Source organism: Paraglaciecola arctica (assembly GCF_018861065.1).
GTDB classification, from domain to species: Bacteria; Pseudomonadota; Gammaproteobacteria; order Enterobacterales; family Alteromonadaceae; genus Paraglaciecola; species Paraglaciecola arctica_B.
On the sequence record NZ_JAHKQO010000039.1, the window covers coordinates 57672 to 238802 of the forward strand.

A 181131-nucleotide genomic window follows, 5' to 3' on the forward strand; every position below is an offset into this window, starting at 1 on the left:
CAGAAAACAAGTCGATGATTGTGTTTGCCAGCTTGAAGCCAAAAGAGCCGATGAGCCTCCCCGTTTTTTCACTGCTATCCATGCTCACTACATTGTTAAAGGCGACGGTTTGATAGAAAAAAATGTCGCCAGAGCCGTGCAGTTATCCGCTGAAAAATACTGCTCGGTAATGTTGATGCTGGCTGGAAATGTTGAAATTACCACAAGTTACGAACTGATCTAAGCAATAGGTCAATTTTTGATTTTATGCTATTTAACTTTGCGCTAGAGGTTATAGCCTTAGTTGTAAGTGGCTCAAATCTCGTCGAGCCACTTTCTCTGTTTTGAGCACCACTAGGGGTATTCTTACAAGAATAGCGCATACAATGTGCAGACAGACTGTTTAAAACTGCGCAAATGCCTGTTCAAAATCTGCGACTATGTCGTCTATATCCTCAATACCAATAGACATTCTAATCATGTTGTCATTAACGCGCATTTCTTGTCTTTCTTTAGCACTGCATTCGAAATAAATAGTCGAGGCAACGGGCAGTGCTAACGTACGGGTATCACCTAAATGCGTAGCACATATCACCAGCTTTAATGCATTTAAAAATTCAATAGGATCGATACCCTCCTCCAAATCTAAACTTAAAATACCACCATAAGCATTAAAATACTCTCTGGCTAAAAAATGCTGAGGATGATCAGACAAGCCTGGGTAATAGACTGCCGACACTTTTTCATGATTATGTAAATAAGAAGCCAAACGCATCGCGTTGTCGCATACTTTATTGGTACGTAATACTAGAGTTTCTAAACCAATTGAAATGGCATGGGCTGAGTCAGGAGACAAGGTTCCCCCCATGTCTCTCAGTCCTCTTTTTCTAATTTGCGTTAGCCCCCACTGAGATTTATCTGGCCCACGGTACATAGGTAATATGTTGTCGAATCCACTCCAATCAAATAAGCCTGTATCGACTACTGCTCCGCCTAATACGTTGCCGTGACCTGCAATATATTTGGTCAAAGAACTAATGGTTAGCGAGGCTAAAACTGAATTAGCGTCAAAAATGTTCGCTGGCGTCATAGTAGTGTCGACTAAAAATAACGCTTTTTTGGATTCGCATAGTTGACCAATTGCACCCAAGTCAGCCACTTGCGTAACAGGGTTAGCAATAGTTTCTAAATAAACCGCCTTAGTATTAACCTTAAATGCGGCTTTTACATTTTGAACATCAGTCACGTCTACAAAGCTCAGTTCAATACCTAATGTTTGCATGGTTTCCGCAAAACTACGGGTGTTACCAAACAAAAAATGACTCACAATTAGATGATCGCCGCTTTTGAACAAACTCAACATTGTAGCCGTAATGGCTGCCATACCTGTGGCAAAAGTGATCGCTCCTACTCCACCTTCTAAATGGGTCAAGATATTTTGCAATGCGAGGTTTGATCCTGAAGACGAGCGAGAATATACATGCCCTGCCTTTTTACCTTGAAAAACATCTACCAAACCCTGCGCATCTTTATATTCAAACAACACCGAATTATTAGTGGCCTGATGTACGGCACCACTTTCAGGTGAATTCAGTAACCTATCGGCATGCACCAAACGGGTGGTAAAACCTTTACTTTTCAATATCTATCTCCACGGAGGACGCTAATTTAGTGATCATTTTTTCGGGGTATTTACCATGTGCATTTTTAAAGTGCTGATAAATCTTATTGAGCTCATTTTGGGTATTGTCGCTTATATTATGCATTGGACCAAACTCGATAAGTTTTTTCTTATAATCAAAGGTTACCAAAAACACTGGTACATTAGCTTTGTAGGCTATATGTAAAAATCCAGTTTTCCAAGGTGATACTGGGCTACGAGTACCTTCTGGAGCAATGCACAACACCATGCTTTCAGCTTCCCTTATCTTGCTAGCCATGTCATCAACTACACCATGTTTGCTAGTGCGCTCCACAGGAATTCCGCCCCAACGTCGCAAAAGGCTGTCAAAAGGTGGCATAAAAAGACTATGTTTACCGAAAAAAGAAATCTTCAGGCGTAAATTGAACGCTACAGCAATACCAATCACAAAATCCCAATTAGAAGTATGTGGTGCAATAGCGATAATCATCTTTGAACAACAAGGAAATGTTCCTTGATAACGCCACCCCATTAATTTTAATACGCTGGCCCCTAACCATTGGCTAAATTTATTACCTATTCTAGGTACTTGATCACAAAGAATAGGAGTATTTACCTTATCAAGCATTTCATTCTTGGCTTATGCAATTTAAACTAGGCGAATGGTCGCTTATGTAAACTATTTTGTCGAGTGTAAACAAAATGTTAAGTGGCTGAACTTGTTTAAGCTGCTTGGGTGGTCATGAGTTGGCCCCATAATTTTAATTGTCATTGGAACCCAAATATTGAGAATTTTTATATTTATATTGTGTTTGTTGTGCTCGACTGCACATAGCCAACAAACGGCCCAAAATTTATTTGGCCAATATCGCACCGCCTTATATCAAATCAAAATAATAGAATTAGAGTCTGGTAACAAATCCTCCATTGGGTCTGGATTTCAAATAGACAAATCAGGGAATGTAGTCACTAACTACCATGTGGTTTCCGAGTATGTTTATAACCCCGATAAATACAGAATTGAATACTTAGCCCACGACGGCTCTGAGGGGCATCTGCAACTAGTTGATGTGGATGTGGTGAATGACTTAGCTTTGGTTAGAAAGGTTGCGCTTTCAAACCAAGAAAATGCTTTTCCCATAGCAGAATCATTACCGGAACAAGGCAGCGCCATTTTTTCGTTAGGCAATCCTCATGATCTGGGCATGATAGTTGTACCAGGTACGTTTAACGGGTTGAAGAAAAACAGTTTTTATCAACGAATCCATTTTACCGGTTCGATCAATCCCGGAATGAGCGGCGGTCCAGTTGTTAATCAACTCGGTGAAGTCATGGGTGTTAACGTAGCAACTGCAGGCAACCAGATTGGTTTTCTCATTCCCTTGGCAAAAATTCGAAATTTGTTGAAAAGCCAAGATGCCAAAATTTTAGAAAACAAACAGTTAAAACCTCGTATACAACAACAATTGTTAGCCAATCAAAGTCGGCTTTTTTCACTTTTGAACAATCATGATTGGGTTACCAGTGTATTAGGTGAAGCATTAATTCCTGCAAAAATTACTGATTTTATCTCTTGTTGGGGTGGCTCGAATACCAGTGATACGGAAGCATTGTATTTATCTGTAGAGAATCGTTGCCAGTTAGACGAGCAAATTTATCTGCACAATGGTTTACGCACAGGTGGTCTTGAAATTGAGTTTGAGTGGTTAGATGGCAAGTCATTAGGCGAACATCGCTTTTACAATTTTTATTCTCAAAGCATAACAGGGGCCGGAGCAGGTAATAAAGCCGCTAAGACAGATGTGACAAATTATCGATGTCAACAAGACAAGGTCACTAATATCAACGGCGTAACTAATAAAACAATATTATGTTTCAGGGCCTACAAAGAATTTGAACAACTCTACGACGTGTTATTTGTTGGAGCCACACTTGACCACAACCAACAAGGACTAATCAGTCACTATACATTAGCTGGAGTAAGCAAAGATTCTGCTTTGGTATTCACACAGAAATTTATGGACGCAATAGCATGGCAATAGTTTTAGAGCTTCTTTCCCGGAAAAACATTCCACTTAAACACTATAAATTTGAACAAGATTACGTGTGTGTTGGCCGTGACTTTAATAATGACTTACGATTAGACGACCCTTATATTTGCCCCAGCCATATGTTGGTTGCAATCGACCCTGAGTCTGGAAAATTAATAGTCAATGATTGTCAGTCCACTAATGGCATTAAAGTTAACAATAAATTCGTTAGGCAAGCGACCCTTAATTCACATGACGTCATAAAAATTGGTCGAACACGTCTCAGGATCATCGATACAAAAGTGCCCTTGGTCGAAGCAATTCCGTTAAGCGAATTAGAAGAAAACCTCAATTGGTTAAACCAGAGTTTTTTAGCGGTTTTTTTGTCCTTTGTTTGTTTGAGCTTTTTGTTACTTTCAAAGTATCTAGGCAGCGTACAAGAATTTAATTTGATTAAGGCACTTCCCTCTGAATTAGGGCAATTAGCGGCTTTTTGTATTTGGCCTTTGTGTTTTGCTATTTTAGCTAAGGTTGTCAAAAAAGAGAGCCATGTAGTCAGTCAGTTTAATCTAACCTTTTTGGTGATATTACTGGCCAATGCGTTGCTTCTAATACAGAAAATCGCCATATTTAATATTCACCCCGGCTCATGGTTCACCTGGTTAGAACTAACTATTTTTGCGTTAGTGGTAGGTGGGTTTATCTGGTTAAGCTTATTTATAGCATTCCACCAAACGACTCGAAGACGCAACATAATTACCGGCTCGATGACCTTTATAATACTTGCACCGATTTATGCGTTGGGCTTTTTGAATTCTGATGAATTTAATACTCGTCCCAGTTACAACCCGGTACTATTGCCGCCCGCTTACAATATGACTTCTTCTGTAACTACAGATAAATTTATTGAAGACGTTAACGACTTGTTTACCCAAGTTGATAAGTTAAAAGCTAAATAATCGCGAAGGGCGTATGTGTATTTTATTTGTCGCAGTTAATCAACATAAAGATTACCCTTTGATTATTGCGGCTAATCGTGACGAGTTTTTTAACAGACCAACGGCCGAGTCACATGAATGGGACCCCAAACAAGGAATAATCGCTGGCAAAGATTTGCAAGCCGGTGGCACTTGGATGGGAATCAATAAATTAGGGTACATAGCTTCACTCACTAATATTCGTGATCCTCAACGAATATCTGATGATGCGATTACACGCGGTGCATTGGTCACACAATTCCTTCAAAATCCCGATAAACAATATCAACAGAAATTGCGTTCTAGTAAGAATGACTATAACGGCTACAACTTACTATTTGGAAAATGGGATCAACTCGCTGTATACAATAATCATTTGGACCAAATACAACACTTAGAGGATGGTTATTACGGTTTATCCAATGCTAGTCTAAATAGTCCCTGGCCTAAAATTAATAAGGGCGTGAGTAAGTTAGAAGAGTATTGCCAAGATGGCCACGATATCAATCCTGAGATATTGTTTAGCTTATTATTGGACAAAAGTTTAGCTGCGGACGAAGATCTCCCACAAACAGGTATCCCCTTAGATTGGGAACGTCGCCTTTCTTCTATTTTTATTCTTGGTAAAGAGTACGGAACTCGCTCGTCTACTGTACTCAAAGTTGATAAACATCAGAATGTGTCTTGGCACGAACGTACCTATGACAACACGGCAAGTTGTACTTCCAGCCAGAGCTTTCATTTCAGTATAAATTAGTGCGAATTTGACTCGAATTTTGTTGTACCAATGGCATAATAAGAGCTTACTACCTACTCTGCATATTTATCATTAAGGAACATCATGTTTGAAGTACTGCCCCAGCTTCCTGCCGACCCAATTTTAGGATTGTCTACTGCATTTAAAGCCGATCCTAATCCACATAAAATTGATTTAGGTGTCGGTGTTTATAAAGACGAACAAGGTCACACACCTATTCTCAATTCGGTAGCTAAGGCGCAAACCATTCTTTTAGGTAAAGAAGACTCTAAAACCTATATTACACCACAGGGTGTTCAAGGTTATATCGACGGAATGTTACAGCTGATGTTAGGCAAAAACAGTCCCGTTTTACTAGCAGACCGTGTCGCAGCGGTTCAGGCTCCTGGTGGATGTGGCGCATTACGAATTTTATCTGAATTGATTAAACGTTGTGACGAAAACCTTACTGTTTGGGTCAGCGACCCTACTTGGGCTAACCATATCCCGTTAATTGGTAATGCGGGTTTAGCCATTCAAACCTACCCCTATTTTGACAAAAGCAACGCCAGTATTAATTTTGAAGCAATGGTTGAGTGCCTTGGTCAAGTTAAAAAAGGTGATGTAGTGTTACTACATGGTTGCTGCCATAACCCTACCGGAGCAGACCTGACTAAAGAACAGTGGCAAGTGGTATTAGAGCTTGCGCAAAAAACTGGCTTTATTCCTTTTGTGGATACCGCCTATCAAGGTTTTGGTGATGGTTTAGAAGAAGACGCTTATGGGATGCGTTTATTAGTCAACAACTTGCCTGAAGTCATTATTGCGGCATCTTGTTCGAAAAACTTTGGTTTATATCGTGAGCGCGTAGGCATAGCTGTAATGGTTACCGAAAACAGCACCACTCGCCAAGCAATTCAAACACAAATTCAATCCATTGCTCGAGGCATATACTCTATGCCTCCTTCATATGGTGGCGCCCTTGTAGACATTATTTTAAATGATGACACTTTACGACAAGAGTGGATGGCCGAAGTTGAAGCTATGCGCACCCGCATGCAAGATCTTCGTTCATTATTAGTTTCGAAAATGAATGAATATGGATCAACTAAAGATTTCGAATTTGTCAAAAAGCAAAAAGGCATGTTTTCGTTTTTATGTATCACGCCAGAACAAGTTCAAGCGGTACGTGACCAACATAGCGTGTATTTTGTTGGCTCTAGCCGTGTGAACATTGCTGGTATTAGCAAAGCTAACGTAGATACATTGGCCAAAGCACTAGTGTCTGTTCTTTAACACTACATACAGTTATCCATAAAAAAACCCGGGCTCTACCGGGTTTTTTTTATGTTTAAAAATGTGACTACTTAATCTGTAGGTTTTGAGTTTTCGACTCTACTTTTAAGCTTTTGACCGGGTCTAAATGTCACCACTCGTCTTGCCTTAATAGGAATGTCCTCACCGGTTTTTGGATTTCTACCGGGACGTTCATTTTTCTGTCTTAAATCAAAATTACCAAATCCAGATAATTTAACTTGTTCACCTGATTCTAACGCTTCACGCACTTCTTCGAAAAAAGTTTCGACCAAGTCCTTAGCATCACGCTTATTGATCCCAAGTTTCTCAAATAAATGTTCCGCCATTTCGGCTTTGGTTAACGCCATACCGTCAATCCCTCAAAGATGCTTCAAACTCTTGTGACAACTTGGCTAAAATACCGTCAACAGTTGCCTGAATATCGTTTTCTTGTAATGTCTTAGTTTTATCTTGCAAAATTAGTGAAATCGCGAGGCTTTTCTTTCCCTGTGCAATTCCCTTCCCTCTGTACACGTCGAACAAGTTTAGGCCAACTAATTGATTTGCGCCAAATTTTTCTATGCAACTCAAGATATCGCCAACTACTTTATCATCGTCTACTACGATTGCAATGTCACGTCGATTCGCAGGAAATTTTGAAATTTCTTGCGAAACAGGTAATTTTTTTAACCCAAAGGCGCTAATTTCCAATTCAAAGACAAAACTTCTTCCATTTAATCCAAGTGACTTTTCAAATTGTGGATGAACAGCACCCACATAACCTAGTGATCTATCACCAATTAAAACTTCAGCACATTGTCCAGGATGTAACGCACTATGACTTGAAGCGACAAAACGGTAACCTTCAACACCAGCGCAATTTAGAAGATTTTCAACATCAGTTTTCACATCGAAAAAATCTAAAGTTCGGGCTGAGTTATCCCAATTTTCATCTGCGACCAAACCACAAGCTACGCCACTAATTACCAGCTCTTGTTTTACACCTGTTTTTTCAGAGTTATCCGGAATAAAACGCAGACCTGATTCAAATAACCTTACTCGACCTTGTTGACGTTTTTGATTATAGGACACTGCCTGCAGTAGCCCCGTCCACAAACTCACCCGCATAGTCGACATTTCAGATGAAATGGGGTGTGGTAACCGCAAACCTTGAATATCAGGATACAATAACGATTGAATTTTTGGGTCGACAAAAGAATAAGTAATCGCTTCTTGGTAGTCACTTTCAAGCAAAGTATTTTTCAATTGATTTAATTGTACTTTTTGCTCTTGATGCTGCGACATTTTCAAACTTGCTACAGGAGCTGTATTTGGAATTTCATTGTATCCGTATACCCTAGCCACTTCTTCAATAAGATCTTCTTCGATACTTATGTCAAAACGATAAGGAGGTACACTGATTTGCCATAATTGGTTTTCAAACGATACTCCGAATCCTAATCGCTCGAAAATATCAGTGACTGTATCCGCAGAAATATCGACACCTAGTACTTTAGACAATCGACTCTGTCTCAAGCTAACATTGCACTCTTTAGGTATTAATCCTGTATCTATTGCTTCAATTACAGGCCCAGCTTCACCGCCAACAATATCTAATAACAGTTGCGTAGCTCGCTGCATGGCAACCTGTTGCAGCTGAGGGTCAACACCACGCTCATAGCGATGTGAAGCGTCTGTGTGTAATCCATACTGACGAGCTTTACCCATAATAGCGTCAGGCGCGAAAAAAGCGCTTTCAAGGAATATGTCTTTACTGTCTTTAGTGACACCGGATTCTAATCCACCAAAGATACCGGCCATGGCAAGTGGCTTAAGGGTATCGGCGATGACTAAGGTGTCACTTTGTAATGCCACTTCATTACCGTCCAATAGCGTTAGTTTCTCGTCTTTCTTTGCAAAACGTACGACTACATCACCTTCAAGTTTATTGTTGTCAAACGCATGCATAGGATGCCCAAGCTCTAACAACACGAAATTAGTAATATCAACGACAGGATCAATGCTTCTAACCCCTGAACGTCGCAGTTTTTCAACCATCCATAGAGGCGTCGCAACGTCTAAATTAATATTCTTGATAACCCGACCTAAATAACGCGGACACGCTTCAGGGGCTTGCAATTGAATGTTTCGAGAATCACTGATTTGTTCTGACACTTCTGGTATTTGCAATGCATTGACTGAACATTGATTAAGCACACCTACTTCTCTGGCTAGGCCTTTAATGCCTAAGCAGTCCGCTCGGTTCGGTGTTAAGTCGACTTCGATAGTGACATCGTCAAGTTGTAAATACTCGCGAATATCCTGACCAATTTCAGCATCTAAAGGAAGCTCTAAAATGCCATCATGATCATCTGATATACCTAGTTCAGAAAAACTACACAACATCCCAAATGAAGGCTGGCCACGTAGTTTCGCTTTTTTGATTTTAAAATTGCCGGGTAATACTGCACCAACTTTAGCGACCGCTACTTTTAAACCTTGACGGCAATTAGGTGCACCACAAACGATATCTAGAAGTGCTTCGTCGCCTACATTAACTTTGGTCACTTGCAATTTATCGGCATCAGGGTGTTGGCCACACTCGACCACTTCGCCCACTACCACTCCAGAAAATTCGCCAGCAACCGCTTCTACACCATCAACTTCTAAACCGGCCATGCTTAATTGTTCACTAAGCTCATCTGTTGACACAGACGGATTGACCCATTCTCTTAACCACTTTTCACTAAATTTCATATTTCTGACTCGACCTAATTAAATTGCTTAAGGAAACGAAGATCGTTCTCAAAGAAGGCACGTAAATCGTTCACTTCGTAACGCAACATAGTTAAGCGCTCTACTCCCATTCCAAAGGCAAAACCTGTGTAGATTTCCGGATCGATATTGACGGCCTTAAGTACATTAGGATGCACCATGCCGCAACCTAACACCTCTAACCATTTACCATTTTTACCCATAACATCAACTTCTGCAGATGGCTCAGTAAAAGGAAAATACGAAGGTCTAAAGCGAACTTGTAAGTCTTGTTCAAAAAAGTTATTTAAAAAATCATGCAAAATGCCTTTTAACTCAGCAAAGCTCACGTTTTTATCAACCATCAAACCTTCTACTTGATGAAACATAGGGGTATGAGTTTGATCGTAATCGTTACGGTATACACGACCAGGTGAAATAATTCGAAGAGGAGGCTGTTCAACTTCCATGGTGCGAATTTGCACACCAGAGGTTTGGGTACGTAACATCACATCGGGATTAAAATAAAACGTATCATGATCAGCGCGAGCTGGATGATTAGCCGGGATATTTAACGCGTCGAAGTTATGAAAACCGTCTTCCACTTCCGGACCGGTTTTGACACTAAAACCAAGTTCGTTGAAAAAGCTCTCGATACGATTAATAGTGCGTGTGACAGGGTGCAAACCACCTCGACTCTGGCCGCGGCCCGGTAAAGTGACATCAATAGTCTCGCCAGCCAGCTTTTTATTGAGCTCTTGAGTCTGCAGAAACTGCCCTCTCGCATGGATCAACTTTTGAATTTGTTGCTTGGCCAGATTGATTTTTTGACCCGCAGCTGGGCGTTCTTCATTAGATAACTTACCTAAACCTTTAAGTAACTCTGTCATCCGCCCTTTTTTGCCCATAAAATCAACTCGCACAGCATCAAGTATATTGACGTCTTCTGCGGCATTAATTTGCGCTTCTGCTTCACTAATTATGGCATCTAGATCCATAGTGTCCCCGAATTTGGATTAAAAATATGGCCTTTATTCAATAACTTGATTTAAGTCTAAGGCTATTTAAAAATAGCCGGCAATTCTACACGAAAGCGGCACTTTGAGGCTAGACACAATTGCGACAAAGTTGCTTTATTTAGCAACAATCTTTACGAAATAATAAAATATCCACTTTTTTCATGGGATTCGTCATCGGTAAGTAATTTAAATCATTAAAGAGTGAGGATATAGATTTAGATTGTGTAAGGCCAAAACTTGAAACAATCAATTTTCATTTCAACCAAAATGGCCAACGGCCTCATCAATTCTGGTCTAAAAAGCAGCCAGCCTGTGCGTTGAGGAAATAACAAAGAACGTCTCCTTACTTGAAGCGTGTTCCCAACACAAAACAAATAAATTACGACAGGTGAACAACACAACTAATCCACAAAGTATCGAGTAAATTGAGCAGGCGTATAGCCAGTCGTTTCCTTAAAGATTCGCCTAAAAGAACTTTCATCTAAGTAGCCCAACTTAAAACACACTTGTTTGACAGGAAAGCGATTTAGTCGCAGTAGATTACAAGCTTGTTGTATTTTTACTTTTCGCATAAAGGTCGCACATGACAATCCACTAAGGGCCGTGATTTTTCTGGCTAATGTACGTTTCGACATATTTGTAGCAATGGCCAAATTCTCTACTTTTAGCTCACTTGCTTGGGAGTTTTCGACCCATCGAAAAACTTTCGCCATCAAGGGACCATTGGATTTAATTATTTGTAACTCTTGCATAGGTAAAGGTTTTTTAATTGGACGCGGTAGTACCATTAAATCTGTCAGTTCATCTAATATTTCAGCACCACAATGTTGCTGAATGAGGTAATTGGCAATTGGTAAATACCCCTGTACGCCAGACGCCGTTATTGTTTGACTGCTTTTGACAAAGGTATCCGCAAAACGCCAATCCACCTCTTTGTAAGTATCACAAAGATACTCACTTAGCCACCAAGTAGCCGTCGCCGTTTTTCCAACCAACCTACCAGACGCTGCTAATAATGTGACTGCAGTACAATAAGCATAAATTTCCAATTGTTGCTCTAATCGGCTTAAAGTGAGAATCAACGGTTTGTTGTTTTGTTGGAACTGATACACATCATTAATTGATTGAGTCCAAAAGCCTGGGATCAGCAATGCGTCTAAATTCGCTGTAGCAATATCATTGAGGGTGAACATAGTTAAGTTACTCAGATGACCCAGCGTAAGCTCAACATCTAGGCCTTCATGAGACACAAATACACACTCAAAATACGGCTTATTTATTCTTTTATTCGCAGCTTCAAGTAATTCTGAAAACCCTAAGGTCCCAGAAGCAAGACAATTGTCGTAGACGAATACTCCCACTCTAAATGGCAACTTTTACACTCTTAATGTCATTTTTTGCCATTATATTCAAACAATGCCTTATTTACTATATCGAGGACATTTAATTACGCGAGACTAATATGAAAGTTCATCAAATACGCAATGCAACAATAATCATCGAATACCAAAATCTGTGTTTATTGGTAGACCCCATGCTAGCAGAAAAAGGAAAGATCCCATCGCTGCGTTATCTAACACCAAATAAACGCCGTAATCCCTTAGTAGATTTGCCATCTAATACAACATCTTTATTGAATGGGGTAACACACTGTTTAATCACACATTGTCAAAAAGGGCATTTCGATCATTTGGATCGCGCTGGAGGAAAGTGGATAAAATCAAATAACATTCCTGTTTTATGCTCTGAACAAGATTCCGCATTTTTAAGTAAAAGATCATTTGAAACTCATGAATTAAAAATCCACAACCTAAACACATTGAAAAATGGCAATATCGAGCTTGTAAGCTGCCTTCACGGGACTGGCGTTGTCGGTAAACTAATGGCACATGGCGTCGGATATTTTATTAACATGCCAAATGAACCAAGTATTTATATTACAGGCGATACGATTCTCACTCCTCATATAGTTAATTTCGTAAAAGAAAAACAACCAGATATTATTGTTGCGCCTGCTGGCGGGGCAAAGTTCGATCTAGGTGGTGAGGTAATAATGAATGAAGAAGAAGCAATACAATTAGCTTTAGCGTCAGATGGAAAATTTATCGCCAATCATCTTGAGGCTTTGGACCACTGCCCTGTGACAAGAAAAGACTTACGCGCTCTGGCAACATTAAATAAACTGAACCATAGATTCTATATCCCTAAAGATGGTGAAACGTTAGAGTTTATTAATTAATGGAATAAAAAACACAAAGAAAAACGGCGAGCATCATGCTCGCCGTTTCCTGAAAGAACTTAAAACTGTTTGTTAAAAAAATTAGCTAAAAATTAAGCTAATGCACCTTTAGCTGCATTTACTAATGCAACAAATGCGTTTTTGTCATGTACCGCTATGTCGGCTAAAATCTTACGATCGATTTCAACAGAGGCTTTCTTCAAACCATTGATGAAACGGCTGTAAGACAAACCATTTTGACGTGAAGCAGCATTTATACGAGCAATCCATAACTGACGGAATGTACGTTTTTTGTTGCGACGGTCACGGTATGCATATTGACCAGCTTTTGTTACTGCTTGAACAGCAACGCGATAAACTCGACTACGAGCTCCATAATAACCTTTGGCTTGTTTTAGTACCTTTTTATGTCGGGCACGTGCAACAACACCACGTTTTACTCTTGCCATTTTTTAGTCTCCTGTCTTAAACGTAAGGTAACATGCGTTGGATCAACGCAGTGTCGGCCACATGGACCAATTTTTTGCCACGTAAGTGACGTTTACGCTTAGAACTCTTCTTGGTCAATATGTGACGCAAGTGAGACTGTTTGCTCTTGAAGCGACCAGAAGCAGTTTTAATAAAACGCTTCCCAGCTCCACTGTGTGATTTCATTTTAGGCATTGCTAAAACTCCGCATTGTTAATAACTCTTCGTGTTGCAGACACTCAAAGTTTAAGTTACATGTTTAGCAGCAAGGTGAGAACGGGTGCAGACTCCGAACTACTTGTAGACCTTAACTACTTCTTAATTGGGGCAAGTACCATGATCATCTGACGACCCTCTACCCTATGAGGGAAAGATTCGCAGTTGGCAATGTCTTCTAAATCCGCGCGAACGCGTTTAAGTTGTTCAATGCCAATTTCTTGGTGTGCCATTTCACGTCCACGAAAACGTATCGTTACTTTGGCCTTGTCTCCCGCTTCTAGAAAGCGACGCAGGTTGCGCAGTTTTACCTGGTAATCGCCTTCATCAGTGCCAGGGCGAAATTTAATCTCCTTGACCTGAATTTGCTTCTGTTTTTTCTTTTGCTCTTTAAGTGTCTTGCTTTTTTCAAACAAGAACTTGCCGTAATCCATTACTTTACATACTGGCGGCTCAGCATTAGGGCTAATTTCAACCAAGTCTAAATTGGCTTGTTCGGCAACATCCATGGCTTCACTGATAGACACTACGCCTAACGGCTCCCCCTCTTTTCCTACCAAACGTACTTCATTTAAAGTAATTTCTTCATTGATCCGAGCTTTATTCGAATCTTTAGCCTTCATGTTAGCGCTTTTAATATGTTATTCCTCCGCAAAATTAATCAGATATGTTTGTTGTCAACTTCTAACATGGCTTTGTCAATAAACGCGTCTATCGACATTTTTCCGAGGTCATCGCCGTTACGTGAACGTACTGCAATTTCCCCACTTTCCATCTCTTTATCGCCAACAACAAGCAAATATGGGACACGCCTAAGCGTGTGCTCGCGGATCTTAAAGCCTATTTTCTCATTTCTCAAGTCCGACTTTGCTCTAAGACCACTTTTTTGCAACTTTTCTAGCACTTTTTGCGAATAATCTGCTTGTTTATCGGTAATATTCATAATAACCGCTTGGGTAGGTGCTAACCAAAGTGGGAAAAAGCCCGAATACTCTTCAATTAAGATCCCAATAAAGCGCTCTAAAGATCCTAAAATCGCTCTGTGGATCATCACCGGTACTTTACGTTCACCATCTTCAGCGACATAAGTTGAACCTAAACGTCCAGGCATAGAGAAATCCAGTTGCACGGTGCCACATTGCCAAGCTCTATCTAAACAATCATGTAAGGTAAATTCGATTTTAGGTCCGTAAAAGGCACCTTCGCCTGGCAAGTATTGAAATTCAATGCCTTTAGACGTGAGTGCTTCGGCGAGTTCTTTTTCTGCTTTATCCCAAGTCTCATCACTACCCACTCGTTTTTCAGGACGGGTAGACAATTTGACTGAAATCGCGTCGAAACCAAATATTTTGTAAATTTCATAAACCGAATCAATACATCCGCCAACTTCAGCTAAAATTTGCTCTTCGGTACAGAAGATATGCGCATCATCTTGAGTAAAACCACGCACTCGCATCAAACCGTGCAACGCACCAGAAGGTTCATTACGGTGACAACAGCCAAATTCAGCCATACGTAAAGGTAAATCACGATAAGATTTTAGGCCCTGATTAAATATCTGTACGTGGCCTGGGCAGTTCATTGGTTTAACCGCATATTCACGCTTTTCAGAAGTAGTCGTAAACATGTTTTCGGCGTACTTATCCCAATGCCCTGATTTTTCCCAAAGTGTACGATCCATCATTAATGGACCTTTTACTTCACCGTAACCATATTTACGCAGTTTCGAGCGAACAAACTTTTCAAGTTCAGTGTAAATAGTCCAACCCGCATCATGCCAAAACACCATTCCGGGCGCTTCATCCTGAAAATGGAATAAATCTAGCGCTTTACCAATTTTACGGTGATCACGCTTTTCAGCTTCTTCTAATCGATTCAAATAGGCTTTAAGTTGCTTTTTATCGGCCCAAGCGGTTCCATAAATTCGTTGCAACATTTTGTTGTCGCTGTCACCACGCCAATAGGCACCGGCTACTTTCATTAATTTGAAGTGCTGGCAAAACTTCATGTTTGGCACATGAGGTCCGCGACACATGTCTGTATATTCTTCATGATGGTATAAAGCAGGTTTATCGTCTTTAGCGATGTTTTCATCAAGAATTTGAATTTTGTAAGTCTCTCCTCGAGCCTCGAAGGTGTCTCTGGCTTCTTGCCAAGTCACCACTTTTTTAACCACATCGTAATTAGTTTTGGCTAGCTGCAACATACGCTTTTCGATTTGCACAAGATCTTCATCATTTAATGAATGTTCCATGTCAATGTCGTAATAAAAGCCGTTGTCGATGGTAGGACCAATTGCCATTTTCACATCTGGATACAGTTGCTTAATGGCATGACCGATTAGGTGAGCACAAGAGTGACGGATAATTTCTAAACCATCTTCATCTTTGGCGGTTATTATTTGCACCATTGCATCGTTTTCAATTAGATCATGAGCATCTACGCGCACACCATCTACTTTGCCAGCTATGGTGGCTTTTGCTAAACCAGGACCAATATCAGTGGCGATATCAAAAACTGAAACTGCATTTTCAAATTGGCGTTGGCTGCCATCGGGAAGAGTAATTACGGGCATATCAAAATCCTTATGCAGTGGTGACACCTACCAAGCGCCACATGCGAATGTTTAGAGTCGGTTCTACTTACATGAACCTATAAATAAAAATAAAAAACACCCAAAAAAGGGTGCTTTGAAAAAAGATGCTCTGCTACCATCAGAACAATAACGGGTATTATAACGAATTAAGGTTTAGTGATGCAACGCAAAGCAACAAAAACTACTATTATCATTGCGGTTTTATCAGGTTTTTTTCTCAGTTTTGCAAGCAGAGCAAACGATTGGGAACTTGAAAAACAACAAAATGCAGTCAGTATTTACAGCAAGTCAACTGATTCTGGTTACAAAGAGATCAAAGTTACCACCACAGTCGAATCCAATCCTCACGCATTGATTGCCTTATTTAATGATGTGTCATTTTCTTCGCAGTGGATCCATAACTGTATTGAAGTAGAGACATTACAAGAGGTGTCTCCTTCGCAACGTTTGGTGAATACATTTTTTGAGGCTCCATGGCCTGTAAAAGACCGCGATATGGTTACCCTATCAACCATTACTACTTCGAAGCTCGCGGTTCAAATAGAAATATCAGATAGAAGTGATGCAATCCCTCAACATGATAAATTTGTGCGCATGCAAAACATGCATGGATTATGGGAAGCAGTTTCATTGGAAGAAGGAAAAAGCGAAATCACCTACACTGGAGGTGGCAATCCTGGTGGCAACCTACCCACTTTTATCGCCAATAAAGAATTGATTACCTCTATGTTTAATACCTTTCAAAACTTAAGAAAAGTGATTGTACTAGAACAATTCCAACCACTAGTCTCCTCTGCCTCTGTTGAATAACAAACGGGGAAATAGTCAAAGCCCCCTTCTAATGAGACCTTTTCTTAAAATCTTGGGTTTCAAAATAAACGGATTTAAGCGAACCACACACGTCCAATAAAGCGTTCAAGTCTTTATCTTCGGGCACGAGTGTCTTGGTATTTATCGTCTTTGGGCAGCTGCTAGCGTCTGCCAACATAAGAATATGATCAAAGCTTGGCGCGCTTTGAATTTGATAGACCAACAGACTGCCACCATTGTCCAATGCTACAGCGTCATATTTTTTTTCAACACTGGCCGGAGATATATCTTCTAACATTCGTAAGTACACTTGTTTACTTAGAATGATTTCAATATCTTTAAATTGTAAACTGCCTTCTCGCTCAAAATGACCATTGTAAACATCAACGTTTACAGATATCGCTTCACCATTAATCAGCCTTTGAAGATCAAATAACTCTGGTTTCACCGTTACCATGTCAGTATTTTTAACCAGTTTAAGCAGCGAATCATGTTGCGTTTCAATTTGATAGATAATTTGCGCGTTGTGGGGTTTTCTATACAGTGGCATATGAGATGCGTAAAGGTTTCTCCCATGATTAAATAATACCATGCCATGAATGCCCACATATCCGTGATCTAATGGTTCTAAGTGAGTCGGTTTGTGCTCTTTCGTAAGTACACTAGTAGGTAACACAAATAACAAGACCAATACATTTAATATTGCAAAACGAACCATCGCAAACCTCTAACGCTTATAAAGCCCGCAATCATACTTATTTTGTTCACTAAGGAGAATCATTAACCTCATAGATTCCATTGATATTGGAAGAAATACACCACGCGAAACACAGTGGTTAATTACTGATTAATATAATAACGTCTTGATAGAGAACTTAATCAACCATACAAGTTCAATACTTACACCATAATTAGCTGATAACACGTCTTAAAAGGTTTGAACATGTGGCACTTTATCAGTGAACAAATTAGCGAAAGTATTCAACAAGAATTTATATGTGACGATATTCGTGAAGTTAAGGCTGGAGATAGTCACAAAGCCTATAAAATATCAGACGGAAAACAGCGTTTCTTTGTCAAGACCAATGAAAAATTTCAACTGTCTAACTTTGAGTCCGAACGGGAAGGATTGGAGCACATAAGCCAAACCCAACTATTCAAGGTACCCAAAGTGATTTGTTCGGGATTAGTGTCAAACCATAGTTATCTAGTCTTAGAATACATCACTATCACTCAAGGTGACGATCCAAGCTGGTTTCATTTTGGTCAAGCTTTGGCAAAATTACATCACAATCACACTCAACAAATGTATGGATGGCAAGAAGATAATTTCATTGGATTAACACCGCAGCCCAACCTTTGGCAAAAAAAATGGAATTGCTTTTTTGCTGAACAACGCATTGGATTTATGCTGCAGTTGTTGTCTGAGAAAGGCATTGTTCTAGCTAATATCGAAAGCGCAGTGGGCTCTGTTAAACACTTGCTCTTAGGTCATAAACCCAAAGCATCTATGCTCCATGGTGACCTGTGGCAAGGTAACACGGGTTTTCATTCAAATCAGCCAGTCATTTACGACCCAGCTTTCTATTTTGGAGATCGAGAAACTGATCTAGCCATGACCGAATTATTTGGACGTTTTCCAGAGAGCTTTTACCAAGGCTATGCAGACATCTGGCCTTTAGACGAGGGCTATCACTATCGAAAACCTATTTATCAACTATACCATGTATTAAATCATGCGTTACTTTTTGGAGGGCACTACATTGATAGCGCAAAAATCACTTTAAAAAATCTAGACAGCTAAATTACCAAACTTTTAGGTTTCCTTTTCGCCCAGCTCTATTTTTTAAGTGCTTTCTTTTATATCCTTGACTTTTGATACTTTAAGTTACTAAGAAAATGGAAAACAAAGTCACCCTCATTACTGGCGGGGCCAAACGAATTGGCGCACATACCGCAAAATATCTACATACATTTGGTTCTAACATTGTGATTCACTGCAACGAATCACGAATGGAAGCAGAAAAATTGTGTAGTGAACTCAATCAAATCAGAGCAAAATCCGCAATGTTGGTGCAAGGTGACCTTTCTGATATGTCCAACATTGAACGTGTAGGACAACAAGCTATAGATTCATTTGGGCGTTTAGATGTATTAATTAACAACGCCTCGTCATTTTATGCCACTCCTTTTGGCACAATAACCAGCAACGACTGGCAAAGCTTAGTCGGCAGCAATATGCAAGGCCCATTGTTTTTATCTCAATATTGTACCCAAGCGTTGACCCAAAACAGCGGCGTAATCATTAATATGGTGGATATCCATGCCTTTAGTCCATTAAAAGACCATACCCTTTACTGTATGGCAAAAGCGGCGTTAGTCACCATGACACAATCTTTAGCGTTAGAGCTCGCCCCTGAAATACGTGTTAATGGTGTCGCTCCAGGCGCTATTTTATGGCCAGAGATGCAAATTAACGAAGAGGATAAACAGCAAATCCTTAGCCAAGTACCAGCACAGCGCTTAGGAACAATGCATGAAATCGCTCATACAATAAAATATCTCATCGAAGCTACGTACGTATCAGGGCAAATCATAGCGGTTGATGGAGGACGCAGCATTTCTTCTTATACCAAAGGCTAAAGCTTTTGCGCTATCACCTTTTCATACTCTTTCTGATAGTGTTACTTTGGGGTTGTGACAGCAGTCATCAACTCCAGAATGATTTACAAGAATATCAAGAACGTATGGCTAATGTGTTGGATGAAGAAAGTCCTGTGCAACTCACCGTGAGTTTGCGCCCCTATCCACCTCTGAGAGAATTACAACAAAACCTTCCCGAGACAACGATAAAACTATTTGAATTTTACGAATTTAAACACTGCGAACTGTATTCTCTTGTTGCACAGCGCAATACAACTCTTGGCAACCTACAGTTACCTTCCACTCGATACGTATACGAGAGACAATTAATCAATGGATTACAGCAATGCCTGGAAGATACGCAAGATCCAAAACTAAGGGAAAAATTGGCCAATTGGAAACAAATTAAAGTAGGGCAACTACCCATGGTTTGGGCAAATTTAATGCAACTAAGTGCTGAAATGAAACAAGGATTAAGTTCAAACTATGGATTCGTAAAAGGAGACGAACGGGATGGCCTTATACAAAGCATCAACGCACTAAAGTTCCTACTTCATATTAATCGAAACAATCAGCTCCAAAGTTCAACGTTGGAACAGCACCTAAAAATATTAAAAGATAACTCACTACCAGCAAAATTATGGTTAAGCCAACTCACCCTTTCGAAAAACCTACCACCCACTACTTTGTGGCTAGAACAACACACTAGCGACCTAAGATGTTCCAGTTCCCGATCACGGCAAAAGTTAGAGTATCTAACGAACGTCTTTCAACGGTTTTTCATCGAAAAAATCCAGCCTACCGCTAGTCAAATAAACAACTACCACTACCAATTTAGTCCAATTTTCGAATTGATTATGGTTCACCCTGATTTGTCGCCTCACTTTAAAAAACACGTGAAACTGAACCAGCAAGGTTTTGACACCTATAAGGTAGCGATGCAGCAACACATCCAATTTTGGCAAAATTTATATCAACGTTGTAACAAACAACCCGGCAAGAAAACGCAGTGATGACCTATAAATAGTATGCCCATAACGCAAATACGACTTTGCAGCTTTCTATAGTGTTCCAGTTAAAAGCAAGGTTTGTACGATTGCTGCGCAATCAATCAATATAATCAAAAAAGGACTTGCAGATAGATAGTCACGTCGTTATTATACGCGCCGCTTCGAAGTCTCAGGCTTCAAAGTAAACACATCAAACAATACAACCGTAGCTCAGCTGGTTAGAGCACCACCTTGACATGGTGGGGGTCGGTGGTTCGAGTCCACTCGGTTGTACCAATTTTCTCCTTTTAAATCAAATTCTTACATCATACTTTTGTGACCGTTTCGGTGGTTATCAATGAGTAATCGCAATTTGTGACCATTTTGTGACCAAAACAAGATTTAACGATATTTTAGACATAGTTTTAGTGAGCCCCACCTAAGCTGGCCACTCATACAGTTACTTCAACTATTAAGAGAGCAATAAAGTATCATTATAGATGTCTCATTCGGCCAAAAAGCTGACCCAACTGATGCACAATTAAATATGACAGCTAAAAATAAGCGAATAACGAAATTTTCTTTTTTCGTTTAATTAATATCAGGCGAAAGCCGCTGTAAAAATGTTTGAAGTTCGTAAGATGTAAATTTTTCAGTGATACCATTTGCAAGGTTTCTTGCTTGTGCTGGAGTTACGCCTAATGCCTGAACAATTGTTTTAATCGGTGCGTTTCTCAAATCCAATGTTTTGTGAATTTGGATCATTAAGTCTGAACATTCTTTATCAAGCAAATCTTGCTCAGGTGATTCTGATACCACATCGAAAATGTTGTCGTAGTTCAAGGTCATTAGAAATATTTATAAATTAGTTGCTAACGATAACGACCTACTTTACAACAAACCCTACTCTATTTCACTCCTAACCGTATTCGTAATAATTGACAGGTTAGCTTGTAAACGCCCAAAGCGGACATGCTGGAATGTGTTTGATAGTCTTGACGGGGCAATTTTAAACCAAGGCAGACATCAACGTTCAACAGTCATTTTAAAGTGTTCTATCCATTGCCACTTGACTCACAATTTATTCTGTTGAGTGCCTAAAGTTTTTTATAAGTATTAAAGGGTAAAATGTATATACAAAATTATAATGATGCTAAAGACTACATTGGCCTACACTATGGCATCTATAAAAAAGCCAGTAGTCAACTACTGGCCTTGATACAAGTCATAAACAAAGAACCTAGCTAAATACCTAGGTTTTCATTGCTTACTAATCTTAATTTTAATAACTAATTAATGTAATTCCAACGAGCATCTGTACATGCAGGTAACTGAACTGCCGTACCGTAATTTGTCACAGTAGGATTCAATCTAACCGAATGGCTATCAATGATATCATGGTGAGCGCTAGGGAAACCATTAGCAGTTAAATCATAAACATTAATATTAAAGTTATAATCAACGCCCGCTACCATGTGATTTTCAACAGGTGCAACAGAGTCCCCCATGAATATCTGAGCGCTGTTTGGCCACTGATTACTGGCTGCAATACAAAGGTTTTCCGCAGTGGGAATGTAGTACAGGTTATTCAGTTTTAAGTGGGCATCAGTGCCATAGTTTGCCGTAACGTTATAAATGTAAGACTCTTCAAACCAACCTGGTTTTAAGTTAGTTCTTTGGTGAACTGCATCTAAACACGCCTTAGTTTCATTAATTCGGGTTGCCCATTGCTGCACACCACGTCGGTAGGTTGTACCAGCACAACCATCGCCATAAGTTGAATTAATTTCTGCCATCCAATCATTTTTTTCTGTACCAGTTGGGCTAAACAACTCTACAAAGCCACCATCAACGCGTACCGCAAAACTACAACTATTTGCAGTTACTCCATTAACTTGAACAGAACCATTTTCTTGGAAGTGAGGGCCAAACATAACTGGCGCCAAACAATTCGAACCACGAATATCTTCGGCAAAAATATTATGTATTCCACCTTTATCCGGTGCACCTTGCCCAAATTCTTTCAAAGATAAATTATCGGTCTCCATACGCAGGGTGATACCGCCTTGAGAATGTAGGTTTCTGAACAAAATGTTATCAGCCATATACATTTGGATCACACCATAACCAAATAAAGAGTTACTTTGATCGATGTTTTCAACAATACCATTGGTAGGTCCGTAGAAAACGCCGTCTCGTGGAGTAGGGCCAACTAAGAACGAAGCAAATACCGTTTTGTTATCTTTAATCTTGATGTTTGAGAACTTAAAGTTTTCGATATCACCCATCTTAAATACTGCTACACGTTCATTATTCGGGCTGGCTGTTGTCGTTCGATCTATTGATAAATCAACGGTAAATCCATCATCTAAGCCTATCATACTGACATTTTCAGCCTTACCTTCGCTACCGTTACCCATTTCAAACAACCATACGTTATACCCACCGCCTTGAGACATATGGAAAGTGGCACCTTGGTTTACTTCTAGATGAACGTTCGATCTTAAATGTAAGCTACGTACATAGTAATCACCAGCAGGAATAGTTAACTTACCACCGCCTAAGTTATTACTAATATCATCAATTGCGGCTTGTAGATCAGCAGTATCATTTTTACTGTTGTCAGCTGAAACTTGAGTATTCACCTGATAATCAGTTACAGCGTCTCGAGTGACATTAAATGCATTTGGCGTCGTGTAGAAGGTTGAGTCGTTGACTGCCAACGGTTCTGTGCGGCCATTTGAGGTAAAAGTACCCGAACCATCATGCACACCGTAGTCTGGTAATGGCTCGTTATCGTCACCAGTATCCGCAGGGCGAGCTAAGGCATTATCACCAATTAACACATAGTCATCGATAATCACTTTGTCACCTTCTTCTAACCCACCAAAAAAGAAAGAAGGCAATACGTCAACAATATCTGCACCTGTGGTCAACACCCATGTATCTGGTACTGAGAAAGTAGCTTGGTTAGTGTTCAGATCAATAAAGCTTACTTCAACCCAATCACCAAATTCAGCGACGCTTACTGTCGCGGTATAATCTGGCGATATAGCTTGTGCGGCGGTGACTTTACCAAACTTGCCACCGTCCAGTGTCACATTCCAAGGTAATAAATGATGCTTAATAGAAACGTCGCCATCACCTGTGTTGCCGGCGCCTTTCTCAACTTTAACGCGTAGCGTAACCGACTGGATTTCAGATTCGACGGCACCGCCACCAAATACTCCACTCCAAGGGTTGCTATTACCCCATTTGTGCCAGAGTAAAGATTGGTTGTTGATGTTCACGTTTTCGCTAGTATCAACATAAGAAATAGCATCGCTGTTATCAAAGCTTGTGCCTTCTTCCAAACCGATTGTGCCGTAACCATTTAATACAAAACCCCAACCGCCGTTTTGTGCCACAGTGGCGTCATTAAAGTCGTACTCAACTGTAAAGTCAGTAGGTACGGGTAATGGTTCGCCGACTATTGAAATGGCCTGGTAGTCATCAATATAGATTTTATCGCCTTCTTCTGTGTTACCAAACTTAAACTCTGGATACACATTTAAATCACCGCCATTAGCGCCCACCCAATCGGACGGGATAGTAAATTCAGTTTCGTCACCTTGTAAAACCAATTCGATTTCTACCCAGCCCGAAGTGCCAGCAGGCACAACGCCTACAAATTTTGGTGCTGCTGCAATGGCCGCTGGGTAATTAACTTGTTTGTTGCCCGTCACTAAACCGTAAGGCAATAAGTAGTGAATCACCTCTACATCTTTTTCAGTTACTAACTCAGTTTTCACCCATAACTTAACGCTGGTAATAGTGTGTCCGTGATTAGAAAATCTAGCAGTGAAAGGATTCGCAGACCATTGCTGCAAATAAAGGCCATTTTGCTCTGGGTTAATATTCACGCTGGCATCGGTATAAGAAAAAGCAGAACCACTATTACCGGTTCCCTCTTCAAATGCCATCACCCCGCGATCAACAATAGTATATATCCAACCTTGGCTACCTTGATTAGGCGCTAGGTTATTGGTATCAAAATCATAATTAAAGGTGAGTACGTCACCTAGGTTATATTCTGGCTCATCAACACCTCCGTCATTATTCCCACCACCAGTGTTACCGCCGCCAGTTCCTGGATCAGTGTCATCGACAGGCTCGCAACATGGGTTTTCTAGAGGTTCAGCACTAATTAAATAGTTATCGACGTAAACTTTGTCTCCTACTTCTAAGCCGTCAAATAAAAACTGAGGATAGACTTGAATGTCTGAGCTACCGTCATGATGTACCCACGATTCCGGAATAGTAAATTGGCGCTCGCCAGTTTTACTATCAATAAGCTCAATCTGAACCCAAGTATTGTTTGCAGAGGCAGGGATCACCATTTCATATTCAGGACCCACATCTAAACCAGCGTTCAATGTAGGGCCTTTTTTGTCATCTATAAGAGGAAAAGGAATGAGGTTATGGCGAACGGTTACATTGCCAGCCACTGCTTTTTCTACTTTTACCCACAAAGAAACTGACTCAAGTGATTTACCGTGAGCATTACCTAATAAGTCAGTCCAAGGGTTGATATTGGCTTGATTAGTGCGGTTATTAAAACGAATACCGTTTTGGGTAATATTGGTATTAGGGCTATCATCTACATAAGAATAAACCGCACTACCGTCTTCACCTTGACCTTCTTCAAAAGCCATAACACCACGGTTTTGAGTTGGGTATACCCACCCCTCCCAATTGTTATTTGTAGTTTGAATTTCGTTAGTGTTGAAATCATAACTAAATTCAATGGTAGAGGATTCAATCACAAACTGCTGTAACTCAGCAGTGTAAGTTAACTCACCTCGCTTAGTCTCAAAGTAGATTTGTGTACTGTCATTTAAAGACCCAAGGTTAAAATAAGGAAATCCTTGTGCGTCAGTACCATCTGCATCCATTACTGTGTGACTACTGCTGGTAATAACCAGTCTTAATTGTTCTGAGATTTCAGGTGTGCCAGATAAAATAATGTCATTAAAGGTGTAATAACCGACGCGACGTTTTGTATAACGTGGACTTTGTTGAATACTCGATTCTGCGACCACTTCCCACGTGCCTGCTTCAACAGCGTAAGAAGAAATAGGCCATTGCATACATAATGCGATTAAAATGAAACTTAACCATACTCGCCGAGCATGACTCAATTTTTGCAAAATTTTACTATCAAAATTGGGGTTAACCATTTTGTTATCTCCATTTAGGCCAGACTAAGCTGTGCGGCTAACACTTTTTGCTTTGCGTCTTAGGGCAATCAAGGCAATTGAAAATAAAGCCAAAGTAGAAGGAGTCGGGACAGAAGTACTTGCCTGACTAATAGCGATATTTGATACGGTTAAATAGTCGTCATAAACATAATCGAAGTCTTCAATACCAAGTTCTAAGGCCACAAAAGATCCGGCCCAAGTGCTGATATCTACTGCTAAGCCATCGATAATAAAATCGTGTAATAAATCCCCATTTTCATCCACCAAAGTAGCAAATGCGTCATCAGCTAAAAAGTCGAGCTCTAGTGAAAGTAATAGAGAATCTTGCTCCACTAAAAACTCTTGGAATAAGTAAATACCCCAAAATTCATTCCCTTGGTCTTCCGACGTATTTAGACTGACGCTATTTAATCCAGTTGAAAAGTTACTGCCAAAATCCGCGAAATTAACGTCATAACTAGAAACTTCATCAATTCCGTCAAAGTAATTAACGTCTCCACTCCACCCATTTAAATTAATGCTGAAGTCAGCATTAATCAAATTGGCAGAGACTGTGCTAGAAATCAGCAAGCTGAGCACTAATAAGGTTTTTGCTAATAAAAATTTACACTTCAAATAATGTTTCACAATTTGTTTTCCTCGTGTCTGTTTATAAAAAATTCATTACTACAACGACTTAAATACACGTCCAAACACTCTGCTTTTGTGTAAACCAAGTTTTTATATTGTCTGGATTTTATCCCATTTAAGCGTCAAAAAATTTAATTGCACTCAATTAAATTTCACATACAGCAATTTACATTATTATAACATCTATGTAAACATCATACCTATATATAGATAACAATAACTATTGACTTGAAAGATGAACATTAAAGGAAGGGCTTACCAAAGAAGGGATACAGCAGGAAAAACAATTAAATAAAAAGACGGAAATAAATCCGCCTTTGTTAATTTAAATAGACAATAAAATGTTACTTCACTACTGCATCATTCAATTGCTTTAACAGATGACTAACAACTATAGGGTGTTCATTGGCTACATTGGTGGTTTCTGTAGGGTCACTGTTATGATCATACAATTCAACAAACAGTGGGCCTTTACTCGGATCTCGATTGTCTTTCCAGGCCACTAAACGATATTGTCTTGTACGCATTGAGTAGCCCATTAAGTGATGCTCAAACAGTTCGCGATCCCACTTATCTCCCTGCTGTCGTTTTATCCTTGCCTCTACTTTTTCAATGAGTGGCCCAAAGTAGGTTTCGCGCATGCCTTTACGCAATGGGAATGCTCCCCACTCTCTTAACGCCGGAGAAGGAAATTGACTAAATGCAGCTTGTTTCCAAGGCAAATCAGGTTGGGTTAATAAAGGCACCATACTCTGCCCTTCTAGATGCTTAGGTACACCTAGGCCAGCTAATTCAGATAAAGTAGGATACACATCCACTAACTCAACTAGCGCTTCGCTCACTGAACCTTTTTCTTTGTTAGTCATATTCGGGGTTGAAATGATAAGGGGAACACGGGTGGCGATATCGTAATTGCTTGCTTTACCCCAAATCCCCATTTCACCTAAATGGTAACCGTGGTCGCTCCACACAATCACTATGGTATTGTCCAAAATCCCCGCTTGTTCGAAGGCTTGCATAATGCGCCCAATTTGCGCATCGATATAGCTCACACTGGCTAAATATGAATGTTTCAAGTCAACGGCTAAGTCATCGGGTATAGGCCCAGCATTAGGCACATTGGAAAAGGTACGCATTTCGAAAGAAGCATGTAAACCCATAGCTGCGCCGCCTATAGGGCCTTCAGTTTGACTAGACAATGGAATTTCTTTCGGATCGTACAAATCCCAATACTTCTTAGGAGCGACCCAAGGTAAATGAGGTTTGTTCATACCAAAACCCAAAAATAGAGGTTTGTCAGAAGTGGCTAGCAATTCTTTTAAGGTCACAATGGCAAGCTCAGCATTGTAACCATCTTCATAGGCCGTATCCGGTACATCAGCCTTTTCAAAAGCGGGGCCACTGCCTAAACCAAACTTGGCTTGCTCACCATATTTCGCAAACATTTCTTTGCGCTGTTTAGTCTGCAAGTCCATATTCGACTTTAATGCATAGCGACTGGGCTTTTTTAAATCAGCAGGTAATTTATGGTATGCAGCTGGAGTGTTCCAAGACAGCTCTTCATCTTTATCTCCGTGATGAAATATTTTACCAACATAAGTAGCAAGATAACCGTTATCCATAAAATGCTGAGGAATAGTTTTCACATCTTTTAGCTTATGGCGAAACTTGACGTAATTGTGGGTAACTCCTAATGTATCTGGTCTAAGCCCAGTCATGATACTCGCTCTAGAAGGGCCACAAATCGCTTGTTGCGCATGGGCATTTAAAAACCGCACACCATTACTGGCGATAGCATCCAAATTTGGTGTCACCGCCATACCACCATTATAACTCGCTAATTCAGGTCGAAAATCATCAATAGAAATAAACAAAACATGAGGTTTTTTAGCCGATTTTACGATTGATTCACTCTTATCATTATTCTCTTCCTTGACTGTACAAGCCGTTAGACAAGCAAGAATAGCTACTAAAATAGTATTTTTTACACGCATAATAATCACACTTTTATTACGATTAGTTAATTTAACATTTAAACATATCAGCATATAAATTGCTATATTAGAAATAACAAAGACACCAACTATCAGATGGTGCCTTCTACATTTTATACCTTCAGCATATTGCTAAGCCGAGTTTTAAATAATTACAGCGATACCCTAAAACTCAAAATATATGATGGGCCATATTCAACGATACTGCGCGTTGCTTCTTGATAGGTATTAAACAATCTTTGACGAGAGTCCAATAAATTAGTCGCCTGGAAATCTAACGACATTTTATCGCTGATGTCCCAACGAGTAGTCAGAGACAAATCTTTATAATCATCAGAGAAAACGCCCGAACCACTAAAGCCAAGACGATCTAAATATTCATCTCGCCAGTTATAGGCTAATCTCACGCCAAAGGGCCCTTTCTCCCAAAAAGCCACAAAGTTAATATTATTTTTTGACAATCCAGGTAAAGGTAAAGCGTTGCCTTCAATATCAATGAAAGGTGTTTCACTATCTATATAAGAGTAAGTGGCAGAAGTACCTAAACCATCAAAAGGGGCTGGCAATGAAGAGTAGGTTTGCTGGTATATCAACTCGAGTCCATTAACAGAACCACCGTCACCATTAATATTACGCCTGATCAACGCTTGATCTGAACCATTTTCAGGATGCACATACCCAGGAATGGATTGGAAATCAGTAGAACTCACCACAAACGAGTCGATAGACTTTCTGAAATAACCTGCAGATAACAATCCATCTTCAATATAATACTCCAAAGATAAATCTAGCTGGTTAGCTTTAAAAGGTTTCAAATCTGGCGAGCCTGCAGAACCTGTTCCGTCACCTGTGATAGACAAGCGATTTCTCAAATCCGCATTATTCGGATAGGCCAATACTTTTGCCGCCCCCACTCGCGCAACTAGGTCATCACTCAAGTCAAACTTAACCGTTGCAGAAGGCAACACCTCTCGGCTATCAGATTCGGTTACAATCTTGGTTTTACTACTGTCAGCATTAAGCTGTGTACCGATAGATTTTAGGCTTCTATCTATGTAGCGCAATCCGACGTTACCGGTATACTCAATCCCAGATAAATCGCCAAAAAAGTTCAATTTAACATAGGCAGATTGAAAGTCTTCTTCTACGATAGCCGGGGCATCTAAGTGATCATTGTTGGTACAACTTTGGCCATTTAAACCATTGGTAAATGCTGCAGTTTGCGCAGGATCTGGATGATTTAAGAAAAAGTCCCTAAATACCGTACACCCGCCAGCGCCGTAAGCCTGTTTAGAAAATGCCAGATAATGTCGCGGTAATCCTGCCAACTCGCCAGAGAAAAAGTCTGGGCTAGACCAAGTTTCAACAAATTGTGTTAGTTGCTCACCTGGGGTTCTGGGCCTGATAGTAGCGCGCTGTAGTTCGGTTAGTGACGTGTCTATTTGTGACAACCGAACACCATATTCAATAGAATAGTCATCTGAAAGATCTTGGTCAAAATCAATTCTTAACGCCGTGTGGTCTGCGTCGTTTCGAGTTTTATTATCGTTAAACTGAAATAAATTTAACTGACTTAAATCATTTAAAGCTGACGCATCGAAACTTAACACCGGTACTTCTGGTCGAAAATCAAAATCTATCTCTGTTTTTTCATTACCTAATAAGCGCGCAAAAGTTTGATGTAGATAGGTTTCGGCTTGGGTGTAAGCCAATTCTGCCGACATATTCAAGGTACCAGACAACGTCCAATCCATGGATAAGGCTTGTGACAACACCTCTGACGAAGAGTCGTTAAACTCAACGTTAGTCTGAGCTTCTCGCACCGAGGTTCCACTGACCAGTACTTCATTTTCATTCAACACTGCGTTTTTAAGTCTAGCAAAAGGAATAAAGGTGCCAATCCAACGACGCTCTCTGTCAGATTTTAATTCACTTGAGATAAGATCAAAGGAAAACTCAAGATCTTCAGACGGACGCCATTGAGCGACAAAATTAACTCCAGTTCTATCTCGGGCATCATCAATTTGCCAAACTCTAGGCTCTTGATGAATCAAGCCATTCACTCCATCGCCATTTGGATCTGGGTTTAACAGGTTACCATTTGGATCTGTTGCCGCGTTTGGCGCATCAATATCTAAGAAGTTAAATGGTCCTCCTTGCGTTAAACGACTATACCCAGAGAAAGTATTAAAACCGTCTTCCCTTGCCTCTCTATCATCAATGTTGGCTCCCAACATTAAGCCAAATGTATCATCCGCAAAGGTATTTGATACTAAAAATGAGCCCTTATAATTGGTATTACCGCTTAACTCACCATAACTAACCGAAGCCGATCCTGATGCTTGTAACCCTTTTTTTGACAGAGGTTTACGAGTAATAATATTTACCACACCGCCTATAGAACCTTCTATTTCATCAGCCCCTGCCTGTTTCGTTACTTCAAGTCGAGAAATCATTTCTGATGGTAATAAAGCCAATAAACTATAAGTAGTTGTGTCTAATGTGTCTGGCCCTGTGGAGCCGCGCCCACCACCGTCAATCATTTCACGACCGTTAACTAATATTACGTTATTTCTAAATCCACGAATACTCACCGAGGTGCCTTCGCCAATACCACGATCTAGCTGCACACCAGAGACCCTTTGCAAGGATTCCGCTACGTTTAAATCGGGTAGCTTACCTATGTCTTCGGCCATTACCGCATCAACAAACTGGGTATTTTCTCTTTTAATGGTTTTTGCTTGTTCGAGCCCTTGTACAAACCCTTTAACTTCAATTATTTCTAAGTCATTCCCTTCGGATTGCGCTACGGCTGATGGGGCACTGATTGCCATAACAATACCTAAAGCGATGGATGTTTTTAAAAATTTGGTGCTAATTGCTGTGTTTCTAGAATGCATTTACTACTCCTTTTTTATTATTTAACGTTAAGAATAATATTCATTTTGCTACTATAGCAATATAAACACTAATTAAAAAAGACTTTATTAAATAATAATTAAAAAAATGTAAATGAAATAAACATTATTATTTAAGATTAAAAATTGGAAACTTCTAAAAACCCTATACAAAACAACATAAATACCCTCGCATTGCATTAAAACCATATTTAAAATTAACATGAATAAAGATTAGTCATTTAAAATAAGAAATGATAAAAGAATACTTTATTGCTATTATTAACATTTAAAGCGCAAGGTTGAATCACAGCGAGGTGATTGATGCTAAAAGAATCGATTAAACAAGATTGTGTTGTCGCCGAAAGCCCTATTTGGTCTCAGCGCGGGCAATGTTTCTACTGGGTTGATGTAGGCAAACAAACTGTTCACAAATGGCAGGCTAATAAGGATTTATCCGGCACCGCCCATCAAATAGTTCACTTACCTTTTGTTTTTTCAGCCATTTTTGAAGGCGCAGACAATAAGCTTTATTTAGTGGCTGAACATCAGGTTTTGCACTTCGACTTTACCAGCGCCAACACCGAATCGATAATCCATTGTGAACAACTTGATCAGGAGCACCGATTTAACGACGCTAAAGTGGATGCTAAAGGAAGATTATGGTTGGGCTCGATGAACAAAACCTTACAAGCGCCCAGTGGTCACCTTTATAGTTTTGAGAAAAATCAATCAATTCAGCAAAAAGACAAGGATTTTATCGTCAGCAATGGCTTATCTTGGTCGCCGAACAACAAAGTTATGTATGTGGTTGAAACCGTATCTCGGACCATTTACCAGTACAATTTCAATCTAAAATCAGGTGAAGTTTCGAATAAAATGCCACTGATTATATTTGATGAAACCCAAGGCAAACCAGACGGCATCACCATAGACAAAAATGGCAATATTTGGGTAGCCATGTGGGACGGTTGGGCAGTTTTACGTGTTAATCCAAAAGGTGACATTATCGACACTATTCAACTTCCCGTTGCTCGGCCAACCAGTGTTACCTTTGGTGGTGAATTACTAAATACATTACTTATTACCACAGCTAGTTATGGTCTAACACCAGAAGCTCTCGAACAGTATCCATACTCTGGCAGTATTTTGTCTTATCAAACACACACCCAAGGGTTAACCGCTAATTTGTTTAGGTGAGTTCACCAAGAATAACCTAATGACTGAATCAGATTATTGCAAAACAATGCTTCCATCGGATATTAAAAAACTAGAAAGTGGTAGTTTATGCGCGGTGGTGAGCACAAAGTTAGGGGGTGCGATATTAGGACTGTATTATAAAGAAAGGCCCATTATGCAAACAAATCTTGAAGCGACAGATCCTCGACAGACTGCTTGTTTTGTTATGGCACCTTTTTGTGGATGGTTACCCAAGCAAGGATTTACATGGCAAGGACAACACTTTCAACTAGCGGGTAATTTGCTAAAAAACAAACCTGCCGTTCACGGTTATGCTTGGCAAACTGAGTGCGATATTCTTGAACACAGCCGTAACAGCATCAGGCTAAATTATCCTACTCACGCCCAATGGCCTTGGCCCTATAGACTTACTCAGCAAATAGTATTAAATGCTAACACCATGAGCATAACTCTGCTGTATACCAATTTGGCTGCCGTAATTGCCCCTGCTAGCCTAGGTTTACACCCCTACTTTAATCTAAGTAAAAACACACGAATTCAGGTCAATAAAAATCCAAAAGCTAAGGTTAATATCTTCCATGGCAACCCAATAGAGGAATGTTATACCCTGCAAGAATGGGATGGACATATTGCTATCACCTCGCCAGAAAAGAATATGAGTGTCATTGCCAACAGTAATAGCCGACAATTTTTAGGTATATATAGAATGGCTAGCGCAGACTCAATAAGTCTAGAGCCTATTACTCAAGAATTAAATTTACCGCGTATAGAAAATCCAGAAAGTGGTTTCACAGCTCTTGAGCCAAATCAGTCACTTGAATTGCATGTCGAAATAAAATTACATTCCGAAAGGTAATAAAAAAGGCAATAACACTATGTTATCGCCTTTGGTTTTAGCTTAATCATCCGAATTTAATCAAATGTTTTTGTCTATTTTTGAAAATATCTCACATAATCTACTTGTACTTCAGCCGGTAGCTTAGCGTCATCTACGGCTTTAGTTTTACCTAAATAAGTAGCGATAGCAGTTATCCAAATATTGATGTCGTTATGTTTATATTTTTCGACTGGGAAACTGGCTTCGCTGACTAATTCACCGTTAAAAAAGTAACGTACCGTGGTTTCGGTAAATTCAAAGCCAATCACCTGCCACTGATCAAGGGAAGTATCATCTTCAAAACGAATTTGTTTGGTACCCACTTTATTTTGGGTACGACCAGGATCCTCGGTGCCAGGCTCTGGTTTCCATTGGTGAGCATCAGTTTGATAGTGTTTTAAATCAATGGAATCATTTTCAAACGGGTCAAGTTCAATATGACTTTTAAGTTTAGGATTAGACAAAGGATCAAACTCCAAATCGCTGGGATCTGAATTCACAGTTAAGTCATTCATCATCCAAAATGACGTGTGCCAGCCTGCACCAGAAGGGACTTTTAAGCGAGCTTCATAATAGCCATAACGTAAGAAGTCATTAGAGATAATACCGCCGCCTGTGTATTGAACAACACGTGCTGGTTTGTCACCTTCTTTTTGCCCTGGTTGTAACCAATGGTTAGTGGGGCAATTGACTTGTTCTTTACGCAATAAGATCCTATATACACCGCCCAACACAACGTTATTTTCGGCTTTTTGTTGACTCCAATGTTTGCAATCTAAGCGAAAATGCCAACGTTTTTGATCGACCTTGTCACTAGAAAACTCATCAGACCAGGTTAACGCATACCCATTAACATCAGTGCCTTCTAGAGGTTGTTGTTTGGGGTCACTGGCAGGATCAACACCTTGGCCAACCCCAAAAGCATAAAAAGATAATAATACAAGTACAGCACTTGCAACTTTAATAGTTTTGATTATAGACATTAATTTTTACCTAATTTAAATCGAAATAACATGAGAAACATAAGGTGCAATAGCCTTCTCGTCTAACTCAACACCTAACCCTGGACCTGAAGGTAGCGAGTAAAAGCCATTTTCACAGGCCATATCTGTATTCACATAACGCAGATTTTTCAAAAAGACTTGATGCTGAAATTCGTGATAGCTACAGGCAGCAATGGTGGCACTGGCTTGCAAACTCGCCGCCATAAATATGCCGGTACCTATGGTCGCATGAGGGATCACTTCTAAATGATGGGCCTCGGCATACCGTGCAATTCGCATAAACTCTGTGATACCTTTATGACCCATTTCTGGTTGCACGATATGACAAGCATTGCGGCTAATTCGGGCTTTTGCATCATAAGCAGTACGCCATTCTTCACCGACAGCAATAGCGGTATCGACTTTATTTGCGACCCAAGCTAAACCATCAATATCCTCACTGGGTACAGGCGCTTCTGCAAACCATAAACCGTGTTTTGCCATACTTTGAATAAGCGGAACGGAATCATGAGCCTTATACGCCCATAATAAATCACAGGCTATTTTAGCGTCTTCGCCTAATGCAGAACGTAATGCTTGCACTTCTTGTACCACGCCCTCGGTAGCAAAAGGTGAGGCAAATTTAAAACAGTTAAATCCTTTAGCTTGCCATTCTTTGGCGTACTCCGCTCGTTCGGCGAGTGTTGCCTTGGGTAATCCAGAAATATAGGCAGGAATTTTTGTGCGCCTAACACCACCAAGCAACTTGGCGACACTACACTGACTTTGTTTGGCCGCTAGATCCCATAAGGCAATATCCAGTCCAGCCAAGGCGTCTAAATAATAACCACCATTATATCCGCGCACTCTTTGCATATCGTATAAGTCATCATGAATCGCTTCTCTGTCCATCGGGTCCCGGCCGATTACAAAGTCTCCTAACAACTCTTCAATTAGGGCTAATGTTGCCCCCGGTGCAACGATTCCGTATGTCTCACCCCATCCTACTAAACCACTTTCTGTAGTCATTTTAATTACGATAGAACGGTCACTGCTTGGATAAACGGTGCGATTTTCAGCCCGTACGAAGTACCCCTTAGCATTAACCTTTTCTGTAGGGCGCGCTTTCAGTCCCCCATATAGAGCTTTTTCCCGAGGAATAGTCACCACGAAAGCTTGAATATTAGCGACTAGATCAGGCATTTTTAGTTGCCCCCTGTTAAGTTAATGGTTTCACCGGTCATAAAATTCGAAGCAGACGACGCCAAATACACCGCAGCGCCAGCCATTTCGCTTGGTAACCCTGCTCGTCCCAACCAATTGAGTTGACTGGCATAGTCATCCCAAGCCTGACAAGCTTGTTGATCGCCCGCGCGGTTTTCTGGGTAGGTGTCTACTAAGCCTGGACTAATGGTATTCATCAAAACGCCCTGGGAAGCAAACTCTCGAGCGAGGCTTTTGACCAAATTATGTTGCGCGGCTTTCATCGCCGCATATACAGAAACTACCGCTTTGGGTGAGTCTTGGTTAACACTGCCAATATTAATGATTTTACCACCTTTGCGGCTGGCCATAATCGGCAAAATGGTCTGTAGCATCTGTACATTCACTAAAAAATTAAGCTGAACTTGCTGCTGAATTTGCTCATCGGATAATTCAACAAAATCGCCAAGTACTTGTAAAGAATGGTTAGCGATGAATACATCGATAGGGCCAAACTTTTTCTCCACATCAGTTATCAATGTCTTTCCGGCATTAGGTGCGAATAGGTCTTGGCTCACAAAATCACATTGTGAATTAATGGCTTTTAGCTGACTTAACACTTGTTGGCTTTCTTCAGTAATCTCTCGACCATGAATAATGACAGTCCCGCCCTGCTGAGCTAAGCCAGTCGCAATTGCAGCACCAATGCCATTCAATCTTCCGGCCCCGGTGACTAAAATACTCAAACCATTCAAATCAAACATAGCGGGGATTAGATCCATGTCTTTAACCTTCTTCATTAATGGTTGTTTGTTGAGTCGCTTTTGGCTTGACTAGCCAAGCCAACATTAAGATAGCGATTCCTACCGTGGCTAACACTCCTTGGGCGTAATCGGCCATCCAACCTAATCCCAAAACAAATAAGCCAATCATAGCTATTCCGGTTGCGATAATTTTTCGCCCATATAAATTTTGCTCATCATCGCTATGATCTTGATTTTCAAATGTTGTATTGTCGACTCTGCTATTAATGTAATCGATATATTGTGGATTATCTTTCTTAGCGAGCACAAAACGTAATTCAAATAAGCTAAGTAATATAAATGGCACTAAAACACCTACTAACATTTCTGGCGAGCGTTCCAACTCAAAATCAAACATTGCGGGCGAGACAAACTTAAAAAAACCGTTAACCAACAAACTCAAAACAGTAGTAATCACCACACTTTTCCCCGTTTGCGCTTTTGAGAATAAAGACCAAATAGGCGGTAAAAATAACGCGGCACCTGTTATCGCGGCTAAGCTAAATACGACTTCCACTATGCCACCCATGTTTTGCACCATCAGTGCAACACCTGTCGCAATCAATCCAAATACTAGAGTTGAAAAACGCGCCACACGCATGGTTTCAGCCACCGATGTATTAGTGCGAAATACCCGATATATATCATTGGTAAACACACCAGATGCAATATTCAATGTGGTATTCACAGAGCTTGCGGTCGCAAACACCATGGCCCCTAAAATCAAGCCCATCACACCATCCGGCACCACTTGCTGACTTATCATCAAATACGCGCCCTCAGCTTCTGTACTGGATAAATCAGGCTGCATGATCCGATAAATCATTGGGGGTAACATCCAAATCATTGGGGCAACTAAATACAGGCTACCAAATAAAAAGCCAACCTTTTTAGCATCTCTTGGGCTCGCAACACTGGTATAACGCTGCACGTATGCCCAACTTCCACCGATAAACACCATGTTATAAAAGCCAAAGGCAAACATAAACCAGGGGGCATATTCGGCATTAGTTAAAGCAAAAAATCCTTCAGGGGATTGTTCAATAAAACCACTTACGCCGTTCACTTGATCAAAGGCTAATGGCACCACAATTAGCACTGCAGCTACCAACACCACAAACTGTAAAACATCTGTCACTAATACAGCCCACAGGCCTCCGACAGCGGTGTATAAAATAATTAAGCAACCTAAAACAACAATAGCGGTAGACAAAGGTACTCCCGCAGTAACCTCTAACATTTTGCCCACAGGATATAAAAAAGCACCACTACCAAAAATAGAAATAAACAAGAAAATTAGAGTGTAAAATTTTTGAGTTTTTGCCCCTAACCTTTGGGTGATAAATTCAGCTGCAGTTAATGCTTTAGTGCGATTCCATTTAGGCGCAATATAAAACCCTACGATAAAGCCCGCGATACTCATAGTGGTTTGGATTGTCACCGCAACCAAGCCATTGTTGTAGGCAATGGCTCCCCAGATAACGAAAGTTCCCACAGAAAAGAAGCTCATAAACAAAGACAAACCACTGATCCACCATGGCACCGCTCCTCCAGCCGCAAAAAATGATTTCACATTTTTACCACTGCGAGAAAAGGATAAACCTAAAATAAAAACCAGTGCCGAAAAAGCGATAGCAATAGCGATATCAAATTGACTCACGGCCAAACTCCTCGTTTATTATTTGCTGCTTGATCATTGCCTACACCTACACTGTTAAGCTTTAAGGGCTGGCATTAAGCCATCTAATTTCGCATACAGCTTTTTCAATTCTTCGATGTTTTTGGCATCTAATTTGGGTCCAGTGTCACGTACCTGAGGACATGTAATAATGCCTCTTTCAAACAATATCTGTTTAGTTAAGCTACAACGATAAATCGCCTGCATATTTAAAATAGGCATCATCTGACAATATAAATCTAAGGCCTTCTCAAATTGCCCTTGGTTGTGAGCATCCACTAAAAGCTTGTGTACCTCTGTTAACTCACAAGCGGGAACGGTTCCTAGCGCGTTTCTGTCTAACTCATCAATAATATAACGCCCACCTGCACCACCAAACACACCAATTAAAGTATCGGGAGCTGCTGCAAGTAACTGTTCCATACGCTGACCACAGGGCATAGTTTCTTCTTTGACATAACGTATTTCGGGCACTTGTTTTAAAATGCTAATCACTGTTTCGATAGCCATACCAGCGCCCATAGGTGCTGGTGCGTTCTGCAACATAACGGGGATGTTTGCTTTTTGAGCCAGCTCTTTATAAAAATTCACCATTGCCTGCTCGTCACCAGCAAATTTATTTGGTGCCATCACCATAGCGCAAACAGCGCCCGCTTGTGCACCATGTACCGAATATTCGATCACTTGCTCGGGAGTACTGGCACTCGCGCCCACGACAAAAGGTACCTTACCTTGAGTCAACTCGCCGACTAATTTAGTAGTTTCTAATCGTTCTTCTCTGGTTAAATAACTGTATTCGCTCGCTAAACCAGGAAACACCACCCCATCGACACCACATTCCAAAATATAGTTTATGGCCGATTTAAAACTTTTGAGATCGATGTCACCTTCGGCTGAAAAAGGTGTAGGTATTACTGGAAAAGTGCCGCTTAAATGATTGTTTACAGACATAGTTATAGATTGCATTTCAGGTTATTAATAGCGCTATTACAACACCAAATATCAATAATAGCAATTTAAAATAATTATAAATGTTAACTTTTTGTTTTCATACATTGAGTTAATTACCTTAAGAGAGTATTTTCATAAATATTCCATTTATTAATTAAACTATTATAGAAATTTAAATTTGCTTCGCTTACCATGACAAAACATCACCAATAAACATTAAAGAATATTAACCATTATGATTACTAAGCCCGGCTCACAAACTAATCAAAGTATTGTAGATGGTATCGCTGTATTACAAGCTTTAGCGGTTTCTTCAACTCCTGTTGGAGGCAAAGAGTTAGCCGAGCAACTGGGCCTGGAAACAACAAGAGCTAATCGTTTGTTAAAAACGCTAGCATCCATTGGCATCACCCAACAAACTGTCGGTCGAAAATATCAGCCTGGGCCAGGCATGCACGTGCTGGCATCGCAAAGTTTGTATGCATCTGGATTATTACGCAGTGCGATGCCCACTTTAGAAAAACTGTCCTTTTTCGGTCGTACCGTCGCATTAGGCGTACTATGGAACGATTCAGTGTCGTTTTTGTACCACGCCAAACCTGGCATGTCTTCAACCGAAGCCATTGGACGTATTGGCCTGCGCACAGCTACAAATAGTGGCATTGGCATGGTGTTACTTTCTCAATTGGACCAAGAATCAGTCAAACACATTTATCACGACAAATTAATCCCCGGCTATCCAGAAGGCATCACCTCCTTACTGAATACTTTAAACGCTATTCGCCAACAAGGTTATGCCAGAGTCGAAGTTACCTCAGAAACACCACAAATAGAAAATAGACCATCTCATACTGTTGCAGTAGCAATAGGTAATCCTATTAACGCAGCTATTGCCATTTCTGGATGGATTTCTGAAAGTGACACCCTGGAAATAGCTAAAGAGCTTCAACACGCTAAACAAACTATTGAAGAAACACTAAAAGATTCAAATAAGTAATATTCAATATATTTCACTCAATTGATTAAGTTTGTGACTGAAGAACAAACATGGGAAACGGCTACTGTTCGATAGCGCCTATTAATCAGATCTATTAACTTAGCCGATAATTTCAACCATTTTTTGCTTGATGAATGGTAACTGGCCAGTCTGCAAATTGACTTTTTGCTCTACTAACTTCTGGCATACCCACTGCATAAACGTACATTTTACTCTTTTCATGCATATAAAAACTCACCGGTTTGTGCTCAGTCATGTTTAGGGCGATTTTTGTGGGGAATCCCCATTTGATCGAGTAACGCAAAACGCAGCCACCCCGCTGAAATTGCTGGCGTACGAAAAGACCAGTCACTGTCTCGTTGCTCGTCTCGATTAGCAGCACAACTAACACTTGCCGCTGCACCGCTCGCTGCTGCGACTAATTTCAATACTTCGCGACTAGAGAAATATCTTTCAATTCAAACTCACTACTTTTTGGTTATCGCAATATCATCAATGTAAAACAAACGGTTGCCATTGGACGCTTCTTGAGGAAGAACAACAATGCGTAATCTGTCTTTAGAGTTTGACGAACTTGTGCGAGAAAAAGATTGGGAAACACGCACCCATTGTCCCTTTGCTACCTTAACCAATTCGATTGGTGGGATCTCTAACCAAGGGTCTTCAAGCATGAAACGTAAGTCTTTGATGGCATTGTCTGGATCTATCCAAATATTAAACGACAACTCAAACTCACCGGAGGGAATATTCACTGAACCGTAAGGCGCAAAGACTGATACTTCTTTCCTCGTTGAACCCTGTGGTTGGTTATACCTCAAACTTTTTCGGCCAGTCGAGAATTTATATTGGTCAAAGTCCGTAACGGAAAAAAACTTAGCCGAGTCAGCATCCATCCACCAAAATTCTGCCGTTTTATTTCTTAAGGTGGGCTTGCGCGTTGAAGCAACGTTGATTGGCCCTTCAAATCCAAAAAATGCCCTATCAACTAAGTTAGTATTCGGTTTCTGCCAAACACGTACATAGTCGATTTCAAAATCGACCGGTAACTCACCTTCATCAGGAATGCCATGCCAGGGAAATACCTCAGAATCAAACCATAGTTCCAATGGGTTATTAAGCACCCAATTATCGCCCATCTCCTGCTGGGTGGCGTGGTGAACTAATTTCCCGTCTAAGTACATTTTCAACCCATCTGGCAACCATTCAACACCATAAACATGAAACTCATCAGCTGTACGCCCCGTCATTTTATGGGCATGTTTCCACACTTTGTTCTTTTTAGGATGCCCAGGACGCCAATCATGTATGGAAGTCACAAAGGTAGTTTCTGGATTTCGGTTTCCTGTTTTTACCCGTCCTATTAACTCAAACACATCCAACTCTTGCTGGTAACCTGTTCCCCAAAACGCTCCTGTCATTGCCGCATCCGGAATTTTCACCCGCACTTCCATATAGCCATATAAAAACGTGTTATGGCTAATAACGGCTGCAGTCGTAATATTTTCATATTTGCTAACGTTTTGTTTGGGTGGTGGAACTCCTAAAAAATCGTAGTCAGGCTGCCACCGAGTGGTCAGTTTTAGATGTCCATCTTCTAATCGCACATTGTGCGGAGCAAACTGTGATGGCGCTCTGCCTTTCCAAATATAAAACTTTTCGTTAGTCCCTTGTACATACCATTTGTTGGTATCAATGGTGTCACTGTTGAACTCATCACTGACTTGCGAGTTAAGCCGCCAACCGCCGTGATTGTCAGGATCTGACGCGGGCAATAAAGACAGTGCGCTAGTCGACCCGCTTGCGCCTATGAACACATTCAATAATATGAATAAAAAGGTATATTTGATCATTTTCACAAGTAACATCTCATAAATAGTTTCGTCTAACAGTCAAAATTTAGCCTGAGTGCAGAAGACCAATCGGCAAAAAATTGTGAATTAAAAGTTATCTTCACATTGAGGTCTAAGTACTAATTCGTGAATATGGGTATGAATGTCCACATCTAGTTGTAGCAATATTGCTTTAGCAACCGCTTGCGCAGATAAATACTCAGGGCGTTCAGCCGCTCTAAACTCGGTATCAACCCCGCCTGGATATATCGATAAGAACTTAATGCCCTCTGACTTCAATTCTTTACGCATCACTTTAGTGAAACTATCAAGGGCTGTTTTCGTGGCAGTGTAGGCGGCAATACCCGGGTTAGCGAATAAACAAACTGTTGATAACACATTTACAATAGTGCCTTGATGCTGGCTTTTCATATCGGGCAATACCGCTTTAATACAAGCAATTGGAGCATAAAAGTTGACTTTCATCATCCAGTCAAGCTCTGGGATTTCTGTCTGATATGCTTGTTTACGCACGTTATTAATTCCTGCACAGTTGATTAGAATATCCACTGTGCCGTGTTTAGCATTGGCTTGTGTTAAAAAGCGGGTAAAGCATTGTTCATCAGTAATACAAAATGTATCAGCTACAACATCCTCAGGTCTGGATAACTCACTAAGTGTGTGTTGCAATTTATCTTTATTTCGCCCACACACACTTAACCGATACTGTTGCTTTTCAGCCATAACCGCTAAGGCTCTTCCTATACCCGATGAAGCTCCGGTAATAACGACATGCTTTCTCATTTTTTAAATTCCTAAGGCCTTCTAACTACCCACCAATATTGTGCTATTTAGTTTTTTAACATCAATCAATTGGCGTTCACCATTACTCCAGCTAATGGTGGCAGAATCGACCTTGCTACAAGCGCCTAACCCAATATGCAGCTGATTATTATTACCCTGTGAAAAGGGTGATGACGTTGCACCTACAATTCTGACATAGTTATTACCACAAGCTTTCAGCTGTAGTTTTGCACCTTGGGCAATCACCCTCTTATTCGGTGAGTGACCCACATTCACCGTGATGAAATGATTGTCGTTGTTTAGCTGATTGGTATACAGATGCCATCTACCTCGTTCATTGTTATAAATAATGTCGAGATCACCATCAATGTCATAGTCGATTAGCTCGGCTCCACCGCCTGTTGCGCCCAGCTCTTTTGACACTAAGCCATGAGCAGATGCAAGCTTGAATGACTTACCCTGTTGGTTTAATAGCAATATTTGCTGGTTTTCTGTCGCCATATTCCCCACCCTCACGACAAATAAATCACTCCAACCATCGTTATCAAAATCGCCCGCCACCGCGCTAACCGTCTGTTCAGGGATATTGATACCAAGCTGTTCGGTGACATCAACAAACTTACCGTCTCGATTCTCTAACAATTTAGCCGGCAGCAAATCAGGCTCAATCACCGAAGGCCTTGATACAACATTATGGATCACCCCTGCTGTTGGAGAAGTGGTTTCCCCTCCAACGCGCCACACGCCATTACCTAAATAGCCAATATAAAGTCCTTTTTTATCTTGAACTTGAGGCCAGCCTTTTGCTTGTTCCGACATTAAGGTTAAATTTCTTTCACCAGAGCGTTCAGCATCAAACTCAACCAATGTTTTGTTACTGCCAACAAAGACGTCAAAGTGCGGATAAGCCATTTGGAGGTTTTCTAAAATGAAATCTCCGTCAATGGTTAGATCATCAAATTGAAAGGTTTGACGGCGAACAAAAAAGGCAAACCGCTTGTTTTGTTCGTCATAGAAACGTTCTTCATAAAATTGGTGTTTGGAGCGCGTCAGGAATAAATCCATATCACCATCATTATCAAAATCAATTTCGGCGATACTACGCACTTTAGTCGTATCTGCTAACTCACCAAGTACCTGTTTTGATTGATCGCTAAAGCTTAAGCCTTCACCACCCACTGCTGCCACAATGTTATCGCCGCCGTGAAATATCACATCGGGATCTCCATCATTATTGATATCAGTTACAGTCATTTTATAACCTAACCATTTAGCTTGCGGTAAGATGCTGTCATAAATTAACTTGCCCTGTTCATTTTGATAGAAGTAGTTAGCACCTTTTGGTTGAGACTTTAAAGGAAACGCAGAAAATACCATTTCTACATCGCCATCTTGATCGGCATCCATCATCTTTGCGGCTCGACCTCTAGTACGTTGGTATAATGGAAACTCTTTACCTTTAGATATTTTACGGTCTTTGCTGACTTCAAATTCAATGGGATACCGTGGTTTTTTACCTCCACCGCCACCTTGAGAAATCATCAATTCAACTAATCCATCGTTATCATAATCCGCTGCCGCCACTCCGTGAGTATCGCCAGAAATGACTTTTACCGGTTCAGAAAAAACACCGCCGTTATTCCAATAAAGCTCTACCGCTTTACCATGTTCCGTAAGCAGCATATCCTGCAGGCCATCTTGATCTAAATCTGCAACCACTGCTGCATCCCACTTACGCCGAGAATCGGGTTTTGTTGGCAAAATATTTACAGTTTCACGAAATAATTGACCAGATTGTTCAAGATTTAAAGAGGCAGTTGCGGTAACTTTAGGCGACTCTTTTGTAGTTAACTCGTTAGTATCTGCAGAAGAATCAGACATCACAGAGCATCCAGTAATCGTTGATAGTAGCCCCACGATAACGAGCGATATTTTAGTTATTTGTGATTTTTGCATTAGAGTTCTTTTCTTAAAAATATAACTGAGAATGTAGGCCACCAACTCGGGTGGCTATAAAAAACAATTGTATGTTTAGCTATTGTCTTTCAGCAATTGCCGAAAATGTTTCATGAAACCGTGGCATCGACTTTTCTCGCCATAAGGTTCCTTCTTCGTGTTTGTGAAACCAAAGTGGTTCGGCATGGGTCCACGTCCAGGCTTCCATTTCGGCTTGCATCTCTCTTAATATATCAGGGTGTTTTTTACTTAAATCGTGTTGCTCACTGATATCTTTTTCAATATCAAAAAGCTGCCATTCCTTGCCAGTAGTGATCGCTTTCCATTGATTTTTGCGCGCTGCGGCTTCTGAAAAGCCAGTGCGATGACGCAGGGCGTAAATCATTTCATCAGGACGAGCATTGCTATTATTGGCTAAAGCAGGCCAAATATTCTTGCCATCTAACTTTTTGTCGCTCGGGATATTTGCATTTGCAAGCGCCGCAAATGTGGGAAAAAAATCGAGTGTAATAACGGGATGATTATATTCTTTCCCCGCAGCCACTTTGTTAGGCCAATGGAAAAACATCGGTGTTCTAAAGCCGCCCTCTTTAACATCCCCCTTCTTGCCAATAAGCGGATGATTACTCGCCCCTGTATTTGGCTTACCACCATTGTCACTTAAAAATACAATTAAAGTATTTTCATATTGCCCACTATCTTTAAGTGCTGTAACAATACGCTTTACCCCTCGGTCAACGGCGTAAACCATACCTGCGTAGGTTTTACGTTTCTTATCTTGGATATCAGGAAACATCGCCATATCTTCTTCTTTAGCTTCCATAGGTGTATGCGGAGCGTTGTAGGCAAGGTATAAGAAAAATGGCTGAGACTTGTCTTTGGCAGCTGTTTTAATAAAGTTTACCGCTTCTCGAGACAGGCCATCAGTCACATATTCAGTTTCATCAACTTCCACTCCATTTCTTTCTAATGGTTTGAGATAAGAAAATATCGCGTAATCTAATCCGTTTTTTGTTTGACGGTTATAAGCGGCTTTAAATTGCTTTGGAAAATACTTATGGCCGCCATTTAGAAAACCATAAAACTCATCAAAGCCACGATTATTAGGATGAAACTCAGCATCTTCTCCTAAATGCCATTTACCCAACGCGCCGGTGTAATAGCCGGCATCTTGTAATACTTTTGAAAAATACGTTTCACCGGTCGGCACACCTAAATGGCCAGAACGGCTACTTCTAGGTAAATTGAACTGAGATCCAAACTTATGTGGGTAACGACCTGTCATCAAACCAGCACGGCTAGGCCCACAAAACGCGTGAGCATTGTAAGCGGAGGTGAACTTGGTTCCTCCTTGCGCAAGTGCGTCTAAACTAGGTGTTTTAATATCTTCTGCACCATTAAAGCCCACATCGCCATAACCTAAATCATCTGCCAGTATCAATAAAATATTGGGGCGTTCTTGCTCTTTAGTCGGTTGTGCGGGTGATGCATAAGCAATTGTCGATATAACTGTTGTCGCAATCACACTTAAGATAATCGCTTTTTTAATATGAATAATCATCTATTTTCTCTGAATTAACTTTTGGTTTATAAATAAGCGTTAGCATGGTGTTCAAGCTTAGTTAATGACGGGTCTTCAACACGTGCTAATTCTTTCATCAACAGTTTCACCATGTGAGCGCGTTGCTTTTTATATTGAGGATTTTTAATTTGATTGGTGATTTCACCTGGATCCTGAGTTAAATCATAAAATTCATCACGGTTGTCGCCGGGGTTCCAAACAAATTTAAATTCTGGTGTTCGCACCGCCCGGATACCAAACCAAGCGCCGTTGTACCACTCATAGGCATACAGAGCGACATCTGGCTGACCTTTTTCGGCCTCATCTCCCTGCTTCATTAACGGCATTAACGTATGGCCATCAACCTCTCCATCGGTGGGTAATTGCATCCATTGTGCAATGGTGGGGGTGACATCCAACATCGATACTTGACGATTAACCACTTTCGGTTCGATATTTGGATCTTTAATTAGAAGAGGCATTCGCATAAGTTCATCATAAGCATAAGGCCCTTTATCATATAAAGTATGCTCACCTAACATACTGCCTTGATCACCCCACAACACTATATGTAAATCATCGTATATGCCTTCTTCTTTCGCCGTTTGTATTAATTCACCGACAATGCGATCAACCATTGCTATAGCGCCGTAGTAATAGCTGCGCGCTTTACGCCAATCCATATCGGTCATATGGCCAACGTCATGCCATGGCCACCAAATACCATCTTGTGCTAAAGGCTTATTAACTCGCCTTGCTAAATGATTTGTTGGTAACTTAATTTTTTTAGGGTCATACATACTGGCATAGGGCTCAGGTACACGGTACGCGGGATGCGGTTGATTAAAACTAACGACTCCAAAAAATGGTCTTTCATCATTTGCCATTTGTTTTAACATTTTCTTGCCGGCCACGAGTTTATTGTATGCTTCCGTATCTTCGTAGTCTCCATCAAGAGTTTTGTAGTATTCATGTTTTTCGTTGTTTTTATCCAACTTCCCCTCGTAATACCCCTTCACTTGCCCTACTTTTGCATACGGCGTATAAACCCGTGAAAAGCGCTTTCTTGGCTCATGCCCTTGTGCCAAATCAATTTCGGCACCACGTAACTCAGTACCTCGTGCTCCTAGATGCCATTTTCCAACGTGACCGACTAAGTAGCCTGACTCTGACGCTCGCCTTAGTAGTCCACCTTCTTTCAAGTCCAATTCTGCTAGTCGCGTAGAATATAACTCGACATTATCGTCTAAACCGGTTTTATGCCCCCAACGACCAGTATAAAAAGCAGCTCGGGATGGGGAGCATAAGCCTGTTGTAGTCATTGCATTATCAAAGCGGGTTGACTCTGCGGCTAATTGGTCAATATTGGGTGTGTTGACAGGGCCACCACGATAAGAAAAAGTATCAAAGCGCATATCATCAAACATCAACACTAAAACATTCGGCTGTTTACTTGGCGATATACTTGTTTCTGCTTTTTGCTCAGCAGTGGCAGTAAAAGCAACCGAAGTGGCGGCAGCAATCATAGCGGCCATATGACATATAGACTTAAACACTCTCATTAGCACGATGTCCCAGATTAATTTTGATGCAACAATAATGCAATGTATATAAACATATGACGTTTAATGATTCAAGTAAAAAACGACTTCTTTACACAATTTTTACAAGTGGGGGAATTGACTATTTTGTATAATGTAAGAGAGTAAAAAAGTGTCACACTTAATGACTACTTATTGCCATTTAAGATCATTGTTCGCTTTTAGTAGTGACTTCTACTTTCGGCCAAAAACGGGCATCGTGTACCTTTGATTTTTACTTCGGTTTTACACCAAAGCGGCCCTTGTCCTTAAACTATTTTACAGCTGCTTCATCCGACATTGCTGACATTATTACAATTGAGCTATTTCCAATTACATCACGAATAATTTAACTTTGTTCTGACCCCGATATTTACGTATTTACGAACAACACTTCAGAACAGCAACAGGTAATGAGCATATGTTGCAACAATTCAAACACCATACAGACCATCAACGAATACCAAGGATGGCAAGGCTAGAGTCTTGCTCCAATCCGTCTGAATCATTAGCATCACATCTTTGAACAGCCTTCTGCATAACATGTGCTCATCCACGTTGCCTGTCATTTGAGTTTGGTTATACATTTAAACGTTTTCAGCGCGTCTCGTCCTAAAAAATTCTAATTCCTAACTTTAAAACCACAGAATCCAAATAACAGGAGCACTTTAAACTTGAAGCTGGAGCTGCGATTGGGTAGTTTGTTATTTTAGGTGTCTTATTAAAGCTTATATTCAAATGGAGGCGGTTGGCTTAATGCCTATTTTTTGCTACCGTTGAGGATTGATAGGCGAAGCAACTATTAAGTTGTGAACGTCTTATCTTTTTATTCAAAGAGTCGATAAATGAAGTTCATTATTAAAGTGCTATCTCTTAGTGTGGTTACGTTTTTTTGTGCATGCGCGTACCAAGAGTCTCCTAAAAATGATTGGATACCCATGTTCAACGGTAAAAACTTAGATGGTTGGACGGTAAAAATCCATCATCATAATGTCGGTGATAATTACGGCGATACCTTCCGAGTTGAAAATGGACTACTGCGAGTTAACTACGATAAATATGATAACTTTGATAATCGATTTGCTCACCTTTACTTTGATCAGCCCTTTGCTAATTTCCACCTAACACTCGCGTATCGATTTTACGGCGAATTCATGCATGATGCGCCTCATTATGCAGAACGAAATAGCGGTGTGATGTATTACAGCCAAGCGCCGAATTCTATTTTAAAAGAACAAGATTGGCCTATATCTGTTGAAATGCAATTTTTAGCGGATCTTGGAGACGGCAAGCCTCGCCCTACAGGCAATATGTGTTCTCCTGGCACTGATATAGAATATAAGGGAGCTATTTATGACGAACATTGCTTGGAATCGTCGTCTTCTACTATCCCAGTTGATGACTGGGTTAGGGCAGAGCTCATCGTACAAGATGGTATGGTAACGCACATTATTAACGATGAAGTAGTGTTGCAGTACACTCAGCCTAAAATGGGAGGACGCTTTATCAAAGGATACGATCCTAAAATGTGGATACCGGGTAAATCATTGACTTCTGGGTACATTGCTTTGCAAAGTGAAGGTCATCCCATTGAATTTAAAGATCTCATGGTCAAGCCTTTACCTTGACTGAACGTGCTTATGGTAGCTAGGGTGTTATTTTGTATTCAAATGTTGCACATGCTTTAGGGGTGTACGTTATGGCACCAATACCCGTTTCCCGCCAGCATCATTATTAGTTTGCCAGTTGTATGACTTTTTAGTTGGCATTTAGGAGAGAGATCCACCCCATTACACTGCTTTTTACCACATCATCTTTCTTTAGTAGCTGATTAATAATACTTTTGTGATCTCTGTTCATGGCTTCAATTACCTGCACATGATTATGGTTAATGAACATGGCCTGTGCAAATTGTTGAATTTCTTTGTCCATACCAGGATGGTCATTGTCCGCATACATAAGCAACATAGGCAATTTGTTTTGCTCAATATGTGACGTCACTGACGCCGATCTATATATATGTTTATCGGTGCCCCACACTTGCTCTAAATGTGTTTTGTTAAGGTTTGAGAGTTCAAGCAGTGGACTAATTGCCACAACCCCTTGAATATTACCTCGTAAATTAGCGAGTTTAGACAACCACTGTTCATCAACGGCCAATAAGGCCGCAAGGTAAGCCCCAGCAGAATGCCCCGATATAACAATGTTAGAGGTATCACAACCGTAAGACTGCATATGTTGAACGGCCCATTTTATCGCTTTTACTGCATCTAACATTTGTGCTGGAAAAAGATGTTCTGGCGCTAAACGATAGTTTGGCGCAACAACGCATAAGCCTAATTGTGCAAAAGTTTCGGCAAATGCTTTTGACCCTTTCTCTTTAGAACCAAAGGTTAATCCTCCACCGTGAAAGTGCACCAGTACAGGATTGTTATCCCTTACTTTAGGTAAGTAAACATCTAACTTATCTCGATTGTCTGAATAGTCAACTGAGGGCACGTAATCAATATTTTGCTTGGCTTGTATAGGCTTAGCAGCGAGTACATCTTCTACAATAAACAGCGCAGTGCAACAACACACCGCAGTGATAATAGGTCTAAGCATCATTATTCCTCAACCAATTTAGGAAACCACGGGGCTTGACCATTTTTACTTTTTAAGAATTGGGCCTGTGTTTGTTGATACCATTTATGTAAATTCAAACGCATCGCATTAAGCCGATCTGGATATTTACTGGCAAGATCGGTTTGCTCGCCAATATCAGTGTCAAGGTTAAACAAGTGCGTTCGGCCATCTTCAAACCGTTCAATTAATTTCCAATTTCCTTCACGGATCGCAGCGCCGGGAAAACCACCTTGATTCGAATAATGCGGGTAATGAAAATACAGAGGCCGAGTGACTAAACGCTTACGATCAGCTTGTGATGGTATAAATGGGTTTAGATCTACGCCATCTACATGTTGTTGCGGCAATAAAGGAATATTAGCCGCACTCAATAAAGTAGGGTATAAATCAGTTGAAGTGACGGGCTCATTGACTTGATTACCACTGTGTTGCATTTGTGGCAGTCTAACAATTAATGGCACGCGAATGCCTCCTTCATATAACCACCCTTTCCCCCCCCTAAGCGGTAAATTAGAGGTAGGTGATCCCTCCGCGCTAGACAAGCCGCCATTATCTGACGTAAAAACAATAAGGGTATTTTGATCGAGCCCGGTTTGTTGAAGTTTCGCCAACAATCGCCCTACCTGCTTATCCATTTGGTTGACCATGGCAGCGTAGGTAGGATGATTCTGTTTTACCCGAACCTCTCGTTTATCGGCAATAGGCCATACTTGTTCTTCATCTTGAAACTCATCGTTATGGGCCAATGTTTGTGTTTTTGCTTGATACCTTTGAACATCTTGCTGAGGGGCCTGTAAAGGCGTATGCACGGTATAAAAGGATAGCATCATGAAAAACGGGTCAGATTGCTGGCTATATTGATCTACTAAAGCAATGGCTTCATTGGTTAAACGGGCCGTTAGATACTCACCTTTGGGCCCATCCTTAAGGCGTGAATTTTTATAAGGCGAAAAATACCCTGCCGCAGGATGACCATTTTTAGTGCCGGCTATATTGACGTCAAAGCCTTGATGTTCAGGCCATAAATGTTCACTTAATCCTAAATGCCATTTCCCCAAAAAAGCAGTGTGGTAGCCGCTTTGCTTAAACGCTTCGGCAATGGTGGTTTCTGAAAGTGGTAAATAGTCTTTAAAACTTGCGGGTAAAAAACGACCAGAACGGGCTGGTTTATTTTTAGTGGGAAACCAATCGGTAGCTTGCCCTCGAGTGGGGTGTTTTCCTGTTAAAAGTGCGAACCGAGAAGGGCTGCACACTGGGTTAGCCGCATAGCCATTAGTAAACATTACACCTTGCCCAGCTAGGGCGTCTATATTGGGCGTGTCGTAAAAGCTTTGTGGGTTAAACGCCTTAATGTCTGAATAGCCTAAGTCATCTACCACAATAAACAACACGTTGGGCTTTTTTTCAGGTGGTGAGGCTTTGGCAGAGCTCAAGCCGGCACTTAAACACAACAGAAGCAATGAAAGATAAGCCTTTGCTTTACAGCTAAAAAGGATAGAAGGTGTGGTCATAAAATCGCTCGTAAGATAACTCTTCTATAACAATACATAAACATAATATGTTTATCAACATAAAACCTTCCAGGGGTGAGATGCAATAATTAGCCCATAGTTTATTCGGGCTTGTTTATGTTTAAAGACGGCTTGAGAGCATTGTTTAGGGGTAAATACCTGAAGCTAAGAGGACATCAACGTTAAATATCACCCAAGCCGAATTGACTGAAATGTTAGATACCCCAAAAACGCCATATCTAGAATTGAAGACCACGCCGATGACGTAAAACTCTCAACCCTAGAACGCTTCACCTCTGCCTTTTAGCTAGCTGGTTGTCCAAATCATCAGATTCGATATCTACAGTTGTGTAAAATTCTGCTTTATCGGTTTTCTGAGATCACCCAACCTTCCCATTAAGATGTAGTGAAGCTGGTTTGTTAGGACGGAGTTTGATACGCAGCGACATCTTTTTTTTTGAACCTTATCAGCAAATAATTCTCTGCCACCATTAGTTTGAAATCGCTGGATAGGAAACGGTATTTCTTCAACGACAGCTTCAATAAAGTCTAACGTATTTGCATCTGTGCGACGCTTGTAGAGCCTAAGAACCCTATATCTAGTGCAGTCGTCAACTGAAGTATATTGATAAAGTCCAGGACCTATTTTGCGCGTATCCATTTGTACTCTATCTCCAGGCATAGGTCGTACATATCGAATGTAATCAACCTTTCGTCTAAATTTTATAACGGTTTTACTTGATTTTTTTTGAGAACTTTGTGAATTGTTGCGAGTCCTATGGATATATAGTGAAGTCTGAATAACTCGCTTTGAAGTCTTCTAGCGCCAAGTTTTCTTGTTGCGCGTAATTCTAAAAGCAGCCTCTCTACTTTGTCAGTGGTTTTAATATTTGGTGACGAATGAGGGCGTTTACTTTGACCAACTAAACCATCCTTGCCTAGCTCTTGGAAGCATCGCCACCATTTACAAAGAGTTGGTCTGGTAATGCCACATTTACAGCAAACTAGCCCTGCATCACCTTTAGATTCAAGTAGCTTAATCCAAACCAATCTATGTTGAATTTCATCGTTCATAACACCCAAGTATAGTGAAAGGATGTCTATGAATCACACACCAGAATGAGACTCTAATACTAACCCACATATACAAACCTTGCAGATGTTTGGGTAAAGATTCAAAAATTTTGATTACGTTAAACTTACTTTCGTTAATGAAAAAAGGTTGCCATCAGGCAACCTTTTTAATGAACAAACTAGCAATTACCCATCAAAGTTTTCTTTGAGTCTGCGAATAGCATCATTAAGTAGTTTTTCGGTCAAAAACTCTGCTTGGTCACCGTCACCCGCTTTCACAGCTTCGTAGACTTCACGGTGAAACGCAACTGAGTCGCTATTGTTACGTGGGTCTTGGTTTGTAATACGAACACTGACTAACAATGCTGAATAAATTACACCTTCCATTGCTGTCAAAAATTCATTATGCGCTGCTCGCAACATTGCTTTATGGAAAAGTGCATCTGCAACAATAAACTTCTCTAACGAACCTTTTTCTTCTTCCATACGAACAATGGCATCTTCGATTTCTTTAATATCTTCATCTTTGGCGCGCTCTGCCGCCCAACGTGCCGCTTTGGGCTCAAAAGCTAAACGTACATCCATTAACTGATTGATAAATTCTAATCTTGGAGTAGCAGTGATATGCCACGCAAGTACATCATCATCGAGCAAAATCCATTCGTTGCGAGGTCGCACTTTAGTGCCAATACCACGACGAACGTCAAGAAGCCCCTTGCCTACTAATATTTTAACGGCATCACGAACAACCACTCGACTTACCTGAAATCGCTCAGCTAAGGCGTTTTCATCATCTATTAATGCGCCTGGCTCAAATGAACCAGCAACGATACGGCGGCCCAATTCCCGAGCTACCTGCACCGACAAACTCGGCGTCATTTTTGTTGCTCGTTTTAGGTCGTAATAAACTAATTCGCTCATATTCGTCTATATTTCCATGTATCAATTAACTAAACATATCATGTTTACTCTATAAAGTATATCAGCTCTTTCAATAATGTCATTTACGAATTTTCGATTATTACGCGCTAATCGCCTGATATTGTTGAACAAAATTGTCAGCATTCACTCTAACTTCTTGCAAAGACATGGTGGGTTTATACAGTGAAGAACCTAATCCAAACCCCTTTGCGCCAGCATTTAAATAGGGCGCCATACTTTCATTAGTCGCATCTATGCCGCCAACAGGGTAAAACTCGGTATCGGCAGGCACGACCGATTTCATTGCTTTTAAACCATCTACCCCTACCATAGAAACAGGGAATATTTTCAATCCCGTCGCGCCAGCATGGATAGCCGTAAACGCTTCGGTTGGGGTAACAATACCCGGGTAAGTGGCGCATCCAGCACTAACGCATCGTGCAATAACGAGCGGATCACAATTTGGCGTTACCACTAAATTTGCGCCGGTAGCAATAACTTGTTCAGCCAACTCTAATGTTGTTACCGTCCCTGCTCCAATATAAAAATCATCCGTACCATAATGTTCAACTAACATTTTAATGCTGACTAACGCGTCTGGGCTATTAAGGGGTACTTCGATCATGGTAAATCCAGCAGCTATCAGTTCACTGGCAACTGGCAGACAAGTATCAGGGGTTACCCCGCGAATAATTGCAATTAACGGTATAGGTGCAGCACCGTCTTTAGCTGTTTGCATAATTAATTTCCTTAATTAACAAGCTCATTCCTGTTAGATAACATTCATTTCCAGCAATGGTTTCTGTGGAGATAGACAATTGTTTTGCCGCCGCTTCATAACGACTGCACAGATTACTACCACCGATAAGATAAACTGAAGAAGCGTGCAAATTTCGTAACTCGTAGCCAATTAACATTCCGGAGATAAAATCAGGAATTTGCTCTAGATTAAGCTGTTTGAATAAGCGATGCGTCCAGCCAAGAAAAATTTTATTAGTCAGTATCCCATCTTTACTTGCTTCAACACCTTTTGCGAAACTTTGCAGACAAAACTCTGGATTTTCGGGTAAGCCTTTACTCATCAAACTGTGATTTATTAACATTGCATAAAACTCGCCAGTTAAATAACTAGCAAACTCAACAATTTTTGCTCCCTTAACCGTAGCGTGTTTTGCATGGGTTCCAGGTAACACTGCCGCATAATCTTGTTTAGCAATTAATTGAGCTAAACCTAATAGTTGCACCTCTTCACCCCGCATAACGTCGTAATGCTGTTCTTGATATTGATGACTAACACCCGGAAAAATCGTTGCTTTTGCCCCCCAAGGTAGCTCAAAGTGATGTGCTTTGCTGGCTATTCCATTAGCACTTGCTGGTGTAGGGGCGTAATCAACATTAACCCACCCTTTTAATGAACCGACCATGCCCGCCATATAAATGGGTAAATTCTGATAATCATCTAACCATGTAGTTAAAGCCTGCTCAAGTGCATTGGCAAAATTACCGTTAGGCACTTTTAATAACCCAATAGGTTTTTCCAAGGTATCAACGAGAGTATTTTCGGGTGACATAGCAAACGCTCTAAAGTTTGTGGTCCCCCAATCAATGATTAAATGGTTGATTGTATTACTGGCTAGCATTAAAACTCCTTAATAGTTATTAAACACGACTTACGCTTTGGCCAATTGTTGCTCAAGAGCCTCAATCGATTTCCCTTTCGTTTCAGGCAGAATAAAGTACATAATGATCAAACCAGCTAATCCGATAAAGCCGTAAACGGTGAAAATACTGGCTATCCCCATATTATCGAGCTGCCATGGGAAAAACTGCTGAATAGACCATGAGGAAACGGTTTGTACCAACGCCGCAAATGGTAAGGCAACGCTTCGCACACTATTGGGGAAAATCTCTGAGAAAATCACCCACATAATGGGTCCAATTGATAAATTAAACGCCGCTAAAAACGCAAAAATACCAAATAACACTAACGGAGCATTAATATCTTGCACCGTGGCGTTGATAATGGTGCCACTAGCAATTGGCAGCTCTTTTTTATTAAACACTTGGCTTAAGGCCTGTTTTAATTCGACATCAGAATCAAAATGCTTATCAGCAAGCGCAACAAGATTACTGTCTTCTAAACCATCCTGTTTAAACTGTGTTGCAATTTCAGTCATAGCTTGGGGGCTAAAAACATAATTAGCCTGGCTAAAACCTACATAAGTTGAACCATGGGCGACCACCACCAAGACTAATCCAGCTAGAGTCAAAAAACGTCTACCTAAGCGTTCAACAAAACTAATCGCAATTAATGTTGCCAATAAACCTACTACGCCTATGACAATGGTTTGCATGAAGGTATCTTCAACACTCATTCCGACTTGCTCAAATACCATGGGCGCAAAAAACAACACTGCATTCATCCCAGTCGCCCCTTGTACAACGGCATAACAAACGGCTATGGATATAACAAAGCGCATACGTGGACTAAATAAAGCTTTTAGCTGATGACGAGTAGATAGTTTAGTTTGTTGTTTAAGCCCTAAGTTAACCTCATCTACAATGGTATCGATTTGCTCTTTAGGTGCTATTTTCTCAAACACTTGCCGCGCTTCATCTTCCCGCCCTTGCATTAATAGCCAACGGGGTGATTCTGGGATTTTAACCAGTAATGCTATCCATATAGCGTTAACGATCAGCTCAGCACCTAACATGACTCGCCAAACATTATCATTGGTAAGCCAGCTAACCTCATCAATCGCTTTTATTAGAAAGTAGTTAATGACAAAGGCCAATAATAAGCCTAAGCCAATCATAAACTGGTTAACTGAAACGAATTTACCACGTTTTTCCGGGGGAGCTATTTCACCGATGTACATGGCTGAAACAGTGATGGATGCAAAAGCAACTCCACCAATAAATCGACCCACCACCAACATTTCATAATTAACCGCAGCACTAGAGATTAATGAAGACAACGCATAAGTCACACCGATACCAAGCAGCACTTTTGCACGACCAAATTTTTCGACTAAATTACCAGTAAAAAACAGGGCAACAATCACACCCAATAAGGCACAACCTACTACTGTCCCTTGTTCAATTGCATCTAATTCAAATAAAGAGCTAACAAATCGAATCGCCCCTGAAATATTTGCAGCATCTAAACCAAAAACAAAACCACCAAAAGCGGCTACTAAGGAATAAAAGGTCACATGTGAATCTGGATTTTTTGTCATATTTTTCTCCAACCCTATATACATACGATTTATTTAAACATAATATGTTTGCAAATTTTTAAACACAACTAATAATTGAAATTAATTTGGGAGATAAACGAGATGTTATTAACGGCTCATATTAAAAACTTACCCAAAGCACTAACAATTCTTATGTTTTGGTCATCCTTCTCACTAGCAACTGGTTCTTCTTCGACCTTACAACCAGCTAAGCTATTTGCCCAACTACCCGATAACTGCCCTACCCCTGATGCTTTTGCAATAGCACCTAATGGCTCATTAACTTTGTCATGCCCTAATTTTGCAAACAAAAAATTACAGGGAGAGCTTCTTTCCATTTCTCCTAGCGGCGATGTTACCCATTTAGCAACAGTGCCTACTCTAGAGTTAACATCGAAGGCCAATCCAATGGGATTAGCTTATGATGAACAAGGCGCATTATATGTTGCTGACGCGCGCGGTATTAAAAACGGTCGAGTTTTAAAGTTGAGTTTTAACGGTAACGCATTAATTAAAACAGAAGTTATCGCACAAGGGATTAACCCTAATGGTCTACGTTATCATCATGGCGCTGTCTATATTACTCAGCTTAATATGCCTAAAGTGAAATCTAAGAAAATGACCAGTGGCATCTACCGATTTAACGCTAGCGATAGACATTTGACTATGACCAATACTTTACAAGACAAGCAACTAGTATTTACTGCTGAAACTCAAAATCCGCAGATTCAAATAGGTGTAGACGGCCTAGACTTTGACAATGCCGGACACCTATATACGACAGTTTTAGGCGACGGAGAAGTGTACAAATTATTCCTTGATGAAAATGGTCAAGTAATTGATAAAGAACTGTATGCCACAGTGCCGGCTGAATCTCGAATAGATGGAATGGTGTTTGATAAGAACAACAATCTCTATTTAGCAGGTTTTGGACTTAATCAAATTTTCAAAATCACAACGGACAAAAAGGTGATTAAGCTGGCTGATTATTCTGACAATGACGGCAGTGACGGTCAAATTGACCAGCCAGCAGATTTAATGATTTATCAAAACAAGCTAGTTATTTCTAATTTCGATTTAATGAAAGGTAAAGGCATTCGAAATACCAAACATGGTAAGCCTTACACTATTTCCTATATTGATATTAATTAGCTTGCTAATTACTACGTTAAAAGTTTAAGAGAGACAAAGAGGTAAACCGATGACAACACATGTTAACGATAAAGGCATAGTGGCTAATTACGCCAGCCCACATGTAAAGCTAAAAGCGACCAATTTTGGGGATTGTCAGTGGACATCTGGTTTTTGGGCCGAGAAAACTCAAAAAGCCATTGATGTCATGATCCCTTACATGGGTGATGTGCTATGTGGCACTGTTGGACACGCGCTAAATAATTTTAAAATTGCCGCTGGTTTAAAAGAAGGTAAGCATCAAGGTATGTATTGGCATGACGGCGACTTCTATAAGTTTATGGAAGCAAAGATATATGCCTTTGCACTTTCAAAAAATGAAGCACTACTTGCAGAGCTTGATGAATACATTGACATTATTGGCAAAGCGCAAGAGCCAGATGGTTATCTACAAACACAAATCCAATTACGTGACGATGCCGATCGTTACGAAAACCGTAAATATCACGAAATGTACAATACGGGCCATTTATTAATCAGTGCTTGTGCCCATTATCGTTTAACCGGTCAACGCAACTTTCTTAATATTGCGATTAAACATGCCGAGCTTCTATTTACCATCTTTTTCCCAGATACTAAGCATTACCGCCGCTTTGGTTTTAACCAAACCCAAATTATGGGATTAGTTGAGCTTTATCGCACTATTGGCGAGAAAAAGTACCTAGAACTCGCACAAAAATTTATCGATCGTCGTGGTACATATGAAATTGAACACGACTCAACAACAGTCGGCTACCCTATTGGCGATATGGTACAAGAACGCACGCCGCTGCGTGAAGAATCAGAACCAGTTGGCCATGCCGTATTAGCACTTTATTATTATGCGGGTGCCGCAGATGTTTATGCTGAAACAGGTGAAAAAGCTTTAATCAGCGCACTCGATAGGTTATGGGAAAGTGTTACCCAGAAGAAAATGTACGCAACTGGTGCCGTAGGTCAAACCCATTATGGCGCGTCAGTTAATCGGGACATGATTGAAGAAGGCTTCATTGATGATTACATGATGCCTAACTTAACCGCCTATAACGAAACCTGCGCCAACCTATGTAATGCCATGTTCAGTTTCAGAATGTTAGGGATTCATGGCCAAGCCAAATACGCTGATATTATAGAGTTGGTTATGTATAACAGCGGCCTTTCTGGCATCAGTGTAGAAGGTAAAGATTATTTCTACGCCAATCCACTTAGAATGCTGCACAATGCCCGAGATTATGATTCCCACGCCGATGTGACTGAAACACCGGATCGTGAAGGATATTTATCTTGTTTCTGCTGTCCACCTAACCTTGTTCGCACCATATCAAACTTATCTGGTTGGGCTTACAGCCTTGCTGATAATGGCGTTTACGTCAACCTATATGGCAGCAATAACCTCGTCAGCTGTATGACAGACGGTTCAACAATAAAACTTAACCAAGATACTGACTATCCATGGAAAGGTTTAGTGAAACTAACAGTCGAAGAGTGCAAATCTGAGGCATTTGATATTGCACTACGTATTCCGGGTTGGGCAACGGGCGCTACTATCACTATTAATGGTGAAGATGCTGGCGTATCTGCGACGCCAGAAAGTTATGCAATTATTAACCGTCAGTGGCAGCAAGCTGATGTCATTACAATTGATATACCAATGAATGCTACCTTTATCGAAGGCCACCCTCGTATTGAAGAAGTACGAAATCAAGTTGCTGTGAAACGTGGGCCCATTGTGTACTGCGTTGAAACACCTGACTTACCAGAAAATACCGGTATTTTAGATGTTTACCTTAATGGTGACAGTGACTTGAAAGTTGAGCACAAAATGGATTTCCTAGGCGGTGTATCGACCATAGGCACTGAGTTGTTACTGCGCAAAGACACTCAAAGCGACAAAATGTATAACAAGGTTCGAAAACCAAACTTTGAAACCGTCCGCGCTCAACTTGTACCGTACTTTGCTTGGAGCAACCGCGGTACTGCTGAAATGACAGTATTCATGCCGATTAAATGGAGTTAACTAAACAGTAGCGGTTAAGGGTTTTACCACTCACTCAGTAGAACCCTTAGTTGATATGTATTTTCCACAAGGATATAGTGCTTTAAAGCGACACCGAAGCTTTAAAATTATTCAAGCTTACAAAGAAGATTTTCTGTTGTATCAATACTTCCATAAACGTCACAAAAACATAGTGCCGCGAATCACAGAAACATTAACCAAATTCAAGCAAGCAGGGCAATTAGACATCTATAATATTGAATTGGATCGCAAGCCTAGCGTAGTGCAATGACTTTCTAACGTTCAAAATTGAATTAGTTTGTTAATCTTCCAAGCTGCTCTGGTTTCTGCCAAACCCTAATATACTCAACTTCAAAATCAACCACCCCGTCAGATTTCTTATCTTCAGGGCTATTTTTTTCAAGATCAGCTTTACTATTAGGCACGCCATGCCAGGGAAAGGTCTCCATATCTAGCCACAAGTGAATAGGTTTAGTTGCAACATAACCATTATAGTTTTGCGGCAAATTTTCACGATTTTTTAATGCCCATTCTCTAACTTGCACTGCCGTAACAGAAGAAAATAGTTTGCCATCGACATAATACTTAACGCCACTTTCGTCCCATTCAATGCCATAGACATGAAAATCACCTGCCACCCTAAAGCCTAAATCTTTTCTTTCGGTATAACTTGGCTTTCCGCCAACTGGTTTGTTCCAATCGCGAATTGACCACCACAACTGCCGATCTAAATGCTCTTTTTGAGGATCTTCACGGCTATCACCAAAAGTCTCAAAAAAATCAAACTCTACTCCTGTCCCCATTGACCCAAACGCACTGGTGACTTCTGCATCTGCTGATTTACTTTTTATTTCGATATATCCGTATGTAAAAGAGCGGCGGCCAATAAAACAAGGTACTGTAATATTTTCATGTTTTAGGGGCTCACCAAAAACTGGCTTTCTAATTTCTTCAGTAAATGGAAACTCAGGCTCCCAACGGGCTTCGAGCATTAACTTTCCATTTTCGAGTCGATAATTTCGCCCTGAGAATTGTGAAGGCGCTCGTCCTTTCCATACCCATTTCTGAGGCTTATCTGGATGTATATATTGAGGTTTTCCATCTTTGAATTTACCTACAATAAACCAACGCTCTTCATCAATTTCCTTGTCGTTAAATTCATCACTAACATCTTCATTTAATATCCATTTACCTAAATTTTCTTTATCAGACAAAGGTAACACTTCAGCATTAGCCAAAGTGCATACAGGTAAAAAAACACAAAAAGCTAGATTATATATATTTAATAGATGTCTGCTCAGTACCACTATTTATTCTCCCTTTTATTGAATTTCACTTTACTGACCTGATTAAAAGTAGCTTTCTCCCGAAACGTTTCACTACCATCAGACCATGTGACTTTAATATTTACCGGCTGTATACAGTCTCCTAATCCAAAATGTACCAGTGGATTAAAACTTAATGAATACGCAGCTGCGGTGGCGCCAATCGTTTTTGTTTGCGTCATTCCGCAAGCTATTAATTGAACTTTTGCACCTAAAGCAGACGGGGTAGAAGAAACATATTGGCCGAAATCTAAGGTGATATAGTTGCCAACTTTAGATTGAGTATTACGAAACAAATGCCACTTGCCTCGTTCGTTACCGACCACAAAATCCATTTTACCATCTAGGTTATGATCGACAGCTTGGATCCCCAATCCATAGGCACCTAATTCGGTGGTTGTTATCCCATGGCTTGAAGACTGTTTAAATCCTGTTTTTGAATTAAGAAATACGCTAGAAGGATTAACATTTACTAAGTTCCCTCTGTGACGTACAATCAAATCTTGATAACCGTTATTATCAATATCTGCCACTGCTACACCCGTTGAGTGTGCCTTTACCAAAATACCTTTTGATTGGGTTACGTCTACAAACTTACCCTGGCGATTTTCAAGCAACAAATTACTTAAACCGATTTGATTTTCAGAGGCCTTATACCCTTCCACATTGTGCACTATGCCAGTAGAAGGTGCCCATAATTCCCCCGCAATGCGCCATTGTCGATTGCCAATATATCCAATGTAAGTGCCTTTTTTGTTCATGCTTTCAGCAAAGCCTAATGCATCACTATTGATGATACGAATATCACGACCAGAATGATTCTCACCTGGAAACGCGTAGTCATAAACAGACTCGCCTATATATAAGTTTTTATTCGGCCATTGAGATTGCAAATTTTCGATATTCAGTACATCACCTATGGTTAATCCACCAAAATCAAAAGGTCCTCTTTTAGTATAGAAGCCCCACACCTTAGTAGTGGGATCATAAAATGTTTGCCCTGCATAAAACTCTTTGCCTCTAGAAAAAAACAGATCCATATCGCCATCATTGTCAAAATCAATTTCAGCAATGGCGGTTACATCTTCAATAAGGTCAGGGAAAATAACAGAGCTCACATCGGTAAAACTCAAATCACCTTTTCCTTGATAAGCTTTGACCGCACCATGACCATAAATCACTAAGTCGGTAATATTGTCTTGGTTAAAATCAGTGACTAAGGTTTTTTGCCCATTTTGTTTTACCCCTGGCAAGGTACCGGCCACGATTAATTGTCCATCACCGGTATTTTCGTAAATATAATTTTCGCTTTGGCCTTTTTTCTCTTTGGACGGAAAAGCGAAATTTATTAAGTCTAGATCTCCATCATTGTCTAAATCGACAAACTTGACTGTGCGGCCACGCATCAAAGATAGAGGCGGTTCGAAATCTGCCAAAGGAACAAACTCACGGTCTTTAGTCACAGAAATTATTTTTGAGTTTCGGGCATTCGCCCCTGATCCACCGCCACGAGAAATAACAATATCTAAATTACCGTCATGGTTAAAATCTGCCACAGATAAGCCATGCATGTCGCCCATAATAACGTCGTAGGGATAGCTGTATTTGCCCTTGTTATTCCACATTACGCGTACGGCAAAGCCATGATCGTTTAGCAACACATCTGGGTAACCATCTTGATCCAAATCCGCAATAATCGGCGCGTCCCATTGGCGTAAATTTTTCTGCTCCCTGTCAAAGTCTTGGATGGCCTCTGAGAACATACTTTGTTGTATGCCAACCTTTGGTTGACTCACCACCTGAGAGGATTGGCAACTTATTATCCCTAAGACCAATAATGTCATGGAATATGATGAAACTCGCATAGTTAGGTACTCCTAGAGGTGGCCAGTTGAGTAAGCCTGATTAAATTGATGAATTTTCGTTTAAGCTTTTTCACCGTTGCTCTAACGCACATATAGTTTTTCCAAAAAGCAAATGCGGTTAAAAAGGCGAATAAGCCTAATTTGGGATTCATACCAATAATCCAAATAAAAGTGAGGCTTAGCTTAGAATTTGCTTCGAATGGCCGAACCAGAAAAGGGATTAAGACAAAACAGACTCAATCCCTTGTAATATTCAATTCAAATAAGGTCTAGGTAACACCTTTTCTGAATCATAAGGTACATCCGCTGGTTGCGTGCGATATTGATCCATACGTTCAATGTCATAATTTTCAAATTTACGTTTTAACAACCACCTGGGCCTCTCAAGAGTGGATTCCCATTCAAATATTTTTTTATACATTTCGCGCAATAGTTCAGGCTCTTTATAAGCTAAGTTTTGTACTTCTTTTTCATCACTTGGAACGTGATATAGCTCTGCTGGGCGGTCCGGAAAGCGAATTAGTTTCCAGTCACCCATGCGTATCGCCGCGCGAGTATCTTTTTTCCAATACAATACATCATGAGGGCGACCTTCTTTTTCACCTTGTAAATAAGGTAATAAGTCCACACCATCTAATTTTTCTAAAGGTTTGGTATCACCACCAGCGGCCGCATAAAAAGTGGGTAATAGATCTAAAGTGCTGACCGGATAAGGATATGCCCTACCCGCTTTAACTTTACCAGGCCATTTAATGACGTAAGGCACGCGAATTCCACCTTCTAAGTGATTCGATTTCGAACCACTTAACGGGAAGTTGTCTGAAGCATTTTTATCTGTCGGGCCACCATTGTCATTGGTAAATACCACTAGGGTGTTGTCTTCTATGCCCAACTCTTTGAGTTTATCGATAATTTTGCCAGACGCTCTATCTAAGGCTAACGTCATGGCGGCGACTGTTTTACGTTTTCCGGTTAACTCTGGAAACTTGGCCAAATCAGCAGGGTCTGCGTCCATTGGTGTATGTACTGCATTAAAAGATACGAAGGCGAAAAATGGTTTGTCCTGTTTCACTTGACGTTCGATAAAATCGTTAGCTTCATCAGCCAACACATCGGTTAAGTAACCTTCGTGCTCTTTTAAATATCGAAAACCACGCTCTAGCCAATCCAAATCACTTGGAGGTGCTTGTGAGTAGGGAAAATAACTACGGGCACCGCCTCTAAAACCATAAAACTCATCAAAACCACGTTTAGTTGGGTGAAATTTATCCGCACCGCCTAAATGCCACTTGCCGTAAAATGCCGTAGCATAACCTTGTTGTTTAAGGTACTGCCCCATAGTTTTCTCTGATAAAGGCACGCCCATTTCACGCTCATCGACCGCAGAGTTTTCACTCATATAGCCGGGCACATTGTTTTCTTCAAAGCCAAAACGTTGTTGATATCGCCCCGTGATCAAACCTGCTCTTGAAGGCCCACAAGTGGGGTCTGACACATAACCTTGCTCAAACCTTACGCCTTGTGCTGCCAACTTATCGAGGTTTGGAGTGAGCATCACCTTGCTACCTTGAAAACCAAAGTCGGCATAACCCGCATCATCTGAAAACAGCAACACTATATTCGGTTTTTTAGCCGCCACAGCGTTAAACGAAAGCAACACCACTAACAAAGATAGTCCTTTAAATAGTTTTGAAAGAGACAGTTTCATCACAGCACCTATGACTAATCGTTAACTAAAATAGAAACGCGTTTATTAGTGAAATACTCTTGCAAACTGTATCGAGAGCAATCTTTACCTACACCACTTTGTTTCAATCCACCATGGGGCAATTGAATTGAATAGTGGGCTTCATTAATACATACACTGCCCGCCTGAATTTCAGAAGCAGCTTGTAAACCACGCTGTAAATTAGTGGTGTACACGTAAGCACTTAAGCCATATTCACAATCATTTGCTAAGGCTAAAATGTCATCTTGATCGGAGAATGGAATGACCGCCAGTACTGGACCAAATATTTCATCGCTGACAATGTCCATATCTAAACTAACGTTAGACAAAATCGTAGGCTCCATAAAATAACCGTCTGTATGACTGTCAGGAATAGCACCGCCCAGTTCAACTTTTGCACCTGCTGCTACCGCAGCATTGACTCTAGCTAAAATACTGGAACGTTCTTTTTCACTACTCAGTGGCCCCATGATCCGGCCTTCCATGCGACCTACACCTAACTGAATACCTTGGGCATGGGCTTTGGAAGTAGCAATAAATTCATCATATACGGATTCGTGTACGAAACAGCGATTCGGAGATACGCAGACTTGACCTGAGTTTGCATATTTTAAATCCACGATATCATGTGCGGCTTTAGTGATATCGGCGTCTTCATAAACAATAACAGGGGCATTGCCACCCAGCTCCACAGAAAAATGCTTCACACTGGTGCTGGCAGTTTGCATACAGTTCACACCCGATTGAGTCGAACCAATCATAGTGAACATATCAGTGACGTTGCTGGTTAATAGTGGATTGGTCACTGCGTAGTTATCGCTGGTAATCACGTTAATCACGCCAGCAGGAAAGCCCACTTTAAGTGCTAGTTCAGCGCATAATAAAGTGGCTAAAGGTGTGACCTGAGACGGTTTAATAATGGCACTACAACCCGACGCTAGAGAAGGACCTAACTTGTACCCTAAATTTAATAGCGGAAAATTCCATGCTAAATAGCCAACCACCACGCCCAAAGATTGACGTTGAATGTAATGATGAAAACGCCCATCCGGATCAACCAAAACTGGTTGATCAATGCGCTTCGCTTCTTCAACAAAAAACTTCAAACAAGTAATTAACATGCCAAAGTCATACTCTGCGTTATCTAATGGCTTACCGGTTTCCGAAATCAATAGATCAATAATTTGATCTTTGTGCTGCTCTAACACAGCAGAATACTCCATGACCAGCGCTTCGCGAGCGGCTAGTGACGTTTTCGACCAGAGCTTAAAACCTTGTTCGGCGCTCTCCAATGCAAGTGTAACTTGCTCAGGATCCATATCAGGTACTTTAGCGAGTACAGTCCCTGTAGCAGGATTAATCACATCAAAGGTTTTCTGTGCGCTGTGCAGCGTTCCGTTTATCAACATTCTATATTCTGAATTCATTATTTTGTTTCCGTGGCACATACATCAAATTCTCTTAAGGCATTTAAATCTATTTCAACTCCTAAGCCTGGAGCGGTGGGAACTATCGCTTCACCATTGTTCACTTCTACTTCAACCGAATAAAGACTATCTCGAAGAGGATTTTCAGTTCTATCGTATTCTAAGAAAAGCTTTTTCTCTTCCGCTCTACCCGGTTCAGCATAACCTGTGGCCAAGAAGTGGGTCGCTGCTGCTAAGTTTAGTTGTGTGCCCCAAACATGTGGGATCATATTTAAACCAGAGGCAGAGGCTAAAGTACGAATTTTTAACGCTTCACTAGGACCACCACAATAGGCTAAATCAGCTTGAACTAGCTGTACACCGCCCTCCTGGATCAATCTTTGGAAACCATAACGAGTTTGTTCACATTCCCCAGTGGCAATGGCAATATTGGTTTTATCGTGCAACTGGCGGAATAAGTGGGGATGCTCAGGTGATAAGGGTTCTTCAAACCAAACATAACCATTTTCTTCTAACACTTTGGCAATATGAATCGCTTCAGGTAAATCGAAAGCATGATTTGAATCTGCGGCTAAGATTGTGTTTGGCAAGGCTTTGCGCAAAGCGACAATGAACTTTTCGTCAAACTCTAGATTTTTCCCCACCTTAATTTTCATGGCCTTAAAGCCTTCGTTGGCATAAGACACGGCTTCATCAACAAGAGCCGGAAGCAACTCATGTTCTGGTAAATCTCGATAATACATTCCTGTGGCATAACATGGTACTTTGTCACGCAAACACCCGCCCATCAATTGACTTACGCTCATATCCAGCGCTTTTCCTTTTAAGTCCCACAGTGCCATGTCGATACCGGACATACCTGCCATCATGATACCAGAACGAGCAAAGTCTATTGACGAACGCCACATGTGATGCCAAATCATATCGGTAGATAAAGCATCTAGGCCTAAAATTCGAGGAGCGTAAAATTTCTCTACCGCCGCTTGGATAACGTCGGCCGGGCCATAACATTCCCCCCACCCTGATACACCATTGTCAGCAATAATTTCAACCGCCAACACGTTTCGTTGATCATAAGACCATTGAGAAAAGCCAAACGGCTTGTCCAAATGACAACGTAGATGATGGGTTCTAATACATTCAATTTTCATATTCTATCCAGCCTACTTAGCAGCGCAAACTAATACTAGTCATCCACCACCCATAAATATACTAACAATATAAACATATGATGTTTATTAATGCAATTAATTTTAACAAGGAACTAACAATAAAAGCTGACAATAAACCAACCAAAATCCCTTTCTACTTCATCTTCACTAGGGTTTTCAGACAATTTATTGGTCACTTATACGAAACTCAAAATGTTTGCCTTGCTTTTTACTCAAGGGCTCTATGCTCTCTTTTGCGGATAAATAGACTACCCAAGCACTATTACTTGCTGGAAAATCATCCGTCATATTGCTCAGTGGCAAATTGATTTCACCTGTTCCATTCACCGGAAATTTAAGCGAGCCAAATTCTTTCCAATTACCACTGTCCAACAACTTAATATATAAATCTCTAGGTTCGGTAATGTCATATTTAGCGGTTAAAGCACTACTTTCATTGCCCGTAATTATTTTTGGAAAATTCACATTTCTGATTTTGTCTTGTTTGCTGAATAAGGATTTCTTCGGAATTTTGGTTTTATTGAGCACTAATAAATGACGTCGTGTTGGCTCGGTTATCCGATCTTTCCAACCTTTTCTGCGAGGCGAAAGGTACGCATCGATGCGGTATTTTCCTGGCTGTAAATTCTCTATGGGAAGTTCGAAGTGAAACTTGCCCGACTGTTTAATGCGTTTTTGTGTTTTTTTGACGGTTTTCCAACCATCCAAATTGACCACTGCCACGTGTAATTCACGAGTTTTACTGACTTGAACTTCAACCTGGACAACTGGCACTTCTTCAAATCCAATTTTGTCCTGAACAATAAATTCTACAACTTTGTCCTCATTAGCTTATGCCGATTTAGGCAAAAGTAGACCCACTAGAATGACAAAAAAAAAGACTTTAATGATTTCATTGGACCACCTCTTTTTTAGAGCAAAAAAGGCCCGCAATTGCAGGCCTTTTATTACAAGCTAAGAATTGAAAACCTTATTTTTCAACTACAGCTAAATCTTCTAATAAGATTTCATCGCCGTTAGCAAACCCACCTTCAAAATGGAAATTGTACTTAATAGGTTGAGGCAACCCAGACCAATCCTCAGGGATGGTATATTCACCTAATTCGACGAGTTGCCATTCGGTAGTATTAACTAAGGTTTTAGTTAATTGCATATTAAATGGCGCATATCGACGTCCCCAACTGTTGTATTCAGGGATGCTGTGATAAGTCGCATCATCAGCGGTTTTCCATGGAAACATAAAGTTAGTGATGGTTCTTTCTTGGCCCTCTTCAGCTAAGGAACTTAACTTCACCCAGACTGAAAATTCAAAGGTTTTACCAATCGATGTAGGTTGACCAAAATTACTGGCTGTCCAGCTGCCAGTGCTTGCGTTCCAGCGTTGCAACAAGGTGCCAATACCACCATTTGGAGGCACGTCAGCCCCGCCATTATCAGCATCAACAACCGTTATTTTCATTGCATTTGAACCGCCAAACCCTTCACCTAGTGCTGGAGAAACGCTGCTCATACTGCCTGTAGGAATCCAACGAGTGGAGCCGTTGGCCTCACTCACCTTTATGTGAACACCATTGATCATAGTGTCACTTTCGAAGCCATTACTAAAATCAAAAGGTGTAGCATCAACAGGGTTTTCAGTGTCACAGGCGATATTATTTACAACCGTAACATCAACCGTCTTCGCATCAATTTCGCCAGCCGCAACACCCGCTGTGTAACCTGATCCATATGCCGCTGTTAATGTTGCGGTATCGCCTTCATTTGCAGGGCTTAAAATAGCTGTTCCGCCAAACCCTCTTGATACTTCATGTTCAACTGCGATGGCATCATCTGATGACATCCAGTCGTACGTGTAATCACCGGTAAATGATTCACCTTCTATATGCAATGTAGGCTCTACCACTAGTCCCGTGCGAACGCACTCAGGAATTGATTTGGTACCTGTCAAGGCACCTAACTCATCAATATCACTGTTTGTGATATCAAGAGTAAAACCAGCGGTCACTGTTACGTCAGCGGTTTCACTGTGACCACCATCAACACTTGTTGCTGTGATAGTCGTTGTGCCACGGGCAACGCCAGTCACCATACCTGTATCTGCATCTACTGTCGCCACAGAGGTATCTGCTATAGAATAGCTAATGGCACTATTGCAAGCGTACACAGGTGCTGTTTGCGCAATAGCGGCTACAGTGCCGCCAGACGGTACACTTACATCTGCAATGGCAATAGTATTAACAGGGTCAGTGGCCGCATTTACTTGTAACTGTAACGTACGACGAGGGATTTCGGTTCCCGGCGCGTAGTTGTAACCATTATTGATTTCATAGGAAATGGTATAGGTCACAGTATTTGGGAAGTCTAAGTTACCATCAGGTGTTGGAGCACCATCATCCGTTTGAGGACCTCCACGTAAATCGGTGTTATCGCAAAAACGTAAACTTTCAGAAAACTTATCAGTATCAACTATTAAGGAGCGTCCATCTTCCGCCAGCCAAAACGGGGACACTTTAGCACTTGATACTAAACTTGAATTTGAATCTGTTTCTGGGGTGATAAAGTTTTGATCCGCAGTAAACTCCATTTGAGTAATTTTGATTGTACCGCCAAAGTCAGTAGCATTTGCCCCTCCTATTTGAACACCGTCAACCAAATTAACGCTTTGTATACCTGAATCTTCCGTTAATGTTGCAGTGAAGGATTCACCCTGTGTAATCTCAACAGGGTTAGCAGCGTTAATTTCAGGGTCATATCCCTTCTCAACTCCTGAACAAGCGCTGAGTGCTGCTATAACTGCACCTGCTACTGTCGTTTTCATTAGTAAGTTGTGTTTCATCTTACTTCTCCAATTTTTTAATAAGGAGCAGTGATTTCACTGCTCAATTTAATGCTTTAACTAAAAACAACTATTTAGGCTAAATTAAAACGTGCCTCGTATACCTATACGGAACTGACGCCCCGACTTAAATGCTGCTACTGTACGAGAGGTCACAACACTTTCGTTTTGAGCATCACCTTCATCCAGAACGACCGTCTGATCATTGTTATCTAGCGCATTTGTTGTGTTTTCATAGGTGTAGAATTGACGACGAGTATCATCGGTTAGATTGATAGCATTAAAGGTTAAACTGAAATTCTTAGTTATTTTATAGCTTGAGCTTAAATCCAAACGGTTCGTTTCGTCTTGCCAAATCACACCGCCTTGGATCCCTGAATTCACAACTTGAACACCGTTATACCTGTGCGCAAGTCTTACCATATAGTCATCCTTTTCCCAGAACACAGTGACGTTACCTGAGTGTTTAGGGGTAAATGGCATAGCGATGCCTTGTTGGAAGTTACCAGTGGTACCGATTTCTTCCGCATCACGCTCTGATTCTTGATAGGTGTAGTTAATGCTAGCACCCAATCCAGGTAAAAAATCGTAACTATCGGTATAAGAGAACTCTGCACCGGTTACACTAGAGCCCTTACCGTTTTTCACCACGTTGATATTGGCGACATCACATTGGATACTCCATTGTGATACCCAACCGGCTGGGTAACGCTCAGCGTGACACCCATCTTCAGAGCCATCTGGCAAACGATCAGGATCGAATTCTAATAACAAATCCGCACTTTGCAGTTCATAATCCTTTTTACGATCTTTATAGTGGTACGGCGTGCTGACGGTTTCTTCAAAGTTCACCATATTTTTGTTAAATAACGCCAATGACACCATACCGTCTTCACTGAAGTACCACTCGAAAGAAGTATCTAAGTTAGTCGACTCCAAGAATTCAAGGCCAGTATTACCAGCCGTTCCGTTTGCAGGATCCCAAGGACCCCCTTCGTTAATTTGGGTACGCGGATTCAGTGAATCATAGTTTGGCCGGGTCATGGTTTTACTTGAGGCAAAACGGACGATAAACTCATCGTTTACCGCGTAGTTAATATTAATGCTAGGTAACAAAGCTTCAACCTTAGCCGTGTTCGTTACAAAACCTTGACGCTGCCATACTTTATTACCATGAATATCATATAAATCTGTACCGTCCACATTTGTTGTCCAAGTACTGGTATGACGGCTAACAAAGGGGCTAACTGGGCGAACACCTGCGTTAGTGTAACCAAAACGTAACCACTGGTTAGCAGCGGTTGGAACAACATTACCGCTGGCATCAATAACTTGCATATCTTCAATTGCAAGAGATGTATTTATAGTCGTTGGACGACCATTTTCATCAAAATTCATCCAAACAATACGGTTAGCTTGAGGATCAGATAAATCTGCCGGTAAAGTACTGGTTGTTCCATCAAAGCCACCAGCTCCACTCCAGGGGTTACCATTTAACTGAGTTAAAGGCATGTTGTTGAAGTTGTATGCGGTTGCCACTTGCCATGCATAACAATCTTGAAATTCATCAGCATTTGCTAGAGAATTACGCCAATCCAAACTACCTGTAGTGGACAGATTTTGCCAAACAGGTTCTGGGCAAGCAGGATTATTTTCATCGGTTAAGTTACGTTCAACCAACAACTCGTATGGATCAACAATCCACGGTTGTTGCATGTAATTGATGCCCCCTACACCTGTGGCTTGTCTTGCGTCTTCAACGTAACGAAAGCCAATATTACCTGTTAATGCGCCATCTAAAGCTTCAAAATTCACTTTTAGATATACCGCTTTGGTGTCGACTTCTATTTTACGGGTTTGACCAATATCCACACGAGGTTGAAAGTCACCCGCATTATCACCAGTGAGGAGAGAAAGTGCCTTTTCATGACTCAACATAGGCCAACCTTCAAAGAAAGGTGTACTGCGATCCGACTGAATGCCTTCACCAAAATTATCGTAGGGAAAAGCTTCTCCAGACAATATGTCAATGACATTGATGTCAGCGAAGCCTCTCGCGCCTTCAGTATTACCACTGCCATCGTCTGCATCCGACGACGAAATGCCATCCGCATTCTCTATGCGAACATTACTAATTTGAATATCTCTTAAACGTTCAGCGTATTTACCACCGAATTCAATTGAGGTGATGTGATCACTGTCTACTAAGTATTCAAAGTCTAAGAATAAGGATTTGTTCTCATCTAACGATTTGTTATTTCGGAATGTAAAAGCGCCAAGGTGATTATGATGCAAATCGTAAGGATTGAAACGGCTACGTACATCAATGGCAGAACCGTCTAAAGCATCAAATACACCAACAGTAGAACCTGTTAGGTAACTACAATCTGCCAAACTACCCGAAGTACAGTCGTATCCAACCTTCTCATAATCTTCCACTGGCATACCCATAACTACATCTTTACCCGCTGTCCCCCACTGAGCAGTGTTCATGACCACATATTGATCATCTCCACCTTCGGGTGTTTCGTCTGTTGTTTTAGAGTACCCGGCAATCAAATTCATCCTAAAATTATCGGTAACGTCATAATCAACATTTAATGAAACAACATCCGTATCAATTTCTCTAAGACCAGACTCGCGGTTAAAAACGCCGGTAAAACGACGCCCTGTCATCTTTTCAACTGTATTAGTCGACAAGTCAATGACATGTTCATCGGATTCAGGTACGAATGAGGAAGTGTCAGACAGGTTTAAACGTAAACCTTGATTGTCGGTATATAAGTCCTGTTGAGTTTTGGTAATATCAAGTTGAATATCTAAAGTATCGGTTGGGCGCCACTGAAAACCAGTACTAATTGATGTCCGTTTACGTTCATTGGTATTTAAGTTGAACGCAACAAAATCACGAGCTCCTGCCCATAAGTCACCATAATGTAATACTTGACCTTCTGGCATATTTTCAGGATCTAAACCTGCTGGAATATCATGCTGTGCTTTGCCATTTCGGTCATAAACAACCTGGTTTGCAAGGTCGGCAATGAGTGAACCAGAATCGTCTAAATAAGTCACTGGGTTACCGTTTTGGTCGAATACATCACCCGTTGTCCCTGCTCCAATACGTTGGAAAGGCGCAATACGAATTTGGTTGCCATTCAAGTCTGTCGCATTACGAGAACCTGCCCCCCAGTCATCAAACTGCCAAGCCCCGTTTGTAAAGTCAGTGTTGATTCGGTCTGAACGAGTTTTTTGATTATCATGAGACGCAGTGATAATGAAACCAAATGAATCATCTAACAACTTGTGTGAAAAGCTTCCGACTAAACGACGGTCTTTTTCATCAGAAAATTCATTGAAACGCTGTTCCACAGTAAAAGAACGTCTATTCGAATTTAATTCAAGGGGTTTCACAGATCTTAAACGCACGCTGCCACCCAGTGACCCCTCATCTTGATCAGCTGCAGCGGTTTTAACTACATCAATAGAGGACAACATATCAGCAGAGAAAGTACTTAAATCAACACTATTGTCTTGAGAGCCTGAATCGCTGCTAAGGCCCCCCGTCAAAGCTACACCATTCATTGAAATTTGGTTCATAGCCGGGTTAGTACCTCGAATAGAGATACGTGTGCCTTCACCATCTGATTCTTGTACAGAAATACCTGTTACACGAGATAATGCGTCAGCAATGTTTTGGTCTGTTGACTTACCCACGTCTTCAGCATGTATTGAGTCTGACACCGATTCAGAAAAGCGTTTAGCGTTAATTGCTTTTTGTAAACTGGTTTTGAATCCAGAAACTTCGATAACTTCAATATCATTTGTCGCTTCTGGAGAAGATACGTTGGATTGCGATGCGACTTCTTGAGCCATTAATGGCAAAGCCATAAATGACGCAATTACACCTGCTGATATTGCATTTAATTTAAAGTTGTACTTCATGTGGTCTCTCCACGTTCATATCAATTGTTTTGGTATCTAGAACAGCTATTGCTGTTTACCTTTCCCCGCTCTGGCGGTTTATAGTTATGTGTTTTTCTACTCATGGCAGAATATTTTGTGTTTACGATTGGGTTATTGGCGAACCCCAAATTCAGTCTTTCAATAAAAGAATTTGAATTATAGGTAGCTGAACGATACAAATGGCCAACTACCCTTTAATTAAATCTATATAAACATATGATGTTTGCACTTGCAATACTTTTGTAACAGACAGTTAACAACTAGAAAACGTCATCAAATGTGCCAATAAAAATAAAACTCTATTTAAAACAATGAATTACTAGAACCTTAATATAGATTTGGTTAAGCTTTTAACTTTAAATAAAGTTAAAAAAATATTTTTATATCTAAATTAATTGAAAATTTTTAAGGCATGGCAGGCTCTTAATCGAAGATTTCGACTAATTGAGGCAGTTTATTTAAGATAATTGTTCTTCACAGGTGGAAAGGTTATTTTCTCTAAAAATATTTCACTATGATTCGGCTTGCTACTTAATATTGCAAATATAGAACTCATCAAGATAGAGAGTTCATCTATACTCTCTCAACTTTATGCACACATCATATAGAATATTAATATCATTATTAGGTAAGTAATTGGCCTCTCAGCGAGATTTTAAAAGGGCTTAGCGCTCGTCGCCCGTTCAAGGCGATTGAATGAAGTAACAGTTATTCTATTGGGAATTCGAGTAACGCAGAGTAAGTCCTTTTTTTGCAAGAAAAAAGGGCTAATACTTTGAAAGTTTTAGCCCTAGTTTCTATTGCACTTAGGTAAGCAATTCAGCTTTTATTTAGGTGTCACTTCTAACAGTAAAACCTCTTCAGAAGCTAAATCAAAATTTGCATCTATAGCATTACTAGTCATCATGTCTTTGATCTCAAACTTCTGTCCATTTTTCAATGAAATCTCAAGCTTGGCTGTGTTATGACCCACATTTAAAATATTCACTAGGTAGCTGCCATTACCTTGCGGCACTACTCGCCACATAGTGGTTTTATGTGCCTGACCGTTGTCTTCTACAATGACAACCTCTGGTTTGCTACTTTCTTCCACCTCTGCCATAGCAACTTGTTTTATTTTCGCGATACCTGTTGTTTCCAAGATAATCAGCTTGCCGTCACCTTGCGTTAGTTTCTCTGTGCGGGCGTGACCATATTCATTAAGTGATAATGCATCCTTAGTATCTAAAATCACTGTACCACCACCTGATAAGTATTTTTGTAGGCTGGCAAACTCTTCGTCGGTTACATAGTTATTGCGATAAACCACCACAACATCCCACTGATTGTTATTTTGCTTGTTAATAATATTTTTGGTGACAAAACCCAGTGGGAAGCCTTCAAAGAACAACTCTTCATAAAGCTCGTACCCTTTGGTCATGTAATCATCAATATTGATTGCAGTGGTTTCTGAATAGAATAAACGTATAGGGCGACGTTGCTCGCGTAATTCAATAATCTCTTCCGAGAAACTGTTAAGATCATACATTACTTGTGTAACTTCATTGCTCACATGAGGTTGCATATTATTTGAGCCTGCATAAGCTCCCCCTAAACCAGGATCAAAGAAGTCTAACTCCCCTTCTAAACGATCTTCTGGTGAACCATCTGGATCACGTGCCCAAAACCACCCCATGTTTGCATCCATACCCAGTAACGTTGCTAACCAATACACACTGCGTACATAGCTTGTGCGAGTATCGAGATCCCGCCATTGTCCTGAGGAAAGGAAGTGAGACTCTGAGTTGACGTTAATTTTATCTGGCGCCACTGATTCCATAAAATCATGGAACATTGCCACTTTGCCCCAATCATAACTATATTTTTCAATCCACTTTGATGACTTACCAGGCCTAATATTTTTACTACCAAATGACTTAGCATCGTGTCCTACCATAGTCGTTAATTCCGCTAACGCTTCTGTATCAATACCGCCCGAGCGTGCGTCTTCCATAAACATACGAGGCATAATTTTAATATGGGTATCGGCATCAGGGTTGACTGCATGTAACTCGTCTTGCATAAACTTAAACCATTCTGTGCCTCGGTCCATGTTATAGCGCATCCAGTCAAACCAAATAGGCTGGCCTTTGTAAGCAGTATCTAAAGGAATTTCAATTTCAACTTGGGCAAAAGTTGTATAGTTCTTACTCCAATTACGATTTAAACCAGCAATATCACCTTGGTACTTATTATCTAACCAATTACGGAATTTATCTAAGGTATAAGATGAAATGTCATTCATCTCTTTAAACCTATAAGTCCAATGCCCTTTCTCCGAGAACCAGTGTGGCTCATTGGCTAAAACAAATCCCAATTCAGTCACTTTTTTGCCTTTGGTTAACTCGCCGGTGCGACGAATAATTTGGCTCCATAATTTACGGGCAAGTGGGTTATCAATATCAAACCCAGTAAATAATGAGCGGCCTTTTCGCACCTCCGGCTCTTGTTTCTCAACCCATTCCGGAATACCCATGATCCAATAGTACAAAAAGCCAATATTGGTATCTGGAATACTGGTTAATTCCTTCATCAATTCTTGATCAAACGTACCGTCTTCTTTAACTAAAAATGAGTTAATTGCGCGGTCGTGATCAACTGGATAAAGGTTTTCACCACCGTGATATAACGCACCTAAGTGATCGTTATAAATATCGGTATTAGTCAATGGTTGGCCAACCGTTTTAGAGAAATAGTCGTAAGGAAAAATGGGTTTGCCGTTACTTATAAACATGTTGTCAGCTGCTTTAGTCCCTTGCCAATCAACTTTATTAACAGGTCGACGCTTGATTTCGCCACGCAGCTCCTGATCCAAAACATCAATACCTTTTTCAAGGATTTCGATTACTCTGTTGCGCTCAAAATCAGGTAATTCAGCAGCTAAACGCTTTTTATCTTTGGCATAATATCGTTCATATCCAAAGGCCATCTCAATGGCTTCTGGATTGGCTTCATCCCAGTTAGCGAATTTTAAAAATTGTTCAGCAAACCAAACGATGGTTTCTTCACGCGCCACATCAATTTGTTTAGCACGCGCTTCATCCATCATCGACTCAAGTTGCTTTAGCTTTACTCTCGCTTGTTTTTCTAAGGGACTAGTTATGCTCGACTCAACGTTAGCCACAATGTTGGCATCATCCTTAACATTTGTACCCTTTTGAGGAGTACACGCTGCAGTTAGCAATAAAGTAGTTGCGATAGATACGGCTAGTAAATGATGTTTCATGTTTTTCTCTCTTCTTGCCAGCATGGCCTTTTACAGCATAAATGCTGCTGACAATGCCTTGGTTAATACTTTTCGGAAAGAATCATACATCATATGTTTGCATTTGTATGCTGTTTTAACATTTTTTTAATAATTTCTTCAGTAAGGGGAAGTAACAATTGATATAGAAAAGGGGACTCATTGAATGTTCCCTTTGTTTATCACTTAGCAAAGTTTATTTGATTAACCAATGTGGATTTTACCAAACTGAAATAAATTACAGTGCTTTCTTTTACCCTTCTTGGTTGGTCTTTGCTAAGCCTGCTTTTCTGTTTGTAGGTCATGCTAAACCAAGGATTTCATTTCTTAGCAAAAGTAAAAAGTCCACCCTTCCATACCCACTCATGGGTTTTCTCTAGAGGCTTAAATTCGGGGTTATGTTTACTTCCCCCCCCGCTTCCCCTTGTTTACGCTTTGTTGAGAAAAACATGAACCCAACGATTAACGGAATTAATGAATAAGTTGCAGGCTCTGACATTAATTGAGCTTCAACGTCATTGAAATTTATATCGACAGCTAAAAATACCGTGCAACTGAACAATGACAGAGTAGTTATTTTGGTCGATGCAGTAAAATGTAGTTCACCTAATTTAAAGGAGGTTCGTACAACATCGGTAATTCTTTCTAAAAAACTAGCTTGTAGGTAGATTGAATCGTTATTCTGAACAAGTACCAGTACAAGCATTTTTTAAGATAATAATTTATGTCACTTTTGCATTACTACTCCAGAGTAAAGACAAACTAACTGCAATTAATAATCTAATTTAATAAATCAAATCTGAGATGGTGGTCATTTTGGAACTATTTTTTGTGTGACCATTTTGTGGCCACTATTTAAGTTAGTAAATCGAAAACTACTCTAAATGCGCCAATAAGCCATATTGTTTTGACTGCTAACTTATTGATTATTGGTACTTAGTCTAATTTGGAGGGGTTTATGGCGTAACAATGTGTACTATCGATACCACCTTGACATGGTGGGGGTCGGTGGTTCGAATCCACTCGGTTGTACCAATTATAAAGGCCTTTAGGCTGATTCAGACACTAAATCGCAATTAAAAATCTAAAACGGGAACGTTTTGGGAACGTTGGTGAACTAAATCAACTGTCTATGTTTTTAATCTGTTCTATGATTTTCCCGCCAATTTAGTAAACACTTAGCTTGTCTGTGAATACAGAACTGCGGAAAATCACTGGCGCTTTTACGTCTAATACTCTGAGTTATTCTTTTCAATATAGGGGCTCGCAGGACTTACCAGATCATATAAATTTGCCATTATTGATGCATTAATGCTTGTTGAAGACACTAACGCTGTTTCATTATCTATCGACAAAACTTCTACCAAAGAGTTAGGTATAGATTGAATCATCATCATTGATATTCTGCTAACGTTGCTATTGGTCATCACTCGATTGAGTGAGAACTTGTCACCCACTTTCAATCCATGTTTACTCCCTAAATTAATAACAAAACCATCCCCAGTCTTATGTATTATTTGACCATATGATTTTGCACAACTTACTACTTCGTCAATATCAACTACGGCATAGCTGATGGTATTGAGAACAGCCCTTCCAAAATCTGATTGCCAAAAAATACTGCTGTTCATGTCAACTTCACTATTGATACCAAAGTTCCAATCCGCTTCCGTATGGTAGGAGTTTTCGTAAACGATATCTTTACGATAAATATCTAGTACGTATAGCCGAATGGTAAAATTTCTTCTTGTAGTGACATCTTCACCAAAGGTTTCCTTCTTTACGCGGTTAAAGGTACTGATGTCACGAACAACACCGAACACAGCATACTGATAACCCGTATCACGACCTAGAAAGTTAGCTTTACGTACAATTTCGTCTCTTTCTACGCCGTGTAATATGTTTGAATTGGTAAATGATTTATTTAGGAGAAGTAAATTAGGGTTGTTGGAATAGGACGCTAACTGTTGTTTAAACCTCTTTGTTGCATGATTTGGAAAGTCATATAAAGCGCCAATAGAAGCTTGTTTAGGTTTGACTAGTTGAAACTGGGTTATTAAAACTTTTTTCAAATATTTAGAATTATTGCAGCTTTCTTCATATCGAATGTCAGCCCTCACCCTAACAGTGAGAATATCGTTATCTACAGATTCGCTTAGCACCTCTCCCCTCTTAAGCATTCCTTGTGACTGGAAAACAACTTTACTGTTTACCAATAAACCGTTGAGCATGATTTCTTCGGAGGAAACCATTACACCGGCGTTAAAAGAGGCATCTGCAAACGCATTTTTAATTGTCATCTGTCTTACATCTTCAAACGGCGCATCAGATATTTTCATGTGAGCCTCTCCATGGATCCAGTTTTCAGAAAAAGCGAACTCTGACCATAGAAGCAACGTAATATGTAGGAGAAAAATGAAGTTTTTCATCATCGTACTTACCGAAAAACAGATAATATTTTAGCAATCAAGGACTCTTCTTGATTATCTTGGGGAGACCCATTGCCACTGTATTCAATTAAAGGGTTGCCTAGTTTAGTTGAACTTATGGTGTTATCTGAGCCAATATCTTCTACCCTTAGTTCGCCGTTTACACGGATATACTCAGCGCCAATATTTAGCTTTATCCACTTTTCACCTGAAACCACAAGATTTCCATTGGCTAATATTTCATTTACAAATACGTTTAAGCTTCCATTCAATGAATTAGACTGTTTGCTATCTGAAGAACTATTGAATGAGCTAGATTGGTTGTGATTAATGCTTAAATCATTGCCATCGACACTAATAAAGCCTGCAGTAACACGAGGGTCTAAACTCAATTGTGTATCGTTGCCTTTACTTAGGCTCTGCTGTTTATTTGCGCTGATTTGTTCTTCAAGTAACACTTGAACCATATCACCGATCTTATATTGACGCTTATGTGCAAAAATCCCCACATACTTGTTTTGATCAAAAAGTGAGCCCGTTGGTACCGTAACTGCTTGAGGGGATGTAACTCTAACGGGTCGGTAACGTGGATCACCTTGTTTAACTTGTGTGTCTTCTTTTGGCGTTGGAAGAGGGGTTGAGTGAGAGTCTGGACTTGTCGGTAAATCCAGGACGACCTCTTTTTCTGGGCTACTGGGAACAGTTTGGCATGAGGCCAACAATAGCGTCAAAGTGAAAACAGCCAATAATTGACTATATCCTTGCTCTCTTAGAAAACAGAAGTTCATAGTGGTTATCTCCAAAAAAATTAATTTAGCGGCTAGAAACATAGTGTCCTTCACGGTTTGTTCGTTAGCGTTGAGGTTTGATCAATTGACTGAATAAGTAGTGATTATTTGGATGTTATGCCACCCAAAAAGTGATTGAATGTTTCTTTGCCAAACTCGAAAAAGTTCTCAAATAGTGTATTTCCTGTTACTTCATGGGTAACCGCATCTGTAATCGCGAACACGGCCCCTGCCGGCCCGCCGATTAATAAACCGTTAGTCACTGAGGAAAACAGGTCTATTTGTTGTTCAACTTTGTCTTTAGTCTCAATGGTATTTTTGTAAATATCCGATAGGATTGGTTCGTGATTCATTACCCCTCTTACATCTTCAATAACGTTTCCATTAATACCTAAATTGGCTCCACTTGCAGACGCTAAAAAATTTGATGCAGCCGTTTCAAGCAAGGAGAAGTTTGAACTATTTGTTTGCAGACTCGCAGTACCAATATTGCTCGAAGCCTTATCACTTAAAAGTGATGCTTTTAGTGAGTCAGCTAAAACTTGTTGTAATGATGAAATATCACCGAGATCAAATTCTAACTTTTGCGTACCCTGTGAATCAGGTTGAAACACGCTCCTAGATACTTCCTCTACCATATCTAAAGCGTCATCCGGAAAAACACTAAGTTTGAGGGGGACTTTGTCTTTCAACGACTCTGCATCTTCGGTTTTTGGCGCTTTATCTGCATTTAAATTTGCAGGTTCCTCAGCAAAAGGATTCAAGTCACTTAATAAGTCCCTGAAATAGCTTAAGCTATCGGCGAAAACATTTGCATCATCGTTGGATTTTTCGAGATTTGCTTGTTGGTTAACATCATTAGCAAAATTAGACTCTATACCTTTCATCATCAGTAGTCCTTCCCATTGTCGCTCAAATTTTGAATGATACTAACCAGCATATTCCCTAAAAGATGTACTTAATTTTGCATAGACCTATAAGCGAACGCCTTACATCCTGTGTCTACTCCCCCTAAGATAAAGGGTTAGTACTTTGGACAGAAGTTTTCGATTGACTGAATACTTTATTGCACCCATAGGCCTGTTTTTATACACTTCACAGTGAGAGGTAAAAGACACTCTTAGCTTATTAAAGTAATGATTTGTATCATCTATTTAAAATGAGTTTAGGTAGTGTTTTTTTTGGTTGAGAGGTAAATCGTTGTTTGATTTTAATGCCGCTATGGAAGCAAAAGCTCTAAAATCGAATGAGTAGTTTTTAAGTTACGTGATACGGAAAACACGTAGTGCAAATAATAGGTTGTACTTTTCAATGACCCTCGAACAGTTGAAAGTTTTTGCTGCTGTAGTTAAGTTTGGCTCAATAAGAGCCGCCAGTACTCAAATATATAAATCCGCCCCATCTATTAGTTCCGCTATTAAAGCTTTGGAATCTCATCTCGATTTAAACTTATTTTCGAGAGACGGTTATAGACTTATTCTCACTGAAGAAGGACATGATTTTCATGTAAAGGCACTGCAAACCCTTAGGTCAGCCAAAGAACTTTACTCTTCATCTAGACAGAAAGGTAATAAAAAAAAGAACCAACAAATCACCATGTCAATCGATGCATTTTTCCCCCAATGTGACGTTATTAATTTGATTGAAAGTATCCGTGAGGACTACCCAGATATGCAATTGAGAATGACAACCGAATACCATGGAGAGGCTTTCAAGAATATAATTTCAGATTCTGCTGACTTAGCCATTACTCCCCTTAGAGGTAAAATTGACGAAAATGTTGAACTCAAATACGTATCTTCGGTTCGAATTATTCCCGTCGCTGCCCCCAATTCAAAAATTGCTCAATTATTATCTCCTGTTAGTTCAATTGATGTCTTAGATCACACACAAATCGTTATTGGTGAGCCCAGTAAAAATATTAGCGAACTGGCGCTATCTAAAGAAAAAGGGGCTAAAACCTTTTATGTAACTGAGATGAGCACTAAACGAGCAATGATTATGTCAGGTCTAGGTTGGGGTGAACTGCCAGAACACTTAGTGGAACAGGAAATCGAAAATGGGAGCCTAGTTAAACTCAATTTTGATTCGCAACTTAAGAATTTTTCAGAACATTATTTAGTAAGGAAAATGGATTTAGAACATGGCCCTTTAGCCAACAATATTTGGACGTCTTTAGATTGTACTGGTACTGAAAAGTTACCTAACTCAAATAAACAGAATGATGATTTACCTACCTAGGGCGTAATTCGACTTTTCTGAGTGATTCATAGAGGTCGTTTCGTTCTGGCGATCTCTAATCATGTTTACAATGAACATCCTGAACTCTTTCATTTATAGTTCTCTAGCGGAAACATCAGGCTGCTTCACGTCGCTCAAAAGTTGAACTGATTAATGAGCAAGGTAAGCCACACCCTTGCATTAAATTAGCCTATAACTAAAATCTACTATTACCAAAAGAGCCCTAATATTGTTAAAATATTTACTCGAAAACCTATGAATATTTGAAATCTCAAAGCCTAACGTTTTGATTTCATTCAATACCAAAGCATAGCCTTAATCAATCTTAGAGACCTTAAGGAAACACAACTTTGATACAAGTCATTTATCACTGGACAGTGGACCCAGAAAAGTTCCAGCACTTCCAAAAGGTTTGGAAATCCACCACTAATCACATTCATCAAAATGTAGAGGGGGCTTTGGGAAGTAAAATGTTCAGATCAATCGAAAACCCGAGCGAAGTTAAGACAATAGCCAAATGGCGCTCGTTGGACGATTGGTCGGCATTTTGGGAAGGTGAAAACCCAAAAGAGATGTCAGAGATGCGCCTTATTGGTCACCGATCTGCAGTAGACGTGTTTGAAGAGGTTGAAGACCAAACATACAGCTAAAAGCTTTTTTCCGACGGGAAAAGGAAATTCAGATATTGAAATGCAGTTTGCCCTTACAACGCTCAGAATTAAATTCATTGAGTATCTGGCATCGAGCGCTGATCTCAACAAGGTTAATCTGAGCATTTATGAAATCAAATTGATTCTGAAGCGACAATTCAACAAACAAGAGACGTTACTGAAAAGACTTTCATAAGCACATCATAAAAGTAGCACCAGCAAATCTGCAAAATGCTTTTTAAAAGGACCTAGTGATTTAACGTAACAGTACTTTTATCACTCCACCTTTATACAAACCCAAAAAAAGAATCGCCTCGTCTCCTTCATACAATATATCCATAGTCCTTACGCCACCAAACAACGTTTGACTTGGATGGGTGAATTGTTGCCATGAATTGCCGTTGTCTTGGCTAATTTCCAAAATCAAAGGCTGAGGCTCATCAAAAACTTTGTTCCAACCTGCAGTATAAAAATGATCGTTAAATCGTTTATCTTTGACGAAATCAAAGAAAAATCGGGAGTCATCATCAAGGAGCAGCGGTGTCCAGGTTTCCCCTAAATCACTAGAGGTAATTAGACCGCCTTCGCCAGAAACAAACAAAGTATTGTCATCATTCTCATCAAACTGAATTTCCTCAATGGTGCTTGGCATAGGGAGCAAATCGGTTAGATCAATAAAGCTTTCAGAATTGTTGCTTAAGTCAACTCGCTTTAATAATGGATTTTCAATCGCACCTTGGCCACCATAAAACGCGACGTTTTGGTTAGTCGAATAGGAAACTGACCTCATTCCAGAACCAAAACTATTCCAACCACCAGAAACCACTTCCCAAATTAGTCCGCGATCGTTTGATCTAGCTAAAACTTCTATTCCTGTAGCAAAAAGAGTCTGCGTAAGTTCATCCCAATCCATTCGATTGACTTGTTCAGCGTGGTTACTATTTTCAGCTCCAAAATTAGCTCTCAATTGAATCCATGTCTTACCACCATCAAAGCTTTCACTGAGAAAATTGCTTCCTTTGAGTTGGGCAGAGATCATAAGGTGCAAGGTATCTATTTCGATAATATCCAAAACATACCAATCTTCGGGAGTCATTAATTCCCAACTTATTCCCCGGTCAATTGATTTGTAAGCACCTTTATCAGTCGCAACTACAACACCGTCAGAAGTAACCAGTACTCTGTTACTAATTAGTCCGTCTAAACCGATGTCACCAAATTCTACAGTTATTTCAGCGAATAACGCTTCTTCAGAGTCACTACCACATGCCCCTAATAGCAAACACACCAACAACATTCGCATGTGTTTTAAAAAACCCAACTTTGGTTTGAAATTTAGACTTTGGGTAGGTCGTTTTTTTATCATCAGTATTTTTCCATTCTTACAATAATTGCTTGTAAATTAATCTTTTTCACGCTTTCAATTTGTCGACATCGCACAATCCCTTATGACCTTGAAAAGACTCGACATCCTAATTATTAGTAGGTTTGATGAAGTCAATATCATTGGCTCTAGATCAGACCCCATTAAGGTAAAAATTTACACCCAACACTCATCCTTGTTATCAGGGTGACCCGTACAATTTTCATTTACAGTTAGTTTGTCGGTCTTATGCCGCAGTTTCCTTTGTTATTCTGCCAAAACTTAATACTTAATTTTCTGCCATTCGTTCTAAATCTATTACCAAACGTACATTTTTTCATGACATCTATTAGTTGTGAGCTACTCCCCTTTCTCAGGGTCGTTGTCGGAGTATGTAAGCTCAAGGATCCAAGCAGTTATTGTTTCTAAAAATCCTGAAACGAAGCGTTTATCTAAGGTTCCATACTCATCTCTTTTTCCAGATTTAGCTTTTTGAAAGTAGTGATTTGCGTCGTCAAAGGTGACAAATTGATAGGGTGCACCTGAGACAAGCAAAGCATTTTCCATCCGATCTTTATTTTGCGCTATCGTCACTTGCAGGTCTTTGCCAGCAAACAAACTCAGAACAGGAATATTTAAACGAGAATAATCCATCGCAGTATCATGATAGAGGTACGAGGTGAGAGAAGGTAATGCATACACAATCTCAAATTCCCTCGTTTTGTTTTTTGCCATCTCTCTAATTTTTTGGTCCTCTACACCTTCGTTAGCTAGTTGATGTGACATGACGGCAACGGTAGTTCGTTCAAATTCCTTAAGCGCCTGGGCAATATTTTGATTATTTTTTATTGCTGACATTAACCTGTTATGAGCTGAGACTTCGGCTTCAATAAGATGCCTGCTGATTGAAGATGAGTCATACTCGTGCCTGACTTGATAAAGAACAATATCAATAAGCGGGACCGAAGGAGCCCCCATTAAAACTACGCTTTTAATATCACTACTATTTACCGCTACATTGGCACTCAATATTGCGCCTTGACTGTGTCCAAACAAAATGAAATCTTTAAATGGGTAAATTTCCGAAGTGTTGAAAAAATTGATTATCCCCTTAAGGTCCTTGGCATGATCTTGACGTGTAGCGGTTTGAAAAATGCCTGAACTTTCCCCCACACCACGGTCATCATAGCGAAACGAAGCGATTCCTTGTAGCGCGAGATACTCAGCGATGACTTTAAATACCTTGAACCCATCAAGGGTTTCATCCCTGTCCTGAGGACCACTTCCCGAACTGAATATCACTAGAGAATCAACCTTGTTTTCATTAGGAAGGGTTAACGTGCCCCCTATTTGCACGTTATTTGCTGCAATCAGTAGTTCTACATCTCTAAACTTAGAAATATCTGACCTAGCGCTAGCCTCAGTAACTAAGGGAAAGAACAAAAAAAGCGCCATTAAACATATTTTAATCATTTAATTTTCCTGTCTGGTGTTTAAACCAGTTTTATTGGTAATAAGCCCACTCATCCTAGACCCTCTAACAATCGCCCAAAAGATTTCACGAGCCTTCGAATAAAATGAGAATGTATAAATCGCAGTCAACCTAAAAGGAAACAACACATGTTGGTTCACTATGAGCTATACAAAGCAGCATTAACGCCTAATTTTCCTTATTGCTTTTTGAAGGGAAAAGCAATGGGCCTAATCGGTGCAGCGTCAGCCCCTCTAAATTTTAAAGAGCCTCCCACAAAAGCGAATTGGTATGTCGCATCGCGGGATAACGTCTCTAAGTTCGCAAGCTCAATAATAGGAATGCCCTTTTGTGCCAACAGATAGGTGTGTACTGGAACGTAATTCCCTTCTACTTCAGAAGGAAACGCCTCAAAACTGAGGTTATCAGCGCCAACTATCATCGCTCCAGCGTTTGCTAAAAATGCAGCGGCTTCCATTCCCAATCCAGGACTGTTGGCCATATATTGTTTTGCAGTCTGAAAATCTCTCATTCTGCCTGTACGGATCATTACGACATCACCCTCTTGAAGTTCAAGATTTGAAAACTTCAGTGCTAACTTTAAGTCTGCTGCTGTTATACGATAATTGTCAGGCAGTACATCTAGTTGTTTAGCCTTAGGAATATCTAGAAGCACACCTCTAGCCACAATTGGAGGAATGGTCTCAGCACCGGTCTTTTTCCAGCCTTTATCTCCTAGGTATTCGTCTGCAGAAAAGTGATTATAAATTTCACCGTTTATACCAAAATGGTTCAATGCATCGATATGGGTTCCACTGTGGGTATACATCGAAATGGCGCTGCCGGTGTAACTCACGTGAGAATTGACATCGTGTCCCATGCCTAACACGTTATCTACCACTGACCCTTTGGGTGTATGGGTCATCCAAAATTGATACTGCGGATCGCCAGCGGCCTGCCAACTCGGCATACCCACAAAGTAGTCAACGGAGAGATCATAAGCCTTTGAAAAGTTAGCCTGTGCCATCACAGCAGTGCGTGACTCTGGCGAAATAAGATTTAATCTTCCCAGTTCATCATCCTTACCCCAAGGACTTGTTCCAACTTGCTGTTTTTGAAAAATGTCGGCTTTTAGATTCAAACTCATAAGGAAGAAAATAACTAACACTACCAAACGGACTATTTGTATAATATTCATGATACTTACTCCGAAACAACCGATGCTGAAATTGTTGAAAATAGTCGTTCTAACTGCCCTAGGGTCATCGCTTGCGAGATAACCTGCCTACCATCAATGACAATAGTAGGAATTGTTTTGATACCAAAAGTCATGGCTCTCGCGTTATCTTGTTTAACAAGTCGGCCGATGTTTTCGTCAACAACTAATTCTTGCAGAGCATTTCCATCCAAACCTATTTCGTGTGCTATAGCCAATAAAACATTGATGTCAGCAATATTTCGACTTTCACTTAAGTGCTCCTTTTGGATTGCGTCAAACAGGTCCCAGTGAGCCTCTTGACCCCACAATATTTCTGCAGATTTAGTGAATAGCGCTGCTTGATAACCACTGGGATAGTCAAACTTAGCGGCTTTCATACCCTCTATATTGATGGTAGATGGATCATCAGCACTGGTTTTGCATGCTTCCCAATGAGATAAAATTTCATGCTTGGCATTTTCCATCGAGCTAAACCTCTCAATCATCTCTTCTTTGGATCGTTGTAACACAAAGCTTCTATGGACAACGTCAACATTGAACTTTGTAATTATCTTGCGTAATCGCGGCGACATTATGTAACACCAGCCACAAACCGCATCATGGTAGAACTCAACTTTTATCATGTGGTATCCCTCAAATTAAATAACGTCGCAAATAGTAGGGACTGACGTACAAAAATTAAAATGACTTAAATTGCCCATATACAGTGAATAAATTCATACAACGCGCTTTATTGGATAGCATTTATCAATACCAACACTCACATTTTGTATTTGGATTTCTAAGGTCACATTTCCTTTTTAGGAGCGCGTCTACAAGCCTCTCCCTTACTTCCCTTTGCAACCGGTTAAAATGAATAATTAAGAATCCAGGGCTAAAACGGCAGCACTAACAAGTTCCGAATCTGAAGAGGATTGAATAACGCGGTTAAGATAATCTGCGGCAATTTTTGTATTTTTATCGTCGGCTATTCTGATTAATTGCCGAGCATAATCTACATTTTCATAGGTGAATAATGAAAACTCTGCTAACAACACTTTTAGTGCGGATATGCCAGCTTCAGGGGCAAGTCCTTTTTCTTCTGTAAAATGAACTACCAGCTGACAAGCGTTTAACCACTTTACGTTGTCGTACCATTGTCCAAAAATTCGATTCTTACATGCCCTTAAAAAATAGCGTTGAGCCTGAATATCATCGCCTAATGTCCAATAATACTGGGCGACCCTCTCATTGACGAAAAAGTCATTGGGATGGTTAGCAATGGCCTGTAACGCTAGCTCTTTACCTCTAGTAAAATTTTCGGAATTTTGCGCTAGGTTTATTTGTGCAATATAGCCCCATTTTTGGTCGATAGAAGCTATCTCTTGAGTTACTTTTTGTTGGTGGCTAATTTCCTCAGTTTGCCCCAAAGCAGAGGCTCGCATTACCATAAACTTGGGACTCGTATTGGCAGCAACGCCGGCTTGTAATTTAGCTTGTAAGGCTTTGTTGTAATAACCTCGCTTTCGAAAAATATTCACTTGATGACCAATACTCCGCCAAGCTTCGGCTGCAAAAGCATGAGTTCGAGCCAAACTAGCATATTGAGTCTCGTAAACAGTCAATATTTCTATTGCCGCGTCAATATCTTTAAGCACAATCTGGTAGGCAACGTTTAACTCAAATAACTCTGGGGTCATTGCCTTCTTCGAGTGTTCAATGAGCTTTTTCGCTAAACGGGTATCCCCTTGTAACAAGGCTTGAGATGCCATTTCTAGTTCATCAGAGCAGGCGGGAGCAAGGGTTAATAGCCCAAAACAAAGGGCACACAATACAGTTAAAAATTTCATTGATATTACCTAGCTATTAATATTAGGGCCTTATGATGGTCTTCCATACTCCATACCTACAAGAGTTGAATGACGAAGTTCAATAAAACCATGACCAAAGAGGGTTTGAAAATTGTCGTTGTTACCAGATTGTGGAAGCAAACCGCGACCACAACCATTTAGGTTTGGTGTCAAAACTCAACCTCGTTCACCTATTCGAAAATCCTACACCCCTTATTAATTAGTCATAGCCAACCTGTTTTTGCTTAATTCCGATGAATGAAAACGCCATCAAAATCAATATCGGGGTATTCGCAATTTTCCGCTCTATGGTTAGTTCAACCAGTCAACAACAGGCTCCGGACGTACCAACAACCTGTTTATGAATGCACGCTTAGTAGGTACTTGTTTGATAAGTTCATTGACAAAATCCACAGAGCTAACAGGATGAAGTGGATACCTGTGATCTACCATGATTTCTGATAACGCCGCAATAATTGGCGCGTCGCCGAGTTCCTCTCGTAGTCGAGAAAAAACGATTGTAGCTCGAGAGTATTTATCGTGTGGGCTTTGCGCATTTACAAGACTAACTGGTGCCTCTCGGTTATGGTTTTCTGCATGTAAAAAACGTTGCGTTTCATAATCCACCAAGGCTTGCATCGCCTCTTTGCCGTGATGCCTTTCTAAAAGAACAAGCTCAACATATTTTGCCATGGATTCAACTAAAAACGCGCTATCTTGTTGTATTCCGTTTCCAAGAAGATGACCAAACCACTGGTGCGAAGTTTCATGTACAGCCCGTCGATAGGTATGACTAAACAGATGCCGTTCATCCTGCTGAGATCTAAAACCTACTTTACTGCCAATAAGAATTAATTGTGGCAAAGCAAAGCCTGTGGGAGCAGCGTCTGGAGACTCGACTAAGGTTAAGGTATTACCGGGAAGTGGACCTAAAAACGAAGATAAGAATTCAACTGTTTGCTGCATCGCATCTAACGTTATAGCTAGGTTGCCTTCATGTTGTGGGAAATATGCGACTTGCAATAAGAGTTCGCTAACCAGGCGGGTCTCTAACTCAGCTGGAGTAGCGATAAACGCCTGAACCCGATGCACAGCAGACCCAGTCTCGTAACGACGATAAACACGCCCCCGCTGTTCCCACTGCGCGACTAACTCTCCCTGACTAAAACTTTGATATCCTTTGGGTACCGATATGATCGTGTTTAATAACGACCATTGGTACCTATCTTTTGCTCGGTCACGAACCTCTAGTTTCTCTTCAGTTGTTTTTAGGACACGGGGGCTAAGTCCGTACTCAATGCGCAAATCATTATTGCTAATTTCTCTCACCGCTTGATAACCAAGTGCTGGAAAAAAAGGAATGGCTCGCAAATAAACAAACTCAGACGTAAGTATCTTGTGACTTTTAATCGCCTGATAACCACTTTGCTCTAACACTAATTTAAAGGTCAACTTAGTTTTTTGACCTGGTGCTAGTGCCGTGTCCAATTTAAACACTCGTTGCCCTTGAAGTGCATCGTAAATAACGTCTGCTCCCTGTTCCAATTGGATAGACTCAAGAGGACTTCGCCAATCTTCACTCACAAGTATTTGCTGAATCGGCGTATTGTGAGGATTCGACAAGTAATAACTGCCAGCAATTTCAGCTTTTCGCTGCATCGGATACAGGTCAACTGTTGTCGTCACCTTATCAATGTTTGGTACAAGTTTATCGTCAAACTGACTATAAGAATTTTCATAATTTGCGAGTAATTGTAACTGCTTAACTGCGGTTAGCCGATTTCCATCTCTCAGGAGTTCATCATTTATATGACTGATTTGAGACATGGCAACACTAAGCACCACAAATAACGAAACGCCATGTCTAGATATTTGTGACGACCCATTTCTTGCTTTGCTTAGCGTCAAACTTAAAATTACCAATGCACAGCTGACCAATAACCAAAACAGAGCGAATGCCCAAAACCCTTCTTCATAAGGCTTATACCCTAAGATTGAATCTATTCCTTGCAATGGTGTAGTGAAGGGTTTGAATAACGGGTGGTACAAACCCAGTAGAGAAGGTAAAGGTGTAAACTCCAGCACTAAAATAAATACACAAATACTTAGGGCGACGATTCTCTGTCGTAGCAACGACAACAATGCCAGAAAAGCCACTCCTTTGGCCGCTAATGGTATACCAGCGTACACCACAAAATTCCCATACTCCGACAACTGGATAGCGCTGTCACCTATCAACTGACATATTAACGAAGCTAAGCATGTCAAGAATAGAAACAATAAGAGCACGACCATAAGCAGGACTAAGCGACTGAAAAAAACCAAAACAAAGGATACCGGCAATGTTTCGCTAACCAATGCGAAATTATAGTGGTGGTCACGCCACGTAAGACTATAACCGACAAAAAGCAATAACATGGAGCCAAATAGTGGAACGAGATCCCACATAAAACGGTTGATTGCTTCCATAGTCAAGCCTTGCAAACTCGCTCCCATTTCTGCGACATGCAGTGAGGGGTATGTCTCAGCAAAGATAGTTACCACCCAAACCAGTCCTAGGAACAACGTTCCAGGTTGTAGGAGCAGTTGACTAAACTGTAGTCGTAGTAATGCAAAAAACTGCATATTGGGTTTTGTCTCACACCTGAAAAATTCTAAATTCCCTGCTTCTAACGTATTAGATGTGTGCAGACTGGTTGATTTTTTGGTGTTTTTTTTCGGCTCCGAAATAATAAGTGTTGCCCATCTTATTGCGAAAAACACACCTAAAACCGATGCAGCGACTACAATAAGGCGGTTAAGAATAACCACTCCCCAATTGATGTCTTTTGTAAATAACGCTGTGAGGCCGAACCAATCCAAATAACGCCAGATCCAATTAAGCAATGGATCTGGCGCTTGTGAACCGGCCATAAGAGGGGAACCAGTAGCGCTTGCCATCGCCATATAACCTACGAATAGGAATAACGCAGCCAAATACAAAATCACCGGTGGAGCTGACAAGTTTCGTAGCAGCCAAAAAAGACTCAAGAAAAACATTAGTGCAGGCAAAATCAGTACTATTAAAAGGCCTTGTAAACGCAAAAACACGTCAAATTGCAGTAATAACGCTGGCATAGACTGTGCCTGTGCAAGTACGCCCATAAACACGCCGCACACCGCGGCGATGCATATAACATAGATAGATATTAGTAAGACTGAAACGACTATACCTTGGCGTTTTTTTTGGCTCAGAGGTAGTACTCCAACTAACTCAGACATGTTACTTTGTTGTTCACGAAATAGGGCTGAGACTGCCAACAATGCAGTTAACCATGGCAGTGCCATCATACTTAATGAACCTACCACTTGTTGTAAATGAAAACGCTCAAACAACTCCGATTGAGAACTGTTAATCCCTTGGCCAACGAAGTAACCGAATAGCGGAGCAACCAATAACAAAATTAAAAAGAGAGGTTGCCGCCATTGCAACCGAAGTTCTGATAAAAGTTGTAGTTTCAGCATAGGTCGCCCCCTAATGTCACCCCATTAAGGTGTAAAAAATAGCGATCTTGCAAACAAGGCTTAGCAAGTTTCATTTCGGAATTAGGTTGCACTTCTGCATAAACCCGACTAACTGGCACACCGTAATGTAAATTCTGGGACAAAATGGTTGCTTCTGGTGACACGTCAGATGCGTCCATAGTCCCTTGCCAAATTTTGCCTTCTAATGATTCAAACAACGAAGATGTGACGCCATTAGCCACGATCTCACCAGACAACAAAATATATGTTTTGCCGCACAGATGTTCAATGTCCTCAACTATATGAGTAGACAACAACAACATTCGGGTTTTAGCCACTTCATGAAGAACAGCATGTAAACGTAATCGCTCTGCAGGATCCAAACCTGAAGTTGGTTCATCTAAGATAAGTACCTTAGGATCACCTAACAAAGCCTGAGCGACGCCAAAACGTTGCAGCATTCCCCCAGAAAAATAGCGAACTTGGCGATGTGCCATGTGAGTTAGATTAGTTAAGCTAAGTAGCTGTTCGATTTGTTGCTCTCGCACTCTGCGGTCGTTTAACCCTTTCATAATGGCTAAGTGCTCAAGCAGCCCTCGGCACGAGATATGAGGATAGACGCCAAAATGTTGTGGCAAATAACCTAACTGACGCCTCAATAAATTAGGTGTTTCGCTAACATTTTCACCATCCAGTAAAAGTGTTCCACTATCAGCAGATTGTAAGGTAGCAATAGTGCGCATCAAGCTCGACTTGCCAGCTCCATTTGGCCCCAGCAGTCCTACCATACCTGTACCTATTTCCATAGATACATTGATCAAGGCCTGTGTTCCATCTGCATAAGTTTTACTAATCGACTCGAGTTTTAACATAATGCCTCCTATTTATTTAGAGGAAGAGTAAAGCTCTATTGTGGGTATAAAAAGTCAATAGTGTTCAACATATGACTTTTGATGATCGACGCAACTTTCATCATCGAAACCACCTTGTTCGTCAGACAAAAAGTGACAGTGTGCAATGGAGTCGGTAGGATTAAATCACTTGTTTTATAGAGGAAACTCATGGCCCAATCGAACTGGAAAAGCGTAAAAACTTTTGGACTGTCATCGCTACTACCATTATTCACAGCCCTAGCGATAGAGCTTTTTAGTAGCCTACAGGTCATAGTCAATGAGGTTGATGTTTTTCCCTCGTCTTTGGGATTTGGAGCAGCGTTGCTTCAGGCCCTTAATGTCGCGGTGACGACACCTAGGTTTTGGATAATCGCAGCGGTATTAACGTCGCTAAACGGATTGCACCTTGCTTATCAGCATGTTTTCAAACAACAGATACGTGCCAGTTGGCTTCGCTACTTAGGCTCCCTAGACATTGCACTAATTGTTTTGCTAATAGCGTGGGTATGGATCATGACAAGTATGTTTGTTTTCAACCCCGATCCTATGCGCAGTCAACCTCTCGAGCCTAAATTTGACATAGGTTTAATGGTGCAACAATGGACCTTAACTCTGGATTATTTCTGGCAATTTACGGTAATGGCAGCGGTTGTCTTTATCTATTATTGGATGAATCGATACCAGTTCATTCGCAAAGTGTTGCAGTGTCTTGGTGTGTATATTTACTTGCTCAGTAGTATCTTATGGTTGTTAATTACCTATCCAATTTTTGCTCTTTTAATCTTGCAATTACCTCTTAACATACCCGAACAAACACTGTTACCGTCAGAGGATCATAATATTTTTGCTGGCATGAATCTTTTCACTGCAGCCACAGTCTGGGCACTTAGCACTCCCTTTATTCTCGCTTTCGAAAGGCAACAAAACGCCAAAGAAGTAGCGGAACTACAACAAGAAAAAGTAAAAGCTGAGCTCAAAATGTTACAACAACAAGTCAACCCGCATTTTCTATTCAATATGCTCAATGGTCTTTATGCGCTTTGTTTGACAGGGTCACCCAATGCTGCCCCAATGCTTTTAAAACTGTCTGACTTGTTGCGATATTTGGTCTACCAAGGTCAGAATGATCGTGTGGCACTATCCGAAGAGCTGTCTTATTTACAAAATTATGTTGAGCTTCAACAAATGAGGATTGGTCATCGCTGTCGGGTAAATTGGACAATAAATGTCAAAGATGAAGGGATTAACATTGCTCCAATGTTGTTGATCATGCTAGTAGAAAACGCCTTCAAGCACGGTATTGAGCCCAACCCTCAGATGGGTGTCATCGAAATAGACGCGAAAGTTGTAAAGGAAAGGGAATTTGTTTTTCGTTGTTGCAACAGTGTTGCTTCAACATCTACCCCCAAATTAACCAGCGGTATTGGTCTTAAAAACTTAAGGCGTCGCCTAGAATTGACCTACGGGAGTCAGCATAACTTGCGCTCTGAGCAAAGTGGCTCTCGTTGGATTGCTGAATTGAGGATAACACTATGAACACTATTATTATTGACGACGAGCCCTTGGCTCATGAAGTACTGCTACACCATTTAAAACAACATAGTGATATACGAGTCGTTCAGCAATGTTTTAACGCGACGGATGCGCTAGCTTATCTTGCCCATCACAATGTCGATTTGATCCTATCAGATATTAAGATGCCAGGTCTCTCTGGACTAGACATGTTAAAAGTCATGGGAAATCGCCCCCACGTTATTTTATGTACCGCATTCCAAGAGCATGCGTTAGTCGGTTTCGAGTTAGATGTTACTGACTATTTACTTAAACCCGTCAGCTCCGAGCGCCTTACCCAAGCACTTGCAAAAGTTAAACAACGACTGCAAAACGTTGTGCATAAAGTCGAGCGTAAGAGTTTTATTATTCGCGTTGACCGAGAAGATCGCAAAGTCTGGCTCGACACAGTTGAATGTTTTGAAAGTTACGGAAACTACGTCAAAGTGTGGCAAGACAAAAACTATGTGCTTACTCAGGGGCCACTCAAAGAGATATCCCATGCTTTGTCTCCAGAGGATTTTATACAGATACATAAGTCTGTTATCGTAAACAAAGCCGACATTATTGCTAAAGACAGCAATACACTCACTTTGACCAGTGGCCGTAAGGTAAACATTGGCAAGTCTTTTAAGACTGTAGTGGCCGACCTATGGAACAGTTAATTACACTCATTTATTTCACCCAGCCAATAGTAAAGTCAACGTTTAGCTGTTTATCAAAGCTACCCAATTCAAAGGCGCATTCCATATGAAGTATACCCATACCCTAATCTATACCACTGCCATTATTTTAGCTGCTAACATTTGCAAAGCCGAAGCCATTAGCAAAAACAGTTTAAACAGAATCGTTAAAAGCTTCCCCGAACGGATTGAAAGCATTTATGACAACAATCAACTTCAAGGAGACTTTTTGATTGCAGTTGTGAATTCTAAAGGCTTGGCTTTTCACTTTACTTTGAATAAGCAAGGAAAAGATACTGAAAACAAGCTAAGCACCGATACTCCGTTTTTAATTGCATCGCACACTAAAGCTTTTACTGGAACATTGGCCCAATTACTACATAGTAATAATCGTTTTGATGTAAACGCCCCTATAAATCGGTATTTGTCAGATGTTGTTCGCGATCAACGAATAGCCAAAGAATCACTAACAGTTTCGCAACTTCTTAACCACACTGCCGGGTTCACAAGTGTTTTGCACACTTTTAAAAGTGCATTTCTTGGTTACAAGGATGAAGATGAGCTCACCAGCGCTCTAAACTACAATACTCTTGTCGCTACAGCAGGAAAATTTCGGTATTCAAATACGGGTCCTATATTGGCAGCTAAAGCAATAGAAAAGGCAACTCACAAATCTTGGAAATTGCTCATGAAAGAACAAATATTTGCGCCATTGAGTATGAATAATACCAGTTCATTTATTAAAGATTATGCGAATGGATCCATATTACCGAGTATAGAAACGGATCGAAACGGGCAGCAAGTCCGCAGCGGATTGTTCAAATCAGACAAAACTATGCATGCATCTGGGGGACTAGTTACCACACTCGAAGATATGGCGAAATGGATGAAGTTTAACTTAGTCGGTAACCCAAAAATTTCGAAATCAAACAACATTTTTGACAATCTTCACAAACCTCTCGTACAACAACAGAAAACATATTTCACCTATGATAGAACCGGATACAGTTTAGCCTGGGATATTGGCAAATATCACAATGAACAAATTTTAACGCGTTTCGGAAGTTATGCAGGAATGAGTTTTCACGCTTCTTTCATGCCACAGCAACAGTTAGCCGTAGTCGCCTTTTTCAACGAAGATCGCGGTTTTGTGCTTCCCCATCTTGCTGCTAACTATATCTATAACCTCGTTATCTCCCCAGACCAAGCAGAACTTCGGTTTGAAAATGAGGTGGCGAAATTTAACAGCATTCTTGTAAGGGAGCAGCAACACAGTGTAGATAGCTCAGACATGATTACTAACTCAGCAAAGTGGAAAAAAATGATTGGCAATTATGTCGCCGAAGATAACGCTTGGCCTAACATACAGTTATACGAAAATGAGAATATCATTTGGTTAAGTTGGGGGGAATTAGACGGCCCCTTGTACCACGTAAATAAAGGCGGTTTTAAGGCAATTGCTTCATTGGGGGCGCTTAAACGACAGATATCAATCGAATTTAAAAATGAAGAAGTTGTACTCACAAATGGAAGCATCAAATATATTAAATCACCCAATAGTTAACAAATATTACGTTACCAAACCAAATTTTTTGTTGGTGTGTTTTATGGGTGTATATAAACCATTCAAAGAGTAAGGAACGAAAATGTTTATAGCAATGTATGAATTTGTAGTTAAAGCTGGTCTTGAAGAGCAATTTGCTAGCGCATGGTCAAAAACGACTCAAGGCATATACTTATTTAAAGGAAGTCTAGGCTCACGCCTGCACCGCAATAAAGATGGAGCATTTATTGCGTACGCTCAATGGCCTGATGAACAAACCTATCGCAATGCGAGTGATATCACTATGTCTGATGAATATGAACAATTTAGACAATCAATGTTAGATAGTCTGAATATTGAAATGACAAAGGTTATTTGTGAAATGGAAGTACAAATTGACTTGTTACACCACAAAACTACTGAAGCCTGACGGAACTACAATGCTACTGTTTTATAACTAGCACACATGAAACTACCTCTTACCCGTTTGCTGATTATTTCTACAACTACAATAAAAACTCTTGAAAAGTCGTTGACCTCTTCCTCTTAAGTTAATCCAGTGAGCTTCACTTTGGTTTCGTGAAAATCGCAGAGTTATGCAATTAATTATGGAAGATGTTTTGCACATAATTTTTAATCGGAAACGTAAAATCTCGTCCTCTTTTACTTTTATAGATTGTGTTTTTCTAATGACCGACTTAGATCGTTCTTTGTCTCTAAAAAACGAGAAAATAGTGTCTCGAAATAGCACTGTGCCGTCAGTCAGATTCCGTCGGACCCTGCATGCGTAAATGTAAAGGGTTGGGGATAATTTAAGTCAAATTTAATGGTTCACCTTTTTCGGGCAGTTTTCTTTAAGTGACATCCCATCTGGCAATTCCTTTAATATCAATCGTGGCTCCTAAACGTTCATAAAATTTAATGGCACCTAGGTTATCTTGCTGTACCTCCCATTTTATGCGGCTCGTCCCCTTAACTCTGCATACCTCTTTGGCTTTCAGCATTAATAACTCTCCGACTTTTTGGCCTCTAAATTCTTCCCATACAAATAAATCATCAATATTCATATAGGTTGCTCCCAACCAGATTGAATAATTCCAGGTATAGGAGCAATAACCAACAACTTGACCATTTGTCTCAGCCAACAAAGCCCCATATGAAGGACTAGCGCCAAATCCAGAGTCGATTAACTCTTGCTTAGATGTTGTGATGTACTGCTCTTGTCCATGATGTTTTGCAATGGCAAACATTAGTTCAAGTAGTACATCAATGTCATGCAATTCTACTTCTCTAATCTTTAGCATGAGTTTTGCTCCAAATTAATGAATAATCTTTAGTAAAAACCGCTCAGGTGACTTTATGTGAAGCACATTGCAACACTTTACTCTAGGCTCAAATTACCAACTTGTTTACTTCAATAGTAGCGATACCAAATCACTATGTGGTGACGAATCAACGCAATCCTCTCTGATGCCTAACAACAAAGATACGGTTCTAATTTGCCCATGTTTTAGTTTTAATTTAACTAAGGGAGCAGCCTCATCTTGTTGTGTAAGGATCCAACTAGGTAACCACGCAAAACCAATCTGGCTTTTAACAGCATGCATAGCTTCTGATACATTGGTTACAGTAAAACGCGATGTTGACCCTAACCAACCAGAGTTAACGTTGTGTCGTAATCCTGCGTCTCGGATCACAACTTGACGACACTGCTCTAACTGCTCAAAAGTCACACTGTCTAACGCTGCTAATGGGTAATGAAAGTGAGCTACCGCCTCTAAATCGACCAAACTCGCCACCCGAGCGGTAAAACCTTTGGGAATGGCACTGGCAATACCAATATCCACCGAACCATCGTCTAGTAACTCGCCACATCTCGATAAAACGGTTTCTTGTAACTGCACGTTTATACCAGGGTACTTTGCGGAAAAAGTCGATAAAGCGCTATATAAATGTTGTTTAGGAAACAAGGTATCTACTGCGAGACTTATAGAAGAGTGATGTTGTTTTTTGTTAGAAATAGCCTCATGCTCAAGACTATCAGCTCGGCTAACTAACTCCCTAGCCGAGCCTAATAATGTTATCCCAAATTCAGTTAATACAGCTTTGCGTCCAACAACATTAAACAAAGGTTCACCTAAGGTGCCTTCAAGCTTCTTAATGCTATGGCTAACAGTCGATTGTGTTTTATACATGGCATCGCCAGCTTGAGCAAAACCGCCACAATCAACCACTGCAATGAAGGTTCTCCATTGTTCTAATGATATTTTTTGCATAAAAACTAATCTCGCTGTCAATTGTTGAGTTATAGAGGATAAATCTAATCGTTAATGTCTAGCCCCGTAAAACTCTAACAGGCCGTTTTCGCGAAAACCAAGGTTAACATAAAGCCCAAGTCCCATCTTCGAGGCCTGTAAGGTAGCGATTTCCACGTCCGATTGTTTTATCTCATTTAGCAACATGACCATCATCGACTTTGCGTACCCCTTACCTCTGTATATGTGCGGAACAGACACTTGATAAATTCCACATACGCCATTTTTGACATAAGTGAGTGCTGTGGCCACGGGAATATCATTTTCGTACAGAAGATAAAGCAATACCTCGGAAAACCTTGCGGCACGGCGCATGACTTCAGGGTTAATTTCGTAACCAAAACCTCTACTACAAAGGTCTACAAAAGTCTCTATCTGTTGCCTATCTGTAGATGACAGCCTTTTCAAGGCGAAATTAGCCGAGCTTTGGGTACAAGGCGAGTATCCAGACATCATCAACGACATGAAATGTAATTGGCTTGCCCTATCCAGCGATAAATAGGATTTAACCTTTTCGGTGTTTGTCTGAGGCCATAGTGCCACCGTATAGTTAGAATCATATTTTGCAATAGTTTTCAGATCGGTGATGGTAAAATCGCTACTTGGATCTGCCAACCAAATTTTTCGAGGCCAATCGGTATTAACGTGTAATCCGCCTTGAGAATAATGACCGTAAACTTGCCACAAGCGGGTTAGATTATCGATATTGGATGTGAGTAGATTCATTTATTTCACCGATTAATTAAAATAATTCCAACCATCATTGCTAGCGCCCCTAGTAATTTTGAAAAGGTTAAAGGCATTTCAACACTGCCAAACAATCCAAAATGAGCGATAACCATAGCCGTAATAAGCTGCCCCGTTAACGCATATGACATCATGCTTCCCACTCCCATTAACGGTATCAGGTAGTAGCAAAGCCCTACTCCTAGCGCACTCACTATGCCACCCATCCAAAAATAGGCTGGAATACTGACCATTGTTTTGACTGGTGGAAGAGACTGACTGGTCACTACTATCGCTGTGAAACTGATTACTGCGCTTAGCAAAAAGGCCACAGATGTAGCAATAACTGAGCTTTTCAAAAGTACGCCTAGTTGCGCATTAACACTGGCTTGTAGCGCTATTAATGTTCCAGCTAAAAGAGCGTACAGCGGAAACATCTCGCTATACTCTCAACATGAAATTGTCAAAATCCACACGTATTTTCTTAGCTTGTGCTGAACTGTCATATTCGGAGCGATAACCGAGCGCACAAATTACGCAGCTTCTAAGGCCTTTGTCTTTTAACCCTAAAACCTCATCAAAGCCTTCCGCATCAAAACCACCCATTGGACAAGCATCGATGCCTTTTAGCGCGGCTACAGTAAGAAGGTTTCCTAAAGCGATAAAAGCTTGTTGATCAGCCCATTGCTTCCTCCCTCCTTTAGGCATTCCCAAAATGACATCTTTAACATGTTGTTTAAAGCCAGCGACACTTTGTGGATCGACTCCTCTGACTCTTGCTGTCATAGCAAAATACTGTTCAATAAAGTGGTCATCTATTTCATTGTTACTAGCAAGTATAAAAAGATGAGACGAATCTAATACTTTGGTTTGCCCCATAGCATGAGGCAGCAACGCTTCACGCATTTCCCTAGATTCAACAACAACCAATTTGTACGGTTGCAACCCGTAAGATGAAGCGGTTAAGCGGGTAGCATCTGCAAGTTCATGTATATCTTGCGCTGGTATCTCTTTATTACTAAACTCGCGAACCGCGTACCGCCATGTTAAAGCATCAATAACACTCATATATTTCTCCAAGTTATAAATATCTATCTCTACATCAAATCCTCACTCAACCCCAAATTGATACCTTGACTTAAACAGTTAAAGGTTGAGCTTTCATTTACGGTGCCATTGTACTGGCTGCGAAATTTCGAGAAAAATGACTTAAATCGGGTTAATTCATTCAGAAAATTCATTGAAGTAATGAGGAACAAAAACATGATAGGAAACAAGACTATTGTTCATATTCAGTTAGAGTTTTGAACTTTGAAAAAGGTTTAATTAGGAAGTTAATTAGTCGCAAACAAAAAGGTAGTCACGAATAAATTTAAGGGTAATGTTTTGCTCCAAACATGCTTACCTTTTTATTCTAGAAAGAAGGTTGTGAATCTATTCAAGCATCTCAAAAATGCTATGCGACTCCCACACTAAATAACACTGTACAATTGATCTGCGTTGCCCCTTGCCTTCTTCGATGGTAAGACTGACACCTTTGTTTTGTAGAAATCGCATTTTAATGAACTTGGCGCTCGCCCAACGTTGGGGCGAAAACAAGCGATACATGAATTGCCATTTACAGGATCTTATTTAAGGCCAATTTAGCGTAAATTATACGCCTGTTTAACTAGGCCATAAGTTAGTTGATAGGCCAATGTATGTGCCTCGTTCATGGTGATTTGATGATTAGCAACTAATTCCGCGAGGTAGCGGCAATCTACTCGTCTGGCAACATCGTGTCGTGCAGGAATTGACAAAAATGCCCTGGTATCATCGTTAAAGCCAGCAGTATTGTAAAAGCCCGCCGTTTCTGATGTTTGTTGACGAAAACGTAACATACCTGCTGGGCTATCATGAAACCACCAAGCAGGACCTAGTTTAAGACTAGGGTAATGTCCTGCCAGCGGCGCTAGTTCCCGGCTATAAGTGGTTTCGTCTAAAGTAAACAATATGATGTTTAAGTCTGGGTGATTACCGTATTTGCTTAACAGTGGTTTTAAGGCGTTGACATATTCGGTTTGACTAGGGATATCACACCCTTTGTCTCGGCCGTAGTAATCAAAAACATGAGTATTATGATTTCGATGGGCTCCTGGATGTATCTGCATCACCAAGCCATCCTCAATACTCATGCCAGCCATTTCAGTTAACATTTGTGCTCTGAATAACTCTTGCTCTTGTTCGTTAGATTGACCGGTCAAACACTTAAGCAATAGCGCTTGGCATGCATTTTCACTTAAATTAGCGGTTAGCGCAGTTGGATGGCCATGATCTGTCGCTGTCGCCCGGCCCTGCTGGATAAAATACTGACGACGTTTACGGATAGCATTTAAATAGCCTTGCCAACTACGTGTATTTTCGCCCGTTAGCTCGGCGAGTTTCTGTAGGTTTGCTGCAAAGTCTTCGCGACTCGCATCCACCACATCGTCAGGCCTAAAAGAAGTAATGACACGTTTTGCCCATTTAGAATCGGCAATGGCTGAATGGTGACTCAGGGAGTCTAAGGCACCCTCTGTAGTAGCAATTAACTCAATATTAAACTTATCCATTAGCGCCAATGGGGTAAAGTCAGGTAAAGCAAGTTGTCGATTTATTTCTTGGTAATATGCCTGGGCATTTTCTGAACACAACTTTTCGGTCATACCAAAGACTTCGGAAAATGTATGGTCTAACCAATAGCCTGAAGGTGTACCTACAAATAAGTAATAATGCTCAGCAAACAGCTGCCAAATATTTTCAGGATCTGCGTTTTTGTATAAGCTTAAATCGCCCTTTTCACCATGCTGCGGGATCCCTAAAGAATCTAACGAGATACCTTGACTATATAACATTCGAAACACGTAATGATCGGGGCGAATCAACAAGTCCGTGGCGTTTTGAAAGTTTTTATTTTCATTAAACCAACTCGGGTCAGTATGCCCATGTGGACTAATTATGGGTAAGTCTTTAATTTTTTCATATAACTCAGCAGCAAGCTTGGCTACTTGTGTATTTGCAGAAAACAATCGCAGTGGATTGAGCGTTAACTTTTGGATGGAGCTGGTCATATGAAATTCCCACAATTAGGTCAATTACGATATCAATATCGATTTAGTTTGCATTTTTGTTCAGGTCATATTGCCATTAAAAGAAAAGTATTTTAGCAAACAATTCCATCACATCTAAGCATGTAAAACTAACAACAAAGACGAACCTAGCGTTTATAAAATCAACTCTCTATAGGTCACTATATATCATGCATTTTTCACATGAATTAATCATATATAGCCCGAAAATGACACCGGTATCACCATGAGTTAAAGTACGGTAAATGTCAAGTATCGATTGACTAAACAGGTAAAAATCATTGAGGTTTTATTTTTTATAATCGTTGCTAGAGATGACCAGATTTGTTACTTGTTTTACGCGTGTTGAAGCAAGTATTGTATTCGCACGCCCCCTGCCCCTTGCCCAATCTTTTGCGTATAAAAAAATCCACTTTTTGTTGCAAATTAGTAAAAACCTAACTCACTACTTTGCGCGACTAAAATACAATAACACCCAAATAGTTTACGTACTGCTCGCTTATTCTGATTACTCACCGAAGAAGGCTAAAACCTCTCCTGCCAAAGAAGCGATCTTGGAGGAAATAAGTAGCAGTAGAAATAAAAATCAAAGACAGTTGAATTGATTTAAGCTAATTAGCTTAGCAAACCAATTCAACCATTTTATATTTTGCCTAATATTAGGACAGAGCTCTTAGTCCGATCTCGCTACCTGTTCAAATATTTGAACGTCACCAACTAGACTCTTCGCGCAATCAGTAACGTAAATCCTAGGTTAGGTATACACCTTTCGACCTTGTTCGGTTTCGCGTTACCACCAAGTGGCGTATAAAGCCGCTAAAATCACCACTACACCTATAGCGGAAATATTAAACGACTGTGCTGTACTAAAATTTACTTGCTCTAAATTAACACTGCTATCGGTGGTAATTGGTTTACCCAGAATAGAAACAAAATAACATAGCAATAAGCACAACAGAAAGACTAAGCCGACGCGATCCATAAAGGGTAACTCAGGCCAGGCGAACTTCAATATCAACGAAAATACTGCTGAGCCAACTGCAGCCGAAAGCGCCCCTGTTGATGTCGCCCTTTTCCAGAACATGCCTAGTACAAATATCACAACAATACCGGGAGTAAAGAATCCGGTAAACTCTTGAATGTACTGAAAGGCTTGATCAAATTGTCCGAGAAGAGGTTGCGCAACAACCAAAGCAATACACAAAGAAACCAATACTGAAACACGCCCAATAAACACATAGTGGCGTTGGCTTTGGTTAGGCTTAAAACGTGTATAAATATCCATTGTAAATATCGTTGAAATGCTATTTGTCATCGACGCAAGTGATGACACTATCGCTGCCACTAAGGCTGCAAATACCAATCCTTTTATGCCAACAGGCATTAACGCCATCATAGATGGGTAAGCTTGATCTGGCGTGGTTAAGGATGGATAAAGAATAATCGCTGCAATACCTGGAACAACTACTATGAGTGGCATTAATAACTTAAGGTAGGCAGCAAAGGCGATACCCTTTTGTGCTTCTTTGATATCCTTGGCAGCTAGTGCGCGCTGAATAATATACTGATTAAATCCCCAATAACTAAAATTCATCACCCACATGCCGCCTATTAATACTGAGATACCGGGAAGGCTCATGTAATGCTGATTTTCTGGACTTAAAATCATGTCAAAATGTCCAGGCATTTTATCAGTAAGCACCATAAAACCCGCTAATACCCCTTGCCCATCCGCGACCGCATCCAAGGCTAAATAACTTAAAAGCAAGCCACCAAAAACTAACAGCACTACTTGTAATATGTCAGTAAAAGCCACGGCTTTTAAGCCGCCATATAAAGAGTAAGCCACTGAAAACACTGCCAGGAAGATCATCCCAATCATCCAGTCAACACCGGCTACGGTTTCAATAGCTAAGCCACCTAACCACAAAACTGCAGTCAAATTAACAAAGGTATATACCGCTAACCAAAAAATTGCGATAGTAGTTTTAACTTTGTTATCAAAGCGTTGCTCAAGATATTGAGGCATGGTAAATATCTTGTTTTCCAAGAAAATGGGTAACATATATTTGCCCACTAACACTAAGGTAATTGCCGCCATCCATTCATAGGAAGCAATAGCTAACCCTATAGCGTATCCTGATCCTGACATGCCAATAATTTGCTCAGCGGAAATATTTGCGGCAATTAACGACGCACCAATCGCCCACCAAGGCAGTGATTTACTGGCCAAAAAGTAATCTTCGGTGTTAACTCCTTCTTTCTTCTCATTACGAGAAATCCATAAGGCAAGACATAACAATCCAATCACATAAACAATAAATATTGTGCTATCTAACGTTCCAAGCTTTGTTGAAAATTCCATCACATATTTCCTTTCAGAAGGTATTTATTGTTGAACATTTCTGAAACCTTTTTCCAAAAGAACCTTAGTTTTCATCTCTAACTCATTGACTAATTGAGGATAGTTTTCGGCATGATTGGTTTGTTCACCAATATCATCACTTAGATCGAATAATTGCGGTGTATCCTCGAAACCCATTTCAATATCCTTATTTTCCAACCAATTTGGCAATACTTTATCTGCAGCAATAGGCTGAATGTACTTCCAATTATTTTTGCGCAACGCAACTGTGCCAACGGCTTCCTCCAGTAAATAGGTTCTGCCCTTCTCAGTTTGACCTAAAAAGGCGTCCATCATATCTAAACTGTCGATAGCCTCATCTGCGGCAAGGGTTTGCTTCACTAAACCTGCTAAAGACGCATAAATGTCAACCTGAGAAATAAGTGCGCGGCTGCGAATATGTGCAGTTTTATGAGGCCAATACACTATCATTGGAACACGTGTTCCTCCTTCAAATGCACTGTATTTTCCACCTTTGAATGGACCTGCTGGAGTATGATCTCCTAACATCTCAGCAGCTTTGTCATTGTATCCATCATCCAGAACCGGACCATTGTCACTTGTAAAAATAACCAATGTGTTATCTTCAAGACCTTGAGCTGTCAACTCTTTCATTAGTCTGCCTACCATCCAGTCCATTTGCGCAATGGCATCACCCCGTGGTCCCATAGTGCTTTTTCCTTTGAACCGCTCATTAGGTAAGCGTGGAACATGAATGTCCTGAAATGAAAAAAACAAAAAGAACGGCTTGCGTTTATTTTCAGTGATAAAATCGACCGCTTTTTCAGTAAACACATCGGGGAATTCTTCATCTACCCATAAAGCCTTTTCCCCTCCACTCATACTTCCTATGCGACTGATGCCATTAACGATAGTTTGGCTATGTTGTAAGTCCGCGGTCATCCGCAACAATTCGGGATTAGCGACACCTGTGGGGCGATTTCCAACTTGGTGGTCGTAACTCACTTCAATTGGATCCTCGTTTTCAAGATTAACTACGCTATGATTTTCTAAATACACAGTAGGAACACGGTCTCCCGTAGCAGGTAATAAAAAGCTATAATCGAAACCAATCTCCAATGGACCTGGTTTTACATCTTGATTCCAATCAACCGAGCCGTCACCTAAACCTAAATGCCATTTACCAATAACTCCAGTGACATAACCAGCCTTCTGCAACATGTTAGGTAAGGTGGCTTTGCCAGGGCGAATTAAAGCTGGCGCATCACCCGGCAAAATAGCGGCATCTTGACGGAAACCATGTTCACCAGTTAGTAACGAATAACGTGACGGAGTACATGTTGCAGCTGTGCTGTGAGCATCAGTGAAATTCACTCCTTTTTTAGCCAGGACATCTAAATTAGGTGTACTCACACCTTGCGCGCCATTAGGTGAAATATCACCGTATCCCAAGTCGTCTACGTACATCACTATCACATTGGGTTTTTCAGGTTTTTTTTGAGCGGTATTCTGGGGTGTTGCTTGGACAGATACAGAACATAGTAGCAGCGTACAGCTCGCTAACATCGATGGATAGCGCCATGTAAAGGCATTAATTAAGTTCATCAAATATTACTCCTAACTATTTTTTACAAGCCAAAAGGCATGGGAAAATTTGCTAAATAAACTCACTGGTATAGCCACTTTGTGACCCAGGGATCATTGGTATTTTTCTGAAAGGTTTTAATCTCTTGAGTAAGCTGCTGTCGCAGCTTGTCGTATTCGGGTAAATACGCCAAGTTGTGAAGCTCTTGGGGGTCATTGCGCATATCAAATAATTCAAACTCAGGACGCCGCATAAAGTCCTTAATACTGCGATTTGCATAATGTTTTACGTCGCGGCGCTGCAAATCTTGCCAAATCAACGAATATTGCAAGTCAGCAGCAAAGGGATAACTTAAGCCATGTGCAATATTCCAAATCAGTTTGTATTCTTTATTACGCACCATACGCATTGGATAATACATCATGACTTCGTGCATCGAATGTGAGGCAAAAACCCGTTCCCATCCTTGATTTTGATCTGTTTCAATAACCGCTTTAAACGACTTTCCTTGCATATTTTCATCGGCAATGGGCACCTTGGCGTAGTCAAGAATAGTGGGGGTTAAATCCACCCAGGACACCATTTGCTTGTGAGCCTTACAGTCCTTTGAATTTTGTACGCAAGCTTCAGATGATGGGCTTGAGCCAGGGGCTTTAACAATTAAAGGTAAGTGAATTCCAGCATCGTACAAATTAGTTTTTGCACCGGGAAATGCGATCCCATTGTCAGACAAATACAAAATCAAAGTATTCTGGTATTTGCCTTGCGCTTTTAGTTGCTTCACTAACTGACCGACCCCTTGATCGAGTCGCGAGATAGCTTGGTAATATTCGGCTATTTCTTTTCGAGCAGCGGGAGTATCAGGCAGATATTCTGGAACGACGACCTCTTCGGGTTTGTAAAAGACCTCTTTGATACCTGGATAACCCTTAGATCGATTACCAAATGAATTGGGATTAGGGTAGGTATCAAAAGGAAAGGCACGGTGTGGATCATCACTTGCAAAATACAGAAAGAAAGGTTGCTCGCTTTCAGAGATAAACGCCACACTTTTGTTTGCCATTTCAACCGGACTGCGTGCTATAGACTGCATATCATTGGCAGCCCCTTTCGACAGCACCTGATCAAATTTAAACACCTGCTCAGGTCCTAAATGATATTTACCTATACGTGCGGTGCGGTAACCATTTTCACTGAGAATAATGGGTAACGATCTCACTTGATCAAAACTACTAAAGTGATGTTGCTTGTGTTGCAAGCCATACATGCCATTAGCGTGATTTTGACGACCTGTTAAAATCACCGAACGACTCGGACTGCAACTCGAAACGGTCGCAAACGCGTTGTCAAAACGAGCGCCGTCTTTAGCCAAAGCGTCAATATTGGGGGTTTTTATCACACTGTTGCCATACGCACCCAGCGCATCTAAGCCATGATCATCTGCAACAATCATCACCACATTGGGCTTTTTATTTACACTTGTATGCAATGTTTTAGTGTCATGCGCGCCATTCTGTGCGCTTAGTGCAACACCATGAACAGTGACAAACACCAAAGTCACTAAATACACAAATAACGTTTTTAAACGAAACACCATGAATTATTCCTGCAGCTCAATGGCAACTAAAAAACAGCGCCACAAAAAGCTATTGTGAACTGTTTAGTTAGCTGCAATTAATTTTGAAAAGTCGACTTGTTAGCGCTCTTAGAAAGTATACGACACACCCACTAACACTTGTTTTTCAGTGGTAATCCAGTGATAAGGATTAAACTTATCACCCGCCTTGTATTCAAAATGATCTCGACGTAGCAGGTTTAAGGCATCCAAGGTCAAGCGAAATGACTCTGAAAGGTTATAAGCCAAAGATAAGTCAAGTTGGCCAAAGCCTTCTTGTGCCACTTCAGTTGTCACTAAGAAATCAGAGCGATAATTGTATGAAAGGCGTCCAGAAAACGCGTCATCTTCGTAAATACCCACTAAGTTGTAACTGTTGTCTGATAAGCCCTCTAATGTGATATTCGGCAGTAACGGATTAGGTGAAGGTACATCAGAATCCACATAGGTGTAGTTAGCTTGCAAACCTAAACCATTAAAAGGTTCAGGTAAAAAGTCAAAGAACTGCTGATACGCTAGCTCTAAACCCCGCACTGTACCCGAGCCACCATTACTTTTACGAAGAATAACAAAGTCGTTACCACCTATATTTTCCTGACTTTCTGAGGTTTGCAAGAAACCATCTATGTCTTTGTAAAAAATCGCTGATGACGCCATACCGCCGCTAGCAAAATAATATTCCAATGTTAAATCTACATTAGTAGCAGTGAACGGGTCTAAGTCTGGGTTACCACCGTTACCGCGGCCCTGTTCAAAATTAAGATACAGTGACGGCGCTAAATCACCAAAGTGAGGCCGTGAGAATGTTTTTGAGCCCGCTACACGCAACAGGAATTCGTCATTTAATTCTACTTTTAGGTTAAAAGACGGTAAAAATTCACTGTAGTTTTTATCGCTAGTGGTGCCTTCATAAATTGGGGCACCTGTTCCATCAACATTACCGGTATCAAAAAAGTAATCCGCGGTAGTGTCTGTTTTCACATAACGCCCTCCGAAATCACCGCTAACAAACATATCCCCCACTTCGGTTTCAAAATTCGCTTTTACATATAGCGCAGAGACGTCTTCAACATAATCGAAGGAATCTCTTGGATTTTCAGTGCTTGCCTGTCCAGTAAAGCCGTAATAATCGCGAATTTCATCGTTACGTGATAATAAATAAGTAGGATTAACTGCCACATAATTATTGGGGAAATTAGCACCATCATAGTTGTCCATAAAGTTGTTCCATACACTAGGCTCAACTAAATCCAATGGGTCTTCAGAGCCATAAGTGGCACCTGACGCATCAAAAATATGGTTATTTTGTACATACTTAGTGGTACCCAAACTGGCAAAACGAAAACCGGCTTCTACCGAGCGGAACATACCGTCATCAAACATGTAATCCACATCAATTTTCGCTGCAGATTCATCTGCGGCTAATTGCCGACTTTCATGACGCCACTGTACAATATTGAAATTATTTTCATCAGTAACATCAAAGTTACCTAAGTCGAAAGAAGGGGGTTCGCTTGGAAAACCACTGTTATTCACTGTTACTGGTAGCGCATCCCAATTATCGCGAATTCGGGTGTTGTGAAAATTAGTTTCATTGTCAGTATCAACATAACTCACTTCACCAGAAACTTTCAAAGGCCCTGATACCGTCTCAAAACCCAATGCTAAGTCATAGGTTGTAGTATGACGATCATCAATCATACTTAATACATCAAAAGTCATATCACTTAATTCAACTGATGCTGGGTAGAGGTTATTTTGATCCATGTTCGAAAAGTCTGCGTCAATCACATTGCTGCCACTAAAACCCCAAACAAACTCTTGGCGTAGTTGCGCAGTTGAATATTCTGTATAACCCGAATCAAAGAAAAACTTAGTATCATTGTTTAGTGACATATCCACCCCAAGTGAATACACAGTGCGCTCTCGGTCCCCCCATGCAGGAGAAGAGTTTAACGAAGCACTGGTTTTTGCACCATCTGGAGCGGCACCGCTAGGAAAATCACCAACAATGGCAGTCGAACTAGAATTACGAACCAAATCTTCACGATATTCCCGCTCAAGGTAAGACACGCCAAAAATAACCCCAATTTCTCCACCGTTGCTGCCGTAATCCCATTTATTGCCCGCAACCAATGAACCACGGGGCGACCATTCTTTTGATAAATCACCATAGTGTTCCTTAAAACTACCGACTAAAGTGGGGCCGCTTAAGCTCAGAGCGTTAGTACGTTCAATGTCAACAACGCCTCCTATTCCGCCCTCTAAAATATCTGCCGAAACCGATTTATACACAACAACAGACCCGACTAATTCAGCCGGAATATCTTCGAAACTCGCAAAACGATTGATGCTCAATTCAGATGCGCCACCGAAATAATTGCGACCGTTTAATAAAGTAGCGACCTCATCAAGACCACGAATTGACACTCCCGACGCTTCGCCACGAGAACGTGAAATTTGAATACCTGGAATACGTTGTAACGACTCTGCTACGTTTAAGTCAGGAAATTTTCCGATATCTTCGGCCGAAATAACATCTGCGACTTGACTTGCTCCCTGCTTACGAGCCACTGAGTTAGTGATACTTGAGCGGATCCCTACTACTGAAATTTGCTCGACCTGCTCGCTCGCGCCTGTGGCTGTGCTTTCTTGCGCTCCTAGTTGTCCAGTGCAAAGAATCACGCCTATGGCGGTAGCTAATATTGTGTGTTGTGTATTAGTTTTCATTTCGTTCTCCGAAAATTCTTATTGTATGTGTCCGTTAGCGTCAAGAGTAATATCGTGATTACTCTGCTTGCTCGCCCTGCCTCAGTCATAATTTGAAAAAAACGAGCGTACTTAGAACATTACTCAGCCTAAGCTTGAATTTAAATTAGCATGTCATTAACAAATGCACAACATCAAAATGAAAACAGTTTCCCTAATGATTTACAAAACCATAAATAAATTTCACGACAAAACACTGTTTTAAAAGGATTTTAATTGAGTTTGATAAATAACAAATTAATTAAAAATAATTTAAAATCAACTGAAATGATTACGGTTTACCTAGTTAGGGAAACGTTACATTTACTTTTCAATTAACATTTAGATAGATACTTAAGCGATAGCAAAAGTAAAGGAATTATGAGAGATTAAGTATTGCAGTGAGTGGATTGGGCAAGGTTTCCAATTATTAAACACAACAAAAGCACTGGGTAGAAAAAATCACTATAACGATGCGGTATCGGTATCGACAGCGACTCGAATCAATCCAACCTCAGAACTGACTGACGCTCCACCAACTCAGGTGTGTATTTATGTTCATTAACATTGTATTTCGGCTCTGAAATACCGTTATCTTGACTTAAACTCAAAGCCAGTTCCGTGGCTTTCATGGCCATTCTTTCAATAGGATTATGGATAGTGGTCAATTTTGGTCGCATACATTGAGCTAAAATAAGGTTGTTAAACCCCATGACAGAAATATCTTGTGGCACGTTTAGCCCATGAGCTTTAAGCATAGATACTGCTCCAATAGCAATCGCGTCGTTGTAGGCCAAAATCGCGCTAAACTCACAACCCCGAGCTAACAGGTTTTGCACTGCGATTTCGCCCCCCTCGTAGGTTGATGCTCCTCTTTCCAACATCTCAATCTCATAATGCACCGGATATTTGTCTAATTGAGCTTTGATCCCTTCGAGTCGTTGCACTGTGTTATTTTGAACTCCATTGACCCCTATCAGCGCTATTTTTTGGTGCCCTTGTTTAACAATATAATCGGCCATTAACTCACCTCCACGTTTATCGTCTAACCAAACGCAGCGGTTTTCTATTTCTTTAATATGACGATTTAGCAGCACCAGACCCGGTACCTTATGAGCAAAGTCGATTAACGTTTTGTCATCAAGCATGGCACTGTGCACCACTAGTGCTTTATATCTATGTTCAAGCAACACATTGATAGCATCAAGTTCACTAGCGCGGTCAAACGCACCAGAATTGAGAAATATTTGTAAATTTTTTTGCGCCGCCACTTTCTCAATTCCATGGGCCATTTGTGCAAACAAAGGGTCGGTTAAATCAGTCAACACAATACCTATGGACGCATTATTCTGCACATTTATTGCTTGGGCATTCGCGTTAGGTTGATATTCCATTTCACGGATAATCCGCTTTATTTTTTCCCGCGTTTTAGCGCCTACTTTAGGTCCATTATTGATCACTCTTGAAACACTGGCGGGTGATACACCGGCGGCTTTAGCTATGTCTTTAATTGTGGGCATACATTACCTTCGCTCTAAGTTTGACCATAGGATGATTTAGCATTAAGTGTTGTCTGATGCGGTTCGCTTAATGGATAAATTTTAACAATAAATAATGATACAAAACACAGCAATAGCGGACCACCCGCCAAACAAACACGCATCCAAGTTATAGTATTTGCGTGTTGTTGCCCGGCTAAATCGGCATCGAAACCTACTATATTTAGCAACAGCCCTGCACCTATCATCGCCCCTACTAGTCCTAAATTAATGACTTTATTTTGTATCGAGATAACATAGCCCACTTTGTTTTTGCCAGATAAGCGACGCTCATAGGCGCATAAGTCAGCAAACATGCTCGGAATGATCACTGATATGGCAACCCAGGATGGTGCCCCCAACAACGCATCGACTACCACGGCCCATTCGTTTCCTGGCTGGAAAATAAACCACTTTAAAATGGCGCCTAACGCCGTGATCCAATATATAAGATACAAGGTTTTGAGCTTACCTAGCTTCAAGGTTAAATAGGAAAATAATGGGATCATCACTAAAGTAACACAGGCAAAACTAGACGATAATATGCCTTTCCACGCAGCCCCTGCCGCTAAATCACCTGCTTTAACAAAGTACACCAATAGGTAAAAGTCTAAACTCGTAAAGATACTAATGAGCCCAAACTTAATCAAAGTCAGGCCCAACAACAAAAATAACGCTCGTTTTACGCTATGATCCATCTGAGTAGTATCAATTGGCTGCATCATGTTGGATTCGGGCAAACTCAACTGAGTGTTTTTATCAGAGTGATGGTGCAATGATCCTTTTGATTTTATTTCTGAAAACCACGCAGTTATCGCCGCAAACAAAGCAATCAAAACGAAACCAATAAACCAACCCACATATTGAATTCCCAGATACACGCCGCCCCATAGCGATAATTGTGCTATTGGAAAAAGCCAAAAATACGCAAGGGTACCCAAACGTTCAAACAAAGAGCCGAAAGCCATGACTTTGACTCTTTGCTGCGCATCATGACTCAATTCAAACGCCAGTGATTTAACGTTAATAGTAAGAAACGTCATACTGATACAAAACAACGAATTCAGAAGCAACAGGTAATATAAAATTTCATCTGGCTCCCAGTGTATAGGCACCATCCAAATCAAACTAAAGCATAATCCCGATAGCACTCCGGACAACATCAAGATAAATCGTCGACTTCCTCGAATATTGTTAGTGCGATCCGAAAACTCGCCCACGGTTTGACTAATCAATGCAGCAAAAACTATCGGCCCCGCCATCACTAGGCTTAACTTAAAAGGGTCAAGACCAAGAGTCATTTGAAAATAAGGAATAGCCATAGCACTAAGGCTATGATTGGCAAAAAACACCGCTAGAAAACCAAAGCCTAGCGCCATTTTATGTTGTCTAGAAATATCCGGAATAGAAAACACTTAACAACAGATCACATTAACATTTGCTGGCTGACTCACGCTTTACCAAAAATGGCTTGTATTGATAATCCTTGGCGTTGTCATTGGGTATTTTGTCTTTAACAATCAAACTCAAGGCCAACTCAGTAGCCTTGCGCGCCATAATATCGATAGGATATTTTACTGTTGTTAGTTTTGGCATACAGTATTTGGCTAATAACACATCATCAAACCCAATAATGGATACGTCTTCCGGAATACGTGCGCCGGTATCGGTTAAGGCTGAAATAACACCAGTGGCCATCGCATCGTTATAACAAAGCACTGCGCTGAACTTAACTCCTTGTTGTAAAAGCGTTTCAATAGCTGTTCGGCCGCCTGAATAATCGGGAGAGCCGTATGCGATATGTTGTTCCGAAAGCGCTATGTTATGTGATAGCAACGACTCTCGAATACCATTTAAGCGATGGGTCGCATCGTAGACTCGATCTTTGGTAGAAAGCACAACAATATTTTTATGGCCTAATGACGTAACATAATCGGCCATCACTTTGCCGCCACCTATATTATCAAACCACACACAACGCTCGCTGATCTGTGGAATATATTTATTAATCAAAACAAAGCCAGGAATTCGCTGTGCCAAATCAATAAGTACATCATCATCTAGGGCTTTACTGTTAACTACCATTGCCTCACAGCGCTGCGCTTGTAAGCTTTTAATCGCTGTCAGTTCCTTCTGCGCATCCAATGAACCTGTACTAATCAACACTTTAAATTGACGTTTTTTAGCGACATCTTCGATACTGCTGGCCATTTGCGCAAAGAAGGGATCAGCCAACTGCGAAATAACCACTCCAATAGTATTGGTTGATTGACTAACTAGCGCACGGGCATGGGCATTAGGACGAAAATCTAATTCAGCAATCGCCTTTTCAACTCGCGCTTTGGTCTTAGGGCTCACTACAGCGTTAGAACTTAACACTCTCGACACTGTAGCAGGTGAAGCTCCAGCTAGTTTTGCGACATCTTTGATAGTAGCCATTGAGTATTATTCCTTGACCCCAAATTGGTAAAGGGTTGATTCTTCGTAAGTTTGACCAGGATGTAGCAATGTCGATGGAAAATTAGGGTGATTAACGGAATCAGCAAAATGTTGGGTTTCTAAAGCAACGCCATGTCGAAATTTCATGAGCCTTCCTTGTTTCCCTTTAGCGCTACCATTCATAAAGTTTCCTGTGTAAACATGTAAACCGGGCTGAGTAGTCAATACATCTAGCGTTCGACCACTATCTGGATCATGTAATTGTGCTTGGTGACGCAACTTACCATCATATCGTGAGAAGACCCAAGTATGGTCAAAACCACCGTAGGTTTTATCAACACCACCAGCCAGTTTAAGTTGTGCGTTAGCAGTAGTTAGGCTTTGATACAAAGTCCGCGCACTCGACAAATCAAAAGGGGTATCGGCTACCGACACCAATTGCCCAGTAGGTAATAATCCCTCTTTAACCTCTACTATACTATTGGCGGCTATACGCAATTGATGTTGTTCTACATCCCGTTTTTGGTTGCCGGTTAAGTTAAAATAAATATGTGAAATAAGGTTAACCGGAGTGATTTTATCACTGGTAGCACTATAACTTATTTTAAAGCCGTTGTTATTATCTAAACTAAAGACGACTTTGGCACTAAGGTTACCGGGATACCCTTCTTCGCCATCCTGCGACAAGTAAAACATTTCAACCTGATTTCCTACCTGCTGAGCTCGCCACAATTTTTTGTTAAACCCCTTTTCACCTCCGTGTAAATGGTTACCTTTATTTCCCCCTGTTGATTTAACGCTCAATTGAATGGTTTCTTCGTCGATATCAAAGCGCCCATTGGCAATGCGATTTGCAAAACGCCCCACTGTTGCGCCATTAAAACAACAATCGTCCACATACTCTTTAGCAGTGTCGTAACCTAAAATAACATCTTCAAATTTAGCATTTTTGTTGGGTACTAGAATAGACGTGACGTAAGCACCCCAATTCGTCACGCTTACCTGCATTCCCTTGGCGTTTTTAAAGGTAAAGCGCTGAATTTCATGACCTTTATATTGCCCCCATATCTCTTCGGTTATTGTCACCTGAGTTGCTTTTATTTTACTTTGAGCACTCGATGAAGTTTGACCGTACGCGCTCCATGGCAGGCTCATTATTAATAAGAAAACACTAAATCGAAAACCACGCCCCATTTTATACAAATAAGATAAAACATCGTTAGGCAAAAATAAGATCATCAAAATCACGCTCAATCATATCGCTAAGTAATTGAATACTATACGACGAAAGCTAAAATAACACCACAAAAATGAAATCGGTTTACCTGCTCATAAACCTCCGCTTAAAATGGCATAAATTCAAAACCTAGATGATATTCAATATTGGCCATAGCATTATGGTTTAAGTTTTGACTTGGAAAGTTCACTTAATTTGAGATGAAAGTAAACGGTAAAGAGTTATCGGATACCCAAACCTATACTGTGGCTATAAAAGCGGATTTGTAGCAAACGGTGGAGACGGTTATGAAATTTTCACGCAGATACACTTATCAACTACGATAAAATGATGTCTGAAGCTTTATTAGATGGGTTTAAAGCAATGACTCCTATTCAATTGCCTTCCCTAGACAGGCAAATTGGTATTAGCCTGTAACCGATATGCATCACGTAAATTTGGCCGCGACTGCGGCCAATATAATATTTTGAGAAAAATCAAAAATGTCAGTGACAGGCTAAGTCTCATAACCATTGGGGTTATTCGACTGCCAGCGCCACGTGTCTTCCATCATGTCTTGTAGCGATCGTTTTGCATGCCAATTGAGTTGTTCACGGGCCTTTTGTGCGTTAGCCCAAAAGGCAGGTAAATCGCCAGCACGCCTTGGGGAAACTTCATAAGCAATGGTTTTATTGGCCGCTTTTTCAAAAGCGGTAACAATTTCAAACACCGATATGCCTTTTCCTGTACCAAGGTTAAAGGCTTCAACGCCAGTAAAATCAGCGTGGTTACTTAACCAGTCTAATGCGGCTACGTGTCCTTCAGCTAAGTCTAAAACGTGCAAATAATCTCGTTCGCAGCTGCCATCTTCAGTATCGTAATCGTCACCAAAAATACTTAATTTGTCTCTTTTTCCTACCGCTACTTGGGCAACAAAAGGTAATAAATTATTAGGTATGCCTTTGGGATCTTCGCCAATCAAACCGCTTGGGTGCGCGCCAATAGGATTAAAGTAGCGTAAAGAGACCCCTCTAAAATGGCTATTTGCCAAGGCTTGATCTGCCATTATGCGTTCAACCATGACTTTGCTAGCGCCATAAGCACTAGCTGGTGTGCCCAACTTCATGGTTTCGACATAGGGAATAGCATTTTCTTCACCATAGACTGTGGCTGATGAGCTAAAGATAAAGTTATGAACCTGATGTTTTTCCATGACTTCCAATAAACAAACCGAACCATGAACGTTATTTTGATAATAACTCAGCGGAATTTTACCAGACTCACCCACCGCCTTTAATGCCGCAAAATGAATCACCGCATCTATCTTATGTTGCTTAAATACAGAATCTAATTTCGCCACATCGCGAATATCCCCTTCTACTAACTCAACCTGTTTTTTGGTGAGTTGTTGTACTCGGGTTAAAGACTCTTCACTGGAGTTACAAAAGTTGTCATACACCACCACTTGGTGCCCGCTTTGCAACAAACATAAAACCGTATGGGAGCCAATATACCCTGCTCCACCTGTTACTAAGACTTTCATTTAATGACCTTTTATAAGTTAAACATCAGTAATAAATTAGAAATCGAGTGACTTAACAGATTAAATCAACGATTAAAGGCACCGTCGGTTGCAACACATACGTAGACCTGTTCTTTCAATCCGGTTTGTTGCTGATAGGTTGCGGCTATCTTTTGCGTGATTACATCAACTAAATACTTGGGAGCTAACGCAATAACACAGCCACCGAAGCCTCCACCTGTCATTCGCACGCCACCTTCGGAGCCTAGCTGTGCGGCAATAGTGTCAACTAAGAAATCTATTTCTGGTGTGGATATCTCAAAGTCATTTTTTAAAGAAAGATGTGACTGCGCCATGAGTTGGCTCATTTTTTCCATATCATTGTTTTGCAATGCCGTTAATGCTGACTCGGTACGGGTATTTTCCGTAATCACATGTTTAGCACGTTTCACGAGTTCAGCGTCGAGGTCATTTTCAGCCGCTAAAAGTTGCTCTAACGTCACGTCTCTTAGTGCCGGCTTATTAAAATGTCGCGCCACTGTTTCACATTGCTTTCGACGAGTGTTGTATTCGCTGTCAACCAAACCTCTTTTTACATTGGAATTAACGATTAGCAGAGCCATATTTTCGGGAATCGGAGCGTGCTCAAAAGTCAGACTTCTACAATCTAACAACATGGCGTTGTTTTCTTTACCAAGTGCTGAAATAAGCTGATCCATGATCCCGCAATTACAACCAACAAAATTGTTTTCGGCGTCCTGTCCCATTAATGCCGCTTGTATGCCATCTAAATCAATAGCGTTTAATGCGGCGAAGGTTTTTAATATGGCTATCTCGAAACTAGCAGAAGAGCTCAGCCCTGCCCCTTGGGGAACATTACCTGTAACAACTAAATCCGCACCTGTAATATTTGGATAGGCTTTTAATAACGCCAATAACGTACCGCCAATATAATTAGCCCACATTTTATTTTCGTTAAAGCTGATGTCATCAAGTGAAAATTCAACGGTTTCATTATCACAATCAACAGCTAACACCCGTACCAATTTATCATCACGCCGAGTGGCGGCGATGTCAGTACCAAAATTGATAGCGGCAGGTAATACAAATCCATCGTTGTAATCAGTGTGATCGCCAATTAAGTTGACACGACCCGGGCCATGAATAACTTGCTGTGGATCAGTACCAAAATGAGCGCGATATTTTTGGCTGACTAATTCAATTTGACTCATGCTTTTTGCTCCGGTTTTTGCTCTTGCTGTGCGGTGTGACTGGTTGTTTTATAATGCACAGAAGATACTGATTTTAATCTTGTGGCGGCTTGCTCAGCGGTAAGATCACGCTGTGACTCTGCCATCATTTCATAACCCACCATAAATTTACGCACAGTAGCTGAACGTAACAAAGGAGGGAAAAAACTCGCATGAAGAGTCCACTCTGGGTGTGCTTCGCCATCATATGGAGCGCCATGCCAACCCATCGAATACGGAAACGACGTATTAAATAAGTTGTCATAACGAATCGTGATTTGTTGTAAAATATCCGCAAGCGAAACTTGTTGCTTAGCGGTCAAATCAGTCATACGTTGCACTGCAAAGCGCGGTAGTAATAAAGTTTCAAATGGCCAAGCTGCCCAATACGGCACCACCACCATCCAATCGTCATTACTTACCACTACGCGCTCTTGGGACTCGAATTCACGTACAGCGTAGTCTTGTAAAAGGTTGCTACCATGCTCTTCCAGATAGGCCGATTGTGCATTTTGTTTTTTAGTCACTAGAGTAGGAAGTTGTTGCTGAGCCCAAATTTGTCCATGAGGATGTGGATTTGAACACCCCATTACCGCACCTTTATTTTCGAACACTTGTACCCAGTTGTAGGTTTTACCAATTTCTTCACATTGATCTTGCCAGGTTTTAACCACTTCAGTGATTTCTTCAACAGTGAGTTCCGGCAAGGTTTTACTGTGATCGGGAGAAAAACAAATCACTCGGCTTTCACCTTGCTCTGTGGCCATTTTAAACAAAGGATCATCTGTTTCGAAAATTGGTGTATCACTTTTTAAAGCGGCAAAATCATTGGGAAACACAAAAGTATTTTTGTACTTTTGATTCACTTCGCCATTGATACGCGTATTACCAGGACACAAGAAACAAGTTGGGTCGTAGCGAGGTTTTTGCTCTTCATCTAATGCTTCAACTTGACCTTGCCACGGACGTTTAGCACGGTGTGGAGAGACTAATATCCATTCATTAATGAGCGGATTATAGCGGCGATGTGGATGTTCAGTGGGATCAAAAACTTCACTCATAAAAGGCTACCTAGGTTGATATTTTGACACAGGGTAAACGTTTACCTTATTAACTGCAAGATCAAATATATAAATAGTAAAACACTCCTTGCAAAGGCTTATATAGCTATATTCACTAGTCACAATCAAAATGTAAACGTTTAGACTTTAATCATTAATCGATTCAAGATACTATCTTTACATCAAACACCAATTTAGTTTAAAAGACCAATAAGTAAACTATGGCTACCATAAAAGATGTTGCTAAAAAGGCTGGTGTATCAACAGCCACTGTCTCCCGTGTAGTGAACAACGGGCCCAAAGTAGGCGACAAAACCAGAGCCAGAGTGTTAGCTATTATGGCGCAACTCGGTTACCACCCAAATGAAAACGCTCGAGCCTTGGTCACCAAAAAGAGTCAATCATTAGGTGTTGTTATTCCGGATTTAACCGACCCGTTTTTTGCATCACTTGCTAACGGCGTCGACAAAATCGCGCGACAAAACAATATGCAATTGTTGCTCAGTACTGGCTCAATCAGCGAAGAGTCAGAACGCCAAGCCATTAGTTTTTTATTAGAGCGAAGATGTGAGTCTATTGTGGTGCACAGCAAGAAACTCAGTGACCAAGAAATCATAGAGTTCGCAAACAAAATACCTGGCCTTGTTTTGATTGACCGCTTTATTCAAGAAATAGCAGATAAATGTATTTGGTTAGACAACGAAGAAGGCGGCAAAATTGCAGCAAGACACTTGTTGTCCTTAGGTCACAAACAATTGGCCTGCATTTCCAGTCGATATCAAATCGACGACCCCGCTTTGCGATTTAAAGGTTTTAAAAACGAACTGACCGAGTCCGGGTTATCTTTATTGGCGCATCACTTTGTTGAAGATGAACCCAATTTACAAGGAGGCGAAGTCGCTACCCAAAAGCTACTCGCCAGTGATACTAAGTTCGATGCAATATTTGTATACAACGATGCCATGGCGATTGGTGCCATTTCAACTTTGGAAGACAATGGTTTTAAAGTCCCCCTAGATGTATCGGTAATCGGATTTGATGACGTTTTATTGTCTAGATACTCACGCCCTAAGTTAACCACACTACACTACCCCATTGAAGAAATGGCGGAATTTGCCGCTCAGCTAGCCTTAGGAAAAATAGCCGCGCCAGCGACTGAACAAGGTAACGGCCATAAGTACATACCTAGATTAGTAAAGCGTGAATCTACGTCACTTAAAACCTAATAAACTTCAAATGTTGCTGCTTCACCAGAGAATAACTGTCCTTTCAGCAAATAACTAAATTTTGATATTAAGCTACTCATTTAACGTTTCTAAGCATTTTTATTAGCATATAAACGATATTTTATGCGCCAATGCTGACAGTACTGTGAGTACTGATTGTGATTAAATTTACCCTGCATTTAACTCAATAGAATTCATTAACATGATCAAATCAAAAGCAGTTATTTCAGATGGCAATGGACAGTATCACCTTGATAACATCGAAGTGGGTGAATGTGCCGATGACGAAGTGTTAATCAAAATAGCGGCTGCAGGTATATGCCACACCGATTGGGATTCCATACAAACTTGGAATAAACCTTTTATTGTGGGTCATGAAGGAGCAGGTTGGGTACAGGCTGTTGGTAGCAAAGTAACTAAGGTCGCTGTGGGTGATAAAGCTATTTTGAATTGGGCCATTCCCTGTGGCGAATGTTTCCAATGCCGAGAAGGTAATGTGCATATTTGCGAAACCAACTCACCGGTTTGCGGCTGTGGTTTAGCCGGTCATGCCAAAATAGAGTCATCTACTCACAACCAGCAACCTATCGAGCGTTCTTTTCATCTAGGTACTATGAGCGAATATGCCATAGTTAAACAAGCTGCAGTGGTTAAGCTTAATCATGAGATCCCTTTTGCGGCCGCATCTATTATTGGTTGTGGTGTAATGACCGGTTGGGGCTCAGTAGTAAACGCAGCCAATGTACAAGCCGGTGCATCAGTATGTGTTATTGGCTGTGGCGGCGTGGGGCTTAATGCCATTCAGGGAGCAAGAAATTCCGGAGCTGCGAAAATTATTGCCATTGATATTAGTGAAGACAGACTTGCTCAAGCCAAAGAGTTTGGCGCGACTCACGGTATTATTGCAAGTAAAGACGACACCGATTTTATAGACGTAAAAACACAAGTAAAAGCTTTAACCCATGGCCGAGGTGCCGATTATGCTTTTGAATGCACTGCAATCCCCGCATTAGGCTCTGCCCCTTTAGCCTTAATTAGAAGCGCCGGTACCGCTGTACAAGTGAGCGGTATAGAGCAACGCATCGATTTTGATTGTGAACTATTTGAATGGGACAAAATTTATATCAACCCGCTTTATGGGAAGTGTAATCCAGAGCGTGACTTTACGCGGATCCTTGACCTTTATCAGCAAGGCGAATTAAAGCTCGAAGAGCTGGTCACTAAAACCTATAAAATCGAAGATATAGCCGAAGGATTTGATGACCTGTTACACGGTCGTATCGCTAAAGGTGTAGTCGTTTTTGAGCATCACGAGTTTCTCGAGCCTAATGAGCACTAAGTCACTATGTCCATAATACGAATAGAACAATCCAATCCTGAGTTTGCACGCGACAACACCATGACGCTGACACTTAACTCTACACATCTAGGCGGACGCCGAGATGTCACTATCTATAATCCTTATAGTCAGGCTAAAGATTTGCCTGTGGTTATTCTACTTCACGGAGTCTACGGAAATAACTGGGTGTGGATGGACTTAGGTGGTGCACACCTTGTTTATGAACAACTACGTCAACAAGGGTTATCGGAATTTGTGTTAGTGATGCCATCCGATGGCGGCATCTGGGAAGGATCGGCTTATTTACCTTTGCCACATCATGGAAATTTCGAAAAATGGATAGTCGAAGATGTGATAGATGGCGTACAAACCACTGTAGATTCTGTAAGCGAACACAGTAATTTATATATTAGTGGTTTATCTATGGGTGGTTATGGTGCACTGCGCCTTGGCGCAAAATATGCGACTAAATTCAGCGGTATTTCAGCACACTCGGCCATTACCAAAGTAACTGACATGGCGTTATTTACCGATACTCCCTTAGATAACTACCAAACTCAAGTTGAGCACGAATCGGATATTGTGTATTGGTGTAAAACAAACCAATCACAATTGCCCCCTTTACGATTTGACTGTGGCGAACAAGATCAATTATTTGGCAGCAATCAACAGCTCACTAAAGCCTTAGGCGATGCTAATATTTCTCATCAATTCGCGGTGAACCAAGGTAGCCATGAATGGGCGTACTGGCATCAGCATTTGCAGACCACTTTATGCTTCTTCGATAATATTGAAAAAAAGTCTAAAAGCGCATAATTATGATATTTTTAACTCTATATGTAGCATTAATTACAACTTAACTACATTAAAATAACATTATTGGCAATATTAACCACAATAGAAAAACGTTGAGAACTTCATGAATAAAAGTGATTTGAACGACCCTTTTGAACAAGCCAGAGTGGAACAAGGCTTCGCACAAGTTAGCGATCAAGACGATCCTGTCACTATGGTGTTAAGGCTAAAAGACGTCAGAAAGTGTGCACACAACACCAAAACCTTTAGCTCCGAAGATGTCCCTGGGCGCATAGTGGTGCCTTCAGAAGTCAACATTCGTACAACTAGACAAATTCCCTTTGAAGTTGATCCGCCGATGCACAAAGGTTACCGAGCCTTGCTCGACCCTTGGTTTAAACGACCTTTGGAAGATGAATACAAGGCCAAACTTAACGCCCAAATAGATGAATTAGTTGACGCTGTAATAAATGGCGAGCCAGTAGAAGTAATAGAACAGTTTTCATTAGTACTGCAATCCAGAGCGTTAACATTGTTACTTAACACACCTTTCGAAGATTCAGATTTGTGGATTAGTTGGGGTACCCATGTTTTTCGAAGTGAAGGCGAAGCATTAGACGGTGATAAAGCACAAATTCTTTATGATTATATCGATGCAGAAATTGAGCGTGCCATTGCCAACCCGTCAGACGATCTTTATTCGGTATTGTTAGCCGCTGAAGTAGATGGCAAAAAACTCACTAAAGAAGAAGTTAAAGGTGTCATTGTATTAACTTTCTCTGGTGGTCGAGATACTGTTATCAATGCCGTCTCAAACACCATAGCCTATTTCGCTGAGCATCCTGAATCATTACAACGTTTGCGTGACGAGCCTGAAATTCGTGGCCGCGCCATTGAAGAATTCATTCGCTATTTCTCACCTCTTACACACATGGGCCGAGTCGTCACAGAAGATACCCAAGTATGTGAACATGCGGCCAAAGCTGATACTCGTATATCTTTATGCTGGGCCTCGGCAAACCGCGATGCATCGGTGTTTGAAACTCCAAACGAGGTGGTGCTAGACCGTAAAATGAACCCTCACGTCGGTTTTGGTTTTGGTCATCACAACTGTTTAGGGGCTACTCATGCCAGGCAAATCCTTAGCACCTTAATCAATGTACTGTGCGACAAAGTACAGACTATCGATTTGCTGGACACTGAAGACAATATTGAAGAATGGGATGAATTTAAACGTAAGGTAGGGTATCACCGCCTGAATGTTCGATTTAATCCCAAATAACCGCATACTTACCATTCATGCTTACGGGTATTGGATGACAAAAACTACATTAACACCGAGGTAAATAACATGGCAAAAATTACATTTATTACACAAGACGACGAGAACATTGTTCTAGAAGCTGACTCTGGTTCAGTGATGGCATTAGCTGTTGAAAACGGTGTAAGTGGTATCGACGGTGATTGTGGTGGCGTATGTTCTTGCGCAACTTGTCATGTGCATGTTAACCCAGATCAAGTAAGTCAAACCGGAGAAGCCAGTGAAATCGAAAAAGATATGCTGGAACTCGATGACAATGCTAACGAATACAGCCGTCTTTGCTGCCAAATTGAGATTAGTGAAAAACTCGATGGCTTGATCCTGACTGTCGCTAATTAAGGTAAGTACGATGTCTGACATGCAAACGTTGAATGGTAACTGTATTATAATTGGCGCCAGCCACGCAGGTGTGAATGCCGCTTTTGCTTTACGTAAAGAAGGTTGGCAAGGTGCGATCACAATTTTTGATACAGATCCTACCTTACCTTATCATCGACCTCCGTTATCTAAAGCCTATTTAACTAGCGATGATGGCATCGAAAAGAATCTGCTGAAAGCTGAACAAAGCTATGAAAAGAATAATATCAGCTTAAGTTTAGGCATCAAAATCACATTGATAGACCGTCAAAAACAGCTCATTCATACCGAAGATGGTGAGCTGCATAACTACAGCAAACTCATTATTGCCACAGGTGCACGACCTTTTATTCCCCCTATTAAGGGCATAGACAGCGCGCATCAACTATACCCATTACGTACTGCTGAAGATGTTAATCACATCCGTCAGGCAATGTTAAACAGTGACAGCCAAAGAGTAGTCATCATTGGTGGTGGGTACATCGGTCTAGAAACTGCTGCATCCTTAAAGAAAATGGGGGCCAATGTCACCGTACTCGAACGTGAATCACGGATTTTAGCTCGGGTCACCGCTCCTTTAATGTCGGACTATTTTCAACAACTACATCATGAACATGGCGTAGAAGTGTTCACCGCTAAAGATGTGATTAGCATCGAAACAAAGGATGATTCAAATACTGTCATCTGCGCCGATGGTAGCCAATATCCCGCAGATATTATCATTGTTGGTGTGGGTATTCGGGTCAATACTGAACTTGCCTTAGAGGCAGGTTTGGACATTGAAAATGGTATAAAAGTAGATAATGCTGCCCGAACCAATGATAACGATATTTACGCCATAGGCGATTGCAGTTTTCATCACAATCCGCACTACAATCGTTTGATTCGTTTAGAATCGGTGCAAAATGCCGTTGATCAAGCCAAAGTTGCGGCTGCATCGATTTGCGGCAAAGACGTCACTTACGACACCCTGCCATGGTTTTGGTCGGATCAATATGATGTCAAATTGCAGATGGTTGGCTTATCCAGCGGATACAATAAGGTGATATTACGTAAAGAAACAGACGATGAGGGTAAGTTTTCAGTGTGGTATTTTGACCATGACCGCCTATTGTCGGTAGATACAATCAACCACGCCAAAGCCTATGTGGTGGGCACTAAACTCATTAAAAGCGGTGCCGTTATCAACCAAAGCAAACTCGCCGACAGCCGTATAGCCTTGCATCCCGATAACCTAATCTAGTGTGAATTGAAGTAACTAGCAAACACAGGTGTTGTTAATATTGACTTTTGAATAGCTCTGTTTGTGCAAGTTTAACCATTTACACATACAGAGCCGTGGCAACTAGGTAACCAATGGTTTTTCAGCCCGAGTTGAAATAACCAACTTTTCAAATGCCTGGGACCGAACAACAATACATTGTTCAAACGTCTGCGTTTATAAGGGTTGTCATATTTGGCTCTGTTTTATTGTCGGTCTATTTTGTGTTGCAAATGGACTGACTGATTTTCTAAATGGATTAATACATTAAAGGTTTATAATGAGTAAGCAAATTTAACCGCACAAGCTGATAGATACATACCGAACCCAAAGATCCCATGATTCAAAATGCTCTGCAATCTAACTGCATTAGGTTTAGGCGTGCGAGAAGCAGCGATACCCGCTCCCATGCCCGGTTGCATGATAAAAAAAGGAGCGACAACTGTAGCTATCCCCACTACCAGCGCCGGTATAATCGATGGGTGTTGGATCCAAGTTTCTCCAAAAATAACCACTAATAGGGCCGCGTATGCTACGCCTATTATATAGTGCGCCGTCCACCCTATTAAGTGTTCACCACCCACAGCTTCCGATGCAGCAATTGAAACGTGATGAAATTTACCACCTGGTAGATAAGCGATCCAACGGCCCACCAATGCCCAATTAGTCGGCGGAATGTTAAATAGTTGCGCCCTCGCTATTGCCCATAGATCCATCACTGCGGTTGCACCAATGCCAATTAATATTACACAAAATAGATTTTCCACAAACTGCTCCGTTACTGGTTATGATTCTTAACAAATGTTAGTCTACGACTTCAAGTCAACTTTAAGTCAAGAGAAGTTCATGGATATTTCTGAGGTAGCTAAACGCTCAGGTGTTCCCGCCTCTACATTACGTTATTACGAAGAAAAGGGCTTAATTCGCTCTATTGGTAGGCAAGGTATACGCCGAGTTTTCAATGCGAACGTAATTGAACGGCTTGCATTAATTGCTTTGGGTCGAGTTGCTGGCTTTTCGTTGGATGAAATTTCAAATATTGTAGGAAATGAGAAAAAGCCAACTATTGATAGTGATATGTTGCTTCGTAAAGCAACTGAGCTTGACCGTACTATACAAAAATTAACCGCGATGCGAGATGGACTTCAACATGCCGCGGCTTGCACCGCACCGAGTCATATGGAATGCCCTAGGTTTCGTCGCTTAATGGGATTGGCAGCATCAGGAGGAATTAAAGGGGCTAGCTCGAATAAGTTATAAAACAACTCTCATAAAAAGCCTGTTGCTCAAAACCTATCGCTGTTGCTCACAAGAAATGCCACCGTGAATTCTACTGTACATAACATAATGATTATGTATGATAAATTTGTGTTTTATCAGAGACTGGCATATATGTTCAAGTCACTATTGGTGTTTATATTTCTAGCAAGCGTATTTCTGTCATTTACTACCCAAGGGGAAAACTCAAACACTGTATTACAGGTAGGTGTTCCTGAAATTCCTCCTTTAGTTTATACCAACAAACAGGGTCAATTAGTTGGTACTTCAGTACGTTACTTTGAGTTATTACAGCAACAAACCGGATTAGAATTCAACTTAACCCCCTACCCTTATGCACGTATCGTTTATGGCATTAAACAAGGCACGTTAGATCTCGCCGTTATTTTCAAAAATCCCCAATTGGAAGGTTATGCTGATTTTATAGGGCCTATTTCTAAATCAAAAGTCATAGTCCTACCTCAAGTAGGTATGGAAATTAATAGCTACAATGAATTGCTTCCACTAAAACAATTTGCAGTCATTCGTTCTGCCAGTTTATCAAAAGAGTTTGATCGTGACTTTCAAGGACGCAAACTTGAAGTAAGAAATTATCAACAAGGTATTCAACTACTCAGTTTGAAAAGAGTTGATGCACTAGTCGGCTCTTTAGTTGGAATTGAATACAATGTAGCTGCGCTAGGAAAAAGCATGAACGACTTTGGACGACCATTTGCCCTGTCAGAGAAAGAAATATGGCTACATTTTTCAAAAAAATCCGCAAATAGAGACGCAATCAATACCCTTAGAGTTGCAGTCAAAAACCAATATAAACCAGATTTAATGTATGAATTGTATAACACTGCCAAACAAAGCAGCGAATAGAAGAATACAGCGCCAACTTACCTACAAAATTATTTAGACTCGTTAACTAATATAAGCACCATTATGTCTCTTATGCGACCCTCTCGTTATAACTCGCTTTAATCAGTGCAATTTCGGCTTAATAAAGCGCGGATAAACTAAACAGCACTTCGCGTAATTCCACTGGTATTCCTCGATGTATGATTCAATTTAAATATAGTTGACATTATCAACCTAAATAATTATAGTAGACATTATCAACTATAATTATTTGGATGCTGTTATGCAACTTAAGTTAAAAAAAGCATTGGTATTGCTTCCGATTATGCTCAGCTTAATCGCTACCATTACCGGTATTATGAGCTATGTTAATTTGGCTCCTGAACAGCACTTTTTACAAGCCTGGTTAAATTCCTTTGTGTTTGCATTTTTGGTGATGTTGCCAAGTGGCGCATTAATATTTGCTGCAATACATAAATTGGTAAATAGCCTGTTTGTAAGAATGCCAAGCCTATATAAAAAACTATTGCAAGGGATCTTAATGGCCGTGGTAATGGAGTCCATCTTGGCCATTGTGACCACTGCAATTAATCATGACTTTGGCAATATTAGTCACTTCACCACTACTGTCATCACTAGTTTCTTGTACGCCTTACCCATAGGTCTTGGTTTTGCGTGTTTGATGACCTTTGTGCTGCATCCAAAACTTGAAACCTTTTTTGCCGATCCACAAGCTTAAACAGTAATTTAGGAGATAATAATGGGCCCCAAGATGCGCATGACACAAGTCTTGTCAGTGAGTGATATTTCGCCTCATATGAAACGTATTATCGTTACTGGAAATGAACTCAAAGACTTCCCTTCCGATAAAAAAAGCGCTCATGTTAAAGCAATATTTCCTAAACCCAACGTGGCTAATAAAATGCCTAAACTCGGTATTTATTTTGGCTTTAAGCAATGGATGCGCTCATACACTATTAGAGAATTTAATCCACAAAGTATGCAGCTAACATTAGATTTTGCCGTTAACGATCACCAAGGTTTAGCGAGTAATTGGGCATCCAACGCAGTACCAGGGGATCATCTTGGAATCGCTGGTCCAGGTGACAGCAAACACCCCGACTTATACGCTGAGTCTCATTTGATGTTTGGTGATATCACTGCTCTACCTGCCATTGCAGGCATATTAGAACTTATGCCCGACAATGCCAAAGGTGATGTGTGGATCCAAGTACCTGAAGAACAAGATATACAAGATCTAGTGGCCCCAGCCAATATGCTAATCAACTGGCTAGTAACGCCCGATAAATTAACTGGCGATTTTTTATCAGCACTAGCCTCACAAAAAACTGACTTGAACAATACTGCTATTTTTATCGCGGCAGAAGCCAGCGTAGTGAAACAACTTAAAGCCCATCTTAACGAACACTGTCAATACGACAAAACCAAGCTATACGCCAGTGCCTATTGGAATAGAAAAAAATAGACATCCCCAGTCCGCTAGAATTAAACGTTTTGTTAAAAGCCAAGTCTAGTTTTAGCGTAGTTTCATTACACACTTTACTAAAAATAAAGCGGCCGAATCGTCACCAAACTAGGTGCAACACAAATATTGTTTACAATAAACATTTAACATCATAAGATAGATGCAACTTTAACTTAGTAACAGCGAAGGTTATTGCATCATGAGTAAACTAAGTGGCGCGGTCATGGCAACTGTCATTGCCTTAACGGCAAGCCTATTCATTAATGGGTGCAGCACGGCAACTGATAAAAATGCGCGGCAAACTCAATTGCCAAGTCAAGCTGTGATTAATCACGCTGTGCATATCAATAACCAAACCGATTATGTTACCTCCTATGACGTACAAGGCTCGTTGCTTAAAAAGTTAATACTGCAACTTACGTTAGACAAACATTATGGCAGTTTGAGTCTGTCGGCCAACAACGAAGTATTGGTAGACAATATCGATATTCCCAGCGCCGGAAAACAAACCTTAAATGTGTTAGTACCTTTTAAAGCACTAGGTCAGCATAAACTTACGTTTTCAGGCAGAAGCAATAACATCACCATTAACCGTGCATATTTTGAAGATATTGACGGGCTCGACTTACCTAAGTACCGCGATATTTCCAAAGAAATAGGCCTTGATACCGAAGAAACTTACAAATACGGCGGGCCAGCTGTCGCCGACTATGATCAAGACGGTGATTATGATTTTGCCCTGAATAATCACAATCATGTCCCTACTCAAATCGTGACCAACAATAACGGCAAAGTCAGTATCCAGCGCCTCTTTGACTCTCCTAGAGATCTTCATGGTTCAAGTTTCGGGGATTATGATAACGATGGTGATTTGGATTTGCTGGTAGCTTTAGGTGGAGGCAGTGGCAGTAACCCCACATCTTACGAATTATTCCGCAATGACAAAGGTGAGTTCATTAATGTCTCCGCCGTTGCTGGTATAAATATTCCAGCCAGAGGACGTGCACCTCGATGGGTCGATATCGATCTTGATGGAGATTTAGATATCGCTTTATTCAATGCGCAAATGCCAAATAGTAATGGACCAATACAACTTTTTTATAAAAATAATGATGATGGCACTTTTACTTATACACAGATTGATGGCTTGCAAGATGCATATGCTGAACGTGTATTGGTGACCGACATTAACAACGACGGCAAAGATGACTTTTTGTTATTTTCTCCCGCGTCTATGTGGGTAAATAATGGCGATTGGACCTTTACTGATGTATCCAAACAATGGTTACCAGAACACATCAATGGCCAAGTAAGCATTATTAATGCTGCCCAATTAGATGTTAATAATGACGGTCTATTTGATTTGTATTTTGCTCGAGGCAAAACCCATTACCAACTATCCAACAAATCCATCGACTTTAACCCAAACAACAAAAAACTCGATATTCGCGACAATGGTGAAACGGGCACAACCCTTATCGATTTTAGCGCCAAAGATGATATTACTCTGTTTGATATGGAGCTGGTTTATCGCTTATATGATGGCGGTTGGGCGATTTATTTAGGCGACAGTAAAACTCGCCATGTGGTGAATGCCAAAGGCTTTCAGGAGAGACAACGTCCTGTTGAAATGCGCACTGCCGAAAAGTCACTTAATATTAGCCAAGACATGGCCAAGGGCTGGCCTGAAAAACGAGAGTCCAATGGTATGTATATTGGCTATCTCGGCGATGGCAAATGGCGAGCCGAATGGGTCAGAAATCAAAATGTCTTTTGGGGTGTTTCGTTTTCAATCACTGGTGTAAGTGACGTCAGTCATGATTGGGCGCCTAACTACCGCAACGAAAAAGATGTGCTACTGATCAATAAAGTTGATCATTTTGAGGATGCATCAAATGAATGGAACTTACCACCAGGTGGCGATCATTGGGGCGTGACTCATGGTGATATGAATAACGACGGTTTTGAAGATATCTTTTTATATCGTTATGGATTCTTAAAAGAGCGCATTGCCGATTTGGTATTGCTTAACACTGGTAATAATAGTTTTGAAATGACCACGCAACATGGCGCTTTTAGCGCCAATGATCCCGGTCATGGCGACATGGGCCAAGCCTTTGATTTTGATTTAGACGGTCAAATAGACATGCTTAATGGCAGTGAAGAAGAAGGCCATTGGTACCTGTATAAAAACATCAGCAACACCTCCAATAACTTTATTTTAGTAGATGTGGATTATAGCCCAGTCGGCAAAGTAGACGCTTATTCTGCGCTGGTCACAGTTACCACTGAATCAGGCAAACAATATAAAAAGCGCGTCGCCTCTGCAGGCGAATCATTTTCACAAAGCATGCTCAACAAAGTGCATTTTGGACTAGGTCAAGAAACCCAAATAAAACGTATTGATGTTCGCTGGAGAAATGGCGAAACAGTGGTTTTAAACGACCTGCAAGTGAACAAAATGGTAAGCACTAAAAAACAATAGAATGCCGATAGGGCTTAAATAAAATGTGTATGAACTTACTCAACTTTGATGCTAAACGCTGCAGCAGTAACATTACTGACTGTGCCGAAAAGATATTCATTATCGCGGCGGTATTTATTTGTTTAATGCTACCAAATCGTACCATTGCACAAACAGACTTAGCGGTAAGTGCACAAACAGTAAGTCACCCAGATTGGCAAAATAGCCGAGTATTAAGATGGGCCCATGTGTATGAACCTTCACATGCATTGCATAAATGGGCTTTATGGGCCAGTGATGAGATTTACCGTGAAACTCAGGGGCGTTATAAAGTTGAAATATATGCTTCATCTTCACTGGGTAAAGAAGCGCATATTAATCAAAGTTTAAGTTTGGGTTCATTAGATATAATTTACACAGGCACCAGCTTTGCGTCACAAATGTATAAGCCTTTAGGCCTGTCTGAAATGCCTTATATCTTTGAAAATTATCAACATTGGCAACGCTACGTCGCCTCTTCAGTATTTGCTCAACTGACACAAGAATACCAACAACGCTCAGCTGGCAATGTTATTTTAAGCTCCACTTATTATGGCGAGCGACACCTCACATCAAATAGACCGGTGATCAGGCCTGAACAAATACGAGGCTTAAAAATCAGGGTGCCGGGAGCAGAAATTTATCAGCTATTTCCACTGGCTTTAGGTGCTAAACCTAGCCCTATTTCTTTTTCTGAAGTGTATTTGGCTATTCAGCAAGGAGTGGTAGACGCCCAAGAAAATCCGTTGCCGACTATAAAAGCCAAGAAATTTTACGAAGTACAATCCAACATCAACTTAACCGGCCATGTTTTAGGATCTATCTTAGCGGTAGCGAGCGGCAGAACCTGGGACTTATTGTCAAAAGACGACCGAGCAATATTTACTAAAGTACTGAGGGTAGCAGCCCAAAAAGCCTCAGAGGAAACCCGTTACAACGAACAAAACTTATCGAAATGGTTTGAACAACAAGGTGTGACTGTCAATCAAGTAGAGCGCAACGCATTTCGCCAGCAAGTACTTAACTTCTATGAGCACACTACCTTCTCATATGATCGGAGCATATATGACCTTATCCAAGGCCTCTGAGCCAACCGAACTTAAAAGTGACGATGATGATTCATTTGAATTTTCTGATGTTGCCCTTGAAGATTGGATATCCCTAAGTCTATTTTTCCTTTTGGCCACTATTCTAATTGCACAAGTGGTGAGTCGATACGCGTTAAATGCGCCTTTAGGCTGGACCGAAGAAGTAGCAAGGTATCAATTGATATTGCTATCATTTATTGGCGCATCAATAGGTTTTAGAAAAAACACCCATATTAGTTTTGTGTATTTCCATAGCTTTGTTCCGCGAAGACTCATGCCCATATGCAGCGCGCTATTGTCTCTTATCAATACATTATTCTTAGTTTTTTTGTTCATCACCTGTTTAGCCATAGTGCCATTAATTACTAGCCACGAAATGAGTTCCCTATCGTTGTCCATTAGTGTGCTTTACGGCTTGTTAGGCCTTTGCCTAGCCTTGTGTTTGCTTCGCTCAGCAATACGTTGCGCAAATGATATTAAGCGTCTCTTTCTAAAATCAGACGCGCCCGATGCTACTTCAACCAATACACCACTAACCAAGGATCCATAAAGATTATGGTTATTATCGCCCTTTTTGTTTCGCTAATTTTACTCATCATATTAGGTGTGCCTATTGCTTTTGCCCTTGCAATCGCTTCTTTGATTGCGATAGCCATAGAGGGGAGTATTCCCAGTTTAGTGGTATTTCATCAAATGGTGGGAGGCATGGATAGCTTTCCTTTGTTGTCTATCCCGTTCTTTATTCTCGCAGGCGCCTTAATGAATCAAGGGGGGATTACGCAACGCATATTTGATTTTGCAGGGGCGCTAATGGGCTGGTTACGCGGTGGTTTAGGCCATGTAAATATTGGTGCGTCTATTTTATTTTCAGGTATGTCAGGGGCCGCGGTAGCCGATGCTGGTGGCTTAGGTGCGATGGAAATAAAAGCCATGCGAAATAAAGGTTACGACGCCGATTTTTCAGTGGGTTTAACTGCGGCCTCGTCTACCATTGGCCCGATTATCCCGCCTAGTTTGCCGATGATTATTTACGGTGTAATGGCAGGCGTTTCTATCGGTCAGTTGTTCGCAGCCGGCATTATTCCCGGCTTATTGATGGCGCTTTCTCTGTTTATTATGGTCACTATTTACGCTCGTAAGAGAAACTATCCCAAAGACAGTTCGTTTTCAGTTAAGCGTATTGCCGTTAGTTTTAAGCAGGCTTTTGCTTCACTGCTTGCGCCCGTTATCATTGTTGGCGGCATATTAACTGGATGGTTTACCGCAACCGAAGCGGCAATAGTCGCATGTGTTTACGCGCTTTTACTTAGCAGTCTGCTGTATAGAACCTTAACCTTTAAAGGCTTGCTAAAAGTATCCTTTAGCACCATTGAAACAACCAGCTCAATAATGCTTATTATTGGCGGTGCTGCGATTTTTTCGTGGGTATTAACCAGCCAAAACATTCATCAAATTGTGGCCGACTCTCTTGGTTTTGCAGGCACAAATAAATACTTAGTATTGTTGATAATTACCCTCATTTTATTTTTAGTCGGCTGTTTTATGGAAACCATTGCCGCTATCACCATACTCACCCCCATTCTGCTACCCATTGCCATCGCTGCCGGCATAGATCCCGTGCAGTTTGGGGTGATTATGGTACTCAACCTCATGATTGGTTTGTTAACACCACCTTTAGGTATGGTGTTGTTTGTGTTGTCTCAGGTGTCAGATGTACCGGTCGAGCGATGCGCCAAAGCAACATTGCCGTTTATCGTGCCATTGGTCATAGTTCTAGCACTCATTATGTTGGTGCCGGCACTTACCTTATGGTTACCTTCAGTGTTGTATTAAACGAACACGATTTGAGACTGATTTTGCCCCACAAACGTTAGGAAGATAAATGGAAATGGAGTTATCAGTAATTCACGCTAATACACTGCTAGCCACTTGATGACATACGGCACACAATGCTAAACTTTCCCATATGAAAATATTTGATTGGAATCCTGATAAAAACAAGCTCTTGATAGAAGAGCGCGGCATCTCATTTGAAGATGTTATTTATCATCTTCAAAATAACTGCCTATTAGATGATTTGAAACACTCAAATCAGAAAAAATATCCTAATCAGCGTATTTTCGTCATCAATATTGAGAATTACGCATATCTAGTTCCATATATTGAAACTGATAAAGAAATTTTCTTAAAAACGGTTATTCCTAGTCGCAAGGCTACCAAGTTATATATAGGTGATAAGCTATGAATAAAGTAAAACTGGATCAAGAAGAGCGAGACTTACTAGATGAATTTGAGCGCGATAACTTTACTTCTACGCTAACAGAAAAGCGTAAGTCCGCAATTCAAGCATCTGCAGAAGATACTTTCAAAAAAGATAAGCGTATAAATATTCGCTTATCTGGACATGATTTATCAGCAATTCAACGTCGTGCTTTGGTAGAAGGCATCCCATACCAAACGTTGGTGGCTAGTGTTCTGCATAAATATGTATCTGGCACTTTGCATGATGTTACAGCCAACAAGTTTAGCAAATAAACGCGTTAATGTCCGATTCTCGATAGCAGTGCTTTTTAGTCTAAGTACTCATCTTTAGAACAAGTCAGTTTTAAGCAAAAACCTCCTGTCGGCAACGCCAATGCTTTTAATTTTATCGCGACTGAAAACTCGCCGATTTAGTTAAGAATTTAGTCGGGCAATTGTAACTGTTGTGTCATTAGCGGTTGCGGTATGTGTAGCTCAACCATTGATTGGCCAATCAGAGCAAGGCTTCCAATATATCCAAAAATTTTCGGGATTGTTTTCACCGGGTATAACAGTGATATTTTTAATGGGCATGTTCTGGAAACGCATAACAGCGGCAGGCGCCCTTGCCTCTGCATTAGGCTCCGCTGCATTCTCAGTAGGTTTTGCCATATTTTGGCCATCACGACCCTTTATGGACAGGATCGGCATCGTATTTTTAATGTGCCTAGCGTTAACCTATTTCGTCTCTTTACGGGGAGCAGCAACCAACAATGATAGAAGTGTCAGCCTAGATAACGTCAGTTTTGCCACTAAACCCGGTTTCATTGTTGCAGCACTTGGCGTGGTGCTTATTTTAATTGGTTTGTACACAACTTGGTGGTAGACAATAGTAAAAGTCACTCAATACTTGCCAAAGTCCTAAATGAGTTTACACCTTTAGGACTTTGTTCTTGCACAGATTAAACAATCATATCGAACATAAAAATTATGCCGTCATTAATGAAACCGTACTTTCCAATTTCTTGTTTGTATATAAATCATATTGAGTTTGGTAATGCAGCCAAGCAGCCGCACTAATATTGGTACAAGCTTCTAACTTGCGAGCAAGTTCAACTCCGACACTGACATGGCCATTAGTAAAACGTGATAAGTGCTTAGTAGAAATACCAATGCGTTTAGCGACTTCATCTTGTTTGAGTGAAGTTTTTGACAAACAACGACGTTGGAATACCTCCCCAGGATGAGGGCAGTAAAGAGGATCAGCACGCAAAGTCGCTGCTGAATTTGTAACAAACGCTGGAATAGTCATGGGTTATATTCCCTTAGTTCAATATTGTAACAATTGCATTGCCAAATGCACCACGAGCAATTTAACTTTGATCTGACCCCTACAGTTAGTTAATCTCTTTTTTAGAATAAATTTAAAAAGAACTTATTTTGAATAGAACAAGAATCGCTCTAGCTGCTATTTTCACTTTCACCTCAGGATTTGTAACCAGTCAGTTATTTTTTAGCTCATCACGCATACCCCAAATATCACAAGCATCAAGTGAAATAACGGCAATTCAGCCAGTCGAAAACATACAAGAAAGGTCAAACACAAAAACAAAATTAGCCACTAAAGATATTAATTGGTATAAAAACAAAGTGGCTCAACTTGAAAATGAGTTATCGATTCAGTCAAATACTCTTGAGTCCTTAAATCAAACGGCAAACTCACAAGCGAACATTAAAGAAGAAACCGAATCAGGCACAACAAAGTTTACAAGCATGAACCTTGAAGAAGCAGAAACAATTTTGCCAAAGCCTTATTCTGACATTGTTGCATCAACAGGCGGTAGCATGATCGACTATCTGAAAGAGCACCTTAAGGATGAGGTTGACTATGAATGGGCCTCAGAGATAGAACAAAAATTTAGAGACTTTGTCACTATGCATCCGCTTTCTTCAGAGGTAGAGCTTCAGTCTGTAATCTGCAAAATATCGACTTGTGAAGTGATGATTATCGAGTATAAAGATTTTACTTGGAATAGAATAGAGAACAACATTCGGAAACAGGAGTGGTATTCATTTAGCGTTGGAGCAAGTTCTAAAACGTTAGAATCAAAGACTTATATCTATATGATGCTATCAAAATAACAAAATATTGGTTCAAAATTGGTGACGATATCTTGATTTGTACCACTAGCTTGAATTAAAGATTACCGACGGCCTAGCCCGAAACACACTTTTCACCTGACAATTTATGGCCCAACATAGATTTTCGGCCATCCTCTGTAGTAAACCAAAGTCTGCTCACCCATATTGGATTGTGCATTACATTTTGATTTTAAGATAATTCCAGCGGATGCTCATAACTACACCACTTTTAATGACCGCAATAGGTCGTTAACCTCTAAATGGTCAACGACGAAAACTCCGACATTCCGGACATAGGTGGGGGTTCTATTTATTGCTAAAAAGCAACACATTATAGGGCAGTCACCTACCGATTTGGAGCGAAGTTTACTTAAAGTGGCTCTAACCCTTTTTTTCCTTTTAGTCCTTTTACTAAGCCGGCCGAACCGAGAGTTTAACACAGCGCGTACAATGGCGAAGCCATGCGCTGGGTGGAACATAGGTGAAGGTTCGGCTTGAGCACCTTGTTAGGCGAATATCCCCGCCGCATGCTTCCAGCTATCAACACGATTATAACCTTCTTGATTCCTATTGTGAGGAGCGTCGAAAAGTAGACCCTCCCCTGAAAACACATCAAGATGGCGAGAACTATCATCAATTAGATAGTCGCAATTTAGCATCCCCTTATGGCCGCAAAAAATGTAGTTCATATCACTAATGAAGGAAAAATGTTTCCGCAACCATTCATACTTAGCACTAAAAGAAGTTGGGTGCTCCATTGCTGCACTTACAAAATAGATCTCATACTTTGAACTTAAATCTCGAATCACATCTACAGCGTTATCAAGAACTGGTAGATCTCTAAAAAATTCCGGTTCGTTTGGAAAATTCCTGACAGCACCTAGATTTTCTTTAGATACAACATCATAGATTCGAAAACCATCCATGTCATTTCGATCGAGAGCAACACCAAACTGCTCCTTATACCATTCAATATGACGAGACAAAGTGTCTGCCACCGTATCATCCATATCTATTGCAATACTCTGTTTCATTGCTACTACCTTGGTTATATCGCGCCTAACGTATTAAATATGGGGATTTTACGAGCGCTTTAAAAGCGAGTAAAATTCCCACCATGATGCACTTGTTAGCTATATTTTCGTAAACTATCAAAAAATGTCCTTATATACCCATCGTAAGCATTAAATACATCGCCCAAAATAAACCATTGAGATTGAGTGCTTACTATTACTTCCGTTTTCTCATTGTAATCAACAAAACTAATATTCATTTTTGTAGAAAGAATAAATGGCCACAATACTGGTTTTACAGTTGTAACAAAACCATTGTCATTTTTAGTAGTCTTGGAATAAGAATAAGAACGCTGATTTTCACTCAACACTTTCTTAACGTGATCACAGACTTCCATTGTTGGAATATTAAGTAATTCACTAGCTTCCCTTTTAACAGTCATTGGACTCTCCATGTATAGCTAACGCCAAGTTAATTTTTCTGACTTGAACGCTTTGTTAGCTTTTTAATTTACGCAAATTTGCTTCCGCACTCAATAATTGAAGAGTTGCATTATTTTGATGGTAGCTACGCCACTCTTCTACCAAATTTTGGTCAGCGACTTTACCTCGTTGATCTTCATCATCTGGCTTTGGATTAACTAAAGCCACAGAAGTGATATCAATTTCACGGTCGTCGAGAAAGTTACTTAACATACTCTCAAATGAAGGGGATAAATATGAAACATGGCTGTTGTAAAAGGTTAATTTCGTTTTTAATATTGGACATACAACCACTTTATCTATTTGGGTTGTCTTGTAAGCGATAATAATTTCTTTTACTGCCCTTCGAAATGCCATTGAAACAACAGTTTTTTGTGGCGCCGGCTGTATGCAATGCACCCAACTACAATCAATTTCAGAGCCATCAGTTCTGCAAATATATAAACAACGGTTATTATGAAAGTCTCTTTGAACTTTTATGTAGTTTATCCCCACACCTTTCTTTTCTGAAAATTCAGAGTGTAAGGTAAATAAAGATGTAAAAAACATTTCATCTTCGGCATTAAGCCTATCATTCGCTTCATAGTTGTTTATTCTTCGGCGAGCCTCTTCAGTCGCACTTTTTTTAGTTCTAAACTGATAACTGCCAAAAGCTATTGGTTTTGCCACGAAACTCTCCTTAAAAAGCTAACGGCTCAAAGAAACAGGCGCGCGCTTTTTGCGCGTCTGATTACTTTGTTTGTTAGCTGCCGCATTGCGTGCCGCTGGTTGTTTGATTTGATGCACTAACAAACTGTGACATCCTTTTTTTTGTGCTGAGCTACTGTTTTTTATTTCCGATGTTTTTGCTCATTATGATTGCCCCAACAAAAACGAAGAAAATAATTAAACCAGCCATCATCAATATGTCGATTATAGTATCCATGACTTTCCCCTTTGGTCTGCTAACTACTTAGTGATTATACGGCACGTAGTGTGTGACGAATAATCACCTTGTTGGACAAAGCCGAAACTGTGTCCTTGAATTTATTGGTACTTTTTATGCTAATGGAATTTGTATTTTAAGGGAATAGGCGATGTGGCTCTCATTTCATCTTGAGGAGATGGCCTCCTCATCATTTTGGGCTGTATGAAGTTATAATATGTCTGTTTGTCTGCATTATTTCCTCGTTTATAGTCGATTACCCATCGATAGACCAAGGGTGGGCCTGACAGCGATTTAACTGTCATAAAATTATGAAGACACCCTTGTTAATTATAGCGAAGTTCAAAACTCCTCGTCGGCGAAGCCGATGCTTTTAGTCTTTTGACCTTTCCTCGACTGAATGCTCGCCAGTAATCTGCTCATTTTTGTTGGGCAATCGCCATGGATAGGCGATTGAGTAATAGCTTGTCTGGAACAAATTATTACGACCGACAAAAATGAGCAAATTACTGGATGAAGAGCATTGTTTGGAGAGCGGCATTTTTTGCCTACTTTTTGCTGCTGTAGGCAAAAAGTAGGTCACATAGAAGGGATTCTATGTGAAAACTGCCAAGGAAGGCAGTGCCCGTTTGGGCGTAAGAGCAAATAAATGGGGTCGTGTCACTTTAAGCTCGTAATCTAATGATCGCCCTGTAAAAGTAGTATTTTTATGACCTAAGTTGCGTAATGACCGCTTAGGTCAAACAATCACTTATTAACCAAACATTTTTAACCATTATGGTTATTTGAGCTTAACAATGATTTCTCCAGCTTTTATACCATTAGCCTTAGCCGTGACTTTTATTTTACCTGAAGCTCCTTTGATAGACTGTATAATTGCCAAGGCGCGACCTTTATGAGTAACGAGACTTGTAGATTGAAAGTCTTGAATATTATCGGTGGCACCATTGTCGACGCCAAGCAAACGCGCTTCTCCTTCAATATCAAAGGTCACCTTAACGTTTTCTGTTGTGACGTCCCGGTTTAGACCATCTTGAAGTTGCACAACTAGATGCGCCACATCATAACCATCAGCAAGCAACTCTGTTTTATCCGTGGTTAAATTTAGGTTCGTTGCTTGATCAACCGTGACTATTTTAGCTTCCTGCTCTTGGCCTTTAAAACCTGCGCGAGCAATCAGTTCGCCTTCTTCAAATGGCACAACCCAGCGAAGTAAACGATCGGCACTCTCGGTCATACTTCGATAACCTAAGGATCGCCCATTGAGGAATAATTCAACCATCGCATGGTTACTCGCCACCTCAACCAAAACAGGCTCACCTTTTTTGTAATTCCAATGCCTATTTGAGTCTCGCCACCAGTAGCTTCTGTTATTATCTGCTTTCGCAAAACCCGTTTTTTTATCTAAGGAAAAACCAGATTGGCTTAATGGCAAGGTCCCTAGTGAAAGATGGGGTTCGTTTACCCATACACTTTTAAAGTAGTTGTGCCCTTGTAATTCAAAGCCCGCTAGGTCAAGAATATCGCCCCAGCCGCTCTTATGCGGCCATTTTTGATGGCGCTCGCCCATATAATCAATACCCGTCCACATAAATTGACTGAAGACTTCTGGGTATTGATATACATAAAGTAAGTCATCCCAAGTACCGGGGTTTTCATTAATCGTAATATGTTTATCTGGAAAGTTATTAAGTGCCCATGGAATGGTGACATTGCGATAGCTAAAACCAGCAATATCAACGGTATCAGCATAGCCGCTAACTAAACTCACTTGGGGAATAATCATATTGGTAGTAATGGGGCGCGTTGTGTCTAATGCTCGTGTCCAGTCACTCAATTTTTTTGCTGTATCCGCAAGAATATGTTCTCTTTTAGGCGTTTGTTTATAGCGCTCTCGTAGTTCTTCAACACTAAACTTAGGCGCCCCACCCCAGAAATTACCCGAGATATCATCAGCCTCTGGATCCCAAAAGCCTGTGACTTCGCGATAATTTAAATAGGTCCACTCTATTTCGTTACCAATACTCCACTGCACTACGCTAGGATGGTTACGGTCTCGTAGCATAGTTCGAGTCAGGTCACTTTTCGCCCATTTTTGAAAATGTTCAGTGTAACCTCGGCTAATATAATCATCATGGCGCTCATGTTTGTTTAAGCGTTTGTCTTTGGGATAATCAAATTCGTCAAAAAACTCGTTTTGTACTAAAAAACCCATCTCATCACATAGGTCTAAAAACTCTTGGGAGTAGGGATTGTGCGCTGTGCGTATGCCATTTACACCGGCATTTTTGAGTTTTTGTAGGCGACGTTTCCAAACACCTTTTGGTACAGCAGCCCCCACTAAGCCCCCATCATGATGTATGCTGACTCCCTTAATTTGGGTCAGCTTGCCGTTTAGTTCAAACCCTTTGTTATTGATAAATTTGATACTGCGGATCCCGAATGTACTGGTATAGCTATCCACTATTTGGTCGTTATAGCTAATAGTTGTGACGGCCTTATACAAATGGGGCGTTTCAATATCCCAAAGCTTAGGATGCGTCACCTTAAGTTCTTGGCTAAAAGTGGCGTCACCTAATGCTGGCATTGAAAGAGATTGTTGAGTGTGCGAAACGGGATTGCCAGTCGCATCAATAATTTGCGTCGATAATTGAAATTCTCTGGCGTCTACGGCTTGATTAAGCACATCAATGTCTATTCTAACTGTCGCCTCTTTTTCGGAGATTTCGGGTGTGGTGACAAATGTGCCCCAAATAGGAATATGTAATTTATCAACGGTTACCAACTTCACATTTCGGTAAATACCGCTACCGGTATACCAACGACTATCCACATAACGAGAATGGTCAACATGCACCGTTAAAACGTTATCAGTACCATCGGTTTTTAGAAATTCTGTCAAATCAAAATAGAAAGGTGAATAACCGTAGGGATTTTCACCAATCGGCTGACCATTGAGCCATAATGTCGCATTGTTATACACGCCATCAAACAGTATAAAAGTACTTTTAACTGATGGCTCAGCAGGTGTTTTAAAATGTTTTTGATAAATACCTACACCACCAGGAAGATAACCTGTCGCGCCTTCTAAAGACTGGCTGAAAGAATGCTCTACACTCCAATCGTGAGGAAGCCTTACACTGCGCCAATCGGTGTCATTTAGCGGTGTTTTAGTGGGTAATGCAGCGGGTAAATTTGTGTCGTTAACTAGGGTGAATTTCCAGTCAAAATTGAAGTCACTGGTACGTTCTACCTTAGGCACTGCATGTTTGACTAGATTAGAGTTAATAGTGCATGCATTGATGTTAAGTAATACTAAGACAATGCCAATCAGTGTTTTTTTATTCATGCTTAAGTGCCTGATAATGTGAGTTTAGTGATTGTGTGGTTAACCCTGTACTTTAATAGCAAGGTACCCCACACATTTTGTCACGCTTGTTTAATCTGTTTTTTTAGCCACGACCTTAATGGGATAGATGGCTGAATCGTAACTATTGCCGTCACTAGAGGTAAATGATGCTCGCAAGTAATAAAAGTGGCCATCGGGTAACTCAGCTGTAGGCGTTAAACCTTCTAAAGAAAAGGTCATGCTGGAACTGCCTGATTCAGTTTGTAAGGCACTGCTATCAACAAAAATAGTATCCTTAGCTGGGATCCATTCGTATTTGAAATGCCGAAACCAGAAACGTATTCCACCTTCATCAGAGGCAATCACTTTGTTACCTGATCCAGCATGATAGTTGACCTTTAAGGTAATTTTGTCGCCTACCTCAAATTCACTTTGTGCAATGAGTTGAGCATCAACAATGTTGATGAAAGGTTTTATTAATGGTTTAACGATTAATTGCAACTCATCACTAATCGCTAAGTCTGCTTGAGATACTGCCGTAATAGTGACGTGCCCCTGTGCCAATGCCGTCACCACTCCATCTTCATCGACACTTGCAATCTTCGGTTGGCTACTTGACCACATTACCCCTTTATCATCTGCTAATGTGGGGACCACACTGGTTTTAAGTGGTAACCTTTGCCCTGCTAATATTTCGGTCTTATCTGAAACAACGGATAGTGATTGAATGGGTTGTGCATACCAGTCAACAACAGTGACATCAGTTAACGCAGACACACCATTAGCGGCACTGGTTGCACTAATACGGGCATTTTCACCCACATTACCCAAAGCCGTTACCCGTCCTTGATCGTCAACACTTAAGACCGATTCGTCACTCGATGTCCATTGAATGCTTTGATCGGCATTTTCAGGCATTATTTCGGCAACAAAATCCATTGATGTCCCCTGTCTAATATCAGTAATGGCAGGCGTTACTGTGAGGCTATCAGGGTCGAGTTTATTGGTGTCAAATAACTGATCTGCGGCTTTGTCTTGGAGTTCTACCGAAGTGCCATCACGCCACCTGACCTGAATACTCTCTATTTGCTGTTCTTCACCTAAGCCAAAATGCACAATATTCAGTAAACTCTGGGAGAAGACTTCTCCAGCAGAGCCAACTCTTTTACGGTAAGTTTGTGTGGCGGTTTTTAGAATCACTTCAGCAGAAATAGCATCAACATTGGAAACCGGAGAATAGCCCACGTTAACTAAGGCATAATGCCCCAAATTAGACTGGTCATTGGCATACAGATACCACTGCCCGCCTTCACTACCGTTGAGTAAATCTAACCTTCCATCTAAATCGAAATCAAAAGCTTGCCCCATATCGCCGTTGCCGGGACCACCAATATCGTTAGCACCGTGCATAGTAGCGGTTTCAAATGTGCCTTTGCCGGTATTGAGCAGCATAAAATCTGACGTCTTTGAATTAATCAGCCCCCAACGATATACAAAGATATCTTGATAACTATCGTTGTTAAAATCACCGACAGTCACGCCCAATGAGTTAGCACCGGGTTGGATATTCCATTGTTTTGACACATTGGTAAATTGGCCGTTGTCGTTTCTCAGTAAAACATCGGCTTCATTTCTGTTTTGTGGCACGAACTCTGGTGTCACTTCATTCACTCCAGAAAGGCTAAATTTAAAGCCCCAGAATACGTTACCATTGCGCACCAAGGCCGCTTTCCATTGGCCGTTGCCAATATGCCCAAAATACATACCATTCGCTGAAATATCCGTTGGCCAACCTGCAGCCATATTTGGTTCAATATCCATTTCTTCATCGATAGCCAACACTTTTGCAGTTTTAGCGGCGCCTAAAAATAACGGATAGTCTTTGTCTCGATAAATCCCTTGGGCCAAAAAGTAATAACTATGAAACCGAATCGCCCCATCGGCCTTAAAATTAAACTTATCAATGCCTTTAAAACCGCGAGGTTTAATCGAAAATTCTTGCTTGATGGGGTCAAAATCTACGGATGGGTCTTCTCCTAATCCTCCTTCAAATGCTTTGCCTCTTGCCAGATACAAATCAAGGTCGCCATCATTATCAATATCGAGGTCTGCAACCGCCATAATGTTCTTTAATGCTGCAACGTCAGCTGGAATTTGTGAGCTAACATCAGTAAAAGTAAAATCACCTTTACCCAGCCAAACTGACAGTGGTCCATAAAGAATTAAATCATCAATATGATCATTGTTAATATCGGTGAGTAATACTCTGGAAGGGTGTACATCTTGCAATCCTTCGATTGGTTTATAATTAAACGACCCATTGCCTAAATTTTCGTAGAAAAAGTGTTGCGGCTTTCTGTGTGTTAGAGACAATTCATTAATTAACATCAAATCAAGATCGCCATCTAAGTCCATATCAGACCAACGCGCACCGCGTCCACGCCCTCCTTTATCAATGCCAACATCGCCCGTCATTAACACTAATTTGCCGTTATTATTTTGATAAAAATTCGCTTTAGACGGATTGGTGCCGTTGCCCCCACCTTGAGTGACAACTAAGTCTAGATCGCCGTCATTGTCGTAGTCACCAGCGGCAGTACCATGTAAGTCATGCATATACCATCGTGATAGGTTTTTATCATGGGCAGTGACTGTGCCGTCACCGTTATTCCAATACAATTTGCTGTCGGCTTGATTATGATTGTTAACGATAAAATCGTAATCACCATCATTATCGAGGTCGGCAATAGTTGGACCACCGTACTTAATTGAATTCACCTTATCTAACCCAGCTTTGACTGAAATATCCTGATACTCGGGTATCACTAAATCAGCAACCTCTTCGAATTTAGCGTGGTTAATTGTAAAATCAGCACCGTTAGCCTTTATCGTTAAGGTAATGTCTCCAAGCGCCTTAAAATGCACCAAGGTATTTAATACCTGCTCGCCTGTATGGGAAATATTTAAATTATCCACCAGCAACTCATTGTTGGCATATACACTCAAGTTGGCGTAGTTCTGCGGATTATTAATAGCAAGAATCAGCTTCTTTGTTAGGCTACCGCTAACGGTATAACTAACACTTAAGGGCTGATGCGCCCTGACCATCTTAGGTTCTGACATCAAATCAGACTGTCGACAGGCCACAATATACAGCACTGAGAAAGCAACAAAGGCCCACTTTAGAAGTGTGGACAACAGCCTATCACCAAATTTGAGCGACATTTTTATATCCTAAAATTATGCAAAATTGCATCATCAAATTGATCAGAAAACTAACATAAACGAATAATCATAACAACATTGTTAAAGTTAGTTTGTTGACAATTTACAGTTTAGAGATAAAAATGTGTGATTCAATTAACATATAGATGATCCAAATCTAAACCCAATAACTCTAATTTCAATCACTATGTTTAAAGAGAATTCATAATGCGCTGCAGAATCTATCGACTTTCCTTTTTGCTATTGGTTTTATTGTCAACTCATAGCCTTGCTAACAATAGGGCTACTTTCGATTTTGATAACGATACGCTAATTGCTCAATTTGATATTAAAGGGGATTTGGATGACATCCATGCAATCGCTGCACTGGGCAGTCTGTTAAGCAGTAAAGAATACCCAAAGCTTGGCAAACGAACCTATGCAGTTCAGGGAAGTGTAGAGCGCACTAGTGGCACACAATATCGAGTTCCTAAACTCATGACAGCCGCCTTTGGCGAAGAAAACAAACAATGGTTTGATGCCTTAGGCAACTATGATTTTGCAGTCAATGCCATAGCCGAAAAGGTCTTATCGGGACTTAAAGCAAACAACAACCAAGGTAAAGTTTGGGTGATGGAGGCCGGCCAGTCCGCTTTTAGTAATGATTGGTTAAGGTTAATGATCGAAAATGACAACGGCATTACAGCACAAGACACCAAAAATCGCGTTATTGTTGTGCAGCATAGTTGGTACAACGAAGAACAGTCTAATCAACAAAAATTAGCCTATCTGCAAGCCAATAGTCATTATGTTGCCATTGACGATGGCAATGCTATATACGCACAAGAACAAGATAGAGGGCCAAATACGGCACGCTTGCAAGGCCGACAAGACGAACAATCCTTTACGCCTGGCGATCCTAAATGGCTTAATGCCGCCCGTTATCCCTCCAACCAAAAACACCAAGCAAGGGCACTTTGGATCATCGCCGATGACTTTATCAAAGCGCTCCCCTCAATTCACGGTAAATTACATCAACAAGGCGGCACCGATTACTCTGATGTGGTTGAAGTGTTATGGATCCTCGGTTTAAATGAAACCATTAAAACCAATAACCAGTTTTGGAAGCGTTATGTCACCACTGTACCAGTGCAATAGCACCATGGAGTTTCTTAAAAAATGAAAATCATAATACATTCGCTGCTGCTATCACTGCTTAGTATTCAATTCGTCATGGCTACGACGAAAAATGATGTTAAACAAACCCAACACTTGCAATTAGATGATCCAAAGGCCATTTCCCAAGGCAAAATTTTATACGAGCAAGCTTGCGCGGCTTGCCACTCAAGAGATTTAGGTGGTGCCTTTGGTTTTAACTTAAAAGATGGTGAGTGGATCCATGGCAGCGAACCCCAACAAGTCGTTCAGAATATTAAAAAAGGATTCAGCAGCGCTGGCATGCCAGGTTTTGACTCGATGTTTTCGACTAAAGAAATTAAGAGCATGGTTGCCTATATTTTTTCTAAAAGAGAAGGCTTTAACAACTTGAGTTTTAAGTTGTATCAAATGAAGGATGCTAATGATCGCGTAATCAGTAGCGACAAACTAATCAAGAGTGGCCGTTTAGCCAACAATCTGGCGGATTTTCAGCTTCCTGAAGTGCAGCATTACATTATTGAATTTGAAGGTAATTTTTATACGCCTAAAAACGAACCCACGCGCGCCTGGGTACAATGGGGGGCCAATACCAACATTACTTTTGAAATTGATGGTGAAGTGGTAGAAAGGGATAACCGCTTTGGTGAATGGTTTCCAACTTGGCCTTTTAAACAAGGTAAACAGCAGCTAAAAATCACCTATCGTTCGGCTGACGATAAACCGCATATGAAGAATCTTACGCTAATTGTGACCAATGACGATATGGGCATTAAATTGTTTCCGGTATCGACTAGAGCAAAAGCAATTATGCTTGGCAAAAAACTTGAACTAAAAGCCACCAGTCAGCCAATTGTGCAACGTGTGAAAACCATGAATTTACCAACCTACTCGATTGCGGTCGGGTTCCCACAGAAAATAAATTTTGCTTTCAATACTCGCCATTGCAGTGTGGTAGGTTTATGGCAAGGTGATATGTTGAATATTGGACCCAATATTGCCGGTCGAGGAGAAGATGCAAGTTTACCTTTAGGTGAATGGATTTTCCATTTCCCGTCTTCGCTACAACTTCAGCAAGAGCAACCAAGTCAATGCCAGTACCTAGGTTATCACTTAGTCGCTGGCACACCTGAATTTCTCTATAAAATTGATGATGCGGAATATCACCTTTTGGTTAGCGCCAACAATAACAAAACGATAGATTTTCACTATACCGCTGTTGATTTAGCTAACTCTTCACTGCAATTTAAACTGCCCAAAGCGGAAAACCTCCTTTGGACAAGCCCTCATGGCAAGGTAACCGATGAATATCTTCACGTCACCAGCGATGCCTTCGGCAAATTCATTATTTCAGCGCAGTATCAATAGAATGAGTAAAAAACCAATGACCACGAAATCCGCTTTATCATTCGCCGCCAGTCTATTGCTAATGACCACCCAAGGTTTTGCTCAACAGGCGCCCACAGACACTTATAAACCTGATGGTTATCGCATGGTCACCATTGAGACACCCGCTAATGTTCAGTTTCATATAGCCGGGCTAGATAGCGACGCGAATGGCGTTATCTATGCAGCTACGAGATTAGGTGAGGTTTGGACACTAAAAGATAATCAATGGCATAAGTTTGCTGAAGGATTACATGAGCCCACCGGCTTATTAGTTGATGATGATGGCTCTATCTTAGTGGCGCAAAAACCAGAACTTACGCGCCTTAGAGATACTGATGCAGATGGAGTAGCGGATAGTTATTTACTTTTTACCAGCGGCTGGGATTTTCATGATAACTACCACGAATACAATTTTGGTCCAGTGAAAGACCAAATGGGCAATTATTTTGGCACCTTAAATTTGTCACATAATAACCCCGGTGCTTTTTCATTAGGCACCATGGGCAGTGCAGGAGGCTATAGAGGCTTCGCTTATAAAGTCGATAAAAAGGGAAGGTTCCAACCCTATGCTTGGGGCTTACGTTCACCGGCTGGTATTGGTGCTAATAGCAACGGCGAGGTGTTTATTACCGATAACCAAGGTGACTGGGTACCCACTTCAAAATTACATCTACTACAAGCAGGTAAATTCTACGGACACCCCGTTTCCCTGATAGATGTTGAGGGTTTTAATAAAGATAACATCCCAACTTTATCTTTAGACGAATTAGCCACGATGAGTGAGAAGCCGGTTGCTTGGATCCCCCATATTGAAGTAGCCAACTCGCCGGGTAATCCTGCATGGGATACCAGCGCAGGAAAGTTCGGTCCGTTCGCTGGACAAATGTTTATCAGCGACCAAACCCAATCGAATATATTTCGCGTCATATTGGATAAAGTAAACGGTCAATACCAAGGGGCCGTGATCAACTTTATGAATCATTTCCAAAGTGGCAATATCCGCCTTAACTTTGATCAACATGGGCAACTTTGGGTAGGGCAAACTGCCGATGGTTGGGGATCGCAAGGCGGTAAACCCTTTGGCCTACAAAAAGTGGTTTGGGATGGTACCAACCCCTTTGAGTTGCTGAATATAGAATTGACCACCAAAGGTTTTAAACTCACCTTTACCGAAGCACTCGACCCAAACAGCGTTAGTGTCGATAGTATCGCCGCACAACATTGGCATTACCATTATTCAGGCAAATACGGCTCACCTAAAATGGACTTAGCCGCAATTGCTGTGAGCAAAGTGTTATTGTCGAAAGACGGCAAAAGCATTGATATTGAGCTGCCCCTTACCGCGGATAAAGTTATACAAATTGACTTTCCCGGCTTACGAGATGGTAAAGGTCGCTCGGTCAGCGTGGATAAGGTCTACTATACCCTTAACCAACTTATCACGGATAAATGAGCATGTTAGCCAAACGCTTATTCATAATTTTATGGGGATGTTTACTTTGCGGCTGTAGCTTGATGGATTCAGCTGCAGCCCCCATTAAAGTTCTGATCGTCGATGGACAGAATAACCATTATGTATGGCCACAAACCACCCATATGATGCAGCAGTTTTTGCAACAAGACTCGCGATTTAAGGTGGATATTTACCGCACACAAAATACTTGGAAGGGCGGAAAATTACTTGAGCAATATCCGCTTAACGATGGGCGGCATTATCAGGATTTACCTGAGCCCAAAAGCGATCCTAACTTTTCACCTAATTTTTCCCAATACGACGTTGTTATATCTAACTTTGGCTGGAATGCCGCACCTTGGCCAGATAAAACCAAACAGGAATTTGAACAATTTGTCCGTAATGGAGGTGGTTTTGTTGTTGTACATGCCGCCAACAATTCGTTTCCACAGTGGCCAGAATACAACCAGATGATTGGTTTAGGGGGATGGGGAAACCGTAATGAAAAAGATGGCCCCTACCTTTACTTTAATAAACACCAAAAGTTGATACAGGATAACTCACCAGGACAAGGCGGTGGCCACGGACAACTACACCCATTTCAAATTCAAAATAGAAAACAATCCCACCCAATCATGAGCACGTTTCCTGATAGTTGGTTGCATACCGAAGACGAACTATACAATCGCCTGCGTGGACCAGCACAAAACCTAGAAGTATTAGCCAGCGCATTTGATGACAAAAAATATAACGGTTTCGGTCGTCATGAGCCGGTAGTCATGACCATTAATTACCACCAAGGCCGAGTATTCCACACCACTTTAGGCCACGGTATAGCGGTCTACCAAGATAAACACTTTATCTCGTTATTACGCCGTGGCACCCAATGGGCGGCCACAGGCTTAGTGAGTGAAAAAGGTGATACGGGGTACGCTTACCCACTATAACCTCCTTTCTGCATATTCCTTGCTTGCATATTCTACCGCTCGGGCGGTTAATGCCATAAAGGTCAAACTAGGATTTTGAGGTGGCGTCGAACAAAAACTTGCGCCATCGGTTACAAATAAATTCGGGATATCATGTGCTTGATTATACTTATTAACGACTGACGTTTTCGGGTCTTTCCCCATACGCGCCGTGCCTACTTCATGAATGGCAATACCTGGTGGACGATGATTAACTCTACCCGTTACATTTTTTAAACCAGCAACTTTAAGCATCGCCATCATTTGTTCTTTAGCGTCTTCCATCATCAACTTTTCATTTTCAGAATACTCACAATGAATATCTAATTGTGGAATCCCCCACTTATCTTTAAGTGTTGAGTGCAATTTAACTTGATTATCAAAACGCGGTAACATTTCTCCCATGGCATAAAAACCGAACTTCCACTTTCCAGGCTTTCCCATCCGATTTTTGAAGTCGATACCTAAGCCCTCGGAACGCTGCATGTTTTTCCATGTTTCCCTATGAGCTCCGCCCCCTAACATATAACCACGTAAAAACGGACGCTTAGGATCTGGCTGTACATTAAAATTAGGGACTAAAATGCCACAAGGGCGGCGTCCTTGATCAATTTCATCTTCAAAACCGTCAATTTCACCGCCAGCATTTGCATTATAATTGTGGTCCATCAAATAATGACCTAAAACACCACTGCTGTTTGCAAGACCACTGGGATACTTCTTCGATTGACTGTTTAATAAAATTTGCGTTGAACCTAGAGTCGAAGCACATAAAAATATTATCTTTCCAAAGTATTCTCGTTGCTTCAAATTGTCATTATCAATTACTCTCACGCCAATTACCCGATTCGTCTGTTCATCATAAATCAAGCTGTGAACAACACTGTTTGCAGCAATATGCAAATTTCCCGTTTTTGCTGCCGCCGGCAAAGTAGAACTTTGAGTAGAAAAATAAGCGCCAAACGAGCATCCAGCTTGACACTCATTTCTAGCCTGACATTGCACTCTACCTTGTGAAATGTGTAATTGAGTAGGCTGAGTTAAATGTGCTGCCCTACCCATGATTAAATGGCGATCTGGAAATGCACTTTCTAACTTCTGTTTTATCATCTTTTCTGGTGAATTCATCTCAAATGGTGGTAAAAATTCACTATCAGGTAACTCGGGCAGGTTTTCGCGCTGACCACTTATTCCGACATGCGTTTCAACATATGAATACCAATCCTTAATATCTTTATAGCGAATGGGCCAATCATTACCGTAACCGTCAAGTTTATTCGCTTCAAAATCAAAATCACTGATACGATAAGATTGGCGATGCCACAACAACGATTTACCGCCTAACTGATTGGCTCGGATCCAAGAAAAAGGTTTATCGTCTGGCGTGGCATAAGGCAAATCACGATCATTACCAAAAAAGTGCTTGGTGGCATCAGTAAAGGCATAACATTGCTGTTGAATAGGATATTGCTCTTGTACCAATAAATTATCAACGTTAGTTCTGAATTGCTGGTTCCAAGGCGGTTGATTTTCTCCAATATAATCTTTTCGATGTTCAACAATTCTTCCGCGTTCAATCATTAACGTTTTAAAGCCTTTTTCACAAAACTCTTTTGCAGCCCACCCTCCCGTCACACCTGATCCGATCACAATGGCATCAAAAACTTCACTAGATTCTGTAATATAATTTGGCGTTATCACTCTTATTCTCCGATACATCTCAATTTATTAATATTTTAGTCCCATGGAACCCCAACCAGAATCACCTTTGCTATAAGGCACGGATCCCTTATATCCTCCGGGAATAGCAAGATAACGAAGTTCCTGTGATGCTCCTGCCTCAGAGGTGTAATAGCCAAAACAAACCAAAGATTTCAAAAATTTAAATTTATCTCTGTTATTGAGCAAAAGGGTATTACTCCCTATTTCCACTTGCTCTAATAATTCAAGTTGTTCTTTGTCGGATAGTTCAACAAAGTCAACATCAAACATAGCTTTTGCTTCACTATCAATATTAATTAAAAGTTGGAACACTTCGTTTTGTAGAGATCCGGTGTAACAGTGAAATAACTGATTATCAATAAACCCTTGGGTATCAACGTCAGCGGCGCCAGGCGTTTCTGTTGCCGGAATTATCGTTGCGCAAATCGCCTTTAGCATCATCATCTGCTGTTTATTAAAAAGCGCGCCTTTTTCGGTACCACCCTTTATAGGCTCAAATGCTAAAGCGACCGATACAGCATTACCTGACAATATTGCTGCAGCACTGGAAGTACCTACAACACCTCCCAATCCTTTCAAGAAAGAACGTCGTGATAGGTCACAACTCATTTTACTCACCTCTAATTTTGTCAAACTCATCAATTAAACCCTCTAGAGAAAGCTCAATCGCCTCTATAGGGAGTATTCCCTTGGGGTGTTCTTCTTGCTCAACCACGATCCACTGAGTGTTTCCATAGTCTTGGTTTGCCTTAATTAAAGAAACCCAGTCAAAATTATCATTACCAATAATCACATTAGCGCCAGAAACCTTGTTCGCTGGACCGTTGTAAGTCCGGACTTTGTAATGGGTAGTTAACGTTCTGCCCGGATACATTTCTACATAATTAACTGGACTCATACCCGCATAGGTTACCCAGCCTACATCTAACTGTAGGAGTACGTCTTTAGAAGTATGTGAGGCAATGTAATCCCAATACGTACTGCCTAGATATTTTCTAAACTCTTTTTCATGATTATGATATCCAATCTGAATACCTTTTTGCGCGGCTTTTAACGCAGCTTGATTTAATTCCGATACAAGTTCTTTAACCCCTTTAGGGCTCCATGCTCGCTTATCCATTGAAACAATAACCGCTGTCACACCTAGCCTTTCCATAAATCTTAAGGTTTCGTCTATATGTTGTTCATCAAGTTGTTGAATGCTAACGTGTGCCCCACTCACTTCAAGCCCAAGTGAATGAATGTAAGTTTTCAATCCCTTCGGATCTTTTTTAAATGGTCCATAGTTTCTAGCAAACTCAACGCCGTTAAATCCCATTTTTGCAATTTTTTCTAGGGTTCCTTTAAAATCTCTTTTTAAGTCATCGTTGACGGACCAAAGTTGAACACTGATGTTGGGTAATGGTTTATCGCCCACCCCCACATTATTCTTATAAAACATCAATTGACTGCATGCACTCAGCCCCATAATAACGAGAGATATCGATAGAATACCTAATAAATTCTTCATCACATGCTCCATACAAGACCAATTACTATTAGTCGTATTTTTGTAAAAAATATGAATGACCCATACTCAACTTCTCTACTGAAGATTGCTCGAATTAGATAATCTAATAGCAATTGAATGAGGGTAAAAGCCGTACACCGTTTGTATCTAGAAAATTACTGTCGTAACTAATAATTCTTTAAGTAACACTCTTTATGAGCGCATGCACTTTGTAACAACTTATTCTCAAATACTACAATGTGTAATGGCTTTTTTATCTCACCATGTCTCGCTGAAATACAGTGCGACATATTGATACAAATTTAGTGTTATTCAGGGATACTTTTCATCGCGTCAATCCCTATTCTCTACCCCACAAATTCTATTCATGAGAATAAAAGGCCTACTTAGAAATGAAAAACAAAAAATTGAGAGTAATTATTCTGTTGTCAACTGCATTGGTTGCTTGCCAACCAACGTCGGTCAAGATGAATGACACTACAAAGGCGTCACCAATTGAAGATAATGCTTCCACTGAAATAGAATCAATAAGAGATATTGTTCAACAAAATTTCTCTGAAAATGTACTGATTGGCGCGACCATCAATCATACATTTTGGGACACACCTGCTGAAGATATCTTAAACCTGCACTTTAACTATATAACTCCGGGTAACGCTTTTAAACAGAGTTATATCCATCCAAAACCCGGCGTATGGCGTTGGGAAAATTCAGATGCTTGGATTGAAAAAGGCATTCAAAATAATCAAATAATTCGAATACATGGACCAATCAGTCCTCAAGTCTCGACTTGGGCGAGAGAAGATCATAGATCCAAAGATGAAATGGCGACAATGCTCGATGAGTTTCTGACTGGTCTCATATTGAGGTATAACGGTATCAAACAAGTTAAATGGTTAGATGTGGTTAACGAAACCATCACGGAAGAAGGAGAATGGTTCGGTCCTAAATCAGGTACCGATTTATGGGAAAATCCTTGGACGATATTAGGCTTTGAAAAAGATATTCCAAATAAATATCCATTGCTGCAACAAAAAGGTATTCCTATCTACATTATTAAGTCATTTGAAATTGCAACTAAATACGCAACCGAAATGAAACTGATGATCAATCAACACAGAATGACTTCTCCAGAATCTATCGCGTTAATGAAAGAGTTAGTATTGTATTTGCGAGATATTGGCTTAAGAATTGACGCAATAGGATGGCAAGCTCACATCAAATCAGAACGCGAGGAATTCAAAGATTCAAACAGTGATTACTTAATTAGATTAGATAATTTGATTAAATGGAGTCACCAAAACAACTTTGAATTTCACGTCACAGAAAACAATATCCATCATGACTCCGATCAACCTTATGACATGGAGATATCTAGAGTGTACGTTAACATTATCAATGTTCTACTCGACAACAGACAATCTGGCGTTGTGGGTTGGAACTTATGGACCATTGCCGACCAACAACATTATTCAAATCCCAAAATAAAATTGCTAGGCCTTTGGGATGAAAACTATCAACCACAACCCGCATTCTATGAGTTTACCAAAGCTCTAAGAAAAGCCCTTTAAAATGCTGACCAACGTGTTGTGACAACAGATAGTCGTAACCATTTGTATCATAAAAGTAAATTGCGACACATTGGTACATTATAAAACGAGTTGGATACACTATTTTGCTGGGATAGCGATAGCCTAGTAATACAATTTAATTTTAGATACAGATTATAAGTACGCAATATATGAAATTTAGCAAAACATATCGTAACATCTATTTACTAAGCCTATTTATCTCGATAAGTGGGATAAGCCTGTCTGCAATTAGCTCAGATTCAACATTATCTGCTACACAGCCCAATATCATATTTGTACTGACTGATGATCAACGTTATGACGAGCTTGGATTTATGAATCCCGTCATCGAAACTCCGAATATGGACAAAATGGCGCGCGAAGGCACCCACTTTAAGAATGCGTTTGTCACAACGGCTCTTTGTTCACCCAGTCGTGCTTCAATATTAACCGGGCAATACATGCACAATCATGGTGTAGTAGACAACAATAAACCGCCTAAGAAAGGCACGATTTTTTTTCCCAGTTATTTACAACAAGCTGGATATAATACCGCATTTATTGGAAAGTGGCACATGGGAGAAGCTGCTGGGAAAGGGGCAAAAGATGCACCTCAACCAGGATTTGACCATTGGATAAGTTTCCCTGGACAAGGGATTTATTATCCCAGAGTCAATGCTAATGGTGAACCTTATACCTTAAATATAAATGGTAAACGAGTGCCACAAAAAGGGTATATTACCGATGAATTAACCAATTACTCCATCGATTGGTTAAAGCATCAATCTAAAGATAAACCTTTCTTTCTTTATCTATCACACAAAGCAGTCCATGCTGATTTCGCGCCAGCTAAAAGACATGAGCAACAGTACGCAGGTAAAAAGATTCCGATTCCTGCGTCACAGGCTAATACCGATGAAAACTATGAAGGAAAGCCTTTATGGGTTAAGAACCAGCGAAACAGTTGGCATGGTGTAGACTTCCCATACCATAGCATCTTAGATGTGCAATCCTACAAAATGGAATATCACCGAGCCCTTTCTGCGGTAGACGATTCGTTAGGCAGTATATTTAATTGGCTAGAAGAAAATGGACAAGACCAAAATACTATCGTGATTTTAATGGGTGACAATGGATTCATGTTTGGTGAACACGGCTTAATTGATAAACGTAATGCCTATGAAGAATCCATGCGAGTACCACTACTTGTTCGCGGACCTAATATAGTTGCAGAAGACGCTACTGTAGAAAAAATAGCGGCCAACATTGATATTGCCCCTACCATCTTAGAAATGGCAGGTATAAAACACCAACCACAACAATTTGAAGGGTTAAGTTGGCTGAGTTTAGCTAAAAATAACACGTCGGAGCATTGGCGGGATGAACTGTTGTATGAGTATTACTGGGAATTTAACTATCCGCAAACGCCAACCACGTTTGCATTGCGTACCGATCAATACAAGTTCATCACATATCATGGAGTATGGGACACAGAAGAACTTTACGACATTAAAAATGATCCAAATGAAATGTATAATCTCATTAACAACGAAGCATACCTTAAAGTTATTTCGAGCCTAAGAGCAAGACTTTATAGCAAACTCGAGAATGACTTAGGTCAAACAACAGTGCCTTACACCGAAAGGTTTTCTACCGGAGCCGTATTAAGAGAGGCCACTCGTTCAAAAGAAGCTAAGTTTCCAAAAGAATGGCTCAAAGTGCCGGATAAAAATGGTGATATACAAGATGCCCGCACATTTATGCAACCGGATGCTGTTAGAGCGAAACAATCAAAAGTAAATCAAATCAAACTTTAGTCATTTAGAAGACGTTCCACAATATTAGGAACGTCTTTATACTCACAAAACACTCGAGAATGAGCAATGAATAAAACAGTCTCACTTAGCGTTATATTACTGATCTTTAGTTTAAGTGCCTGTCATTCTGGAAACTACGTAGATGAGAAGCAAACATCGCCAGAAAAACCCAATGTCATTTTAATCTTTACCGACGATCAAGGTTATCAGGACTTATCCAGCTTTGGCGCATCTAAACTTAATACACCAAATATCGATGATCTCACCAATACCGGTATCAAATTTACCAATTTTTATGTTGCTGCTGCAATATGTAGTCCTTCGAGAGCATCACTGCTCAGCGGACTTAGACCTAGAAATAATGGTGTTCTCGATGTGTTTTGGCCAGGAGATGCCGGAATGGCGCCTGAAGTCAACACCATTGCCGAAACACTTGGTGATTCAGGTTACGCCACCGCCGCCTTTGGCAAATGGCACTTAGGAGATACCCCTCAAACACTACCGACCTCACAGGGTTTCGACACCTATTATGGTATTCCCTACAGTAACGACATGTACATTCATTCAACGCATAAAGCCGCTGACAACGTCATCTGGAATGAGGGCTATAACCAAGAAATGTTCGTAAATGATCAACAGTTTGTTGCCAATAACGATGGCAAAATTAGTGTATTATTGGCCGAATTAAAAAACAAAGTGCCATTATTCGAAGACGAAAAAGTCGTTGAATATCCTGCCAACCAAGCCAAACTAACCAAAAACTATTTTAATAAAACAATCGCCTTTATTGAAAACAATAAGAATAATCCGTTTTTTGTCTACCTCACCCCTTCAATGCCACATGTACCGTTATTTGCCGATAATCAATTTCTTGGCAAAAGTGATAGAGGCATTTATGGCGATGTTATTGAAGAAATCGATTGGTACGTTGGCAAGCTCGTTACTTATCTAAAAGAAAAAGGCCTGTTCGATAACACCATTATACTATTCACATCTGATAATGGCCCTTGGACAGAAAAAGGCGATCATGCGGGTAAAACAGGAGTATTTCGAGATGGAAAATTCAGCAACTATGAAGGGGGAGTTAGAGTGCCAACTATCATCAGTTGGCCAAACGGAATAGTAAAACCACGAGATAGTGACTTGATAGCTAGCACACTAGATATATTTCCCACCCTCATTGAAGCGATTAATATTAAAAGTAACTTAAGATTTGATGGGCGCTCCTTATTAAACGTATTTCAAAAGAACAATTCACAAATCACATCTGAACCTCACTTCTACAATTTACGAGATGAAATCGCAGGTGTAAGATTAGGAAAGTGGAAATACCTTAGAGCCAATAAGGCCCACAGATGGAATAAGAATGCAACTGCTTTACTTTTCGACTTGGAAAGCGATCCTTCGGAAAAAGTGAACTTAGCGATTCAATATCCACAACATGTTAGAGAACTGGAACTATTAATTCATACTCAAGAATCTCAAGTAAATACAAATACTTTAAGCAAATAGATTATTTAACCCACATATAAGCTAAACGATATTCTTGTGTGACGAAGAATAATTCTTACTTGCTTATTAAAGAGAGTTATCTAGTAATCTGTCATCATGTGATAGTGGGTATTCAGAATTTGATTTTATTGTCACCTCCTACTTGATTAAATAGTTTCAAATATTTAATCAAGTAGGAGCTCGTTAAACGTTATTATTCAAACATAGACTGTTCACAGATGCATCTAGTGATATTACACAACGAATCCACGATGCAAGTTAAAAGACTAGCAAATACTTAACTCACTTTATTTACAATAATATGGAAAAGGTCTACGAGTCTTAAATGTTTGTAAAGAATAACGCCTGATAAGTCTGAAGTGACTTTAGCAATAATAAGTATCTAGACTGCAGATTAATTAATCAGAGTCAAGAGTTTATCATTGATGAGTTACCAATAATGGCAAACGTCATTGCTTGACGATGTCGACAGCCTTAATATAAATACTCTCTTCACCACCCACTTTATCAATCCTTATGGTTAGTTCTCCAACATCTTCGGGTATTAAAAAATGGCCTATCTCATAAGACTGCCAAGTAAGTTCAGGTGATTCACCGGCGGAATATCGAGATTGGCCATGATTGACGGTCGGCGTATATTTAGGAAGACTAAGATCCAGTGAATACGTTGAACCCATGATATCTAAACTACCTTGAAGATGACTTCGTTTATTTTGACTAGCGTATTTTACTATCAATTGGTATTGCCCTTTTTCAATTATATTGACGGGCCAATTAATAATAGCTTGCGTTGTTTCAGAGGTTAAATTTATCCAATCATGAGCCCATCCCCAATCATTTCCATATTCAATACCTCGACCATGAATCAAAGCTTCATGCGCCGGTAAAATAACCAAAGGGAACTGACTATAACCAATTTCAATGGGCAGTCTTTCAACAGGCTTTGCAGTGACATCATGATAAAAATCCATGTATTGTTTTGTAAGACCTGACAAAACAATAGGAAATTTAGAACTCAAATCATTGTTTTGAAAGGGATCTGTGCGCATATCATATAATTGCCACTGACCACTTTTTTGGAATGTAGCCAACCACTTTTGCGTCCTGACTGCGCCGGGGTTTGGCTGTACAGCTTGATCGATTCCACGACGAACATTATGAAAATGATGAAGAAACAAACTGCGTTCAGGCCATTCTCCATCAACAACGTCTGAGAATAGTAACGACGATAAATCCATCCCGTCAATTTTCTTATCATTGGGCAATTCTGCACCCACAATAGACATGATTGTTGGCACAATATCTAAATGTTGTGCAATCTCTTTGATTTTCTTGCCTCCTTCAATTTTATTTGGCCAGTAAACCAACAAGGGTGAACGTACTCCACCTTCGTCTATCTGACCTTTCCTCCCTTTCAGTCCTGCATTATAACGAGTGTTGCCATCAGGAAATTGAGGGCCATTGTCGGACATGAAAAGTACAATTGTATTTTTATCAATCCCTTTGTCCTTAACAGCTTGTAATACTCGCAAAACGTTGTCGTCAATATTTTCCATCATGCCATAGATGGTTGCATCAAGGTCCGATATACCTTTTTTCTTAAGTTTATTAAAATATTTATCAGGAACAGCAAAAGGACTATGGGGTGTATTAAAAGGAATATAAGCGAAGAAAGGTTCTGCACGTTTACGCCCTATAAAGTCAATTGCAGCGTCAGTAATAACGTCCGTAATGTAACCTTTTGTCTTTACTGGTTTGCCATCCGCGACTAATACAGGATCGAAATACAGTGTTTGGTGCCCATCAACAATACCGAAAGATTCATCGAAACCTTGACCTAAAGGATCATATGGATATTGAGCACCATTATGCCACTTACCAAACAACCCCGTTTGGTACCCTTGTCCCTTTAACATTTCGGCTATAGTGACTTCCTCCTTTCGCATCTTTTCACCACCACGGGTCACACTAAAGACACCAGTCCGTAGATAATGTCTTCCCGTTAACAAACCCGCTCGTGTTGACGAGCATACTGGGTTAACGTAAAAGCGATCAAAGCTAACACCTCGTTTACCGATACTATCTATATTCGGAGTCTGCACAACTGGATTGCCATTGAAGCTCAAGTCTCCCCAACCTTGGTCATCGGTGACAAATAGTATGATATTTGGCGGGGTTGAGTCTTGCTCAGCTCGAACCTTAGTGGTAACGAACATTGCGATTAGAAAAATATAAAATAGAACAAAATGACAAAATAATGTTCGTGTGGCTATTTGTTTAATTGATAACCTAAAAAATTGCATATTACACCTTATAAATACCAGCGGATTGCCCGCTGATATTTTCGATTAATAAAAATAAAAAATGAGTACTCTTACATTCTTCCTCTTATTGTCAAAGCGTAGCGAGTGTCATTTACACGATAAGATAAAAACCGCTCTGTTATTTCCTGATATTTTTGCTCTGGTTCATTTTGTACATTAGTAACGGATAACCCAACCGTTACATGTTGACTGATTTCGTAATTAATAGACGCATCCAATTGACCATATGGCCTAGCAAATTCTGCGGAGTTGGATTGAGTCAAAGTATCATAATAATCATCGCGCCAGTTATATGCCAAACGCCCAGTAAAACCGTATTTTTCATAAAACAACACTGCGTTGTAACTATTTTCAGAAAAATCCTGCAAAGGTGCTGCAAATCCGGTCGTTAAAATTTGAAGAACATCGCTATCAGTGTAGCTATAGTTGGCTTGAACGCCTAAACCATCCCAAGGTTCTGGCAATTCAGTAAAGCTTTGTTGATAATTAACTTCAATTCCTTTTAGCACTGCATTTCCAGCATTAAGCTTGGTTGCCAAGCCAATAAAAGCTTCAGTGCCATCGGCCGCACAGTTAACCGAGTCAAATGTCGCTTCGCTTTCAAATCCATTAGGAACGGTAAAGCAGCGATTTAAAAAGCCATCTTCGATAGCATCGCTAAAGTCTTTTTTGTATATCGCTGCCGATAAAATTGCTCCTTCAGTAAAGTACCATTCAATTGATGCATCCAACTGAATGACCGTTTCAGGTATCAAGTCGGTATTACCTGTAGTCCCCGCATTCGACCAGAAAAAGACATTGGTAATAGGCGCAATATCCGCCACGTCAGGTCGAGCCATTGTTTTAGCCGCAGCTAATCGTAAAAACAAATCGTCCTGTAATTCAAAGTTAATATTAAAGCTAGGTAATGTGTTGCTATAAGTATTATTTTGTGAATAAGGTGTGTAAGAACCATCACCGTTACTTAGTGAACCCGTTGCACTTTGGTCTGTTTCTATATATCGGACGCCAAAATTGCCGTTGTAGAAAAGCCCCGTATCCGCCAATTCGCCATCAAAATTAGCCTTAAAGTAAATTGCCTGTGTTTGCTCTTCTACGTCAAACCCCCATCCCACGTCAGGGCCAATATCAACGCCGACTATTGATTTAAATTCGTCAGAATAATTAAGGATATATTCGGAATTAATCGTTATCCAAGAACGAGGGAAATCGCCGCTGGCACCGTCTAGCAGGTCGCTGAACGGCATTTCTAAGGTACTGCCAGGGACCAACTCTTCAATTTGCTCATAAGTCATGCCGGTTAATATACCATCCTCTGGACCATCAGCATCCCTTCCAACATTACGCCAACGCTTAGCAGAGCGCTTTGCAAAACGTACACCAAACTCAAGTTTTTGAATTCCGCCAAACTCAACATGATAATCAAAGTCTAATTTAAACGCGGTATCATCATTTTCTTCCCATTGCTCTTGAAAAGTCAGACTTTTTACTTGATACCCTAAGGGGTCGCTCAGGTCTAGGCGTGCATCATCAGTGAGTTCAACTGTACCTTGTTCATATGGTACCAAACTTGGTATATCAGTATCCACGCCAAAATCGTAATAAATATAAGGTAGATTACCCCACGCAACACCACTAGAGCCGTATAGTTGGTCATTAAATTGTTCACCGTGTCCCCTTGAAAATTCACTAAACATTTCAACGTCATCGTTGATAGACCATTTGTTACTCAAGGCCAACGTATAAATTTCTCTTTCGTTAGGGTTTTTATTACTAGAGATATTTAGATTGACGCCTCTGTCTGCATCACCGTCACTTTTGATATTTCCCACTAATCCAGCCAAAGCCGTATTCATATCGGTGAAATGTGTATAACCTTCACGATAATCTCGGCTTGCATTCCGACCGTTAATCGCTGCTGTCAGTTGATACTGTTGATCCGTTGCTTCCGAAGATGAAAAGCTGGCATCAAGATACCACTCGTTTTTTTTATTTGGGCGATATTGGAAACCCGCACGATAGGCGGTACGTTGTCTATCTTGAAGTGTCACTTTTAGTTGACTTTGTTCGGGTTTAAAAGCGGCATCGTTCAAATTGGTGATGATACCGTTTTCATCCTGAATCATTCCTTCTCCAATGACCCCATTTCCGTCAAGATCTTCATTCCAACCATCTTGCGCACGCCAAGCTCTAACGTTGAAAAAATCTTGCCGTAATTGGCGTTCACTATGAGTAACATTAAATAGAGCCCCTACTTCTGCACCATCATTTAGCGTCCAGCGATTGCTAACAAATGCTGAACCATTCGGCGTAACTTCACCGGCACGGTCGTAATAACTAGCTTCAAGGTTTCCAGATAGAACAAATCCTTTTTGAGAAAGTGGCTTACGAGTATTTAACCGAACAATAGCTCCTAATCCCCCTTCAATTTCATCAGCTGTAGGTGATTTAATAATTTCCAGCGACTCGAACATTTCAGCCGGTAATTCTTCAAATGTCACTCCTCTTCCCGAACCAGCTCCTGGCTGCGTCTGTCCGTTAACCTCAACTCGGTTTTTGGAAATACCTCTAACAGCAATTTCTGAACCTTCACCAAAAGAACGACCTATTTGCACTCCTGTAATTCGCTGTAATGCTTCGGCAATATTTTTGTCAGGTAATTTACCTATATCTTCAGCATTAATAACATCTCGAATATTATCTGCCGCTCTCTTTTGATCTAGAGCTTTGGCCAAACTCCCTCTCAGCCCTTTAACTTCAATAACTTCGGTATCGTCCGAAATTTGGTTCGAATCTTGTGCAATAGCCGTGTTTTGCACTGAGGATAATATTGCTGCACTGATAAGAATGTGACCGAGTTTAAGTTGAAATTTTTGATGTGTGTTATGCAATGTAGTGCTCCTTTTAACGCTTTATCGACAATCAATATCGTTATTGAATTGTTATTGGTTTGTTAAAGTAACAACGTACAGCAGGAGCTTAAATATATGTTGTCACTGTGTAGTAATTGCTTCTCAATCTGTCTCACAACTCTTTTTTGCTACAAACTGATACAAGATACACATTAAATCGGCAGAATAACTACAACGTCTAAGCCTCCCTTATTTATATTATTCAATTCAATTTCACCGCCGTGTGAACGAACTACAGACCTAGCGATTGCCATCCCTAACCCTAATCCACCTGAATCACGGCTTCTAGATTGTTCTGAGCGCTCAAATGGTTCAAACATTCGCTCCTTATCAGCATCACATATTCCTTTACCTTCATCTTCAATATGTATCTCAACGATCCCCTGTAAAAGTACAATATGTACTTCAACATGTTTACCGTATTGCACGCCATTTTTGATTAGATTACTAAAGGCTCTTTTCAGCGCGATAGGTCTGCCTTGAAAGGACAGTTTTTGCGCAGCGATGAAGTTCACGTCCAATCCTTGCTCCTGAAAATCACAACATATAGATTCAATCAACGAGGTTAAATCAAAGTGTTTGTTTTTTTCTGACCATGAATCTTTTAGAGCAAACGTTACAGTGGCTTCGCAAATTTGTTGCATTTCCTCAATTTTCTGCAATACGTTTTGCTTTACATCTTTCTCACTAATGTATTCCGCATTCAACCGCATCGATGTTAAAGGAGTTCGTATGTCATGAGAAATTGCAGCCAACGCTCTTGCTCGGTGATCATGCACATTTGATAGGCGCTTATGCATTGTGTTGAATGCTATGATCGCATTTTGTATATCTTCTGGGCCTCGAGGAGGAATTTCTTGTATTGTTTGGCCTTTTCCAAATTTATTCGCTTTTTCAGCTAATTCTGCGAGTGGGCTTGTAATGCGTTTAACCACAAATACCGCGAATATACTGAAAATAATCGAAAATAAAATGGATGGAATAACGGTTGAGCTGATCCATACAGGAAAAACATGTAAGTCATATACAGACATAATTAACCATTTGTCGTTATTCAATTTAACTTGCGATTGAAGAATGATGGCTCTTTGATTATTGCTAGAGTTTACGTGACTATTTCCTGTCAGTTCATTTTTAAGGTACTTAAGTGCAGCCCAAAAACGTTGCTCTATTGGTTTGAATTGACGTATTGCCCCCTCGAACCGAATGTCGGGTAAATAATGGTTAAGTTCTTTGCTTCTAGCTATATCAAACTTGCTCATTTCCGAAGGATAGAAAACTCTCTGTTCTTTTAATGAAAAACGAACCCTATAGGTATTAAGTGCAAACAAGTTTTCTAAGCTTCCTTCATTTTCCATCAGTTTTACAGCTGACGCAGTTCGAATAAAATAGTGGTTGCCATAAATTTTTTCGGTAACAATGTTATTTTGATCCGTTTCCAAGACGAAAATGATAAAAATAATAAATTGACTACAAAACATTGTAAAAAGCATTAGCAAAATCATTTGACTGGCTAGCTTTTTAGGAAGCATTAACTAAACTCCACTTTTGAAGTGAGTACATAACCACCGCCCCAAACTGTTTTAATGATTTTAGGCTCTGCTGGGTTTTGTTCGATTTTACGTCTGAGTCGACTGATTAAATTATCTATACTTCTGTCAAACGCTTTTGCCTCACGACCATGTGTCAGGTCAAGCAACTGATCTCTCGATAAAACAATTTGTGAACGTTGTAAAAAAGCTTGGATTAGTCGGTATTCTGCGGCGCTGAGTGAAATTGCCATACCATCTTCAGCGACTAATTCCCTTTGGTGAATATCAAGTTTCCAGTAATCAAACTTCGCTATCGATATTTCTTTTTTTTGTTGAGTAACAACAACAGAATCACTTTGACTTCGTCTTAAAACGGCTTTGACTCTAGCTAATAGTACTCGGGGGTTAAATGGTTTAGTAATATAGTCATCAGCGCCCATTTCTAGCCCCACCACCTTATCTGAGTCATCAGCTAAGGCGGTCAGTAGAATCACTGGAATTTTATACTTATCTTGCACGTATCGACATAACACTAGGCCATCATCGCCAGGCATCATTATGTCAAGTAAAATTATGTCGATAGAACTTGTTTCCAATACAGCTTTCATACTTTTTCCACCGTTAGCGGTACTTACGCGCAAACTGTGGTCGGTTAAATACCGTTTCAAGGGATTAATAATATCTGGGTTATCATCAACGATAAGAATATGAGTCATCTCTTCACCTGTTTCGTATACTTGCCGTAATATAAATGTATTGCGCTCAAACAGCTAAGCATTTGCCACTCACAAATGAACATACAATGTATCAATTTGTCGCATACACTATCCACAAAGACAATTTGATACACACTCTCCTAAAACTACATTTATCATTTACCGATTATTTGTATCGAGCTGTATTATTCCTAACACCTGATACATTTAAACAAAATAGTTCACTTCGTTGTTCGGTTTTTTCATGTTTGAATTTCCAAGCTTACGACAGAGAGACTAACCAATGAGATTAACCTACCTTGCAACAACCACCCTTTTATTATTAGCCGCTTTAATCGGCTGTATGTCATATCAACCATCCATTCATCCGACACCTAAGAAAAATATATTGTTAATTATTACTGACGATCTCAATATGAATATACGTGCCTATGGTAACGAACATATCGTCACGACCAATATTGATAAGCTAGCTTCTCAGGGTATTAAATTTAACCGCGCTTACGTACAGCAATCTGTCTGCTCTGCTTCTAGAGCCAGTTTTCTCAGTGGGATGCGGCCTGATTCAACCGGTGTAGACTATCCATATAGTCATTATTTTGTAAATAACCTTAGTAAAAAGGTTCCCTTACTCTCTAGTTATTTTAAACAAAATGGTTACTACACCAGACATTTAGGAAAAATTCATCACGGACCTGATATTGAAAATTTATCTGCATCACATTTTTCAGCTCCTCAGCCAAATTGGGGACTTGAATCAAATCAGAAACTGTTAGGTAAAAAAGGAGGACACAAGAATTTACCTCCATATGAATCGGCACCAGTTGAAGACGATTTTTATGAAGATGGTAAGGTTGCAGAAGCTGCTGTGCGAGAAATAAAGCAGCTAACAGATAATAAAACGCCTTTTTTTCTGGCTGTCGGATTTAAAAAGCCTCATCTTCCTTTTAGGGCACCAAGCAAATATTGGGATCTTTATGATGCTAATCAGCTAGAATTAGCAAAAAACCGAACATTGCCCGTTGATTCCCCAGACTATGCTACGGCGCATTACGCGTTAAAAAGTTGGAATTATGAATCCAGCACTCCCACTAAAAACATTTCCTTGTCCGCTGAACGGAAATTACGACATGCCTATTTTGCGGCGATTAGTTATATGGATGCTCAAGTTGGAAAAGTAATGAAAGAATTAAAAATACAAGGCTTAGCAGATAATACCATCGTTGTGTTTATTTCGGACCACGGTTACCACTTAGGTGAACAAGGTGCTTGGGGCAAAACAACAAATTTCGAAAATGCCACGCAGGTACCTCTCATTATTTCAGCACCTGATATGATCAAAGCCAATAGCGAATCTAATGCGTTAATAGAATATGTAGATCTGTACCCAACACTCGTAGATTTGGCTGGATTGAAATTACCAGAACATTTGGAAGGAACAAGTTTCAAACCGTTACTAGAATCCCCCAAAAGACCATGGAAAACGGCTGCTTTTAGCCAGTTTCCTCGAGGTGTACTCTCTGATTTAGAAGGTTATACTATACGTACTAACCGATACCGCTATGTCGAATGGTACGACAAAAAACAAAAACAAATAACCGCAAGAGAGCTCTATGACCACGATATCGACCCTTCAGAATCTATTAATATCGCACTAAACTCCGAAAATTCGACTCTAATTAATAATTTGTCGAATCAGCTAAAAATGGGATGGAAAGCAGCATTACCACCTGGCATTAAAAATCATTCCAATAATCCGATTGCTCCCCCAGCTTACGCATGGGGCAAAGAAGGTAAAAAACGCAGAGAAGTATATTTACGTAGATATGGCCAAAAACCAGCTGACGCCAACGAATAAATCACATAGTCCACACGTTAAGACCGCCATTATTAAATTAACGAGCTTTACATGTAATTAAATGCAGTATTTAACCGTCATGAGCAAATGTTCATGACGAAAAAAACGTGTACGCTCCAACCAATTATTAACAAGAAAGCGTTTTTATACAGTGATTTTCAATCTTGTTGCACATTCAATCATGCTGTAACGATCAAAAATATCACTTCCATTCTGAGTAAATCCCAATGAAATGTATATCAACCAAATATTTTATATGATTAGGGTTCATCGGAACAAATTGCTAGCCACTAACAGATAAACCGGTTTTACATTCCCTTTAGTGGCACACTCATCACGTAATCGTCTGCCGTAATGTATAGCGTTTTCTCATCTGTTGTCAGTGTGCAATTAGAGCTTATTTGACCCGTTCTAATTTTCGCTAACACCTTGCCGGTATTATCAAACAACCACACACCACCGGGACCTGTAGCAAAAATAACTCCACTGGAATGCACGGCCATGCCATCAGGAAGGCCCTGCTCACCTTTTTGCCCAACTAAGGAGGTGGCATCAAAAAACACGCGTTTACTGGCTAGTGTTCCATCGGTATTAATATCGTAGGCTAACCATTGTGCGCTTTTGGGATTGGATACTGCAACGAGCAAGGTTTGCTCATCTTTTGTCAACGCAATGCCATTAGGAAAGCTCACTTCGTCATCGAGTAACACCAGCGAACCTTCTGCTTTTAACAAAAACACACCTTGAAACGCTAATTGTTTACGCTCGTCTGCCATTATGTTTTTTAAGCCATAAGGCGGGTCAGTAAAATACAAATCGCCATTGCTATGGTAAACACCATCGTTAGGGCTATTAAGTCGTTGGTTTTTATAGCTGCCTACTAATGTTTTAAAATCGGCTTTAGGTTTGTTCAATGCGGCCTGCATAGTGGCAATACGACGATCACCTTGCTGGAACAATACCAGCTCGCCCTTGCGATTCAGTAATAAACTATTGGAGCCTTGGGCATAATCTCCCGCCACCAAACTGGTCGCGCCAGCCGGTTTTAAATAAACAGAGGTCCCACTTTTTGAATCATATTTTTGAATGACATTATTGGGAATGTCTGAGAAAAGTAGATAACCCCCCTCTTCTACCCACAACGGCCCTTCGGTCCAAGTATGCCCTTCACTAATAACACTAATTTCACTATCAGACTCAAGTAATGTCAGCGCCTTATCGTCAAATATTTCTATATGTGGGGTTATCATGGCAGTGTGATTGCCATGGCTATCATCAGCCGTAACGCTGGTATGAATAACCATAAAGCACAATGTATACAGGGGTAGAAACCTATTATTTATAAAGCGCATAACAACAAGCCTATTTTTCTCAATTAAATACTAGTCAAAACAATACCAACACCTCTTCTGCAATTAAGTTTTTTGCCACTTGGCTAAACCTTAATTGCAGACTTCAAGCAGCCCAACTAACTAGACGATAAGTGAATTCTATCTAAAGAATGCCACATCATCGCAACATTGTTAACAATTTATATTTAACTTTGCTGCATTCTGTTATATTTTAAGCCTTATCTCTCTATCATGTGTGCACGCTTTTTAAGGTATTAAAAATGAAGATAACCCCCACAAAACATTATTCGATCAGGCTTGGCCTCACGGTTTTTCTATTCACTGTTTTTGGATGTAGTCACTATCAGAATAGTGATAAGCAACAAAGCAAAGAGCAAAGTACATCGGTTGATAGTTTTGCTAACGAACAGCCCCTGTTAACCTTATATGACCCAAGTGACGAGTTACATAAAAGTGAACTGATAATGTCGGGGGCAAGCAGTGAAGTCATCACAGCAAGTGGTGACCCTAAACTCTCAGTCGAGTTTTCGCCGCAGCACAATATCTCACAGCTGCGTATTGAAGCGCTTGAGCCTTGGGATACCTCTGTTTTTAAACAAGCTAACTTAGCCTTAGATGTTGAGAACCGAAGCCAAGAATCGATACATGTGTATTTGGCTTTAGAAAATCAACAAGGCCAATCGCGCCGTTATTCTGTGAGTTTACCTAAGGCTTATAAGGGCACAGTGTATTTACCTCTATCAGGAGTGGAAGCTGACACAGACGCTGGACTCTGGGGCGATGTACCACCTTGGAATACCCAAGACAGAATGTTTGTTTGGCGCTCTTGGCGCAGTGCAGATGTTAAGTTAGATAAGATAAAAGCCCTCGACTTTTTCACTATCGGTATTCTTGAACCTAAGAGTCTGACGATAGACAACGTTCGTATTCGTCAAAATCCAGCAACGGACCCCAACTGGCTAGTCGGTATAGTTGATCAATATGGGCAAAATGCACGTCTAGATACAGCAATGACTATTCATACAGACGAAGAACTTAAACTTCAAGCGCAACAAGAATTAGCTGAACTGGCACAGTCTAAAGGTATGCCACATCGTTCTCGATTTGGTGGCTACACTAATGCACCTAAACTCAACGCTACCGGTTATTTCCGCACAGAAAAGGTTAACGGTAAGTGGTGGATGGTAGATCCTGATGGCTATTTATTTTTCTCCCATGGCCCTGCAAACGTGCGTATGGCGAATATGAGTACTATTACCGGTGTTGATTATGCTGATCCAAGTGTGCGTGTTATACATGCTGATGAGCTGACGCCTGAGGACTCAATGGGTATAGTCGAGGTTTCCGATGCCGCTAAAGCGACTCGCTTCGTGACCTCCCCTGTACGTAATAATATGTTTGAATGGTTGCCCGGTTATGATGATCCACTAGCCGATCACTACAGCTACCGGCGCTCAACTCATAAAGGGCCGGTTGCTCATGGTGAAACTTATAGTTTTTATCGTGCTAATTTAGAAAGGCGCTACGGAGAAACCACACCCCAGTCTTACCTGAAAAAATGGCATGAAGTCACCATGCAGCGTATGTTTGATTGGGGATTTACCTCTTTTGGTAACTGGGTTGATCCTGCTTTTTATCCTGCTAAGAAAGTCCCCTACTTTGCTAATGGCTGGATAATTGGCGACTATCAAACCTTATCGGGTGAAACCAACCATTGGGGATTGATGCCCGACCCCTTTGATCCCGTATTTGCCGAGCGAGCCAAATCAACCATTAATGCCATTGCCGAAAACGTAAAGGCGTCACCTTGGTGCGTCGGTATCTTTATCGATAACGAAAAAAGCTGGGGAGAGCGCGAAGGTTCAGTCATAGCTAGATATGGCGTCATTGTTGATGCCTTGTCAAAAGATAGTCAACACAGCCCTGCCAAAGCCGCATTTTCCACCCATATTAAACAGCAGTACCCAAACATCGAACAGCTCAATTCTGCGTGGAGTACAGATTTAAAGAGTTGGCAGGAATTCGAAAAGGGCATCAAGGTAAGCGACTACACGCAGCAGCATATTCAAGATTTATCCGCTATGTTAGCCATGCTGGGTGAGCAGTATTTCCTCGTGGTACACGATACCCTCGCTAAAGCCCTACCAAACCATTTATACATGGGTGCGCGTATGGCGAATTGGGGCATGCCAGATGAAATTATCACTGCCTCACTAAAATATTCAGACGTACTGAGTTTCAATATTTACGAAGAAGGCATGCAAGATCATTATTGGAAGTTTCTAGAAGAGACTGACTTACCTGTGGTGGTTGGTGAGTTTCATATTGGCACAGCCACCGATTCTGGCATGTTTAACCCTGGTATCGTCCATGCGGCAAACCAAACTGATAGAGCCAGAATGTACAAAAACTATATGCAAAGCATTTTGGATAAGCCTTATATGGTAGGAGCACATTGGTTTCAGTACGTTGACGAGCCTATTTCAGGTAGAGCCTTTGACGGTGAAAATGCCAATATCGGTTTTGTCACTACCACGGATATTCCTTATCCGGAGTTGATCCAAGCAGTGAAAGACTTCACATCAACTATGTACCAACAACGCTACGAACAATAAGTCTCATTAGGCTGGCCGACTCGTTCAAACACGGCCAGCCTTAGCCCTATTTATTACCATCATACAAAACTATTACGCAGGCACCACCCATTGTTAATATTTATTTGTTAGCAATAATTAAAAATATCGAATAAAGTTCATTAATACCAATCCATCCTAACAATTGATCGCTCAGCGAGATTTAAAATCACCTAATCAAGGCGCTCGAATGAAGCAATAGTTATTCTATTGTAAGTTCGAGCAACGCAGAGTAGGTGCTTTTAAACCTCGCCCAAAGGGAGAACACCAGCGACTAATTGATAAGATGAATTGGTATAACAACAAAGCGCGCTTATTTTATTAATAAGCGCGCTTTAATTTTTTAACGGAAGGCTATTAACGGTAGATTATTAAAGGGGCGTTTTGCCACCTAACTAAAATTTAGCAGAAACACCCACTTGGAAACGGCGGCCCGCATATTGAAGTTTAGTAACACGTTCACGCACGTCAGCGTATTCAAGGATATTTTCATTACTTAGGTTAATCACCTCAGCATTAAGAGTGAAATTGTCATTCACATCCCAAGAAGTACTGAAGTCAATTTGACCATAATCATCTGCATGTTTAGGTAAACCACCACCCACTTCACTTTGTCGTTGCATAAGAAATGCTTCTCGCCAGTTATAAGCTAAACGGGCTTGAAAACCATCTCTATCGTAAAACGCGATGATGTTATAGGCATTTTGCGAAAACCCTTCTACACCGCTACCTGGAGACAATACCCCCGCTTGCTCAAAGATATCCGCATCACTATCGGAGCTATCTGTATAGGTATAGTTGGCTTGAATACCAAAACCACTCAACCAGCTAGGTAAGTAATCAAAATAGTGCAGCGCCGCTAATTCCACGCCATTTAATTTAACGCCACTGCGGTTACTTTTTTGGGTTACGGTTTCTCTTACATCCCAATCGTCGGTACCGTCAAAGTCTCGGTCAACGTCAAAGCCTGAATCTTGTACAAAGGTCTGAGTTGATATCCAGCTACTAAAATCTTTGGTAAAAAAGTTTAAACTATAAGCATTGCCATTGTCTTGATAGTACTCCAAAGCAAGATCAAATTGTGTGGCCAGATACGGGTCTAAATATGGGTTGCCTTGGCTTCTGCTGTATTCAGTTAGTCGCACACCAGAAACAGACATATTTACCCCCACATCTTCTAACGCAGGTCGAGTTAATACTTTGGCCGCTGAGCCTTTGATAAGAAAACCATTGTTAAAATTTAAGTTTAAATTGGCACTTGGGAGTATCTCTTGATAAGAGGTATCTGCATCGGTAAAAGTGGGTTCGGAAGTAGAAATAAGGATCAACTCTCCATCATCTTGAACCACCTCATCCATCTGAATATCTAGTACCTGAATAGCGAAACCTTCTGAGGTGTTTTGCGTGTCTACGTAGCGCACCCCCAGGTTTCCAGTCCATGAGAAAGCGTTAGTTTCGCCCTCAAGATTTAGCTGAGAATATAACGCCAATATTTGTTCACTATTTTCAACTGACGCGTTTGGGACCAATTCGTTGGTACCCCAAGCATTGTCTTGCGAAATGCTGCGCATTGCTGCGCTGTAATCTGCAACACTATTAATGAAAATGAAGTTGCGAGGAAAGTTACCGCTGACTTCAGACAAAAAATCACTGTTGCTATTCACCGAAAATAGACTGTCATCTAAATCGATCAAGGTACCGCAAGTATTCACCGCCGCGGATCCACATTGACTGTTATCAGAGTTAAATTGTTGTAGGGACTTGGTACGGTCCGTATAGGACACACCAAAGTCAACACTTCGCATCATGCCAGAGTCTAACTCGTAACTACCATTAAACTTTGTTTCTAATACTTCATCTTCAAGCTCATCTCGCGACAGACGATTCCAGTGAGCTTTAATGCCAGCAGGATCATTCCACGCGATGCTAGAGTCAATATTAATCACATCTGAACCACGACTATCAAAAGCAATGTAATCTGAATCAACCAAACCTTCTTGATTAATTATATTAGGTACGTATTGCTCTAAACGAGGTTCAGATTCGGCTTTTGAATAGGCAACATCCACTTCGTATGTCCACTTACCATCGTAGATAAATGCATTATAACCAATCGCTAAAGTGTTGGAGCTTTCTGCCCGAGTTTGAAACAAACCATCAAGGGGATCGGCACTTTTACGGGCAGCCAAAATGGTGTTATTTTCTGATATCACCACATTTTCAAAGCCGTCTCGGTGCAGCGGAGCTTGCATACCGTTGCTAAACGCATCACGTTCAAAATCGGTATAAAACATATCTAAGGTATGGGTAACGTCAAGCGTTGGGGCATATTGCAAGGTTAAGTTAGCGCTGGTTCGTGTGCGATCTTCGTTGTCGGTCATAAACTGGGCGCGGCCTGGATACCACAATGTACCAGAGGTCACCGCATTACCACTTTCATCCACAATCGGGCCGGGAGCACGCTGCGTATCATCTGCCTGTACATTGTCCCAAAACGCGGTTTCGTGGGCATCAATTCGGTTTTCAGTTTTGGTATGTGAAAATCCTAGTAACACCCCCACAGAATTGTCGTTAAAGGTATTACTGTAAATGCCCGACAATTTGGGTGTGAATTTTTCGGCAAGGTCGTTATATTTGAAATTAAGCGACCCCGCGATATGTTCCCCAGGACTGCTAAGAGGTCTTGCTGTATTAATGGTGACGTAAGAGCCAATGCCACCTTCAGCAATATTGGCTCGTGATGCTTTTATTACATCCGCACCCGAGATTAACTCTGATGGCAACACTTGAAAATCAAACTCTCTACCACGCTCCGAAGTGGCTAAGGTGCGGTTATTTAATTTTACAGCATTAAATTTAGGGCCCAAACCACGTACTGTAATCGCTGTACCTTCACCATTGGTGCGGGAAATCATCACACCACTGATACGCTGTAACGACTCAGCTACGTTTTGATCAGGGAACTTACCAATGTCTTCTGCAACAATGCTATCTTGGATGGAGGCTGAATTTTTCTTTAGCTCCATTGATTCGTTTAAACTACTGCGTATGCCTCTAACTTGAATAACGTCAACATAACTATCGTCTGCGCCATCTTGTTGTTCCTGCGCTACCGCAACATTGGCGCCTAATGCTGTTGTGACAGCAACGCTAAGCGATAAAAGTTTGAACTTTCTAGTAATTTTCATATGTATCCCGCTCGTTTTGATTTTTTGAGTGATGCCACTACCAATGCCTCTTGGCACTGTCTCTATCCTATTGAAGTCAAACGCGGTAAACTAACAAGATTTCAGCAACAAACAGCACTTAGCGCTCATTTTTTAAATTTATGTTATAAATTTGTTTGGTGCGCTAGGGTGGAAAAGCATAAAATAATGAACGCTAAAACATCAACAAAAACCAAATTAAGCGATTGTTATATAACACTTTATTTAAAACAACCGGCTACCAATTATTAATTAAGAAAATCACAAACACACTAATTATTAACAACTAAGCCAAAAACATTGATACATAAATGTTATTTTTCTGCCCAACAACACTAAGCAGCGACAACCATTAGACGTTAGGGTTAATGGTGAAACTACTCCTTAGATATAAGTTTAAAGACAGCTAAAAATACTCTCCTAAATACGTTTTTTAACATCTAAACGATATTTATACGGGGTGGTATTAAATTGTTTTTTAAACTGTGCAATAAAATGAGAGGGACTTGAAAAGTTTAATTCATAACTGATATCAGTTATGGAGTTATCTGTTTGGCTGATGAGTCTTGCGGCACTATAAAGCCGGTGACGTAAACTATATTCTGAAAAATTACAGCGAAATATCGATTTAAACATTCGTGAAAAATGCGAAGCAGAAACATGACACAATTCCGCCGCTTCAATTAATGTCAATTCTACTGATTTACTCTGGCGAAACAAATCAATAACCGGTGAGAGTTTGCCGTAACCGATACTTGAGGTAATAGGCACACTATTTGGCGACACTACTGGCTGGGCATGTTCTGCGATCCAAAAAATCAACAACCTCAACAAGGTCAAACTTTTTCCACTGAGAGGATTATCTTGATAACAGTCGTACAACCAACTCACTTGCTGTTGCACTATTGCAATGTCTTTGGCCTGAAGGCGCAAATGTTGCCCCTGCTGAAACACGGAACTGACTTTTTGTAATTCAGTTTCGTTAAAAAGCTCTGGCAAAAATTGAATGATATACCATGATTTTGGTCGCTCACTGAGTTCAAAATTGTGGGTTTCTAACGCTGGAGTAAATACAATGTCGTTATCAATGAGGGTCGACTCCCCCTGATTGTAATAATAACTACCATCGATCTGTTCAAAAATAATAAATTCATGCACTTCGTGAAAATGCATAAAACACGAATAAGCATCTTCTTGTTGATATTCAACATGATGAATTTCAAATTGATAACTTTCTTCAATACAAAATGGTTCACAATAAACTTGTATTTTCGCCACGGACCATCACCACATATATCTAACACTAATATTACAAATATCATGAAATATCAGCAATAAAAAGCAAATAATTAACATTTTTAGCTGGTTAACTTACAGTTATAGACGCACAATAATGTTTCAATTACGCTCGAAAAACTGCGAGTTCAATAATATGGTGAACATAATCAGGTGAACTTTAATTCATATTGAACTAACAAAAATCTAATAAGACCCGCAGATAAGCAGATGTTGTTACTGTTATATTATTGGGCGAAAAAAGGTGTGTTAAATGAAATTGCAACAACTCGATTTTACCGTTTTTATTGCCTACGTCATTGGGCTGCTATGTATTGCACTATGGATATCCCGCAATGATCACAAAGGTGATAGAAATACCGAAGATTATTTTCTCGCCAGTAAATCTCTACCGTGGTGGGCGATAGGTGCGTCACTTATTGCGTCTAACATCTCAGCAGAACAAATTATTGGAATGTCAGGCTCAGGTTACGCGATCGGTTTAGCTATTGCTTCTTACGAATGGATGGCTGCGATTACCTTAGTCATTGTAGGTAAATACCTGCTACCTATTTTTTTGAAGAATAATATTTTCACCATGCCTCAATATCTTGAGCAACGTTTTGATAGTCGCGTAAAAACCACCCTCGCGTTATTTTGGTTGGCGGTATTTATTTTTGTCAATCTCACTTCGGTATTATGGTTAGGCGGTCTAGCCATTCAAACCGTAGCCGGCGTGGACTGGATGTTTGGCATGATCTTTTTGGCGGTATTTTCAGTGGCGTATTCGTTGTACGGTGGGTTAAAAGCCGTGGCTTATACCGATATCATTCAAGTAGTGTTACTGGTTTTTGGGGGACTATTTTTAAGCTACCTGGCCCTTAATACCATAGCTGACGGCACGGGTTTCATCGCAGGCTTCAACATATTGACCGAAAAAATCCCTAGCCATTTTGACATGATATTAGAAACCGATAACCCCAACTATATGAGTTTACCCGGACTATCTGTTTTAATAGGTGGCCTATGGGTCATGAACATTGGTTACTGGGGATTTAACCAATACATCATTCAACGCGCATTAGCGGCAAAAAATATCCAAGAAGCACAAAAAGGCATAGTGTTTGCGGCTTTCCTAAAACTATTGATGCCTATTATTGTGGTATTGCCAGGCATCGCCGCAATTATTCTGTACCCTAACCTAACTTCGCCTGACCAAGCTTATCCTTCTATGATGGGACTCATGCCAGTGGGTATAAAAGGTTTAGTATTTGCTGCATTAGTAGCGGCAATAGTGTCGTCTCTCGCGTCTATGACCAACAGCATTTCAACCATATTTACCATGGATATTTATAAAAATATCGTACCTGCAAAAAGTCAGCGTCACTATGTGCATATCGGGCGGATCGCCACTTTAGTTTCTTTATGTATCGCTTTGATTACGGCAGAACCGTTGTTAGGTAAATTTGATCAAGCTTTCCAATATATTCAAGAATTTACTGGGCTATTCTCACCTGGAATTACCGCGATATTCTTAATGGGAATGTTTTGGAAACGCGCCACCTCGAGTGGCGCATTGGCGTCGGCGATAGGCTCTGCAGTATTTTCGGTGGCGTTTAAATTTTTATGGCCCGAATTACCCTTTATGGATCGTATCGGTTTAGTGTTTTTACTGTGTATTGCTTTAACGGTAGCCGTCTCTTTGTTAGGTGAAAAACCTGCAACAGACAGTTCCGTAAGTTTGGGTGAAATCAATTTTAGCACCGAACGTAGCTTTAATATTTCCGCACTCGTTGTAGTTGTTATATTAGTGATACTTTATGGTACTTGGTGGTAAGAAAAGGTAAAAAATGGCGTGAATGAATCAACATTCATGCCATTTTAATAAGATGTTTTTCGAGTCTATTAAAGCCCGCTTTTTGCAGCTAATGCTGTTCACTTAAGGCGAGCAGCAGATTTTTTTGATGGAATGCCAGTCAGTTTATTTAAC

At 40.6% G+C, this 181131-nt stretch carries 138 protein-coding genes, 1 tRNA gene and 1 pseudogene (1 of these 140 cut by a window edge); 51 read left to right on the forward strand and 89 right to left on the reverse strand.

Features of this window, described 5'->3' with window-relative positions:
* Window positions 1–223 carry the 3' portion of an OsmC family protein gene (locus KO534_RS17935; RefSeq protein WP_215931708.1) on the forward strand. 170 nt of this gene lie to the left of the window's left edge, so only the last 223 of its 393 coding nucleotides appear in the window; its start codon lies off the left edge, out of view; it ends in the stop codon at window positions 221–223.
* Window positions 224–382: 159 nt separating this feature from the next.
* Here KO534_RS17935 and KO534_RS17940 read toward each other — a convergent pair whose 3' ends face one another.
* Together KO534_RS17940 and KO534_RS17945 are read right to left on the reverse strand one after the other, a co-directional pair.
* Window positions 383–1621 carry a cystathionine gamma-synthase family protein gene (locus KO534_RS17940; RefSeq protein WP_215931710.1) on the reverse strand — a complete coding sequence of 413 codons (1239 nt, stop codon included), beginning with the start codon at window positions 1619–1621 and terminating at the stop codon, window positions 383–385.
* The gene (locus KO534_RS17945) at window positions 1611–2249 is read right to left on the reverse strand and encodes a 1-acyl-sn-glycerol-3-phosphate acyltransferase (protein WP_215931712.1); all 639 of its coding nucleotides are present in this window, start codon (window positions 2247–2249) and stop codon (window positions 1611–1613) included. Before KO534_RS17945 ends, KO534_RS17940 begins: the two co-directional genes overlap by 11 nt.
* A 157-nt stretch (window positions 2250–2406) precedes the next feature.
* On the opposite strand from KO534_RS17945, the gene KO534_RS17950 reads away from it, so the two are divergent.
* From KO534_RS17950 to KO534_RS17965, 4 genes are all read left to right on the forward strand, one after another.
* Window positions 2407–3663 (forward strand): S1C family serine protease, encoded by a 1257-nt coding sequence (locus KO534_RS17950; protein ID WP_215931714.1) that lies wholly within the window; start codon window positions 2407–2409, stop codon window positions 3661–3663.
* Window positions 3654–4610 carry an FHA domain-containing protein gene (locus tag KO534_RS17955; protein ID WP_215931716.1) on the forward strand — a complete coding sequence of 319 codons (957 nt, stop codon included), beginning with the start codon at window positions 3654–3656 and terminating at the stop codon, window positions 4608–4610. The genes KO534_RS17950 and KO534_RS17955 overlap by 10 nt, the downstream gene beginning before the upstream one ends.
* Window positions 4611–4623: 13 nt before the next feature.
* Complete coding sequence (locus KO534_RS17960) at window positions 4624–5385, forward strand: NRDE family protein (RefSeq protein ID WP_215931718.1); 762 nt, start codon at window positions 4624–4626, stop codon at window positions 5383–5385.
* An 84-nt stretch (window positions 5386–5469) separates the two neighbouring features.
* Window positions 5470–6660 carry an aromatic amino acid transaminase gene (locus KO534_RS17965; RefSeq protein WP_215931720.1) on the forward strand — a complete coding sequence of 397 codons (1191 nt, stop codon included), beginning with the start codon at window positions 5470–5472 and terminating at the stop codon, window positions 6658–6660.
* 71 nt (window positions 6661–6731) lie between these two features.
* Here KO534_RS17965 and ihfA read toward each other — a convergent pair whose 3' ends face one another.
* The 4 genes from ihfA to KO534_RS17985 all read right to left on the reverse strand — a co-directional run bounded on the left by ihfA (window position 6732) and on the right by KO534_RS17985 (window position 11806).
* On the reverse strand, window positions 6732–7028 hold the full coding sequence (ihfA, locus tag KO534_RS17970; protein WP_215931722.1) for an integration host factor subunit alpha: 297 nt from the start codon (window positions 7026–7028) through the stop codon (window positions 6732–6734).
* Between the two features lie 4 nt (window positions 7029–7032).
* A complete protein-coding gene (pheT, locus tag KO534_RS17975; protein ID WP_215931724.1) occupies window positions 7033–9417 on the reverse strand; it encodes a phenylalanine--tRNA ligase subunit beta in 2385 nt (794 codons plus the stop codon).
* 14 nt (window positions 9418–9431) lie between these two features.
* A complete protein-coding gene (gene pheS / locus KO534_RS17980; protein ID WP_215931726.1) occupies window positions 9432–10412 on the reverse strand; it encodes a phenylalanine--tRNA ligase subunit alpha in 981 nt (326 codons plus the stop codon).
* Window positions 10413–10834: 422 nt separating this feature from the next.
* Window positions 10835–11806 carry a helix-turn-helix domain-containing protein gene (locus KO534_RS17985; protein WP_215931728.1) on the reverse strand — a complete coding sequence of 324 codons (972 nt, stop codon included), beginning with the start codon at window positions 11804–11806 and terminating at the stop codon, window positions 10835–10837.
* An 89-nt stretch (window positions 11807–11895) separates the two neighbouring features.
* On the opposite strand from KO534_RS17985, the gene KO534_RS17990 reads away from it, so the two are divergent.
* Window positions 11896–12672 carry an MBL fold metallo-hydrolase gene (locus tag KO534_RS17990; protein WP_215931730.1) on the forward strand — a complete coding sequence of 259 codons (777 nt, stop codon included), beginning with the start codon at window positions 11896–11898 and terminating at the stop codon, window positions 12670–12672.
* A gap of 92 nt (window positions 12673–12764) precedes the next feature.
* On the opposite strand, the gene rplT is transcribed toward KO534_RS17990, so the two are convergent.
* From rplT to thrS, 4 genes are all read right to left on the reverse strand, one after another.
* A complete protein-coding gene (gene rplT / locus KO534_RS17995; protein ID WP_007636426.1) occupies window positions 12765–13121 on the reverse strand; it encodes a 50S ribosomal protein L20 in 357 nt (118 codons plus the stop codon).
* Window positions 13122–13137: 16 nt separating this feature from the next.
* Entirely contained in the window at window positions 13138–13335 is a 198-nt protein-coding gene (gene rpmI / locus KO534_RS18000; protein ID WP_215931732.1) for a 50S ribosomal protein L35, read from the reverse strand.
* A 116-nt stretch (window positions 13336–13451) separates the two neighbouring features.
* Window positions 13452–13979 (reverse strand): translation initiation factor IF-3, encoded by a 528-nt coding sequence (gene infC, locus KO534_RS18005; RefSeq protein WP_215931734.1) that lies wholly within the window; start codon window positions 13977–13979, stop codon window positions 13452–13454.
* A 38-nt stretch (window positions 13980–14017) separates the two neighbouring features.
* Window positions 14018–15931 carry a threonine--tRNA ligase gene (thrS, locus tag KO534_RS18010; RefSeq protein WP_215931736.1) on the reverse strand — a complete coding sequence of 638 codons (1914 nt, stop codon included), beginning with the start codon at window positions 15929–15931 and terminating at the stop codon, window positions 14018–14020.
* 180 nt (window positions 15932–16111) lie between these two features.
* Between thrS and KO534_RS18015 the strand changes: the two genes are divergently transcribed.
* Window positions 16112–16762 (forward strand): START domain-containing protein, encoded by a 651-nt coding sequence (locus tag KO534_RS18015; RefSeq protein ID WP_215931738.1) that lies wholly within the window; start codon window positions 16112–16114, stop codon window positions 16760–16762.
* Between the two features lie 28 nt (window positions 16763–16790).
* Here KO534_RS18015 and KO534_RS18020 read toward each other — a convergent pair whose 3' ends face one another.
* On the reverse strand, window positions 16791–17480 hold the full coding sequence (locus KO534_RS18020; protein WP_215931740.1) for a hypothetical protein: 690 nt from the start codon (window positions 17478–17480) through the stop codon (window positions 16791–16793).
* 225 nt (window positions 17481–17705) lie between these two features.
* Here KO534_RS18020 and KO534_RS18025 point away from each other — a divergent pair, with 225 nt between their 5' ends.
* The 4 genes from KO534_RS18025 (at window position 17706) to KO534_RS18040 (ending at window position 20691) form a co-directional block, all read left to right on the forward strand.
* On the forward strand, window positions 17706–18566 hold the full coding sequence (locus KO534_RS18025; RefSeq protein ID WP_215931742.1) for a fructosamine kinase family protein: 861 nt from the start codon (window positions 17706–17708) through the stop codon (window positions 18564–18566).
* Between the two features lie 95 nt (window positions 18567–18661).
* The gene (locus KO534_RS18030; RefSeq protein WP_215931744.1) at window positions 18662–19405 is read left to right on the forward strand and encodes a pteridine reductase; all 744 of its coding nucleotides are present in this window, start codon (window positions 18662–18664) and stop codon (window positions 19403–19405) included.
* A 5-nt stretch (window positions 19406–19410) separates the two neighbouring features.
* Complete coding sequence (locus KO534_RS18035) at window positions 19411–20418, forward strand: DUF3080 family protein (RefSeq protein ID WP_215931746.1); 1008 nt, start codon at window positions 19411–19413, stop codon at window positions 20416–20418.
* A 196-nt stretch (window positions 20419–20614) separates the two neighbouring features.
* Window positions 20615–20691, forward strand: a tRNA-Val gene (locus tag KO534_RS18040).
* A gap of 294 nt (window positions 20692–20985) precedes the next feature.
* Here the strand turns inward: KO534_RS18040 and KO534_RS18045 are convergent.
* From KO534_RS18045 to KO534_RS18065, 5 genes are all read right to left on the reverse strand, one after another.
* The gene (locus KO534_RS18045; protein WP_215932007.1) at window positions 20986–21243 is read right to left on the reverse strand and encodes a hypothetical protein; all 258 of its coding nucleotides are present in this window, start codon (window positions 21241–21243) and stop codon (window positions 20986–20988) included.
* A 440-nt stretch (window positions 21244–21683) separates the two neighbouring features.
* Entirely contained in the window at window positions 21684–25613 is a 3930-nt protein-coding gene (locus tag KO534_RS18050) for a hypothetical protein (protein WP_215931748.1), read from the reverse strand.
* A 24-nt stretch (window positions 25614–25637) separates the two neighbouring features.
* The gene (locus tag KO534_RS18055) at window positions 25638–26261 is read right to left on the reverse strand and encodes a hypothetical protein (protein WP_215931750.1); all 624 of its coding nucleotides are present in this window, start codon (window positions 26259–26261) and stop codon (window positions 25638–25640) included.
* A gap of 347 nt (window positions 26262–26608) precedes the next feature.
* Entirely contained in the window at window positions 26609–28258 is a 1650-nt protein-coding gene (locus KO534_RS18060; RefSeq protein ID WP_215931752.1) for a sulfatase, read from the reverse strand.
* 152 nt (window positions 28259–28410) lie between these two features.
* Window positions 28411–31158 carry a TonB-dependent receptor gene (locus KO534_RS18065; protein ID WP_215931754.1) on the reverse strand — a complete coding sequence of 916 codons (2748 nt, stop codon included), beginning with the start codon at window positions 31156–31158 and terminating at the stop codon, window positions 28411–28413.
* 321 nt (window positions 31159–31479) lie between these two features.
* Between KO534_RS18065 and KO534_RS18070 the strand changes: the two genes are divergently transcribed.
* Both KO534_RS18070 and KO534_RS18075 read left to right on the forward strand, forming a co-directional pair.
* Window positions 31480–32355: an SMP-30/gluconolactonase/LRE family protein gene (locus tag KO534_RS18070; protein ID WP_215931756.1), complete on the forward strand. Its 876-nt coding sequence runs from the start codon at window positions 31480–31482 to the stop codon at window positions 32353–32355.
* A gap of 19 nt (window positions 32356–32374) precedes the next feature.
* Window positions 32375–33211 (forward strand): hypothetical protein, encoded by an 837-nt coding sequence (locus KO534_RS18075; RefSeq protein WP_215931758.1) that lies wholly within the window; start codon window positions 32375–32377, stop codon window positions 33209–33211.
* A 74-nt stretch (window positions 33212–33285) separates the two neighbouring features.
* Here the strand turns inward: KO534_RS18075 and KO534_RS18080 are convergent, their stop codons facing one another.
* The 5 genes from KO534_RS18080 to KO534_RS18100 are packed head-to-tail and all read right to left on the reverse strand — an operon-like array spanning window position 33286 to window position 38850.
* Window positions 33286–34215: a glycoside hydrolase family 16 protein gene (locus tag KO534_RS18080; protein WP_215931760.1), complete on the reverse strand. Its 930-nt coding sequence runs from the start codon at window positions 34213–34215 to the stop codon at window positions 33286–33288.
* 15 nt (window positions 34216–34230) lie between these two features.
* A complete protein-coding gene (locus KO534_RS18085; RefSeq protein ID WP_215931762.1) occupies window positions 34231–35418 on the reverse strand; it encodes a mandelate racemase/muconate lactonizing enzyme family protein in 1188 nt (395 codons plus the stop codon).
* Between the two features lie 2 nt (window positions 35419–35420).
* Window positions 35421–36200 carry an SDR family NAD(P)-dependent oxidoreductase gene (locus tag KO534_RS18090; protein WP_215931764.1) on the reverse strand — a complete coding sequence of 260 codons (780 nt, stop codon included), beginning with the start codon at window positions 36198–36200 and terminating at the stop codon, window positions 35421–35423.
* Between the two features lie 4 nt (window positions 36201–36204).
* Window positions 36205–37881 (reverse strand): sodium:solute symporter family protein, encoded by a 1677-nt coding sequence (locus tag KO534_RS18095; protein ID WP_215931766.1) that lies wholly within the window; start codon window positions 37879–37881, stop codon window positions 36205–36207.
* A gap of 54 nt (window positions 37882–37935) precedes the next feature.
* A complete protein-coding gene (locus KO534_RS18100; protein WP_215931768.1) occupies window positions 37936–38850 on the reverse strand; it encodes a dihydrodipicolinate synthase family protein in 915 nt (304 codons plus the stop codon).
* Between the two features lie 235 nt (window positions 38851–39085).
* Here KO534_RS18100 and KO534_RS18105 point away from each other — a divergent pair, with 235 nt between their 5' ends.
* A complete protein-coding gene (locus tag KO534_RS18105; RefSeq protein WP_215931770.1) occupies window positions 39086–39847 on the forward strand; it encodes an IclR family transcriptional regulator in 762 nt (253 codons plus the stop codon).
* A 112-nt stretch (window positions 39848–39959) separates the two neighbouring features.
* Here the strand turns inward: KO534_RS18105 and KO534_RS18110 are convergent, their stop codons facing one another.
* From KO534_RS18110 to KO534_RS18140, 7 genes are all read right to left on the reverse strand, one after another.
* Entirely contained in the window at window positions 39960–40103 is a 144-nt protein-coding gene (locus tag KO534_RS18110; protein ID WP_215931772.1) for a hypothetical protein, read from the reverse strand.
* Window positions 40096–40275, reverse strand: coding sequence for a hypothetical protein (locus KO534_RS18115; protein ID WP_215931774.1), 180 nt, complete (start codon window positions 40273–40275; stop codon window positions 40096–40098). The genes KO534_RS18110 and KO534_RS18115 overlap by 8 nt, the downstream gene beginning before the upstream one ends.
* Window positions 40276–40314: 39 nt before the next feature.
* Window positions 40315–41697 (reverse strand): family 16 glycosylhydrolase, encoded by a 1383-nt coding sequence (locus KO534_RS18120; protein WP_252732265.1) that lies wholly within the window; start codon window positions 41695–41697, stop codon window positions 40315–40317.
* Between the two features lie 87 nt (window positions 41698–41784).
* Window positions 41785–42480 (reverse strand): SDR family NAD(P)-dependent oxidoreductase, encoded by a 696-nt coding sequence (locus tag KO534_RS18125; protein WP_215931778.1) that lies wholly within the window; start codon window positions 42478–42480, stop codon window positions 41785–41787.
* A 21-nt stretch (window positions 42481–42501) separates the two neighbouring features.
* Window positions 42502–44361, reverse strand: coding sequence for a CRTAC1 family protein (locus tag KO534_RS18130; RefSeq protein ID WP_215931780.1), 1860 nt, complete (start codon window positions 44359–44361; stop codon window positions 42502–42504).
* A 154-nt stretch (window positions 44362–44515) separates the two neighbouring features.
* Window positions 44516–45997 (reverse strand): sulfatase family protein, encoded by a 1482-nt coding sequence (locus KO534_RS18135; protein ID WP_215931782.1) that lies wholly within the window; start codon window positions 45995–45997, stop codon window positions 44516–44518.
* A 26-nt stretch (window positions 45998–46023) separates the two neighbouring features.
* A complete protein-coding gene (locus KO534_RS18140) occupies window positions 46024–47559 on the reverse strand; it encodes a sulfatase-like hydrolase/transferase (RefSeq protein WP_252732254.1) in 1536 nt (511 codons plus the stop codon).
* Window positions 47560–48422: 863 nt separating this feature from the next.
* Here KO534_RS18140 and KO534_RS18145 point away from each other — a divergent pair.
* Complete coding sequence (locus KO534_RS18145) at window positions 48423–49205, forward strand: 3-keto-disaccharide hydrolase (protein WP_215931784.1); 783 nt, start codon at window positions 48423–48425, stop codon at window positions 49203–49205.
* Between the two features lie 130 nt (window positions 49206–49335).
* Here the strand turns inward: KO534_RS18145 and KO534_RS18150 are convergent, their stop codons facing one another.
* The 7 genes and pseudogenes from KO534_RS18150 to KO534_RS18180 form a co-directional block, all read right to left on the reverse strand.
* Window positions 49336–50181 (reverse strand): alpha/beta hydrolase fold domain-containing protein, encoded by an 846-nt coding sequence (locus KO534_RS18150; RefSeq protein WP_215931785.1) that lies wholly within the window; start codon window positions 50179–50181, stop codon window positions 49336–49338.
* 2 nt (window positions 50182–50183) lie between these two features.
* Window positions 50184–51713: a sulfatase gene (locus KO534_RS18155; RefSeq protein WP_215931787.1), complete on the reverse strand. Its 1530-nt coding sequence runs from the start codon at window positions 51711–51713 to the stop codon at window positions 50184–50186.
* 296 nt (window positions 51714–52009) lie between these two features.
* Window positions 52010–52787: pseudogene (locus KO534_RS23520) on the reverse strand (helix-turn-helix domain-containing protein); the annotation flags it as partial.
* A 186-nt stretch (window positions 52788–52973) separates the two neighbouring features.
* Window positions 52974–53708 (reverse strand): FadR/GntR family transcriptional regulator, encoded by a 735-nt coding sequence (locus KO534_RS18165; protein ID WP_215931791.1) that lies wholly within the window; start codon window positions 53706–53708, stop codon window positions 52974–52976.
* Between the two features lie 100 nt (window positions 53709–53808).
* The gene (locus KO534_RS18170; RefSeq protein WP_215931793.1) at window positions 53809–54447 is read right to left on the reverse strand and encodes a 2-dehydro-3-deoxy-6-phosphogalactonate aldolase; all 639 of its coding nucleotides are present in this window, start codon (window positions 54445–54447) and stop codon (window positions 53809–53811) included.
* Complete coding sequence (locus KO534_RS18175) at window positions 54434–55348, reverse strand: 2-dehydro-3-deoxygalactonokinase (RefSeq protein WP_215931795.1); 915 nt, start codon at window positions 55346–55348, stop codon at window positions 54434–54436. Before KO534_RS18175 ends, KO534_RS18170 begins: the two co-directional genes overlap by 14 nt.
* Before the next feature lie 30 nt (window positions 55349–55378).
* Window positions 55379–56947: an MFS transporter gene (locus KO534_RS18180; RefSeq protein WP_215931797.1), complete on the reverse strand. Its 1569-nt coding sequence runs from the start codon at window positions 56945–56947 to the stop codon at window positions 55379–55381.
* A gap of 102 nt (window positions 56948–57049) precedes the next feature.
* Between KO534_RS18180 and KO534_RS18185 the strand changes: the two genes are divergently transcribed.
* The gene (locus KO534_RS18185; protein WP_215931799.1) at window positions 57050–58099 is read left to right on the forward strand and encodes an SMP-30/gluconolactonase/LRE family protein; all 1050 of its coding nucleotides are present in this window, start codon (window positions 57050–57052) and stop codon (window positions 58097–58099) included.
* A gap of 49 nt (window positions 58100–58148) precedes the next feature.
* Window positions 58149–60134: a glycoside hydrolase family 127 protein gene (locus KO534_RS18190; protein WP_215931800.1), complete on the forward strand. Its 1986-nt coding sequence runs from the start codon at window positions 58149–58151 to the stop codon at window positions 60132–60134.
* A 293-nt stretch (window positions 60135–60427) separates the two neighbouring features.
* Here KO534_RS18190 and KO534_RS18195 read toward each other — a convergent pair whose 3' ends face one another.
* The 12 genes from KO534_RS18195 to KO534_RS18250 form a co-directional block, all read right to left on the reverse strand.
* A complete protein-coding gene (locus KO534_RS18195; RefSeq protein WP_354667961.1) occupies window positions 60428–61357 on the reverse strand; it encodes a family 16 glycosylhydrolase in 930 nt (309 codons plus the stop codon).
* Window positions 61358–61440: 83 nt separating this feature from the next.
* The gene (locus KO534_RS18200; RefSeq protein WP_215931802.1) at window positions 61441–63324 is read right to left on the reverse strand and encodes a CRTAC1 family protein; all 1884 of its coding nucleotides are present in this window, start codon (window positions 63322–63324) and stop codon (window positions 61441–61443) included.
* A gap of 253 nt (window positions 63325–63577) precedes the next feature.
* Complete coding sequence (locus tag KO534_RS18205) at window positions 63578–65032, reverse strand: sulfatase (RefSeq protein ID WP_215931804.1); 1455 nt, start codon at window positions 65030–65032, stop codon at window positions 63578–63580.
* A gap of 14 nt (window positions 65033–65046) precedes the next feature.
* A complete protein-coding gene (locus KO534_RS18210; protein ID WP_215931806.1) occupies window positions 65047–66480 on the reverse strand; it encodes an aldehyde dehydrogenase family protein in 1434 nt (477 codons plus the stop codon).
* Complete coding sequence (locus KO534_RS18215; protein ID WP_215931808.1) at window positions 66480–67631, reverse strand: mandelate racemase/muconate lactonizing enzyme family protein; 1152 nt, start codon at window positions 67629–67631, stop codon at window positions 66480–66482. Before KO534_RS18215 ends, KO534_RS18210 begins: the two co-directional genes overlap by 1 nt.
* Before the next feature lie 186 nt (window positions 67632–67817).
* Entirely contained in the window at window positions 67818–68426 is a 609-nt protein-coding gene (locus tag KO534_RS18220) for a hypothetical protein (protein ID WP_215931810.1), read from the reverse strand.
* Between the two features lie 196 nt (window positions 68427–68622).
* Window positions 68623–70488 carry an Ig-like domain-containing protein gene (locus tag KO534_RS18225; protein ID WP_215931812.1) on the reverse strand — a complete coding sequence of 622 codons (1866 nt, stop codon included), beginning with the start codon at window positions 70486–70488 and terminating at the stop codon, window positions 68623–68625.
* Window positions 70489–70572: 84 nt separating this feature from the next.
* Complete coding sequence (locus KO534_RS18230) at window positions 70573–74430, reverse strand: TonB-dependent receptor domain-containing protein (RefSeq protein WP_215931814.1); 3858 nt, start codon at window positions 74428–74430, stop codon at window positions 70573–70575.
* Window positions 74431–75277: 847 nt separating this feature from the next.
* On the reverse strand, window positions 75278–77716 hold the full coding sequence (locus KO534_RS18235) for a beta-galactosidase (protein WP_215931816.1): 2439 nt from the start codon (window positions 77714–77716) through the stop codon (window positions 75278–75280).
* 1247 nt (window positions 77717–78963) lie between these two features.
* Entirely contained in the window at window positions 78964–80166 is a 1203-nt protein-coding gene (locus KO534_RS18240) for a flagella assembly protein FlgT middle domain-containing protein (RefSeq protein WP_215931818.1), read from the reverse strand.
* 5 nt (window positions 80167–80171) lie between these two features.
* Window positions 80172–80951, reverse strand: coding sequence for a flagellar basal body L-ring protein FlgH (locus KO534_RS18245; protein ID WP_215931820.1), 780 nt, complete (start codon window positions 80949–80951; stop codon window positions 80172–80174).
* 104 nt (window positions 80952–81055) lie between these two features.
* Window positions 81056–81841 (reverse strand): hypothetical protein, encoded by a 786-nt coding sequence (locus KO534_RS18250; RefSeq protein WP_215931822.1) that lies wholly within the window; start codon window positions 81839–81841, stop codon window positions 81056–81058.
* Between the two features lie 421 nt (window positions 81842–82262).
* Between KO534_RS18250 and KO534_RS18255 the strand changes: the two genes are divergently transcribed.
* Window positions 82263–83192 (forward strand): LysR family transcriptional regulator, encoded by a 930-nt coding sequence (locus KO534_RS18255; RefSeq protein ID WP_215931824.1) that lies wholly within the window; start codon window positions 82263–82265, stop codon window positions 83190–83192.
* A gap of 350 nt (window positions 83193–83542) precedes the next feature.
* On the forward strand, window positions 83543–83842 hold the full coding sequence (locus KO534_RS18260) for an antibiotic biosynthesis monooxygenase family protein (RefSeq protein WP_215931826.1): 300 nt from the start codon (window positions 83543–83545) through the stop codon (window positions 83840–83842).
* 256 nt (window positions 83843–84098) lie between these two features.
* Here KO534_RS18260 and KO534_RS18265 read toward each other — a convergent pair whose 3' ends face one another.
* From KO534_RS18265 to KO534_RS18295, 7 genes are all read right to left on the reverse strand, one after another.
* Window positions 84099–85208, reverse strand: a complete 1110-nt coding sequence (locus tag KO534_RS18265) for a hypothetical protein (protein ID WP_215931828.1) — start codon at window positions 85206–85208, stop codon at window positions 84099–84101.
* A 357-nt stretch (window positions 85209–85565) separates the two neighbouring features.
* Window positions 85566–86678: an alpha/beta hydrolase family protein gene (locus tag KO534_RS18270; protein WP_215931831.1), complete on the reverse strand. Its 1113-nt coding sequence runs from the start codon at window positions 86676–86678 to the stop codon at window positions 85566–85568.
* A 197-nt stretch (window positions 86679–86875) separates the two neighbouring features.
* Window positions 86876–87874 (reverse strand): cyclase family protein, encoded by a 999-nt coding sequence (locus tag KO534_RS18275; protein WP_215931833.1) that lies wholly within the window; start codon window positions 87872–87874, stop codon window positions 86876–86878.
* Window positions 87875–87879: 5 nt separating this feature from the next.
* Window positions 87880–88518: a DsbA family oxidoreductase gene (locus KO534_RS18280; protein WP_215931835.1), complete on the reverse strand. Its 639-nt coding sequence runs from the start codon at window positions 88516–88518 to the stop codon at window positions 87880–87882.
* Between the two features lie 237 nt (window positions 88519–88755).
* On the reverse strand, window positions 88756–89724 hold the full coding sequence (locus KO534_RS18285; protein ID WP_215931837.1) for a hypothetical protein: 969 nt from the start codon (window positions 89722–89724) through the stop codon (window positions 88756–88758).
* Window positions 89725–90036: 312 nt separating this feature from the next.
* Entirely contained in the window at window positions 90037–93228 is a 3192-nt protein-coding gene (locus KO534_RS18290) for a M1 family aminopeptidase (RefSeq protein ID WP_215931840.1), read from the reverse strand.
* Window positions 93222–94100, reverse strand: coding sequence for an ATP-binding cassette domain-containing protein (locus KO534_RS18295; protein WP_215931842.1), 879 nt, complete (start codon window positions 94098–94100; stop codon window positions 93222–93224). The genes KO534_RS18290 and KO534_RS18295 overlap by 7 nt, the downstream gene beginning before the upstream one ends.
* Window positions 94101–94289: 189 nt before the next feature.
* Between KO534_RS18295 and KO534_RS18300 the strand changes: the two genes are divergently transcribed.
* The 4 genes from KO534_RS18300 to KO534_RS18315 all read left to right on the forward strand — a co-directional run bounded on the left by KO534_RS18300 (window position 94290) and on the right by KO534_RS18315 (window position 98328).
* Window positions 94290–95657, forward strand: coding sequence for a sensor histidine kinase (locus KO534_RS18300; protein WP_215931844.1), 1368 nt, complete (start codon window positions 94290–94292; stop codon window positions 95655–95657).
* On the forward strand, window positions 95654–96337 hold the full coding sequence (locus tag KO534_RS18305; RefSeq protein WP_215931847.1) for a LytR/AlgR family response regulator transcription factor: 684 nt from the start codon (window positions 95654–95656) through the stop codon (window positions 96335–96337). The genes KO534_RS18300 and KO534_RS18305 overlap by 4 nt, the downstream gene beginning before the upstream one ends.
* Window positions 96338–96422: 85 nt before the next feature.
* A complete protein-coding gene (locus tag KO534_RS18310) occupies window positions 96423–97919 on the forward strand; it encodes a serine hydrolase domain-containing protein (RefSeq protein WP_215931849.1) in 1497 nt (498 codons plus the stop codon).
* Window positions 97920–98001: 82 nt separating this feature from the next.
* Window positions 98002–98328, forward strand: coding sequence for an antibiotic biosynthesis monooxygenase family protein (locus KO534_RS18315; protein ID WP_215931852.1), 327 nt, complete (start codon window positions 98002–98004; stop codon window positions 98326–98328).
* Window positions 98329–98752: 424 nt separating this feature from the next.
* Here the strand turns inward: KO534_RS18315 and KO534_RS18320 are convergent, their stop codons facing one another.
* The 17 genes from KO534_RS18320 to KO534_RS18400 all read right to left on the reverse strand — a co-directional run bounded on the left by KO534_RS18320 (window position 98753) and on the right by KO534_RS18400 (window position 121385).
* Window positions 98753–99202, reverse strand: a complete 450-nt coding sequence (locus KO534_RS18320; protein WP_215931854.1) for a GNAT family N-acetyltransferase — start codon at window positions 99200–99202, stop codon at window positions 98753–98755.
* Between the two features lie 105 nt (window positions 99203–99307).
* Window positions 99308–100174: a LysR family transcriptional regulator gene (locus KO534_RS18325; protein ID WP_215931857.1), complete on the reverse strand. Its 867-nt coding sequence runs from the start codon at window positions 100172–100174 to the stop codon at window positions 99308–99310.
* 51 nt (window positions 100175–100225) lie between these two features.
* Window positions 100226–100939, reverse strand: a complete 714-nt coding sequence (locus KO534_RS18330) for a GNAT family N-acetyltransferase (RefSeq protein WP_215931859.1) — start codon at window positions 100937–100939, stop codon at window positions 100226–100228.
* Between the two features lie 5 nt (window positions 100940–100944).
* Window positions 100945–101376: a DMT family transporter gene (locus tag KO534_RS18335; protein WP_215931861.1), complete on the reverse strand. Its 432-nt coding sequence runs from the start codon at window positions 101374–101376 to the stop codon at window positions 100945–100947.
* 4 nt (window positions 101377–101380) lie between these two features.
* Window positions 101381–102007 carry an NAD(P)H-dependent oxidoreductase gene (locus KO534_RS18340; protein ID WP_215931863.1) on the reverse strand — a complete coding sequence of 209 codons (627 nt, stop codon included), beginning with the start codon at window positions 102005–102007 and terminating at the stop codon, window positions 101381–101383.
* Between the two features lie 575 nt (window positions 102008–102582).
* Window positions 102583–104028: a glucuronate isomerase gene (gene uxaC / locus KO534_RS18345; protein WP_215931865.1), complete on the reverse strand. Its 1446-nt coding sequence runs from the start codon at window positions 104026–104028 to the stop codon at window positions 102583–102585.
* Window positions 104029–104836: 808 nt separating this feature from the next.
* Window positions 104837–106411 (reverse strand): sodium/sugar symporter, encoded by a 1575-nt coding sequence (locus KO534_RS18350; protein ID WP_215931867.1) that lies wholly within the window; start codon window positions 106409–106411, stop codon window positions 104837–104839.
* A gap of 24 nt (window positions 106412–106435) precedes the next feature.
* Complete coding sequence (locus KO534_RS18355; protein ID WP_215931869.1) at window positions 106436–108016, reverse strand: sulfatase family protein; 1581 nt, start codon at window positions 108014–108016, stop codon at window positions 106436–106438.
* 62 nt (window positions 108017–108078) lie between these two features.
* Entirely contained in the window at window positions 108079–109593 is a 1515-nt protein-coding gene (locus KO534_RS18360; protein ID WP_215931871.1) for a sulfatase family protein, read from the reverse strand.
* A 108-nt stretch (window positions 109594–109701) separates the two neighbouring features.
* The gene (locus tag KO534_RS18365; protein ID WP_215931874.1) at window positions 109702–112341 is read right to left on the reverse strand and encodes a TonB-dependent receptor; all 2640 of its coding nucleotides are present in this window, start codon (window positions 112339–112341) and stop codon (window positions 109702–109704) included.
* A 521-nt stretch (window positions 112342–112862) separates the two neighbouring features.
* Complete coding sequence (locus KO534_RS18370) at window positions 112863–113879, reverse strand: LacI family DNA-binding transcriptional regulator (protein WP_215931876.1); 1017 nt, start codon at window positions 113877–113879, stop codon at window positions 112863–112865.
* Window positions 113880–113893: 14 nt separating this feature from the next.
* Window positions 113894–115312: an MFS transporter gene (locus KO534_RS18375; protein ID WP_215931878.1), complete on the reverse strand. Its 1419-nt coding sequence runs from the start codon at window positions 115310–115312 to the stop codon at window positions 113894–113896.
* Window positions 115313–115328: 16 nt separating this feature from the next.
* Window positions 115329–116336: a LacI family DNA-binding transcriptional regulator gene (locus KO534_RS18380; protein WP_215931880.1), complete on the reverse strand. Its 1008-nt coding sequence runs from the start codon at window positions 116334–116336 to the stop codon at window positions 115329–115331.
* A gap of 6 nt (window positions 116337–116342) precedes the next feature.
* Window positions 116343–117575, reverse strand: a complete 1233-nt coding sequence (locus KO534_RS18385; RefSeq protein WP_252732256.1) for an aldose epimerase family protein — start codon at window positions 117573–117575, stop codon at window positions 116343–116345.
* 494 nt (window positions 117576–118069) lie between these two features.
* Entirely contained in the window at window positions 118070–119095 is a 1026-nt protein-coding gene (gene galE, locus KO534_RS18390) for a UDP-glucose 4-epimerase GalE (RefSeq protein ID WP_215931882.1), read from the reverse strand.
* Between the two features lie 65 nt (window positions 119096–119160).
* On the reverse strand, window positions 119161–120306 hold the full coding sequence (gene galK / locus KO534_RS18395) for a galactokinase (protein ID WP_215931885.1): 1146 nt from the start codon (window positions 120304–120306) through the stop codon (window positions 119161–119163).
* On the reverse strand, window positions 120303–121385 hold the full coding sequence (locus KO534_RS18400; protein ID WP_215931887.1) for a UDP-glucose--hexose-1-phosphate uridylyltransferase: 1083 nt from the start codon (window positions 121383–121385) through the stop codon (window positions 120303–120305). Before KO534_RS18400 ends, galK begins: the two co-directional genes overlap by 4 nt.
* Before the next feature lie 221 nt (window positions 121386–121606).
* Between KO534_RS18400 and KO534_RS18405 the strand changes: the two genes are divergently transcribed.
* The 6 genes from KO534_RS18405 to KO534_RS18430 all read left to right on the forward strand — a co-directional run bounded on the left by KO534_RS18405 (window position 121607) and on the right by KO534_RS18430 (window position 127666).
* Window positions 121607–122611, forward strand: coding sequence for a LacI family DNA-binding transcriptional regulator (locus tag KO534_RS18405; protein WP_215931889.1), 1005 nt, complete (start codon window positions 121607–121609; stop codon window positions 122609–122611).
* Between the two features lie 202 nt (window positions 122612–122813).
* Window positions 122814–123950: a Zn-dependent alcohol dehydrogenase gene (locus KO534_RS18410; protein ID WP_215931890.1), complete on the forward strand. Its 1137-nt coding sequence runs from the start codon at window positions 122814–122816 to the stop codon at window positions 123948–123950.
* A 6-nt stretch (window positions 123951–123956) separates the two neighbouring features.
* The gene (locus KO534_RS18415) at window positions 123957–124766 is read left to right on the forward strand and encodes an alpha/beta hydrolase (protein WP_215931892.1); all 810 of its coding nucleotides are present in this window, start codon (window positions 123957–123959) and stop codon (window positions 124764–124766) included.
* 103 nt (window positions 124767–124869) lie between these two features.
* Window positions 124870–126027: a cytochrome P450 gene (locus tag KO534_RS18420; RefSeq protein ID WP_215931894.1), complete on the forward strand. Its 1158-nt coding sequence runs from the start codon at window positions 124870–124872 to the stop codon at window positions 126025–126027.
* 69 nt (window positions 126028–126096) lie between these two features.
* Window positions 126097–126405, forward strand: coding sequence for a 2Fe-2S iron-sulfur cluster-binding protein (locus KO534_RS18425; RefSeq protein WP_215931896.1), 309 nt, complete (start codon window positions 126097–126099; stop codon window positions 126403–126405).
* A gap of 10 nt (window positions 126406–126415) precedes the next feature.
* Window positions 126416–127666: an NAD(P)/FAD-dependent oxidoreductase gene (locus KO534_RS18430; protein WP_215931898.1), complete on the forward strand. Its 1251-nt coding sequence runs from the start codon at window positions 126416–126418 to the stop codon at window positions 127664–127666.
* A 293-nt stretch (window positions 127667–127959) separates the two neighbouring features.
* On the opposite strand, the gene KO534_RS18435 is transcribed toward KO534_RS18430, so the two are convergent.
* Entirely contained in the window at window positions 127960–128451 is a 492-nt protein-coding gene (locus KO534_RS18435) for a DUF2938 domain-containing protein (RefSeq protein ID WP_215931900.1), read from the reverse strand.
* A 79-nt stretch (window positions 128452–128530) separates the two neighbouring features.
* On the opposite strand from KO534_RS18435, the gene KO534_RS18440 reads away from it, so the two are divergent.
* The 11 genes from KO534_RS18440 to KO534_RS18490 all read left to right on the forward strand — a co-directional run bounded on the left by KO534_RS18440 (window position 128531) and on the right by KO534_RS18490 (window position 138009).
* Entirely contained in the window at window positions 128531–128944 is a 414-nt protein-coding gene (locus KO534_RS18440; protein WP_215931902.1) for a helix-turn-helix domain-containing protein, read from the forward strand.
* Between the two features lie 132 nt (window positions 128945–129076).
* The gene (locus KO534_RS18445) at window positions 129077–129826 is read left to right on the forward strand and encodes a substrate-binding periplasmic protein (protein ID WP_215931904.1); all 750 of its coding nucleotides are present in this window, start codon (window positions 129077–129079) and stop codon (window positions 129824–129826) included.
* A 262-nt stretch (window positions 129827–130088) separates the two neighbouring features.
* Window positions 130089–130544 carry a DUF2798 domain-containing protein gene (locus KO534_RS18450; protein WP_215931906.1) on the forward strand — a complete coding sequence of 152 codons (456 nt, stop codon included), beginning with the start codon at window positions 130089–130091 and terminating at the stop codon, window positions 130542–130544.
* 21 nt (window positions 130545–130565) lie between these two features.
* Entirely contained in the window at window positions 130566–131291 is a 726-nt protein-coding gene (locus tag KO534_RS18455; RefSeq protein WP_215931908.1) for a siderophore-interacting protein, read from the forward strand.
* A gap of 199 nt (window positions 131292–131490) precedes the next feature.
* Complete coding sequence (locus KO534_RS18460) at window positions 131491–133776, forward strand: CRTAC1 family protein (RefSeq protein WP_215931910.1); 2286 nt, start codon at window positions 131491–131493, stop codon at window positions 133774–133776.
* Between the two features lie 29 nt (window positions 133777–133805).
* On the forward strand, window positions 133806–134882 hold the full coding sequence (locus KO534_RS18465) for a sialic acid TRAP transporter substrate-binding protein SiaP (protein WP_215931912.1): 1077 nt from the start codon (window positions 133806–133808) through the stop codon (window positions 134880–134882).
* Window positions 134860–135432 (forward strand): TRAP transporter small permease, encoded by a 573-nt coding sequence (locus KO534_RS18470; protein ID WP_215931914.1) that lies wholly within the window; start codon window positions 134860–134862, stop codon window positions 135430–135432. Before KO534_RS18465 ends, KO534_RS18470 begins: the two co-directional genes overlap by 23 nt.
* A gap of 5 nt (window positions 135433–135437) precedes the next feature.
* Window positions 135438–136715, forward strand: a complete 1278-nt coding sequence (locus KO534_RS18475; RefSeq protein WP_215931916.1) for a TRAP transporter large permease — start codon at window positions 135438–135440, stop codon at window positions 136713–136715.
* A 133-nt stretch (window positions 136716–136848) separates the two neighbouring features.
* Window positions 136849–137127, forward strand: a complete 279-nt coding sequence (locus KO534_RS18480; protein ID WP_215931918.1) for a BrnT family toxin — start codon at window positions 136849–136851, stop codon at window positions 137125–137127.
* A complete protein-coding gene (locus KO534_RS18485; RefSeq protein WP_215931920.1) occupies window positions 137124–137417 on the forward strand; it encodes a hypothetical protein in 294 nt (97 codons plus the stop codon). The genes KO534_RS18480 and KO534_RS18485 overlap by 4 nt, the downstream gene beginning before the upstream one ends.
* A 172-nt stretch (window positions 137418–137589) precedes the next feature.
* Window positions 137590–138009 (forward strand): sodium:solute symporter family transporter, encoded by a 420-nt coding sequence (locus KO534_RS18490; RefSeq protein WP_354667959.1) that lies wholly within the window; start codon window positions 137590–137592, stop codon window positions 138007–138009.
* Window positions 138010–138111: 102 nt separating this feature from the next.
* Here KO534_RS18490 and KO534_RS18495 read toward each other — a convergent pair whose 3' ends face one another.
* Window positions 138112–138435 (reverse strand): HigA family addiction module antitoxin, encoded by a 324-nt coding sequence (locus tag KO534_RS18495; RefSeq protein ID WP_215931922.1) that lies wholly within the window; start codon window positions 138433–138435, stop codon window positions 138112–138114.
* Between the two features lie 128 nt (window positions 138436–138563).
* On the opposite strand from KO534_RS18495, the gene KO534_RS18500 reads away from it, so the two are divergent.
* Entirely contained in the window at window positions 138564–139265 is a 702-nt protein-coding gene (locus tag KO534_RS18500; protein ID WP_215931924.1) for a hypothetical protein, read from the forward strand.
* Between the two features lie 73 nt (window positions 139266–139338).
* Here KO534_RS18500 and KO534_RS18505 read toward each other — a convergent pair whose 3' ends face one another.
* From KO534_RS18505 to KO534_RS18530, 6 genes are all read right to left on the reverse strand, one after another.
* The gene (locus tag KO534_RS18505; RefSeq protein ID WP_215931926.1) at window positions 139339–139443 is read right to left on the reverse strand and encodes a DUF3565 domain-containing protein; all 105 of its coding nucleotides are present in this window, start codon (window positions 139441–139443) and stop codon (window positions 139339–139341) included.
* Window positions 139444–139771: 328 nt separating this feature from the next.
* Window positions 139772–140299, reverse strand: coding sequence for a 5' nucleotidase, NT5C type (locus tag KO534_RS18510; RefSeq protein ID WP_215931928.1), 528 nt, complete (start codon window positions 140297–140299; stop codon window positions 139772–139774).
* A 95-nt stretch (window positions 140300–140394) separates the two neighbouring features.
* The gene (locus KO534_RS18515) at window positions 140395–140721 is read right to left on the reverse strand and encodes a hypothetical protein (protein ID WP_215931930.1); all 327 of its coding nucleotides are present in this window, start codon (window positions 140719–140721) and stop codon (window positions 140395–140397) included.
* Between the two features lie 55 nt (window positions 140722–140776).
* Window positions 140777–141430, reverse strand: a complete 654-nt coding sequence (locus tag KO534_RS18520) for a DCL family protein (protein WP_215931932.1) — start codon at window positions 141428–141430, stop codon at window positions 140777–140779.
* A 1037-nt stretch (window positions 141431–142467) separates the two neighbouring features.
* The gene (locus tag KO534_RS18525) at window positions 142468–145035 is read right to left on the reverse strand and encodes a glycoside hydrolase family 2 TIM barrel-domain containing protein (RefSeq protein ID WP_215931934.1); all 2568 of its coding nucleotides are present in this window, start codon (window positions 145033–145035) and stop codon (window positions 142468–142470) included.
* A 90-nt stretch (window positions 145036–145125) separates the two neighbouring features.
* The gene (locus tag KO534_RS18530; protein WP_215931936.1) at window positions 145126–148260 is read right to left on the reverse strand and encodes an FG-GAP-like repeat-containing protein; all 3135 of its coding nucleotides are present in this window, start codon (window positions 148258–148260) and stop codon (window positions 145126–145128) included.
* 207 nt (window positions 148261–148467) lie between these two features.
* Between KO534_RS18530 and KO534_RS18535 the strand changes: the two genes are divergently transcribed.
* Genes KO534_RS18535 through KO534_RS18550 form a run of 4 tightly spaced genes read left to right on the forward strand, consistent with a single transcriptional unit; the run spans window position 148468 to window position 153183 of the window.
* Complete coding sequence (locus KO534_RS18535) at window positions 148468–149397, forward strand: hypothetical protein (protein WP_215931938.1); 930 nt, start codon at window positions 148468–148470, stop codon at window positions 149395–149397.
* 21 nt (window positions 149398–149418) lie between these two features.
* Complete coding sequence (locus KO534_RS18540) at window positions 149419–150762, forward strand: c-type cytochrome (protein WP_215931940.1); 1344 nt, start codon at window positions 149419–149421, stop codon at window positions 150760–150762.
* Window positions 150698–152236 (forward strand): DUF7133 domain-containing protein, encoded by a 1539-nt coding sequence (locus KO534_RS18545; RefSeq protein ID WP_215931943.1) that lies wholly within the window; start codon window positions 150698–150700, stop codon window positions 152234–152236. Before KO534_RS18540 ends, KO534_RS18545 begins: the two co-directional genes overlap by 65 nt.
* A gap of 2 nt (window positions 152237–152238) precedes the next feature.
* Window positions 152239–153183, forward strand: a complete 945-nt coding sequence (locus tag KO534_RS18550; protein ID WP_252732257.1) for a ThuA domain-containing protein — start codon at window positions 152239–152241, stop codon at window positions 153181–153183.
* Here KO534_RS18550 and KO534_RS18555 read toward each other — a convergent pair.
* From KO534_RS18555 to KO534_RS18565, 3 genes are read right to left on the reverse strand one after another with little or no spacing between them, the layout of a single operon-like run.
* Window positions 153178–154902, reverse strand: coding sequence for a GMC family oxidoreductase (locus KO534_RS18555; RefSeq protein WP_354667960.1), 1725 nt, complete (start codon window positions 154900–154902; stop codon window positions 153178–153180). The two genes, KO534_RS18550 and KO534_RS18555, sit on opposite strands and share 6 nt — an antisense overlap.
* A gap of 27 nt (window positions 154903–154929) precedes the next feature.
* Window positions 154930–155532, reverse strand: a complete 603-nt coding sequence (locus KO534_RS18560; RefSeq protein WP_215931948.1) for a gluconate 2-dehydrogenase subunit 3 family protein — start codon at window positions 155530–155532, stop codon at window positions 154930–154932.
* A gap of 1 nt (window position 155533) precedes the next feature.
* Complete coding sequence (locus tag KO534_RS18565; RefSeq protein WP_252732258.1) at window positions 155534–156433, reverse strand: sugar phosphate isomerase/epimerase family protein; 900 nt, start codon at window positions 156431–156433, stop codon at window positions 155534–155536.
* A gap of 392 nt (window positions 156434–156825) precedes the next feature.
* On the opposite strand from KO534_RS18565, the gene KO534_RS18570 reads away from it, so the two are divergent.
* From KO534_RS18570 to KO534_RS18580, 3 genes are all read left to right on the forward strand, one after another.
* Window positions 156826–158004 (forward strand): endo-1,4-beta-xylanase, encoded by a 1179-nt coding sequence (locus KO534_RS18570; RefSeq protein ID WP_215931950.1) that lies wholly within the window; start codon window positions 156826–156828, stop codon window positions 158002–158004.
* A 170-nt stretch (window positions 158005–158174) separates the two neighbouring features.
* The gene (locus KO534_RS18575) at window positions 158175–159821 is read left to right on the forward strand and encodes a sulfatase family protein (protein WP_215931952.1); all 1647 of its coding nucleotides are present in this window, start codon (window positions 158175–158177) and stop codon (window positions 159819–159821) included.
* 66 nt (window positions 159822–159887) lie between these two features.
* On the forward strand, window positions 159888–161333 hold the full coding sequence (locus KO534_RS18580) for a sulfatase-like hydrolase/transferase (protein ID WP_215931954.1): 1446 nt from the start codon (window positions 159888–159890) through the stop codon (window positions 161331–161333).
* 449 nt (window positions 161334–161782) lie between these two features.
* Here the strand turns inward: KO534_RS18580 and KO534_RS18585 are convergent, their stop codons facing one another.
* The 4 genes from KO534_RS18585 to KO534_RS18600 all read right to left on the reverse strand — a co-directional run bounded on the left by KO534_RS18585 (window position 161783) and on the right by KO534_RS18600 (window position 168817).
* Window positions 161783–163636, reverse strand: coding sequence for an arylsulfatase (locus KO534_RS18585; protein WP_215931956.1), 1854 nt, complete (start codon window positions 163634–163636; stop codon window positions 161783–161785).
* A gap of 71 nt (window positions 163637–163707) precedes the next feature.
* Window positions 163708–166548 (reverse strand): TonB-dependent receptor, encoded by a 2841-nt coding sequence (locus KO534_RS18590; RefSeq protein WP_215931958.1) that lies wholly within the window; start codon window positions 166546–166548, stop codon window positions 163708–163710.
* A gap of 173 nt (window positions 166549–166721) precedes the next feature.
* A complete protein-coding gene (locus tag KO534_RS18595) occupies window positions 166722–168101 on the reverse strand; it encodes a HAMP domain-containing sensor histidine kinase (protein WP_215931960.1) in 1380 nt (459 codons plus the stop codon).
* Window positions 168101–168817: a response regulator gene (locus KO534_RS18600; RefSeq protein WP_215931962.1), complete on the reverse strand. Its 717-nt coding sequence runs from the start codon at window positions 168815–168817 to the stop codon at window positions 168101–168103. The genes KO534_RS18595 and KO534_RS18600 overlap by 1 nt, the downstream gene beginning before the upstream one ends.
* Window positions 168818–169100: 283 nt before the next feature.
* Here KO534_RS18600 and KO534_RS18605 point away from each other — a divergent pair, with 283 nt between their 5' ends.
* Window positions 169101–170675 (forward strand): sulfatase, encoded by a 1575-nt coding sequence (locus tag KO534_RS18605; protein WP_215931964.1) that lies wholly within the window; start codon window positions 169101–169103, stop codon window positions 170673–170675.
* Between the two features lie 308 nt (window positions 170676–170983).
* Here the strand turns inward: KO534_RS18605 and KO534_RS18610 are convergent, their stop codons facing one another.
* Complete coding sequence (locus tag KO534_RS18610) at window positions 170984–172027, reverse strand: SMP-30/gluconolactonase/LRE family protein (RefSeq protein WP_252732259.1); 1044 nt, start codon at window positions 172025–172027, stop codon at window positions 170984–170986.
* 260 nt (window positions 172028–172287) lie between these two features.
* Here KO534_RS18610 and KO534_RS18615 point away from each other — a divergent pair, with 260 nt between their 5' ends.
* Window positions 172288–174642, forward strand: a complete 2355-nt coding sequence (locus tag KO534_RS18615; protein WP_215931966.1) for an agarase — start codon at window positions 172288–172290, stop codon at window positions 174640–174642.
* A gap of 413 nt (window positions 174643–175055) precedes the next feature.
* On the opposite strand, the gene KO534_RS18620 is transcribed toward KO534_RS18615, so the two are convergent.
* Window positions 175056–177848, reverse strand: a complete 2793-nt coding sequence (locus KO534_RS18620; RefSeq protein WP_215931968.1) for a TonB-dependent receptor — start codon at window positions 177846–177848, stop codon at window positions 175056–175058.
* Between the two features lie 438 nt (window positions 177849–178286).
* Window positions 178287–179144 carry a helix-turn-helix transcriptional regulator gene (locus KO534_RS18625; protein WP_215931970.1) on the reverse strand — a complete coding sequence of 286 codons (858 nt, stop codon included), beginning with the start codon at window positions 179142–179144 and terminating at the stop codon, window positions 178287–178289.
* A 271-nt stretch (window positions 179145–179415) separates the two neighbouring features.
* On the opposite strand from KO534_RS18625, the gene KO534_RS18630 reads away from it, so the two are divergent.
* Window positions 179416–180978, forward strand: a complete 1563-nt coding sequence (locus KO534_RS18630) for a sodium/sugar symporter (protein ID WP_215931972.1) — start codon at window positions 179416–179418, stop codon at window positions 180976–180978.
* The last annotated feature ends 153 nt before the right edge of the window (window positions 180979–181131 follow it).

Excerpts from the sequence above, each read along its gene's own strand:
- KO534_RS17955 (WP_215931716.1), top strand. The coding sequence starts at position 3,654 with ATGGCAATAGTTTTAGAGCTTCTTTCCCGGAAAAACATTCCACTTAAA.
- KO534_RS18525 (WP_215931934.1), bottom strand. The coding sequence starts at position 145,035 with ATGAATAAAAAAACACTGATTGGCATTGTCTTAGTATTACTTAACATC.
- KO534_RS18380 (WP_215931880.1), bottom strand. The coding sequence starts at position 116,336 with ATGGCTACTATCAAAGATGTCGCAAAACTAGCTGGAGCTTCACCTGCT.
- KO534_RS18105 (WP_215931770.1), top strand. The coding sequence starts at position 39,086 with ATGATTACTAAGCCCGGCTCACAAACTAATCAAAGTATTGTAGATGGT.
- KO534_RS18110 (WP_215931772.1), bottom strand. The coding sequence starts at position 40,103 with ATGACTGAGCACAAACCGGTGAGTTTTTATATGCATGAAAAGAGTAAA.
- KO534_RS18120 (WP_252732265.1), bottom strand. The coding sequence starts at position 41,697 with ATGATCAAATATACCTTTTTATTCATATTATTGAATGTGTTCATAGGC.
- KO534_RS18165 (WP_215931791.1), bottom strand. The coding sequence starts at position 53,708 with ATGAGCGAATTAGTTTATTACGACCTAAAACGAGCAACAAAAATGACG.
- KO534_RS18485 (WP_215931920.1), top strand. The coding sequence starts at position 137,124 with ATGAATAAAGTAAAACTGGATCAAGAAGAGCGAGACTTACTAGATGAA.
- KO534_RS18505 (WP_215931926.1), bottom strand. The coding sequence starts at position 139,443 with ATGCACAATCCAATATGGGTGAGCAGACTTTGGTTTACTACAGAGGAT.
- KO534_RS17965 (WP_215931720.1), top strand. The coding sequence starts at position 5,470 with ATGTTTGAAGTACTGCCCCAGCTTCCTGCCGACCCAATTTTAGGATTG.
- KO534_RS18205 (WP_215931804.1), bottom strand. The coding sequence starts at position 65,032 with ATGAAACTGTCTCTTTCAAAACTATTTAAAGGACTATCTTTGTTAGTG.
- KO534_RS18385 (WP_252732256.1), bottom strand. The coding sequence starts at position 117,575 with ATGATCTTATTTTTGCCTAACGATGTTTTATCTTATTTGTATAAAATG.
- KO534_RS18145 (WP_215931784.1), top strand. The coding sequence starts at position 48,423 with ATGAAGTTCATTATTAAAGTGCTATCTCTTAGTGTGGTTACGTTTTTT.
- ihfA (WP_215931722.1), bottom strand. The coding sequence starts at position 7,028 with ATGGCGTTAACCAAAGCCGAAATGGCGGAACATTTATTTGAGAAACTT.
- KO534_RS18060 (WP_215931752.1), bottom strand. The coding sequence starts at position 28,258 with ATGCGTGTAAAAAATACTATTTTAGTAGCTATTCTTGCTTGTCTAACG.
- KO534_RS18230 (WP_215931814.1), bottom strand. The coding sequence starts at position 74,430 with ATGAAGTACAACTTTAAATTAAATGCAATATCAGCAGGTGTAATTGCG.
- KO534_RS18465 (WP_215931912.1), top strand. The coding sequence starts at position 133,806 with ATGAACTTACTCAACTTTGATGCTAAACGCTGCAGCAGTAACATTACT.
- thrS (WP_215931736.1), bottom strand. The coding sequence starts at position 15,931 with ATGCCCGTAATTACTCTTCCCGATGGCAGCCAACGCCAATTTGAAAAT.
- KO534_RS18615 (WP_215931966.1), top strand. The coding sequence starts at position 172,288 with ATGAAGATAACCCCCACAAAACATTATTCGATCAGGCTTGGCCTCACG.
- KO534_RS18470 (WP_215931914.1), top strand. The coding sequence starts at position 134,860 with ATGACCTTATCCAAGGCCTCTGAGCCAACCGAACTTAAAAGTGACGAT.
- KO534_RS18540 (WP_215931940.1), top strand. The coding sequence starts at position 149,419 with ATGAAAATCATAATACATTCGCTGCTGCTATCACTGCTTAGTATTCAA.
- KO534_RS18535 (WP_215931938.1), top strand. The coding sequence starts at position 148,468 with ATGCGCTGCAGAATCTATCGACTTTCCTTTTTGCTATTGGTTTTATTG.
- KO534_RS18620 (WP_215931968.1), bottom strand. The coding sequence starts at position 177,848 with ATGAAAATTACTAGAAAGTTCAAACTTTTATCGCTTAGCGTTGCTGTC.
- KO534_RS18275 (WP_215931833.1), bottom strand. The coding sequence starts at position 87,874 with ATGAATATTATACAAATAGTCCGTTTGGTAGTGTTAGTTATTTTCTTC.
- KO534_RS18295 (WP_215931842.1), bottom strand. The coding sequence starts at position 94,100 with ATGTTAAAACTCGAGTCGATTAGTAAAACTTATGCAGATGGAACACAG.
- KO534_RS18570 (WP_215931950.1), top strand. The coding sequence starts at position 156,826 with ATGAAAAACAAAAAATTGAGAGTAATTATTCTGTTGTCAACTGCATTG.
- KO534_RS18445 (WP_215931904.1), top strand. The coding sequence starts at position 129,077 with ATGTTCAAGTCACTATTGGTGTTTATATTTCTAGCAAGCGTATTTCTG.
- KO534_RS18610 (WP_252732259.1), bottom strand. The coding sequence starts at position 172,027 with ATGCGCTTTATAAATAATAGGTTTCTACCCCTGTATACATTGTGCTTT.
- KO534_RS18080 (WP_215931760.1), bottom strand. The coding sequence starts at position 34,215 with ATGTCTATAATCAAAACTATTAAAGTTGCAAGTGCTGTACTTGTATTA.
- KO534_RS18315 (WP_215931852.1), top strand. The coding sequence starts at position 98,002 with ATGTTTATAGCAATGTATGAATTTGTAGTTAAAGCTGGTCTTGAAGAG.
- KO534_RS18015 (WP_215931738.1), top strand. The coding sequence starts at position 16,112 with ATGCAACGCAAAGCAACAAAAACTACTATTATCATTGCGGTTTTATCA.
- KO534_RS18430 (WP_215931898.1), top strand. The coding sequence starts at position 126,416 with ATGTCTGACATGCAAACGTTGAATGGTAACTGTATTATAATTGGCGCC.
- KO534_RS18070 (WP_215931756.1), top strand. The coding sequence starts at position 31,480 with ATGCTAAAAGAATCGATTAAACAAGATTGTGTTGTCGCCGAAAGCCCT.
- KO534_RS18325 (WP_215931857.1), bottom strand. The coding sequence starts at position 100,174 with ATGCAAAAAATATCATTAGAACAATGGAGAACCTTCATTGCAGTGGTT.
- rpmI (WP_215931732.1), bottom strand. The coding sequence starts at position 13,335 with ATGCCTAAAATGAAATCACACAGTGGAGCTGGGAAGCGTTTTATTAAA.
- KO534_RS18580 (WP_215931954.1), top strand. The coding sequence starts at position 159,888 with ATGAATAAAACAGTCTCACTTAGCGTTATATTACTGATCTTTAGTTTA.
- KO534_RS18265 (WP_215931828.1), bottom strand. The coding sequence starts at position 85,208 with ATGATAAAAAAACGACCTACCCAAAGTCTAAATTTCAAACCAAAGTTG.
- KO534_RS18495 (WP_215931922.1), bottom strand. The coding sequence starts at position 138,435 with ATGACTATTCCAGCGTTTGTTACAAATTCAGCAGCGACTTTGCGTGCT.
- KO534_RS18510 (WP_215931928.1), bottom strand. The coding sequence starts at position 140,299 with ATGAAACAGAGTATTGCAATAGATATGGATGATACGGTGGCAGACACT.
- KO534_RS18155 (WP_215931787.1), bottom strand. The coding sequence starts at position 51,713 with ATGACCACACCTTCTATCCTTTTTAGCTGTAAAGCAAAGGCTTATCTT.
- KO534_RS18090 (WP_215931764.1), bottom strand. The coding sequence starts at position 36,200 with ATGGATCTAATCCCCGCTATGTTTGATTTGAATGGTTTGAGTATTTTA.
- KO534_RS18545 (WP_215931943.1), top strand. The coding sequence starts at position 150,698 with ATGAATATCTTCACGTCACCAGCGATGCCTTCGGCAAATTCATTATTT.
- pheS (WP_215931726.1), bottom strand. The coding sequence starts at position 10,412 with ATGGATCTAGATGCCATAATTAGTGAAGCAGAAGCGCAAATTAATGCC.
- KO534_RS18285 (WP_215931837.1), bottom strand. The coding sequence starts at position 89,724 with ATGAAATTTTTAACTGTATTGTGTGCCCTTTGTTTTGGGCTATTAACC.
- KO534_RS18180 (WP_215931797.1), bottom strand. The coding sequence starts at position 56,947 with ATGACAAAAAATCCAGATTCACATGTGACCTTTTATTCCTTAGTAGCC.
- KO534_RS18045 (WP_215932007.1), bottom strand. The coding sequence starts at position 21,243 with ATGACCTTGAACTACGACAACATTTTCGATGTGGTATCAGAATCACCT.
- KO534_RS18370 (WP_215931876.1), bottom strand. The coding sequence starts at position 113,879 with ATGCCCACAATTAAAGACATAGCTAAAGCCGCCGGTGTATCACCCGCC.
- KO534_RS18575 (WP_215931952.1), top strand. The coding sequence starts at position 158,175 with ATGAAATTTAGCAAAACATATCGTAACATCTATTTACTAAGCCTATTT.
- KO534_RS18175 (WP_215931795.1), bottom strand. The coding sequence starts at position 55,348 with ATGCTAGCCAGTAATACAATCAACCATTTAATCATTGATTGGGGGACC.
- KO534_RS18340 (WP_215931863.1), bottom strand. The coding sequence starts at position 102,007 with ATGAGTGTTATTGATGCTTTAACATGGCGGTACGCGGTTCGCGAGTTT.
- KO534_RS17990 (WP_215931730.1), top strand. The coding sequence starts at position 11,896 with ATGAAAGTTCATCAAATACGCAATGCAACAATAATCATCGAATACCAA.
- KO534_RS18240 (WP_215931818.1), bottom strand. The coding sequence starts at position 80,166 with ATGATGAAAAACTTCATTTTTCTCCTACATATTACGTTGCTTCTATGG.
- KO534_RS18585 (WP_215931956.1), bottom strand. The coding sequence starts at position 163,636 with ATGCAATTTTTTAGGTTATCAATTAAACAAATAGCCACACGAACATTA.
- KO534_RS18065 (WP_215931754.1), bottom strand. The coding sequence starts at position 31,158 with ATGCATTCTAGAAACACAGCAATTAGCACCAAATTTTTAAAAACATCC.
- KO534_RS18630 (WP_215931972.1), top strand. The coding sequence starts at position 179,416 with ATGAAATTGCAACAACTCGATTTTACCGTTTTTATTGCCTACGTCATT.
- KO534_RS18410 (WP_215931890.1), top strand. The coding sequence starts at position 122,814 with ATGATCAAATCAAAAGCAGTTATTTCAGATGGCAATGGACAGTATCAC.
- KO534_RS18170 (WP_215931793.1), bottom strand. The coding sequence starts at position 54,447 with ATGCAAACAGCTAAAGACGGTGCTGCACCTATACCGTTAATTGCAATT.
- KO534_RS18150 (WP_215931785.1), bottom strand. The coding sequence starts at position 50,181 with ATGCTTAGACCTATTATCACTGCGGTGTGTTGTTGCACTGCGCTGTTT.
- KO534_RS18085 (WP_215931762.1), bottom strand. The coding sequence starts at position 35,418 with ATGCCTGATCTAGTCGCTAATATTCAAGCTTTCGTGGTGACTATTCCT.
- KO534_RS18550 (WP_252732257.1), top strand. The coding sequence starts at position 152,239 with ATGTTAGCCAAACGCTTATTCATAATTTTATGGGGATGTTTACTTTGC.
- pheT (WP_215931724.1), bottom strand. The coding sequence starts at position 9,417 with ATGAAATTTAGTGAAAAGTGGTTAAGAGAATGGGTCAATCCGTCTGTG.
- uxaC (WP_215931865.1), bottom strand. The coding sequence starts at position 104,028 with ATGACCAGCTCCATCCAAAAGTTAACGCTCAATCCACTGCGATTGTTT.
- KO534_RS18455 (WP_215931908.1), top strand. The coding sequence starts at position 130,566 with ATGGGCCCCAAGATGCGCATGACACAAGTCTTGTCAGTGAGTGATATT.
- KO534_RS18560 (WP_215931948.1), bottom strand. The coding sequence starts at position 155,532 with ATGAGTTGTGACCTATCACGACGTTCTTTCTTGAAAGGATTGGGAGGT.
- KO534_RS18605 (WP_215931964.1), top strand. The coding sequence starts at position 169,101 with ATGAGATTAACCTACCTTGCAACAACCACCCTTTTATTATTAGCCGCT.
- KO534_RS18215 (WP_215931808.1), bottom strand. The coding sequence starts at position 67,631 with ATGAAAATTGAATGTATTAGAACCCATCATCTACGTTGTCATTTGGAC.
- KO534_RS18310 (WP_215931849.1), top strand. The coding sequence starts at position 96,423 with ATGAAGTATACCCATACCCTAATCTATACCACTGCCATTATTTTAGCT.
- KO534_RS18450 (WP_215931906.1), top strand. The coding sequence starts at position 130,089 with ATGCAACTTAAGTTAAAAAAAGCATTGGTATTGCTTCCGATTATGCTC.
- KO534_RS18210 (WP_215931806.1), bottom strand. The coding sequence starts at position 66,480 with ATGAATTCAGAATATAGAATGTTGATAAACGGAACGCTGCACAGCGCA.
- KO534_RS18335 (WP_215931861.1), bottom strand. The coding sequence starts at position 101,376 with ATGTTTCCGCTGTACGCTCTTTTAGCTGGAACATTAATAGCGCTACAA.
- galE (WP_215931882.1), bottom strand. The coding sequence starts at position 119,095 with ATGAAAGTCTTAGTAACAGGTGGAGCAGGGTATATTGGCTCCCATACG.
- KO534_RS18425 (WP_215931896.1), top strand. The coding sequence starts at position 126,097 with ATGGCAAAAATTACATTTATTACACAAGACGACGAGAACATTGTTCTA.
- KO534_RS18355 (WP_215931869.1), bottom strand. The coding sequence starts at position 108,016 with ATGAACTTAATTAATGCCTTTACATGGCGCTATCCATCGATGTTAGCG.
- KO534_RS18290 (WP_215931840.1), bottom strand. The coding sequence starts at position 93,228 with ATGCTGAAACTACAACTTTTATCAGAACTTCGGTTGCAATGGCGGCAA.
- KO534_RS18255 (WP_215931824.1), top strand. The coding sequence starts at position 82,263 with ATGACCCTCGAACAGTTGAAAGTTTTTGCTGCTGTAGTTAAGTTTGGC.
- galK (WP_215931885.1), bottom strand. The coding sequence starts at position 120,306 with ATGAGTCAAATTGAATTAGTCAGCCAAAAATATCGCGCTCATTTTGGT.
- KO534_RS18025 (WP_215931742.1), top strand. The coding sequence starts at position 17,706 with ATGTGGCACTTTATCAGTGAACAAATTAGCGAAAGTATTCAACAAGAA.
- KO534_RS18225 (WP_215931812.1), bottom strand. The coding sequence starts at position 70,488 with ATGAAACACAACTTACTAATGAAAACGACAGTAGCAGGTGCAGTTATA.
- KO534_RS18530 (WP_215931936.1), bottom strand. The coding sequence starts at position 148,260 with ATGTCGCTCAAATTTGGTGATAGGCTGTTGTCCACACTTCTAAAGTGG.
- KO534_RS18415 (WP_215931892.1), top strand. The coding sequence starts at position 123,957 with ATGTCCATAATACGAATAGAACAATCCAATCCTGAGTTTGCACGCGAC.
- KO534_RS17960 (WP_215931718.1), top strand. The coding sequence starts at position 4,624 with ATGTGTATTTTATTTGTCGCAGTTAATCAACATAAAGATTACCCTTTG.
- KO534_RS18475 (WP_215931916.1), top strand. The coding sequence starts at position 135,438 with ATGGTTATTATCGCCCTTTTTGTTTCGCTAATTTTACTCATCATATTA.
- KO534_RS18515 (WP_215931930.1), bottom strand. The coding sequence starts at position 140,721 with ATGACTGTTAAAAGGGAAGCTAGTGAATTACTTAATATTCCAACAATG.
- KO534_RS18270 (WP_215931831.1), bottom strand. The coding sequence starts at position 86,678 with ATGATTAAAATATGTTTAATGGCGCTTTTTTTGTTCTTTCCCTTAGTT.
- KO534_RS18075 (WP_215931758.1), top strand. The coding sequence starts at position 32,375 with ATGACTGAATCAGATTATTGCAAAACAATGCTTCCATCGGATATTAAA.
- KO534_RS18190 (WP_215931800.1), top strand. The coding sequence starts at position 58,149 with ATGACAACACATGTTAACGATAAAGGCATAGTGGCTAATTACGCCAGC.
- KO534_RS18480 (WP_215931918.1), top strand. The coding sequence starts at position 136,849 with ATGAAAATATTTGATTGGAATCCTGATAAAAACAAGCTCTTGATAGAA.
- KO534_RS18140 (WP_252732254.1), bottom strand. The coding sequence starts at position 47,559 with ATGAGAGTGTTTAAGTCTATATGTCATATGGCCGCTATGATTGCTGCC.
- KO534_RS18600 (WP_215931962.1), bottom strand. The coding sequence starts at position 168,817 with ATGACTCATATTCTTATCGTTGATGATAACCCAGATATTATTAATCCC.
- KO534_RS18250 (WP_215931822.1), bottom strand. The coding sequence starts at position 81,841 with ATGATGAAAGGTATAGAGTCTAATTTTGCTAATGATGTTAACCAACAA.
- KO534_RS18300 (WP_215931844.1), top strand. The coding sequence starts at position 94,290 with ATGGCCCAATCGAACTGGAAAAGCGTAAAAACTTTTGGACTGTCATCG.
- KO534_RS18130 (WP_215931780.1), bottom strand. The coding sequence starts at position 44,361 with ATGTCTGATTCTTCTGCAGATACTAACGAGTTAACTACAAAAGAGTCG.
- KO534_RS18050 (WP_215931748.1), bottom strand. The coding sequence starts at position 25,613 with ATGGTTAACCCCAATTTTGATAGTAAAATTTTGCAAAAATTGAGTCAT.
- KO534_RS18405 (WP_215931889.1), top strand. The coding sequence starts at position 121,607 with ATGGCTACCATAAAAGATGTTGCTAAAAAGGCTGGTGTATCAACAGCC.
- KO534_RS18200 (WP_215931802.1), bottom strand. The coding sequence starts at position 63,324 with ATGCGAGTTTCATCATATTCCATGACATTATTGGTCTTAGGGATAATA.
- infC (WP_215931734.1), bottom strand. The coding sequence starts at position 13,979 with ATGAAGGCTAAAGATTCGAATAAAGCTCGGATCAATGAAGAAATTACT.
- KO534_RS18420 (WP_215931894.1), top strand. The coding sequence starts at position 124,870 with ATGAATAAAAGTGATTTGAACGACCCTTTTGAACAAGCCAGAGTGGAA.
- KO534_RS18330 (WP_215931859.1), bottom strand. The coding sequence starts at position 100,939 with ATGAATCTACTCACATCCAATATCGATAATCTAACCCGCTTGTGGCAA.
- rplT (WP_007636426.1), bottom strand. The coding sequence starts at position 13,121 with ATGGCAAGAGTAAAACGTGGTGTTGTTGCACGTGCCCGACATAAAAAG.
- KO534_RS18235 (WP_215931816.1), bottom strand. The coding sequence starts at position 77,716 with ATGAAACATCATTTACTAGCCGTATCTATCGCAACTACTTTATTGCTA.
- KO534_RS18360 (WP_215931871.1), bottom strand. The coding sequence starts at position 109,593 with ATGGTGTTTCGTTTAAAAACGTTATTTGTGTATTTAGTGACTTTGGTG.
- KO534_RS18440 (WP_215931902.1), top strand. The coding sequence starts at position 128,531 with ATGGATATTTCTGAGGTAGCTAAACGCTCAGGTGTTCCCGCCTCTACA.
- KO534_RS18125 (WP_215931778.1), bottom strand. The coding sequence starts at position 42,480 with ATGAGAAAGCATGTCGTTATTACCGGAGCTTCATCGGGTATAGGAAGA.
- KO534_RS18365 (WP_215931874.1), bottom strand. The coding sequence starts at position 112,341 with ATGAAAACTAATACACAACACACAATATTAGCTACCGCCATAGGCGTG.
- KO534_RS18305 (WP_215931847.1), top strand. The coding sequence starts at position 95,654 with ATGAACACTATTATTATTGACGACGAGCCCTTGGCTCATGAAGTACTG.
- KO534_RS18100 (WP_215931768.1), bottom strand. The coding sequence starts at position 38,850 with ATGTCTGTAAACAATCATTTAAGCGGCACTTTTCCAGTAATACCTACA.
- KO534_RS18565 (WP_252732258.1), bottom strand. The coding sequence starts at position 156,433 with ATGAAGAATTTATTAGGTATTCTATCGATATCTCTCGTTATTATGGGG.
- KO534_RS18020 (WP_215931740.1), bottom strand. The coding sequence starts at position 17,480 with ATGGTTCGTTTTGCAATATTAAATGTATTGGTCTTGTTATTTGTGTTA.
- KO534_RS18320 (WP_215931854.1), bottom strand. The coding sequence starts at position 99,202 with ATGCTAAAGATTAGAGAAGTAGAATTGCATGACATTGATGTACTACTT.
- KO534_RS18350 (WP_215931867.1), bottom strand. The coding sequence starts at position 106,411 with ATGGAATTTTCAACAAAGCTTGGAACGTTAGATAGCACAATATTTATT.
- KO534_RS18030 (WP_215931744.1), top strand. The coding sequence starts at position 18,662 with ATGGAAAACAAAGTCACCCTCATTACTGGCGGGGCCAAACGAATTGGC.
- KO534_RS18135 (WP_215931782.1), bottom strand. The coding sequence starts at position 45,997 with ATGATTATTCATATTAAAAAAGCGATTATCTTAAGTGTGATTGCGACA.
- KO534_RS18595 (WP_215931960.1), bottom strand. The coding sequence starts at position 168,101 with ATGCTTCCTAAAAAGCTAGCCAGTCAAATGATTTTGCTAATGCTTTTT.
- KO534_RS18400 (WP_215931887.1), bottom strand. The coding sequence starts at position 121,385 with ATGAGTGAAGTTTTTGATCCCACTGAACATCCACATCGCCGCTATAAT.
- KO534_RS18280 (WP_215931835.1), bottom strand. The coding sequence starts at position 88,518 with ATGATAAAAGTTGAGTTCTACCATGATGCGGTTTGTGGCTGGTGTTAC.
- KO534_RS18245 (WP_215931820.1), bottom strand. The coding sequence starts at position 80,951 with ATGAACTTCTGTTTTCTAAGAGAGCAAGGATATAGTCAATTATTGGCT.
- KO534_RS18185 (WP_215931799.1), top strand. The coding sequence starts at position 57,050 with ATGTTATTAACGGCTCATATTAAAAACTTACCCAAAGCACTAACAATT.
- KO534_RS18460 (WP_215931910.1), top strand. The coding sequence starts at position 131,491 with ATGAGTAAACTAAGTGGCGCGGTCATGGCAACTGTCATTGCCTTAACG.
- KO534_RS17945 (WP_215931712.1), bottom strand. The coding sequence starts at position 2,249 with ATGCTTGATAAGGTAAATACTCCTATTCTTTGTGATCAAGTACCTAGA.